We start from the raw sequence: 230,686 nt of genomic DNA, 5'->3' as shown, positions 1-230,686 counted from the left end.
CGATGAGAGGCACAGTCCACACGTACCTCAGCCAATCGCCCTCAACCCCGATCGGCCGCTCGTTGAAGCTCAAGAAGACGTGGATCTCGGACAACTGCAGCTGCATGGTGAGTTAACCCGTCAGGAGGATGACAAGAACGGGCCCGCCAATGGCGCGATGATGGACAACAGAGAACTACGCTCGGGGGCAGCCCTGCCCCTTCTTGGAGTAACTATTTTGTCCATCATGAATCCCCCAATTCGTTGTCCTCAGACTCCAGGCGTTCAGGCGCAATCGGAACAGAACAAAGCTACCCGCCGTCCGGCTCCGCCTCGCCCGCGAGCCCGCGGGAGGCAATGTGCGCAGCCGTGCGCCGGTATGCCTCGGCGATGAAGTCCTCGATGTCATCGGTTCCGATGCGCCACAGGCCCCGTTTATCTTGCCTAGGTCCCGCGAAGCTCCCCGCTGCTAAGCAACTCACGGATCTGGTTTTGGTTCAAATTCAGCTCTTCGGCCGCTGCGAGATCGTCAGGAAGCGGTTCATGGGTTCGGTCACCGGCTCATCCTATGTGTGGCTGGCCGGAGGCAGTCGTAGACTCGGGCCATGAAGACGGGTTGGGGGATCCTGGGAGTCGCTGCGCTGATCGCGGTCACGCTGCCGGCCGCAGGCTGCAGCAGAGCGTGTCCGGCAATAGGCTACGTCAGCGGCCTCGAAGTGATCGTTGAGGGTCATACGACGGCAATCGACGAGGTCCAGCTGTGCACCGACGAGGGCTGCTCGGCGCCAGCACCGACTGCGGCACCTGTCCCTGCCCCTTCCGTGGCCGTCACCGATGACTGGGTCCAGCTGCCCGGCGGAGGCTTCTCCCCCGCACCGGGTCCACGTATCCCGCCGCCGACCTACCCCGACACTCGCTACATCGGCAGCAGGCAGGGAGACAATACCTGGAGTTTTACCTTCATCCTCGGACCTGTACCAACCCAAATCACCTTGCACGCTCTAGCCGAGGACGGCTCCTTATTGGCCGAACAGGTGAACGACCTGGAATGGACCAGGGACGACCCGTTCAACCCCTGCCCCGGGCCTATCTCTACGCCCCCGGTCGTCTTCCTGGTGGGTGAACGATGAATTCAGACAGTCCCCTTCCCGGCAGCAGTCCGAGTGGTGAGTTCGGGAGGAGAAGGCCTATGAGCCATCGGAGGTAAATTTCTAGGAAGCACACAATTGCCGAGTGGGGCCCGATCAGTCCTGACGTTACCCTGCAGCGGGGGCAGTGCCGATCACAACGACCGGCGTACATTCAGTTTCGGGACGTTTGAGATCACGAGCAGGACCGGCGAGTACGAACGGAGATGGGACTATGAAAAGTCGGTTCTTTCCCGGTACTGGCCGCCGACGGGGATACCTTTTGGCTGGCGGGGCTTGGAATTGATGCTCATGTACTGCTTGTGTGCGGTTGCAAGGCAGAGTGACAGCTGCGTCTTCAGACTTGCATACCTCGCGGCGCCGAAATCATGTGAGTGGCCACACATTCAAGACCTTGCGGGGAGTTTTCTTTTCCCGGGCCGCATGGGCGCGCGTCGGGAAGACGTTAGGTTTCATAGTAGGAGGAACGAAATGAGCGTCATGGAGGCGTCTTCCAGGTAGGGCGGAAACCTGAAAGTCAAGAGACAGCGGATCGTAGGAGACTCAACATGAAAAACGGGCGTTTGGGTGAAGCCGGGTCGGAGCAGCCCGTGCACGAACTTCAGGGCCTGGTGGCCATCGTGACTGGCGGGTCATCCGGCATCGGAGAAGCGGTCGTCCGCAGGTTTCAGGCCTTGGGCGCCCACGTCGCGGTTTTTGCCCGTCATCCGGCATCAGCATTGGGCGCCTTCCCGGTCGCCTGCGACGTTAGCGATGACGGCTCCGTCCGTGCCGCCGTCGGCTCCCTCCTCAAGGAGTTCGGCCGGCTGGACATTGTGGTGAACAACGCCGGCATTGGCGCGCAGGGCACGGTGGAGGACAACGACGACGACGAGTGGCACCGGGTGTGGGACGTCAATGTTGTGGGCATGGTCCGCGTCAGCAGGGCGGCACTCCCTGCCCTGCGGGAGTCGCCGTCGGCCGCCATTGTCAATATGTGCTCGGTGGCCGCCACAGCCGGTCTCCAGAAACGGGCTCTATACTCGGCCACCAAGGGTGCGGTGCTGTCGCTGACCCAGGCCATGGCGGCGGACCACCTCCGTGAGGGCATCAGGGTGAATTGCGTCAATTCCGGGACGGCGGACACCCCGTGGATCTCGCGCCTGCTGGAGGCGGCCCCGGACCCTGCCGTGGAGCGCGCCGCGCTTGAAGCCCGCCAGCCCCATGGGCGGCTGGTAACAGCAGACGAGGTGGCCGGTGCCGTTGCCTACCTCGCGAGCCCGTTGTCCGGCTCCACGACGGGCACCTCCATAGCCGTCGACGGCGGTCTGCAGGCGCTGCGACTGCGCCCGGCAACGCGGTGACCAGGGCCTGAAAGTTACAACCGGGCCGCACCGAGACATGATGCCTGCCCCTCGCTCTGGGGGCAGTGGCCGCTCCACTGGGAATGCGAGGTATTTTCTGGGCGAATGCGGCGCTCCTGGCTGGAGCAATAGCCATCGTGGCCGGATCCGAGTCCGGGCCTGCAACACCAGTTTCAGAAGGCGGAATAAGCTCCTGATGCATGACCTCACCCCAGGCCAGGGATAGCGGAGAGCCGGCGGCCTGGGCTTCATCAATACCTTGAGTCGATGTGTTGGATTAGCGCCACCCATCTCAAGGGCGGTAACACTGAACGGACTTACGTCATGCCTGCGCGACAGCCTTCCAGGACTAGCCCTGCTCAAAGCTTTGTTTATCACGGGTAGCGGACCCGTTGAGCCGGGTGCTAGTTAGGCCACACCTCAACCTGCCAAGCGGCTCCTTGCTGGACTACAGAAGCAGCAGGAAATGATCCTCCGCTCTACCGTGAAAAGTACGCGGCCGCGGCTCACAGCCGGGCCAAGACCAAACTCCAAGAAAAGAACCTGGTCTCGACACTGTAGACACGAGGCATCTCAAAACACGTGGTTAGGTAGCCAAGAATGAAGATCACCTAAACGCCCGGCTGGAGTATCCAGCCCGGCGTTTACTAATTGGCTGGCTTCTTCCCTTCTCGGATAGTCCTCTGGGACAGAGCCAGGTGCCAATGCACCGCAAACAGTCCTTCTACTTTGAGGTCGGCTACGGCGAAGGAGCCGCGCCTCGACCGGCGGTTTCTTTTGTCGCCCTCGATCAGGGTTCCTCTTGACAAATACGTGAGCACACTCATAATTGATTGCAGTCATAGTTTCGTCTGACCAATCCAAGGAAGGCCGGTGCCAAGCACCTGCCGCGGCAGGGCGCCCCCGTCGTTGCACCAACGGCACCAATCATCAGTCACCACCCCAGAAGGAGCATCACGGCATGCGAGCGTTCGTAGTCACTAAGTACAGGGAGCCGCTGCGCGAGGCGGACGTCCCCGAGCCAATCGTCGGGGACCGCGATGTGCTCGTACAGGTGCAGGCGGCGGGCCTGAACCAGCTGGACGAGAAGATCCGGCTGGGCGAATTCAAGCAGATCCTGCCCTACAAACTCCAGTTGATCCTCGGCAACGACGTCGCCGGTACCGTCCTCCAGGTCGGGGCAAAGGTGCGCGGGTTTAAGCCCGGCGATGAGGTCTACGGCCGCCCGGACCAGGACCGCATCGGCACCTTCGCCGAGCGCATCGCCGTCGCCGAGGAAGACCTTGCACTGAAGCCGGTATCGGCCAGCATGGAGGAAGCGGGCTCGCTGCCGCTCGTGGCCCTCACCGCATGGCAGGCCCTTGTCGAGCAGGGCAACGTGCGACCCGGGCACAAGGTCCTCATTCACGCCGGCGCCGGCGGGGTCGGCTCGATCGCTATCCAGCTCGCCAAGTACCTCGGCGCGACCGTTGCAACCACCGCCAGCGGCTCCAACGCCGGCTTCGTGCGTGACCTCGGAGCGGACATCGTGATCGACTACCGCACCCAGGACTTTGTGCAGCTCCTGAACGGGTACGACCTCGTGCTCGACAGCCTCGGCGGTGAGAACCTCGAGAAGTCACTGCGCATCCTCCGGCCCGGCGGCAAAGCTATTGGGATTTCCGGCCCGCCGGATCCGGCGTTTGCCCGCAAAGCCGGGCTGAATCCTGTGCTCCGCCTGGCAATCGCTCTCGTCAGTAGCAAGATTCGGCGGCAGGCCAGGAAGCTCGCCGTCAGCTATGAATTCCTTTTCATGCGCGCCAGCGGGGACCAACTGCGCCAGATCAGCACCCTTGTCGACGACGGCGTGTTGCGCCCCACCGTAGGAAGAGTCTTCAGCTTCGACCAGACCCCAGAGGCGCTGCAGTCCCTGGCCGGGGGCGGCATCCGCGGGAAAGCAGTGGTTACCCTGACCCGCTGAACCGCCACTCTTTCCACCTCACAAACCACGCAGGAGAAGAAACCGCCATGGACAACACCGGCACCCCGCACGAGTCCCTCGTTACCTCATATGCCAAAGCACCTACCAAAACCCTCACCACCGGTGACACCACCTACGCATACCGCGAGCTGGGCCCCAAGGGCGGCATCCCCGTCGTCTTTTTCGTGCACCTCGCCGCCACATTGGATAACTGGGATCCCCGCATCATCAACCCCATTGCTGAAAACCGCCACGTCGTCACCTTCGACCAGCCCGGCGTCGGCGCCTCCACCGGGCAGGTTTCCCATAGCATCGAGGCAATGGCCGACGACGCCTACACCTTCATCAAGGCCCTCGGGTTCGAAAGAATCGATGTTTTCTCCTTCTCCCTGGGCGGCATGATCGCCCAGGACCTGGCCCTCAAGCATCCCGACCTTGTCCGCAAGCTCGTGCTCACCGGGACCGGCCCGCGGGGAGGAAAAGGCATCGACAAGGTCGTTGGCACCACCTACTGGGACATCCTCCGCGCAACCCTGACGAGGTCCGACCCCAAGGAGTTCCTCTTCTTCAACCGCAACGCCACAGGCAAATCAGCAGCGAAAGCGTTCATCAAGCGCCTCCAGGAGCGCACCGTCGACCGTGACAAACCGATCAGCACCCGCGCATTCCAAACGCAGCTGAAGGCAATCCAGGCGTTCGGCCGTTCCGCCCCGTCGGACCTGTCCACACTCACGCACCCCACTCTCATCGCCAACGGCGACAACGACCGCATGGTGCCATCCCTCCTCTCAACGGACTTGCACCGGCGCATCAAGGGGTCCGAACTGATCATCTACCCCGACTCGGGTCACGGCGGCATCTTCCAGTACCACGCGAAGTTCGTTCCGGCCGCCGTCGAATTCCTCGCCACCTGAACGTTCAGAACTTCTATGTCTCATCATTGAGAGTTGGCCGATGCCGTGGTCGCGATAGCTTCTTCACTAGCAGTGCGGCAGCTTTCCCGCCAGCTCATTCCGCTGGCTTCGGCAGCACGCGCTTATGACACACAGGTCGGACTACGTGAACCACGGTCCAGCCTTCCCACTGCTAGAAGTAGAAAGATTGGGGTGCCTCGAATCTCCGCGGTCGTTATAGTCGTAACTGAGTCTAGTCAGTTTATGTTCCGGAGGGACCTTCATGCCCGTCGCATCCCAGCCGCTCGGACGACGCGAGCGGAATAAGCAGGAGAAGCTGGACCGCATCACTGCCGCGGCTAGTGAGCTGTTCGCCGAACATGGGGTCGAGGATGTCACAACTCAGCAAATCGCCGACAAGGCCGATATCGGCACCGGAACCCTGTTCCTTTACGCAAAGACCAAGGGAGAACTCCTCCTGCTCGTGCAGAACACGCACTACGCGAAAGCGCTGGAGCAGGGCCGGGCTAATGCTGAAACCATCCCGGATGCACTGGATGCAGTGATGGCCCTCGTGCGGCCGATCGTGGAGTGCAACCGCGTCCAGGTCGACAGCGGGCGCACCTACCTGCGCGAGATGGTCTTCGGGGACCCGACGGAGCCCCACCACAGTGAAGCCCTTTCCATCGTCGCGCAAACTGAGGAGGCTATCGCCGCCGTCTTGGCCCGGAATGAACTTTTCAGTGCCGATGATGCCGCAACAATCGCACGCATCGCTTCGGCCATCATGTTCCTCAGCATGGCAGTGAGTGCAGATCCCGCTCTTCGCGTCGACGACGTCGTCCAAGACATCAGGACTCAAGTCCGCCTGCTCCTGCCCCGCTGACGCAAGAACTTTCACCTATCACCGTCAAACTTGCAGCCTGTCAGCCGGAACGACACCCCAGCCTGACATCACGCGTCCGAGCGTGCCAGGTGTGTGAGTCGGGCACGTACATGTTCCTTAAGGCAGACGTAGGTGTGGACAGTGTCCACACCCTCTTTGGCTGGACAAACCTCGGGACGCGACACTCGCGGGCACGCCTAAGACCGCCTCCTCGGGGCGCCCTTTAGCGGGATCGCCGAAGTCATGTCGTCCCCGCTTCCCCGACACATGAACAGGTGTTGGCCACCCACGACCAACCCGACAGAACCGGAACGAGGAACCGCATGACCCCAGCTCACAGCGGGCGGAGGGCCCACCAGCCAGGGTCCTGACCCCGCCACCCCACACACCTGGAAAGGCTCGGCGGCAGCCAGGCCACAGCCCGCGTACTAGCGTCAGAGGGACGCGACCACAAGCTTTGTACACACGTTAAAGCAAAAACCCCTCTGACGAGGGGATCTACTGTGCCCGAGGTGGGACTCGAACTGCATTCCAGCCCTTGTAAACACTGGGAACCCGCGAAAACATGCGGAATCCTAGCCAGTCCGAAGCTGTTTGGCCCAGTACGAGACGAAAAGTGTGGACATTGTCCACACCCCCTTTCGGGGCGCTGGAGGACTACCGGGGCACCAGATGCCTGGAAATCTCGGCGGCAGCGTTCGGCAGGTCGATAGTGCCCGCGGCGACTCCGACGACGAGGTCGAAGCCTTCATCCGTGGTGAAGTCATGCCGGTAACCGTTGATCCACAGCAGCAGCACCATGAGCGTCCACGCCGTCCGTTTGTTGCCATCAATGAGTGGATGGAACCGGGCGACCGACTCCAACAAGGCTGCCGCCTTCACCGCGAGTTCGGGATAGGCTTCCGCGCCCATGACAGTCGTAGCCGGTCTGGCCAATGCTGAGGCCAACAACCCGACATCACGGATATGGAAGCTGTACCGATCAACTACCTGAAGTACATCCTCAATGCCCAGGTACGCTGTCACGCGTCCTCAAGGCGCTTCAGCAACTCAGCATCATGACTCATAACAAAATCGAGGCCCTCACTGATTTCACGCCGGCGCGCGTGGCGCTGCAGAACCAGCTCGGCCCCCTGCAACAGAAGCGCGGACTTGGACGTGTGTTCCTCGGCAGCCAACTTCTCCAGCCGCCGATCGAGGTCTTCAGGAACACGGAGATTCATAGCCATACGCCTATGGTACCAAAACGGTACCCGCGTCGCTGCTGGACCCCATGTCGGGTAGACAGACCTTGGACCTCAGTGGCCGATACGGATCGGACCTCGCTTGGAGGCATCGTGCCTCAGAAAACCCTCTCGGGCATCTATCTAAGACAAAACACGGCGAGACAACTTTCCAAGACATCAAGACACCTGTCCAGACGCCACTCCAACTGGGCTATATAGAGCGGAGGCAGTGTCTTGAATAGCTGTTGGTTATCGAGACAACGCAGTTAGTTATCGTCGACTGCGAATTCCGCAATCGACGACCATTGCAAGAGCAGTAGCAATGAACTCGTGAGTACTAGGCAGCAGCCACTACTATCACGATTCCGATGCCTATAACGACCACCCCAAATACGGTCATGCCAACACCCCAGAACCGTTTGAGTCCTTCAGATGTGCGGTCGGTCTTAAAACCACGAAGGATGTCCATTAACGTGTCTGCGAACCAATTCCTCTTCACAATGATCCACGCGCCGAAAATTATGCACATGGTTGCTACAGCATAGGCCTGCACTTGCGCACTCATTCTCCCGGCAACCTGCCGCCCAATAAGCCATATATGAGCAGGCCAGCACCCACGGACATGACTACCCCGGCGTAAACGCGCTTGTAACGGATCTGGCCTCGCATATACCGGTTCACATCCTTGTCTGGGTACTTCCGGGCGTAACCTCTCTCTAACCCGTTCTCGATGATGCGACCGAGCGCGAGTATTGCAAAACCACCGACGATCAGGAATAGACCTAGCAGCGCCGTCTCGGACATATGCACTTCCCCGGCTTAGTAACCCATAAACATTACTGAACACCCTGCCCCGTATCCGTAACTCGGCCCTGCATAAGCATCAAACGATGTCAGCCCAAATCCGTAAGTCCGGCCGCTACCAGTTATGTTGCTACACTCTATCGCCGTGGAATCCTCTCCCCCAGCTGTACCGAAAAGGCTCCCGACAGCACCAATACCAGCTTCTAATCTGTTCCCAATGCCCGGGGTCTGGGCCAGATACGGCCCGTTAGACGAACTATCTCATCTCATCGAGGGGAGCTAGAGAGAACGTCCCCGAGGCTTCGCATGTCCAAATGCGCTGGCTGAAGATCTTCTCCGGCAGGATGCCCCACTGGCCGTGGGCGGGGCCAGCGGACAGCACACAAGAAGTACGGTAGGCAGTAGCGCAAGGCAGCGTGGGGGGGAGTTGGGGGATGACTGATGAACAAGAAGCGCCAATTGGGTACGTCCATAGGGCTCGTCGGTATCGCAGTGCTATTGGTCAGATTGGTGATTCAGCTCGACGAAGCCCTTAGCTACCCGGACGGCCTCAAGGTTCTGGGGGTCGCCATGCTTATCATCGCGGTTGTCACACCGCTGTGGCTTTGGTGGGTGTTCTACAAAGCGAGAACATTCAAGACGTGGCTGCAGCTAAACCATCCCGGAGCCCTGGTCGTCGACACCTTTTGGACAGGGCGGGAACTCGGAAGATTCCTCAAGAAAGGTCCGCTTACGTCAAAGACGAAGGGGGCAGGATTCATCCTCGATCTGGTCGCAGACGCCTGGGGCCTGCAATTGGTCCGACAGCGAAAGCAACCTGTTTATTTCGGGTTGGTGCCGTGGGAGCACGTCATTTCAGTAAGAATGGAAACACTGAAGAGGCCGCTAAGTCGCCGCCCGCTGTCGGTCATCGAGATTGATTCGTGGGACACACCCTACGTCGCAGTCATTCGTCTGGTGCCTTCCGGAAGGCAGAACAGGGAGACTGGAACGTCGCTTGCCGACAAGATCCTGGCGAAGAAGCCCCGCATTCATGAGAGATAGCTCCTTTCGCCTCGGATGCTTCTATAGCTGTCAATAGGCACGCAGGTATCACAATGATGTGGCTAATATCGAGCATACGGGTGCTACGTTCGGTGCATCGGTAAGGTGGAGGACCGAGATGAAGCCATTCTTATGGCGCCGAAAGCCCCGGGAAGCCAAAGAGCAGCTTGCTTCCCGTCTTAAGGGCGCGGCGGCCTTTCATGCCATGCGACTCCTTGACGGAGAAGAGTTCGAAAAGGTCCTTGCACGTGTCAGGAATACCGTTCCTGGTTTTCGAGATGCGCAGTATCGTGCCGCAATAGAGGAAGGTATCGTAACGGCAAAAGCTCAGCGGCAAGCGGACCTCGAACGCCGTGAGTCTTATGTTGACAAGGCTCGAAACCAGCAACTCTACGATGCCGTATTCATGCTCCGTCACTTTACTGACCGACCTCTTGGCGCGGGAGATCGCCTGGGGCCAATTGACGTCCACAAGGCGCTGGGCGACATGTATAGCCGGGAGGCGATCGAGGAGGCCATTGTGGCGGCGGACGCACTGTTGGCAGCTGGTTGGCAATGCGACCTGTCCGAAACGGACGCGCCAACCAGACTGGGCGTGCAGTTCCCTGGCTTCAGCCGGGATCATTACTGGGAGGCCGCGTCGTGCGGCTACTGGGCAAGCCGATAGCGGAGTCAGCGACTCAGCGAAGAAGAGGCCACACCGCCCAAGGCGCAATGAGGGCGAAGGTCCCAGTTAGCCTGCCGGTGCTCGGCAGGCTTGGTTCAGCGTTCGGTAGATCTGGCGGGTGATGTATCGCTTGAGGCTGCGGATGATCTCCTTTTTGGTGCGGCCTTGGCTTGTTCGTTTGGCGACGTAGTCTCTGGTTGCGGGGTCTCTGTTGATTCTGATGAGGGCGATCGTGTAGATGGCCTTGTTGAGTTGGCGGTCGCCGCCGCGTTGAGGCGCAATCTGGTGGTACTGCCGGATGAGGCTGGGACCGGGCAGGTGCCGGCCAAAGCAGCGAACGCGGCTTCGGAGCGCACTCTTCCGGTGTGTGACCAGGCGGTGAGGATGATTGCGGCGAGTACGATGCCGTAGATATTTAGAAGGGCCGGCTGAACCTGCTGCACAAGCGTCTCGAGTTCAGAGTGGTTCTTGGCCATCTGTTCTTGCAGGGTCAGAATTTGCTTCGCTAATCTGACGGCTTCGCGGCGACAGGTTTGAGTTCCGAATTCCTCGTCCCGTTCCCTCCATGCAGCGATGGTGTTGATCTGAGTGGTGGTCAAGGGTTTGCGTGCGTCAACGCCAAGGTCGATGACTCGCAGGAGGGCGGTGAGTGCGTTGATGGCTGCAGTGCGTTCGCGAGCCATTGAGCGGCGTGCATTGGAGAGGATCCGTAGGGCCATGTGGTTCTGGCCGGATCGGGGTTCGCTCAGGCGGTCTAAGGGAATGCTTAGTGCGGCTTGTGCTGCTCGGGTCGCGTCAAGGGAATCTGACTTGCCCTGGTACCTACCAAGGCGTTGGTTGGGAATTGGAGCTTCAGTTACTTGGAAGCCTGTTTCTACTGCTTGTTGCCTGAGTTTTGCTCCGTACGATCCGGTTCCCTCCATGGAGAGCAGTACCGTCTCAGCGGTTGTGCCGGTATGGCGACGAATCCAAAATAGAGCGCGGTTTCCGCCCGAGACGGTGGCCGGGAATGATTCGTTTGCGATCTCCCGGCCGTCTGCCGTGTTAATGATTGCGAGTGTGTGGGTTTTAGCGTGAGTATCAATGCCGACAACGAAGCCGAAGTGCTCTCGAATGATCACCTGTTTCCTCCTTCGAAGGGGTTTACGGCGTGGCAGGACTGTAATGGGCCACACCCGGGTTTGAGTGGGCATGCTTCTAATCAGGCCAGCGCAGTAGACAGAACCATGCCGGACCCGGCTAGGGCGGACAGATCCAAGAAAGCGCACTCCGCACAGCTTTATTCGAAGGCAAATCCACGGGTGGGTCACACGTCAGCCGAGTCACAGCACCAGACTGCCAGCCGCTCACAGAGCAACCGTGTAAAGACTTACAGTCCACGGGAAGCGGGCCTAGAGAGGGTCCCTGTTTGGAAAGCCGATCGCGGGCCCCTGCCCAGCAGCTACGTATCTGGCTGGTTCTCAAAAACAAAGGATTCCGAGAAAACGGCGTATCGAGAATCCCGGTGCCGGCGGTTCATGGAAGTGGCGCGAGGTCCGGGCGCGGAAATTGGTCTCCATGACGAAAAGCTGCACACCCGTCGCGGTTCTCACAAATAATTCTCGAATCTTTACAGTCGAACTAACACCCCGACCGGAGTTTGGGAAGATGAAAACCCCTGACTTCGCACCGCATCGGCTACGCCGGGTTCCACCCGGGCGTATAACCTGGACTTGCAGCGCGACACTCTGCAGAAGGCCAGATGCGACAAGATCTACACGACACCTCTGTGAACCGATGCCCAGCAAGCTATCTCAAAAACAAGGGCGTGCTAGGCAGCTTCCGACGCGACCTCTGGGACGTCGCTCCTGCTAAGAGCCGAGTCAGTGATGAAACGCTGACGCTCAGCCGCTCAGCCGTTTCCTTCAAAGTCTTTCCTTCGCTGCGCAGCTGCCGCGCCGTTTCCAGTTTTCCTGGCGTCATGGACCGCGGGCGGCCGCCGAGCCGGCCTCGCGCTTTCGCTGCGACCAGCCCAGCCTTGGTTCTTTCCGACAGCCGTGATCGTTCGTATTCTCCCAGGGAAGCGAACATGTCAAAGATGAGTTTGCCGTGGGCGCTGCTCGTGTCCAACCAGGGTTCAGCCAGAGAACGGAAGCCTATCCCCCGCTGACCCAGCACTGTAACGATGTCAGGAAGGTCGGAGGTACTACGGCCTAGTCAGGTCTGCGACCAAAAGCACGTTGCCCGGCTGAAGATAGTCCAGGCAGTCCTTCCACCGTAGCCGTGTCTGGGTAGCACCGGGCGCGGACTGCTCCTGCCGCTACCAACGCGTCCACCTGTGAATCGAGCGATTGGCCACGAGTACTGACCCTTGCATAGCCGACAACGTTCCCGGATACGTCAAAAACCCTCCCATTAACCTTTTGACTGCTTTTCTTTTCGGCAACCAGTTTTGACTACAGTAAGGGCGGCCGTTTTTCGGCATTTTGTGACTTTCGGTGGTAAATGGCGGTCTTTTTGCGGCACAATTTGTCACCCTGGCGGCAAGCACAAGGGTGAAGGGAAACACGGGATCATGGAAAAGCTCACAATCACAACACCATCAGATGTCCTCAGCTTCATCGGCCACACCCTGGGCTTCTGGCCACAGGAAAGCCTCGTCTGCATCACCCTGAACGAGAACAGCATCGGCGCGACCCTGCGCATCGACCTCCCCCGCCAACCCGGCCAGGAACTCCCCTACGCACACACCGTCGCCCACTACCTCACCAGCGACACCACCGCCACCTCCATCCTCTTCGCCGTATACACCAGCGAAACCACTCGCCCCGGACAAGCCAGACCCCACGCCGGCACCATCGCCGCGCTAACCGGGGTCCTCGCCGAACAGGGCATCACCATCCGCGACGGACTTTTCGTCGGCGACGAAACCTTCTCCCCCTACGACGGCGAACCCGGCACCAGTCTCGCCCTGCCAGTCAGCTCCACCCAGACCAGCGCGATCAACGCCGAATTCATCTACCGCGGCAGCTTCATCGAACCCACCGACCGCATCACCCTCCCAGCCACCAGCCGGGAAGCAGCCAAAGCGACCGACGTCGAACACCACATCGACACCATCGCATCCCAACCCACCGACACCGCACTCCAGCAAGGCCGGAAGTTCAGGGCCAAGATGCTCGACTCCAACATCTTCCCCAGCGATGACGACTGCCACGCCCTAGTCGCAAACCTGCAGTTCCCGGCGATCCGGGACCGGCTCATCGCAGACATCCCAGGAGTCGACGAACCCATGCAGCAGATCCTGTTCGCCCAAACCGACCAGGCCCCGAAGTGGTCACGCATCGAATGGGCACAACAACTACTCCTGCACGCCTACACCCGTACCAGCGCCGAACACGCAGCACCGGTCCTCACGGCCATCGGCTACATCAACTGGTGGGAAGGCAGAGGCAGCAAAGCACACCAATTCCTCCAACTCGCCCTCGACACCGACCCCGCCTCGCCCGCCTCAGCGACCAAATGATCGGCTCAGGAATCGTCGCCGGCTGGAACATGAACAAAGACACCGCCTACAAATCACTCCCCTTCGACCTGCCGTGAAGCACTTATGTCCGAGCCAGCAGGTTGACGGAATCACAATTATCGGCGATTTGGAATTGGCGGGGGAGAAGCCTCTGAAGCATCTGGGTTCCGGCCGGGATTCGCCGCAAGACTTTCAGTCTTTATGTCTTTCTGGCATTCTCGGATGACGAAACGGGAGGCGCTCACGTCAACCTCATGCCACAGGGGTCAGGTGGCTGTAAACCTTCAGGTCACCAGCGTCATTGCGGTCACATAGATTGTGATCAGGTCGCTTCTACTGTCCGCCGTCCAGACGCCTCGATACCTTCATCTCCGCGCTGAACTTCTCTCGGTAACACCTCTACCTAGTTGTCTTGGTTGACGTCGGCGCTTAGCATGGTTGTCTTGGTTGACGGTAAAGGAGGGGTGTGTGGTGAATCGGAAGGACGTTTTGGGAAGCCAGAATGTCCAAGAGAAAGATCAGGATCCTGCCCTTCGCCACCAGGGTCCCACGCCTGACTTAGCCGTGCTTGTAACGTACGTGGCGCAAGCCCTATCTGAGGTTTCCCAGATAGATCAACGGCAACGTAAGTCTCCCGATGTCAGTGAAGCCGAAGTGCGAGAGGTTCTCCAAAAGTACATCGTGGGGACAGCTCGCCCTGCAAGGCACCACAAGCTTCGAATTTACCGGCAGAAACGTGGGCATCTCCGGAATAGCCCAGGCTGGCGAATGATTAAACTCGAGGCGGCTGAACAACCTCCTTCTAGCGGCGCTAGTATGCCCACCAGTCGCCTCCCGGTGCACGCTCCTCATGTGGTAGCCGATCCGGTTAGCACGGTGACAGCCAGGCTTGCTGCTGAGCTCCGACGCAGCCCTGACGTTGACCTTTCCAGGGTTGATGTCTCTCGGCTCGTGCAGTCGATGCTCCGTGTAGTCCCCCGCAACGTCGAGTCCAACGGGCTCGCGAACCAGGTCGGGCCCTTTTACGATACGGCGGGCCTGACAAGCTGGTTGGCGGTAACTCGGCAAGCACTCGAAAAGCGAATCACGGCGGGCAAGCTGCTGGCTTGCGTGACCTCAGACCGGGTCCGGCTGTACCCGGTGTGGCAGTTCACGGACAGTGGCAAGCTCCTGCATGGGCTGCCGGAGGTGCTCGCTGCGCTGAAACAGGGAACTGCCGACGGCTGGACCATCGCAGGGTGGCTGACCACTCCGGTCGAGGAGTTCGACGGTACCGCCGTGGAGTGGCTGAAGGACCGGCGCGACCCCGCACCGGTCATCGAACTCGCCCGGCATGACGCGGCTGCCTGGGCAGCATGAGCCGGGAGGACTCCGCGCTCCCGGAGCCGCCCGCTGACCTTGCAGGCTTCCCCCGGCAGCGGATCGAATCTGACCGAGTGCTTTGGCGGGCCGTGAAGGCCTCAAACCCGCATCCCACTGGCGCTTGGTGGTTTGCCTCCGGAGGAGGCCGTCTCGACCTGCCTAAGCCAATGGGCACTTGTTATGTTGCGACCGATATGAAGGCCGCAATCCGGGAACGCCTCGGGCTCGTCTTCGGGGTCGCCTCGCTCCTGCCACCACAGCTAATGCATGGCATGGAGGTGGCAGAGCTGCGAATGCCGCATGCCATCGAAGTAGCTGATACCGGGGATGAAGCGGCAGCGGACTTTGGAGCGATCCGGGAACTGGGCTCAATGACGGGCAGCTATGAGAAGACAGGGCGTTGGGCCGTTGCCTTCCACGAGGCAAGCTTCGAGGGCGTGCTCTACGAGCCCCGATTCAGCTCGCGCGCCGAGGCCACGGCCTTGGGATTCTTTGACAAGGCCGGCGCGAAGAACTGGCCGGAGGGACCCCGCCTTTCAGGGCGCCAAGCCTTTGCTCTGGCCGACCTAACGAGGTTTGTTGGCGCTGTCCCGTCCTCAAAGTCTGTAAAGATCGTTCCTGCACCTCCGCCACTGCGTCCCCGCTGACACTGGCGGAGACATGACGGCCGGCTACCGGGAAATCCGCCGCGGAGGAACCAATCGTCGGCACACTCCCCCACCTGCACAAGATATCCGTTATCGGCCACCGTCAGCAAGCTGGTTCGCGGTTGCCCGGTACCAGGAGGGCGGGCTGGCAAGCGAGCGGCGTTGCTGTCAGCCGGCGTTTTCGAACAGTGCACGGCCCGAGACAATAACGTCCGCTCCCAGCTGCAAGCCTTCGGCCGCCACGGCCGCCGTGACACCGCCGTCGATTGCCACCGGTGTTGTGCCCGCGAGGCGGGCTACCTTTCGTAGTTGGGACGGGTCTGCTGCATTTCTGGTGCCGGATTCAATGAGCATCACGAGCGCGCCGTCGGCCCGGCGAAGGCCGGTCAGGTCGTCGCCAATCGAGACTTCGGCCCAGATGGGTACCTCCTTCGTGCGAAGGTCTTCCAAGGCGTCGGCGAAGTCTTGTAGCACTCTCGGAGCCAGGGCAAAGAATTCCGCTTTGACCTCCCCGGCGGCCCGAATAGCAGTCTCCGCCGCTGACTTTACCGAGTCGATCATTCTTATTGCTGGGAGGATCAGGTGGACTTCGAACCGTGCTTCTGGGACAGCCCGATGCATGAGCAGGAGTTCATCGGGGGTGACACCGGTATGGGTTCCCTCTTGGTTGATGATGAGGTCCACGTGCACGCGGTGCCCGCGGTCGGTAAGCAGCCGGGCAGCCTGTAGCCGGTTGGCCGCCGGCACGGCGTAGACGCTTCCGCTGATCGTTCCGGGTGCGAAATTCCTGGCCCAGATGGCAAGGCCCAGGACGGGAGACTGGGACTCGCGCGGCTGTGACAGGTTGGGCTGGGATGCGTCTGTCATTGTTGGCCGTCCAGCTGTGTCATGTCCGCGGCCCGGCAGTAGCTTGCGAAGGCGGCTTTCCGGGTGCGGGCGCGGGGTTCGGCGACGACAGTGGCTCTGGGGGTCCACTCGTCCCGGACATCGGCCACGCTCCTCCGCGCGGCGACAGCGGCTGCCTGGACGGCCGCTCCGCGCGCGGTGGCTTCATCCTCGTCGGGGACGAGTATGGGCCGCCGCGTGATGTCGGAAAGGAGTTGGGTGTAGGCGGCGGAGCGGGCGCCCCCGCCTACGGCAAGGATTCGTCCCGTCAAGTTCACACCGACCCCCTCCAGGCTCTGCTGGCCCCGATAGAGGCCAAAAATCACGCCCTCGTAGGCGGCACGGGCGAACTCTTCCCGCGTGGTGGCAGTGGTGATGCCAGCCATGATTCCCGATGATGCGGGCCTATTTGGTGTCCGCTCACCGTCGAGGAATGCCGCCAGTGAGGGTCCTTCTGTGTCGGGGGCGTTAAGGGCCAGTTTTGTCATGTCGTCGCGGCTCGCTCCGAGTATCCGGGCGAAAGTGTCGGTGACTTTGGCAGCGTTCAGGGTGGAGACCAGCGGCATGTATTCGTCCGTCATGTCGGCAACCCCGTCAACTGTGCCTTCGAGGTCGTGGACGGCCGTGGGGTGGACAGTCGAGACGACGCCGGACGTGCCGAAGGAGTAGACGAGGTCCCCATGCTGAACGCCTAGGCCCAGTGCCGCAGCGTGCTGGTCGCCGCCTCCTGCGCCAACCACGATCCGTCCGGTTAGCCCCAGTTCCTCCAGGGCCTGTGGACAGACTTCTCCCGCAGCCTCGTCCGGGCCGAGCACTGTCGGGAGCATGGTTTCCCAATCCCGGTCATCGATGTGGCGGAGAAACTCGGGAAGATAGCGCTTCTTTGCCGCGTCGAAGTAACCCGTGCCGGAGGCCTCGGAGCGGTCGGTCACGTACTCTCCGGTGAGCCGGAAGGTCAGATAGTCATGGGGCAGGAGGACATGGCGCAGCTTGTTGAAGTTGACTGGTTCGTGCTCGGCCAACCAGGCCAGCTTCGAAATTGTGAAGGCAGCGGTGGGCAGGGACCCAACGGCGCGGATGAAGGCCTCATCGCCAACTTGTGCCCGCAGTTTGATGAGCTGCGGAGTAGAGGTTGTGTCATTCCACAGTTTTGCCGGCCTAATGATCCGGTCCGCTTCATCCAGTGGTACGAGACCATGGCACTGTCCGGCGACGGAGATCCCAACAACTTGGCAGCCCGATGCTGCGGCCTGGGCGAGGGCCTGCCGGAACGCGAGCGTGAATGCCGTCCACCACTCTGCCGGATCCTGCTCGCTGAGCGGGGGGAAGGTTGGTGTGTGGGGTGCGGTACCGGTGGCGGCGAGGGCGCCAGTTTCGGCGTTGCGCAGCTGGACTTTGCAGGACTGTGTTGAGGAATCCACTCCAGCGACCAGCAGTGTTGTGCTCATGAGGTGATCCTAGAGTTCGACTTCAGGGGGAAGCTCTGTCTGCTGACCGACGAGTCCTCCGGGGTGGATGTGGATGACTTCCTCCCAGGTGTGTCCGCGCAGGGCCATGAGGACGGTGGCCAGCGCGTCACCCCAGGCGCCCGCGACGAGGGTGGAGCCCATGGCGATCAAGCCACCCGGATCAGCCTCAGCTGGTTCGGTCTTCACTACGGCAACACGCTGAGCAGCCCTGGCGAACGGTGAGTCAGGGCGCTCTGTCACGGCTACAACCGGGATGCGGCGTTCACCGAGTCTGCTGACCAGCTCGATAAGTTCTGTGGACTGGCCCCCTTTGGACAAGGCCAGCACGAGGTCGCCGTCGGTGATCGCTCCCATGCCTCCGTGGAGGGCGTCGAGGCAGGGAAGGTAGAAGGCGGGTGTTCCGGAGACGGCGAGGAGATGGGCGAGCCGTTCAGCCATAATCCCGGAGGTGCCGGTTCCGGTGGTAATGATTTTGCCGTCGAGGTCGAGGATTTGCTGAACGATCTCGGCGAAGGTCTGGTCGATCTGGGCGCTGAGTCCTTCGACCGCTTGTGCTTCCCGGCGTATTGCAGCCCGGGCAGCCTCCACGATCGTATTGGTCGTGGTGCTCGAGGTGGTCATGGGGTACCAATCTGGTAGTCGGAGGGGCTTGGTTGGCCACGGAATCGGTGGATGCAGTGAACGTTCGTGTGCTTCTTTGTTTCCGGAAGGGATGCACCGGGGACGCTGCCGGCGGTTCTGGTTTCGTTAGTGAACCGGGGACGTTTTGGCCGTTGCCTCGGACGGTGAGCGTCTTGGACCTGACTTGTCCTTGCGCTCCTCGAGCGAAGGTACGGCGTGAGGAGGGCCAAGCGGCGCCGATTTGAGAGAGGTGCTGATGAAGTGGCTTCTTTTCACCGCGTTTGGACCGTCTTCGATTCCGCCTGCACTTGCCATGGGACCGGTGTTGCCTGCTTCGCCTCTCAGGTGGACGGCCTGCAAAAAAGGCGAAGCAACCACCTGCGACCAAGTGCACCGCTGAGCGTTTCCGCAATGCCCAATCACCTCGGCGTGTTCGGAACATTGCACCTCAATGGGGAAGTTTGCAGTGCTCATACCCCTCGTTGCTGCGCTGATCATACTTGTTCCTTCCAGCGTGAGGCGCGGTCTTTGTCCGTTTTTCTGCTGCCTCGACTGTAACGAAGCTCTCAACAAAGGGGCAATACAGGCGCTCAAATGAGCACCCTTCGTAAGCGGGGTCGAGTCAGGGCTTGCCGCGCTAGTTCAAAAGGCAACAGATGGGCAATTAGTACGCTCAAATGAGCGTACTAATGGTAGGCTGGGAGCCGGAATATGAAGGGGATGGTGTCAAATTGACGGGACCTGAAGAGCGCCTCAGGATGGCCTACGTGGCGCGCCGCTACTACCGTGACGACGCCACTCGATCTGAGATCGCCGACGAGATAGGGGTGTCCAGGTTCAAGATCGCAAGGATGCTCGAACGCGCGAAAGACCAGGGGATCATTAAGTTTGAAATCAGTGCCGGGGACCTTGTTGACCCGGACCTCTCGGTGGACCTTCAAAAGCGTTTTGGCCTCCGCCGTGCCCTTGTCGTTGCAGCTCCCGGCGACAGCGATGGCATTGCCCGCGAATATGTGGGCAAGGCCGCCGCTCAGCTCCTGACCGAGATTGTTGAAGAAGGCGACGTTGTGGGTTTCACATCTGGCCGGACGGTATATGCGGTTGCGGGTTTCCTGGAGTCACTTGCCCGCTGCGACGTAGTCGCCCTCGGTGGTGTGGCAGGCCAAGCCACCGAGCACGGCGTCGAGATCCTGCGCCGGGCTCAACGCATTGCCGGCGGCCGTATGTGGCCCATCTTTGCCCCGTTGGTGGTGCGCGACCCCGCAACCGCGCGGGCGCTTATGCATGACCCGCTCATCCGCGAGGCGACATCTCAGTTCCAGCGGGTCACCAAGGGCGTCGTCGCGGTGGGTAGCTGGGACCCGCCGAACTCCCAGCTGTACGACGCAGTCCGGGAGCTGGGATATGTCGATAAGCTCCTGTCGCAGGGCGTCGTGGGCGAAGTAGCCGCCACGCTTATCGCCGAAGACGGCAAGACCATCGAGACCATCGACGACCGGACCATCGCCATTCGCGCCGAAACCCTCAGAAAAATCCCTGAAGTCATCTGCGTCGGAGGTGGTGCGTCAAAAGCCCGTGCAATGCGCGCCGCAATTGCGGCACGCCTCATCGATTCAGTGGTTACGGACGCGTCACTGGCGCGTGAGCTGTTGAAAGGAAACTAACGCCGTTCCAACTGGCAGCACACAGGAGAGGTGTTAGTTTCTTGCACGTGCGGTCTCATGGAGAACCGGAAGCGGCAGCCTCAAATTGTGCAGCAGACCGGTCGGATTCATCATCTTGGACCATGCTCCAGAGCACCTTGGGGGAGGCGGTGAACAGGCGGATGCCTCGTTCGGCCAGTCCAACAATGGCTGCCCTTGAGCGCAGGCTTGCTGCGAGAACCTGTGTTTCAGTGCCGGCCGTGAGCGTGTGCATCTGCCCGATGAGGGAGAGCCCGTCACTGCCGGCGTCCTGAAGCCTGCCCAGATAGGGAGCTATGTAACGGGCGCCAATAGCCGCCGCGGCGACGGCCTGGGCTGCACTGTAAACGGCGGTGATGAGGACCGGCGCCCCGTTCCGGGCCAAACGGGCTGCAACGGGAAACGCTGTTGGGGTTGCCGGAACTTTGACCACGATGTTCCCGCCCAGGTCCAAAATGCGGTGCGCATTCGAGAGCAACTGTGCTGTGGTGGTTCCCCATGTCTGGAAAAAGACCTCCCTGGCCCCGGCGTCAGTCCATCGGGCGTGGAGTTCTTGGATGTCATCCACCGTGCGATTGGATGCCCTGAGGATCGTGGGGTTGGTTGTGACCCCGTGGACGAGGAATTCGTCCAGGAGAGGAGCAACGGCGTCTGTGTCGGCACTGTCGGCGTAGAAGCGAATTGGGGCGTTCGTCATGTACGGGGGCCTTCGTTCATTGGTGGCGGCTGGGATGCCCCCGGCTTTGCCCGGGACCGGACAGGCTCTTGGGGGAGAAGGGCTTCGTGAGGATTCACGCCACCGGCTTCCGCCCCCAACAGCCGGTCCTGCCAGAACCGGCGCTTACGCCCGCAGTTCTGCTGGGTCATCCCAGGCAAGCTCGCGCAGCTGTGCAGGGCTTACCGCCTCTTTCGCGAACACAGTGCCGTCGCAGCTTCCCTTGCGGAAGACACAGACGGTGTTGGCCAGGCTTGTCAGCTCCTCTTCTTCGCTGGAAACGACGATGACCGCGACGTTCTTTTCACGTGCGAGACGGCGAATGATGCTGTAGATCTCCTGCTTTGCTCCAATATCGACGCCTTTGGTGGGCTCATCGAGCAACAGCAGGCGCGGCGCCTGCAACATCGCCCTGGCGAACAAGGCTTTCTGTTGGTTGCCGCCTGAGAGTGCGGTGATAGGCGAGGAAATGTCACCGCGGATCGACATCTGCGACAGCACGTCATCGGCGCTGCCGCGCAATTTCTTCCAGTTCAGCAACCCGGCCCGCATGTGGCGTCCCAGGATGGGAAGCACAGCGTTGTCGACGGAGGACAACTGCGGAATGAACCCGTCTGATTTCCGTTCTTCCGAGACAAAGGCCACGCCGGCCTTGATGGCATCTCCCGGGCGCCGGGGATTGTACTTCTGCCCACCGAAGAACAATTCGCCCTCTGTCAGGGGCTCTGCGCCATACACCGTGCGCAGGAACCTGGACCGGCCGGAGCCTATCAGCCCATAGATGCCGAGGATTTCGCCTTCATGGACTTTGAGGTTTACCCCGGAGAGTCCATTGCCGCCGACGGCGACCGCTTCGAGCACAGGAGCGCCGAAGGTTTCCCGGAGATCCTCTTCGTCTACTTCCTTAAGGTCCTCCGGATGGGTCCCGTCCCCGACCAGATCCTCGACGGCTATCTCATGGTCGCCGATGATGGCGTCGACGACAGTCTGCCTGTCGACGTCCTTGGCGTCGCCGTCCAAAACGATTCGGCCGTTGGAGAGTCCGACGATCCGGTTGGCTACGGCGAAAACCTCGTCGAGTTTGTGGTCGACCAGCAGGACACCAACCCCCTTTTCCTGGGTCAGGCGCCGGATGATGGCCAGGAGATCGTGCACCTGCTGTTCTTCCAACGCCGTTGTGGGCTCGTCCAAGAGCAAATATTTGGCCTCGTGGTGGATGGCGCGGGCCACTTCCAACAGTTGGCGCTGCGCCACCGAAAGGTCGCCCACGGTGTCGGTTGCCCTTGCAGGGATACCGTACTCGCGGCACAGGTCATCGGCGATGCGCTGCATCTCTTTGCGGTTCAGGAGGGCGCCGGATTTCCGTTCCTGGCCCAGAAACACATTCTCTGCAACGCTCAACTGATCAATCAGGCTCAGTTCCTGGTAGACGCAGGCGATGCCGCTATCCGTTGCATCCTTGGGCGAGGTGAAGCCGGAGGCATCTCCGTCAACACTGATGGTTCCGCTGTCCGGGACTTCAGCCCCGGACAGCGAACGGAGCAGGGTGGATTTTCCGGCTCCGTTGTGGCCGATGAGAGCCACAACTTCGCCCGGGCGGACACGCAGGCTGACGTTGCTCAGCGCCCGCGTGGCGCCGTAGGTCTTGGAGATGTCGGTGACAACAAGTCCTGACGCATCAGACATGGTTGTTCTTCTTTCTTTTTCGTGTTCGCCCGGGATCAGGTGTCTTAGCCGACTTCGCCGGGGCCTGGGGTCTGGCCGTTGACGAAGACCTTCAGAGGCTGCAGAACTTCCTTCTCAACTTTTTCTCCGCCAAGGAAGGCCTTCATGTTGTCGAGTGTGATCTTGGCGTATTCGGCCGGTTCCTGAGCGGCGCAGGCTGCGTAGTTGTCCTTGAGCGGGGTGTCGGCTGCGCAGAACGCGTAGACCTTTACCTTGTCCGTCTTGTTCTGCTGGGAGATCGCCTGCAGGGCGCCGACTGCGTGAGGGCCGGCATCGGCGAAGATGACGTTCAGGTCAGGGTTGCCCTGCAGGAGGTCGCCGGTGACCTGAAGGCTGACGCTTGGGTCGATTTTTCCGTTGACCGTGTTGGTGACTTTGGCATTCGGATTGGCTTTGAGCGCCGTGGTGAAGCCTTCATCGCGCTGGTTGGTGGGGATCTGGTCGGGGTTGCCGATGATCCCCGCGACGATTGTGGCGTCCTTGCCGAGGTCTTTGAGTGCCTGCTCACCCATCTGCTTTCCGCCGGCTACCTGGTCTGCACCGACGTACTGGACGTAGGAGGCGTTCTGGGTTTTCAGGTCCTGGTCCGAGATGATCACGTTGACGGTGAACACGGGAATCTTTGCGGCATTCAGTTTCGCAACACTGGCTGCGCCGGGGCCGGAGTTGACGGCGTTGAGCGCTACCGCGCAGACGCCCTGCTGGACGAAGGAATCGATCTGGGCCAATTGGTTGGAGTCGTTGTCGTTCGCGATGGCTACTTTGACGTCGTAGCCAAGTTCCTTGCCATGGTCTTCGAAGCTCTTCTTCATGGACACGTAGTAAGGGTTGACGGTGTTGGGCAGCGCGACGCCGATGGTCGGCTTTTCACCGGTACATGATGCCGGCAGCGCCGCCGGCGTTCCGGAGCCGCCAGGACTCGTTTCCGTGGCTGTGTTCGAGCAGCTTGTCAGGCTCAGCGCCAGCAGTGCGACTGCTGCAAGGGGAGTGAACTTGATAGTCATCGGTCTTACCTTTCGAGATGGAGGGAATATCAGGGTTTTGCGAGGGGTGCGTTCGAAGTAGAGGAAATGGTTGGGCCCGAAGGACCGGAGGCGGGGCGTGGCCCGCTGGTTGTTGGCGTGCCTTTGGTGCCCTGTGACTGGGACGGTTTGCGTGCCCGGCCCCGTCGGTAGGTGTCGAAGGAGACGCCCGCCAGGATGATCAGGCCGATGACCAGGGACTGCCAGTAGCTTTGGACGTTGAGGACATTCATTCCGTTGCTGACAACGGCGATGAGAACGGCACCGATCATCGCGCCCAGGACAGTGCCCACTCCGCCAAAAAGGGAGATCCCTCCAACGACCGCCGCGGCGATCGAGTAGAAGAGCTCGTTGCCGGTACCCGTCGCGGGGAAACCGACCATCAGACGTGACGTGGCAATGATGCCGCCCATCCCTGCGCAGAAACCACTTACGGCGTACACGAGAATGGTGGTGCGGGGGATATTTACCCCCGCCAGGCGGGCTGCGGCCTTGTTTCCGCCCATGGCATAGATGTGTACACCGGGGCGAGTCAGTCGAAGGTAGCAACCTGCCACGACCGCGGTGATGATCAGCAGGACGACGGGAAGCGGAATGCCGGCGATTCTGCCCTGTCCGATCCACGAAAATCCGACGTCGACCACGGAGACGGAATTGGCTCCGGTAGCGATGAGCGGAATTGCCAGGGCGACGCCCTGCGTTGAGAACGTCGCGATGAAGGCAGGGATTTTCAGGTAATGAACGAGGAGGCCATTTACGACTCCGAGTGTTGTTCCGACCGCGAGGCCGAGAAGCGCAGCAACCGGCCATGAGAGCCCAGATTGCATCAGTAGTGCTGTGAGCACACCTGTCATGGCCACGTTGGCGCCCGTAGAAAGGTCAATTCCGCCGGTCAACAGGACGAAGGTCTGCCCAAGCGCGAGGAAGGCAATAACTGTGCCGTTCACCAGGAGCACCAGAGCATTATCAAAAGTGCGGAATGTCGGGGACAGAAGGCTGAGCACGACGACCACAGCTATGAGGACGCCGAGTATCCCGAGTTCTTCTGGGATGCGTCGCTTGTTCATGGGAACCTCTCTGTTCTGAAGATTGGGTGAAGCGATAGGCGCAAAAGGCGCAGCAGGTTTTTGGGTTCGTAGCGGGATCACCGTGCGGGGCTCGGAGCCGGTGATCTGGCTGAGCAGCAGAAAGGCGAGTCCCTGAGCAGAGCTGCCTAAGGGCAATCGGTGCCGGGGAAGGCCTTGAATGCGGTCAGTTCCTCAACTTCTCGGTGAGCGGCATAACAGGGATGTCCAGGGGAGCCACGGCTTCGGGAAGCGCCGACATCTGCCCCACCGCACCGCCGGGATGGGTGTAGTGGACCTTCTCCCAGGGGTACTGTCTGGCACGCATAAGAACGACCGCCAAGGCATCAAGCCATGCACTGTGTGCCAAGGTGCTGCCCATGGCAATTAGGCTTCCCGGGTCAGCAGAGGGGAACGTACGGAAGGTGACTGCGATGTCGGCGGCGGCCGCAAGAGGTGATTCTGCGTTGCAGGTCAAAGCAACAACTTTTACGCCTTCAGCCGAGGCCCTCAGGGCCAGCTCGTTGACCTCGCCTGAGGATCCGCCCTTGGACAGAGCGATCATGACATCGTTCCGCCTCAGCGAGCCCATCGACCCATGCAGGCCGTTGGTTGGGTTGAGGAAGTAAGCGGGAGTGCCTGTAACTGACAGAAGATGAGCGCTCCGGGCGGCGATGAATCCGCTCGTTCCGGCTCCGGTGAGGACCACCATTCCGGGGCAGTTCAAAATCAGCGACGCGACGTGGACGAAAGTCTCGTCAATTTGATCGACGATGTCCCGTACCGCTGCTTCTTCGTCGGAAACAAAGGAACGCGCTGCGTCGATCACGGCGGTCATGCCGCTCATTTCAGGAGTGCTCATCTGTGTGTTCCACCTCTCAATATGAGCTTTCCTAAAAGTATGGTCCAAACGCTCAGATTGTAAAAGTGGGGTGCTCAAATGAGCGGATTTCTCCTAAGGCCGGACGTGGCTAGTCATCCCTATGGGATTTACTGCTCAACATGGCAGGAGGCCACCAGGGGCTCGCAGCGTGACGGGACTGTCGAAGAAATACGAGGCGTAGGATGTCCCTTTAGAACGCCAGAAGGGCCCTTCTCCCCCGGCGCGGCCTATAGCTTGACGAGATCGCTGTTATCGGCCTATGAAATTGGCGGGGGACAGGGAGCGAAATCCGAGGCGACAGCCATTACTGACGACACTCGTGGATGCCGCCTTGGAGTTCATCAGCTAACACCTCCCGTAGTCTGCGCGGGGCTCATTAACGTTGCGGGTGCCGTAGTTCCAATGCAGAAGTTACCTTCGCGTCAAGGGGCGCAGTATTTCAACCCATTGCCGGGTATCCAGCGGCGTTGAGGTGGACTCCATCCATTAAAGTCCTTGCGGAGGACCCCATCAGGAGAGCTGTGTGCCGACCAGGTCCACAAATTGTGCCGTAGGATGCCGCTTTGAGCTGGTGGTATTCCCTTCGCATCTCGGAGCTGTCCGCTGCGAACGCGGCCGGCCGCGGAATTACGCTCTGCACAAAAACGGGTCATTCCCTGATCGCTCAATGATCGCTTTCAACAGGGCGCTTTGCCTGGGCGACTACGTCCTCAACGCGGTCTTCCCACACCAAGATCATTAGTGCCCATCAACACGAAGACGGCACAGAGCCGGTCCGAGGCCGAGTGCACGTGGACGAGGAGATCGTCTTCCGCACCAATAGCGGTTGGAAGCAAGAGCGTCAGGAATCCATTCGGCCCATATGCCACCTTCGATGATGCTGTCCTGGAGGAACACAACAGCACCAGATACCGGACCGAGCGCTTGAAATGCCTACGCCGGTGCTTATGGGCAACAAGAACGGTTCGGCTAAAGGTGACGTACTGCGGAGCCAGCGACGGAGCCCCTACACACGCGGCCGAGAATAGTGACCCAAGAGGCCGGCGTCGCCCGGCTCTGTGTCTACCTGCTCGATAGGGTTGTGACCTTTCATCGGGAGGCTTCTTTTCGGCTAGGTGCGTGATTTTGTCATTTGGTTTCGGGATGAATGGACAACCACCGAAGAATGGCGGTCATTCCGGCATTGAAGTGCGCTGTTCCGGGTCGGTCTAGGAATCCATGGCTGGCGTTGGCAATTACTTCGTAGTCGACGGGACTCCGGCGCGAGCTAGGTCTTGAGCGAATGCTGCGCCCGATGCGCGGAGGGAACCGCGGTCCGCGTCCACAAGCAGAGTGGTGGGCATCGGCCAGATCGTGGCCGCCCGGGAAGGCGAACGGGTTGCTCATTGCTTGGAGGGGGCCGGCGAAGTTGCGGTTCATTCTGTCCACAGTTTGCGGTCGGAACTGCACGATGCCGTGCCGTCCACGGATCCTTGAGCGAAGTTCACGTGAGACGTTTGGAAGAGCGGCGTGGAAAGTGCCGTAGGCCAAGACGAGCCGAGCGGGTGTCTTGCCACCTCTCGATGCAGGCGGAGTGAGGCCGCTGCTGCCAGGCAGGCCCCCGCACTGGCACCACCGAGCGTGACCCGGCCGTCCGGTGTCTCGGCGCGGATATGCTCGAACGCGTCGATCCATCGTCGACAGGCACGGGAAAACGGATGCCGCCCAGTATTCCGGGTTTTGGTTTGCGCAGCCAGCTCCAGGGTGGCACCCGGCGGTAGTCAACGGCGACAACGGGGCGTCCAGCGGCCGCGATCCTGAGTGCAGGTGCATGCGACTCGAGCTGGTGCAGATCGCCATGAGAGAAGGCTCCCCCGTGCAGCCACACGACGGGCTCCCCGTCCGGCGTCGGGGTTGCGGGGAGGTATCGACGTACCGGGATGGCCCCGTGGCGCCCCGCAACGCTGTCCTCCACCATCTTGATCCCGCCCGTTCCCTCCCCCGCTGGCGTCGCTTTCATGTTGTCTGCTCCTGCTCATTGCATGCGTCAGTGGTGGATTCTTTGGCCATTTGGACTCCTGTCGTGGTTTGAGAGGGCATCCAGGTCGTGTCCTCGATGATCTTTTAGAGTGTGAGCAGCGCGGCGCATGTCGAAGGCGAAGTCGCGCAGGAGGGCATAGTGGGCGAACTGAGTGCCTTAGCCACGAAATGTAGAAAAGCTTCTGCAGCGCCGTTCCCCGGCCGTTGCGGCGGTGAGCAAGTCAGCTCCCCGCACTCCAATTTGGAGGGAGCCCTTCGCAGGGCTGCGGGCTAAGGAACGGCGTGCCCACTTCGGTTTTGAGTTGGGATTGCCCAGCCAGTGCAATAGGAGCCAGCGGTCAGGCCTCCGCCCAACCGCGTGGATGCGGGGAGGCCTGGCGGTGCGGTGGGCCTACTGGCACTGGTGGGTTCGGAAGTTGGTTGAACACGCTCGTCCTGAGGACTGCCTAAGGGAAGTGTGCATCCTGACAGTTCAAGGATCCGGGGGTGTACCTCTTGTGCGCTTGCTTGAGGCCCGTTAGCCGGCGTTTGCCGGCGCCTTCTTGATCGCAGCGATTGGGGCCCGGAGCTCGTGGCTGCCAGGGGTTGCCGTGACCTCCTGGCCTCCCCAGCGCAGGACGGCTGTGGAGCCGGCAGGGACGGAGACGTTCAAGAGTGCGTCTTGACCGTCCTCGCTCCACTCAACGTCGATTCGCCCCTGAGGGCCGTCAAAGTGACCACGTGCCCAGCTGAGGTGCACCGGCGCCACCGGCGCCACGATGAACGATTCCCATGCTACCGAGTCGTGGGTCTGACGCAGGCCCAGAGTGTGAGTTTGCAGGTATCTGATGACGGCTCCCTTGCTGTAGTGGTTCAGGGAGGCCACGGCGTTTCCGTTGCGGTCGATACCTTCCCATTCTTCCCAGATGGTTGTCGCGCCGCGGTCGATCATACCTAGCCAGGAGGGGGTGGTGCGCTGCAGCAGCAGGTTGTGGGCGACGTCGGCGTAGCCATTGTCGGCCAGTACGGGGAGCAGATCTGCTGTGGAGAGAAAGCCGGTACCCAGGTGGTTGCCCGCTTCCTGGATGAGTTCGACGAGATGTCCGGCAGCAGCGTCGCGGAGGTTGGCTGGAACGAGGTCGAATGCAAGGCCGCGGACATAACTGGCTTGCGTTCCGGCGGTTGTGCGGCCTTCCTCATCCAGGAATTCCTTCCGCCAGGCATCACGGACCTTTTCCGCCGTCTCCGCGTAAATAGCGGCTTCCTTGAGTCGATCAAGTTCGTCTGCGATCTTGGCCATCGTGTCCAGTGAGCGGTATAGGTAGGCGGTGCCGACCTCACCCTTGTCAGCCATCGCCCAGGCCATGGGGTCCGGCATCGTGGGTCCGGGTGTGCCGTCCTCGTTCAATGGCGTCGGCTCCAACCACTCGCCAAAATGAAAGGTGCCGTCCCACAGGTATTTTTCGTGCGTGAGCGGCTCTTCGGAGCGCACAACCCTTGAGGGGTGGCGTTTGGTTGCCGCGGATTTCAACGCGAAATCTATCCAGCGTTTCATCGCGTCCCAGGATTCTTCGAGCACGCGACTGTCGCCGTAAGTTCTGTAGAGCTCCCAAGGCACCAGGACGATCGCATCACCCCAGCCGGCTGAACCTGTCGCCATGTCGGACATCAGGTCAGGGATCACACGGAGGCGGGCGTTATCGGGCGACATGTTCGCGATCCGGCCGTCGTCTAGCTGGTCGTCGCGCACTGCCTGCAGCCACTTCCGGGAAAATCCATCGACGTCATAAAGACGCATGGCGGTCGGCAGGAAGATCTGCCAGTCACCGGTCCACCCAGAGCGTTCCCGTGTAGGGCAATCCGTTGGAATGTCCACAGCGTTCCCGCGGAAGCTCCAGTCCGCGACATCGTAAAGCGTCACCAGGTCGGGGTCGCTGCAGGCGAAGCTGCCGACCTTTTGTAAGTCGGAGTGCACTACCTGCATGGTGATGTCTGACGGATTGAGCACAAGCCCTGGCCGCTGCAGTTTTACGTAGCGGAATCCGTGCACGGTATGTCGCGGCTCGAAGGTCGAGGCCGGATCGCCGTCGGACACGACTTCGTCGTGCTGGATAAAGGGCACGCTCGGTCCGCCCTGGGCGCTGGGCGTGTCCAGGTGTGCGAGGGTAATGTCGCCATGGGTGTCGATATGTTCAGCGAAATCCAACAGGGTGCGGCTCCCACGGGGACCGAGCGAGGACAAACGGACCCGGCCGGAGGCATTTTGGCCGAAATCGACGACCACTGCGTCATCAGAGAGCCGCTTGATCCCGGTTGGTTGCAGTTCCTGAACCACCCGGACCGGAGGAGCCGGTGACCAGCTGACCGCAGGGATGTTCATCGGACCAGGGACCGGGGCGCCGATGCTCCGGGGGACATGGTTAAGGTCCGTGATCTGCCCGTCCATCAGGTCCGCCTGAACGATGTTCGAATCACTCACACGCCACGACAAATCGGTGGCCACTGCGACAGCGGGTCGTTGCTCGGCCAGAATATGGAGCTCTGCTCGGATTGCGGTGTCAGTACCCCACGCCGCTTGATGCCGAAAGGCGCCGCTGCGGCCCCGGTACCAACCATCCGAAACCAAGAGTTCGATGGTGTTGGGGCCTGGCCGCAGCATCACGGCGACGTCGTATGCCTGGGCGTAGAGCGTCTTGTCGTACGACTCTGTTCCGGGAGCGAGTTCCTCATGCCCGGCACGCTGGCCATTGATAAAGACCTCGTAGACGCCCAGCGCTGTTGCATACAGCCGGGCGCGGGTGACTGGTGAGTTCACAATGAACTCTTTGGAGAGTGCATAGGCCGGACGGGTGCCAAGCGGGAGTTCGCTGCCCTTCGGTGAAGAGATCCACTGCGCGGTCCAGTCCTCTTCGAACAGGCCCGCCTCGAACCGGGACCATTCCGACCACGGCGTGGGACTTCCCTGGCCATAAAGGCGGACGCGCCAATCCACCGACTCGGTGCTCCGCAGTTCCCGCCATGGCCAGGGGATGAAACGGTGTTTGTCAGTGTCTTCGTGATAGGACAGCACCTCTTCGCCGATGCGCGCCTCAAGATCAAACCCCTCCTGCCGGGCCATTCCCGACGGAAGCATCCAAGAGAGTTCCGGGGCAGGCGATGAAATCGGAAGGAACGTGCCTCCCGTTTCGACCTGAAGGCCCCTTGGCATGGAGACGTTGCTTGGCGACCCGAGTTGTGACATGGAACGTTTTTCCTAATTCTTGGTGGTTGTGAGTAATGAGCAGGCGGCCATAACTGTGTCTGGGCCAGCCCTACATGCTGCCCTTGATCTTGCGGACCGTGAATCCGCCCACGATGCCGATAACCGCTGCCACGAGGTACATAACCTGGTATCCGCCAAGTGACGTCAAGGCGCCCAGGGCAATGAGAGCACTGCCCAGCATCGGTCCGAAAGACCGGGGTATCTGGTCCGCGACCGTCATGAGCGACATGTACTTGCCACTTTCCTTGCCGCCGCCGGGAAGCACATCGATGAACAATGCTCCGTCGATGGGAGAGTACGCTCCTGAACCCAAGCCCAGCAGGACCAGCCCGACCAGGTAGACGGGGACACTCGGCGAGAACGCAACTACCACGGCGCCGGCGGCCATAAGCAGGGTCGTGAACAGAACAAGGGACTTGCGTTTTTGAAGCTTGTCGCTGATCCACGATCCGCCCACAGCTCCAACGATTGCCGTGGCCAGGCCGACTAGGCCCGTCAGAGTGATGACGCCCGGCAGCTCCTCGGGTGAGACCTTCAACTGGTCAGTCAGGATGTACACCCCGTACGTGGACGTCAGCACGGTAGCGAGGACGACAACAAACTTGCCCACCCAGGCCCAGGAATAGTCCGGGATCTCCCGGGGCTTAATTTTGAACTCAGCGAAGAAGTTTTTCGGTTTCTCCATCCGCGCGCGTTCGGCTTCAGACAGGTGACGGTCATTCAGTACAGCGCTCACCAGCAGGGCTGCGATCACCATTACAACGGCGGGAACCCCGAAGAGGGCGATCTGGTTACCGATGAGCATGGGAAGGAAGATTGAAGCCAACAGGCCCGAGGAAACTATGCAGACCATCATCAGGCCCTGCATCCGCCCGCGGTGCCGTTCGGGAACCTGGTCCGGTATCAGTGCACCGGAGGCCCCGGTTACCGTGGCGTTCCCGAGTCCCATCAACACAACACCGACCAGAAGCTGTCCTACCCCGTCGCTGAAGGCCATGACTGCAAGGCCGGCAGCCCCGAGAGCGACACCGGCAAGAATAAAGGGGCGCCGCATGCCAAGCCGCGAGGTGCACCGATCGCTCATGGTTCCAGCAAGAGGCGTAACAAGCACATTTACTAGGGCGTAAATGCCCGTCACGATGCTCAACCACAGCACCTTCTCGTCCGGAACAAGCCGGGCGATCGTCAACGGCCAAGCGACAATGGCCATGCCCACAGCGGCCAAGTACGTGCCCACGTACAGGAGTACAAGGGCGAAGACAAACCTCTTACTAAGAACTTGCGGTGCCTGCGGGGCGGCCTCGTGGGGGTAGCCTTCCGCGGCATCTACCGCGAGATTAATTGGATCTGACATCAGAGTTCCTCCTTGAACCGATTCAAACGACCGACGCAACTATGTGGCGGTCATCACTCAGGCAGACTATATAACACATGTCTCATAGTTCCAAGGGGCGGGTTTAGACAGCCCTGGTTGGAGCGTGACAGGGTGTGCAGACGCTTCTGCCTGCCGCAGTTAGGGGAGGTTTGGAAGGACTTAGTCTCGGAAGGGCGTCAGGTTTGGCGCCATGGTGGTGACCCACGCGGCCAGCATCTCAGGGGACATGCGCGGCGTTTCCGACGTCAACCACAAGAGGCAGATGCCCAGGAGGCCGCCGCCGGCATACGCGCCGCGCAGCTCCCTTTCGAGCGGATCCTGGGCTGGGATCAGGGCTTGAAGTTCAAGTTCGACGCTTGAAATGGTCCGCTTGAGGACGGCGTGGATCGTCTTAGCACTGCCGTTTGGTCCAAGCGCCCACCGGTAGAGCAGCCAGTTGTCTTGAATGTGGTGAAAGTATTCGCGAAGAATGCCTTCCGAAGCCTCGTACTGGTCGCCAGTTCCGCGAGAGACCGCTTTCCATTCAGCGGCGCCACGTTCTGCAAGATCGGCCAACGTGTCCGCGATCAGATCATCCAGCTCGTTGAAGTGGCGGTAGAAAGTCGCCCTTTCAACACCGCTGCGCTCACAGATGGCGCGGACATTGATTCTGGACGGTTCCTCATGGGCGAGTTCCACGAGCGCACGGCGGAGGCTTTCCCGTGACCGCACGTACCGCGGATCGCTGTTCTCCACGATGACCTCCTTGGCCTTTGTCACAAAAGTTTTCTCTTCATAGATTAGCCCGAAATGCCTCTATGAGACACGTGTTCAATAGTGCTAGTCTTGCTGGAAGCCAGCCGGACAAGGGCTGGTCCACATTTTTTAGGAGTCAACGATGCCTACTTTTCCTAACAGCTTCCTCTGGGGAGCCGCCACCGCCGGCCACCAGATTGAGGGCAACAATGTCTTGAGCGACATCTGGGCAATGGAGCATGTCGCCAACGCCCCCTTCTCTGAGCCTTCCGGGGATGCGTGCGACAGCTACCACCGTTACGAGGAGGACATAGCCCTTCTGGCGGAGTCGGGCCTAAACTCCTACCGGTTCAGCATCGAGTGGTCCCGCGTTGAACCAGAGCAGGGATTCTTCTCCCGCGCTGAACTCGATTATTACCGTCGGGTTGCCAATGCCTGTACTTCTCGGGGGATCACGCCCGTTGTAACTCTGAACCACTTCACGGTGCCCGCGTGGTTTGCGAGGGGCGGAGCATGGAACAAGCCCGACGCCGCCGAGCTTTTTGAACGGTACAGCCGCCGCGTGGTCGAGCACCTTGCCAGCGAGGTCAGCTGGTGGGTGACGTTCAACGAACCCAACGCAGGAGCGCTGCTTCTTGCCACCGGTTCACTACCGTTGGGCGCTCTGGATGACTCTTCCGAACTCAGCCGTGCCCGTGCCGACATGGGACAGGCATTCGCCCAGCGAGTCGGCGGGGAGGCTGGGATCGCTTCTATGGCATTGCCAATCATCACTCCCACTGGCATAGAGAATGTCCGCCGCGCCCATCGTCAGGCCAGGGCAGCTATCAAAGAGATTCAACCCGACGCGCAGGTCGGGTGGACGATTGCCACCCATGATGTGCAGTCAGTAGATGGCGGCGAAGAAAAAGCGGTGGAGGTCTACGCCACCGCGATCGAATCATTCTGGGAAGTGTCGAAGGAGGACGACTTTGTCGGTATTCAGACCTACACACGCGAGGTATACGGCCCTGAAGGCAAAATCGAGGCAGAACCCAGCGATCGCACCTTCCAGACGGGTTGGGAATACTACCCGCAGGCCCTGGGCAACACAGTGCGCAGGGCCGCCGGGTTCACCGGTGTTCCGGTGCTTGTCACCGAAAACGGCATGGCAACGGATAAGGACGAACTTCGGATCGACTACACCCGGGCCGCCCTCCAAGGACTTCGGGAGGCCATGGATGACGGCGCCCGCGTGCTCGGCTACATGCACTGGACCCTCCTGGACAACTGGGAATGGAACTCGGGCTTCGCAATGACCTTTGGCCTGATTTCTGTTGACCGTGAGACATTCGAGCGCATACCCAAGCCGAGTCTGGGCTGGCTGGGCAACATCGCAGCCACCAACGGCGCTGCTCTCTAAGGCTCCGGGCCAGGTCTAGGAAAATGGGACAACTTGCGGAACCTGTAGTTCGTAAGACAGTGCTCCTTACCGGTGTCACCGGCAATCCAGGGGTTCTCATATTCCTAGCCTGAGTTCGCCGCCCGGAAAGACCGCTTCGATGTCCAAACCGTCGCACTCCGGGACTAACGGCCTTGAGGTTCTGTGAACGTATGAACACAAATCAAGCATGCCGTTCCGGGCAGCCGCCCAGCTTCGCGGACAAAAGTCTAGGCCGGGCCGAACCTGAACATTTGTGCCTTCATCAACCACTAGGAGAGAACAGAAGTGAGCAACATAGTAGATCGGCCTTTGCGATGGGCCATCGTCGGAACGGGGCAAATCTCTCACACCGTTGTGCCGGATATCCAACTCTGTGAGGGCAGCCAAATCGTCGCGGTTTGGAGCCGAGACACCACGAAGGCTAAAAGCTTTGCGGCTGAGCACGGCATCGCACAGCACTTTGATGACTATGCGCGATTGCTGCAAGACACATCCATTGACGTCATCTACCTCGCCACCCCGATCGCAACCCATCATGAGCTAACCCGACGCGCGGTACTTGCCGGCAAACACGTCCTTGTCGAGAAACCGCTGGCAACTAACGCGCATGAGGTTGCGGAACTCTTCGCCCTTGCCGAAGAAAACGGCGTATTTCTCATGGAAGCGATGTGGATGAAATTCAATCCTACGTACCGCCTGCTGATGGAAACGCTCACCGAAAAGATTGGACGCGCCACCAGCCTCCGAGCCGGATTCGGATTTCCCTTCCCAGATGACGGCAGCAGTAAGTGGGATCTCGCCCGCAGCGGCGGCGCCCTTCTGGACCAAGCCATTTACCCGGTCACACTCGCCCACAGCGTTCTTGGCGAACCTGCAGGGGTCTGCGCCAGGGGGCGGATAAGGGATGACGGGCTGGATCTCGGGGAGCACTTCACACTCGATTATGCAGATGGTCGGTTCGCTCAATGCTCAAGCTCGATAACGGGCTTCGACGATCCGTCCGCCTCTATTAGTGGCTCGGACGGTTGGGTTCAAATTCCCGCTCCGTTCTGGGTAACAACAGCGTTTTCGGTCTACTCCGCCCGTTCCCCGGAGTCCATTTTTGTTCCCAGCCAGGTGGGCAGACAGCTGGAAGGCAACGGCTATGTTCCCATGATCCGGGCAGTGGGACAGGCGATCCGTACTGGGGAGATTCAGCACACCGTTCACAGTCGTGCCGCTACCGAAGGGGTGTTCCGCACGCTCGACGCTATAGCGGCGCAAATCAAATCTCCACCAGCTGGCACTCAGAGTGTTTTGAGCTCTGGACGATAGAAGTGCGACCTGACATCCGAGCGCCCGACACTGTCCATCCTTGCGGAGGCCCATAGAAGGAGGACTACGACGTTATCGGGCGGGAGGAAATCCGCTCAACCTGGCACGAAGAACGGCACCCGTTGTGGAATGAAACCTCGGATGCACCAAACAAAGGAAGGGTTGGTCATGCTGACCAAAACGGACATTGAAGTCATAGTCAACAGCCGTCCTGAACTGGACGACCGGCTCGAGGACGCCGTCCTGCGCCTTCAGCAACTGGCAATGCTCTCGCGCACGCGCGGAATCCTTGTCACACGTCATTCGCCGCGCCATTACACGGCCTCATTATCCGATGCTGTTCCCTTCGGTCTCACGCGAGAACTCACCAGCTGAAACCGTCGTCCCGTTTCGTCGCTTCGCCCGTCAGGCCACAACGTCGCCGGAGCGGTCAAAGGTTGAAGCGAAAGTCCGCAGTGCAGGTCCCTGGACTAAGTCAAAAGGACAGCCGCAACTTCTCAGGCGAGGGATCTGTCTGCTACCTCGGGCCCAGGGACGGCGCCAGGGAAGCGACCGATTCCCTAGGGACAATCAACGCCATTCCCGCCGGTGCCTCAGGTAGCGGATGTCCTTCGGCGTAGTGCAGTGCGATGCCTGCCGTATATATGCCGAGCTGCTCATTGTCGATCGAGACGCTAGAGATTGACGGCAGGAAGCGAACAGCCAGCGGCGAGTTGTCGTGTCCGACCACGGACAGGTCTTCCGGAACACGCATCCCGTTGCGGACAGCCCCGGCGATGACGTCCGCAGCCGTCTCATCGTTGTAGGCAACCACGGCTGTTACTCCTGACTCCCGCCACGCAGCAGCGGCAGAAGATCCGGAATTGTCCTGATAGTCGACTTGCCGAACCAAGGCAAGGGGCAGCCCGGCTTCCGTGCAGACCTTGTTCACGAGCTGGAGGCGGTCCTGGACAAACTCCTTCAGCCTGGGGTCGGAAGGGCACGCGAACCCCAACTTCTCGTGACCAAGACGTAAAAGATATTCGGCCTGAAGCTGGGGGCCAGAAGAAAAATCGGGAGACGCCGGAGCTGCTCCCCTATCAGGGGAAGGAATGATGTTCCTGATACCCAGTGACTTCATATCCGCCAGCTCTTCAGCAGAAAACGGTTCGTAGCCGATGACAACGGCAGGATCCAGGATCGCCCACAGCGGGGTCGCCGCGCTGTCAGGAATCGGGGTATACGTGATCAGAGCGTATCCGTGTTCTGCCAGGGCGTGGGTCAGCGCCTCCAAGTTGGTCCGTAGACTGTGCTCCAGCGGCCAATCGGGAAGAACCAGCAGGACAATCTTATTTCGTCCGCTCCGCAGCGCCCGCGCTGCTTGGTGCGGCCGATAGTTAAGGCGCTCGGAGGCCGCCAGTACCCGATTCCGCGTTTCATCTGAAATCGTCTGCCCCTTTGTCCGGTTCAGGACAAATCCCACCGTGGCTGGAGAAACGCCAGCTTCCCGGGCTACGTCCGCTGCCGTCACCCTGCGCCCAGTTATTGCTGGCATACCCGCTCCTTGAATCGTTACAAATACCTCTTGCCATGCCGTCATTGGCCTTGCTAGCATCTTACCTACACGCGCTAGCACGTACTAGTGACTAGCCCCACAAAGCTTTCGACAATGGAGTCCCCATGAACTCTCCTGAGACACCCCCCGTGTCACCTTCCACCGGTTCGCCGGTAACCGGCGTGCTGGGCCACGCTGACGAAGAAGTTATTCACGATGTTCCCGCGCAGGACACTGACCTGCCCAAGGTGTCGCCCAAATACATCTGGCTGATGGTGCTCGCGCAGCTGGGCGTCTTCATCGCCTTCATCACCCCCATGGCTATCTCCCTCTCTGTCAAGGTCAGCCAAATCACCCCGGGCCAGGAACAAAACCTGGGATACATCCTTGGCGCCGGTTCACTGGTCGTCATGCTCCCCTCCCCTTTCCTGGGGACCATGAGCGACAGGACCCGCACGCGGTTGGGCCGGCGCAGCCCGTTTATCATCGGCGGCACTGCCCTCGGCGTACTCTCACTCGTACTGATGGCTTCGGCCGACAGTATTGTCCTCCTCGCGCTGGGCTGGATCCTGGCGCAGTTGGGCTGGGGCACCGTACTCATGGGCCTGAACGCATCACAGGCTGACCGCCTGCCCGAATCACAGCGCGGCAAAGTCTCCGGACTGGTTGGATTTGCCACCCAGATCGGACCGGTCATCGGCGTCGTCTCCGCAGGGTCGCTGATGACGAACAACCTGCTGTTGTTCGTCGTTCCAGGCATCGCCGGAGTGCTTTTCTGTGCCCTGTTTGTCCTCTTTTCGGGCGAGAAATCCAGCAAGGGCCTCGTTTTCGAGGACAAGCTCAGCGTCCGGTTGATCGCCTCGAAGTACCTTTACAACCCCAAGCAGTACCCGGACTTCAGCTGGAACTGGCTGGGCCGCTTCCTGTTCTACTTCGGCCTGACACTGAACACCACCTTCACCGCATTCTTCCTGGCCTCCCGGCTGGGCGTCTCGCTCCAGGACGTCGCGGGCGTCATCGCATCAGTCGCTGGCATCGGCGTGCTCGCAACCACTCTGGGAGCGATTGGCGGCGGGTTCCTCTCGGACAGGATCCGTCGCAGGAAGCCGATCGTGCTCGCAGCTGCGTTGATCTTCGCGGCCGGCATCGTAGTCATGGCCTTCGCCCATGACATGCCGGTTATCATCATCGGATCAGTCCTGACCTCCGTTGGCATTGGCAGTTTCTCCGCCGTGGATCAGGCCCTTCTCCTGGACGTATTGCCGGAGAAGAAGACCAACGCCGGGCGCTTCCTGGGAATCACCGGGTTCGCGACCTCAATCCCCCAGGCAGCTGCACCCCTGATCGCTCCCCTTTTCCTCACCATCGGTGCAATTGGTGCCGAGAAGAACTACACCCTGCTCTACCTGGTAGCAGCAGGCTTCACCCTGCTCGGCGGGCTGGTTGTCCTCCGCATCAAGTCCGTCCGCTAGAACCGCAGAAAGACTCCTAATGAATCCCTCCCTTCCTTGGACCGCCAGGTTTATCGCCCCGACGGCCGTCGCTGACACGGCAAGCCAGCCCGAACCGGCACCCCTTTTCCGGCGCGACTTCACCACTACCGGTGTCATGCGGGCGACGCTGCATGTGACGGCCCTTGGCCTCGTTGAGGCCTACCTCAACGGACAGCGTGTGGGTGATGAAGTCCTTGCCCCGGGCTGGACCACCTACCGCCACCGGCTGAACTACAGCACCCACGACGTCACCGCGCTGATCACCGACGGTGACAACACAGTGGGTGCGATGGTTGGGGAAGGATGGGCAAGGGGCCGGCTCGGCTGGGAAGGCGCAGGGCCAAGCCGAAACATCTTCGCTGACCGGCCCGGGCTGTTCCTGCAACTCGAACTCGACTATGGGGACCGTACCGAGATCATCGGCACTGATGAGGAGTTCCGCACAGCTCCCGGCCCGGTCCTCTTCGACAGCATTTACGACGGCGAACACTACGACGCGCGGCAGGAACAGCACGGCTGGTCAACTCCTGGGTTCGACGCCTCCGCCTGGGCGCCTGTGGAAGTCATTGACTGGGACCTAAAGACCCTCGAAGCCCCCACTAAAGAACCCGTTCGCCGCATCGAGGAAATCGCGGTGCAACGCTTCATTACCACCCCCGCGGGCAAGACCATCGCGGATTTCGGCCAGAACCTGGTCGGCTGGATCCGGCTGAATGTCGAAGGTGAAGCAGGCACCACCGTCACCCTCCGCCACGCCGAAGTCCTTGACGACGGCGAGCTGGGCGTCCGGCCCCTGCGTACGGCAAAGGCAACAGATGAATACACCCTGCGCGGCGGCGGGCCGGAGACCTGGGAACCCCGCTTTACCTTCCACGGGTTCCGCTACGCCGAAATTGAGGGCTACCCCGGAGAACTCACAAAGGACAAGCTCACGGCCGTAGTCATTCACACCGACATGGCACGCACGGGATGGTTCGAGACCTCAAACCCCCTGCTGAACCAGCTGCACAGCAACACCGTGTGGTCGATGAAGGGCAACTTCGTCAGCCTTCCCACCGATTGCCCCCAGCGGGACGAGCGTCTGGGCTGGACCGGTGACATCAACGTCTTCGGCCCGACCGCTGCCTACCTGTTTGACGTCCGGGGCGTTCTCGGGTCCTGGCTGCGAGATCTGACATTGGAACAAAAGCACAAGGGATACGTTCCCATGGTCGTCCCGGACTTCCAGACCCACGCCGCCCCGATGACCACCGCCGTGTGGTCCGACGTCGCGGTCCTGCTGCCCTGGACCCTCTACCAGGCCTACGGAGATCGGCAGATCCTCGCCGACGCTTACACGTCCATGGCGGAATTCACTGACCAGGTCGAAGGGCTGCTGAACCCGGACGGACTGTGGGACTCGGGTTTCCAGTTCGGCGATTGGCTCGACCCGGATGCGCCGCCGGAAAATCCGTCCGGCGGCAAAACCGAGTCACACCTCGTGGCAGCCGCATACTTCTGCCGCGTCACCGACGTTATGGCACAGACTGCGGCCGTCCTCGGTAACAGCAACGATCAGACCCGGTTCTCCCGGCTCGCGGCGAAGGTCAAGCAGGCGTTCCTGGACGAGTACGTCACACCGGCAGGACGTCTTGCAAACAACTCCGCCACCGCCTATGCCCAGGCAATCACTTTCGACATCCTCAACGCGGCCCAGAAGGAACGCGCCGGCAATATTCTTGCCAAGCTGGTGGCCAAGGCCAAGCACACCATCTCTACCGGATTCGTCGGCACCCCCGTCCTGTGCGACGCACTCACGCAAACAGGGCACCTCGACGACGCCTACAAGCTCCTGCTGAACACCGAATGCCCGTCCTTCCTCTACCCGGTAACCATGGACGCCACCACCATCTGGGAACGCTGGGATTCCATGCGCCCCGACGGCACCATCAACCCAGGCGGCATGACCTCCTTCAATCACTACGCGTTGGGCGCGGTCGCGGACTGGATGCATCGCACCGTCGCTGGCCTGGCACCTGCCGAACCTGGCTACAAGCGCATCACCATCGCCCCCAAACCCGGCGGGGACCTCACCAGCGCCTCGGCACGGCACCGCACCCCCTTTGGTGAAGCCGCCGTGTCCTGGCAGATAGTGGAAGGATCCGTGACCCTCGACGTCACAGTCCCGGAAGGTACAACGGCTGAGGTCGTCCTTCCGCTGCACCCGGAAAACCAGGAAGTGGAGGCAGGACCCGGAAGCCACAGCTGGACCTATGAGCTTCCCGCAGGACACAACGAGACCCCGGAATACACCCTGGACACCACCTTTGGCGTCCTTGCCCAGGACAAGGAACTGTGGGAAAGCTTCACTGAGACCTTCTCCTCCTTCTTCCCCGGAGTCCCGCTGGACGCGGACAACCCGGAGGCGAAAAACATCAGCATCAGGGACATGCTCGGCATGATTCCCATGAGTCCCGCAGGATTGACCGAGGCCATCGAAAACGTCCTGACAGCAAAGAACGAGGTACCCGCATGACCACCCCTGCCACGAATGCCGAGAACACCGGTCAAGGCGTCCGGGATGCCGTCGCTGACCTCAACCTGGATGAAAAGGCCACGCTCCTGTCCGGCCGGGACTTCTGGTCCACTGCCCCGGTGGCCGGAGTACCCTCGATGGTGCTGACCGACGGACCCCACGGCGTCCGCCGCCAGGACGGCGAATCCGACCATCTGGGACTCAACGGCAGCCTGCCCGCCACGTGCTTTCCTCCCGGCACGGCACTGGGCTCCAGCTGGGACCCGGACCTTGCCGAAGAAATCGGCCAGGCGCTGGGCCGCGAAGCCCGTTCCCTGAGCGTGAACGTCCTCCTCGGTCCGGCCATCAACATCAAGCGTTCACCGTTGTGTGGACGGAACTTCGAATACTTCTCGGAAGACCCGCTCGTCAGCGGCGTGCTCGGGGCTGCCTGGGTCCGCGGCGTCCAAAGCCAGGGCGTTGGAACGTCCGTCAAACACTTTGCCGCTAACAACCAGGAGACCGACCGCATGCGCGTCAGCTCGGACGTGGACGAGCGAACCTTGCGCGAAATCTACTTCCCGGCCTTCGAACGGGTGGTCAAGGACAGCAGCCCGACCACGGTGATGTGCTCCTATAACCGCATCAACGGCATCTACGCCTCGGAAAACACCTGGCTGCTCACCGATGTCCTGCGCAAAGAGTGGGGTTTCACCGGGGCCGTTGTCTCCGACTGGGGCGCGGTCAGTAACCGCATCGCCGCCCTCAAGGCAGGGCTGGACCTGGAGATGCCCGGCACCGACGGCGCCACCACCGCCGAAATCATTGCCGCGGTCAAGGACGGCGACCTCGACCCTGCCTTCCTTGACGACAGCGCCGCCAGGATAGCGCAGCTGCAGCAGCTCACGGCACTTGAAGACGGTGGCTCTGCGGCGTTCGACACCGAGGCCCATCACGCCTTGGCCCGCCGTGCGGCCGCAGGCTCCATCGTCCTGCTGCGCAATGAAAACAGCACACTCCCCCTCCAGCCCGGCACCACCGTGGCAGTCCTGGGCGAGTTCGCCGAAAAGCCCCGGTATCAGGGCGGAGGAAGCTCCCACGTCAATCCCACCCACGTGGACATCCCCCTTGCAGAGCTCCGTGCCGCCCTCGGCGAGGGCAACGTGCACTACGCACCCGGTTACGGTGACAACAGCACGGAAACCTCCGCTCTCCTGCTGGAAGAAGCCACGGATCTGGCCCGGCGCGCCGAGGTCAGTATCGTCTTCGTCGGCTTGGAGGAAAAAGAAGAATCCGAAGGATTCGACCGCACCAACCTCGACCTGCCTGCAGACCATGTAGCCCTCATTCAGGCCGTCGCTGCAGTCAGTGAACGCACAGTGGTTGTCCTGTCCAACGGTGGAGTGGTGACGCTCGAGCCCTGGCACGATGACGTCGATGCGATCCTTGAGGGGTGGGCGCTCGGCCAGGCCGGCGGCGGTGCCCTCGCCGACGTCCTCACCGGCCGCACCAACCCCTCGGGCCGGCTCGCTGAGACCATCCCTTTCCGGCTCAACGACACCGCATCCTTCATCAACTTCCCGGGCGAGGCCGGACATGTCCGCTACGGCGAAGGCGTCCTGGTCGGTTACCGGTACCACGAAACAGTCGACGTCCCGGCCCGGTACCCGTTCGGACACGGCCTCAGCTACACCACCTTCGCCTACTCTGACCTCCGCGTTTCCGCGGTCGGCACCGATCATGCAAAGTTCCAGTTGACGGTGACCAACTCAGGCGACCGCGCCGGGGCCGACGTCGTCCAGATCTATGTGGCTGCACCACAAGGACCCGTCCGCACACCAGCGCGGGAACTCCGGGCCTTCCAAAAAGTTGCGCTCGAACCGGGCGAGTCCCGGACGCTCACCTTCGACCTGGGGCGCCGCGCCTTCGCCTACTACGACATCACCGATAGCCGCTGGGCTGTCACACCGGGTGAGTACGTCATCGAACTGGGCCGCAGCGCCAGCGACATCGTGGCCCGAAGTGCAATCAGCCTTAACGGGGACGCAGGCCGCCCCACTCCGCTGAGCCTCACCTCCACTGTCGAGGAATGGTTCACGCACCCGGTTGCCGGTCCACGGCTCATTGAAGGCATCACGGCATCATTGACCGAGGAACAGCGCGCAGCTGCCGAAGGGATGCAGGACGGTCTGAAAATGGCCTACTCCATGCCGATGAACCAGTTCGTCAAGTTCCCGGGCATCAGCATCCCCGAGGAAGCTCTGGAACAGCTGATCCACGCCACCCGGGAGGCTCCGGTCGGATGATGCAAGGATGGAAAAAGAAGATCTTCCTCACCGGTGCCACCGGGAACTGGGGACAGTACATCCTGCGGGAGTTCGCCCAGCGCGCCGACCGGTTCGACGTCACCGCACTTGTCCTTCCCACGCCGAAGGACACCGCGATTATCCGCAGATTCGAGGACATGGAGAACCTCAGCGTCGTCTATGGCGACGTCACGGACTACCCCACCGTGCTCTCCTGCGTCACGGGAGCTGACTTTGTCCTGCACACAGGCGCCGTCGTCTCTCCTTTTGCTGATGACCACCCGGAGCTGACCCATAAAGTCAACGTCGGCGGGGCCAGAAACGTCATTAGGGCTGTGCAAAGCCAGCCCGATCCCGACGCCGTCCGGCTTGTCACCATCGGCACGGTCGCCCAAAGCGGGGACCGGAACCCGCCCAACCATTGGGGACGCATTGGTGACCCCTTGCGCGTATCCCAGTACGACGAATACGGGCAAAGCAAAGTCATCGCGGAGCGGGAACTAATCGACTCCGGGCTCAAGAACTTCGTTTCACTGCGCCAGACCGGAATCTTCCATCCCGGCCTCCTGGAAATCAGGGACCCCATCATGACCCACTCCCCTTTCGAAGGGGTTCTGGAATGGGTCTCGGTGGAGGACGCCTCGCGCCTGCTTGCCAACATTTGCGAAGACGGTGTCCCCGAGGAGTTCTGGGGAGGTATCTACAACATCGGCGGTGGCGAATCATGGCGCCTGACCAACTGGGACCTCCAAACCAGCATGGGTGCAGCTATGGGCGTCAAAGATATCCGGAAATGGTACGACCGGAACTGGTTTGCCACCGGCAACTTCCACGGGTTCTGGTACACCGACTCCGACGTGCTCGAATCCCTCGTCCCCTTCCGTCAGGACACGTTCCAGGAAGCACTGGACAGGGCTATCGCTGCAGCGCCAGCCGGTGTTCGGCTCGCAGGAAAGATCCCTGCTCCGCTGATCAAGCACCTAGTGATGAAACCGCTGACCAAGAAACCGCGCGGCACGATGTCCTGGATCGAAACCAACGACACCGCCAAGATCAATGCCTACTTCGGCTCAAGACAGGACTGGGAAACGATCGGCGACTGGTCCACCTTCTGGCCGCCCCGGCCCACCAAAGAACCACAATTCCTGGACCACGGCTACGACGAAGCAAAGGACCCGGCGGTCTGGACACTTGCGGACATGAAGGACGCAGCCGACTTCCGCGGCGGCAGTCTGCTCTCCACCTCCATGACCACAGGAGACATCGCTACACCGCTGGAATGGGAGTGTGCCGCAGGGCATTGCTTCCCAGGCAGCGCCCGTCTGATCCTCACTGCCGGCCACTGGTGCCCTGAATGCATCAAAAACCCTGCCGATTACCCCAGGCAGGCCACAACGAACAGGTTCCTGGCACAGCTGGAACCCAAAGTTCCTATTCAAGCCTGACAACTCTTCGGGGTGCCTTTCACCCCGGTCGCACGATGACCGGGGTGAATCGGCACCCCGAAGTAATTCCCCACCGAGCCACACCATCCTGACGAAGCCGTACGTCTCCGCAGGCCTACTGGCCCGTCGAATCGATACGGCGCACTAACAACACTTCCCACCCCAGCACTGACCGCGGTTCATCGAACGGCGTCATCGTCGAACGACAAGGCCGAGAGCGATGATCCCGGCTACGGCTTGGGACAAGGGACGGCAGCCACGCCCTGTTCCACAGGGCACCGGACTTTCGGGAACACCTCAGCGACGGCGCTTCGTTGCCCCGAATACCACCCAGTCCATCCCTCAAGCGGTAGGAAATTGATGAACGCGAGCCAGCCCAACAAGCAGAGAATTGCCGGGGCACCGCGAACCGACGTGACAATGCGCGACGTAGCCACTGCGGCCGGTGTCTCCATTGCAACGGTCTCAAACGTCATCAACCATCCACATCTGGTAGCGGCGCGGACCAGAGAGCGTGTGCAGTGCATAGTCGAGGAACTGGACTTCCGGCCTGATCCCCACGCGCAAGCCCTGCGCGGGTATGACTCACCCAAAACGAAACAAAACCCCAGCAAAGGGTCAGGCGCCCTCCCCGAGAATCAAGAGGTGATTCCCTGTCCCGCCACGAGCTTCGCCGCTGCCCCATCGTTTGACCCTTCACCCCCGGGCCTCAACCCTGAGGACCTTGTCGCAGGGAAACATCTCAGGTTCCAAGTGGGCTTTGAAGAGGTGAGCGGCACCATTGACATGGTGATGCCCGACAAATCATGCTTCTGGATCTGGGCCGACAACGGTATGGGTCGACGGATGATTGACGTCGGTGAAGCGACCGCGTTCTCAACAGGTACGGACCACCCAATTTCTAAGCTGGTGCCTGCATACAACGCACGCAGTATGCGGAGATACCGCGAATAAACGATGTCGGGGCTCGAAGCGCCTACAAGACTGGGAGTCCCTTGGGCCACGCATAACGGGCTCCTGAATCCAGAAAGAAATCCACGATGCAGACAACCAACTTCGGGACCTTGCCAGTCCCTCTTGAGGCACTGCCCCAAAGCCGATGCCCCTTTGATCCTGACCCCCGATATGCCGAACTCAGAGTCTCAGAAACGGTGACTCGTGTCAGCACGCCAGCCGGTTTGGATGTCTGGCTGGTCAGCGGGTACGACGACGCACGTGCGGTGCTCGGCGACAACATCAATTTCAGCAATATCGACGCCAGTTCTTCCCATCTGATGGGTGATCCGGCAGCCCTGGGTGGCACCCCTCCACCGGGGGTGCTCTTGCGCTACGACGGCGATGAGCACGCAAAGCTGCGGCTCCGGCTTGCCCGGGAATTCATGATTAAACGCATCGCCCGGATGGAACCGTTCATTAGGCAGCTCGTCGCTGCACATATTGACCGGCTGTCACAGAAAGAGGGCCCGGTGGACCTTTACCGGGAGTTCGGGCTGCCTATTCCCGCCATAGTCATCAGTGAACTCCTCGGCGTCCCGGAAGGTGAGAGGGGGACCTTCGAAAAAGCCACGGCCGCCCAGGTCGACCTAAGCCAGTCGTTGCAGGAGCGGCAGGCCGCAGCGGCTGAAAGCGCCGGATTCTTCGCCGGGCTCGTTGCCTCCAAGTATGAACAGCCCGGAGATGACCTCATCAGCCGGCTCATCCAAGAGCCCGCCGGCCGGTCCTTGGACTTCGCGGAACTGACCGGATTGTCCCTGCTGCTGCTCGCAGCAGGACATGACACCACCGCGAACATGATCACCCTGGGCACCTATGCCCTGCTGCAAAACCCGGAACAGGCCGAAAAAATGACCGCGGACCCTGCCGTCATGGAGACAGGCGTGGATGAACTGATCAGATACCTCAGCATCGTCCACAACGGCATCCTCCGCAAAGCCACCGCCGACGTCACCATCAACAACCAACTCATCCGGGCCGGCGAGCACGTCGCCGTCGTACTCGAATCAGCTAACCGGGACCCGCTTTTCCTTGACAAGGCCGACACCTTGGACCTTACAAGGTCCTCGGCACACGTGGGCTTCGGCTACGGCCCCCACCAGTGCCTGGGCCAGCACCTGGCCCGCCTGGAACTGCGGATCGCCCTGCCTGAGCTGTTCCGGAGGGTCAAGGGTTTGCGCGTGGCCACCGACCCGAAGGATATCCGCTTCAAAAATGACATGGTCGTTTACGGGATTCGCGAGCTGATGGTCGACTGGGACGAGGTAGTGGCATGAAGATCGAAATCGATACGCCAAAGTGCGTGGCCGCAGGCGTGTGCGTCCTGGCAGCGCCGGACGTCTTTGACCAAAACGACGACGACGGCGTGGTCGTCGTTCTGGACGAGCAGCCGACCGCGCCGCAGATACCGGGTGTGCGGGACGCTGCCGCACGGTGTCCCGCGGCCGTCATCCGGCTCGTAGAAAACCCGTGACAGCAGGCGCACCGGAGCGGATCGTCATCGTGGGGGCTTCAGCGGCCGGCCTCAGCGCCGCAGAAGCCCTCCGTCGTGGAGGATATGCGAATGAGCTGACGATGATCGGCGCCGAGCAACACCGTCCCTACGACCGGCCGCCGTTGTCCAAGCAGTACTTGTCCGGCGAATGGGACGCCGAAAGGGTCATGCTTCGTCCACCAGCACATTTGGAAGACCTCGACGTCGAAAGCCGTTTCGGGGTCGGAGCCGGCGGGCTCGACATTGGCACCCGCACGGTGGTCCTCACAGACGGTAGCGAAGTCAGCTACGACCGCTTGATCCTTGCCACCGGTGTGACCCCCAAGACGCTTCCGGGTACCCAGCACCTCCGGGGCGTTCACACCCTGCGGACCCTCGATGACGCTGACGGGCTACGAGACCAGCTGTATTCCGGCAGCCGGGTGGTTGTTGTAGGGGCGGGATTTCTGGGGACTGAGATTGCCGCGGTCGCGGCCTCTCGTGGGGCCAAGGTCACCCTGATTGGCACTGCGGCCCCACTGGCAGGGATCATTGGGGCGGAACTGGGCGCGGAGCTCGGAGCCCTGCACACCCGCCACGGTGTGACGCTCAAAACCGGGCAGGACAACGCAGTCGCTTCAATACTCCACAAAGGCGGGAAAGCGACCGGCGTCACTCTCAAGAGCGGTGAGGTCATCATGGCGGATGCTGTGGTCGTGGCGGTCGGTTCCGTTCCCGGCGTGGGCTGGCTGCAGAACAGTGGCCTGTACCTCGCAGATGGCGTTCACTGTGCCCCGGATTCATCGGCCGCATCTGGCGTGTACGCAGCCGGGGACGTCGCACGATGGCACAACACTCTTTTCAATGTCAGCATGAGGCTGGAACACCGCACCAACGCTGTAGACCAGGGGATTCATGTCGCCGAACAGATTCTTTCCGAAAGCAGCCGAGACTACACTCCTGTCCCCTATTTCTGGTCCGACCAGTACGACCTGAAACTTCAAAGCTACGGATGGCTGCGGGACCACGACGAAGTGTTGGTCACGGACGGCTCCCTCCGGGAGGGTAGCTTCGTGGCACTTTTCCGCCGGGGCGATCGGTTGACCGGCGTCCTCGCCGCACGCATGCACAAAGCCCTCAGGACATGGCGGCAGCACCTTTGCGACGGCGCCAGCTGGGGCGACGCTCTTGATGCTGCATGAAAAGAACAACCCCGAGCGTCGAAAGGAAATCCGGCATCAAGCCGTGGCGCAGTAACAGCGGGATTCCCGACCTCTGGCAAGTATTCTTTGACGTCGTGGCCGTGGCCGTGGTGGTGATGGAGGGATACCGGATCAGCCAGGCAGGCGCGGACTTCGGCTCCTTCGCGCTGCTCGCGGGAGGTCTCGCCGCGACGGTTCTCAGGCGCCGCCTGCCGGCGCCGGCGCTGACGGCCACGGCCCTTTTAACAGTGTTACTGCCCCTGCAGACCGGGCAACATCTGCCGGCATGGTCACTGCTGGAAGTTTGCCTTGTTTCCTTCGCCATCCTCAAGCCCCGAACCCACACCGTGGCGGCCACCACCGCCGTTGGGCTGGTCCTCGTCCTCGAAGCCTTCCTGTTGATGCACGTTTCCGTCTTCGACCCTCTGATCTGGGCTCTGATTGCGTGGACTGCAGCGGCCGGCGGAGTCGGCTCTGCAGTCCGGTCACAGCGGCAATACGTTGAAGCTTTGGAAGAACAGGCCAACAATCTTTTGCAAACCCGTGGAGCAGTGGTTGCGCGGCGTATTGCTGAAGAAAGGATGAGCATTGCCCGGGAACTCCACGATGTGATGGCCCATCACATCGCCGCCATCAGCGTCCATGCAGGCGCGGCTGAAGCCAACACATTGAGGGACCCAGGCACGGCCATGGAATCCCTGGCCCACATCAGAAGCGCCAGCCGCGAAGCCCTGCACGAGCTCCAATCCATCCTGCATGTCCTCCGATCCGGAGAAACCGACAACCACACTGACGTCGCCGTGCCCGGAGCACGCCAAATCCCCCGCCTCCTCGAAGCCTTTCGTGCCCTCGGCCTCAACGTTGACTACCACGAGGAAGGTCCCCTTCCCCCGAACCTTCCCCCGGCCTTGGACCTCGCCCTCTACCGGATCACCCAGGAAGGACTGACCAACGTGCACAAACACGGAAGCGGGCCAGCACGACTCACTCTCAAGACCACGGACACGCACATCCATCTGGAAATCCGTAATGATGCCACGACCGGTCCTGAAGAAAAGCACGCAGGTCGAGCAGCCGGCCAGCAAGGCTTCGGGCTCATCGGCATGCAGGAGCGCGCCATATCCGCCGGCGGTAGCCTCAAAGCGACGAACGATGGAAGGCAATTCATAGTTGAGGCGTCATTCCCGCTGGAGACCGGACGATGATCCGCATAGCCCTCGTTGACGACCAGGAAATGATCCGGGTCGGTCTGCGCGGGATCCTCCAAAGCTGCCCCGAATTCGTGGTGGTGGGAGAAGCCACTGACGGCATCCAGGCCGTGGCCGTGGTCAGAGAGGTAAAGCCGGACGTAGTGCTCATGGATATCCGAATGCCGGGCATCGACGGCGTCGAAGCCGTACGCAGGATCCGTGCCGAACGGGAGCTGGACACAGTAAGAATCCTCGTCCTCACCACCTTCGAGGACGACCACAACGTCATCCGAGCCATACAGGCAGGAGCCCAGGGCTTCCTTGGGAAGGACGTCGGCCCCACAGAGCTGATAGCGGCCATAGAGCAGGTAGCAGCAGGAGGTGCCCTGCTGTCCCCCACCGCAACCGAATCACTCATCGCCCACGTCACGGATTCATCAAAGCGTCCAATAGACAGGGCAGCGGCAAACGCGTTGGCCGCCCTGACTTCCCGGGAACGAGCAGTCCTGGTTCAGGTGGCAGCTGGGCTCACCAATGACGAGATAGCGGCAGCCCTGTTCATTTCACCGTTCACAGTTAAAACCCACCTAAACCGTGCCATGACCAAGACGGGAACAAGGGACCGCTCCCAACTGGTCATTCTGGCCTTCAAGGCAGGGCTCGCGGACCCCGCCTAAGCAGGAAAATACTCCCGCGGCAGTACCCTTTTGCACGCCTCCCAGAGGATTACGAAAACGTTGATGCTCGACAGGATTGAACTGAAGCCCTTCCTGCCAACATGCAGGGCAAATTTCTTTCAAGGAGCAGCCGTATGGCAAAACTTCTCTTCCAGCTGGGCATTTTCAGCGCCCGGCACCGCCTCGCAGTGATCCTGGCCTGGGCCGCAGTACTGGTAACCGTGAGCGTCACCGCTGTTACAGGAATGCGGTTCAGCGATGGATCCTTCGACATTCCCGGAACGGAATCCAGCAAGGCCCTCACGACTGTTGAACGGGAGTTCCCCACCGACAAAGCAGAAGGTGCCGCTTCGCTCCAGCTGGTACTGCGCACTCCCGACGGGACGCCCATAACCGAGCTTCCCCATGCCGAAAAAGTAGCAGAACTCACCGCAGCAGCGGGGACAGTCAGTAACGTCGCAGCCGTCCGCTCACCCTTCGATCCAGCCCAGCCATACATCTCAAAAAACCTGAGCACCGCAGTCATCACCCTGGCCTTTACAGGAATCGACGAAACAAACGCCGGGGCCATCTACCAGGAAGTGGAACGAGTCACAGACTCAGCCACGAGCTACGGGCTGGAAGCTGAAATAGGCGGCACGCTCCACAACGAGCTGCCCGAGATCCTCGGACCAACCGAAATCGTGGGGGCCCTGATCGCCTTCGCTGTCCTACTGATTTCCTTCGGATCCCTGGTCGCTGCCGGCGCCAACATGCTGACCGCCCTCCTGGGAGTCGGTGTAGGGGTTCTTGGCATCTTCGCCTCCTCAGCCTTCCTTCAACCCGTCGGATCAATGACACCCATCCTCGCGGTCATGCTCGGACTAGCAGTGGGCATCGACTACTCACTCTTCATCGTCGCCAAGTATCGCGCTGAACTGCGGGCCGGAAGGGACGTCACAACCGCCGTCGGCAGGGCCATCGGAACGGCAGGCTCATCAGTCGTTTTCGCTGGAGCCACCGTCGTCATCGCCCTGGCAGCCCTCGCGATCGTCAGAATCCCCTTCATCACCGAAATGGGACTCGCCGCAGCCCTCGCAGTCGTCGTCGCCGTCGTTCTGTCCCTGACCCTCCTCCCCGTCTTCCTGCAGTCCATGGGACACAAAGCACTCCCCCGCAAAGAGCGCCACATCAACGCAGGCCAACCCCGCGTCCAGAAAAACATCAAGGACAAATTCGGTGTGCTGGAGGTCTGGGCATCGGTAGTCGTGCACAAACCGGTACGATCCCTCCTTGCCGGAGCTGGCCTCCTGGGAATCCTCGCAGTGCCCGTACTGTCACTCCAGACCGCCCTGAACACACCCGGAGGGGATGACCCAAACAGTTCCCAGCGACGGGCGTACAACATCATTGCCCAGGAATTCGGCGCCGGCTCACAAAGTCCCCTGGTCGTCCTCGTCCAGGCAGAAAAGTCGGCGTTGGACGTAGTAGCTACCGAAACCCGGCAAATGCTGACCAACCTTGACGGCGTCCAACTCGTCACCGCGCCCCAGGTGAGCGCATCCCAAACAGCAGCACTGATTACGATCATTCCCGAGACAGGACCCACCGACGCCAGCACAAAAGACCTCGTTCACGACATCAGGGACCGAAGCGCTGACATCGAAGCCGACGTTGCAGTAACCGGCACGACCGCCGTCTCGATAGACGTCGACGCACAGCTGAGCCAAGCCCTCCTCACCTACATTGGCGTGATTGTTGGCTTATCGCTGATCCTGCTCATCATCCTGTTCCGGTCGATCCTCGTGCCGCTGATCGCAACCCTCGGATTCCTGCTCTCCTTGGGCGCAGGAATCGGCGTAACGGTCGCCGTTTTCCAGTGGGGATGGGCCGACGCCGTCTTCTCAGCCCCAACAGGGTCGCACATGCTCAGCCTCCTGCCCATCCTGATCGTGGGGATCCTATTCGGACTGGCCATGGACTACCAAGTCTTCCTCGTCTCCCGCATGAAGGAGGCCTACGCAAAGGGCTGCCCGCCAAAGGAAGCGATCCTAGACGGGTTTTCGAAGACTGCTTTCGTAGTTGTGGCCGCTGCAGCCATCATGGCTGCAGTCTTCGGAGGGTTCGCGCTCAGCCCCTCACCACTGGTCGCCTCCATCGCACTGGCCCTCACCATCGGAGTGCTCGCGGACGCCTTCATCGTTCGGATGATCATCGTCCCCTCAGCCCTGTCCCTCCTCGGCCACACCGCCTGGACTATTCCCGCATGGCTGGACAAAGCACTGCCACATATCGATACCGAAGGCCACGCCCTCGAGTCAGCGACCGAGCCGTCAACGGATGAAAACAGATCCGCAGAACTGGTCAATACTCCCTAAAGCCCATGGTGGCTTGCCGCGATTTGTGGGAAGCCACCACTGATCCTGTAGCGAAGGAATATCGCGCTGACGGTGACGAGTGGCATCTCGTCCTGCCCCAAGCCAATGTGGGCGCGTTCCGGTTATAGGCACAGATCTTCGTGGGCCGGTTTGGAACTGGGATATTGCGGGCATGGCCTAAAACCATAGGATAAGGACCAGAACCGCGGCAGCTGCAGATGCGCCTCCGCCAAGGACGGGGCCGTCCAGGCGGAACACACCCCAACCTACCAGCGTCTCCTTGCCCGGACTGCAGAAGCAGCAGGAATTGATTTCTGCTACCGCCCGCCCACAGCCGGGGACAATTCTCGTAGGTTATCCTCCGTTACAACTGCCAGGGAGCTACCCCAGCGGCTCCCACTTCTCAGCCGTGGATAATCTGAATTGATCACAGCCATGGACGGCTCAGAATGGCCCCCGGTTCCGGCCGCATCGTCAGCATGCACGGCCTAGTCGGCCCGAGACAGGTTAGCGGAATATCCGTTATCGGCCCTTCAAAATATACGGGGAGCTCCCCGGCGAAGGGCTCTTTCCTGTCTTCATTCGTGGCGTTTACTCCCCAGACATGAAAGTCAGAGCTAATCAGCCAAGCCCCCGGTCCAGGGCGGAGATGTCCAGGAGAGGGCAAAAGGCGCATCGGAGCCGGTTGTGTCGGCCATCCATGCTGCATGTTCGGCGTGGTCAGGATAAGCCAGAGGCCAAGGCATCCGTTATCTCCTCGTAGCAGGGAAATCCTCCGGAGTCTTCGAGCGGTCCTTGCCGGCCCCGTCCATGAGCTGGGCCGGCAGGCCGTCTTCGTCCGTGCGGCTCGGTTTTGTTCCTCTGTCTGATGGGACAGGCTGCTACGTTGGTAGGCGGCGTCTGCCTGGAAGGTTGAAGGAACCCAATTGGCCCCGGCGCCGGCCCCGTCCTTCGGGGGCGTGTTGCGGTACGCCTGCCGGCGCCGGGAGAATTAGGCGGTCGCTGGGGGGACTCGTCGCTTGACTAAAAAGCTATGCAAACACCCGGTGGGAAGGCATAGTCAGATGAGGCGGAGGAGCATCGCCTGTCCCAGTCCTCCTGCTCCGCAAATCGCGGCTACACCGAATTCCTCCTCCCGGTCCCTCATTTCCTGTGCGAGGGTGAGTATGAGGCGGAATCCTGTAGCCCCTAGGGGGTGGCCCAGTGCCACGGCACCGCCGTTGACGTTTACCCGGTCCATGTCGATTCCCAGTTCCCGTGTGGACGCTATGACCACACCGGCGAAGGCCTCGTTGATTTCCCACAGACCGATATCTTTAGCGGCGAGTTTGTTTTTGGTGAGTAGTTTCCGCGCTGCGTCCGCTGGTTTCAGGTGGAGCGAGAAATCAGGGCCGGCGACGGTTGCGGAGTCCACTATTTCTACGATGCCGGACAGCCCCCGGTTTTGGGCGCCCGCCAGGTTCATTACGACTCCTGCGGAGCCTGCATCAGACATTTGGGATGCGTTCCCGGCCGTGACGCTCCCGTGTTCTGAAAATGCGGACTTCAGCTGCGCGAGCCGGTCCAGCGTCGTGCCCGGACGGATTCCTTCGTCTTCGAGGAGTCCCTGGAAGGGAACAATTTCCTTCTTGAGCCGGCCCTCTTCGGCAGCCCGGGCGGCGCGGTGGTGGCTCTCGAGTGCAAAGGCATCCTGGCTGTGACGGGAGATCCCTAGTTCTTTGTTCGCTTCATCGGAGATAGCGCCCATGCCGTGGCCAGTCAGGGTGCACCGCAGGGCGTCCTGTGAGAGCAGATCGATGATTTCGCCGTCTCCGACTGCGGGTGCCTGCCGCATCTGGATGCCGTGAAGGGTGCGGCTCATTGAGTCAAATCCGCCCACGAGCGCGCTGTTAATTTCACCTGAGCGGATGAGGCCTGCGGCGAAGCTGACGGCGGTCATGCTCGCAAGGCAGGCGTTGTTCAGCGTGATAGCCGGGACCGTTGAGGGAATCCCTCCTTTTATCGCTGCGCTACGGGCGGGATTTTGCCCGTTTCCTGCTTGGATAACGTTTCCCATGAACACATGGTCCGGAACTAGTCCCCCCAGTGGTTCGAGGGCTCCTGCGACGGCCGCTGCACCCAGATCGGTTGCTGAAACCCCTCGGAAGCCTCCATTGAATTTTCCTACCGCGGTGCGCGTGGCTGAAACCAGGACAGGGGTGTTCGTGTTGGTCACCATCAGTTTTCCTCCAGACCGAGGTCCATGGTGTAGCAGACTACGTTTCCTTCAAGGACGACGGTCCCGTCGTTACGTACGACCCATGTGCGGAGCTTGGTGATCGGTTTGTCGGCACGCACCTCGGTGACTTCAACGTGTCCGGTGATCACGTCTCCCGGTCGGACGGGGGCTTTGAAGTCCCAGTTCACGTTCAGAAAGACGGTACCCGGCCCGGGTAGTTCCTCGGCAAGGACGGCGTTCAGGATGGCGCTTGTCACTCCGCCCTGGACAATTATTTCGCCGAAGCGTGATGCCTTGGCGGCCGCGACGTCATAGTGCAGGGGGTTGCGGTCGCCGCTGATTTGTGTGAAAAGCACGATGTCGCTGTCAGTGATCGTGCGCGACAACTGGGCCGTCTGTCCGACTACTGGCATGGTGCGGGTCTGAGTGCGTGTCATGGTTGGTCTTTCTTGCGTTGGATTCGATTTTTGCCAGGGTGTGCATTGCTAGGACGCCGGTGAGTGGGCCTGGAATCAGCAGCACGAATGCGTACTGCCATCCAACGACCGCGGCGAACAGGGGGACGAACTGGATGGTTGCTACTGTCAGAAGGAAGCCGATGGCAGTCTGGGCGGTGAGTGCGGTTCCTATGTACCGCGGATCCGCGTTTTCACTTAACGATGCCGAGAAGACGCCGGAATCGGCGATCACCGCGGCTCCCCAGACGATGAGGAAGACGAGCATCGGTGTACCTTGCGCCAAAAACATCAATGGGGACAAAAAGCAGCACATTCCGCTCACCGCCAGGGCTACTGCTGCAGATTTAGGCCGGCCCCAACGGTCGGCAGCCCATCCTCCTACTACCGCCCCCAGGACGCCTCCGAGCCCCATCGCAATAAATAGCGTCGTGCCTGTTTCGAGCGCTCCCCCTTCACCGGCAGCCTGGCTGGCAAGAAGATACATGGGGATCCACGTCCAGAGCGCATAGAGTTCCCACATGTGACCGAAGTAGCCGATATTGGCCAGGCGGGGACGACGTTCCTTGAACATGGCCAAGGCATAGCGGGGGTTCGGCCGGTTGATGCTTTTATCCGCATAAGGTCCTGGGCGGATGGCCAGAACAGACGTTATGGAACCTGCTGCTGCCAAAGCGGCGGCAACGGCGATGACGGTCCGCCACGGTAGATCTCCGGTGCTGCTGATGAGATGTGGCGCGGCCGATCCGAGCGTCAGTGCCCCTATGAGGATTCCGAAGGCCTTGCCCCGGAATTCCGGTTCAGACCAGGACACCATCAGTTTCATGCCCACTGGATAAACTCCTGCCAAGAAGACACCGGTCAGGAACCGAAGGCAGATGGCCGGGGCAAGACTGTCCACGACAGCTGCCAGAAGGGCTGTCGTGAGTGCTGCCCCGGCGCCGCAGGCACCAAGTAGCAGATGCGGGCGAAATCTGTCGGCCAGGCTTAGTGCTGTTGAGGCGACTGCGCCCACCACGAAGCCGATTTGTACGGATGCCGTCAGCCAGACACCAGCGGCAGGGCTGATACCCCATTCGTGCTGCAGGGCAGGACCTACGGCAGAGGCGGAAAACCAGACAGCGAGGCCGAGGATCTGCACGATGGCGATCAAGGCCTGCTGCCGGTTCAGTCGGTTAAAACGCATGATCAGCCGCGTCCTGCCTTAGTGGATGAGGGGGTGAACTGAAGCAGGGTTTGGTTATCCGTCTCCTCCCTGCCGGGACGAAGCCGTACTGCCTGCCCGCAGTAAACGGAGTCAGGAGGGCAGCCGACGATATTAGTCATCAGCCGTGGTCCTTCCTCGAGTTCGACCAGGGCCAAAACGTATGGTACCTGCGAGCTCCAGGCAGGATGACCGGGGATGGTGACCACGGTAAACGTCCAAACGGTGCCTGTCCCGGTGGCCGGTTGCCAAGTGAGATCGTGGGACCAGCAACGGATGCAGAGGTTTCGTGGGTAATGCTGAAGGTGGCCGCAATCCCTGCAGCATTGCAGGAGCAGTTCGCCCTCGCCCGCCTGCTGCCAGTAGGCAGAACTCAGGGGCGTGGATATAAATCCCGGCTTGGGTGTCAGTGTGGTTTCCCACGAAGTTTTCACGTGTTGGCACCTCCCAGGACGAGGGCGACCTCTTCGCTCATTGTTGCTCCGTTCCCGGTAACGAGGGCGGTGTTGGGGTTCGGAATCTGGCGGTCCCCCGCTTCTATTCGGAGTTGTCGGACGGCCTCCACTATGTGTCCCATTCCCCCGGCCAGATCAGCCTGACCGCTGGAGAGCTGGCCGCCGTGCGGGTTGATGGGCAGCTTGCTGCGGATGGAGAAGTCGTGAGACTCGAGCCACGGCCCACCTTCGCCTTTGGGGCAGAACCCCGCGTCTTCCACTGTGATGGCCACGACGATGGAGTAACAGTCGTAGATGGAGAGGAAGTCGATGTCGGAGGGTCCAACACCTGCCATTGAGTAGGCTTCGCCGATTGCAGGGGCCAGCGGGGACGTGGTCAGGCCGGGTGCCTGGCTCAGGGCGCGGTGGGTTACGCGTTCTCCGGCTCCGAGCAGGTATACAGGCGCCTTTTTCCTGTCTTCCGTCCGGTCAGCTGCGGTCACGATTACGGCCGCCCCTCCACCGCAGGGCATGACGACCTCCAGAAGCCGCAGGGGTGACATCACCATCGGCGAATTGAGCACGTCATCGACGCCGATGGACTTGCCGTGGAAGACCGCGGCAGGGTTGAGCATGGCATTGGCCCGTTGTTTGACGGGAACCTGTGCTAGCTGTTCCGGGGTGGTACCGAACTCCGCCATGTGCTGCCGGGCGATCATGGCGTACGCCGGGTTGGCGCCGCTGGCTCCGTAAGGGACGTCAAATTCGCGGATCGGGTTGCGGTTCGGTGATCGCGTTGCGCTTCCAGAATCCCGTGTATTTCCGAGGACGCAGAGGACCGTTTCGCACATGCCGGCGGAAATGGCGGCAGCTGCACGCCACACCATTCCCGCGCCAGTGGCTCCGCCGAGGTCAACGATGTCGGCGAAGCGGGGTTGCAGGCCCAGATACTCTGCGACTGTCGCAGGAACATGCTGGGGAGTTTCCCCCACTTGCGGCCCGACGATTAGGCCATCGATGTCCGCGGGGGTCAGCCCGGCATCCTGGAGGGCCATTTTGGAAACGCGGGCGATCATCTCCAGCGTGGTGACGCCGGGCGTTGTCCTTTCGGGGGGTATCTCTGCAACTCCTACCAGGGCGCACCTCTTACGAAGCGTCACTGGCACCTTCGATTACCAAGAGCGAGCTGGGGTCCTCAAGTGAGGACGTGTCCCCTGACGGATTTCCCAAGTAGACGGATCGGATGAGTCGCCGAAGAATTTTCCCGCTCCGTGTCTTGGGCAGCGTGTCCACGACGTGGACGAGCTTCGGCCGGAGGGGCTTTCCCAGGTCTTTTGACACGACGTCGGAGATGATCCGGGCCAGTTCATCCGCGTCTGCGGTGCCCGGTGCTGCCCGTGCAAAAATGACCAGGGCTTCCCCCTTGACGGGGTCCGGGATGCTGATTGCTGCAGACTCCACCACGGAGGGAATGCCGTTGACAACGGACTCGACCTCGGCCGGGCCAAGGCGCTTGCCGGCGATTTTGAGGGTGTCATCGCTGCGGCCACGCACGTACCAGACCTTCTCGTCGTTTACCTCCACCCAATCACCGTGGAACCAAGTGCCGGGCCAACGGTTCCAGTAGGTGGAGAAGTAGCGCTCCGGAGCTCCCCAGAAGGTGATTGGCATACCTGGAGAGGGACGCCGCAGCGCGAGCTCACCCATACCGGTTCCCAGGCTGTTGCCGTCGGTATCTACGACATCTGCGGCCATGCCGGGCAGCGGGCCAGCGAAACCGCACGGATGGATGGGCAGGGCGGTGAAGTTGGACAGGATAGCGCCGGAAATTTCAGTGCCGCCGCTGTAATTGATAACCGGAAGTTCACCGCGGGCTACTCGCTCGAAGAGCCACTCGTAAGCGTCAGGAGTCCAGGCCTCGCCACTTGAAGCCAGTACGCGCAGGTCGCCCAGGTCGATGTCGGTTGGATCTGTATCTTGTGTCATGAGCGACCTGATCAGGGACGGTGATACCCCGAGCATGGTGACGTTGAGATTCCGGACGACATCCCAGATTCGATTTGAGGAAGGGAAGTCAGGGCTGCCACCGTAGAGGGCGACGGAGCTCCCCGCTATCAGGCCTCCCAGAACAATTAGCGGGCTCACGATCCAGCCCGGATCAGTGATCCACATGACGACGTCTCCGCGTCCAACATCAAAGCTGAAGGCGACATCGCTGGCCGCTTTGACTGCAAACCCTGCATGGCTTAGGACGATGCCCTTAGGTGCACCGGTTGTTCCGGAGGTGAAGGCGATGAGAAGGGGATGATCGGCAGGGCATTGAGCTGCCTGAAGCGGAGCGTCCGGGTTTTCGGCTCCGAGGACTTCCCAGGGTACTTCGCCCGGCAGGCCAGGTTCGCTGTTGCCTGGTACCAAGGAGACGACGATGGTCGCGCGAAGGGATTCGACGCCCTGCAAAGCGGCTGCTGCTTCGGACCGCAAGGCTACAACCCGGCCGCGGCGGTTGAATCCGTTGGCCACGATGTGGGCTGTCGCTCCCGCGATCCTCAGCCGGTCGGCTACAGCGGTCGCTCCGAAACCGGAAAAGACCGGCACGGAGATGGCCCCTATTTTGGCGCAGGCAAGTTGCGCTACGGCAGCTTCCTTGACCATCGGCAGCTGCATCCCAACGGTGTCGCCGAACTTCACGCCTGAAGCCAGAAGACCCCGCCCGACCCGGTCGACCTCGCGGGCGAGTTCGTTAAAGGTCCATTTTCCGGTTTCGCCGTTCTCCTCTTCCCAGGCGAGGGCGGTTTCATTTCCACGTCCAGCCTTCACCCAGCGGTCCACCGCGTTGGCCGCGACGTTGAATTTACCGTCTACGAACCATTTTGTGGCATGAGGTTCACTGAGCTGATCGAGGACAGCCGTCGGCCGCTCCTGCCAATCGAGCTCCAACCACTCCGAGACGGTTCCCCAAAACCAGGAAGGTTTTTCATACGCTTTGGCGCCCAGGTCGTCTATGGTCGCGCAGCCGGCGGCGGCAGCGAACTTCAGAATCCTGCTGCGGTCAATTTCGGTGGGGCCTGGCTGCCACACCAATCCTTGGGGCTTGCTCACAGATGTGGTTGTCAAAACTTCTCCTGATGCTCTTCATTGGGTTACAGGTCACACGACGTCGGTCAGACCACGGTACGAGCAGGGAACCGGCTTCGTCCCTACGTTTAAACGCGAAGGTTTACAGATGTTTTTTGCGTTTAAAGCAAAACCGCTGGTCCAGCTTGTTCCTCAGTACGGAACTTTGTTTCGAATAACGCCCCCGTGAGTAGATGGGACGGCCTAGGGCACGTCATATTTTCCGAACTATGGACTTTCGTTCCGAAGAATTTTAGACTCCTCTCAAGTGTAGGCGTGAGGTCTATCACTTTGCGCGGCCTTTCCATCAAGAGCCCCAACCTGCTTAGCCGGCACAAGCGGCAAAAAAGCGTCTCCTGTGGCACTACGCCGGCCTTCTACCCAGCTCACGCCTACAAGTGCACGGAAAACCATTTCAAGGAGGAAATGAACAGTGTCTGTTAGCGAGAAAAATCCTTTATTGCTTGACGAAACACCCACAACTGGTCTGCAACGCCTAGCCAACCGGGTCACCATCTTTACCGAACGTTGGTTTCCGGATGCCTACGTCATTGCCCTGGCTGCCTTGCTCATCGGGTGCCTCGCCGCACTGGCCATCGGCGCTTCGCCCACGGCAATCGTCCAGTCCTTTGGCAGCGGGTACTGGAACTTAATCCCGTTCACCTACCAGATGGCCATGGTTCTCATCGCAGGTTTCGCGATGGCATCATGCAGGCCACTAAGGAAGGGATTGAACCGTCTGGCTGACATCCCAAAGACGGGACCCGCCGCGATAGTATTTGTCATTTTGATCAGCGTGGTAACCGGCCTCATCAACTGGGGATTCGGCATGATCTTCTCAGGCTTCATCGTCCTGGCCCTCGCCCGCCGAGAAGAGCTCCGAATGGACTTCCGCGCAGCCGCTGCTGCAGCACTTGTGGGCTCCTCGACGATCTGCATGCTCGGGCTTTCCTCAGGACCGGCTTTGATGCACTCCACCCCCGCCAGCACACCTAAAAACATCCTGGATGTTGCCGGGGTGCTTCCATTCTCAGCCACCATCTTCTTGTGGCAGAACCTTGTGGTAATTCTTGTCGTGACGGCAGTAGCCATGGTGATCGGCTACGTAACCGCGCCTCGTGGAGCAAACGTGCGTACCGCACAGGACCTTGGCATCGCCGTCGAAAAAATCGGGGCCAACGACGCAGATGAGTCGAAGGTTGACCGTCGCCCCGGCGACTGGCTTTCCCACAGCCCCCTTCTGACAATAATCATTGTGGCCATGTCGATCGGGTGGCTTGTTCTGCAGTCAAACGCCATCGGATTCGACAAGACGATCTCCAATCTCAACAACTACATCTTCATCTGCTTGACAGTGGCGCTGCTGCTGCACTGGCGCATCCGCCGGTTCCTGAAGTCCGTATACGACGCTGTCCCGGCTGTGGGCCCGACACTGATCCAGTTCCCCATCTATGCCGCCGTCGCCTCTGTCGTTGTAACGGCCGAGAACTCCACAGGGCACTCAGTGGCGACCTATCTGGGCGAATTCTTCATCGGAGCTGGCCAGGGCGGCATGCTGCATCCACTGGTTGGCATCTACTCAATCGTCATGGGCTTGTTCATCCCGGCAGCAGGAGCCAAGTGGGTTTTGGAGGCACCCTACGTCCTGGCGGCGGGCAATGAAACCGGGAGCAACCTTGGCTGGCTCGTCACCACATACAACGGAACCGAAGCCCTGGCAAACTTCCTCAACCCGTTCTGGATGCTCCCGATTCTTGGGCTCCTCTCCCTCAAAGCGCGCAACGTAGTTGGGTTCACCTTTATCTACTTCATTTTCATCGCGCCGGTAATGCTCGCGGCCTTCTGGGGGCTGAGCTACACGATCCCATACGTAGCCCCGGTCATGCCCTAACTGCGTCTGAGACCGCCCGTAGGCAGTCCACCACCATCATCTTGAAAGGGAGAAATCCTTGGAAACCCTAGAATCAGATTCACCACAGGCCAGTGCCGGCCCGACAACTAAACGCGTGGTCGTCACAGACACCCCCTTTAAGGAACTCGAAGGCGAACGCGCAGCAGCCCACAGCAACGGCGCCGTGTTCGAAGTGTTCCAGTGCAAGTCAGAGCAGGAAACCGTGGATGCTGTTGCGGGTGCGGACGTGGTCATGGTGACACACGTTCCAATCACTGCAGCGGTCCTGGAAGCACTGGCCCCAAACGCCGTCATTGTCCGCTACGGCGTTGGCGTGGACAACATTGATGTTGACCGGGCCCACCAACTCGGTGTCCGCATTGCCAGCGTCCCAGATTACGGAAGCGAGACTGTGGCGGACCACGCGTCAGCCGCCCTCCTCAGCCTCATGCGCCGACTGCCTATGTATGACAGGGCGATCAGGGACGAGGGATGGGCGAATCCGGCAGCACTTTCCCCTCTGCCGGACCTGTCGAACTCAACTGTGGGCATCATTGGGATGGGAAGGATTGGGCAGGCGGTGCACTCTCGGCTCGCACCCTTTGGCTTTACGTTCCTCGCCTATGATCCAGTGGCGGATCCGGAAGAGGCAAAAAGCAGGGGGATCCGCCTGGTTGAGCTCGCGGAGCTCCTTGCCGAATCGGATGCGGTGACGCTTCATGTTCCGCTGCTGCCGTCAACACATCATCTGATCTCGAAGGACACGCTGGCGCTGATGCGGCCGAACGCTGTTCTCGTTAACACTGCTCGTGGCGCCCTCGTTGATGGCGCCGCCCTGGATTCCGCACTTCGATCAGGCATCATTGCCGGAGCCGCGCTGGACGTCTTTGAGGAGGAGCCACTGTCCTCAGAATCGCCGCTTCGGTCAGCACCAAATCTGCTGCTGACCCCGCATGCGGCTTTCTATTCAGACGATTCACTGGTTCGCCTCCAGCGCAGCGCCGCCGACGAACTGGACCGGGCACTGTCAGGGCGCCCGTTACGATGCCCGATTCTCCCACGGCCGGGCAAATAAGGTAGAAGAAAGGTCGCGAGCCGATACCTCGCTATAGGTGACATCACGGTGAAGGGCGCGGGGAATATTCCCCGCGCCCTTCACCTGACAATGCTGTCGTTGGGCAGACAACGGGAAACCTGACTCAGCCGCCGGCTGGGCACCGGGAACTTGCCCCGAAGCTCGAGTGCCGCCGACCCCCGGGAAGGTGTGACCGGACTCCTTAGCCTCCGACGTCGTCCATCTCCGCGCGGGCCGCACCTCCGTAGAACACCCCCGGCCGGGCCGGGACCCAGAAAGCGGCGGGAAGCAGCTCACCGAAGAGCGCAGAAGGCAGAGTACACCTATGTCTAGGACGCGCTGAGTGGCAACTGGGCAGTGCGGCAGGTCAAAAACGCTTGGCCCAAACTCATATTCCAATGAAGAAATAGAAGGGTTCTCCATGTCACGAATGCTTATTATTGGTCCGCCAGGTTCTGGAAAGGGCACGCAAGCGGAGCACGTATCCGATCAGCTAGGAATAGTTCCAATATCTACCGGAGATGTCTTCCGCACCAATATCAGGGACTGTACTGACCTGGGACTCGAGGCCCAAAAGCATGTAGACCGCGGGGACTTCGTGCCTGACAACATAACTAACGCCATGGTCGTGGAGCGCTTGAGCCAAGCAGACGCTCAGAAGGGCTTCTTACTCGACGGATACCCCCGCACTATGGGCCAAGTAGAGAGGCTGGACACCTTTCTTGCCGAAGCTGATTATGAGCTTGACCTGGCTATCGAACTCCAGGCCGGCAGCGAAGTCCTCATCCAGCGCCTCAAGCAGAGAGGAAAGCAGTCCGCCCGTAGTGATGACAACGAATCGGTAATTCGGCACCGGATCGATCTCTACGAGGATCAGACCAGGCCTATCGTTTCGGTGTACGCCGCTCGTAAGATTCTGGTCCAGATCAACGGCATTGGTGAGCCCGGGGAGGTCACAGACCGAGTGTTGCGAGCAATTGCCGGCCACATAGGTTCCAAGAAATATGCGAGCCTGTGTGAAGCCAGACTGTGAGCTTCCGTTTGGATTCCGGAGGCCAGTCGTTGGATCTGGGGCTGCACCGTCAGACGTTGACCCCATCCCGACAAGTGCGCGCTTAAATGTTTGCTCAGGTGCAAAAGCTGCACTCATCCCGACTGGACAAACAGAGGCACCGCAGCATCCCTGGGAAGGAGGGCGGCCAGTTTCCTACATCCTTGAAGTTAGACATTGGGCTCAGGAAGGCAAAGCTCCTTGCTTTTACGGAAGATCGCTTTGATCCTCGGGGTCCTGAAGCCTGAGGGCCAATGCAAGAAGTGTGAGATCTTCAGAGTTAAAGGGGTCGTGCCCCGTGACGTCCTGAATCTTTTGGAGCCTGTACTTCACGGTGTTCGGCTGAACACGGAGGAACTCCGCCGCTTGCACGAGCTTGAAGTCCGCCTTGACGTATGCCTGCAGCGTGGCCAGCAGCGATGTGCTGCGGGCCGCATCGTGCCTTCGGAGCGGAACCACAGTCTCTTCCGCCAAATCATGGCGGAACGGGCTGGTGCGCACCAGATGGTCCAGGAGTGTATCGGAGTACAAGTAGGCACGTGGTTCCATCTGGCCGGTAGGCACCGAGATGATTGCGTTCTGGGCCTCTACATAGCCGCGTGCGATTGACGCAAGCCCGTCGTGGGGTCTGCCTGCCCCAAGAACGAAATCGGGCAAGGCTGCCGCCAAATCATTGAACCGGGCACGGAAACTGTCCCCTAGGGGTGAGCGGATGTCCTGGATTGCCACAATCTCTTCGTTCCGTACGCCAGCCAACGCCAAATGGAACGGTGGTTTTGAGAGCTGTTGTTTCACCAGGTCAAGGGACTCGCGGATGGACCCGGCAGCAGCCGCAGGTCCCGCTCTCCGGCGGAGCAGCACCACCAGGTACCGACCATCAACCTCCAGCTTGTGGAGCTTAGCGTGCCGCGAAATTCTCGGCACGTTCCCCTCGACCAGCGCCTCCATAAAATCGCGTTGACCCATCTCCCGGTCGTGCACCATGCCGGCTGCTTCGCTCAGGTACGACTGGGCTACGGCTGTTGATACAAGGTCGACATGTTTCATGATGCGGCCTGCTATTATCAGGGCACAGTCAGGATTGTTTCGAGTTTGTGGCGCCGACCGAACTTCTTCCCAAACCGTTTGTCCCCAAAGCCGATACGCCTGTAAAAGCGCCTGAAGCGGCACCCCTTGCCTAAAGCGACGGATGGCGCTTTCTCTAAAAGGAAGCAGCTGGTCACTATTCAGTTCCTCCCCCGATTCGATGCCATGGAGCATCACCTCCAGGTGTAGCCGTGCGGTGGGGGCGATATCCTGCTCTATGAATCCCTCGGGCAAGGAGCGGTACTCAACAATCTCCTCCCGAAAGCGCCGCGCGAGCAGCTCCCCAATCTCTTCAGCCCGGTGCTTCAAAAGCGCTACAAGTACCGTTTCGTGCTTGTCGGTCAATTCAGATTGCTCCTGACCCTGCATGTGCGTCACTACCTCTGTTGGGGGTCTATGGCCGGCCGCCATCGAAGCTGGAACGCCGATCAGCTTCTGCGATGGGCAGAACTGCCGGACCGGCACTAGGGTTGGCAAGCCCGGTAGTAGACCAGGCTTGTCCAGAGACTGTAGCCGCGGGCTTTTTCAATAAACTCCCGTGATTGGAGCCCATCCGCAGCGAGCCAAACCCCAGAGGCATCCGGCATGACCTCATCAACCAACCCGACGCGGTACAAGGACTTGCCCAGCCGGACCTCGACCGTCTCCCCTCTAAGTGACTGCCACTCAGTGCTTAGGTGCAATGTCATGGACGCCTGCCTTCGTCGTTGAACCTATGAACCGGTAAGTGCTCAGAGGGTGTTCTTCGCCGACCACAGCAAGAGTTGGGAATACGGACGTAGAGCTCGGACTCGTGCTGAGGTGCATGTTCTCCTCGCGTGGGGCACTCGCTGGATGGCTAAGCAACAATCCCCCTGGAATGAAACACTGTTCCGGCAGGCGGATGAACGGGCGCCCCTTTCAAGACTCTAGGACCGGCCTGCTTACCATTGGCGGCAAAGGTGGTCATCTGCGGGGGCACCCGTAGGCACAACGGCATAAGACCGATACTGTTGACAATCTCTGCAAGCCAGGCGACCTGGGTACAGTTCAGCTGGGAGCGGAATGGGGTTGTAACCCCTCCCCCAAGTGAATCAGCTCACACCAGGCCGCGTCAAGAAAAAAGTTTCACTGATCGGATCCATGTCCTGTCTGGTGGAACCATGTGTGTGCATCGCGCGTGTGATTCCCCAGCAGCAGATCTCTACAGATATGACGTAAAGACTCAAACGTCTTGTAAGAGACGCTGTCTGCTGCTGACGCTGTCTCCACTAGGAGGTGGCTAGTTCGAGGCTGCTGACCGGTTCGGCTGCTGCAGAGCCCAACACGTCCGGTGCAACTGAGGCAAGGTAGTGTTCTGCATCAAGGGCGGCCGCGGCCCCCGATGCGGCCGCGGTGACTGCCTGGCGGTAGGTCGGGTCGGTGACGTCACCGGCAGCGAAGACCCCAGGAAGGGCTGTCCGGGAACTGCGGTCTTCAACGGCAATCGTGCCCTCGGGGGTCAGATCAAGTTGCCCGTGGATCAAATGGACTCGGGGGTCGTTCCCGACCGCAATAAACAGGCCCCGTACCGCCAGATTTTGCTGTCCGCCGGTACCGGTATCACGGACTGTGACGCTTTCCACTTGATCCTCGCCGTTGATGGACACGACTTCGGAGTTCCAGACAAATTCGATCTTGTCGTTAGCGAAAGCGCGGTCCTGCATGATCTTGGATGCCCGCAGGCTGCCACGCCTGTGAACCAGGTAGACCTTCTCAGCGAAGCGGGTGAGGAACATCGCCTCCTCAAGGGCTGAGTCCCCGCCGCCTACGACAGCAATGGTTCGGTCGCGGAAAAAGAAGCCATCGCACGTGGCGCACCACGAAACTCCTCGACCCGACAGACGGTCCTCATCAGCCAATCCGAGTTTCCGGTAGGCGGAACCCGTGGCAAAGACAATACTCAGTGCTTCGTGGACCGCACCTGACCCGAGGGTGACGCTCTTCACCGGCCCGGCCAAGTCGACGCTTGTGACGTCCTCATAGAGAATGTCGGTGCCGAATCTTTCCGCTTGGGCCTGCATCTTTGCCATCAGATCCGGACCCATGATCCCTTCGGGAAATCCGGGGAAGTTCTCCACCTCAGTAGTGTTCATCAGATCGCCGCCGGCCTCTACGGACGATGCGATGAGGAGCGGGCGCATATTGGCGCGTGCTGCGTAGATGGCCGCGGTGTAGCCCGCAGGGCCCGAACCGATGATTAAGATTTGCCTCAAAATTTATGCTCCTTTTCTGCATACAGCGCCAGAGGTGCTGTCATTCGTGTAACGCTGCGGGTTGGGGACTTTCACACTCGACGTCCCCAGCTGTATGCAAGTGGCGAGGACGTGTTGAGGCCTCCGCCTGCACTTTTCCTTGCTTTGCCTTCGTCGGCAGCCCTTGAACGGGGCCCGTGGACCCCGGTGCCCCGCCATCGCACCTCTCTGGTGAAGACCGATCGAGAGTTGTCTGATTGCCGTCGCCGTGAGTGGCCGAGGCGCAGGGCGACCCAGCCACTCAGGTTCAACCCAGTCTGAAATGCGGTCAGAGCTGGGCCGGTGAAGCGGCGAGTTTGGCGTGGACTTCGGCCATGTCGAGCGCGGCGATGGCCTCGACGATGTTGCCCAGTTGGGGTTCGCTGAGAACGCCTGAATGGGAGAACACCAGGACGTTCTCTCGGAAGCCCATGATGGTGGGAATTGAAGTGATTCCCAAGGCTCCGGAGAGTTCCTGCTCGGCCTCTGTGTCTACCTTCACGAAAGCGACGTCGTCATACTTTTCCGAGACTTTCTCAAAGATAGGGCCGAATTGGCGGCATGGAGGACACCAGCTAGCCCAGAAATCCATGAGAACAATGTCGTTGCCCTCGATCGTCGCGGTGAATTGTTCTCCAGTAATGTTGGTCGTCGCCATAATGTTCCTTCCATTGAGGATTGTCGGCCCTGGTCGGGCGCGGCCGGTGTTAGCCGAGGCGGGTGATAACGGGGACGGGGTTGGCCAGAGTGTCGCGGATCGGTGAGCTCGCTTCAAGTGCGCCGATCAGGTCTTCCAGGTCCTCGCGGGACGTGCCAGGGCTGTCGATTTGGACGTCCACAGTGATCTGCTGGGCACCCTTGCGGACGCTGTCGTCAATTCCGAGGAAGCCGCTGAGATCGATGTCGAAGCCAAGGGTCAGCGCGACGTGCTTCAACGGGATGTTCCTGCCGGCAGCCAGGGAAGCCAGCGTGACCATGTAGCAGCCAGCCAGGGCTTTGAGAACGTATTCAGCAGGACTGACAGCAGTGTCGGTACCAAGCAGGGAGACCGGCTCATCGCTGTGCAGCGTGAACCTACCGCGGCGCGATTCGTCGACGATGCCTGCCTGGGTCAGGGGCCCGGTGATGGTCTCAGCGGTCAGCCCCCCGGCAGACTCGCTGAGCATACTGAAGCTGACCTTGCCAAGCTCACGCTGCTCGGTGACGGCTGCCACTGTCGCTTCGATGGCCGCGAGGTCGGCGAAAGCCTCTGTGCGCAGGGTATTCATCTCGGTCATGGTGTTCCTTTCATTTGTCTGTTGATGCGGTCCATCAGGCCTTCCACAGCTGAGGCGCGTTGCCGGTCAGCCTCTCGAGGAACGCCTTCTTAAGAGAAAGACTCCTGGTAGAAGGGGTAGTCGGTGTACCCCTTGGCGCCTTTGGCGCCTTCGCCGTAGAACGTGGATGGATCCGGTTCATTGAGTGGAAGACCGTCCTTCCAGCGGAGGGCAAGGTCGGGGTTAGCGATGGCGGGGCGGCCAACGACGACGGCGTCGGCGTGACCGTCAGCGACAAGGGATATTGCCTCGTCACGAGTGGTGACGACGCCGAAGCCGCTGTTGACCAGGAAAGACCCGCCGAACCGCTCACGGAGATCCTGGACAAAGTCACCTGACGGGTCGTGGTGGAGCATGCTCAGGTACGCGAGCTTGAGCGGAGCGATGCTGTCCGCGAGCACACGGTAGGTGGCGCGCGCAGAGGCGTTGTTGGCTTCGTCCATGTCGTGCAGTTCGTTTTCGGGGGAAATACGGATACCGACGCGGTGGGCCCCTACCGCTGCTGCTACCGCTTCTACGGTCTCGACCACGAAACGGGCACGGTTCTCCGGCGTGCCGCCGTAGCTGTCGGTGCGGACATTGGTGCTGGGAGACAGGAATTCGTGCAGGAGGAACCCGTTGCCGGCGTGCAGTTCAACGCCGTCGAACCCGGCCACGATGGCGTTGAGTGAGGCAGTGACGGTCTCCTGGATCACTGCGGGCAGTTCCTCGATGGTGAGGGCGTGCGGGACCGGGTACGGCTTCTTGCCCTCCGGCGTCCGGGCTTCACCTGCCATAGCGAGGGCACTGGGCGCTACGATGCGGTGGCCGCCCGTGATGTCCTCATGGGAGACCCTGCCACCGTGCATGATCTGGGCGAAGATCCGGCCACCTTCGGCATGAACTGCGTCGGTGACTTTTTTCCAGCCGGAAATCTGGTCCGTGGTGTGGAGTCCGGGCTGGCCAGGCCACGAGCGTCCCGCGAGGCCCGGGTAGGTGGCCTCGCTTACGATCAGGCCCAGGGAAGCCCGCTGGCGGTAGTGTTCAGCCATCAGCGGGCCGGGGATACCTTCGTCTCCGGAGCGTGTGCGGGTCAACGGAGCCATCACCAACCGGTTGGGCAGCTCAAGCTCGCCGAGGGTCATAGGGGAAAACAGCATGTATTTTGCCTTTCAAAAGCGCGCGGTGGAGTCTGGTAGGCACTAGATGGCCGACCTGGGGGCACCAGTTATGACCCCAGGTCTTCGCACGCTTGTGCCTAACCGTTGGTATTCGGCGGAACCTAGGAAACTCCAGCCGCAGCGTGCGTGTGGGCTGCTGCCGCGGCATCCGGTGCACCTTCGAAGAACTTCATTGCCATGAAGCCATGGGCGAAACTACCGCCCGCCCGCAGTACTGAAGCGATCATGACGGTTTCTGCAAGTTCCTCTTCGGTGGCACCTTCGGCCTTGGCGGCCTTGACGTGCGCTTCAATGCAGTACGCACACTGTGTGGTGAGGGCCACGGCGACGGCCATGAGTTCGGTGTTCTTGCGCGAGATGACCTTGCCGGCGCCGTTCAGCACTTCCTGGTCAAGTGCCAGGAACGATTTCACGGCGTCAGGGGCAGCGTTCCTGAGGTTGCGGAGGTAGCGGTGGTCTGTGTGCTCGTGGTAGCCCATAGTTTTTTCCTTCGTGCAGGAGGTGTATTGCGGGTGGAAGGTGCAGCCCCGGTCTTGGCTACCGGGGCTGCAGAGGCATCAGTTGCGGGCTGCTGCACCCAGGTAGGGGGCAAGCCGGTCTTCGAATGCTTCCTTTGGCATGGCACCAAGGAACGAACCGACGACGTCACCGTTGTTGAACACCCGGAAAGCGGGAATTGAGGTGACACCATACTGCTGCGCGAGCTCGGGGTTCTCGTCGACGTTCACTTTGATGACCTCGACTTTCCCGGCCTGCTCCTGGGCCAGCTCATCGAGTACGGGCCCGACGGCACGGCACGGCGGGCACCACGGCGCCCAGAAATCCACCAGGACCGGCAGGTCGTTCTGGAGGACATCGGCTTGGAATGCGGAAGTGGTTGTTGATCGTGCAGACATGGGCTCCTCTTTCATTTTTGTTGGTAGGGCAGGGAGTTTTGGCCCAGGGTTTGGCATCAGCCGCCTCGGGGATGAGGGTCATGCGTCGCTGGGCGCGAGCTCAAGGGACTGGATCCACCAGTGTTCTGTAGTGATCACTAAATAACTTGTGAGTTATACTGTAGTGGTTACTACAGAAAAAGCAAACCGCGGTTTGCTGGACCAGGAGGGCAAGACATGCCGGGAGGCCGAAAGCGCGAATTCGATGATCAGGTGGCCCTGCAGACAGCCATGGAGTTGTTTTGGCGACAGGGTTACGAGGGCACGTCGGTCGCTGACCTGACGAAGGCGCTGGGTATCAACCCGCCCAGCCTCTATGCAGCTTTTGGCAGTAAGCGAGACCTGTTCGAAAAAACCCTCGATCGGTACATGTGCGAACGCAGCGTCCAGCTGGAGGAGGCGATGGCGCAGCCCACGGCGCACGAAGCAATACTGGACCTTCTAACCGGCAGGGTGCGAGTCTTCACCTCCCCCGGCCAGCCCGCAGGCTGCATGACCGTGCAGGCGGGGCTGTCATCGGGCGAACCTCACCATGAAATAGTCACCCTCCTGGCTACCGCCCGCGAGGAGATTCGACGCACTGTGTTGGATCGGTTTGCCAAAGCCCTGGCGGATGGCGACCTTCCCGACGGCACCGACTGCAACGCGTTGGCGCGCTATGTCATGGCCGCCATCTACGGGCTCAGTGTTGAAGCAGCATCCGGCGCTCCCCGGGAGGAGCTCATGGCAGCTGCCGCCCTGGCCGCCCAGGTGATACCAAAACGTTGAGGGCCCCATCCTCGGGTCACTCCCTTCCGTCGACGGCCCGATCCCGATGCTTGAGCTGACCAGCGACTGGGCGCCCGGCACCTGACTCACCCGGCTGTTGAACAGAACCAGGTCAGCCGGCTTTACTCTCCAATTGCACAAAGTGTTAAAATCTAGTCGACACTAGTTGAATAAGTTCAACAGTCACTGCAACGGAGGGATCGTCATGCTCGATGGACCGAAGGGATCGATAGCACCACCGCCAGAGGGGCTTCGGGGAATGGATGCTGAGTCCATCAACTGCGTCCTTGAGCTCCTCGTGGAGCCCCTCCAGACCGCCGTTCCCCAGCCGACAGAGGTCGTGCTTCACGATTTGCAGCGTATCCCGGACACTGTGCGGGCCATCGCCGGCGTGGTCACAGGTCGGCGGATCGGTGACCCGCCCACGGACAAGCTTCTGGAGCGGGTTGCTGCCGGGGATTTCAGCCATGAAATCGGCTACCGCTCACAGTTACCAGATGGTCGAATCCTTCAGAGCACCACCATTATCTACACAGACAAAGATGGTCGCGCGGCGGCAGCCCTGTGCCTAAACACAGACGTTTCCGCCTGGGTCACTCTGCGTGCAGCGATGGACCGGTTCGTCTTGGGCCACGAAGCCGCCCCGGCGCAAACACAGGCATCCCTGGCCGCCCACCGTTCACACGCCACAGCATCGCCGGCGAACGGAAGCGAGTACTTTCCGCACAGCGTTGAAGATCTGAGTGGACGCCTCATTGATGCGGCCATAGCAGCCGTCGGGGTACCACCCGAGAAGATGCGTAAGGAACACAAAGTCGAGGTAGTGGCCGAGCTGGATCGGCGCGGGTTCTTCCTGATTAAGCAGGCCGCGGAGACCGCTGCAGCTGCCTTGGGAGTGACGAGGTTTACTATCTACAACTACCTCAATGAAGTGAACGGAACTTCAGAAGTGAGCGCCTGAGACAGGCCCAATCCCCCACATCGGGCCTGCCCCAGCGGATCAGCGCATAGGACGGACGCGACCCATCCGCTCTACAGCTTCTGTGAGAATCGCCTGTGAGGTAGCGAAGTTCAGACGGACATGCCCGGCGCCACCTGTGCCGAAAACGTGCCCTGAACTCAACGCCACCCGGCCCTCATCCAGGAACAGCTTGGTCGGGCCTGCCACATCGGTCACCACCGCGAGTTCTGCAGGGCTGTCCTGTGGTTCGCTCTTTAGATACCGGCAGTCCAGCCATGCCAGGTAGGTGCCCTCGGGCTCCTTATAACCCGCATCCGGTAAGTGATCCGAAATCAGCCGCCGAAGCAGGGTCCTATTTGAATCCAGCCCTTGGATCAGCGCGTCAAGCCAATCCTGCCCATCCTGAAGTGCCGCTGTGTGGGCGATGAGCCCGAGGTGACTGGGACCGTGACTGACTTCTTCCGGCATGCGGGCGAGGTCCGCGGCGGCTTCCGCTCCAGCTACGGCCAGTGCTGCCTTGAGCCCGGCAAGGTTCCATCCTTTGGAAGCCGACATCACGGCGAAGGCGTTCTCAGATCCGGGGACGCTTAGATAGGGGATGAACCGGGCGCCGGGCAGGACCAGTGGGGCGTGTATCTCGTCGGAGACCACCCGCACTCCGTACTTGTTCGCGAGCTCAGCAACCGCTGTCAGCTCCTCCAGAGTATGAACGGTGCCGGTGGGGTTATGGGGGTTGCTGAGCAGGTATGCAGCCTTGCGTCCCTCTTGCCTGATGCGGCCGAAGGTTTCCTCGAGCACATCCAGACTAATCCGCAGGTCCTGTCCCAAGGGCGCTTCGATGATTTGTCGGCTATCGTGCGTGACGAAGGCGTAGAAAGGTGCATATACCGGAGAGTTGACCACGACAACGTCCCCTGGACTCGTGACAAGGCGCAGGACTTCGACCACGCCCATCATGACGTCAGGGACAATCGCTGTCCTGCTAACCTCCAGGCCGTTCCAGGACCACCTACTCGCAGCGAAAGCAGAGAAGGCCTCAGCAAACGCTGTGCCGACCGGATAACCGGTGTCACCAGCATCGATGGCACGGTGGAGGGCCTCGGCCACGGGCGGTGCGAGCCGGACATCCATTTCGGCAACCCACAGCGGAAGCACATCATCAGGGTGGACCCGCCACTTCATGCTGGTGCGCTGGCGAAGCTCGTTCAGGCTGAGCTCCTCCAGAGGATTAGGAAGCGCGCTGCTCGCCTGCGTACCCCGGGAATTCATCGTCTGCGACGTCAGCACTGGACAGCCAATTCGATCTCCACACTGGCCCCCAAGGGAAGTGATGCCACCCCCAGCGCCAAGCGCGCGTGTTGTCCCCGGTCACCCAAAACTTCCAGAACCTGCTGTGAGGCTGCATCCACTACTGCTGGTGCGTTGATGAAGCCCCCACCCGCTGCGACATAACCGCCCAAGCGCGCAACGCCCTTCACCGCGTCCAAGGAACCCAGGGCATCACGGACAACATCAAGGCAGTTCCGCGCGGCAAGGGCCGCTGCTTCCCGCGCCTGCTCCACGGTTACTTCCGTCCCGACAAGGCCCGGATGAAGGAGCCCAGCGTCATTCAATGGAAGCTGACCCGAAACGAACAGCAGATCCCCGACGCGCATCGCTCGGGCGTAAAGGGGGGGAGTAGTAACTGGACTTGTCATGTTCTGGCCTTCCAAAAAAGTCGAAAACCGGGGACACCCCGGGTCGCACGCTAACTGCTGCATTGCGCACCCGAGCACGTGCAGGTCACTCGGTGTCGCCTATGAGCACCATAATTACACAAAAAGTGTAGATGCGGAAGGAATCGAGGCCCTTTGGTCCCGGTCCCGACGGTATTCTTGTCGAAATCTTTTAACTTTTATACAACTCGATGTTGATTTCATTGTGACTTGGAGCATATCCTCAACTATGAATTGAAAGCCGGCCGGGCTGCCGGCACCCCGGACTGTCAATCCCGGCCCGCCGTCACCCTGCCTCCCCCACGCTGAAACTACGTGCCGAGGAATGCAAGACCCCCATCACCCCCAGGCCTGCGCCTGCTGATCCTTCGACTGTGCATCCGATCGCATCAGAGGCGTCGCCCCAAGAAAGGTCCCCATGTCCATTCCACAATCTGACCTTGACCTGAGCTCAGGGCGCGGAGATCTCCATCAGTCCCCCCTTGTTCATGCCGAAGACGCGGGTTATCACAAGGGCCTGAAGCCCCGGCAGATCCAGATGATTGCCCTTGGCGGTGCCATTGGCACCGGCCTTTTTCTGGGCGCGGGTGGCCGCCTGGCGACCGCAGGACCTTCGCTGATCATCGCCTACGCGCTCTGCGGATTCTTCGCTTTCCTCATCCTTCGCGCCCTCGGTGAGCTGGTGCTTCACCGGCCGACAACTGGCTCGTTCGTTTCCTACGCGCGCGAATTCTTCGGTGAGAAGGCCGCCTTCGTGTCCGGCTGGTTCTACTGGGTTACCTGGGCGACGACGACCGTGGCCGATATTACGGCCGTGGCGCTCTACATGAACTTCTTTGGCAACTACGTCCCGTGGATCGGAGCCGTTCCGCAATGGGGATGGGCCCTGATAGCGCTCGTGGCGGTGCTCGGCCTGAACCTCGTCTCGGTCAAGGTGTTCGGCGAGCTGGAATTCTGGTTCGCGTTGGTGAAGGTCGCAACACTGGTGGCGTTCCTCCTGATCGGAACCTACTTCGTCGTCTTTGGCACTCCCACAGGTTCCCCCGTAGGACTACAGCTCATTCAGGATAATGGCGGGTTCTTCCCCACCGGCCTGCTGCCCATGATCGTCCTGATGCAGGGCGTCATCTTCGCCTACGCGTCCATCGAGCTGGTGGGGACGGCCGCAGGTGAAACGAAGAACCCGGAGAAGACCATGCCCAAGGCCATCAACTCAGTGGTTATGCGCATCGCAGTGTTCTACGTCGGTTCAGTCATCCTGCTTTCCCTGCTGCTTCCGCACACGTCCTACGAAAAGGGCGTGAGCCCCTTCGTAACATTTTTCGGCTCCATCGGCATTCAGGGCGTGGACGTCATCATGAACCTTGTGGTCCTGACCGCCGCGCTGTCTTCGCTCAACGCCGGCCTCTACTCCACAGGCCGCATCCTGCGCTCCATGTCCGTAAACGGCTCCGCCCCCAAGTTCGCATCCCGCATGAACAAGGCGGGTGTCCCTTACGGCGGCATCGCCCTGACCGCGGGCGTTTCCCTCCTCGGTGTCCCGCTCAACTACCTTGTCCCCGGTGATGCCTTCGAAATCGTCCTCAGCGTCGCGGCAGTCGGCATCATCGTCGCCTGGGCCACCATCCTCCTGTGCCAGATCCAGCTCCAACGCTGGGCCGACAAGGGTCTGCTTACCCGTCCCTCCTTCAGAATGTTCGGCGCGCCCTACACCGGATACATCTCCCTCGTTTTCCTGGCCGCCGTGCTCATCATGACTTTCATCGACTCACCCGCCACGCTCTTCGTCACCATCGTGGTCATAGTTCTCATGATCGTGGGATGGTTCGCATGCCGGGACCGCATCAAGGCCATCGCCGCCACGCGTGACGTGTTCACCGGCACAGTTCCAACACTGCCCGGCCCGCACCATCAAAAGCCATAAACTTCCCCTCACGGATAAACAAGCCGCTGGGCTCCCGGGACTGACCCGAGAGCCCATCGGTTCACGGGGTCCTGGTCCCCGACCAGCTGAATTGCATCCCTCGGCGTTCTCCGCGGAAGCCCTGTGAGGCTCATATTGCCCAGTGCCAGTAGCGGAAGTGTCTCCTTCGCCGCAGTAATTGAGGACGGGCACGCAAAAGTGGTCCCTCAGCAGGGCCTGGCCCACGGGGAGAAGCCAGGAAAGTAACGGTTCCGGCCGAGCCCAGAACTGCCCGGGCGCCGATTCTTAGGTTCAACCCATCACATCCGGCGATCAGAAAGCCCATGACTCATGACACTGGCACCACCGAAACCACCGGCGCTGGCTAACACCGCAAGGACGGTTCGCGGCATCCTGTGGGCTCTATGCGGCGCCGTTCTCGCGGCGATGGTGATCGGGACAGCCGTGCTTCATGCCTCCAAACCATCGCGCAGCACTCCGGCTCCTGAAGGTGGGGGGCAACTGGTTCGTGACGACAGCCACCGCCTGACGACCCCGGCCCTTGAAAAGGCGCAACTGGTCGAGTTCCTGGACTTCGAATGCGGACCCTGCCGTGCGGCAGCCCCGTTGATGGAAGAGCTGAAGGAGGAGTACGGGGACAGAATCACCTTCATCCAGCGTCACTTTCCTCTGCCCGGCCATCAAAACTCGGGCACGGCAGCACTCGCCGTTGAGGCGGCAGCCCAACAGGGCAAGTACGAGCAAATGACTGCCCTAATCTTTGAGACGCAGCCCCAGTGGGGAAACAAGAACGATTCCCAGGCCGCGTTGTTCCGCATCTACGCCCGGGAGCTGGGGCTGGACATGACCCGATATGACGCCACCATCGCCGACGAAAGGACCCAAAACCGGATCCGCAAGGACGTCAACGACGGAAGAGCTCTCGGAGTCATCGGCACGCCATCATTCTTCCTTGATGGGAAGAAGCTGACTCTAAAGAACGAGGAACAGTTCCGGACGCTCCTCGACGAAGCAGCTAAGTAGGCCCTCGTTCATAACTTCCCCGGAGAGAGGCAGACGAATGGTGGGTGTGCGGGAACCCGCTGGGGCTACCGGTTAAGCAGCTCAGCGGCGGTGGCATCCAATGCCCGCGGGGTGGAATCGAGACAGTGTGACCAAGCCGCGAATGCCTAGGAGACTTCCCGCCCGGCCCTCGCCCACATGGCTTTATCGTCACACGCCAGTGAGCAGCTGCTCGACCAAGGGTCACATCCTGGGGTAATACCCCACCCACATTTCTGCTGGCGTGGCCTTGCCCTGGCCGGTCTTAGACACTTTCGCTTGCTGCGTGCACTACATGCGTGCAGCCTGGCGGATGTGCTGCGTCGTCTAGATGGCCTCCGCGAGCATCCTGCGGACATCGCGCTGCCCGAATCCAGGGCTAAGGTTCAAGAGGTTTTCTGAAAGTGCAGTCGCTTCGCGCTGGAGCCATCCAACGAGCTGAGTGCGGCGAGGTTCGGCCAAGCGGGAATCGATGGCTTCAAGGGACAATGCAGCTACAGCCGATCCGTCGGCTCCCATGACGGGAACACCGAGTCCGTTTGCTCCCGGTACCAGGATCTCGGGGGCCATAGAATAGCCGTGGGCTCTGGACTGCTCTATCAGGTGGGGCAGGCCGACGGCGTCAATTTTGGGGCCGCCACCGTGCGACTGCGAAGCGCTGAGCATGAGTTGTTCAATCAGCTCTTGTGGCTGCCCGGCCAAGAGGGCCAGACTTCCCGGGCATGTTCCCAAGGGCCGGCGGTCACCGATTCGCATGGTGGCGGTCCGGATTGGAAAGCTCCCATCCACCCTGTCAACACAAAGGGCTTGGGAGCCCATCCGGACTGCAAGGTAGACGGTGTCACCGGTGAGCTCGGCAAGGCGCTTCAAATGGGGCGCGGCCAAGTCCAGCAGGCCGTGGCGGTCGGAAGCGGTGATGCCAATGGCGACGAGTGGCAGGCCCAGGTAGAACGTGGAGGTGTTCTCTTCCTGTTCGAGCCAGCCCACCTTCACCAATGTGCCCAGGAGTCTGTGAATCGTGGTCTTGGACATTCCGGTCTGCATCACGATGTCGGTCAGTCTTGCCCCTGCCTCACCGGCATCAGCAACAGCCTGAATGATCGAGGCGGCGCGCTCAACGCTCCTGACGCCGTCGACTGATTCTTCCTTCATATCCTCGCCACCATCCTTGGCGGACGTGCTAATCGTTTGGATTGGCAGTCCTTATTTTGCTTACATTCTATGGTGCGCTGCAGCCCGCTGCCCCGCACACCGGGTTTAGGGGCAGCCGCCGCCGCGTCGCGCCGGCGGCTGCCCGCAGCCCAAATCAGCGTTTCATGCCAATGTACTTCTCCCGGAGAACCGGAGGCCGGGAAAGTATTGCTTCTTCAATTGGCTCTGTGCCCCAACCGGGAACGTCCGGCACGTGGAACATGTCACCCTTCAGGACCGGGACGGAGGTGAAGAGTTCGTCGTCGTAGCTCAGTCTGTCAACGTCGTGCTCCATGATGCGCAAGTTCGGCACAGCCGCGGAGAAGTGGATGTTCATCATGGTCGCGAGATGGCTGTAAAAGTTGTGCGGCGCCACGTTGACGTCGTGAGCCTCGGCGGTGTTGGCAACCTTCATACCCTGCCAGACACCATTCCAAACCACATCGACAATAGCCACATCGACTGCCTGCTTGGCGAAATAAGGTGCGAACTGGCGCACTCCGAACAGCGTCTCACACGACGCAATGCTGGTCCCGGCCTGCTGGCGGATCATGGCCAAGGCGTCCGGGTTATAGAGGTCAAGTTCGAGCCAGAAAAGATCAAAGTCCTGCAGCGCCCGGAGGATTCTGAGCACGCCCTCCGTGCGGGCGTTGAAATTGATGTCCAGCAGAATCTCAACGTCGTCGCCTACACCTTCGCGTAGGGCTTCCAAATGCTTGACCATGCCACGAAGAATGTTGTTATCAATATTAAGGCCCGGGTCATACGGATTTCCGAACCCCGGCGCCCAGGGTTGAGGACCATCCGGCCCGTACTCGAACATGTTCGTCTTAACGGCACGGAAGCCTCGGTTTCGCGCCTCAATGCCAGCGTCGGTAACCCCGGCCAAGTCCGAGATCCTCTTTCCGTAAACATCAGGCTGGTTGATGCGCCAGCTGGCACAGTGCGACCAGTAGATCTGGACTTCGTCGCGGTGCTTACCGCCCAACAGCTGGTGAACCGGTATTCCCAGAGTCTTCGCCTTCGCATCCAACATTGCGTTTTCAATCGCGCCCAAGGCTTGAGCGGACATGCCATACGGTGCAGGCCTGATAGTGGCTGCAACTTTCATATACGTGCGCTCATGATTGAAGACATCGCCGCCCACGAACATGGGCGCGTAACGTTCAATGACTCCGGTCAAGCCCCGGGGACCAAAGTCCTCGTCATACTCAGACCAGCCAACGACGCCGTCCTCCGTGGTCAATTTCAAGAAATGATAGTTCCGCCAGCCTGCATCGCAAGACAGCGTTTCAATACTCTTGATGCCCGCCAAGGGCTTTGGGTCAATCAATTGTTCTCTCCTTAGAAGAGATAGAAATGGGTAAGCGCCCACGAGGCAGGAAGATCAGGCGAGTGGTTGAGAACTCCTTGCGGCGGCCCGAAGTGTTCGTGTTGGCAGATTCCGATGAACAGTTTCAACAGGACGTCAGTCCCTGCCGCAGTCATCCCTCCGCCTCCGAATCAACGATGACCTGGAGGCGCCGCGGGTATTCCTGACATCCTGACGGTTCCTGCAACAGGGGCAAGGTCTGAGTCAGCTTCGACTGCCACACCTGTGCTCCTGAGAGCAGCACCTCGTGCGAACATCATCTTCGGTGTTGAGGTGCAGCTGAGATTGCCATCGGACTCCTCACGCGCCTTTGACTTGTGGAGCGGACCCTCCGAATGAGGGAGGCACCCCAACAGTCAATAACCAACCAAGAACAAAGTCAAGGCATTTTGTCCTGACTGACGGAACAACGTCCCAAGTTTCTTGACTCCACCACCTTCTGTGGCAGCGCAGCAACTTCATTGGTTGGCGGTCGTTCCGTTTGGTGGAGGTATGTTCCGTGGGCGTATCCAAAGCGGGGCAAAACTCGTTTCCCGCAGGGGTATCCGTTCTGGTTTAGTGGTGGATTTGGAACAATGTTCCGCTTAGCGGGCCGTCGCTCTTGATTTTGGTCTTGTGGTCGTGCTTTGATGGTTTTGCTCTTCTGTGAGCCATGGCACAATTCGCCCCGCTGTTGGCATATGGTCAGCGCCGCAACCCGCTGCCCCAGCCGCTGAGATACTTCAACTACCCCCCTAGGTGGAACAATGCAGGCTTTAAGCAAGGACAAGGATGTCCTGAGGACAGTCGCACTGCGGCTACTCCCGATGTTGATGATCATGTATTTCATGAGCTACGTGGACAGGGTCAACGTTGGCTTCGCGGCCTTGGAAATGAACGCTGACCTGGGACTGAGCTCCGCCGCTTATGGACTTGGTGCTGGGTTGTTTTTCATCGGCTACTTCATCTTCGAAGTCCCTAGCAACCTCTTGCTGACGAAGTTCGGAGCCCGTATCTGGATCACCCGCATAGTGGTGACCTGGGGTGCCATCGCTGGCGCCATGAGCCTGGTCAACGGAGAGATGGCCTTCTACATTCTTCGCTTCCTCCTTGGCGTTGCCGAGGCCGGATTCTTCCCCGGCATTGTCTACTTCCTGGGAATCTGGTTTCCCCGTGCACAACGGGCGCGGATTCTGTCATACGTCTACGTGGCCGCCCCGGTCTCGTTCTTCCTCGGCTCACCCCTTTCCGCGTTCCTCATGAATCAAGGCGAGGCTTTGGTGGGCTGGCCGGGATGGCGCTTCATGTTCGCCGCCGAAGGTATCCTCACTATTCTCGTTGGCATCATCGGTTACACGGTCCTCGTCGACAGGCCGACGAAGGCAAAGTGGCTCACGCCTGAAGAGGGCAAGGCACTCGAGGCCAGGATTGCTGCTGAGGACGCCGATGTCGCTGCAGCCCACGGCGCTGGATCCCTCCGTCGCGCCTTCACCCCCCGCGTATTCCTCCTGAGCGCCGTATACTTCGGGATCGGCTACGGCATTTATGCGGTTGGCTTCTTCCTCCCCTTGGCAGTGTCCGGCTTCCAAAAGCAGTACGGTCTCACACTCGATGTCGTCCAGATCGGGCTGATCACCGCAATCCCTTACCTCTTCGCCACCATTGCGATGCTCCTCTGGAGCCGACGGTCCGACGCCAAGCGTGAGCGCTTCCTGCACGTAGTCGCACCCGCCACAATCGGTGGCCTTGCACTGGCCATTACCTTCAGCTTCAACTCGCCCATTGCCACCATGGCAGGCGTGACGGTTGCAGCCATCGGAATGTTCTGCTGCATCCCCGTGTTCTGGCAGATTCCCTCATCCTTCCTCACAGGCACTGCGGCGGCGGCCGGCATCGGAGTTATCAACTCGGTCGGAAACCTGTCAGGCTTCTTCGCCCCCTACCTCGCAGGCATCCTCAAGGACACCACCGGAAGCTACCAGCCCGGCATGCTTCTAGCAGGCTCCTTCATGGTCGCCGCCGCCTGCCTTGTGCTCGTGATCCGCAAGCAAACCCACCGCAGGGAACGGGTAGCAGCCGAAGCCGACGAAGCCTCAAAGCCCCTTACCTTCAGCTGAAGAAATACCTTACAATGGAACAGGGTTCCGTTAGGCGGACCTCGCTTAATGGACCTCCCACGCACCCGGGTCGTTATCCAGTACTTTCCTCGCCCCGCGCGCCCAGCTCGCCCCAGACCACCTGGAACACCGGGCGGGACTGCCGTTACCTCAATGCCCAAGAATCAACCAAAGGAACAATATGAGCACCGCAACCACACAGCCCAGCGTCGACCAGACCGCCCTTGAAGCCACCGTCGCAGCCGTGACCGCTCAGCGTGAACTGGGCCAGGTCACCTTCACTATGCGCAGCCAGTCCACCGGCGGCTTGACGGCGAAGACCCAGACCGGCCCGATCGTCCAAGCCGGCGTTCCCGACGAATCCCGGCTCGGGAAGTTCACCCTGCACAGCGATGAACCTCTGGGCCTGCTGGGGACCGACACCGCGGTCAGCCCCGCGGAATACCTCCTCAAGAGCCTGGCCGGCTGCTACACGGCCACCCTTGCGTTCCTCGCTGCAGCACGCGACATAACCTTGGACGAGGTCCGCCTCACGTTGGGCTTTGAGACAGATCTCAGCGGCTTCCTTGGTATCGACAAGTCCGTCCGCAAGGGCGCCATGCAGGTCACTGTGGATGTCGAGATCGACAGCGCCAGCACGCCACGGGAGCAGATTGAGGAACTCGTGAAGGCACTCGAGGAATCCTCACCCATCCGGGATACCATCGCGAACCCGGTAACCGTGACCACCCGCCTCGTCTAGGCAAGCTCCACCACCCCGGTCCCGGCCCACAACGTGGGCCGGGACCGGAACCCTTCCTCACCTACGGTTTAGCCACTCCAACCGCAGGCCCAAGGGGCCGAGCGCGGCGCCGTACCGCGGTGGCGAGATAGGCGCTCGTCCAATGCAGAAGGACAACCAATGACACTCGCGAACTACAGCCTCTGGAGCGCCCTTATTGGCGCACACGTGGAAATCCGACACAGCGGCAGCGTCATCAGGACCGGCATTGTGGAGGACGCAGCAGCTGACTCATCCGTTCTGTGGATAGCGGCCGAGGGTATCGAACCGCGGACCATGTACGAGGCCGCCCTCGGCTACCAAGCCTGGGTCAAACCCCAGAAACTCAGCGCCACGACCTGCTTCCAGTATCGAATGACGACAAAAAACCTCTACCCGCACGCCCCGCAGCCGGCCCATGGCCGAAGCTGAGGGGATCAGGTCATTAAGGCACCAAGCACCTACCCGCCACACAACGGGTTGAGGTTGGCCTCCTACTACGAAGAGTGCACCGACTACAGGTGGGGGAAGTTCCGGACCTTGCCACTGCAATTTGTTCCTATACAGAGGCAAAGCCCTGCTCCTCAGCGGCCACGTGAGTAAGCCTGATCCTGGGCGACGCTCGCGAGAAAAAGCCCCTGAAACATAGCAGTCTGATTCCAACCGTCAGTTCTCGGACTGATGTACGCCTTGTGAATCCCTGCCGGTATGGTCGGTGTCGAGCGGCAGCGCTGGGGAGGACAGAGAGAAGGCAGGAATTCGTGAAAATTCTGATTGCAGGAGCGGGAGCTACAGGCGCGTACTTCGGTGCCCGCCTCAGTCAGGCCGGCCGGGACGTAACGTTCCTGGTAAGGCCTCAACGGGCACAACAACTGCTCAACGGATTGAGGCTGATCGACCCAGCAGACAAAGAGGAATCGGTAGCAGTCCGCACCGTGACAGCGGACCAGGTCAAGGACCGCTACGACCTAGTAATCGTCGCCGTGAAAGCCGGTGCCCTCACCGCCGTGCTCGATCAAGTTACCCCGGCGGTCGGACCCGACACCTTCATACTGCCTTTCCTTAACGGCATGGCACACATGCCAGAGCTCAACCTCCGTTTCGGAGCCGAGCGAGTGCTCGGCGGTATCGTCCGCGTAGTAACAACCGTCACCAGCACGGGCGCGGTCCGCCAGATGAAGCCGATCGCAACGATGGACTTTGGTCCGCAGGATGGTCTGGTCACCAGAGAGTTGGAAGCCGTCCGGGACCAGCTCGACGTTCCCGGCTACGAGTTGACCTTCACGGCAGACATCGTAGATGCAATGTGGAAAAAGTGGGTGTTCATCACTGCTGCAGGCGTTGTCACCTGCCTGATGCGTGGTTCCGTAGGCGACATCATCGATGCCGGCGGCGAAGCCTTTATCAAGCAGGTCATAGCAGAAACCGAGCATGTGGCCGCTGCGGCGGGACATCCGGTCACAGCACGGGAACACACCGCCACCATGCACATGCTCGCCGAGCCAGGCTCGCTTTTCACCTCGTCACTTTACAGGGACGTTGCCGCCGGGTTACCCCACGAGGGCGAGCACCTGCTCGGGACGTTTGTCGACGCGGCCGATGGACTCGGCCTAGAGGTGCCTTTGACAAACCTGGCATTGCTGCAGCTCCGCACACAGGACCGAAGGACGGCCAGGGAACAGCCGTAGGACTAGCGTGGCAGGTGCAGAGAAACTGCCCGCCGTTAGGTCTGTCGGCGGTGAGTGCAGAAGGGGTGGGCACAGAAGCACTGTGCCGGCGGATAAGATCCCTAGCTATTTAGCCGTACCACTTGTCGCTAGTTGAGGCGCCGAGGACGGGTTCACTTCGACCTTCCGCAGTGCTATCAGTCCAGCTAGCGCCGAGCCATGCCTTCGCGGACGAGAGTGCTGTGGGCAATGTGTCGGCCGTGGGATGCCATTTCTTTTCCCATTCAAGTGTGACGGTTCCGTCGTATTCGTGTTGCTGAAGCAACCTGGCAAATTCAACTGTTGGGAGGGTGCCGTGGCCGAGTGGGAGCGGCGTCATGTTATTGGGGAAGTTGGCATCCTTCACTTGTACGTTTCCGCGGTCCAGCCAGGGCTGGAGTTCCTTGTAGGTTTGGTCGATGTGTTCCCCGACCCGCCAAGGATGCATCAGGTCCCAAATGGCTCCCACTGGGCCTTCGACACGTGTCAGTATTCGTGCGATGTCCCGACCTGTTGGGTGGGAGTCGTGAGTCTCAAGTGCAGGGACCACACCACTTTCGAGGGCGAGCCCTGCTACTGCTGACAGCCTTTGCGCACCGCGTTCATCAACATCGTTGCGGTCTTCTAGGATCCAGGGAATCCGGTCCAGAGGCCCTTGGGCGGTGGGAGCGCCTGGGAAGACCCGGACTAAAGGTGCGCCAACGTCGGCAGCGAAGTCCATGGCCGCTACGAGGGCACCCACGACGATGTCGTCATCGGCAGGGCTGCACACGGAGACATAGCTTGCGATCCCCGTTACCTGGATTCCGGTGTCTTCGATGCGGTGCCGTAATGCCAGCCGGTCGGCACGGGTCATGGCCGGATGCGCTATTTCACCTGCGCTGAAACGCAGTTCGATGCCGTCAAAGGAAGCGGCTTGCAACCACAGCAGCACCTGGTCCAGAGAAATTCCGGGTGCACCGAGAGTCGATGCCGAGAGTAGCACCATACTTACCAGGCCTGCTTTTCGCGGGTTGTACCGAACGGCACGTCGGGGTGGATCTCCAAGGTGAAGTCCGTTGGCGAGGTTCTGGTTATCAGTATGCCGTTCACCATGTTCCGGAGAGCGCCCAGTTCCTGCAGGTAGGCGACGCCCCTTTCCAGTGTTGTCTCCAGCTCTGAACGGTGTTCAATCTTTACCTGAAGGGATGTTTCCATTTCCCGGCTGGCGCCGCTGAGAGTTTGCATGCAAAGTCCTAGTTCTCGTGGTGATAGATTACGGCGTCGAAGGACGCGGTCCAGGTGTGCTCAGCCAGATCTGTAGCCGCGATCCCCAGAAAGGCGCCGGTGAACCGCAGGAGCCCGTTGTGGTCATCGCTGATGAATCGCGCGTCCAGGGCCTCGCCCAATTGGAACCAAGACAGCCCATCGAGGGATACCAAGCAGCCCAAGGCGGCGCCGTTCACAGAAATTTTGAAATGGACGGGACCAGAGGCGCCCGGGTCGAAGGGTAAAGCCACGTCAGTTTCGCCGGTGGCGTCCCTTCGCTCAACTCCTAAAATGCGTTTACCGTTGTCGTCGGTGCTGACGTACCAGAAGATGTGGCTTAGGGTGTCGTAGTAGGCGCATACGCCGGCCCGGTGAAAGGGTTCCAACGGTGCGGCGTGAACTGTTGCGGTGAGCGTGGGGGAAGGACCAGAGACACGGTGCGCCACCAGGGATTGACTGAAAGTGGAGCGCAAGGACTCCTGCCCCGTCAGATTGAGTGTTCGTTTTCCTGCTGCAGATGGAACCCAGCGTGCCCAGCTGTCCCTGATGGGGGCGCGCAGACTCATCCAGTCATCCCCGATAGTTCCTTCCGTGAGCACAGATTCCATTTGATCGGCCGGTTCGGATTCCCTCCGCAGTCCAGCGAGGGGCGCAGGGACGGTACGTGAAGGAAAGTGTCCGCCACTGGAGAGTCTGAGCCACCCGTCCGCCGTCCATTGCACCTGCTGGAGGCAAGTTTCCCTCCCGGTGAGGCAGACTGCCCCATGCGTGGACGATTCGACGGGGCGGGAGGCGAGGTGTGCCAGGTACCACTGGCCGTCCGGTGTTTGCACCAGTTCTCCGTGGCCTGCCTTGTGCAGCCCGCCGGATGGCCCTTCGGTTCCTTTTCGTGCCACGTCCAGGGGTGCAAGGTCGCGGGTGGTAAGTACCGGGTGGGGGTCTTCCTCGTAAGGTCCCCAGATGTTCCTGGATCTTGCCATCCGGATCCCATGGTTCCAGCCTGTTCCACCTTCGGCGAGCATCAGGTAGTACCAGCCGTCCCGGTGGTACATGTTGGGTCCTTCAATGAGCCCGTTGCTGACCTCAGGATGCTGCGAGGTGTGGATAACTGTCGCCGGGCCGATCCGGTCGAAGGTTTCGGCGTCGAGCTCCTGGAGTTGAATGCCTCCAAAGCTTGGCTGGTCTGTCCGGTGATCCCAGCGGAGTCCGACCAAGTAGAGTCGGCCGTCGGGGGCATGGAACAAGGAAGCGTCAAAGCCGCGGGATCCAATGTAGACAGGGGTGGACCACGGCCCTGTGAGTTCAGTGGAGGTGGTGATGTAGTTGTCCAGGTCCTTCGCGTCGCCGGACATGGTGCGGACGATAGTGAAAACGAGCGTGTACTTGCCTTCGGACCAATACAGGGAGGGCGCCCAGATGCCGCCGGAGTCTGGGATGCCTTTGAGGTCCAGGTGGCGGTCATCCGTGAGGGCGTAGCCTGCGGGTTTCCACGTTATCAGGTCAGGGGACGTATGGAATCGGACTCCCGGGAACCATTCGAAGGTGCTGGTGGCAATGACGTACTGCCCGTTCGCCCGGACGATGGACGGATCGGGGTGGAAGCCTGGGAGGACGGGGTTGAGGATCACGAGGCGGCTCGGGGGGAATTGGTGATGCGGTAGACACGGGCACCCGGGGCGTCCGGGACGGTGACGTCCAGCTGGGCCTTGCCTTGGTGCCAGGTCAGGCGTGCATCGCCGGTCCGGTCTTCGGGGAAAATTGTTTGGAGTGTTGCCCCTTGCCGGCAGCCGGGAAGCGGTATCGCGAGCGTTGGTTCGCCGCCACGGCGGTGAACGACCAGGAGCGTTTCATGAGCCAGCACGCTCCCCTGGACGATCCAGTCGTCGCGCCAGCCGGGCAGGCCCAGTGGCCACAGCGGGAGCCCTGCGGCGATTGCCGGGCGCAGCTGTGAATACGCGGTGAGTGATTTGCGGACCACGTCCCGTTGGGAGCTGCTGAGCGTGTCGATGCGCCCGGCGAGGTGAAATCTCGCGGCCATCGGCGCTGCCAGGGTGAACTCGATCATGTCGTTGCTCATGGTCCCGTCGAGGCTGGCCCACACTCCCGACTGTTCGGGGGTGATGGCCATAGGGGCGGCGGCGCTGATGGGGGGAAGCAACAGCATGTCCTGCTGATCGGTCAGGGACTGGATAGGGAATACTGCTCCACTGGCAGCATCAGTGCGGGACCCGCCTGCCGCGCACCCTTCGATGACCAGGCCCGGGTGGCGGTCCATGACCGCGCCGGCCCACTCCAGCATGGCCCGGCCGTGGCCCAACAGCCCGTGACCGGCAGGCTCCATACCGCTGGGACCGCTGGTGCCGGCGCCGGAGTCGATGTTGTAGTCGAACTTGATGTAGCCGAGGTTGTAATCGCCGACTAACCTGTCGATGACTGTATCCACATGGGCCCGCGCGGCAGGGTGGCGGAAGTCGAGTTGGTAGCGGCCCCACTCGGACACCCGGTGGCCGTTGCGCCGGAAGAACGCCTCTGCTGGAAGTGTGGCCGCAAAGGGGCTGCGGCGGCCCACCACTTCGGGTTCGATCCACAGGCCCGGGCGCATGCCTTTGGCGATGATTGCCTGCATGACAGCATCAAGCCCGCCCGGAAAGCGGCTGGTGGACGCTTTCCATTCCCCGACGGAGTCCCACCATCCATCTTGTTCCTCGTCATACCAGCCGGCGTCCATGCAGTAAATATCGGCACCCAGCTCCGCCGCTGCCTCCACCAGGGGCATGACCCTGGCTGTAGTGGGATCCGACATTAACCCGTTGAGGAAGTCGTTGTAGATCACGGGCAGTTCGCTGTTGTCAGGATGAGGCCTGCGAGTGGAGCGGCGGTAGGTAGTGAGCGCGGCCCCGAGGGCTGTTGCGCCACCGTCGCTGCCTACGCGGGGGCTGGTTTCCTTGCTGACCGGGTATTTAGGCGACTGGAGGAGTGTGAGTGAGGCCGGGACGGTCAGGAATGCTTCGCCTGGTTGCAGTGTCGTGGCCCAGCCGTGCTCCAGGGCCGTCGGCCCACTTGCCGTGATGTAGAGGTCGTTGTACCGGTCGGCAATTTCCCAGTGCCAGGCTGCATTTGTCTCGATCTGCCAGGCCAACAGCCGACCGGTTTGCAGGTCCTCGAGGACACCCATGGGCAGGTGTTCAGAGGTTGACCATGCACCAGTGCTGGTCAGCGATACGCGGTTCTTGGAACCAAGCTGGTTGAACCGGGTCATGCCGACGTCGAACAAGCCTCTTTGTGCCAGCGACGACCTGTGCCAGCGGAACTCTCCGCACCAAGGGTTGGCCGCGGACCACAGGGCGGTGTCGTTCTCCCACTCCGTGTTCGCGCCAAGCCCGCCGAGAACGAGGGAGCTGATGTGTTCGATTGTGAGCGGTACCCTGCGCGCGTTGACTGTTGAGCGGATGCGCAAGACCGGCCCATCGCCTGGCAGGGATAGCGTGGTGACGACGAAAAGGCCAGTGGTTTCATCGTCCATGGCAATCTGCCACCATGGTCCCGAAAGCTCGGCTGAGTTCTCAGGTTCCCCGGGGATGACACCTGTCCCCTGCTTGTCCCAGACCAGGCGCAGCCTTTGGGATGCTGCGCCGTCGATGTGCCTCTTCCCCGCTGTTCCCATGCGCCCTTCGCCGGCAAGGGCGACGTCTACGAGCGGCAGTGCTGAGGGCCGGACGAAGGGAGCGGGGTCGCCGGGAAGGGTAAGGCCTACCAGCCGGGGCACGTCGTCCGGACCGGTGGAGACGTAGACGGTGAGGTGGGTGTTACCCCACGTCAAGGTGGTGAGGCCTGATCCGACCTCGGGAGTCATGACCGTCAAGGCGGTCCTTCCTAAATCGTTGTGCTGTGTGGCTGAAGGGGCCGGCACCCGCAAGGGATGCCGGCCATTTGATGGGGCTGGCTGCTAGGCCTTCTGCTTCTTGAGGTACTCGTTGGCCTGCTTTTCCATCTCTGCCTGCAGGACGCTGAGGCCGGCTCCGTCGGCTGCCTTCTTGAGTTTGTCGAGCTGGGAGTCAACGTCCACAAGGCCGTAGTAAAGCGGGTTCGCGTACTCTGTGATGACGTTGCTGAGGGCAGCCACCTGCTGCTTGACCGGGTCCGCGTTCGGAATGAAGGACGCGAACGGGTCGGTAGTGAAGTTGTCGTAATCCTGGGCCCACTCGAAGATTTTCTCCTCGGAGGCTGACATGAGTTCGGGCTTGCGTTCCAGGTTGGAACGCCAGGACAGGGCATAGCCCGGGAAGCTGTAGTCCGAGAGTTGCTTGAACCGGTCATCGCCCACCGCGGACCAGTCTTTGCCCTCGATGCCGTAGGTTAGCAGGTCGTGGTTTTCCCGGATTGAGAGCCAGTCCTGAAGCTGCAGGGCCCGCTCCAGGTTGGCTGACTTGGAACTGACCACAACCAGGTTGTCGGCCTGGAAGGTCTGGTTGGGTTTGGCTGAGAGACCGCCGGTTAGCGGCATCGCGTTGGACAACGTGGCTCCGGGGACGGCCTTTTGCAGTGCCGGCAGCGCCGCGCTTCCGGTTCCGTCGGTGATGGCCCAAGTGGACGCATACCGGCCGGCCGTCCACTGGCTCTTGACGGTGGCATTATCGGCGTTGAGGGCGTCTGCATTGATGATGCCGTCCTGCTGGTATTTCCTGATCCTTCGCAGGGCATCGAGCGTTCCCTCGTTTTCCCAGAAAGGAACCGGAGACGAGGAGCCGGACTGGCTGGCGTTTTTGTCGAAGACGAAAAACACACCCTTGCCGCTGAAGCTCATTGCGATGGTGTTCGGGTTGTCCCAGGATGCGGCATTGAAAATTGCCGTAGGTGTGGGTACGGCCAGGAGATTGGTGTTACTGGAGCTTGCGCCAAACGGGATGACTCCGGCCTTTTCCTTGGCAGCGTAGAAGAACCGTTCCATCTCGTCGTAGTTCTTGATTTCGGCGAAACCGAGTTTCTCGGCGATATCCTGGCGGACGCTGAAGTGTTGGACCCGGGCTGCGCTGTTGACCTGCGGGATGCCCCACAGCTTTCCATCCCAAGTGTTGGATTTCAGCAGTTTCTCCGGCATAGAGGCGCTCAGGTTCTTGTACTTGGAGATTTCGTTTGTCAACTCTGCCAGTGACCCGCTTTGCTGGAGCTGGGCCATGTTGAGCCACAGCGCCTGCAGGGCCGTGTCGAACTTTTCGCCCGCGGTGAATTTCAGCAGGGCCTGCTGCTGGTAGTTGGACCAGTTGATGAACTGGGCGTCAAGTTTGAAGCCAAGGTCGGCTTCGAGCTTGCTGTTGACCTTGCCGAGGACTTCGTTCCAGTTACCGGGGGCGGTGGAAGGAAGGATGGCCAGGGACGTGGAGCCCTTGATAATTCCGGTGCCACCGGACCCGGTGCCGCAGCCGGCAAGAGCCATGGCGGCTCCGACACCGCCGGCGAGGCCGAGGAATCCGCGGCGGGAGAAACGGTGGTCAGTAATCATGAGTGCACTCCTTTGTACTGTCCCGTGGATCGGGATGGTCAGTAAGAACGGATGAAAGGTTGTTTTGGCTTGTTAGCCCTTGGTAGCGCCAAGGGTGAGTCCCTTAACGAAGTACCGCTGGGCGAAGGGGTAAGCGGCCAGGATCGGACCGATGGTGACAACGGTCAGGGCAAGGCGCAACTGGTAGATCGGTGCTGTGGCGGCCGAGGCGCTGGGAAGTTGGGCGGCATTGGTCACGTTGGCAATGAGGTTCTGCAGCATCAGCTGCAGGGGGTACTTATCTGGTTCGGTGATGAAGAGCAGAGCGGTGAACCATTCGTTCCAGTAAGCCACCGCGTAAAACAGGGCGATGACGGCGAGGATTGGTTTGGAGAGGGGTAAAACAAGCTGGAAGAAGATCCGAAGTTCCCCGGCGCCGTCGATACGGGCAGAGTCGAGGATTTCCTCGGGCAGCTGCTGGAAGAAGCTGACGGCCACGAATACAAGGAACGGGGCCATCATGTGCGGAAGGATGACGGAAAACCAGCTGTTCTGAAGGTTCAGGACCTGGGTGACCAAGAGGTAAAGGGGTACCAGGCCGCCGCTGAAAAGCATGGGCAGATAGGCGAAGATCGTCAGTGGCCGGCTGATGCGTGGCATGCGCCGGGCGATTACCCACGAGAGCGCAGCTGTGGCACACAGGGACAGCGCTGTTCCCACCCCGGTAATGAACAAAGTGGCGGTGTAGCCCTTAATCAGGGCGGTGCCGCTGAAAATCTGCTGGTACGCGTCCAGAGAGAACGGGGAGGGGAAGAAGCTGTATCCGGTCCTGGCGAGCGTAGATTCCTCAGTAAGGGAGCCGGCCACGATCATCCACAGCGGGATGATTGCCATGAGCCCGAACGCGGTGACACCGATGTAGCTGGCCACGGTGAAAGCTTCGGGGCGTTCTTTGGCAGATCCTTTGCGCTGGCTGCGCTTCCTGTCCGACGGCAACGATGCGTCAGGAGGAAGCACCGATCCCGGGACCGCGGGAGTTTCTGGGCCTGCTGGGACGCCACCGGGCATGGCCGTTACGTTTGCTTGCGAGCTCATAGGATCGATGACTCCTTGGAGTAGCGCCGCTGAACGAGGACGGCGGCAGTGATCAGGATGAAACCGACCACGGACTGGAAGAGGCCGATCGCAGCGGTGGTACCAAAGTCACCGATGGTGCGCAGCGACCGGAAGACATAGGTGTCGATGACGTCGGTGCTTGAGAACAGGGTTCCGTTATCGCCGATGATGGCGTAGATGGTGCCGAAGTCGCCGTAGAAGATGCGGCCGACGCCGAGGACCAACAGGATCGCCGCGGTGGGACGGAGCAGGGGCAGAGTGATTAGCCACGCCATTTTCGTCCGGCTGGCGCCGTCCAGCATCCCTGCTTCGTAGACTTCCTCAGGGATGGAGGTGATAGCGGCCAGGAAGATAACTGACATGTACCCACCCATCTGCCAGACCTTAACAATTGTCAGAATCCAGGGCCACGGGCCGGGCTCGGTGTACCAGGACACCTGGGGAAGGCTGAAAATACCGAGGAAGTCATTGACAGCGCCCCCCTCGCCCTGCGCTCCCGCAAGCAGCACCTGCAGAATGATGCTGATGACGATGGGCGAAACAAAATATGGGAAGAAGACCGCCGACTGCATGAACTTCTTGAAGTAGCGGCCACGGATCTCGTTCAGCATGATGGCCAGGACCACACCGGCGCCAAGGGATGCGCCCAGAAACAATACGTTCAGCACCAGGGTGTTGATGATGATCCGCGGGGCATCCCCGGTAGCGAAGAAGTACTTGAAGTTATCCACGCCGTTCCACGGACTGCCGAAGATGCCGTCACTGATGCTGAAGTCCTTGAAGGCAACAACCAGGCCTGCCATTGGCGCATACGAGAAAACCAGAAACCAGATTATGCCGGGCGCGGCAAGCAACAGCAGCGGCCACATGTCCTTCCAGCTTCCGCCGCCCTTGCCCTTTCGACGCTTGGTCGGGGCCAGCGGCCTGGGCGATTCAGAAGACCGGCTTCGCAGGTCTTCTTTTTGGGTAGTCACGCTTCTATGCATGATCTACTCCCTCCGATTGGTGTTGCATATGTAGCCGGTCCGTGCTCAACGGTAGAAGCGACAGTCCGATGATGATATCGATATCAGGATAGAGGCCTCGGAGCCGGTTAGAAACACCTGCCCGGGGCCGGTTTCGTGCTGTAGCCTGACGAAGTGATGATATCGATATCAGAGGGTGTTGTCCATCACAACGAAACTTGAAAGGCTTTGGCGCATGTACTACTGGGAAATGGGGCACGGGCGTCCAGTGATGCTCGTCCACGGCTGGGGTTCGTCCGGCAAGACGTTCAGCGGGCTGCAGGCGGCATTGTCTCAGGAATGCCGGGTGATAGCTGTGGATCTTCGGGGATTTGGCAGGACCGGACCGGTGCGCGGTCGTCATGGCGTAATGGAGATGGCAGCCGATGTTGCAGAACTGACAGAACGCGTTGGCCCCTTGGTCGCAATCGGGCATTCCATGGGTGGCAGCGTGGTGTCTCAGCTGGCGATCGACCGGCCTGATCTGGTCGACGGGTTGGTAGTCATCGATCCCGCCTACGGTGCCGATGAAGCCGAGTGTGCCGGTCTTGAGGATCGGCGGGCTGCCCTTATCGCCCTCGGTTCCGCAGCAGCGGCCCAGGACCTCTCCCAAGCTTTCTCTTCTGACGCGCCGTCCTCCTGGCGGAACGAGGTAATGCGTGAGCTCCGCTCCAGTGACGCACGCGCACTTCTGGAATCCTTTGAAGGCATGTACATGGGCCCCTTTGCGCTGGGTCCAAAGCCGCAGGCGCGGCGGCTCCTGCCTTTGCGACGCTGCCCTGTTCTTGCCATCTACTCGAACAGGCCGGCGGCCAGGACCGAAAAGGAACTCTCTCCTTGCTCCACGGTCGCCCTTTCCCCGGGCCCTGGGCACTACGTCCACCTCGAGCACCCTGCCTGGACAGAGAACACCATCAGGAAGTGGCTCCGCCAGCAACACCTGCTTTAGCGGGCTGCATCAGGGAACGCTCTGGACGGACTTGGACACCGCGCCCCTCACATCAAGATGCGGATTCCGCCTTTCTATGCCATGGAAGCCAGGTCCGCAGCGCGCACCGGGTACAGGGGTGGAATGCCCGCGGCGAACTGCTCGACTTCCCTGATGGCAAAATCTGCCAGCCGGAAGAGTTCGGTGCCGGCTGAACCTGCCAGATGCGGGGTTAGGAGCACATTCGGCAACGTATAGAGCGGGTCTCCTGGAGGCAGTGGCTCCGGTTCGGTGACATCGAGCAGGGCACTGATCCGGCCCGAGATAAGCTCGTCGCGCAAGGCATCGTGGTCGATGAGCTCTCCCCTCGCCGTGTTAATCAGCGTTGCTCCCGTACGCATCGCAGCGAGCTGGAGCCGCCCAATCATGCCTCGGGTCGTGGGAAGAACAGGGGCATGGAGGGACACAATTTCACTCTCACGAAGCAATTCATGGAGTGAGACCTTGCGGGCGCCCAGCGCGTCAATCGCTGCAGCATTCAGGGTGGGGTCGTAGACGAGCACATCCAGGTCAAACATCCTGAGGCGCTCTATCACGAGCCTGCCGATGGTTGAAGCACCTACTATGCCCACGGTTTTCTCATAATTTCCGGTACGGGGAAACTCCAGTTCGCGGTCGATTCTGGCTTGGCGCACTTGGTACAGCCGCGCTCCCGCGAGCACCGACTTGCCGGCGAAGAGAATCTGCGCCAAGGCGAGTTCCGCGACAGGGATAGCATTAGCCATGGCAGCTGTTGTGACCAGGATGTTCCTTTCCCAGCAAGCGGAACTGACGTGTTCCTTGACGCTGCCGCCAGCATGGGCAATCAGCCGAAGGTGGGGCATGCGAAGAAGCGCAGCTTCGTTTACTTCGGGGGCGTGCCATCCCGTCAGCAGCACGTCCAGCCCGCTGAGGACAGCGTCAGGAACGGATTGGAAATCGCGTATTAGCAGGTTGAAGTCGCAGTCGGCGACAGCTTTGAGGCGGCGGCGCAACCGTGCCGAGAAAAGCGCGTCGCGCAAATGCTCATCCTTCATCGCCAACGCGACCTTGGGCCGTAGGTTTTGGGCAAGGGACTGAGTGGCCGTCAGTGGCAGCGTCATTGTGGCGCCGCCTTTCCAGTTCTTTCCGACCGCACCCCTAAACGGATGGGCAGCGTTATCATTTTTCGTCCTTGTGGTCGTTAGAAACCTTCCAACAGAGTATGATATCGATATCAGCAATACAAGTCGCTGCCGTCCTGGAACAGCCTGGTCAGGAAGGCCGGGGGCGGCTGCCAATGTACGAGGACAACCATGACGAATAGCACCCGGTCGGCCCGCGGCTCCCGTGAAAACGGCGGCTCTTCAGAAAAGACGCGAAAGCCGGTCATTGCTGATGTGGCGCGTCTGGCCGGGGTGTCCGTGCCGACAGTGTCGCGGGTGCTGACAGGCAACATTCCCGTCAGTGAACAGCTTCGGGAACGGGTAAGAGCCGCCATTGAGGAGTTGCAATACCATCCGAGTTCGGTTGCGAGGGCCTTGAAATCGGGTGAAGGGCGTATGGTTGCCATCCTTACTTCCAGCACAGAGAGGCATGGCTACAGCCTTACGATCGGTGGGATTGAGCGCGCGGCCCAGGAGGCAGGTTATTCCGTTGTCATATCGACAGTGAAGTCGGCGGGAGTTGAGGATGTGAGAGCCGCTATCGCGCCGGTGTTGGAACAACAAGTGGCTGGTGTGGTGGTTATCGACTTCGATCCAGCCGGCGCGCAGCTGCTCAGGAACATTCCTCCCCACGTGCCGGTGGTGGCTGCTTCAGGGTTTTCCCAAGGGCAAAAAGGCTTTCCCTACGCTCTAGTCGATGAGTACACCGCCGGGCTGGAGGTGACCCGGCATCTGCTCAGACTTGGGCATCGGACGGTCCATCACTTGGGATTGTTTCCCCTGACGCAGTTTTCCGGGCGTTATCAGGGCTGGTTGGATGCACTCAGCGAGGCTGGCATCGAAGCGCCGCCGGTGTTACCGGCAACTCAGTTGGCGAGGTCCGGCTACGAACAGGGGCTTCGGATAGCGGACGATCCTTCGATTACAGCAGTGTTCTGTTCCAATGACCGCCTGGCGTTGGCGTCACTTCGCGCTTTGCAGGACCGTGGAGTCAGGGTTCCGGACGAAGTTTCTCTTATCGGCTGGGACAACCAGCCGTTTACCGAATTCACCCTTCCTGCCTTGACAACGGTCGAACCAGGGTTCGGAAACTTGGGACGCCGTGCGCTCCTGATGCTCCTCAAGCGTGCCGAGAAAAACCAGGAAGTTGCGGACACATCGGCTGCTCCAGAACTCGTGCTGCGGGAATCCGTCGCTCCCCCACCTAAAGGTGGCAGGAACACATGAACAGTTCTGACCTGCTGATTGGGCTAGATATCGGGGGTAGTAAAACCCATGGCGTTCTTTTCGACCACGGCCAACCAGTAAGGGAGGCCGTGGCGGGCAGCGCCAACCTTCAAAACGTCACCTCCCAGGAAGCGTCCCGGGCACTCGCGGATCTATTTGAGTACCTTCGTCCGCCGGAAGCCACCCCTGTCGTGGTCGGAGCCGGCGGCATAGACACCGCCACCGACGCGAGCACTCTGGAGGACCTGGTGCTGATGCAGCTCCCGGCCGCGGAAGTCCGGGTTGTTCATGATTCCCGTCTTATTCTGGCAGCGGCCGGTTTCCTGACCGGCATCGCCGTCATTGCAGGAACAGGTTCAGCCGCGTGGGGACGCAACAAAGAGGGGCACGAAGCGAGGTTTGGCGGCTGGGGGTACCTGCTCGGTGATGAAGGAAGCGGATATTGGTTGGGCCGCGAGGCGGTCCGGCATGTCTGCAGCTAATGAACCAAGCTAGAGAGCCTGACCTGCTCACGACATCAATGCTCAAAATGACCGGATTAGGTTCTCCAGTGGAACTGATCGCGCTGTTCCACTCCCCCAAGCACGGACGCAGCTTCTGGGCACGACAGGCGCAATGCGTCATCGATTGTGCTGCAGCGGGAGACCAGGTCAGTGCGGCGCTGCTGGCCCTGGCCGGAGAGGATCTTGCCCGCATGGCACGGGAAAGTGCGGGGCAGCTGGAGATTAGCGGTCCCGTTGTTCTGGGCGGTGGGCTGGGAATGAATGTGCCTGCTGTGCAGGAGTCTTTCCGTACTGCCCTCGCCGCTGGCGGCGTTGGGCCGGTGAGGATCCTTGACTGCCCGCCGGTACACGGGGCTCCGGTCTGGCAACAGGCTGGCGGCTTACCGGGGTACAGGCCCCGTAGAGGCGCGGACGACGAGCTCAACAGGGAGCGATATCCGCTGGTTCAGGTCGTGCTGCCCCCCTGTGATCAGCTCACCGGTGCGTCGGCCCAGCTCCCGGTAAGGGACCCGGACGGTGGTCAGCGCCGGGGTCAGATCGGCCATGAACGGCATGTCATCAAAGCCGACGAGCGACACGTCCCGAGGCACAGACAGGCCCCGTTCTTTGAAGGACCGCAGAGCATGGACTGCTATGTCATCGCGGGCTGCCACCACAGCGGTGAACGCTGCTCCGGATTTCGTCACCGCCTCCATCGCGGCCCGGCAGGATTCCGGGTCAAACAGGGTTTCCGGGTAGAGCTCGGGAATCGTGGGGACGCCGGCTCCTTCATGGGCTTGGAGGTAGCCACTGAACCGTTCCTCTGCGGTGGAATGATTTGACGAGGCACCCAGGTATAGGATGCGCCGGTGTCCCAGCCCGAACAGGTGCTCGGTCGCGGCGCGGGTGCCGGCCGCGTTGTCGTAGGACACGCTGGGTACATTGGGTACACCTACGACAGGTCCTCGTCCACACAAAACAAGGCGCGTGCCGGCTGGAGCCAGATACTCTGCGTACCGTTTAAGTCGTTCCCGGTAGGCCCCGTCGGTTTGGCCTGCACCCACCAGCAGCACTGCCCGTGCACGCTGTTCCCGCAGCTGGCGCACAGCGGTCATTTCGTCGTCAGGATTGCCGTGGGTGGTGACGATCGCCAGGAGGTCACCGGCCTTTGACGCTTCTTCTTCCACTCCACTGGCCAGCTCGGCAAATGTTGGACCGACCATGTGGCTGACCAAAAACCCGACGGTGCGGCTTCCTTTGCCGAGCATGGACTGGGCCAGGCCGTTGACCACATAGTCCAGTTCATGCATCGCTGCCAGGACCTGGTCGCGGGTCTTTTCCTGCACTGCCGGGTTTCCGGCCAACACGCGGGAGACGGTTGAGACTGATACGCCCGCTTTGCGGGCTACGTCTTTCATGTTCACGGGGCTGACGCGTTCAGGCCCGCGCTTGCGGGCGCCCCCGGAGCCCGGTTGCTGCTCGGCGGGCACTGCGGACGCGAGGGTCGGTGTCACCGTTTGATCCTAGCAACCGGGCTGGGAGTCCCGTCAGAGCGGGACTCCCAGCAGCCTAGTTCTGGCGCAGGACGACCGTGGTCCCAGGGCCAACCTGTACGTCGGTTTGCGCCGGGACGCTGTTTCCGCTCATCACGTCACGGGACTCGCCGAAGTCATCCCCGGGCTTGAAGGAATATGTCCGGTTTGAGGAGGTGTTCATGGCGATGATGAACGGACCGTACCGGCATTCGTAGAAGGACGCACGCCCGGCAAACGGAGTTTCCTTGCCCACCGGTTGGGTTGGAACATCCGAGGGTGCGGCCGCCAGTGGCAGCGGCTCGCCGGCGAACGCCTGGTGCAATTTTGGGCCGGGAGGTGGGAACCCGCCGCCGGCGATGCCCAGGTCGCTGGCACCGAACTCCCAGTTGACCCAGTCTGGCTCGCTGTGGCTGCGGCCGTCCGGTTCGTATTCTGCCCGTTCCCACACGGTGCCTGAACGTTCGATGCCCTCCGCGCTGATGTGGTGGACGCGGGCCAGCCTGTTGATGCCCCACCGTGCCCGCCAGTAAAGGGAAGCAAAGAGAACTTCTCCTGCGTGTTTGATGGCGACAACACCGTTTTCTTCGTCGCTGAATACGAAGTCGGGTTGCCCGACGTTCATTGGCATGCGGGCTCCGGTATCGCGTGCGGAGCTGACGTACGCATAATCGGCGGCGGCGGTGGAGAGATGCAGATAGGTCCGGGCCTGCAGCCCCATTTTGTAGGCCTCGTCGAGGACGGTAAAGAACTGGTTGTCGTCCAGGGACTGGCGCGCGTACGCGGTCAGCTCCGGATCCTTAAGCAGTGCGACGAGTTTGAGGGCGTGTCCGTCCCATTTGCTGCCCTCATCGTAGGTGACCTTGCCTGGGTACTCGGCATCACGCCAGCCGATGAGTGCCTCGTACCGCATCGCTTTGTTGCCGTCGTTATCAGCGGCGGGGTAACGGAAGACCATGCGGGCCTTGGCCATCGTGATGATGTGTTTCCTGAGGACCTCATCCTCCATGCCGCCAAAACCGATGACGGCGTCATACATCAGGGCCAGCCAGTCCTGCAGTTCGCCATAGTTGCCGGCGTAACCCAGTTCTTTGGAGATGCCTTTCGCGGAAACCTGCCGGTAATTGCTGCCCAGCGGCTTGGTGGGCGTACCGTCGGCTGCCTCCGGGCCCAGCCAGGGGGTGATGCCGACGGACTCGTAAATGTACTCCCGCGCTTTGGCTTCGGTCCATGCCTCGTTTGATTTCAACAGACCAAGACCGCGGTTGGCCAGGTAGAGGCCGATGGCGCAGATCATCGCCTGGTTGGTGTACTGCGGGAAGTGTTGCCGCCAGTATTCGCGGCTGTCGAGCAGCATTTTGGTCCATGCATCGCGCCGCATCACGGGACGTACTGTGGAGTCCGTGGGCACCGTCAGGGCAAGGTCGTCGAACCATGCGGTCCCGGCGCCGGCCAGCCGCACCTGAATTTCCGCCTTCGTGGCACCGGCCGGTGTCGCCAGTGATGCTGTCACCTGATGCCAGTCATTGGTGCCTGCGGTGGCGTAGAACTTATTGTCGCCACCAATAAGCTTTCCATCGGCGCCAAAGAAGAGGACATCCAGGTAGGCTCCCTGCGGGCCCACTCCTTCTGTCTTGACCCACGCCGCGTAGGTATACGTTCCGGTACCGATGGGGGTCCGATCTGTGGGCGCCAGCGCTATGGTTCCCGAGGCGGGAACGGTCAGTTTGGCGGAGGCCGCCCCTGACCTCTTGACGGTGGTGTCCCGCGTCGAGGTACCGGCGCCGGCGTAGGTGATGTGACGCCAACCGGTGGGCAGCGTACCGCCACCCTCAAAGCCGGCATTGTTGATCACTCCCGGGGATCCTGCCACAGGCTGGTCATACAGCGGGGCAAGCTGGTCCTTGAGCATCAACATAACCAGGCCTGCCCGCCCGAGGCCCATCCACTGCTGATTGGAATCCTTCATCTCCTTCGCGTTCTGGAGGTAACGCCAGTAGATGCCATCCAGGCTGTTAGCGATCTGGCCAGGAACAGCCGGATTGTTAAAGGCCTGGGTGGCATCCATGCCGTACGCGCGGGCAAGGAACTCCAAGTACCACAGGTCGAGCTGAGGTGCTGTGCGGCTGGCTTCGGAGTTCGCCTGCTTGATCACTGCTGCATTGACCTTCTCAAGGACCTCGATCCCAGGCGTTGTCCGTATCTTCGTTGCAGGCAAAGCACCCGCAACATCGTCGCCCCCAAGGGCGAAAAACGGTTCCGAGTGCGTATACAGCCGGTAGATCCCTCGGCTCGGCCGCGTCATCGGCTTGAAATAGTCGGCGGCACTCTGCCCGTAGGCGGCGATCCAGCCGGAAGACCGGATTTCGAGGTTCACGCTCTTTTTCCCTGCCGTGAGGTTCAGCGGCAAAGGCAGAGTGTGAAGGTAAAAGCGCCCCGGACTCCTGGGATCATGCCCCGCAATATCCAGGGGATCAACAGCACCCAGATGCATGTGCCCGACCTGCTTGCCGTCTATGAACAGTTGAAGACGGCCAAGGTCCTCTCCAACGTCCGAACCCCACAGCTTGATGGTCACGTAGGTTTCGCCTTCGGGCCGGCAGGCCAAAGCGGCAGACACTGTTCCCCCCCAGAACCCTCCCGAGTCCGTGGGCTTCAAAACGCGTGCTGGCTGGCTGAGACCGCCACTGACAACGTCGGAGAACGTGGCTTTCAGCCCGTGCGCGGTCTCAGAATTGGTGTCACCGAAGACGAGAACGTCGACGACGCCGCCGCTGCGACTGAAGGTGGGCTTCCATCCCTTCGGCGTCTCTGCCGCCTGGGCCGCCGGGGTATTCCACAACCAACCAGCCGCGGCAGCTCCGGCACTGCCGCCGGCCAGCTTTAGAACGGATCTTCTGGACACATCAGGGAACATCAGCGTTCTCACTTTCAAGAGAGCATCGGACCGGACAGGGTTCCTGCCCAAGTATGTGACGACCAACACAGAACGGTACCGGGGCACGAGCCACCTTTGCAACTAGTTGCAAAGATTTCGCATTTCCCTCGACACCCCATCCCCACCGTTGTAGCGTTGGCCTGCAGCAGACCGACCCCGCCCAATGCAGGGCTATCGAAGGAGATCTTTGTGGGAAGAATGCTTACCGAGCCCTGGGTGCTTGGCATGATCGTCGTCGTCGCCATTTTGCTGTTCTCGGCACCCCGGCTGCCTGCTATGGCCAGAAGTCTGGGCCAGTCAATGAGGATCTTCAAATCTGAAGTCCGTCAAATGAAGGACGATGTTCCCATCCCGCTCACAACCCCAGGCTTTGATCGGGAAGCCCGAGCTGCGGGTGAACGAAGCGGTCAGGACAGCCAACCACTGCAAAACCCTAAGGCCAGCTAGTGCGAACTGGCAGCTCCGGCTTCTATGCGGCCAACAAGCCCTGATCCCTGGGGCCGGTGACTAAACTTCAGTCCTGTTGAAGGTCTTGAATACGCTGTGGCGCACGTTCCTCAACGGATGACACGCGCGGTTGCAGTCCGGACGAAGACCTCCATCCACGCACTACATCACTCACTGGACGACGCCCAGCGCGGGTTACCCCCGCTCCAAAAAGATTCAGGTCCAGAGTTTGTTTCGTCAGTCTGATATCGATATCACTCTCCCGAGTCTTGCCCATGTTCCGGCTAAATGTGGCCGGATATAAAAATTTCTAACGAAGGGTTCACGCTTGAAGAATTTTAATGCCCCACGCTCTACGATCCGGTGGCCACGACGGCTGGCAGCCACCGTGGCACTGGCATTTCTCGCCCCTGCCGCGGGCACCGGATTGCCCGCTACCATCGATGCTGCGTCAGCGGATTCCGGCCACGAGGTCAGCATCACCGAGACCGTCAGTAAAAACGGCTTTGTCCACCCGGGCATCGGCGTAAGCACGGAAAGCCTGCGCAACGCCCGGGAGATGGTCCGGACCGGGGTTGAGCCGTGGAAGAGCCACTACCAAGCCATGGCAGAGACGCCGTTCGCCGCCCGTGACCTGCGCACCGCTAACGGCGGTACCGCGCCCGATCAGCCAGGAAACCCGGCATTCAACTCCCAGGCCGTCCAAAGCAAGCTCATCAAGGACGCATTCGGTGCCTACACACAGGCAACTCTTTACTTCATCACCGGGGACCCTGTCTACCGGGAAAACGGGATGCGGCTGATCCGGACCTGGAGCAACATGGATCCGTCGAAGTATGCCTACTACCCGGACGCGCACATCCATTCTGGTGTTCCGCTCTACCGCCTTGTGGCGGCCGCGGAGCTTTTCCGCTCCACGAGTGCCCCAGCCGGCTACCAGGGGTATGACCTCGCCTGGAGCGACCAGGACACAGCCAAGCTCAGCTCAAACCTCATCGTTCCCATGACCGAGACCTTCCTCCACACGAACTGGCGGTACCTTAACCAACACCAGTTCCCACTGATGGGAGCAATAGCAGGTTACATCTTCACCGAAAACCGCGAGCGATACAACGAAGCAGTCGAGTGGTACACAGTCAACGCCACGACGTCACGCCCCGAGCAAAACGGCTCCATCGCAGCCATGTTCCCCTTGATCTCCGCCGAAAACCCCCTTAATCCTTTCGGGTATTCCTTCGTGCAGCACCAGGAAATGGGCCGGGACCAGGCACACGCGTGGGACGGGATCAACAGCACAGGAGCCCTGGGCAGGTTTCTCACGGTTCAAGGCACCCGGGTTGACTCTGTCACCGGAACCGTGTCCACAGCTGCGAACGCCGTCTCACCCTATGACTTCCTGGATCAGCGGCTCCTCAAGGCTGCCGACTCCTTTGCCCGCTACATGCTCGGCTACGACACACCGTGGATTGACACCACGGGTGGACCCGGGGCGCTTTCAACGGCCTACCGCGGACGAACCTTCTACAAGATGGACGAGCTCTACTACGTCTACCGCTACCGCCTCGGAGTGAACGTCGAAGAAAAAGCTCCCTACCTGGCGGAACTACATGCGGAATCAGATGGCCCCAAGTTCTACTGGGGAACTGGCTTGCGCAATTTCTGGGACAGCAACCCTGACTACAGCCCGGAATCATGGCTCTCCCTTCCCGCGCAGGTGGCAGGCGAAACCCCCCGGGTTGCAACAGATGCGAAAATTCAAGTCGAAACGCGCAGTTCATTCATGGATGCTCGCTCCACGACCATGACCCAAGACGGCCGGACGTTCGTGCGCGTCGACGGGTCCGAAACCGGCAGCACCATAGCCGTCCGAACCCTGATGTATCTGAGCCGCGCCGGCTACAGTCCTGTAGGTCTGTTCCTGCGTACCAACGGCGAAGCACGCCTCGCCATCGGTAAGAACCCGGATGCCCGGATCGACATTCCGCTGCCCAACACCCATAACCAATGGCGGTACGTCACCTTTGACATGGATGCAGAAAAGTTGACCGGAGTTGACCTCGGCGGTGAGAACCTGGCCTACCTGACCGTCACCGGAACCGGCGTCAGCGTCGACTTCGACCACGTCAATCTTGAAGCGAAAACCCAACTCACAATTCCTCAATTTCCATCTGATGCCGCCACGCCGATTATCGGCCTGGCCGGAGTGGAATTGAGCCGATCGCTGTCCGCCACTGACGCGGCAGGCGAAGTTCTCCGCTACACGGCAACCGGTCTGCCTGCCGGAGCACGACTTCACCCTGAGACCGGCAATCTGACCTGGAAGCCAAAAACCTCCAGTGTCGGAAGCCAAACCATCCGAGTCACGGCCGACGACGGGACCACCTTGGCAACACGCCCCGCCAACGTCGTTATCGCGGCCGACCGCCAATCAGCATTCGACGAGGCACTGGCAGGCTACAATCCCGAGTCCACCTACGTGAGCACCTCCTTGTCAGCCTTCAACGCTGTACGCGACGAGGCACGTGCCTCAATGACCACAGGCGGAGATGCTCAGTACTTGGAGCAGCTCGTCAAGCTTCAGCAGGCAGTCAAAGCCCTTCAAATGCTTACCCCCCGACTGCCCGACGGATCCATCGATTACAGGGGAATGGTCACCACGAACCCCACGTCCGTGCAGCCGCGCAACCTAGTCGACGGGGACTTCAATACAACGACCGGTGACCTCCGAGCGCCATTCACGATTGACTTCGGGGTCGGCTTCCGGATATCAGCACACGCCATCGGTTTACAGGCGCGGTATAACTTCGCCAACCGTTCAGAAGGGGCAAACGTGTATGGCTCCCAGGACGGCACCACGTGGACACTCCTCACTGAACGGCCAACTGCTAACACAACTGCGGCGAACTTTGCGATGGAAACCATTCCCATACGTCAAGAAGTACGCGCCCAACTGTTCCGCTACCTTAGGGTGCAGGTGGACAACCCTGGAGTGCCGACGGACCCCGTTTACCCAGGAATCTCATCATTCAGTGAATTCCGTATTCACGGTGAGCGCCATGAGTAACAGGACAACCCAGTAAAAACCGTTGTCTTGGATAGAAGTCATCGCGGAGCAGAGGGTGTCTCCCACTATGAGCTGCTCCCCGCAAGCCAGACTGAATTCTCAGTCCAACTTCCGGGCACCAGTTCACTACGGGAGACCCCTGCTCTTTCATCTGGGTGCGGTCATGGGCTCTGGTGCCTATGGCAAGACAAACTCGTATACGCACTTGGTGACGGTCAATCTCACCGCCGCTCACGCGGCCTCTGAGCCCTCAACCGGATTGCACGATCTCAAGCCATGGTTTTTGGTCTGAAATCGATCAGGAACCGCCATCAGCGAGTTCTGGTCCGTTTCGCAAGCACTGAGTGATCGCTGCAGACGAGAAAAACTTGAAAGCCATGATGGCGGTGGGAGGCTAACGATTTCCTAACCCTTTACGAGAGGTCTCCTAAACGACTCTGTGCCATGGCGGCAAGCTGAGTCTTCTGGAGTCCCGAGGCCTTCCTCTCCTGCCACTGGTTTCACTACAAAGGAGTCTGAAATGAAAAAAGAGAAGATTGAATTCAGCCGGCGCAGTCTTTTGCATTCGGCAGGCTTAGCGGGCGCATTCGCCGGCGTCTATCAGTTTGCGTTCATGGAAACAGCGCAGGCGAACGCGTCCCTGAATGCCGGACGCAGCCCGTACACAGTGGTACCCGGCGCAGGACCGGGTTTCAGTCACCCGGGCATTCTGCATCGCGCTGAGGACCTTGAGCGGATGCGGAAAGCGGTGGCAGCCAAGGAGTCGCCAATGTATGAGGGCTTCCTTGCGATGGCAGCCGATCCGCGCTCCTTGTTTTCCTACGGTGTCCAGAACACCGGCCAGATTGAATCCTGGGGACGAGGACCTTCAAACTTTACCGGCCAAGCGGTTGGCGACGCAGCAGCCGCCTATCAAAACGCATTGATGTGGATTCTGACTGGAGATCGACGGCATGCGGACAAGTCGCGGGATATCCTGAATGCTTGGGCGCGCAGCCTCCGTGCCATCACCGGCGCCGACGGCCAGCTCGGGTCAGGTCTTCAGGGATTCAAGATGGCGAATGCTGCTGAGCTGTTGCGGCATTCAGCGTACGGCGGCTGGCCGGAGGAGGATTTCCAGGCCTGCGTGCGTTCCCTGCGAACTGTATGGTATGAGTCCCTATCCGGCTATGCGCTTTTTGCAAACGGGAACTGGGACGACGCGGCGCTGCAGACGATTCTGGCGATAGCCGTTCTGAGCGACGACAGAGTGATGTTCGAAAATGGGCTTCGCTTCGCGGCCTATGGCTCCGGTAACGGGTCCGTGCTCAACCGCGTAGTCAACGAATCGGGCCAGGGGCAGGAGAGTGGCCGGGACCAGCCCCACGAGCAACTTGGCCAGGGTCTGCTCGGATACTGTGCCCAAGTTGCCTGGAACCAAGGTGTGGACCTTTTCGGTATGGCCAACAACCGGATCCTTGCCGGGTATGAATACAACGCCCGCTACAACCTCGGTTTTGACGACGTTCCTTTTGTCGCCGACCTTGACCGTACAGGCAAATACTTCAAGGAAACAGTTTCACCAAAAGGGCGTGGGCAATTTCGTCCCATCTATGAACTGGCCTATTCCCACTATGTAAGCCGCTTAGGGCTTTCCGCCCCGAGCACTAGCGCGGTTGTCTTTCGCGGCACCGGCGGCTCCAGGTTCATCGAAGGCTGGCATGAGGACGATCCAGGTTGGGGAACCCTGACCTATGCCCGGCCTACTGCGACGGCAGGCCCACCGACATCGGTTCCCGGCCTTCCCAGCGGTCTGCGGGCAACAGGGACCGGCGAGGGCGTTTCGCTCACCTGGGTCGGTTCGGTTGATCCAGTCAGCGGCGCGACCGCGCAAAGCTATGGCGTCAAACGTGCTGAGACTTTTGGCGTCGACTTCCAGGTGATCGCATCCGGTGTGCGAGGCACGGAATACATGGACCGGACAGCGCGCCGGGGTCGCACCTATTACTACGCCATCACAGCCACAAATGAGGCCGGAACCAGCGATGACTCGGCGGCTGTCGCCGGAACAGCAGGATTGCCCGAAGGCTGGGAGTCGGCAGCAATTGGCACCGTATCCGCCGCGGGGAATGCGCACTTCGACGGCGAACGCTTTCATATTGAGGATCAGGGAAGCGACATCGCTGGAAGCGGCGACAGCTTCCGGTATACCTTCACTCGTCTTCGGGGCCAAGGGGTCGTCACTGCACGGATAGTGCATCCTCTCAGCTCGCAGTACGCCAAGGTCGGTGTGATGATTCGTTCATCGCTCGATGCGGGATCGGCGCATGCCGCCATGCTGCTTCAGGGCCTGCCGCTCCACACCTGGAGCGGTGTATGGACAACACGAATGACGCCGGCGGGCCTAAGCAAAGGCAGCGGCAGTGTCCCAGTGCCGCCGACCCAGCAGCAGGCCATCACCGTCAAGGCCGGCTTCCCCATCATGGATCACGGTTCGCTGCCGGAATCCGCCACTCCCTTGGCAGCGCCCTACGTCGAAGGCGCCGGCGACGGTTACCGCCTGCGCATGCCGTACTGGGTCCGGATCGTCCGGAGTGGAAATCGGGTTACGGGGTCAATTTCCCCTGACGGGAAATCATGGACAGAAGTAGGCACAACCGAGCTCGATCTTCGAGGTGATGTCTATGCCGGCCTCGCCAGCTGCTCATGCCTGGGGGAATTGGAGACCGGAACCTCAACGTTCGACAATGTCACGGTGGGCGCTTGGTCAGTGCCAAAACCCACGGGGACGGCGCAGGGGCTCACCGCCACCGCCGGTTCCTCGGCGGTTAACCTGTCCTGGAGCGATCCCGATCCGGCAGCACGGTACATCGTCAAACGATCAGAGTCGCCCAGCGGATCGTTTAGGCCATTAGCGGACGACGTCGGCCCTGTCGGCTTTGGTGTGCGCCTGCGCTACTCCGACCCCACGGGCGTTCCCGGCCGTGAATACTACTTCAGGCTTGCCAAGACAAACATCTCCGGCGAAGGTCCGGAGTCCGAGCCGGTATCAGCACGCATGCCCGATCCAGTAAACCCTGTAATGCAGGGTCCGGTCGAGACGTTCGCGACTGTCGGAACTGCATTCGAATATCTGATCCGGGCAATGCCTTCCGCTGGTCGCTACTGGACGAGAAACCTTCCTCCCGGCCTGATCGCCGATGACCGGACTGGTCTCATCTCAGGAATCCCCCGACAGGCGGGCGTATTCGACGCGACCGTGAGTGCAGACTCCTCCTCTGCCAGCCTTAGGATCACCGTGGGAACTGCCTTGCCTTCGCCGTGGCGCTCCGGCGACTTTGGCGACTTTGTGCGGGATGAACGTACCCTCGGCGGGGTGGGCGTTGTTGCCCTTCGCGTGCAGGGCGCTGCCCATGAAGGTTCCGGCCAGCTGGTGGTTCGAGGGGCCGGACCCGGCCTGAACGTCAACAATCAGGGAATGGTTGCACACGTCGCGCACCAAACGGTACACGGAAACAAAACAATCACAGCGCGCATCGCTGACCGGGTAGATGCCGGACCCGGGTCCCGCATCGGCATCATCATGGCTAAATCCCTTTCTCCGTTCGACCTGATGGCGGCAACAGTCGTCACTCCGGGCGGAGGAGGCGAATTCGTCCGGCGCCCGGTGGTGGCCGGGCGTGCAACAATAACAGCCGGCGGTTCCGGGACATGGGTGCGGCTGGAACGGACAGGCAGCGTATTCACAGCGGCGGTTTCGGGAGACGGTAGTACGTGGACAAATCTGGCTGAGCAGGACCTGCCAGACTTCGGCGACGCGCCTTACTACATCGGGCTTGTGGCTTGCTCCGGAGACCAGCGCAGTCTCACAAAGGGGGCATTCGAGGCTATAGCCATCGGCTGATCCGCGGACCCGCACGGAAGGCGTCCCGCATCCGGAAGGCCGCGAGGTGACTCCCGGCCTTCCGGCCCCTTGGCTCGAATGGGGAAAGCACATTGTCTGGATGGACCTGTAATCTTCCGGTCTCGCCTCCGCGGCTCTAGGGGAGTCGCGGCGGTGTAGCCTACGACCGTCCGCTGATGTCAGGCACTGGTTGCGCCGGCGCAGTCCCGGTCCATGACCTTCGGGTCCTCGTACGAGTCAGCCGAGTAAGGCGAATATCGGTCTAAAGTACACACCAACCTCCTGTCTCGACGTTCTACCTTCTGGAACGGCCTTAAACCCAATCGGCCCGCCGGGCCCCTGTTGGACCTGCCTTAGCTGACGACGACACGCACGAATCGTGCGCGAGTGTCGCCAACGTTGGCGTATGCGTACTGTTGTGCGGTCGGGAAGGCCAGGTGGTCTCCCGTGTGGAGCTCGGTATTGCCGTCTTCCTGTTCGACGCGGATAGAGCCCTCGGAGACGAAGAGCATTTCAGACCACCCCGCCGGATCAGGCTCCGCGTCGTAGCGGTCGCCTGGTTCGAGGGTCCAGGCCCAGAGCTGGGCGTCCCTGGTGGCGGGAACAGATGCCAGCAGCACCGCGGCGCTGCCTGGCCGGTCTCCTCGCCATGCAACTTCGCTGATATCTATATGAGGTGCTGCTGGTGCCGCAACGAGATCGACGAAGGTGACACCCAATGCGTCGGCGAGATGATCCAGACCTGTCAGGCTGATGTTTGCCTCTCCCGCCTCGAGCTTGACGACAGTACGACGACTGACGCCGGCGCGATCCGCCAGCGCGACTTGGCTCAGTTGAGCCGCCATCCGAAAGCGACGCACGTTCGCACTCACATGCTCCAGAACTCCGGCCGTTCCCTCAGTTTGCATGTGCACTATTCTGCACCATAGAGTGAGCATTATGTTGCACAATCTGCCGAGTCGGCGCTGGCTCTCCAGACAGGAACTCGCCCTGGTCCTCATTACGGCTGTGTGGGGGGCGACATTCCTTATCGTCCACATTGCCGTGCAATACAGCGGACCATGGTTTTTTGTGGGCATGCGTTTCTTGGCTGCCGGAGTAATCAGCGCCCTGGTCTTCGCGCGCATCCTCAGTGGGATCAAAGCAAAGAGATTGCGGCAGGCTCCGCCATCGGCGTGACCATTCTCCTAGGCTACGGACTGCAAACCGTTGGCCTTCAAACGATCAACAGCAGCACCTCCGCGTTCATCACAGCCCTCTACGTTCCCCTTGTTCCGGTCCTGCAGTGGCTGGTGTTCAAGAAGCCACCGCGACTTCTCACGTGGATCGGTGTCGGACTTGCTTTCGTCGGCCTCGTGCTGCTCGCCGACCCAGGGAGTGTCGGCTTCACCTTTGGCTCCGGGGAGATTACGACGGTCGCCAGCACCCTTCCAATCGCAGCGGAGATCCTCCTCATCGGCTGGTTCGCTGGCAAAGTGAACCTCGGCCGAGTGACCGTCGTGCAGTTGCTCGTCGCGGGACTGCTAAGCCTCCTGGCCATGCCCATCGTCGGAGAGAATCCGCCCGCTTTCTCCTGGGTGTGGGTGGGAGCGGCGGTCGCTCTCGGGGCTGCAAGCTGCCTCATTCAGCTCACGATGAACTGGGCCCAGACATCTGTCTCGCCGACACGAGCAACGATCATCTACGCCGCCGAGCCCGTATGGGCTGCGATCATCGGCCGAGTAGCGGGTGACCGGCTTCCGGCGATCGCGATCGCCGGGGCCGCGTGCATCGTCGCCGGCGCCCTCGTCAGCGAACTCAAACCCCGCAAGCGCAGCGTTTCCACTACCTCACGCGAACCCTCACCAACTGACGTCAATCCAGTCCCCCTCCTCCCCCAACTCGAGCGAACCGACTGACCATGCCCTGCCCACGACTGACACCACCGTCACGCACCCGGACAGCCGACCACTTCGACCGGAATGGTGCCTAGCAAATGCTCATTTCCCGATCCGGTCAAAGGCGACAGAAGTACTGGGAGAGTCTGCCGCATCCCATAGGATCCCCCGGACTTAGCCCACCTGGCGCACTGGTGCCTTTCGAAACGTGTCTGGATAAGCCACACCCCAACCTGACGTCCGGAAACGCTGAAAAGACCGTCCGAATAGGGTGCGGAAGCCCGTTTCTGCAGAGGCTCCCGTCAAAGGCTTAGATTCAAACCTGACTGCCGTCCCTGCTGCTGAGCTCGTGTCGGCGCGTGCCTGGCAGTTGTGCAACAGCGTGTTGTGCAATTGTCCAGACGCCATCTGGATAATTAGGAAGCGAGCTGCACCGGCCCAACCTGTCCGAGCCTTGCCGATCCTCGAACCTACGGCAATAGTGCCACGAGCTGTGGCACTATTCAGCGGTCCGTCTCATCCTCCACCCGCCCGGCGTCGATACCGGGGCCACAGTTATCGTCTGCCTCCCCACGTGCCCATCACGATCAACGCCTCACACCTCTGGCATCCAAGGTCATCAGCGTGAGGACAGCTCACGTCTGGTCATGTCGAAACCGGGCCCCGGATTGATGAACCATCGTGACCGTCAAGATTTGCGAAGAGTGTGCGGGCTGCTTCGATCCTTCCCGCCAAAATCAGCGCTTCTCTTCAATCCGTTGCGGCAACAGGAAACGTGATCGTATACGTCGAACTGCGCGCCGTCCCGCCCTCCCGGTAGCGGCTGACGCCGGAGCCGTAGTTGTCAAGGACGAGCTGAAGGCATTGCAGCGCAAGCTGGCAACTAAGACGAAGATCTGCCAACGCCGCCTCGAGATTCTCCAGTCCAAGCTCCGCTCCCAGTCCTGTGAGATCGACCGCCTCGAGGCAGAGAACTCCGAGCAGCGTCAAAGCAACAATGTCCTCCAGCTCGAAGTAGCCCGGCTGAAGCGCGCCCAGAGAACCAACGTGCAGGACCTCGCGCATCTCGCAGCATGGCTGGTCTCGCTTGCGAACGCAAAAGGTGTCGCCCTGGACCCCGCAACACTGGACATCCTCGCCCGCCGCGGATGGCATCCATCCAAGCGCCACGCAGGAGCGGCGCGGTCATGACTATGTCCATCGCACGCCTTTCAGCACAGTCGGGTCTGCGCTATCTGTTCAAGACCACGATGATGGATGACCTCACTACCACTCCCCCGGACGCCACCACCTACTACGTGAAGGCCGGGACGCCTGAAGGCCGGTGGATCGGCAGCGGACTACACGGCATCAACAGAGGTCCCGGCGACGTCGTCGCCGAAACCGACGCGAAAGCAGTCTTCGACTTAGCCGTACATCCGGACACCAACGCACCACTGGGCCGCCCCCACAGCCAACCCACCGCCGTCGACAACAAAACCCCGCCTGCTCCGCTGGCTGGCCACCCGGACGCGCAGCGTTCGGCGGGCGATAGCCCCATTTGCGTCTGCCTGGCTTGTCGAAGTGATGGGCTTGGTGTGGCTGTCGGTTTGGTCAGTGGAGGTCAGGGGGTCGGCATATTTAAGAGGGGACTCGGGCGCTGCGCGCCCTCGCCCCGAACGTTGAGTTCCCTTTGCGTTGGCGTCCCGTTCTCCCTTTCAGCTGTACGTTGACCTTTGAGTTCTCCCGTTCACTGTCCGCTTTCTCCTCGTTGGCCCTCGTCGGCCAGGGCGCTGCGCGCCCGGGGCCGACGGGTGGGACCGCATCCCAGGTCCGCCGCGTCGCTGCGCTCCTTTGGCTTCCCTGGTCTGCTGCCTTCTGGTGGTTGGCTCACCCTCCCTGCGGGGCTAGGCGGCGGCGCCGCCCGTAACGTTGGGCTGGTCATTGGCTGCTCGTCTGGCCTGGGGTTTCTGGCTGGCTAGTTAGGCGCTTCGCGCCGGGGAGTTGGCCCGAAAGGATGGGCGGCTCGTGTCACGAATCGTTGTCTGTGCGGTGCTCATCGGGGGCGAAGCCCCTTGCTCGTGGGCCGCAGGCTGACGGGCCGGGACGGATGTCCCGTCGGATTGGGGGTCGGCCGGAGGGCCATGTCGGGTGAGGCCCAGGGCGGAGCCCGGCCACCGAATGGGACGAAGGCCAGCGGCCCGCAGGGCTGCTCCTCTGCGAGGGATGCCGCACACAGGGAAGTACAGGCGGGATCCGAGAAGATGAGGGCCCCTATCCTCCACAACCTGCACGTGGGAGAGGCCTGAAGCGGGGGTGAGGGGCCCGATCCCGGCTTCCGGTGATAACCGGTTTTTGCATTACCAAACCGGCCATTCAGGATCGCGGTTATCCGGGGTATGGGGTTTCTCAGCAGCAGGGGCCGATTCTACGCATGGTCTAGGGCATGGACCTACGGATTTTTCGCCTCGCCCGCGCCGGCGGCATCGATACCAACCCCACCACCTTCACGCAGCGGGCGGGTACTTTCGCTTCCGCTGTCGCGCAGAACGGTGCAGCCACCTTGCTGACCCGGCGGGAGGCAACCGGCCTGCACGGCTACGTCATCATGGACGGAAAGCCGGTCGCCGCCAACGCCCCGGTCCACCTGGCCCACACCGTCGGAGCCCGCGCCGAAGAGGTCGAGCTGCCCACCGATCTGGCCAACTCCCCCGCCATCGGCCAACTGGTCTTCCGCAACTCCCCGGCCCTCCGCGAAACCCAGTCCGGCATTGATCCGACTGAGCTTCCCCGCATCCTGGCCAACGCCCTGCCGGCCGACTCCTGGGTCGCCGTCTCGATGCGCGCCCCGTCGAACAAGGAGCGGAAGCGCTACGCCCCGTGGCTGGCCAACCGGCTCGGCACCGCCACCCCGGTTCACCACTCCACCTCCCCCGCGGCCATGGTCGTCTCCATCACCGCCGGCGGTTCCTCCCAGGATGAAGTCCGCTCCAGGCGTGCCCTGACCGGGCAAAGAACTACTCCGACGACAAGGAAGTCAACGCGGCACGCGACAAGGCGGCCGCGGACATCGCCGCCAGGAAAGCCGGGGGGGGTCGCAGCAGCAAAGGCTGCCGCCGAAGCCGCAGCCGCCAAGAAGGCAGCCGATGAAGCCGCGGCGAAGGCTCCCAAGGAGTACTCCGGCGCCGGGGCCGACGTCGTGAACATCACCAAACCAAGCCCCGGGACCGGGCCCACAGTCGCGGTCATCACCCACTCGGGCTGGAGCAACTTCGCCGTCCATACCTTGGACAAGACACTGGACTCAACGGATCTGCTCGTGAACACGATCGGCAACTATAGTGGCACCGTCCTGTTCGACGCCCGAAGCCGTGACGGTGAATCCACGGCGCTGAAGATCACCGCCGACGGCGCCTGGACGGTTAAGTTGGTGCCGCTGTCCACGGTCCGGTCCTTCGACGGATCCACTCCGATGACGGGCCACGGCGATGACGTGTTTGCCTACACGGGCGCTGCCAAGGCTGCGGTCTTCACCCACAACGGGACATGGAATATCGCGGTGAAGACCTACGGAGCCCGCTCCGACTTGCTGGTCAACGAGATCGGAGCGTACACCGGAACGGTAGTCTGGGCCCCGGGCTTCTACCAGGTCACGGCCGACGGCGACTGGTCGGCGACGCTCAAGTAAGCGAGCATTTTCACGCGGCGCCTCCGGTCCGGATGCCGCGTACGATATGGACCGCCGCGGCGGCCGCCTGCAAGTTTTGATACACAGAAGAGCCGTCCCGCGCCGAGCGCGACGGCTTTCTATGTCCGGAGCGCGTGTAACCGTCCCGATTTCATACACGAATCCATGAAGGACTCCGCGGGTGGGGCAGAATGGGCCCGTGTGCGGCAGATATGTGATGTCCAAGGCCACAGGGGACCTTCTGAGCCATTCTGACGCGAAAGAGGTGGAAGGCACTCCGCCGCCGCCCAGCTGGAATGAGGCGCCCACCCAGGCTGTGCCGATTGTGGCCGAGCGGCTGGATGAGGGCAGCATCGAGCGGCACCTGCTGGTCGCTCATTGGGGCCTGGTGCCGTCCTGGGCGAAGGACGCCAAGATCGGTTCCAAGATGATCAACGCCCGCAGCGAGAGCATTCTGGAGAAGCCATCGTTCCGAAAAGCTGCCGTCAAGCGAAGGGTTCTGGTCCCAAGTGAACGCTATTACGAGTGGCAGAAAACCGAGGACGGTAAGAAGATCCCGCGCTACCTCTACTCGGACACGGAGCCCCTGCTGGGCTTCGCTGGCCTGTATGAGTGGTGGGCGGACCCGTCCCTGCCAGAGGACGACCCGGAGCGCTGGCTGCTCAGCTGCACTATCTTGACCACGACCGCCCAGGATGCGCTGGGGCACGTCCACGACCGCAACCCGGTCATCATCCCGAGGGACCGGTTCGCCGAGTGGCTGGATCCTGGCCTGACGGACAAGGCGGACATCCAGCACTTGCTGAACTCCCTCCCGGAGCCGACCCTGACGCCACGGATCGTGAGTACCAGGGTGAACAGCGTCCGGAACAATGGCCCCGACTTGATCGAAGCGGCCGAGTGAACGCGGTCTTGACCGCCACAGCAAGATTCCCCAAAGGGCTGCTGTAACTCATGGCCGAGCACGACAGGGAAATCTTGATCCCAGACATCGACGGGCGTCGCCGTGCAGCACGACGCCGAGGGAGACGTCCAAGTCAGCGTTGGCAAACATGCGCCGGATGACCAAACACTGGTCCTGCTCCACGAAGGTGTTCTCCACTCGAGCCGCCAACTGATCGAGATCCAGACCGTCTACCTCGACCGGCTCGCCCGCTTCCGCACAGATGCGCAGGACGCCGGCATCATCATCTGGGGAGATGACCCGGGCCAGCCCGAGCGGGTCCACATCCAATGCCGCAACTTCGAGGAGATGCTGTGATCGACCAGCTGCACGAGCATTATGCCAAGGCCATTGGAGCCGAGCCGGTCCTGCATGAGATGAACACCCGCACCGGAAAACGCATGGGAGTCTTCGAATGGCCCGCCGCCACACGTGGTCTTCCTGGACGCGCTACCGACCTTCCGGGAGGAGGCGGAGTTCCGGCACGGCAAGCGGACCGATGACCTCTTCGACATCTGGCAGGCCGAGGAAGTGAAGTCCTGGGACCCTGGACCGGGACTGCCGGCAGGAATCCAACGACGCCGCTCAGGCACGGCCGTCTGGATCGGGCGGGATGGGTCGGAGGCAATGACGGCAGGTGGGGAAACGCGGCACGCTGCCGTGTCATTTTTCTACTGTTTGGATTGGACGTGTCCAACTGCATGTAGCATTCCCAATTACGGGCTTCTGACGCCCGTGACGCTATTGGGGGAGCGATCATGCTTGTGACTGTCGGCCGACGCGGCTCTGCGCTTCTGTGGCCCGCGGGGTTCCCTCGATGCGCCATCACCCGCACCACTCCGCACGCTTCGCATCGCATGACGGTCAGGTGTCCTCTGAAAGGACTCTCATGAGCCAGCCCCCATACAACCCGGCCCCTTACACTCAGCCCCAAACGCAGGCTTTTCCGCCGAACTACGGCTACGGCCAGCCCCAGGTCAGCACAAAGTCGTTCCTGACCACCTGGCTGCTCTCGCTTCTGCTTGGCATCCTCGGTGTCGACCGCTTCTACCTGGGCAAGGTCGGAACCGGCATCCTGAAACTCGTCACCTTCGGCGGCCTCGGCATCTGGGCCCTGATCGACCTCATCCTGATCCTGACCAACAAGATGCGGGACAAACAGGGGCTGCCGCTGGCGGACTACGACAAGCACAAGAAGGTCGCGCTGATCGTGACCGGCGCTGTCATCCTGCTCAGCATCATCATCAACGCTTCCCGTGCCGGCGCCGCTACGTCGTCCGCCCCGGCTGTCTCTGACACCAAGGCCACCCCCGCTGCTGTTGCGGCAGCGCCCACCAAGGATCCCGCCGTCGCAGCTGCTGAAGCTGAAGCCTCCGCGAAGGCAAAGGCCGAAGCCGACGCCGCCGTCGCGAAGGCAAAGGCGGACGCTGACGCAGCAGCCAAGGCCCAACGGGACGCAGATGCTGCTGCGAAGGCAAAGGCCGACGCTGAGGCGGCTGCTGCGAAGGGCACCCCGGGCCAGCAGAACGCGCTCCGCAAAGCGGAGGACTACCTGGACTTCACCGCGTTCTCCTACACGGGCCTTATCAAGCAGCTTGAGTTCGAAAAGTACCCGACGGCCGACGCTACCTGGGCCGCCGACCACATCAAGGTCGACTGGAACGAGCAGGCAGCCAAGAAGGCCAAGGACTACCTGGACATGACCTCGTTCTCCCACGGCGGCCTGGTTGACCAGCTGATCTTCGAAGGCTTCTCTGCCGAGCAGGCCGAATTCGGAGCCACCAAGGCCGGCATCTAGTCACTCTGTTCACCAGAATGCGCCGGTATCGGCCGGGGGTGCTCTGTAGCGGAACTCTAACTCTTGATGCTGCACTCACTGCGGCCACTGTGGCTGCTCTTTGACCCTGGAGGAACCATGAACGTCCTTCGCACTGCCGGGCTAATCCTGCTCACCGTGACTACGCTAACCGCCTGCGGCACATCCGAGCCCGCTCCCGAGCAAACGAAAACCTTCAAGAATCTCGGCGCGCCAAAACCGACAGCAACGGCCACGCCTTCCCCCACCAGCACCCGGACGTTCCAGGCGGACGGCGGGTACTACGTCGACGTCGACGACCTCCACCACGAGGTGGTGGCGGCCGGCAACACTGTGTGTAAGAACAACTACGAATACTGGGGTGCTGTCGCCTTCGCCGACGGCACCATTTCGTGCGCCAACCAGGCCATCATGCTCAACGTCTTCCCTTCGCCGGAGGCCCTGGAAAAGAACAAGGCCAAGGAAATCGAGATTGGCAACGTCCAAAGCTACAACTTCACCACGCAGTGGCTGCAGGGGAAGAACTGGACCATCAGGGCAACGACGGAAGAGATGGCCAAGCTGAAGGTCAAGCTTGGCGGTGAAATAGTGACCTTCTCATACGGCCCATCGCACCGCTAGAGCTCCACAGACGATAAGGCACGATGAAAGCCGGAGCGTTCCCAGCCTGCTAGAAAACGCGGCGCCTGCCAAATAAATCATTCACGGTAGGGACTGCCCCGTACCGATTAGTACGTTCAGTCCCGACTTCAAGCAATACCCGCGCCGGGCCTGCCCGGCACCTCCCCCTGCCGAGAAAGGCCGCCATGTCCCACCCTGAACCCCCACCGTTCCAGCCAGAGCCTGCACCGGGCTTCCCTCCGAGCTTCCAGCCCGAAGCAGCCCAGGGACACTCCGCCGGCCAGCACCCGGTCCCGCCGCACCCGGGACACAACCCCGGGCCATGGGCCCCGTCGCCGCGGGCCATGCCCTACGAGGGACAGCAACCCCCGGCAGGTCTCGGCTTGCCGCCCGCTCCGCAGTTCTACAACCCCACCGCACCGAAGCCATCCAAGAAACTGCTCTGGATCGGCATGGGGTCGGGCTTCGCCGCCGGTGTCCTCGCCACGGTCCTGGTGGCCGGCATCGCCGGGGCCGTCAGCGCCGCCGGCGGCCCCTCATTCCAGAAGGCTGCGGACTCCTGCAACGCCGGCCACACATCGGGAATCAGCCTTGGGGACAAGGGCTCCAGCATCACCATCGACACAAAGGGCGAAGACGACACCAGCGGCGCGTCCATGGATGACGCAGCCTGTATCCTCAACGCACTGGACGTCCCCGACTCGGTCATCTCCCAGATGGACGACACATCCGCCATGGACGGCCGGCAGACTGCCAGTTGGGCCGGCGTAAACGCCTCATGGACCTACCATCCGGATAACGGCGTCAAGCTGATCCTCACCCGGGCCGAGAAGTAAATACCCGCACACGGCGCCCGGCAACTCGTCGGGCGCCGTGCTTCGCCATACTTGACAGCACAGCCATCTGCTTAGGAGCCGACTGAGCTTATGGGCCATAGGCTCGCGTAACCAGCAAGGGCCTTGACCTTCACGGTTCGATGGCAAAGGCCGCTACCATTTTCCGGTGGACTTCTTCAAATTTTGGATGGTGCCAGGTTTGATAGTCCTTCTCCGAAGTCAGGGATCAATTTGGGCCTGGCGATGTAGGAGCGACGAGTAACTTCGGGTGAGGAATGGCCGAGCTGAATTGAAGCGGACTGATCGTTGAACCATGCGGCCAGTTGGCTGGCCACCGTCCGACGGAAAGTGTGCGGCGTTACTTTCTCTGTGATTCCGGCTGCTTCAAGCGCTCGGGCAAAGTCTTTTCTGAAATTCGACGGGCGCCAGAACGTTCCGTTTCGTGTTCCGAACACTGCCCCCGTCCGTGTCGCTTCAGCATTAGCGGAGCGACGAAGGAGCATCCCGGAGGCCCATGGCATCGTTATTGGGTAAATTCGCTCGCTGTCCTCCGACTTCGGGAAATCCTGGCGATAGAAGTACCGCCCTTCCACGAGGGTGCCGCTGACTGTGACTGTGAGTGGTGTAGAGGAAAGGTCGAGGTCCTCCCAGCGGATGGCTAGGACCTCTCCTGCACGCATGCCCGTTGCCGCCATCAGGAGGACCGCGTCTGCTAAGCGGCTCGTGGGCTTCGGCCCGCCAACTCCTGGTTCCACCTGGCGCTCCGCCACCGCCGCATGAACTTTCTGTACCGTGCTCGGCGTCATGATTTTTGGTTTTTCCCTTTTCCTTGGGATTTTGGAGATACTTCGGACAGGATTGTCGGTCCGGTAACCCTGCTGGACGGCATGGTCCAGAAGCTGCTGCAGCACCTGCTTTGTGAGGGCGGCCGTTCTAAATCCTGTTCCGGCTTCAACATCGTACAAGGCGTGAATGGCGCGCTGGCACTGCGGTGTCGTGAGTGTCTCCACGGGAATGTCTCCGAGAACCGGAATCACGTGTGCGGTCAGCTTCTGCTCATACTGGAGCCAGGACTGCATGCGCAGCCCGGCAGTGGGTGTACTTCCGGACTGTGTGTGTGGATTTATCACGACGGAAGCCGGCCGGATAACCTCGAGCCATGCTGCGGCCAGCCGGGCGACCGTAAGAAGGCCCGTGCTGCCAGCGGCGCCCCAGTTGTTCTCGGCCTCTCTGACGGCTGCACGGACCGCCTGTTCAGCGGCACCTTTGGTCCTTCCTTGCCGCTTGATGGGCACCGACTTCCCGGCGCCGTCGCGGTATCGGGTTCGAGCCACCCAGCGGCCAGTAGCGTCGTCCTTTTTGGTGTTGAACTTGCCTGGTTGCCAGGGCAGCATTTTGGCCCGTGCCATCAGGCGGCCTTGCCGTTCTGGGACAACATCCAGGAATCAACGTCTTCCTGCCAATAAAACGTCCGCCCTCCCCCAAGGCGAGTAAACGGAGGCCTCACGTCCATTGAGGCCCAGTTCGCCAGGGTTGCGAGCGAGAGACGGAGGAAGGCAGCTGCTTCCTTGCGGGTCAGCCATGTGGCTGCCGTAAGCGGTTCGAGCGAGTTAGTGTTCATGCGGACTTCTATGCACGAGTGGCCGTGACGGGCGCTCGGGGTTGCGCAAAAGGGTTCAGGGCACACTTTGGGGCACGTTTTGAACGGTGACGAGCGGGAAAGTCCGGGAACCTCCCAAGCAGAAAAAATCCCAGAAATCCTAGGTTTCTGGGGTGGCTGTGACACACCGGGAACGCCCGTGAAGCGATGAACTGGAGAGAAAAGGTCGTCAGGTCAATTCCTTGGTAGATGTCCGCCCTTCAAGATCTACGAACGGCTGCGGAGATGTAAGGCCTCGAACCGTCCGTCGTTTCTGTACCGGAACTAGTTGCAGCTTTGGAGAATATTCGCGATTGCGTCGCGTTCAGCCTGGGTGACCCAGAGGTTGTACTTGGCTTTCACTGCAGTTTGACTGGCAGCGTACTCGCATCGGTATGCCCTGTTAGGCGGCAGCCATGTGGCAGCGTCCTTGTCAGCTTTGGCGCTGTTGGTAGGACCATCTGCGGCCATAAGGTTTAGCGGATCGTTGGCGAGTTCCTTGCGCTGGTCAGCGTTGAGCTGCTGTGCGCCCTTCTGCCAGGCGTCGTTGAGAGCGACGATGTGGTCGATCTGGACGTCGGAGCTCGTGTCCTGGCCGCGCGTGAAGGTAATCGTAGTGCCGGTGTACTTGTCGGCCAGCGTTCCTGTCATGACCACACAGTTGTTGGTGCCGGGCTTGAACGTCTCATCGGTCATGTCGCGGGCGAGAATGTCGTTGCGTGTGTCGCAGCCGTTGCGGTCAACGTCAGCCCAGGCCGGTCCAAACTCATCGCGGGTGTAGCCGGTCTTCGGAGCGCGCCCCTTCACCGGAAGGCTCTCCAGTTGTACAAGGGCGTTGGCGGCGTCACCGCCAGGGGACGGCGCCTCGGCGGCGACGCCTGGAGCAGCCTCCATGATTTCGAAAGCGTTGGCTGCGGCGTCACAACCTACTAAGGACCCAGCCAGCATCATTGCGGTGAAAGCGGTCAGGACTTTGGCGGGAGAACAGGTGGTCTTCATGGTCCTTCTGGTTACAGGGCGTTGTTCCACGCTAGCTTTGACCATCACCTGCCGCAGGTAACCGGGTGCCTGGTGCCTGCCACACGTCCGCCCCATTATTACTCTGCGGGGGTCCGTTACGGCTGCCACTAGTTGCCTCAACTGTTCGAACCATCGTCCTCACGGGAAACGTCACGCTTACTCAACGCGCAACAGCCAGTCTGACTTTGGATCGAGTACCGATGAGCCTTTCCTTCGTAGCGGGCCCAGTGGCGGAGAGCGAGGAACCAGTGCTGCCGGGGAGGATCTCACTCAACTTGGCGATTTCCAGGATGTGTTCCGAGGTGAAGATGATCTTGCCCTTTCCCCAGCAAGCGTGAGGGAAGCGCCCACTAGTTGCGCCATCACGCAACCAGGACTCTGTGCAGCGCATCAGCGCCGCGGCTTCTGCGGGCTCAAAGAATTCGATGTCCACGGCAACTCCCAAGGAATGGTGCAGGTTTCTCAGATTCATGCACTCCGGAGGATTTACCGACATGACCGAAGGCCTAATGGGGCAATCCCTCGCGTTTTGCCTCTGCATCCAGGCCGACGCACTGTAGACGCAGTCAGCGGAGAAAGGCCGTTATCGACCGCTCAGTCGCGTCAGCACCTGCCTGCAGCGCCTCCGGCATCAAGTGCCCGTACACCTGCTCAGTAGTCCGCGTAGAAGCATGCCCCAGCCGGCGCGAGATGGTGAACAAGGGCACCCCGTCCTGGATCAGCCAGGACGCGTGGGTGTGGCGGAGGTCGTGGATGCGGGGGTTCTTGGTCAGGCCAATTGCCTGGGCGGTGCCAACGGCAGGCACCCAGTAGTGGTGCCAGTAGAGCTTGTGGATGATGCGCTCGCCCTTGGGGGTCGTGAACACAAGTTCCTTTCCTGGCCTGCCTGCCACCAGCGGAATCAGCAATTCCACCAGCGCGGGGTTCAGTCCGATGGTGCGCTTACCGGCGCCTGTCTTCGTCGCCCCAATGTAGAACTGGTTCTGGCCGTCCCGTTTCCAGGCCTTGTTGATCCGTGCAGTTGGCGGTTTGGAGAGCAGGTCGACGTCCGCGACAGTTAGGGCGGTGGCCTCCCCGAAACGGGTGCCGGTCATGACCAGGAAGTTGGTGAAGGCCTTGTACCGCTCCCCCATTCCTTCCATGATGAGGCTGAACTCCGCATGGGTGAGGAACATCGCTTCGTCCTCGGCCTTTTCAAGGCCGGGAAGCTGTACGCCGCGGCAGGGGTTCCGCCTGATGTAGCCGAGCATCTCCGCGGTATTCATAGCAGCCGAAATGAGGCCGTGAACGTTGTGGATAGCCTTCGGGGCCTTGCCCTTCGCCATCATCGACTTCACCCAGTGCGCAATCAGTCGATAATCCAGCTTATCTACGGGGACGTGGCCGATGACGTTCCGGATATGCAGGTCCAGCATCGTCTGGTACGTCTTCGTGGTTCCGCTCGACGGGCGGATCAGCAGGTCGATGTGCTCCTGAATAACTTCAGCAACGGTGGGTGTGCGCTTCTCCTTGGAGAGCATGGCATGCTGCGCGATTTCGAACGACTGGCCGTTGGCGTCGAGAAGCCTCTTCAGGGTTTCAGCTTCGACGATCGTGGCAACTGTCAGGCCCTGCTGCTCGCGGCTCTTCGGGTCCCGCCACAACACCATGTAGGACGACGAGCCGTCCTTTTTGGTGCGTTTCCGAATGCTTGCCACACCAAAAACGGTACGCCGCTGTCAACACTTTGGGCGGTTTTGTCAACACCCAAAAAAGAAACAGGCCCCTGACCTGCGGAAACACTGTGCCCGAGGTGGGACTCGAACCCACACACCTTTCGATACCGCATTTTGAGTGCGGCGCGTCTGCCAATTCCGCCACTCGGGCGCGGAATACGTGGAGCTACGAGGTACGCCCACAGCTGACTGTGAGCAACGCGATTGCTTCACGTACGCGCAATTACTCTACATGCAGATAGGCTGAATTCCAGAATCGCGCCGCCGACGCCGCGGATGACCATGCAGACCAAGTACAAACGCGGTGGCACCTAAGATAGTGATGTCCCGCCGTACCTTTTCAAGGAGATCCCGTGACTGAACAGACGGAGTCAAAGCCCACATCCCAGCCGGCGCGCCGCGTCATTGTGGCTGAGGATGAAACCCTCATCCGCCTCGACATCATTGAGATCCTGCGCGGCGAAGGTTACGACGTCGTGGGTGAGGCGGACAACGGCGAAAAGGCCGTCCAGCTCGCCGAGGAACTCAAGCCGGACCTGGTCCTGATGGACGTCAAGATGCCCGTCATGGACGGCATTTCAGCCGCCGAGAAGATCGTCAAGGCCCGCATCGCGCCCGTGGTGCTGCTGACCGCCTTCAGCCAGAAGGAACTCGTGGAGCGGGCGCGCGACGCCGGCGCCATGGCCTACGTGGTGAAGCCCTTCACCCCCGCCGACCTCATCCCGGCGCTTGAGATTGCCCTCTCACGCCACGAGGAGATCAAGGCCCTCGAAGGCGAGGTTTCGGACCTGCAGGAGCAGTTCGCCACCCGCAAGCTCGTGGAGCGCGCCAAGAGCCTGCTCACCACCAAGATGGGCCTGACGGAGCCGGAGGCTTTCCGCTGGATCCAGAAGACTTCCATGGACCGGCGCCTCAGCATGCGCGAAGTCGCCGAGACCATCATCAACCAGGTCAACTGACGCTCCCCTGACTGGGCTTGTACAGATCCCGGCAAGCCCGATCACCGGGCACACCGAAAAGGACCCCCGCCAATCGGCGGGGGTCCTTTTCGGTGTTGCTAGGCCTGGGCCTTCTTCTTCTTTTCCGGCCAGGGGCCGAGCTTTTCCTTGTTGCTGATGACATCTCCCGCGCGGGTGGAGTCGGCGAGGTCGCCCACCTTGTGCACCTTAAGGGAGTTGGTGGAACCGGCTTTTCCGGGAGGGGAACCGGCGGCGATAACCACCAGGTCGCCGTCCTGGACGAGCCCCATCTCTTCGAGGCTGCGGTCCACCTGCGCGGTCATGGCGTCGGTGTGGTCCACCATCTGGACCAGCACCGGCTGGATTCCCCAGGTCAGGGCCATCTGGTTCCAGACCTGCTCCACCGGGGTGAACGCAAAGACGGGCTTGATGGGACGCAGGCGCGAGAGGCGGCGTGCCGAATCGCCGGACTGGGTGAACGCACAGATGTACTTGGCGTCCAGCTGGTCGGCGATTTCGACGGCGGCACGCGTGATGGCGCCGCCACGGGTCTTGGGCTTGGTCCCCAGCGGGGGGACGCGTTCCAGGCCGTGGACCTCGGTGGACTCGATGATCCGGGCCATGACCTTGACCGTTTCGATCGGGTACTTGCCCACGCTGGTCTCACCGGACAGCATGACGGCGTCCGCACCGTCCAGCACGGCGTTGGCGCAGTCGGAAGCCTCTGCACGGGTGGGGCGCGGATTATCGATCATGGATTCCAGGACCTGGGTGGCCACGATGACGGGCTTGGCCCAGCGGCGTGCCAGTTCGATGGCGCGCTTCTGGACAATCGGCACTTCCTCGAGCGGCAGTTCCACGCCCAGGTCGCCACGGGCCACCATGATCGCGTCAAACGCGTCGATGATCTCCGGGAGCTGCTCCACGGCCTGCGGCTTCTCGATCTTGGCGATGACGGGGGCGCGGCGGCCCTCCTCGTCCATGATCTCGTGCACCCGGGCGATGTCCGACGCGTCGCGGACGAAGGACAGGGCAACCAGGTCCACGCCGCGGCGCAGCGCCCAGCGCAGGTCGTCCTCATCCTTTGGGCTCAGCGCAGGCACGTTCACCGCGACGCCGGGAAGGTTGATGCCCTTGTTGTTGGACACCATGCCGCCCACGGTCACCTCGGCCACAACCTTGACGTCGTCGACGGCGGTGGCGCGCAGGGCCACCTTGCCGTCGTCGATCAGCAGCGCGTCGCCGACGTTGACGTCCTCGGTGAGGCTCTTCAGCGTGGTGGAGCAGATCTCCTTGGTGCCGGGAACGTCCTCGGTGGTGATGGTGAAGGTGTCACCAACGGCGAGGGCGTGCGGGCCGTCGACGAAACGGCCCAGGCGGATCTTGGGACCCTGGAGGTCGGCCATGATGGCCACGGCCTTGCCCAGGTCCGCTGCAGCCTTGCGGACGTTTTCGTAGGTGTTGTCATGCACGGTGTAATCGCCGTGGCTCATGTTCATCCGGGCGACGTCAACACCTGCTTCCAGCACCGCGAGGGTGTTTTCATAGCTGGCAATTGCGGGGCCGAAAGTAGCCACAATTTTTGCGCGTCTCATATACCTACCCTATTGGTCACTTGCATTGGTTAAGTTGTCGCGGGGGTGAACTTGTGCCCCCGTGCAGCGCTACAGGACGGCGATGGCGCGGTCCGTGGGCGCAACGGGTGCGGGAAGGATGGTGCTTCCCATCAGGTACTTGTCCACGGCAGCAGCCGCGGCGCGTCCCTCGGCGATGGCCCACACGATCAGGGACTGCCCGCGGCCGGCGTCACCGGCCACGAAGACACCCTCGGTGTTGGTCATGTAGTAGCCGTCGCGCGCCACATTGCCGCGGCCGTCGAATTCCGCTTTCACCTGTTCGGTGATGCCCGCCGGCTCGGCGCCCGTGAAGCCCAGGGACAGGAACACCAGGTCCGCGGGGATGATGCGTTCCGTGCCGGCCTTGGGCAGGCGCTTGCCGTCAACGAATTCGGTCTCCGCCACCTTGACGCCGGTCAGCTTACCGTCCTCGCCGACGAATTCGACGGTGGAGGCGAGGTATGTGCGCTCACCGCCTTCCTCGTGGGCGCTGGCCACCTCGAACAGGGTGGGGAACGTCGGCCACGGCTGGTGGCTGGCACGCTCGGCCGGCGGCTGCTTGCCGATGGCCAGCGTGGTCACGGACGCGGCACCGTGCCGGTGCGCCGTGCCAAGGCAGTCCGCACCGGTGTCGCCGCCACCGAGGATCACAACGTGCTTGCCCTGCGCGTGGATCTGGTTTTCGATCGTCTCCCCCGCCACAGCACGGTTGGCCGGAACCAGGTAGTCCATGGCGAAGTGGATGCCGTCAAGGTCGCGGCCCGGGATGGGCAGGTCGCGCGGAACGGTGGCGCCGGTGCAGACCACCACGGCGTCGTAGCGGCGGCGCAGCTGTTCCCACGTCACGTCGGTGCCGACGGCGACGCCGGTCCGGAACCGGGTGCCTTCCGCCTTCATCTGCTCGACGCGGCGGTCCACCTGCTCCTTTTCCATCTTGAAGTCGGGGATGCCGTACCGCAGCAGGCCGCCGATCTTGTCATCGCGCTCGTACACGGCAACCGTGTGGCCAACGCGGGTGAGCTGCTGGGCGACAGCCAGGCCGGCGGGGCCGGAGCCGACGACGGCAACGGTCTTCCCGGTCAGGCGTGCGGGAGGCAGCGGGTGGACCCAGCCGTTATCGAACGCTTCGTCGATGATGGAGACCTCAACCTGCTTGATGGTGACCGCAGGCTGGTTGATCCCCAGCACGCAGGACGCTTCGCAGGGGGCGGGGCAAAGCCGGCCGGTGAACTCGGGGAAGTTGTTCGTGGCGTGCAGGCGCTCGATCGCTTCCTCGCCCTTGTCCCGCCACATGAGGTCGTTCCACTCGGGAATCAGGTTCCCCAAGGGGCAGCCCTGGTGGCAGAACGGGATGCCGCAGTCCATGCAGCGGCCGGCCTGGCTTTTGAGGACACCCTTTTCCTGGGCTTCGTAGACTTCCTTCCAGTCCATGATGCGGACGGGAACGGGACGGCGTGGCTGGGTTTCACGCTGGCGTACTTTCAGAAATCCGCGTGGATCAGCCACCGGTCACCTCCAGGATTCGAGACCATACTTCTTCGCCGTCGGGGTCGAGGCCCTCTTCGATGGCGTCGAGACGGGTTTGCAGCACGGCCGCGTAGTCGCGCGGCAGTACCTTGGTAATGCGGGCTGCGGTGTCGTCGAAGTTCTCGAGGAGGCGCGCAGCCAGCTGGGAGTCAGTTTCTTCCACGTGCTTGACCAGCAGGCCGTGCACGATGTCGCGGTCCTCCGCATCCAGCTCACGGAGCTGGAGTTCGCCGGACTGCAAGGCTTCCTTGTTGACCCGGGCGGCGTCCAGGTCCAGCACGAAGGCGGTGCCGCCGGACATCCCGGCGCCGAAGTTGCGGCCGGTGCGTCCGATGATCAGCGTCTGGCCGCCGGTCATGTACTCGCAGCCGTGGTCGCCGATGCCTTCGACGACGGCGGTGGCACCGGAGTTGCGGACCAGGAAGCGTTCGCCAACCTGGCCGCGCAGGAACAGCTCACCGCTGGTGGCGCCGTAACCGATGACGTTGCCGGCAATGACGTTAGTCTCCGCCTTGAACACGTTGGTGCGGTCCGGGCGGACGATAATCCGGCCGCCGGACAGGCCCTTGCCTACGTAGTCGTTCGAGTCGCCGTACAGCCGCAGCGTGATACCCGCAGGCAGGAATGCGCCCAGGGACTGCCCGGCCGTGCCGTGGAGGGTAACGTCGATGGTGTCTGTGGCGAGCACGTCGGTACCGAAGGTCTTGGTGACGACGTGGCCCAGCATGGTGCCCACGGAGCGGTCCGTGTTGATGACGTCCACGGTGATCTTGACCGGGCTGCGGTCGGTCAGTGCCTCGGTGGACATGGTGATGAGGCGCTGGTCGAAGTGCTTGTCCAGCTCGTGGTTCTGGCCGGTCATGTTGCGCAGCGGAGCGTCGTCGTCGAACTCGAGCCCGTGCAGGATCGGGTCCAGGTCCAGGCCGTCGGCCTTCCAGTGGTCGACGGCGTCCCGTGTGTCCAGGACTTCGGCGTGGCCGATGGCCTCTTCCAGGCTACGGAAGCCCAGCTCGGCCAGGATTTCGCGGACTTCCTCGGCAAGGAACTCGAAGAAGTTGACCACAAACTCGGGCTTGCCGCTGAAGCGGGCCCGGAGCTCCGGGTTCTGCGTTGCGACGCCAACCGGGCAGGTGTCCAGGTGGCAGACACGCATCATGATGCAGCCCTCGACCACCAGCGGCGCGGTGGCGAAGCCGAACTCCTCACCGCCCAGCAGGGCAGCGATCACAACGTCGCGGCCGGTCTTCAGCTGCCCGTCAACCTGCACCACAACGCGGTCGCGCAGGCCGTTGAGCATCAGGGTCTGCTGCGTCTCGGCGAGGCCGAGCTCCCACGGGACACCAGCGTGCTTGAGCGAGTTCAGCGGCGAGGCCCCGGTTCCGCCGTCATGGCCGGAGACAAGTACGACGTCGGCCTTCGCCTTGGTCACGCCGGACGCCACGGTGCCGATCCCGACTTCCGACACCAGCTTGACGTGCACCCGGGCCGAGGGGTTGGCGCGCTTGGCATCGTAGATGAGCTGCGCCAGGTCCTCGATGGAGTAGATGTCGTGGTGCGGGGGCGGGGAGATCAGTCCGACGCCCGGCGTGGAGTGGCGGGTACGGGCCACCCACGGGTAGACCTTCTGCGCCATCAGCTGGCCGCCTTCGCCGGGCTTGGCGCCCTGGGCCATCTTGATCTGGATGTCGTCGGCGTTGGTCAGGTACAGGCTGGTCACGCCGAAACGGCCGGACGCGATCTGCTTCACCGCGGAACGGCGCTCGGGGTCCAGCAGGCGGTCGACATCCTCGCCGCCTTCACCGGTGTTGGACTTGCCGCCCAGCCGGTTCATGGCGATTGCCAGCGTCTCGTGCGCTTCCTTGGAGATTGAGCCGTAGCTCATCGCGCCGGTGGAGAACCGCTTGACGATGCTGGAGACGGGCTCCACTTCCTCGAGCGGAACGGGGGGACGCTCGTTCTTGAACTTGAGCAGGCCGCGCAGGGTCATCAGGTTGGTGGACTGGTCGTCCACGCCCCTGGTGTAAGCCTTGAAGATGTCGTAGCGGCGTTCCCGGGTGGCGTGCTGCAGCCGGAAGACCGTCTCCGGGTTGAACAGGTGCGGTTCGCCGTCGCGGCGCCACTGGTACTCTCCGCCGCCCAGCAGCGGGCGGTGGGGCTGCTCGATGCCGCCCTCGGGGTACGCCATCTGGTGGCGGGCCGAGACCTCGGCCGCGATGACGTCCAGGCCGACGCCGCCCAGCTGGGAGTGGGTGCCGGCGAAGAATTCGTCCACCAGTTCCTGGCCGAGGCCGAGTGCCTCGAAGGTCTGCGCGCCGGTGTAGGACGCGACCGTGGAGATGCCCATCTTGGACATAATCTTCAGGACGCCCTTGCCCAGGCCCTTGATCAGGTTGTAGACGCCGTCCTGCGGGGTCACGCCCGTGACATCGCCCGCGGCGATCAGCTGCTCCACGGATTCCATGGCCAGGTACGGGTTGACGGCGGAGGCGCCGTAGCCGATGAGGACGGCCACGTGGTGCGTTTCGCGGACGTCGCCCGCCTCGACCACCAGGGCGGTCTTGGTGCGGTTGGCGCTGCGGAGCAGGTGGTGGTGCACCGCGCTGACCAGCAGCAGCGACGGGATGGGTGCCCACTGCGCGTTAGAGTCACGGTCCGAGAGCACGATGTACTGGACGCCGCGGTTGATGGCGCCGGAAACCTGCTCGCAGATCTCGGTGAGCCGGGCGCGCAGGGCGGTTTCGCCGCCTTCGGGGCGGTACAGGCCGCGGACCTTCATCGCGACGCGGTTGCCGTCGGCGTCCTCGATATTGGCGATCTTCGCGAGCTGGTCGTTGTTGATCACCGGGAACGGCAGCTGGACCTGGGGCTGGCGGACCTGCTTGGTGTCCAGCAGGTTGCCGTTGGGTCCGATGGCGCAGGTCAGCGACGTGACCAGCTCTTCGCGGATGGCGTCCAGCGGCGGGTTGGTGACCTGGGCGAAGGACTGCACGAAGTAGTCAAAGAGCAGGCGGGGGCGCTTGGACAACACGGCAACCGGGGTGTCGGAACCCATGGCGCCAAGCGGCTCGGCGCCGGTTCGGGCCATCGGGCCGAGCAGGATCTTCAGTTCCTCGGTGGTGTAGCCGAAGGTGCGCTGGCGGATGTTCACCGACGCGGCGGTGTGGACCACGTGCTCGCGCTCGGGAAGCTCGTTGAGGTCGATCAGGTTGTCCTTGACCCAGTCCGCCCACGGGTTGGCCGCGGCGACCTCCGCCTTGACCTCTTCGTCGTCGATGATGCGGCCGGCTTCGGTATCCACCAGGAACATCTTGCCGGGCGAGACGCGTCCCTTCTTGACCACCTTGGAGGGCTCGACGTCGATGACGCCCACCTCGGAAGCGAAGACGATCAGGCCGTCCTCGGTGATCCAGAAGCGGCCCGGGCGCAGGCCGTTGCGGTCCAGGGTGGCACCCACCAGTTTGCCGTCGGTGAACGAGACGGCGGCTGGGCCGTCCCACGGTTCCATCAGCAGCGAGTGGTACTCGTAGAACGCGCGGCGGGCCGGATCCATAGTGGCGTGGTTTTCCCAGGCCTCCGGGATCATCATCATGATCGCGTGCGTGATGGGCCGTCCGGACAGCCACAGGAGTTCCGCCACCTCGTCGAAGGAGGCGGAGTCTGAGGCGCCGGGCGTGCAGATGGGGTACAGCTCTTCGGGCGCATCGCCCAGCAGCGGGTTGGCGAGCTGGGACTGGCGTGCGCGCATCCAGTTGCGGTTGCCCTTGACTGTGTTGATTTCGCCGTTGTGCGCGATGGTGCGGAACGGCTGCGCCAGCGGCCACGAGGGGAACGTGTTGGTGGAGAAGCGCGAGTGGACGATGGCCAGCTTGGTCTTGAAGCGCTTGTCCGACAGGTCCGGGTAGAAGGGCTCCAGCTGGGCGGTGGTGAGCATGCCCTTGTAGACGATGGTGCGCGAGGACAGGGACGGGAAGTACACGCCGAACTTGTTCTGGGCGCGTTTGCGGATTCGCCATGCGCGGGAGTCGAGTTCGTTTCGGTCCAACTCCTCGCCCGTGGCGGACGCCAGGAAGGGCTGGGAGAAGTAGGGCATGCAGGCGCGCGCCATGGCACCCACCAGGTCGGCGACGACGGGCACCTCGCGCCAGCCGAGGACCTTCAGTCCCTCGTCGCCGGCGAGGCCCTCGATGCCGGCTTTCGCTGCATCGGCTTCGCGCTGTTCTGCGGGCAGGAACGCTGTGCCGGCCACGTACTGGCCGGCCGCGGGAAGTTCGAAGTCGGTGACCGCGCGGAAGAACTCGTCCGGGATCTGCATCAGGAGGCCGGCGCCGTCACCCGTGCCCTCGTCGGCGCCCACGGCACCGCGGTGCTCGAGGTTGCGCAGGGCGGTGAGTGCGGCGTCGACAATGTCGTATCCGGGCTCTCCGCGCAGCGTTGCGATGATCGCAAGGCCGCACGCGTCCTTCTCCTGCTCAGGGTTGTAGAGGCCGGCGGCCTCCGGCAGGGCTGCGAAGCGCTTGAACGGCGACGTGGCAGTCTCAGGCTGATCCGGTTCGGACCAGCTGGGAGTGTGCAGAGTTTGGGTCATGGGAGACGTCCTTCCTCCTGATCGTGCGTATGGAAGGGACACCATTGGCCCCACTCGTCGGCGCCGCAGATGATGGGCACAGCAAAGTGTTAGTTATTGGAAATTGTAGGTCAGCCCGGCCTGCTGGACTAACGGTTACGCAGGCCCCTGCCCAGGGCTTCGTCCGGCAGCAGCTCTATGCTGCCCGGGCGAGGCCCCATGCCACGACGTTGTGGTTTTCGGGAGCTCCGAGCGGTGGCTCTGCTGCCCTGCACGGCCGGCGGATTACTTGCTGGTGCCGGCCTCCGGGGCGGTTCCTGTGGCTGTGCTCCCGGAGTGTCCGGTAGCCGTTGCATCCGTGCCGGGCTTGGAGCCGGCCGGTGCCGCCGCGGCCTCTTCCGTGGGGTCGGAAGCGGGCCTGGAACCGCTTTGGTTATCAGGGAGATTATCACGCGCTTCACTATCTGAGACAACCGGGTCCGTATCACGGACTTGACTGCCGCCGTCTTTCGTCTCGCCGATTTCCGCCGTTTGTGCGGGCTCCCGGCCCGGGAGATAGACGGTGTCGGGCTCCGGGCGGGCCTTCCTGCCCAGCAGGATGAAAATCACCAGCGCGGTCACAAAGACGAAGATACTGGTCCAGACATTGAGCCTGGTGGTGATACCGAACAGGGAAATCTGTTCCGCCTCGTCGATCCGCATCGCCTCAATCCACACCCGGCCAAGGGTGTAATACATGGCGTACAGCCAGAACAGCCGGCTGCGGCGGAAGTTGAACCTCCGGTCCAGCGCGAGCAGCAGCGCGACGCCGGCCAGGTTCCACAGGGATTCGTACAGGAACGTCGGGTGGAACAGGGTGCCGGCGGGCACCCCAGCCGGGAAGTTCGCGTTGTCCGCGTCGATCTGCAGGCCCCACGGAAGCGTGGTGGGCCCGCCGAAGAGTTCCTGGTTGAACCAGTTGCCCCAGCGGCCCACGGCCTGGGCCAGCAGGAGGCCCGGCGCGGCAGCGTCGAGGAAAGCGCTGAGCTTGACGCCGCTGCGGCGGCAGCCGATCCAGGCGCCCACGACGCCGAGTACCACGGCGCCCCAGATTCCCAGGCCGCCCCGCTGAATCTGCGGGATCAGCGAGAGGTCGCCGGTACCGTCGAAGCCAGGGCCGAAGTAGGCGTCAGGCGAGGAGAACACGTGATACAGGCGGCCGCCGATGATGCCGAACGGGATGGCCCACACCACGATGTCCCAGACGCTTCCTTCAGGTGCGCCGCGCCTGGCCCAGCGGACCGAGGTCAGCCAGAGGCCCACCACGATACCGGCCAGGATGCACAGGGCGTAGGCGTGGATGCGCAGTGTTCCCCAGGGCAGGGGGATGTCGAATCCGGACCAGTCCGGGCTGGGGATGCTGGCGGGCACCAGCGCGGGCGCCAGGGCTGCTGCCTGAAGGAGGGTCTGCATCGTTTAGGCTTCTTCCCTGGCCAGACCGGAGCTGAGCTCCTTGGCGAGTGCTCCGACGGCGTCCACGCCGCCGTCGCCCAGTGCGGACACCAGGGCGGTGCCCACAATGACGCCCTCGGCGTAGGCGGCGATTTCGCGGACCTGCCCGGCGTTGGATACGCCCAGGCCGACGCAGACACGCTCAGCTCCGGCGGCGTGCGCCGCGGCCACGACATCCTTGGCCGCAGCGCTCACCGAGGAACGCGCACCGGTAACGCCCATGATGGAGACGGCGTAGACAAAACCCCGGCTCGCCTCGACGGTCCGCTGCATGCGTTCGGCAGTGGACGATGGCGCGACCAGGAACACCCGGTCCAGTCCGTACTTGTCCGAGGCCGCCATCCATTCACTCGCTTCGTCGGGAATGAGGTCGGGGGTGATGAGCCCGGCTCCCCCGGCCTCGGCCAGGCGGCGGGAGAACTCGTCCACGCCCATCCGCACCACGGGGTTCCAGTAGGTCATCACCAGCACGGCGGCGTCCGTCTTGCTGGTGATGCCGGCAACCACGTCGAACACCTGGCGGACGGAGAAGCCGTTGGCCAGCGCCTGGGTGGTAGCGGCCTGGATGACCTGGCCGTCCATCACGGGGTCGGAGTACGGGATGCCGATCTCGATGAGGTCGGCACCGTTCTCCGCCAGGGCGATGCCGGCGGCAATGCTCTCCTCCACGCTCGGGTAACCGGCGGGCAGGTAGCCGATGAGCGCGGCCCGGCCTTCGGAGCGCGCCTTGTCAATGGCCGCCGCCGACTTGCTGGTCATCTGTGCGGTGCTCACAGCTGTTCCCCCTCTTTGCCGATCTCCGATTCCGCGGAGTCCTTGTCCAACAGGTTGAACCATTCGGCGGCGGTGGCGACGTCCTTGTCACCGCGTCCGGAAAGGTTCACGATCACGATCTTGTCCCGCGCCGTCCCGCCGCCGGCGGCAGCTTCGGCGGCGAGCCGCTGACCCACCTTGATGGCGCCGGCCAGGGCGTGCGAAGACTCGATGGCGGGAATGATGCCTTCGGTACGGCACAGCAGCCTGAAGGCCTCCATGGCCTCTCTGTCCGTGATGGGCTCGTAGCTCACCCTTCCGATGTCGGCCAGGTAGGAGTGCTCCGGGCCCACACCGGGATAATCGAGCCCCGCGGAAATGGAGTGCGACTCAATGGTCTGCCCGTCGTCGTCCTGCATCAGGTAGGATCGCGCGCCGTGCAGGACGCCCGGCTTGCCCAGGGTGATGGTGGCGGCGTGGCGTCCGGTGTCCACGCCGTCGCCGCCGGCTTCGAAGCCGTAGATCTTCACGTCGGGGTCATCCAAGAAGCCGTGGAAGATGCCGATGGCGTTGGACCCGCCACCGATGCAGGCGCAGACTGCGTCCGGAAGGCGGCCTTCCTGCTCCAGGATCTGCGCGCGGGCCTCCTCGCCGATGACCTCGTGGAAGTAGCGCACCATGGCGGGAAACGGGTGCGCCCCGGCAGCGGTACCCAGGAGGTAGTGGGTGTTGTGGACGTTCGCCACCCAGTCCCGGAGGGCCTCGTTGATGGCGTCCTTCAGGGTCTGCGAGCCGCTGGTGACCGGGATGACCTTGGCGCCAAGCAGTTCCATCCGGGCCACGTTCAGCGCCTGGCGGCGGCAGTCCTCCGCGCCCATGTACACCACGCACTCGAGCCCCATGAGGGCTGCGGCGGTGGCGCTGGCCACGCCATGCTGGCCGGCACCGGTTTCGGCGATGACGCGGGTTTTGCCCATGCGCTTGGCGAGCAGCGCCTGGCCGAGCACGTTGTTGATCTTGTGGGATCCGGTGTGGTTGAGGTCCTCGCGCTTGAGGAATACGCGCACTCCCCCGGCATGCTCGGAGAAACGCTTGGCTTCGGTCAACAGCGAGGGACGGCCGGAGTAGTTCTTGTTCAGGTCCGCGATCTGGTCCCGGAATTCAGGATCGTTCCTGGCCTTGTCGAAGGTTTCCTCGAGTTCGTCCAGGGCTGCGATAAGGGACTCGGGCATCCAGCGTCCGCCGTAGCTGCCGAAGTACGGCCCCGGGGCGTGCCGGAGGGAGCCGCCCTGCAGGAATGCGTCCGCGGCCTTGTTGTCAGCGTTTCCTGAGGGTGCGTCGGCCATCAGTCCCGTCCTGTTCGAAGTTGATCGGATAAAAGTATGGTCCGGCCTGGGCCGGTAAGTGCCGGGCACTGTTGCTGTCCCCGCAGCCTCGCGGCCGCGTGACGGACAGCGCGGCCGTCAGCCGCGCGCGGCGATGGCGGCCCCGCCGGCCGCCATGAACTCCGCGATCCGCTCGCGGGGAGTGGAGTGGCTCACCAGCGCCTCCCCCACCAGCACGGCGTTGGCACCGCTGGCGGCGTAGTGCGTCACGTCCCCGACGTCGCGCACGCCGGATTCCGCCACGACCAGTGCCCCTGCCGGAATGCGTCCGGCGAGCGAAGCGAACAGGGAACGGTCGACGTCGAGGGTCTTGAGGTTGCGCACGTTCACGCCGATGATGCGGGCGTCAGCCGCGGCGGCCCTTTCAATTTCCTCTTCGGTGTGCGTTTCCACCAGCACGTTCATGCCGAGTTCGGCGCTGAGCGCGCTGAAATCGCTGAGCTGGGCATCGGAGAGCGCGGCCACGATGAGCAGGATGAGGTCAGCGCCGTGGGCGCGTGCTTCCCAGATCTGGTATTCGTCGAGCGTGAAGTCCTTGCGCAGCAGCGGGATGTCGACGGCGGCGCGGACGGCATCCAGGTCCGCCAGGGACCCGTTGAAGCGGCGCTGCTCGGTGAGGACGCTTATGACGGAAGCCCCGCCGTCGGCATACTGCCTGGCCAGCGACGCAGGATCGCCGATGCTGGCGAGGTCTCCTTTGGAGGGGCTCCGCCGCTTGATTTCCGCAATGACCTTTAGCTCATCACGGGCCGCGGAGGTCCCGCCGAGTGCTGCCCAGGCGTCACGCGCCGGTGCCGCGCCCTGGGCCAGGTCCTTCAGTTCAGCCAGGGAAACAAGGCGCTTCCTGGCCTCCATGTCCTCCCGGACACCGGCGTTGATGTCGTCGAGAACAGTTGCCATCAGTGGCCGGAGTTCTTCAGCTTGCTGCCTTCGACGCCGTAGCCTGCCTTGCGCATGATGAAGCCGAGGATCAGGCCGAGCACCATTACGCCGGCGCCTGCGATGAAAATGGGGGTGCTGGCAATGACAAACGCGATCGATGCGATGAGTGCACCGACGAGCATGACGATGACACAGGTCCAGGCGGCGGGGCTGTTGCCGTGGCCGAGTTCCTGGCTGTGGTCGATGGCGCCGGGGGCTACCGTGCGGGTGCCGGACTGGGAAACGGACGCAGGTGCTTTGCTCATGGAAAATCTCCTCAGGATGAATACTGCTTACATTCTGCCATTTTTTGACCGATGACCTGTTATCGGCCGGCCGCACGCCGTCACCGGCTGCAGCGGTTTGCCGGTCAGGTGGGGTCGTCTCCCCGCGAGAGCCGGTCCCAGCTGTCGATTTCGTCAACGGGCCCCGCTGTTGCCGCGCTGCCCGCCGCTCCCGGCAGGTCATATTTCGTCCGCGCCTTCCAGTGCCGGCCCGCGGGAATGATGAGCAGGGCAGCCAGGGCCAGCAGGCAGCCGGCGGCGACGGCGAGCATGGGGAAGACAGTCACGGCCACCTGCGCCTGGCTGCCACTGACACCGGTTGCGGCAGCGATGGCTCCCTGGGCGGCTGCCAGGGGGTCGGCCAGGACCGTCGCGGCAGCGGCGACAATGCCTGCGGAGGCAAGGACGATGATGGCGGTGATGATCCACCGCGCGATCCTGCCCGCGATGGCTGCCGCCAGTCCCCCGGCCAGCGCCACCAGGGCAAGGGCCGTCACGGTAGTGGCTGCATCGCTGCCCTGGACCTCCAGCGGCTCCCGCGCGGCGCCGGCCTGGCCCACCTGGCTGGGGTCCAGGGTCACTGACATCCAGGTCTGGGTAGTGGTACCGAAGACGGCCAGCGCGAGGACGGCAATGAGCAGCACCAGCGTGGACTTCCGTGCCCAGGCGGGGGCAGACCTTCTTACCCCCGCCTGCCCGGCTTCCGTTCCCGGTTCGGGCATCAGGCGTCCGTCCCGCCGGGAAGGGAATCTGCGGAGATGTTCTGCAGGGAGCCGGCCGTGTGGACCGCGCGGAGCGGTGCGGCGGCCTTGTTCACTGTTTCGAGCGCTTCGGTGGGGTTCACCGAGTCCGCAACGATGCCGCCGCCGGCCTGGACGTAAGCCCGGCCGTCCCGGAGCAGGGCTGACCGGATGGCGATGGCCATGTCCATGTCGCCGGCGAAATCAAGGTAGCCCACCACGCCGCCATAAATGCCACGGCGATGCGGTTCCAGCTCATCGAGCAGGCGCAGTGCCCTGGGCTTCGGGGCGCCGGACAAGGTGCCGGCCGGGAAGGTGGCCTTCAGGACGTCGTAGGCCTTGGCCTGCGGCGCCAACTGGCCCACGACGGTGGACACCAGGTGCATGATGTGGCTAAAGCGCTCCACCTCCATGAACTGGGTGACGTCCACGGTTCCTGCCACACAGACCTTGGACAGGTCGTTGCGGGACAAGTCCACGAGCATCAGGTGCTCGGCGCGTTCCTTCTGGTCGGCCAGTAGTTCCTCGGCGAGGGCTTTGTCCGCTTCCACCGTTTTGCCACGTGGGCGGGATCCGGCGATGGGGTGCGTGATGACTTCCCCGCCGGTAACGGTAACGAGGGCTTCGGGTGACGAGCCGACAATGGAGTACTCCCGGCCGTCCGCGTCCTCGAGGCTGAAGATGTACATGTAGGGGCTGGGGTTGGTGTTGCGCAGGACCCGGTATACGTCCAGCGCGGAGGCCTGGCACTCCATTTCGAACCGGCGGGAGATGACCACCTGGAACACCTCGCCGTCGACGATAGCTTCCTTGCCGCGGTCCAGGGCCGCAAGGTAGTCGTTTTCGTCCCAGCGCTCCTGGACGCTGGAGGCAAAGTCCACGGCGGCCGGAGCGAGCACCGAGACCGGCTGTGCCACGGGGGTGCTGACTTTGGCGAGAAGTGCCTTGACCCGGGCCACGGCGTCGTACCACGCCTCGTCGACGCGTTCGGAGCTGTTGTCGAAGTTGATGGCGTTGGCGATGAGCAGCACCGTACCGTCCACGTTGTCGTGGACCGCCATGTCCGTCACCAGGTTCAGGGCCATCTCAGGCAAGTGAAGGTCATCCTCGGGAGGGCTCACCAGCCGCTCCCAGTGCCGGACGGTTTCCCAGCCCAGGAAGCCCACCAGGCCGGACGTAAAGGGCGGGAGCCCTTCGAACCTGTCAGTCCGCAGGGCTTCGATGGTGTCGCGGATGGCATCCACCGGGCTGCCATCCACCGGCACACCTGCGGGTGGTTCCCCGAGCCAGTGTGCGTTGCCGTCCCTGGTTGTCAGCGTGGCCCGTGACCTTGCGCCGATAAACGAGTAGCGGGACCAGGCACCGCCCACCGCCGCGGATTCCATCAGGAACGTGCCGGGCTGGCCTTGGGCCAGTTTGCGGTACAGGCCGATGGGTGTCTCGGCGTCCGCGAGCACCTTGAGCCTGACGGGAATGACGCGGCTGTGGCCGGCGAGTTCCCGGAACTCCTCCAGGCTCGGGCTGATGGTTCCAAGGTCCTGCATGGCTATGCTTTTCCGCCTGTTCTCGTGAGGGCCGGCAGCGCCGGACGCCTAAATTTCCTGCAGCGGGCCGGGGCTGCCGCTATACAACAGCGAAGCAGGTGTGGCCGCTGGTGCGGTTCAGACCGCCTGCGCCGTGGTGACGTTCAGTTCCCTGCCGTCGAAGCAGGTCCGGGTGCCTGTGTGGCACGCGGCACCCACCTGGTCCACGCGCACCAACAGTGCGTCGCCGTCGCAATCCATTGCGACGGACTTGACCCACTGGACGTGCCCGGACGTGTCACCCTTGCGCCAGTACTCCTGGCGGGACCGCGAGTAGAAGGTGACACGGCCCGTGGTCATGGTGCGGTGGAGGGCCTCATCGTCCATCCATCCGAGCATCAGGACCTCATTGGTGTCGTACTGCTGCACCACGGCGGCCACCAGGCCGGCGCTGTCCCGCTTGAGGGCTGCGCTCAGCTCCGAAGGGAGTGGCCCTGCGGAGGGGCCTGTTTCAGCGGCGGCGGGGCTTCCGGGCACGGCGGAACCGGAGGTGAGGACGGGGGCGGGCTGCTCAGACATCAGGTCAAGTCTAGTGCCTCCGGCAGTGCCGGTCCGGATGTGAACAACGGCACGCCAGCAGCGGCAGGCACGCTGCCCAAGTTCGCGCCGGTCGTGCTAGTTTTCCAAGTGATGCATTTCGTCGAACCGTCCCGAGAAGTCCTGGCCGAGACCCTGCTTGCGGCCGGTCCTGATGCGCCCACGCTGTGCAAGGGCTGGCGTACCAGGGATCTCGCCGCGCACCTTTACCTGCGCGAGCGCAAGGCCGCCGTAGGGCTGGGCCTGGTCATCAAGCGCCTGGCCAAAGCCTCGGACAAGGCCACGGCCAAGCTCGCAGCTAAACTGGCCACCGCCGAGGACTACGCCGGACTGGTAAACGCCTTCCGCGCAGGCCCGCCGGCCCTCTCGCCGATGAACATCAAGGCACTGGACGAAAGCTCCAACCTCATCGAGTACTTTGTGCACACCGAGGATGTCCGCCGGGCCGTTGACCGCTGGGCACCTCGGGCCCTGGACGAGGCCTACTCGGAGGCCCTCTGGGATGAACTCGTCAAGCGGGCCGCCATCCTCTACCGCGGCGTGGACCTGGGGATCGTCCTGGTTCGACCGTCCGGTCCCCGCCATGTTGCCAGGCGAGCCCCTGTTTCCGTGGCCATCGTCGGCGAGCCGGGAGAACTGCTGATGCACGCCCACGGCCGCACGCGCCATGCCCTGGTCACCTTCGAGGGCCAGCCGGACGCCGTCGCGCTTCTCCAGTCCGCCGAAGTAGGGCTCTGACCCTCCCATCTGAGTAGCAGCTGATGTCGTTATGGGCGCTCTAAACGACATCAAGTGCGACTCAGTTGGGTTGGAACATGATCAGCGGACTTCGAAGCCTGCCGCCCTGATGGCGTCCTTGACCTGGTGCATCATGTCGTTGGGGCCCCAGTGGAAGATCGAGGCCGCCAGAACGGCGTCTGCACCCGCTGCGACAGCCGGCGGGAAGTGCGCGGGTTCCCCGGCGCCGCCGGAAGCGATGAGCGGAACCTTCACGGCGGCGCGGACAGCGCGGATCATTTCCAGGTCGAAGCCGTTCTTGGTGCCGTCCGCGTCAATGGAGTTGAGCAGGATCTCCCCCACGCCCCGGTCGGCAGCTTCCTTTGCCCATTCGATGGCGTCGATGCCCGTACCGGTGCGGCCGCCGTGGGTGGTCACTTCGAAGCCCGACGGCGTGGGCAGGGATCCCGGGCGGGTGCGGCGGGCGTCCACGGACAGGACGAGCACCTGGGAGCCGAAGTGCCGGGTGATTTCGTCAATGACGTCCGGGCGCGCGACGGCAGCGGTGTTGATGGCAGCCTTGTCCGCGCCGAAGCGCAAGAGCTTATCCACCTCGGCCACGCCACGGACACCGCCGCCCACGCACAGGGGAATGAACACTTCCTCCGCGGTGCGGCGCACCACGTCGAAGGTGGTTTCGCGGTTTCCGGATGAGGCGGTGACGTCAAGGAACGTCAGTTCGTCGGCACCGGCATTGTCGTAGCGGTGGGCCAGTTCCACGGGGTCGCCGGCGTCGCGGAGGCCCTCGAAGTTGACGCCTTTGACGACGCGCCCGGCGTCGACGTCGAGGCAGGGAATGACGCGTACTGCTACTGCCATGGAAAGCTCCTGGAAATCTTTGGTGGACCTGCTGCAGTTGATGCTTCGGGTGGGAGGGCTCAGATGCGGCAGGCGTGGATGCTGCTGACCAGGATGGCGCGGGCGCCGAGGTCGTACAGCTCGTCCATGATCCGGTTGGTTTCCTTCTTGGGCACCATGGACCGGACGGCAACCCAGTCCGAGTCACGCAGCGGGGACACGGTGGGTGATTCCAGGCCTGGGGTCAGGGCAGCAGCCTTTTCCACGAGCTCCTTGCGGATGTCGTAGTCCATGAGGACGTACTGCCGGGCCACGAGGACGCCCTGCAGACGCCGGATGAGGATGTCGATTTCCCTGGCGGTGCCATTGGCGGCGCCGCCCTCGCCCGTACGGCGGATCAGGACGGCCTCGGACTTCAGGATGGGTTCGCCGAAGATTTCCATTCCGGCGGCTTTGAGTGTGTTGCCGGTTTCCACCACATCGGCGATGGCATCGGCCACGCCGAGGCGGACGGAGGACTCCACGGCGCCGTCCAGCCGGACCACCTTGGCGTTGATGCCGCGTTCGGCAAGGTAGCCGCGGAGCAGTCCGTCGTAGCTGGTGGCCAGGCGCTTGCCCTCAAGTTCTTCGGCGGAGGCAAAGTCGCCTACCGGCCCGGCGAAGCGGAAGGTGGACGCCGCGAATCCCAGGGGAAGCAGTTCTTCGGCTTCCACCTCGGCGTCCAGCAGGAGGTCCCGGCCGGTGATGCCGACGTCAAGCGTTCCCTGTCCCACGTAGACCGCGATGTCGCGGGGGCGGAGGAAGAAGAATTCGATGTCGTTGTCCGGGTCCACCATGACCAGCTCACGGGTGTCGCGGCGCTGGCGGTATCCGGCCTCGGACAACATGGCGGAGGCGGCTTCGGACAGGGATCCCTTGTTGGGGACGGCTACTCGCAGCATGGGAAATCTTTCTGGATTGGGAGGTCTAAGTGTTCAGGCAATGCAGGCCACAGCGGGCACGGCGGCAGGACGCGCGCCGGACCGGTGGCTACAGATGCTTGTAGACGTCTTCCAGGGTCAGGCCTTTGGCGAGCATCAGGACCTGCAGGTGGTACAGCAGCTGGGAGATTTCCTCGGCCGCGGCTTCGTCGGATTCATATTCGGCAGCCATCCATACTTCGGCTGCTTCCTCAACGACTTTCTTGCCGATGCCGTGAACACCGGACTCCAACTCAGCGACGGTGCGGGAGCCCTCCGGGCGGGTGGCTGCCTTCTCGCTGAGCTCAGCGAACAGCGTCTCGAAATTCTTCACGCCCTCCAGCCTACTTGGTGCGGCCCGAAGGTCGCCTCCCGGGCCGTAGCATGACGGGCGCCATGTGAGCTAATACACACGCGCCCGTCATCGCGGGAGCAGCTAGCTGCGGTACTGCTTGAGGACGACGGCCGTGGCCAGCGCCGCGGTCACAGCCTCGTGGCCTTTGTCTTCCTTCGATCCCGGCAGGCCCGCACGGTCCAGGCCCTGCTGTTCGGTGTCGCAGGTGAGGACGCCGAAGCCCACCGGCACGCCGGTGCTCACGCTGACATCGGTCAGTCCCGACGTCGCGGCCTGGCACACATAGTCGAAATGGGGCGTACCGCCGCGGATCACGACGCCGAGCGCCACCACGGCGTCGAAGTGCGGCGCCAGCCGGGCGGCAGCAACCGGGAGCTCAAAACTGCCGGGCACGCGCAGGACGGTGGGATCGCCGATGCCGGCGTCCTTGGCGGCGCGCAGGGCCCCGTCGAGGAGTCCGTCCATGATCTGGGTATGCCAGCTGGCTGCCACGATGGCCAGCCGCAGCTGCGAGGTTTCTGCCGGGTTGAGGGTGGTGAGGTCGATATCGGGGGCGCCGTGTCCGCTCATGGGTACGTTGTTTCCGTTCAGTCTTGTTCGTGGGTGAAGGTGTTCGGGGTAGTGACGGGCACGGGGGCCACGTGGTTGTCCAGGAGGAGGCGGTGCTCCATCCGGTCCTTCTTGGTTTGCAGGTAACGGATGTTCTGGTCGCGGGAGGGTACCTCGGTGGGAACCATTTCCACCACCTTCACTCCGGCCCGGGCCAGCCTGTTCTGCTTGTCAGGGTTGTTGCTCAGCAGGCGGACCTCGTGCAGGCCCATTTCCGCAAGGACCTGCGCGGCAGCATTGTAGGAACGGGCATCCACGGGCAGGCCCAGCTGCTCGTTGGCTTCGACGGTGTCGAACCCTGCCTCCTGCAGTGCGTAGGCCTTGATCTTGTTCGCCAGTCCGATGCCGCGGCCTTCCTGTCCCCGGAGGTACAGCAGGGTTCCGCCCTGCTCGTGGATCAGTTCCAGGGCGTACGCGAGCTGCTCGCCGCAATCGCAGCGGTAGGAGCCGAAAACGTCGCCGGTGAGGCATTCGGAGTGCAGCCGGACCAATGGGGCCTTGCCGTCAAGGGGCGGGTTGGGGGAACTGACGGCCAGGTGTTCAACTCCGGTGACCAGGTCGGTCCAGGCCTGGGCCACGAAGTCCCCGAAGGCCGTGGGCAGTTGCACGATGGGGCCGCCGCTGACCGGATGGGGCACCACGCCACTGCCGGTCCGTTCGCTGTGGTGGCCATCCTGGTGGCTGCCGTTGCTGGCTGCAGAAGCCGTCATGGTTTCTCCTTTTCCCCGGCCGGTGCCGGTACGCCGTGAACCGGAGCGCCCCCCGCACCGGTTTCAAGGTAGGCCACCAGATCTTCAATGGAGATCAGGGGGCAGCCGTGCTCCGCCGCAAACGCCCGGAGCCCGTCCAGGCGCATCATCTCCCCGTCGTCGTACACCACTTCCGCGATGACGCCCACGGGTGCGAGGCCTGCCAGGCGGCACAGGTCCACCGCGGCCTCGGTGTGGCCGGGGCGTTCCCGCACGCCTCCGTCAACTGCCCGGAGCGGGAAAATATGCCCGGGCCGGGTGACGGACGCCGGCCCCGCCTGCGGGTCAGCCAGGACGCGGGCGGTCAGGGCGCGGTCCGTGGCGGAAATTCCGGTGCTGACGCCGACGGCGGCGTCACAGGAAACGGTGTAGGCCGTGCCTTTGGAGTCCTCATTGACTGCCACCATCGGAGGCAACGCGAGGGCGTCGGCACGTTCGCCGGACAGCGGGACGCAGATGACGCCCGAGCTGTACCGGATGGTCCAGCCCATCAGCGCGGGAGTGGCGTGCTGGGCCGCGAAGATGATGTCGCCTTCGTTTTCGCGGTCCTCGTTGTCCACCACCAGGACCGGTTTCCCGGCTGCCATGGCGCGGACGGCCACGTCGATGGAATCCAGCACCCGGTCCGGTCCCCCTGCGGCAACGCCGGGTGAGTGCGGTGCCATGGTTTCCGGTTCCAACCGGAGTGCCGCGTTCATCGTGCACCGCCGGCGGCTGCGGAGGAATCGCGGAAGGCGAGCAGGCGCTCGGTGTACTTGGCGAGGACGTCCACCTCCAAGTTGACGCGGCTGCCGGTGCGCTTGGTACCCAGCCCGGTCTCGGCCAGCGTCGTGGGGATGAGCCCCACTTCGAACCACGGCTCCTGTTCCGCTGCGTCACTCACGGCCGTGACGGTTAGTGACACGCCGTCGATGGCAATGGAACCCTTTTCCGCAATGTAGCGGGCAAGGTTCGCCGGCACCCCGAAACGCAGCCGTTCCCAGTTGCCAAGCGGCTCGCGCTCCAGGAGCACGCCCACGCCATCCACGTGGCCCTGCACCACGTGGCCGTCGAGCCTGCCGCCGGCAGGGACGCACCGTTCAAGGTTGACGGAGTCGCCCGGGGCCAGCTCACCCGTGGTGCTGCGAACCAGAGTCTCACCCATAACGTCCACGCTGAACTCCTTGCCGTTAATTTCGGTGGCAGTGAGGCATACGCCGTTGACGGCGATGGAGCCGCCGAGGGCCAGGCCCTCGGTGGTGCCGGGCGCGTGGAGCCGGATGGTGGCGCTGGTGTCGCCCTGCCGGGCCACGGACAGTACGTGCCCCTGTTCGGCAATAATTCCGGTAAACATCAGTGGCCTCCCTGGGCTTGCTCCGCGCTGTGGCGGGACGGTTGTGGATCAAGGGCAACAATTCGTTGCGGTCTTAAATGAAGTCGAAGGTCCCGGCCCAGGGTGCGCACCGCGCCGCCGTCGGCCGGGTCCCATTCCCACTGCTGGGCGTCGGGAAGGCTGGTGATTCCCAGTCCATTGAGGGCGGGCGTTCCGGACCCCAGCAAGGTGGGGGCCAGATACACGATGAGTTCGTCAACGAGCCCCGCCGTGAGGAACGCACTGAGGATGCGCGAGCCGCCCTCCACCATCACATGCCGGGCACCGGAGGCATACAGGAGGGACAGCGCCTCGCCGGCGTCCCGCGTGGGAAGGTGTACGGCCAGGCCGTCCTCGCCGCGGATGGCTGCCCCATCCGGAATGTCCCGCAGCCCCATGACGGCCCGCACCGGCTGCTTCGCCGCCGGTGTTCCCTGCGGGTCGCGGGCAGTCAGCCTGGGATTGTCCACCAGCACCGTCTGGGTGCCCACCAGGATGGCGTCGATCCGGCTGCGGATCGCGTGGTTGTCGGCCAGGGATTCGGGACTGGAGATCCATTGGCTGGTGCCGTCCTCGGCGGCGATGCGGCCGTCGAGGGTCTGCGCGATGTGAAGCGTGACGAAGGGCCGCTTTGCGGCAACTGCCTCGAACCACTGCCGGTTCAGGTCCAGCGATTCCGCTGCACCGAGTCCGCTGCGGACGCGGACGCCCGCGGTGCGAAGGGTGGCTGCCCCGCCTGCTGCGGGGTCGTGGGGATCGTCCACGGCGTACACCACGTCCGTGATGCCGGCGGCGATGATCGCCTCGGTGCAGGGGCCGGTGCGGCCCACGTGGTTGCAGGGCTCCAGCGTGACCACCATGGTGCAGCCGGCCAAATCGACGCCGGCCTCCCTGGCCTGGGCAATCGCATCGGCCTCGGCGTGGGCAGTGCCGGCGCCACGGTGGAATCCAGTGACAAGCGGGCGCCCGTCAGGACCGACGACGACGGCGCCCACCAGCGGGTTCGCGCCCCTCGGGCCACGCAGGGCTGCTTCAAGCGCAGCCTCCATGGCAGAGGTTTCGGCGGGGCTGAAGGCTGTGACAATTCCACCGGCCGGACGGAGGTCCGGGTGTCCCGCGGCAAGGATGGCGGCCGAAGGGGCGGCCCTGGGCGCGGTGGCGGGCGGATTGCTGACCGTCATCCGGTCACCGCTGCGGCAGTGGTGGCCGCTGTTGGAGCAGCAGCAGTTTCGGCATCATCTAAGAGCCATCGCACGGGGTTCATTCCTGCGTCGTTCCTTCCCTTTCGAACCGCGATGGCTCCGGGGGTATACGACAGCAGAACGCCGCGGGGCCAGGTGGCCCAGCAGATACAGCTGTACGTGCTTCTCTCATCCAGACTTTAACTGTCGGTACCGGAATTCCACCGGTTCAACCGTCCGCCGGGCTTCCCGTGGGAGAAGCACCGGCTCGCGGGTCGCGGACTGTCACCGCCGGTTCGGACTTACACCGACCCCGGAGCACGTATGTGTGTTGCTATTGTGCCACAACAGGACGGGGGTCCCTGTTATTCCGTCGCTGCGCGTAACGTCCGCGCGCCTTGCTGCCGCAGCCTGTCGATGGCCGCCGCCGGATTGTCGGCGCCGTAGACGGCTGAGCCCGCCACGAAGACGTTGGCACCGGCTTCCGCAGCGCGGGTGATGGTCTCCTCAGTGATTCCGCCGTCAACCTGGATTGCCACGCCGACGCCCGAGCCGTCGATTGCTGCCCTGGCACGGCGGATCTTGGGCAGGGTGACGTCCAGGAACGCCTGGCCGCCGAAGCCGGGTTCAACCGTCATGATGAGCAGCATGTCCAGTTCGGACAGCATGTCCAGGTAGGGCTCAACGGGCGTGGCAGGCCGCAGGGCCATCCCTGCCTTTGCGCCCCTGCTGCGGAGTTCGCGGGCAAGCTTCACGGGGGCGATGGACGCTTCGGCATGGAAGGTGACCGATGCCAGGCCGGCGTCGGCGAACCCGGGTGCCCAGCGGTCGGCGTCCGCGATCATCAGGTGCGCGTCCAGGGGCACCGGGCTGACGGCCTGGATCCGCTGCACCACAGGCAGTCCGATGGTCAGGTTGGGCACGAAGTGGTTGTCCATCACGTCCACGTGCACGGCGTCAGCATTGCTGATGCGCTGCAGTTCGGCCTCAAGGTTGACGAAGTCGGCGGAGAGGATGCTCGGGTTGATGCAGCATTGCGTCACGGGGGTGCCTTTCACTGATTCTGCCGGAGGGACGGGGAAGCTCCAGGCCCGGCTGTGCCGCAGGTTGCCGGCCGGCCCGGAACTTCGCCCTGTTCAGGCCTTCTTGCGGATGATAGCGAGGAACATGGCGTCGGTGCTGTGGACGTGCGGCCAGAGCTGCGCCGTGGACTCGTGGCCGGCGGCCAGGTTTCCGGTAAGGCTGACAGAGTCCAAGGCAGCTCCGGCATCGAGGAGCTCAAGGTCGTCGCGCCTGCGGAGTGCATCTGCCACCACGGCCTTGGTTTCAGCCGGATGCGGAGAGCAGGTGACATAGGCCACCACGCCCCCCGGGCGGACGGCAGCCAGGGCCGAGGCGAGGAGCTCGCGCTGCAGCGGTGCCAGATCCGTCAAGTCCTTGGGCGACCGGCGCCAGCGGGATTCCGGCCGCCGTCGAAGCGCGCCCAGGCCGCTGCAGGGAACGTCCACCAGAACCCGGTGATAATAGCCAGGCTGCTCCGCGCCGACCTCGCGGCCGTCACCGGTGCGGACCTGCCAGGTGTCGTGCGGGACTGCGGAGAGCGCCTGGCTGACTAGCTTGGCTCGGTGCGGGACCGGCTCATTGGCCAGCAGCGTGGCTCCCCGTTCCCGGGCAAGGGCACCCAGCAGGGCTGCTTTGCCTCCGGGGCCGGCACACAGGTCGAGCCAGGATTCAGTGTTCCCGGCCCCGTCACTGCCAGTGCCGAGGTCCACCGCCGCCATGGCGCGGGCCACGAGCTGGGAGCCGACGTCCTGGACACGGGTGGTGCCGTTGCGGACTGATGTGAGCCGGCCCAGGTCTCCGCCGCTCGACAGGGCTGACCCTTCCACCAGTTCACCGGGGGTGGCACCGTTCTCCAGTGCCTCGTCCAGGCTTCCCAGGCCGGGAAGCGCCACCAGGTTGACGACGGGCGCGGCGTTGTCCGCTTCCAGGAGTTCGTCGATTTCGGCCGCAGAACGGCCGTGCGCGACGAGGGACTGGCGCATCGCGCGGACAATCCATTCGGGATGCGCGTGCCGAAGTGCGGCGACCTTGGTCTGGTCTGTTTCGCCGTCCACCAGGAGGTCCAGCCATTCGTCGAGGCTGCGGGCCGCCACCTTGCGGAGCACCGCGTTGATGAGTGTTGACGGTCCCGCACCGATCACGGCCCGGGCAAGTCCCACCGTCTGGTCCAGGGCGGCGTGCGCCGGTACCCGCATGGCCAGCAGTTGGTGTGCACCGATGCGCAGGGCATCGAGGATGGCGGGCTCCAGCTGGTCCAGCGGCCGGTCCACGCACCGTGCCAGGATGGCGTCGTACGTTCCCTGCCCACGCAGCGCTCCATAGCTGAGTTCCGTGGCGAAGCCGGCATCGCGCCTGTCCAGGCCATGGTGGCGGATCCGGGACGGCAGGACCAGGTTTGCGTAGGCGTCTTCGGCGGCGACGGCGCGCAGGACTTCGAAGGCCACGAGACGGGCAGGATCTGCCCGCCGCGTGCGCTGGGACGGAGCGTTTTCGGTGAAGTTCCGCTGGGAGCTGCGGTTCCGTTCCCGGCCCTGGGCGTTGCGCCGGCTGTTGTCCCGGGGGCCGCCATTGCCGCGGCCGCCCCGCTGCCCGCCCTGGCCACCGTGCCCGGCGTTGCCGCGTCCTCCTGCTTTCCCGGGTCCTCCCGGGTTGCCGCCGGAACCGCTCATTCGAATACCACGCCTTCCAGTGAAGCCAGGCCGCGTGCCCAATCAGCAGCGGACATCATCTTTTTCCCGGCGGGCTGGATCCGGTTCAGTTCCACGGCATGGGATCCTGTGCCCACCAGGACTTTCTTGCCGTGCAGGGAAACAGCGCCGGGGGCCAACCCGTCCACGTCAGGACGGAGCCGGACGGGCTCAAGTTTCACGCGCTGCCCGTCCAGGAGCGTCCAGGCACCCGGTTCCGGGGTAACGCCGCGGGCCTGCCGGGCGATGGCAAGCGCCGGATGGTGCCAGTTGAGGTGGCCATCCTCCAGCGTAAGTTTCGGCGCCAGGGAAACGTCACCCTCCTGCGGGACAGCGGCGGCCTTGCCGGCATCGATGGCTGCCAGGGTTTGGGCGAGCAACACGGCGCCGCTGTGCGACAGCCGTTCCAGGAGCTCCCCGGCGGTGTCCCCCGGCCCCACCGTTTCCGTCAGGGTTCCGAACACAGGTCCGGTATCCAAGCCTTCCTCCAGTTGGAAGGTCACGGCGCCGGTGATGTCGTCGCCGGCCATCACGGCCCGCTGTACAGGCGCAGCGCCGCGCCAGGCAGGAAGAAGCGAGAAGTGCAGATTGATCCACCCGTTCCGCGGGATGACAAGTGCAGCAGGAGGAACCAGCCCGCCGTAGGCCACAATCGCGGCGATATCCGGACTGAGCGCGGAAATCCTGGCAATCGCTTCTTCGTTGATCCGGGCCGCGTGAATAACCTCGATCCCCAGCTCGGCCGCCCGGGCTGCGACCGGCGACGGCGTGAGCACACGCTTCCGGCCGAGAGGTGCGTCCGGCCGGGTAAGGACAGCAACAACGTCGAAGCCTGCTTCGACCAGCGCGTTGAGCGACGGGACAGCAACAGCGGGAGTCCCCGCAAAAAGGACCCTCACCCCTTGGTACCAGAGGCCCCGGCACCGAAGCCCGGCGCGCCGAAACTGGAACCCCCGAAACTGGAGCCGACTGTCCGGGCGCGCTTCGCCGTCGTCTGCTCAGTGATGGAGTCATAGTTGGCGTTTCGGATGGAACGCAGGGCTGCCTTGCGGTCCTCCCCCTCGAGCCGGTCGGTATAGAGGATCCCGTCCAGGTGGTCGTTCTCGTGCTGGAAGCAGCGTGCCAGCATCCCTTCGGCAGCGACGGTCACCGGGTTGCCATTGACGTCCACACCGGTAACGCGGGTGGACCGGAAACGGCGTACGGGGAAGCCGAGGCCCGGAATGGACAGGCAGCCTTCCACCTCATCCGGCTGATAATCCTCGCTGTTCTCAAGCACGGGGTTGATGATGTGTCCTTCAATGCCGCCAATACGGTAGGTGAAGACGCGCTGGCTCACGCCCACCTGCGGCGCCGCGAGGCCTGCGCCCTCCACGTCCTCCATGGTTTCGGTCATGTCCGCGACCAGTTTGGCAAGCTCGGGTCCGAATTCCGTCACGGGTTCGGCGACCGTGCGCAGCACGGGGTCGCCAATGATGCGGATATTCAGAATAGCCATGCGCTGTTTTCCTCACGATTGCGGCAAAGGGACCAATCCAGTTTAGGTGCAGTCGCCACTGCTAAGCGGTCCGGGCCGGCACCAGGGGCGGGGGCGCGACGGGCAGCAGCGCAGCTCCGGCACTGATCGTGTCCGCGGACAGCTCCCACACGCGCCGCAGTGCGCAAAACTTCCACCAGTGGTGCTTGAGGACCTCGGGGTTTGCGCGCACCGGACGGACTTCGGTTTCGCCGATGGCCACTGCCAGCAGCACCGGATTCTCGCCGTACTTCCAGGGCTCCCAGGTTCCCGCGACCGGATCCACGAGGCTTTCTTCGGCCTTCATCCCGGCCACGAGCTGCATGACCACCTTGTCATCCAAGGGTTTCACCAGCCCGTCACGGGTGGTGCCCTTGGTCTTGTAGTCAATCAGGCAGACGCGGCCGTTGATGCGCGCCACCAGATCCAGGGTTCCGGCGTACCCCACCGAGTGGTTCCACACCGTAATCTCCGGCGCAATGGGTTCCACCCGGAAGAGCTCCCACCATTCGTCAAAGCGGACAGCGAACGCCTCCTCGCCGTTGGCCGCCAGGGCTTCGCGGGCTTCCTTCATGGCATGGGGACGGCCGAGCGCCCGGAGTGCCACCTGTTCACAGTAGTAATGCACCCGGTCCCCGCGCCTGGCGGCCTCGTCCCGATAGGTCTCGGCAGCCTTGGCCGCCCGGCTAACGGCCTGCTTGATTTTGGCCGGGCTTCCCAGGCAGTCCGCCAGAAGGGGATCTTTGGCGAGGCTGCTGGCACCCATGTATCCAAACCACCCGTCCATTCCATGCGGCTGCTGGCTGATGACGGTGGTGATGGACGGCACGGAGAACTGCTCCGAGGTAGACCGGGCATACATCCGGCCGTATTCAGTGGCGTGGGCGAGAAGCGGATCAGTCATGGAAAAGACTCTTTCACAGGGGGCCGACAAAGTCTCCGGGCGCAGGTCCGGGCACAAAAAAGGTCCGTCTCCCCTGCTCAATGAGCGGAAACGGACCAGTCTTTGGTGGGCGATACTGGGTTCGAACCAGTGACCTCTTCGGTGTGAACGAAGCGCGCTACCACTGCGCCAATCGCCCTGATGCATTTGAATGCTAGCCCACGTTCGGGCCATTTCAAAAATCGGCATATTGAGGGGTTCCGCATTGTTCGAGTAGAGCACCGCCAGCCCGGCGACAGCTGCACCCAAGGAAGAAATCCGTGCCCGCCGGCGAAGCGGAATTACACGGCTGTAACTCGCATACTTCCGCGCCGTTACAGGGAAGCAGGCACATTGCCGCCACCGCCGGTGGCTCCGATTTGGAGAATCCCGGAACCTCCTATATTGTTTTTACTCGTTGGAACGCGAGGAAATGCCGGGAACGGCAGCGAATCACCTCCAAAATGCGGACGTAGCTCAGCTGGTAGAGCACCACCTTGCCAAGGTGGATGTCGCGAGTTCGAATCTCGTCGTCCGCTCGCAGGACACTGTCACAGCAACGGTTCCCCGGAATCAGCGCTTACACGGTGGGTTGGCCGAGAGGCGAGGCAGCGGCCTGCAAAGCCGTATACACGGGTTCGAATCCCGTACCCACCTCGGTGAAAACCATGGCTTCCGGATGCATTCCGGGTGCAATGGGCGATTGGCGCAGCGGTAGCGCGCTTCCCTGACACGGAAGAGGTCACTGGTTCGATCCCAGTATCGCCCACTCGGCAAGGTCACTTGCCACAACGCAGTCCGGTCCCGGCCGGAACGCACATGCGGACGTAGCTCAGCTGGTAGAGCACCACCTTGCCAAGGTGGATGTCGCGAGTTCGAATCTCGTCGTCCGCTCTCTTACTTCTACACAACCCATATGCCGGTCTTCCGGTTCCGGGCGATTGGCGCAGCGGTAGCGCGCTTCCCTGACACGGAAGAGGTCACTGGTTCGATCCCAGTATCGCCCACAGATGCAGCAGCTCTCCGGAGCTGCTTTTTTGTTGCCCTGTGTATTGTGCTGCCGGCGAACGCCAAAAGCCCCCGTTTTCCTTGGCAGGCCTCCCCAGCGGGTCTAGGATCGAATGCGGAGGAGCGACCTGGCTCCGCGATTGAAGGGAGGTGCTCGTGGGACTAATTGGCGACCTAAAGGGCAAGGCTCAGGGTCTCATCCGCGGCAACGAGCAGGCCATCAAGAACGGCATCAGCAAGGCCGGCGATTTCGTCGACACCAAGACCGGAGGCAAGTACTCGGGCCACGTCGACAAGATCCAGAATGGCGCTTCCAAGCTCATTGACAAGAACGGAACTCCGGGCCAGGCACCTGCCGCCGAGCAGGTTCCCCCGGTTCCTCCCGTCAACCCGGCTCCGCCGGCTGACAGGACTCCGTAAAGGATTTGGCCAGGGCTTTGCCCTAGTACGTCAACGGGGCGCGGGTCCCGCCGGGAGGCGGCACCCGCGCCTTGGGCGTTTAACCGGGTCCGGCTGCCCGCGCATCCGGCCGGTGCACGGTTCCGATTCCTGCCTGGCCGGCGGCGCCGGTAACCTGCGGGTATGCAGAAGTACCAGGCACCCCGTAAACCCCGCCTGGCCGGCGCACCGTCCAGGTTGGATTCCCGGCCCATCGTTGCGGGCATCGTGACTGCCCTTGTGGGCTTCACCTCATCCTTCGCCGTGGTGCTGGCCGGCCTGAAGGCCGTGGGTGCCGACCCCGCCCAGGCCGCTTCCGGCCTGCTGGCGCTGACGCTGGCCGTCGGCGTCGGCGTTCTGCTGCTGGCATGGCGTTCCAGGGTTCCGGTGACCCTGGCGTGGTCCACTCCCGGGGCGGCGCTGCTTGCCGCGTCCGGGGCGGTCGACGGCGGGTGGCCGGCCGCCGTCGGTGCCTTCCTTGCCACCGGCGTCCTGATAGCCCTGACCGGCCTGGTGCCGGCACTGGGCCGGCTGGTGGCAGGAATCCCGACGTCGCTGGCGCAGGCGATGCTTGCCGGTGTGCTCCTGCAACTCTGCCTGGCACCGTTCAAGGCCCTGGGCAGCGTTCCCCTGTTCGTCGCTCCGGTCGTCATCTGCTGGCTGCTGATGATGAAGTTCGCGCCGCGCTGGGCCGTGCCGGGTGCCCTGCTGGTTGCGCTCGGAGTTATCGGCATCTCACTGGCAGCCGGCGGGACGGGGCTGGGTGAGGCAGCCGTGCTGCCCACCCTGGCCTGGATTACGCCGTCTTTCAGCATGCAGGCGATGGTGGGCATAGCCCTTCCGCTGTTCGTGGTGACCATGGCATCGCAGAACGTTCCCGGAGTGGCGGTGCTGCGGTCCTTTGGATACGAAACGCCCTGGCGGCCCGCCATGCTGGTAACCGGCGCCGGCACCGCGCTCGGCGCCCCGTTCGGCGGGCATGCCATCAACCTTGCCGCGCTGAGCGCCGCGCTGGCCGCCGGCGAAGAGGCCGGCACCGACCGCAGCAGGCGGTGGGTGGCCGGGTTCACCTCGGGCCTGGCCTACCTGGTCCTGGCTGCGTTTTCGGCAGCACTCGTGACCCTGGTCAATGCCGCGCCTGAGGGGATGCTCGAAGCGGTGGCGGGACTGGCGCTGCTGGGGACCCTGGCCACCGCGATCTCCGCGGCGCTGGCCGACCCGGAGGACCGCATCGCACCGTCCGTCACGTTCCTGACAGCGGCCTCGGGGCTGGCTTTCGCAGGGGTGGGTTCCGCCTTCTGGGCCCTGCTGGCCGGCCTTGCGGTACGGGCCTTGCTGCTGCCGCGCCCTGGGAATACCAGGCCGGAGAGGACAAGCCCGGAGGACGCTACTCCCGCCCCGGCCGCCGGTGACCGCGAGGAAACCTAGGACGGTTCGTGGTTCTGGCCCTCGCGGGCCAGCGCGGTGAGGCGGGAGACGGCGCGGAAGTACTTCTTCATGTAGCCGCCCGTCATCATTTCCTCGGTAAAAAGCTTGTCGAACGGGACCCCGCTGGCAAGGATCGGGACGTCCTTGTCATAGAGGCGGTCGGCGAGGACCACGAACCGGAGCGCCACAGCCTGCTCGGTAATGGTTTCCACATTCCGCCACACCACGCCGTCGATGCCGTCGATCAGCTGCCGGTAGCGGCTCGGGTGCACGCCCGCGAGGTGGTGGATCAGCGTGGAGAATTCGTCCTGGGCCACGGTCTTGCCGTCGAACTCCGCTTTCATGTGCGACGAGAGCTCGCTGTTCTTGAGCGGCGCCGGCGCGGCGGGCAGTCCTCGATGCCGGAAGTCTTCGCCGTCGATCCGGATGACATCGAACTGGTCCGCCAGCACCTGGATTTCACGCTGGAAGTCCACCGCGGCGAACCGGCCATCGCCCAGCGAACCAGGCAGCGTGTTGGACGTTGCGGCCAGCTTGACGCCGGCGTCGGCCAGTTCGCGCATCAGCCGGGACATAAGGACGGTGTCGCCCGGATCGTCCAGCTCGAACTCGTCAATGCACACAAGCTTGTAGCTGCTCAACGCATCCACGGTCTTTCGGAAGGACAAGGCGCCCACCAGGTTGGTGTACTCCACGAATGTGCCGAAGGCCTTGGGGCCGGGGGACGCGTGCCACAGCGAGGCAAGCAGGTGGGTCTTGCCAACGCCGAAACCGCCGTCCAGGTAGATCCCGGCGCGGGACTCGTCCTTCTTGCCAAACATCCTTTTGAACAGGCCCCCGCCGTTGGCCGACCCCACGCCGTCGGCGAAACCCTGAAGCCCCCTGACGGCCGCGGCCTGGCTGGGCTGCTTGGGGTCCGGACGGTAGCTCGCGAATGACACCTGGCCGAACCGCGGCGAGGGATAGAAGCCCTGGAGGAGTTCATCCACCGAAACTGCCGGAGTGCGGGCGGCAAGCTGTTCGATCTGTACCAAGGTGGTCCGTTCTGCTGGTAGGAGGTCCCCAGAAAGAATACCGGCAATGCGGCCTGGCTCCCGGCTCCACTGGCTGCTTCCGCCGCCGTCGTGATGAAGGCAACATTTCGTCCTGTTAACGGAATACGGACATCGCCGGCGGCGCTGGCTAGTGTGGGAGCAGGTTCCAACGCCGGCGCCATTCCAGGTCCGGCGGTCTCCCGTCTTCGTAATGAAAGGCCATCCCCAATGCCCTACCCGGTTGAACAAAACGAGAAGTTCGCTGCCTACGCCCACCCGGAACGCCTGGTCTCCACCGAGTGGCTGGCAGCAGCCCTTGAGAGCGGTGCCGTGGCCGGCGGTGACCTGGTGGTCGTGGAATCCGATGAGGACGTCCTCCTGTACGAAACAGGCCACATCCCGGGTGCCGTGAAAATCGACTGGCACACCGACCTGAATGACGAGGTGACCCGGGACTACGTGGACGGGGCCGCCTTCGCCGAACTCGCGGCGTCGAAGGGCATTTCCCGCGACAGCACTGTGGTCATCTACGGCGACAAATCCAACTGGTGGGCCGCGTACGCCCTGTGGGTCTTCACCCTTTTCGGCCACAAGGACGTCCGGCTGCTCGACGGAGGCCGGGACAAGTGGATTGCCGAAGGCCGTGAACTGACGAAGGACAAGCCTGCTCCGGCGCCCGGCAACTACCCCGTCGTTGACCGCGATGATGCCCCCATCCGCGCGTTCAAGGAAGACGTCCTGGCGCACCTGGGCACCGGCCCGCTCATCGACGTCCGGTCCCCCGAGGAGTACACCGGCCAGCGCACCCATATGCCCGCCTACCCGGAGGAGGGGGCCCTGCGCGGCGGCCACATCCCCACTGCCGCGTCCGTCCCGTGGGCACGCGCAGCCGCTGCCGACGGCACGTACCGCAGCCGCGAGGAACTCGAGGCCATCTACCTTGGCGAAGCCGGCCTTACCGAGGGCGACGACGTCGTGGCCTACTGCCGCATCGGCGAGCGTTCCAGCCACACCTGGTTCGCCCTTAAGTACCTTTTGGGCTTCGAGTCCGTCCGCAACTATGACGGTTCGTGGACCGAGTGGGGCAACGCGGTGCGCGTTCCGATCGTCAAGGGCGCGGAGCGCGGTTCCGTCGCCGTTGCGGCAGGAGTCTGACGCGGCCCTGTGCCGCGTAAACTTGGACTGATGACTACTCAAGCCCTGCCTTCCGCCCTGGCGGCGATCGTCGACGACTTCCAGGCCCTCAGCGAACCCGAGAGACTGCAACTGCTGCTGGAGTTCTCCGAGGGGCTGCCGGCGCTTCCGGAGCGGCTGAACAACCATCCCGAACTGCTGGAACAGGTTGTGGAGTGCCAGTCGCCGTTGTTCCTCACCATCGAGACGGAAAAGAACGACGGCGGCCAGGCACCTGCCGTGCGCCTCTTCTTCAAGGCCCCGGCTGAGGCGCCCACCACCCGCGGTTTTGCCGGTGTCCTGCATGAGGGCCTGGACGGCCTGTCACCTGAAGAGATTCTCTCGGTGCCGGACGACATGCCGGAGCTGCTCGGCCTCACCCGGGCCATCACGCCGCTGCGCATGCGCGGCATGACGGCGATGCTGGGAAGGATCAAGCGCAAGGTCGCCGCTGCCAACGGCGTCCGCGCCTGATCCGCCTGCCCACCGGTGGCACGCAAGAGCGCTGCACAGGGAACTCCGGCCACAGCGGTACTGACCGCGGCCGGGGTTCCCTTTGTTCTGCACCCGTACACCCACGATCCGTCCGCACCCAGCTACGGGGCCGAGGCGGCGCAAGTCCTCGGGATTGATCCCGCCCGGGTCTTCAAAACCCTGATGGTCGAGGTGGAGGGAAAGCTGGCGGTGGGCATTGTGCCCGTCAGCGGCACTCTTGACCTCAAGGCGTTTGCCGCCGCCGTGGGGGCGAAGAAGGCAGTGATGGCGGACCCGGCGGCAGCCCAGCGGCGCACCGGGTATGTCCTCGGCGGGATCTCGCCGCTCGGCCAGCGGCTTCCCTCCCCCACCGTGCTGGACTCAAGCGCCCTGGGGCTCCAGACCCTGCTCGTCTCCGGCGGGAGGCGCGGTTTGGATATCGAGCTCGCCCCCGCGGACCTTGTCCGCCTTACTGACGCTGCCACGGCACCCATCAGCTCGCTGGGGTAGGTGCCGTACGGCTGCGGCCGGCTACCTTGTGCCCGGGTTCAGCCTCGGCGCCAGCTGCTGCCGCAGCCAGGCTTTCACCAGCCGCTCCCAGCGTTCGGGGTCGACGTTCCATTCCTTGGTGTGGCGGGCGTGGTGGAAGGGCTCGAAAGTGACCATCTCCGGGTTCCGCTCCGCCAGCATCGTGGACGGCTTGTAGGGCACGTACTCATCGTCCACGCTGTGCAGGATCAGCGTTGGGGTTCGAAGTTCCACGGCACGCGACACCCAGTCCATCACTTTCAGGTCCACCGGCGCGGCGAGTCCGGTAAGCCTGCGGCCCAGCGGATGCCCAAGCATGAGCTGCCCGTAGCGGCCCACGAGCGACGGGATCCGGTTGATTTGTGCGTGGTGCGCCAGGACGTTCACCCAGTCGATGACCGGAGCATCGAGCACCATGGCCCGGATCAGGTGGCGGTAACGGGACAGGTCGGCTGTCTGCAGGCAGATGGCGCCACCCATCGACCAGCCAAACAGCACCACTTCCTCGGCTCCGTTGGCGAGCGCGAACTCGATGGCAGACTCAATATCCCGCCACTCCGTGGAGCCCAGGCCGTACCGGCCGTCGCCGGCCGAGGGCGCCAGTCCGTCGTTCCGGTAGGACACCAGGAGGCTGGTCAGCCCCAGTTCCAGCGCGGGCCCTACGGCACGCAGCGCCTCCTGCCGGGTGGCGCCGCGCCCGTGCACCATCACCGCCCAGGTCCGGGCGGTACCGCCGGCGCGCACCAGCCAGGCGGGCGCCTCGCCCAGCTCGACCGGAATCACCACATCCTCGGCAGGAAGTCCGGCGGCTGCCGGGTCGGGGTAGACGGCGCCGCTCCACCAGCCCCAGCGCGTGGCAGAGAGGTCACCGGAGTACACGGCTTCCACCTCACGCAGGACTGTCCGCTCGGCCGGTGAATAGGACACGATGCGGCCGATGCGCGCGTGTCCTCTGCCGCCGTCGAAGAAGAAGCCGTACATCCCGTCCACGGTGGTGTCATCGGTGGCGGCAAAAATCACCTGGTGCTTGTGGCCGTCCCGGATAACGGCCAGCACCTCCTGATCCGCCGTCCGCTGCCGGGATGGTGTGATGACCCGCCGCGCAAAATAGACGGCCAGGGCGGACGAACCGGTGGCAAGGAGTCCGGCCAAGGCGCCGCCGCCAATGGCCCCGCCGATGGTCCACTTGGCCCGAAGCGACATGCCGCCGGAATCGCTGGCGGGAACAACACGGGCCTGACGGGTGCGCTGGAAAAGAGCCATGGCACTATTCTTACCGCCCCCGGACGGAAGCCCGCATTTCGCAGCGGGCGCGCCCCGCGGCCAGGCGGAGACCGGGTGCGGCTCCCCATGCACAGGGCTAGGCTATGGCCATGAGTGATCCCATCGTCATCCTGACCGAAGAACCCCTGGGGGCGGACGACCGCCTGAACATCGAGCGGCTTGTGGACGGAGCGGAGACCCGCCTGCTTGTACTGGTGCCGGCCAACACCGAACGGCACCTGCTGGTGGACTTCCTGGAGAACCTTTCCATGCTGGACATCGCGAAGGCTTTCCGTGAGCTGACTGCCCATGCCCCTGATCCCAGCGTTGAGCGTGCCCAGGCGGCGGAAACCCTGGCGGTCTCGCTGGCTGCCCTGGAAGGACTGGGCAGCGGCGTATCGGGTGAAGTGGTTGAGGGCGGAGCCGTTGACGGGCTGGTATCCAGGGTCCGTGACACCGGCGCGTCCCAGGCCGTGGTGATCACCCGGCCCCACGCGGTGGCTGACACCTTCCACACGGACTGGGCCAACAAGGCGCAGGACCGGCTGGGTGTCCCCGTGCTGCACCTGTACGCGGGGTCGGGATTTATCGGTGACTCCTGAGCGTTGACAGTCGTATGAGCATCTTCGGAAACAGCATCTTCGGTAACAGGGCCACCCACGCTGTCGCAGATCCGGCGGCACAGTCAACGGCCGCCGAAACCGGCAGCGGCGGGGAGCCAACAGACCAGGCAAACCCAACGGACCGGGAAAATGCCGTCCGGAAAAGCGAGGCCGAGTGGCGGCAGGAACTGACGCCGGAGGAGTACTACGTCCTTCGCCAGGCGGGCACAGAGCGACCTTTCACGGGAGAGTACTGGGACACGCACACCTCAGGTGTGTACCAGTGCCGCGCCTGCGGGACGGAGTTGTTCACCAGCAATGAGAAGTTCGACTCCCACTGCGGCTGGCCATCATTCTGGGCTCCGCTGGCCGAAGGCACTGTGCGTTACATCCACGACCGCACACTTGGCATGGACCGCGTTGAGGTCCGGTGTGCTGCCTGCGACTCGCATCTGGGCCACGTGTTTGAAGGCGAGGGCTACGGCACCCCCACGGACCAGCGCTACTGCATCAATTCCGTGTCCCTGAAGCTGGTCCCGCGGGAAGAACCGCAGGTCAGGGACGGAAGCACCGGGGCCTGACCCGCAAGCACCAGCCACTCTCAGGCCGTTGACCGTGGCCTTGAGCACCAGTGTTTCTTGGTCTGGGCCGCATTTGAGATTAGTTCTGCTGGTTGCTTGCTACGCTCGCCGTAGTTAGCAAGCAACCAGAAAGGCCGCCTACGATGACTGAAACCCTGACCGCCGCCGTCACGGGAATTTCCGCCAACAACCCCGAGTGGATCCGGCTCAAGGCCGCAGCCACGGCGCTGCAGCCGCTGCAGCTGCAGGACGGGTCAATCCCGGACACGGCAGTCCACGCACAGGCTTCCACTCACGTCCAGGCAATCGTCGACGCCGTCCGCGCCCTCGCCCCCGCCTTCCCGCACGACGCATCCTACCTGGACGCTGTCTGCGCGGACTTTTCCGAGTGGGCGGCCGGCGGTTTCGGCGTTCCCGACTTCCTGTCCTCGCTGCTCGCCTTCCAGCCGCAGGAGCAGCGCCGCGACGGCCTGCAGCACCTGGTCATCTTTCCCATGTACACCCAGAACGGCAGCAGCAGCCGCCTGGTGGAGGCAGTCCTCATCGAGGTCATCTGGCCCGAGTTCATCGCGGGTCTCGAAAGCGGCGACTACTCCAATAAGCTGTTCGTCCCCATCCGCTTCCTGGACTTCACCGCCGGCTACGACACCAACTCCGCCGTCCTTTTCCCCGAAACCGTCGCGGTGAGCGACACCCCCACCTTCACCTGGGGTGCGATCTTCGCCGACCGTGAGGCGGCCCGTTTCCGCCGCGTCCTGAAGGCAGCTGCCGATATCACCTGCCTTGACCTGCCGGACGGGGCCGCGGAATTGCTCGCGGACCAGGACCTCACGGAGTCCACCTTCGTTATGTGGGACCTGATCCACGACCGCACCCATATGCGCGGCGACCTGCCGTTCGACCCGTTCATGATCAAGCAGCGGATGCCGTTCTTCCTGTACGCCCTGGAAGAGCTCCGCTGCGACCTGACCGCCTTCCGTGAATCCGTCCGCATCGAAAAGGACGACGAGGCGGACCCGGAGGCACGCCGCCACGCCAAACTGGTCCAGTACGCCATCATCTTCGACCGCATCTTCCGCTTCGCCATCACCGGCAGCAGGGTCCGCAACTACGACGGCCTGGGCGGACAGCTCCTCTTCGCCTGGCTGCACCAGCGGCATGTGCTCCACTGGACCGATACCCGCCTCACCATCGACTGGGATGAAGTGGCGGACGCCGTCATCGCCCTCGGAACCAGCATCGACGAGTTGTACTGGCGTTCCATCGACCGGCCCAAGGCAGCCCACTGGCTGGCCGCCTACCAGCTGGTCTCCTCCACCGTCACGCCCCACCCGGCGTCGGTATGGGCGAAAGGTCCCGACGCCCTTCCCCTGTCAGGTGCCCCGCGCGCGCTGACGGACCAGGTGCTGGACGACGAATTCCCGCTGTCCATGTTCTACGAGGCTTTGGAGAAGAAGATGCGCCCCGTCATCGAATCCACCGCCGGTATCACCGGCAGCTCAGCCCTGTGAGCGAGCCGCGCGGAACGGAAGCCTCCCCGCTGACCGTACTGGTTACGGGCGGCAGCGGAGCCTCCGGAGTGGCGGTGGCCCGCGCGCTCCATCATGCCGGGTACCGGGTCCTTACCGTCGGTTCAGACCAGCACCGGATCGAGGCAGCGGCGTTGCAGGCGGGCGACGGCGTCACGCCCCTCACGTGCGACCTTGCCAGGCTCGACGAGGTCCAGCGGCTGCGGAAGGAAGTTTCCGCAGTTGCCGGGACCGTGGATGCGGTGATCCACCTGGTGGGCGGCTGGCGAGGCGCCAAAGGCATCCCGGACCAGTCCGACGATGACTGGGAATTCCTCCACCAGGGCGCAGTCACCACGCTGCGGAACGTCTCCCGGGTCTTCTTCGAAGACATCGCAGCCTCCGGCCACGGAAGGTTCGCCATGGTGTCCTCCACCGCCCTTGACCGGCCGGCAGCCGGGGCGGCAAGCTACGTGGCCGCCAAGGCTGCGGCGGAAGCCTGGACCATGGCGATGGCGGACGGCTTCCGCAAGGCGCAGGCGCCCGACGGCGGCGGGCAGGCTGCCGCCGTCGTGCTGGTGGTGAAGGCCCTGGTGGACGAAGGCATGAGGCGCAGCCACCCGGAACGCTCCTTCCCGGGGGCGACGGACGTCGAAGAGCTGGCCGCCGCCGTCGTACGGCTCTTCAACACTCCCGCGAACGAACTCAACGGCCAACGGCTCCGGCTGGCCGGCTAACGGCAGCAGCGACTGCACCTCCAGCGCCCGCAGCCGGAGCGACTGTACCTAGACTGAAAGCGTGAGCAAAAGCATGACGACAACAACAGCAGAAACCACAGCCCCCGCACGGCTGCACGATCCTGGCGTGCGCGGTTTCGCGTCGGACAACTACTCCGGCGTCCACCCCGAGATCCTCGCGGCCTTGGCCGCAGCCAACGAGGGGCACCAGGTCTCCTATGGCGAGGATGACTACACGGCGCGGCTGCAGGATCTGATGGAGGAGCACTTCGGGCAGGGCATCGAATGCTTCCCCGTCTTCAACGGGACCGGCGCCAACGTATTGTCGCTGCAGTCTCTGCTCCCCCGTTGGGGAGCCGTGGTGTGCGCCTCCACCGCCCACATCAACATGGATGAGAACGGCGCCCCGGAGCGCATAGGCGGCATCAAACTGCTGCACGTCCCCACGCCGGACGGCAAGCTCACACCCGAGCTGATCGACCGTGAGGCCTGGGGCTGGGGCGACGAACACCGGGCCCAGCCGCTCGCCGTCTCGATCACCCAGACCACGGAACTTGGCACCTGCTACACCCCGGAGGAAGTCCGCGCCATCGCAGACCACGTCCACGCCCGCGGCATGAAACTGCACATGGACGGCGCACGGCTGGCCAACGCAGCCGCCCACCTGCAGCTTCCGCTTCGTGACTTCACCCGCGATGCCGGCGTGGACATCCTCTCCTTCGGCGGCACCAAGAACGGCCTGCTCTTCGGCGAAGTGGTGGTGGCCCTCAACCCCGAGGCCGCGCACGGGCTGGTCTACCTGCGGAAGATGAACATGCAGCTGGCCTCCAAGATGCGGTTCCTGTCCGCCCAGTTCATTGCGCTCCTCGAAGGCGACCTCTGGCTGCGCTCCGCCTCGCACGCCAACGCCATGGCCGCCAGGCTGCGCGCCGCCGTCGACACTATCGACGGCGTCCGTCCCACCCAGAAAACAGAATCCAACGGCGTCTTCGCCGTCCTGCCGCAGGGCGTTGCAGACAGGCTTCGGGCGTCCTTCCGCTTCTACGACTGGAACGAGGCAGCCGGGGAAGTCCGCTGGATGTGTTCCTTCGACACCACTGAGGAGGATGTTGATGCCTTCGTTGCCGCGATCCGCCGCGAACTCCGGGATTACCGGACCTTGCAGGCCACCTAGCCTGCCAGCCGCGGCGAGCCTTCCCGCCGTGCCCCGGCCTGTTGCGTAATCTGCCAAGGTGAACGCACTTGACCAGGTTCCCCCGGATTTCCTCCACGCCTTGGGAACCCTCAGGAAAGCCCAGTGCCGCAAGGAACTCCGCCTCGCGGAAATTCCCGCGCCGGCGCGCCTGGCACCTTTCGCCGTCGCCCTGGGAGCGGAAGTACTGGCGCCCGGCGCCGGTACGCCCGCCACGCCCCTGCACGGACCCGCCGCGATGGCCCTGGCGGCCGCGGCGGAAACCGGCGACGACTCGCAAACGGAACTGGCAACCGGGCGGTTCATCCTGCTGCACGACCCCGAGGGATCGGCGGTCTGGGACGGTGAGTTCCGGATTGTCACCTACATCCGCGCAGAACTCGAGCCGGAAATGGGCAACGACGAGATGCTCGGAACGGTGGCCTGGACCTGGCTGGTGGAAGCGCTCGAAAACCATAAGGCGCCGTACCGGGCAGCCGGCGGCACCGCCACGCGCGTCCTCTCCGAAAGCTTCGGCACCCTTGCCGGACGCCCTGGTTCCATCGATATCGAACTCCGGGCGTCATGGACACCGGCGTCACCGGACGTCAAGGCGCACCTCGAGGCATGGTCGGACATGGTGTGCACGTTCGCCGGCCTGCCTCCGCTGCCCGACGGCGTGACCCCCCTGCCGCACCGGCGCCGGAACTAGTGGACGTGCGCCCGTTGCCGGCCTGCAGGCAGGCCTCATTCCCGCGCCGCCCGGTAAACTGAGGGCATCATGACCCCTAACATTCCGGAAAACACCACGGCCGGCGCCCCGGCTGCTGACACCGCACCCCATATCAAGGTGGAAGGCTTCGACAGCCCCATCCCCGAAATCATTGAGCTGGCAGCGCCCCGGGAAGGCGTGCCACTGGTCATCGAAACACAGGCCGGGCTGGAGCGGTGCGCCGCAGCCATCGCCGCCGGCACCGGCCCCGCCGGCGTTGACGCCGAACGCGCTTCCGGTTTCCGTTACGGGCAACGGGCATTCCTGGTCCAGATCCGCCGCGAAGGCGCCGGAACCTGGCTGATCGATCCCGAACCCTTCGAAAACCTCAACATCGTCAACGACGCCCTTCGCGGCGTCGAATGGATCCTGCACGCAGCCACCCAGGACCTCCCCTGCCTCCTGGAGCTGGGCATGTGGCCGGACAAGCTCTTCGACACCGAACTCGCCGCACGCCTGGCCGGGCTGCCCCGGGTTGGCCTGGCAGCGGTCATCGAACAGCTCCTGGGGTTCAGCCTGGCCAAGGAGCACTCGGCAGCGGACTGGTCAACCCGGCCCCTTCCGGAGCCCTGGCTCCGGTACGCGGCCCTCGACGTCGAGGTCCTCAGCGAACTGCGCGAAGAACTGGTCGAGCTGCTGGAGGCCGACGGAAAGCTCGGATACGCAGAGCAGGAGTTCGCAGCCATCCTTTCCGCGGGGGTTGCCCCGCCGCGGGTGGACCCCTGGCGGAAGACCTCCGGCCTGCACCAGATCCGGGACCGCCGCCAGCTCGCCGCCGTCCGGGAGCTATGGCTCGAGCGCGACTCGCTGGCGCAGAAACGGGACGTGGCGCCGGGGCGGCTGATCCCCGATTCCGCCCTCGTGGCGGCCGCGAAGGCCATGCCCGCCACCGTGCCGCAACTGCTGGGCACCAAGGGTTTCCACGGCAGGGCGGCGCAGCGTGAAGCGCCGCGCTGGCTGCGGTGCATCGCAGCGGCCAGGGACCTCGACGAACTGCCGCCGCTGCACCTGGTCACCAACGCTCCGCCGCCGCCGCGCGTCTGGGCAGACCGCGACCCCGAAGCCGCCGCACGGCTGGCCACGGCACGGCCCCTGCTGCAGGAGAAAGCCGAAGATTTGAACCTGCCGCTGGAAAACCTGCTGACTCCGGACTACCTGCGGCGTGTGGCATGGCGCCCGCCCGCCCACATCAGCGAAGCATCGGTTGCCGCCGAGCTGCGGTCCCTGGGTGCACGTGAATGGCAGGTGGAACTTTCAGCGCCTCTGATTGCCGGTGCCTTCCTCAACCCGCAGCCGCTGCCGCCCAAGGAGCCAAAGTCCGCTGTGGCAGGGGCAACGGAGCTGTAGACCTCCCGCCGCCTCGGGACCTGCCCCTTCAGGCAGCCCTGACACTCCCCTTGCAGGCTAAGTTACTCGCGAGTAACATCGTGGTTACTGCCGTCATAAAATGCCGTCCTTCGGCATGCACCGGCGCCTACGTCTCGATGAGGAGTTACACGTGAGCCACCACGGAAGCGGCGCATCCCCGCGCACAGTCCGCGACGTCGTCTTTGTCGACGGCCTCCGCACACCATTCGGCCGGGCCGGCGAGAAAGGGATCCATTCCGGAACCCGCGCCGACGACCTGGTCGTGAAATGCATCCGCGAGCTGCTACGCCGGAACCCGTCGCTGCCCCCCGAACGGGTGGACGAGGTAGCCATCGCAGCCACCACCCAGGCAGGCGATCAAGGCCTGACCCTGGGCAGGACAGCAGCCCTGCTGGCAGGGCTCCCGCGCACCGTCCCCGGATTCGCCATCGACCGGATGTGCGCAGGAGCCATGACCGCAGTGACCTCCACCGCCAGCGGAATCGGCTTTGGCGCCTACGATGTGGTCATCGCCGGCGGCGTCGAACACATGGGCAACCACCCGATGGGCTCCGGCGCCGATCCCAACCGCCGTTTCATGTCCGAGCGGCTCGTGGATCCGGCAGCCCTCAACATGGGCAACACCGCGGAAAACCTGCACGACCGGTTCCCCTCCATCACCAAACAACGCTCCGACACCTACGCCGTGGCCTCACAGGACAAGCTGGCCGCCGCATACGCACAAGGCCGGATCCAGCCGGACCTGGTACCGGTGGCTGCACAGAAGCCGGGCCAGGGCTGGACTCTTCACAGCGTGGATGAGCCGCCGCGGCCGGGAACCACCCTGGCAGATCTGGACGCCCTGCGAACCCCTTTCCGCCCGCATGGCCGCGTCACCGCCGGAAATGCCGCGGGACTGAACGACGGCGCAACGGCCGCAGTGCTCGCCTCCGCCGAAGCCGCCGCCGAGCTCGGGCTGCCGGTGAAGATGCGCCTGGTCAGCTATGCCTATGCAGGCGTCGAGCCTGAGGTGATGGGCATCGGCCCCGTCCCGGCCACTGAAAAGGCCCTGAAGAACGCCGGACTCACCATCAAGGACATCGGCCTGTTCGAAATCAATGAAGCCTTTGCCGTGCAGGTCCTCAGCTTCCTGGACCACTTCGGCATTGCCGACGACGACCCTCGCGTTAACCGCTACGGCGGCGCGATCGCCGTCGGGCACCCGCTCGCTTCCTCGGGCGTCCGGCTGATGACCCAGCTGGCCCGCCAGTTCGCGGAGGATCCCTCCGTCCGCTACGGCATCACCGCCATGTGCGTGGGCCTGGGGATGGGCGGCACCGTAATCTGGGAGAACCCCCACCACCCCGACTACAGCGGAGCCCGGCAGGTGGAGCCGGCAGCCGCCTCGAACAGCCCGTCCCCGGCAGACACCGGATCCGCCGCATTCCCAGCTGAAGGAGCCATGGCATGAGCGCCGCAGATTTCACCGAGTTCGCCGGCCTGTTCCCCGACGAGACAGTAACGCATTCCTACGTACAGGACATCGAGCTGCCGGCCGTCCCCGGAAAGGCCAGCCCGGGCACCTTCGCCCTCATCACCCTGGACAACGGCCTGGACCACTCCAAACCCACCACGCTGGGACCCAACACCCTGGTGGAACTCGGCACGGTGCTGGAAGGCCTCCGGGACCGAGCCGCACGGGGCGAGATTGTCGGCGTCGGCGTGACGGGCAAGCCCTACTACCTGGTGGCAGGTGCCGACCTTTCCGCAGTGAAGTCACTGGAGAAGCACGAACATGGCCTGTGGATGGCGCAACTGGGCCACGACGTGTATGGCACCCTCGCCAACCTGGGGGTACCCAGCTTCGCCTTCATCAACGGTGCAGCACTGGGCGGCGGACTGGAAGTTGCCCTGCAGTCCACCTACCGCACCGTGTCCACCGGGGCCGGCGCACTGGCACTTCCGGAGGCGTTCATCGGCCTTGTACCTGGTTGGGGCGGCGTCTACCTCCTGCCGCGGCTGATCGGCCCGGAAAACGCGGTCAAAGTCATGATCGAAAATCCGCTCAGCAACAACCGCACACTGACCGGACCCCAGGCCTTCGAGCTGGGAATTGCGGACGCGGTCTTTGAGCCGGCGGACTTCCTGGAGCAATCCCTGGCATGGGCCGCGCGGGTCATCTCCGGGGACGTTGTCCCGGAACGCCCCAACGCCGTCGACCCCGCAGCACCGGGCGTGGCCGAACGGTGGGCTGGTGCAGTGGCAGCAGGGCGCCGGTTCGTGGAGGCGAAGACCTCAAACGCCGCACCAGCGCCGGGCAAGGTCCTGGACATCCTCGAGGCCAACCGCACCATGAGCCAGGGCGAATCCGCTGGGCTGGAATGCGAAACACTTGCCGACCTCATGCAGACCGACGAGTTCCGCGCCACGGTCTACGCCTTCCTGGACCTCGTGCAGAAGCGGTCAAAACGCCCGGCAGGTGCCCCCGACCGCAAACTCGCACGTCCGGTCACCAAGGTGGGCGTGGTGGGCGCCGGCCTGATGGCAAGCCAGCTCGCGCTGCTCTTCGCACGGCAGTTGAAAGTGCCTGTGGTGATGACGGACATCGACCAGGCCCGGGTGGACAAGGGCGTCGGCTACGTCCATGCCGAAGTGGACAAGCTCCTGGGCAAAAATCGGATCAACCAGGACGCCGCCAACCGCACCAAGGCGCTGGTGACGGGTTCGGTGTCCAAGGACGTCTTCGCGGATGCCGACTTTGTCATCGAAGCCGTCTTTGAAGAGCTCCGCGTCAAGAAGCAGGTGTTCGCCGAGCTGGAAGCAATCGTCACACCGGACTGCATCCTGGCCACCAATACCTCCTCTCTTTCGGTGACTGCCATGGCGGAGGACCTGCAGCATCCGGAAAGGCTGGTGGGCTTCCACTTCTTCAATCCGGTGGCCGTGATGCCGCTGCTGGAAATCGTCAGGGCCCCGCGGACCGATAACGCGGTTCTTGCCACGGCGTTCGAGCTCTCCAAGGGTCTGAAGAAGACCGGGGTGCTGGTCAAGGACGCCGCCGCGTTCGTGGTCAACCGAATCCTGCTGCGGCTGATGGGCGAGGTGACCGCGGCCTTCGACGAGGGCACTGCGGCCGACGTAGCGGACAACGCCCTGCGCCCCATGGGCCTGCCGATGACCCCCTTCACGCTGCTCGCCATGGTGGGGCTGCCCGTCGCCCAGCACGTCCAGGAATCGCTAAACGCCGCTTTCGGCGATCGCTTCCAGGTATCCGCCAACCTGCAGAAACTTATCGACAACGGGGTGAAGGGCATCTGGGAAACTGGCCCGGACGGCTCCAGGCGGATACCCGAATCCACCCTGTCACTCATGTCCTTCGGGACCAGTCCCTCAACTGCCGACGACGTACTGCGCCGCACGCAGGACGCCCTCGCCGAGGAGATCGGCCTCATGCTGGACGAAGGCGTGGTGGCCGGCCCGGAGGACATCGACCTCTGCATGATCCTCGGCGCCGGATGGCCCATGTTCCTGGGCGGCATCACCCCCTACCTGGACCGGGTTGGAGCCTCGGAGCGCGTCAACGGCAAACTGTTCCTGCCGCCCGGAGTGGCTTCCCGCCCTGCTGCGGCCTAGCCGGACAGCAGTTCACTCCGCCACGGCCAGCCGGCCGCCGTTGAGCATCACGGTGCGGTGCGCCGCCGAGCGTGCGTAACCCATGTCATGGGTGACCAGCACGACGGCGGCGCCCTCCGCCGCGGCGGACCGGACCGCAGCGTCGAGCACGGCAAGGCCCTCGCCGTCGAGCGCGGCGGTGGGTTCGTCAAGCGCAAGAACGGCCGGCTTGCGGGCAAGAACCGTCGCAAGGGCGAGCAGCCGCTGGCGGGACGCGGACAGCTCGGCGGGGTTTTGAGGGCTGCCCCGTCCAGCCCGACGCAGGCCAGCGCCGCCTCCGCCCGTTCACCGGCCTCGGTGCGGCCAGGGAGCCGGTCCAGGCCGAAGCTGACCTCCCGCAGGACGGTCCGCTCGAACAGCTGGTCCCGCGGATGCTGGAACAGCAGGCCCACGGACGCCGCCGTAGTGCCTACGGGCACCCCGGCAATATCGGAGCCCAGGACCAGGACCGTTCCGGCAGCGGGCCTTAACAGGCCGTTGAAGTGGCGCAGAAGCGTGGACTTTCCCGCCCCGTTGGGACCCGTGATGGCCACGATTTCGCCCGGATGGACAGCGAGGTCAATCCTCTGCAGCACTGTTGGCGGGTTGGTGCCGGCAGCGGTGCTCCTGCGCCTTTGCCGATAACCTGTGCTCCCGCGGTGCGTATCCGGCCGGTAGCCGAAGGAGACGGTGCGCAGTTCCAGGGCAGGGGCGGTACTGCCGGCGCTGCGGCGTATTTGCGGTTTTCCGGGCGGGGCGTTGTGCGGACGCCGGATTCCCGACGGTACCGCGTGGCCGGACTGCAGCAAGGCGGGCGGCCCGCCGGCCTTGACCGTACCCTCCACCAGGACAATCCACGTTGCGGCGTCCAGCAGTGGAGCGTCAACTGCCTGGCTGAGGATCACGACGGCGGTTCCGGCCTTTACCAGGCCACGCACAAGGTTCCCCAGTTCGCGGGCGCCCCCGGCGTCAAGGGAAGCAAATGGCTCGTCCATGACCAGTACCGGCGGGCGGGTGATGATGGCGCAGCCGATGGCCAGGCGGCGCAACTGTCCGCCGGACAGCCGTGCGGGATCCCGCTCCAACAGCCCGGTGAGGCCCAGCAGGCCGGCAGTGTGCTCCACCGCGGCCTGCATGGCGGGCCGGCCAATTCCCGCGTTTTCCAGGCCGAACGCCAGTTCCTCCGCCACAGTTTCCTTGACCGTGGACAGGACGGCGGAAGCTTCCTGGGGAACGAATCCCACGTGGCGGCCCCACTGCGCCGGATCGATCCGCGGGTCCGCTGTGCTGCCGTCGAACGCCAGCCTCGTGCCGGCCAGTTCCAGGAACCCGATCAACTTGCCGCCCGCACCCGGGGACAGCCAGCCGGCAAGGAGCCTGCCCAGGGTGGACTTGCCGCTTCCGGAGGTGCCCAGGATAGCGGTCAGCGTTCCCGGGGCGACCGCGACGTCCACGTCGCGGAGTACCGGCGCGTCGCCGTCGTGGAAAGCGAAGCTCCGGATGCCGGCCGCCAGTACCGGAGATGGCCGGGTATGCACGTTCAGCTTCCCGTCCCGCCCGGCCACAGCCGCACTGCAACGACGGCAGCCGCCGCGAGCAGCAGCACAACGCGCAGGAGGCGCTGCGTCGGGGAATCCGCCACGACACGGTAGCTGGTCCGGGGGCCGGTGCTGCTGAAACCGCGCGCCTCCAGGGCCGCGGCCCGGGTTCCGGCGTCATCCACCAGGGACAGGACCAGCGGGACCGCCTGCAGCCGGAAGGCGGCCACCCGGTGCAGCAGGCCCCGCCGGATCACCAGCCCCCGGGATTCCTGGGCCTGCCGGATCCGTTCAACGCGGGCCGTGATGGCCGGCAGCAGGGTAAGGGTGGACGCCAGCACGAACCCGAACCGGCCCTGGATGACCCGTGCGGACAAGGCGGCCACCAGGTCCGGGACGCTGACGCTGAAGGAGAAGGCCAGCAGGACCAGGACCACCGCGGACAACTGGGCTGCCCGCTCCAGCGCGAAGCCGAGGCCTTCCGCGGTGACGCGGGCAGGACCCCACCGGGCCAGGACGGTCAGGCCTTCCGGAAAGGACAGCCCGTGCACAAGCAGCAGGGACAGTCCCAGGGGCACCAGAACGGCCGCCGCGGCAGGCAGCATCCTGCGGGCTGTGCCGGCCGCCGCCGACACGCCCAGGGCGGCCGCAGCTACGGCGAGGGACAGCGGGAGGCGCGCTGCCGCCGTCGTGATGACCGCTGTGCTGCCCGCCGCAGCCAACCCGGTGAGTGGATGGAGCCGCACCGGTACCTCAGGAAGCCCGGGCCGGTCCCCGCACTGCTTCCTGCTCCGCTGCCCTGGCGGCCAGGACGCGGTGCCTGCGGACGAACGGGAACTGCAGTCGGGCCCGCCGCGGCAGCGTGTAAGCCAGGACGGCCACAACGGTGAAGACGATGGCCTTGTCCATGGGATCCGAGATAAGCGCCTGCTTGGTGATGGCCGCCAGGAGGGTATCGCCCATCGAGCGGAAAGCGCTGACGATCGCACCGGTGGCCACGCCGGACGTGCCGCCGAAGACAAAGGCCGCCACCGGGGCGGACACCACGCCGCCGATGATGCCGGTGGCGAAACCCGCAACGGGGGCCAGGTAGAAGCGGCGGAACAGGCCGTAGCGGGCGGCAAGTCCGGCGAGGCCGCCGATCAGTGCGGCACCGGCGGCGAACGGAAGCACAGTGGGGTTGAAGAAGGACCAGACGATGCTGCTCAATGCGCCCGTGGCGGCACCGGCTGCCGGTCCTGCCATGACGGCAATCAGGACGGTGCCGACTGCGTCCAGGTAGAACGGGACCAGCGTGCTGCCAACGAACTGGCCAAGCACGATGTTCAGGACCAGCGCCACCGGGATCAGCACGACAGTGGAGGCGGGCAGGGTGGGCAGGACGGCGACGATCAGCAGGATGGCGCCCGCCAGGAAGCCGGACAGTGCGATCAGGGCGGGTACGCTGCCGGGGCCGCCGGTGATGTCTGCGGGTTGGTTGAGCACAAGGTACATGTAGGTCCCGGCGATGGCCAGGGCGCCGAGGATTTCCAGAAGCCGGCGCCTGCGGGCAGCGGCGGGGGCCGGGGACGGCAACGTCAGGGAGGGCGATGACATGGTGGTTCCTTCAGGGTGCGGCACGGAGGGCCCGGAAGGTGCCGGGCCGTGCGGAACGCCGCCTATGTCACCTCGGCAGCAGCCGCACCGGATTCTCACCGGCGGGGCCGCCGACCATTCTACCGGCGCGGAGCTGCACCTGGCTGGCTGCCTGGCCTGCTCGGCCGAGCCGGGTCAGCCGAGCCGGGCAGCGAGGCCTCCGACGGCGGACACCAGTTCGCGAAAGGCCTGCTCCGGGTTGTTTCCGGAGACGATCCTGGCGTTGGGCGGGATGCCCCAAAGGCCCCGGAAGTCGGCCACTGTTGTTCCAATGAGCAGCGGCGACTCTGTTTCGACGTCAGCGGTGGCGGGTCGTGCCGTGTATTCCAGCGTTCCTGCCGCAACCCCGGCGGCGAAGAAGTCGTGGACGTGGGCGAGGTAGCCCTGGTCGTACCGCCGGTGGAACTCGAAATAGAACCTCAGCGCATCGGACAGGTGCCTGATCAGCACGTTGTCCGAGGTGCTCCGTTGCCCTTCCGGCTGGTCCGGCAGCACCACTTCCGGGATGGCGCCCGCCGCCTCGGCGAGCTGCCGGAGATGGTCGGGGCGCATCTCAATGCGTTCGGTGGTATCCAGCGAGCAGACCACCGGAAGTTTCTCCAGCGGGCGCCCGCGGTAGGCGGCATAGACCTCCTTGGCGGCATGCGGGTCCACATGGGTGTTCCATTCCGCGGTGGGAGTGGTGTTTCCCTGGTAGTAGAAGCAGCCTCCCATGACCACCACGTTTGCCAGGAGTTCCGGGAGGTCCGGCTCCTTCCGGAGCGCCAGCGCGAAGTTGGTCAGCGGTGCCGTGATCAGGGCCGTCAGCTCACCCGGCCGCGCCCTGGCGTGTTCCACCCAAAGGTCGACGGCGTGGCGCTGCGACACCCGCCCTTCCGGTTCCGGCAGGACGGCATGGCCGATGCCCTGGGGGCCGTGCGTTTCCGGCGTGGTCAGCAGCGGTATGGACAGCGGGTTACGGGCACCGATGGCCACTTCCACTCCGGGCCGGCCGCACAGTTCCAGCAGCGCAAGGGTGTTGCGGGCCACCTGCTCCGCGTCGACGTTCCCGGGCGTTGCCGTCACTGAAACGAACTCCGTGCCGGGAAGGGCGGCCAGGTAGGCAAGGGCAAGCGCGTCGTCGATGCCGGTATCGACGTCCAGGAGGTAGGCGGTCATGCCGGGTTAGAAGAGTGCCACCTTGGGCACCGCTGGGAAGATGTCGTCCAGTTCCTGCAGGTCCGCCACGGACGGGGTCCAGTCCGCGGCCACGGCGTTCTGAATGACTTGCTCGGGCCGGGTGGCGCCGGCAATGATGCTGGCTACCGACGGCTGCGCGGCGAGCCAGGAAAACGCGACGTCGACTTCGGTGAGCCCGCGTTCCTTGGCGAAGCGGCTGAACCTGTCCAGCTGCTCCCAGTCGGCGTCGTGCACCATGTGCGTCCGCGTGTGGCTGAGCCGGGAACCCTCGGGCGCGTGCCCGGGTGAGTACTTGCCCGTAAGCAGGCCGTTGGCCAGCGGGAAATACGGCAGGACACCCAGGCCGAACTCTTCGGCAGCCGGTGTCACTTCCAGCTCCGCGCGCCGGTCCAGGAGGTTGTAGTGGTTCTGGGTGGAAATGAAACGCGCGCCGCCCAGCTCTCGCGCCACGTATTCGGCCTGGGCGATCTGCCAGCCAGCACGGTTGGAATGGCCGATATACCGGACCTTGCCGCTGACGACCAAGGCGTCGAGGGCCGAAAGCGTTTCATCGATGGGGGTCAGCGGGTCCGGGGTGTGGAACTGGTAAAGATCAATCCAGTCCGTGCCCAGCCGCCGCAGCGAAGCCTCCACGGCCCGCACGATGTACCGTCGCGAACCGCGCGCACCGAAATCGGGGCCGTTGGCGCCCTTCATGTCCATCCCGAACTTGGTGGCCACCACGGCGTCGGCCCGGCGGTTGCCCAGGGCCTTGCCCAGCATGGTTTCGCTGAGCCCCGGCTCCCGGCCATACGTGTCGGCGACATCGAACAGCGTGATCCCGGCCTCGAGCGCTGCCGAGACCACGGCGTCCGTGGCTTCCTGGGTCTCGGTGGCGGTGTTGGCGCGGCCCAGGTTGTTGCACCCCAGGCCGACCGTGGAGACGGTCAGCCCGGACTTACCGACACGGCGGTAGGTGGTCACGGGAATCTCCTAAAGGCTGAACGTCGTGGCGGACTTGGCGGAGTGCTTCAGTTTGAACTTGTCCGGTTCCCTGAAGGGAGCGGCGGCGATGCTCAGCTTGGTGAAGTCCAGGTCCTCGCCGCGGGCGCAGACCTTGATGGCGTTGGCGGCTTTGTTGGCGTCCGGGCAGAGGCAGAAGATGTTGAGCTTGAAGTCCGTGAATTCGGACCGGTCAACGGTCCCGAGCCCACGCCAGGCAAGGTGGCTGATCAGGGCATCCGTGGCCTTTTCCTCAAGGTACCGGTCCCGTTCGGTTCCTTCCCTGGTCTTCAGGGCGAACTGTGCCACCACCCAGAATTGCTCCTCGTCCGGAATCTCCGCGTAGCCGTCTTCGGCGCATTGTGCGGCGAATGCGTCCAGCAGCGCTTCGGCGGCAGCGGCATCGGCAACGTCCGTCTCTTCCGTCCTGCTCTGGTGGCCCACCACGCCGAAGTTCATCACGAACTGGCTGTACTCCTCGTCAAACCAGGCTTCCCGGAAGTGGAGGACGCCCTCGTCGTCGCGCTGATAGACCCTGACAATTCCGCTCATTGACGTCCCTTTGTGAACCATCCGGCGTCGGTGCCGTCGAATGGTGCTTCTTGTGCCTTGACGGCCTGGTAAAGCTGGCTGGCTGATTCCTGGAGGGACTCGGCCAGTGCCAGCGGGTACTCCATGCTCACCCGGTGTTCGGCAAATTCGTCCTCGTCATCGATGAACACGCCGCGGCTGGCCGTCCGGACAACGTCCAGGTCCATGTCGATGACATGGAACTCCGTGACCTTGGGACGGATCGGGTTCCACTCGTGGGCAACGGCCAGGTCGATGTAGATCCGGACACCGCCCGGGTGGGCGTCATCGTAGAAGGTGGCCACCCAGTCGCCCTCGCGGGGTACCAGGAGCACGGCGTCAGACCTGGTGTAGAACGCGGCGCCCGGCCGTGAGCAGAATTCGTTGGTGCCTTGGAAGATCCACCAGCCATGCCGGTCCTCGCCGAGGTAACGGCCCGGCACCACCCAGTGGGCCTTCCCGTTCCACTTGCGGTTGCGGGCCACAACCAGCTGGCCGGGCTCCAGGCGTTCCGGCATCCGGGCCGCGCCGGGGTTGTCCCCATCCGGTGATTCAGCCAGGACGCCCGGATACTTCAGCTCGTCCTCTCCCCTCACAGGATCGGAAGGCTGCCGGTAGTGGGATGCTGTTGCCCCGGCAGCGGGCGCGCAAAGGGGACCTTGGTCCCCAGAACCTGCGCGACGACGTCGTGCGTGATCTGCTGCGCGGTGAGTCCCACCCGCTCCAGCACCTGGCTGCGGGTGCCGTGGTCCAGGAACTCGACAGGCAGGCCAACCTCGTTCAGGGCAGTGTCCACGCCTGCGGCGCGCATTTCCTGCCGGATGCGGGAACCGACGCCGCCGGCCCGGACGCCGTCCTCGATGCAGACCACCAGCCGGTGGTGCGAGGCAAGGGCGATGATGGAACGGCGGACGGGAAGGACCCACCGCGGGTCCACCACCGTGGTGCTGATGCCCTGGGCTCCCAGCCGGTTGGCAACGTCCAGGGACAGTTCCGACATTGCGCCGACACTGATGATCAGGACATCATTTTCGGTGGATCCGGCGGGGCGGCGGGCCAGGATGTCCACGCCGTCGCTGAGCCGCTCCAACGCTTCAACCTCGGCGCCGACGGATCCCTTCGAGAAGCGGACAATGCTGGGCGCATCGCTGATGGCGACGGCTTCGCGGAGCTCTTCCCGCAGCCTGGAGGCGTCACGGGGAGCAGCGAGATGGAGACCCGGAACGATCTGGACCATGGCCATGTCCCACATGCCGTGGTGGCTGGCGCCGTCAGGACCGGTGACGCCGGCCCGGTCCAGGACGATGGTGACGCCGGCCTTGTGCAGGGCCACGTCCATGAGCAACTGGTCGAAGGCGCGGTTGAGGAAGGTGGCGTAGACGGCAACCACCGGGTGCAGGCCGCCGAACGCCATGCCCGCTGCGGAGGTCAGCGCATGCTGCTCGGCGATGCCGACGTCGATCACCCGCTCCGGGTGCCTGGCGGCGAACTTGTGCAGCCCAACGGGGATCAGCATGGCGCCGGTGATGCCCACGACGTCCCGGCGCTCATCAGCGATCGCCGCGATCTCGTCCGCGAAAACGGAGGTCCATGATTTGGCGCCGGCCGTCCCGGTGGGCTCACCGGTTTCGGGGTCGATGATACCGACGGCATGGAACTGGTCAGCCTCGTGCGCGCGGGCCGGGGCGTACCCGTGCCCCTTCTCGGTCATGGCGTGCACGATGACCGGGCCGTTGTAGTGCCTGGCCGTGGCGAGGGCGTGCTCCATCGCCTGGAGGTTGTGGCCGTCGACGGGGCCGATGTACTTCATGCCCAGGTCCTCGAACATGCCCTGCGGAGCCCACCAGTCCTTGATGCCCTTCTTCATGGCATGCAGGCTCTTGTAGGTGAACTGGCCCACCGGGCCGCCGTCCTGGAGCTTCTTCTTCCACCAGTCCAGCGCCACCTCGTAGGCGGGGGCTGTACGGAACGAGTCGATGGTGGGCCGCAGGGAGGCCAGGTAGTCCGCGAATCCGCCCACGGTGGGGGCGTAGGACCGGCCGTTGTCATTGACCACGATGACGACGCGGCGCCGCTTGTCCGCAGCGATATTGTTGATGGCTTCCCAGGCCATGCCGCCGGTGAGGGCGCCATCACCCACGACGGCGACGACGTGCCGGTCGCCGTCGCCCGTCAGCTGGCGGGCACGGGAAATTCCGTCCGCCCAGGACAGTGAGGAGGAGGCGTGTGAGCTCTCCACGATGTCGTGTTCGGACTCGGCGCGTGACGGGTATCCGGACAGGCCGCCTTCCTGGCGGAGGGTGGTGAAGTCCTGGCGTCCGGTGAGCAGCTTGTGGACGTACGACTGGTGGCCGGTATCGAAGACGATGCTGTCACGCGGCGAGTCGAAGATGCGGTGCACGGCGAGGGTCAGTTCCACCACGCCGAGGTTGGGCCCGAGGTGACCGCCCGTCTGGGAAACGTTCGTGATCAGGAATTCCCTGATCTCCGAAGCCAGCTGCCTGAGCTGTTCTTCGGTCAACTCGTTCAGGTCCTGCGGATTCCGGATGGTGTCCAAAATGCCCAATGACCCCTCCTTCAGGTGGTAGACGTGCCGTTTAACTCTAACGCCTCGGTCCGTAGGGCAGGCTCACCCGCAAAGCCGAAGCCCCGGCTGGTCCGTGACCGGCCGGGGCTTCGGGGAATGCTTGCTGCTTGGCAGTTACCGCTAGTTAGCGGAGATCTGGCGCAGAACGTACTGCAGGATGCCGCCGTTGCGGTAGTAGTCCGCTTCACCCGGGGTGTCGATGCGCAGGACTGCGTCGAACGAGGTGGCGGAACCGTCTTCGGCGGTAGCCGTGACCTTGAGGGTCTTGGGCGTGGTGCCTTCGTTCAGAGCGGTCACGCCCTCTACGGAGAACGTCTCCGTGCCCGTCAGGCCCAGCGATGCAGCCGACTCGCCGGCCGGGAACTGCAGGGGCAGCACGCCCATTCCGATGAGGTTGGAGCGGTGGATGCGCTCGTAGCTCTCGGCGATGACCGCTTTGACGCCCAGGAGGGCGGTACCCTTGGCGGCCCAGTCACGGGACGAACCGGAACCGTACTCCTTGCCGGCCAGGACCACCAGCGGCGTGCCCGCTGCCTGGTAGTTCTGCGCAGCGTCGTAAACGAAGGCCTGCGGGCCGCCTTCCTGCGTGAAGTCGCGGGTGTAGCCGCCTTCGACGCCGTCCAGGATCTGGTTCTTGATGCGGATGTTCGCGAAGGTTCCGCGGATCATCACCTCGTGGTTGCCGCGGCGGGAGCCGTAGGAGTTGAAGTCCTTGCGCTCCACGCCGTTGGCCAGCAGGTACTGGCCGGCGGGGGTGTCCGACTTGAAGGAACCGGCCGGGGAGATGTGGTCGGTGGTGACCGAATCGCCCAGCTTCAGCAGGACGCGGGCGCCGGTGATGTCCTTGACCGGCTCCGGCTTCGCCTGCATGCCCTCAAAATACGGGGGCTTACGGACGTAGGTGGAGCTCGGATCCCAGGCGAAGGTGTCGCCGGCGGGGGTGTCGAGCGCCTTCCAGCGGTCGTCACCTTCGAAGACGCCTTCGTAACCCTTGGCGAACATTTCCTTGTCGATCGAGGAATCGATGACCTGCTGGACCTCAACCGGGTTCGGCCAGATGTCCTTCAGGAAGACGTCGTTGCCGGCCTGGTCCTGGCCCAGGGCGTCGGTTTCGAAGTCGAAGTCCATGGAACCGGCCAGGGCGTACGCGATGACCAGCGGCGGGGAGGCCAGGTAGTTCATCTTGACGTCCGGGTTGATGCGGCCTTCGAAGTTGCGGTTGCCCGAGAGGACGGCCGCGACGGCGAGGTCGTTGGCCTGGACGGCCTCGGAAATCTCGGTTTCCAGCGGGCCGGAGTTGCCGATGCAGGTGGCGCAGCCGTAGCCCACGATGTAGAAGCCGAGCTTCTCCAGGTAGGGGGTCAGGCCGGACTTCTCGTAGTAGTCGGTGACCACCTTGGAGCCGGGTGCAACGGAGGTCTTGACCCAGGGCTTGGACGTAAGGCCCTTGTCCACGGCGTTGCGGGCCAGGACAGCGGCGGCCAGCATGACCGAGGGGTTGGACGTGTTGGTGCAGGACGTGATGGATGCGATGGTCACCGCACCGTGGTCCAGCTCGAACTCGCGCCCGTCGGCCATCTTCACGGGGACCGGGCTGGTGATGCGTCCGGCGCCGCCGTGGGCTGCCGAGTACTTCGGCGGCTCGCGGTCGGTGTCGGAGATGTTGGTGGCTCCGGCGGTGAAGGAGGGCGAATCGGAGGCCGGGAAGGTCTCTTCGAGCGACTCGTCCAAGGTGCCGGCGTTGGCGTCGTGGGAGACGTAGTTCTTGAGGTCGTGGCGGAACTCGTCCTTGGCCTCGGTCAGCTCGATGCGGTCCTGCGGGCGCTTGGGGCCGGCGATGGACGGGACAACCGTCGAGAGGTCCAGTTCCAGGTACTCGGAGAACTTGATATCGCGGGAAGCGTCGTGCCAGAGGCCCTGCTCCTTGGCGTAAGCCTCCACGAGTGCCACGTTCTGCTCCGAACGCCCGGTCAGGCGCAGGTAGTCCAGGGTGACGTCGTCGATCGGGAACATTGCTGCCGTGGAACCGAACTCAGGGCTCATGTTGCCGATGGTGGCGCGGTTGGCCAGCGGCACAGCGGCCACGCCCTCGCCGTAGAACTCCACGAACTTGCCCACGACGCCGTGCTTGCGCAGCATCTCGGTGATGGTAAGCACCACGTCGGTGGCCGTGGCGCCGGCAGGGATGCTGCCGCTCAGCTTGAAGCCGACCACGCGCGGGATGAGCATGGAGACGGGCTGGCCGAGCATGGCGGCCTCGGCTTCAATGCCGCCGACGCCCCAGCCGAGCACGCCCAGGCCGTTGACCATTGTGGTGTGCGAGTCGGTGCCCACGCAGGTGTCCGGGTAGGCACGCAGGACGCCGCCCACTTCGCGGGTCATGACGGTGCGCGCCAGGTATTCGATGTTGACCTGGTGCACGATGCCGGTTCCCGGGGGGACCACCTTGAAGTCATCGAACGCGGTCTGGCCCCAGCGCAGGAACTGGTAACGCTCGCCATTTCGCTGGTATTCGATCTCCATGTTGCGCTCCAGCGCGCCGGAGTTGCCGAAGGCATCGATCTGGACGGAGTGGTCAATGACCATTTCGGCCGGAGCCAGCGGGTTGACCCGCTTGGGGTCGCCGCCCAGTTCCTTGACCGCTTCGCGCATCGTCGCCAGGTCAACCACGCAGGGAACGCCGGTGAAGTCCTGCATGATCACGCGTGCCGGCGTGAACTGGATTTCTGTATCGGGCTGGGCATTCGGATCCCAGCCTGCCAAGGCGCGGACGTGATCGGCAGTGATGTTCGCGCCGTCCTCGGTCCTCAACAGGTTTTCAAGCAATACCTTGAGGCTGAACGGAAGGTTTTCTGCACCTTCAACGGAGTTCAACCGGAAAATTTCGTACTCGGTTCCGGCTACATTAAGTTTGCCTTTTGAACCGAAGCTGTCCACAGTGCTCATCGCAGGACTCCTCTCGCAACAGTTTCATCTTTGTCGCGCGGTTGACCGCCTGCTAGTTAGGACGCCCTAAATAAGTCCGGGCCCGAAAATTGCACACGGCCGGCCGAGAATACGGGGCGCGACGTGGGACTACTACGGCCATCGTAGTCGAAAAAGGCGGCGGCATCATGGACCCGGAGTCAGGAGCGCCACCGTCTCCAGATGGTGGGTGTGGGGGTACAGGTCGAAGGCGCGAAGGCCCGCCAGCTGCCAGCCGGACTGCCTGAAGTAACCCACGTCACGCGCGAACGACGCGGGGTCGCAGGACACGTAGGCAATGGCCCGGGGCTGCGCTGCGACAAGCTGGCCCGCAACGGCCTTTCCGGCGCCCGCCCGGGGCGGGTCCAGGACCAGGGCATCAAAATTCCGCGGTTTCTGGCGGAGGACACGCTCCACCCTTCCCTGGGCTATCTCCACCTGCGGAGCTGCGTGCAGGTTTTTGCGGGCATCCCGGCTGGTTCCGGGGGCACCCTCCACGGACAGGACCGACCCCGTCTCCCCCACTGCATCGGCGAGCACTGCGGTGAAAAGTCCGGCACCGGCATAGAGATCGGCCACGACGGCGCCGGCGTGCAGGAACCCGCCACTGTGCAGGAATTCTGTGACAGCCCCCACAAGCGTCCCGGGCGCGTCGCGGTGGATCTGCCAGAACCCTGCACCCGTGACGCGGTATTCGTGCCCGGCCGCCGATTCCTGCACCCAGGTACGGCCCCGCAGCTGGGCGACGTCCTCCGTCACCGGATCGAAGGAAGCGACGGACACGTCGTCGGGCAGTTGGGCCGCAACCGCTGCCAGCCGCTTCGGCTTCGTCCCCGGGCCCGGGGCCAGCAGCACCAGCGGCCGGGAACCGTTGGCCGGCGCAGCCACCTCAACCCGCTCAATTCCTTGCAGGTCGAGGTTCCAAAGCTGCAGTGCGTTGATGGCGCCGGTTGCCAGCGGCATGTCCCGCACGGGGACAATGTGGCCGGACCGGTGCGCGTGCATGCCCAGCTTCCCGCCGGGGGTGACCGAGAAGCTGGCGCGCGTCCGCCAGCCAAGGCCCGTGCCGCCGTCGGCCGCTGCTCCCTTAGTGCCCGTGCCGGCATCTGCAGGCTCCACCTCCGGGGAGAGTTCGACGCCGGCCAGCCGGCGGAGCTGCTCTGCAAGCACGTCGGCTTTGAGGCTGCGCTGCCGGGCGAGTGTGACGTGCCCGAACTCGGCCCCGCCCACCGGCGGCCGCCCGTGTTGCCAGGCACGGGGCGAATCCGCGGGCCGCCAGAAGTGCTCCACACGGTCCGGCGATGCTTCCAGGACTTCGATGACGTCGGCCCGCCAGAACTTTGCCTTCTCCTCCGCGTCCGTCAGTCGCACGCGTACCTTCTCGCCGGGAATGGCGTGCCGGACAAAGATGACGCGGCCCTCATACCGGGCTACGCAATGGCCGCCATGGGCAACCGGCCCGACGTCGAGTACGGCTTCTTCGCCGCTGTGCCCGCCCGCCTGCGGTGCGGCGGCGGAGGTGGTGGAGGTTCTGGCGGTCATTGGACGTCCTGGAGGTACTTGGCTTCTTCGGATGATTTGAGCTGCCAGGGAACGCTGGCCACCATGACCCCGGGTTCGAAGTGCAGCCGGGTCTTGATGCGCAGTGCGGTCTGGTTGTGCACCAGCTGCTCCCACCACTTACCCACGACATATTCGGGGATGTACACCACGATAAGGTCGCGCGGGGAATCAAGCCGCATCTGCTTGATGTACTCCATGATTGGCGTGACCGTCTCGCGGTAGGGGCTCGCCAGCACAGTCAGGGGCACGGGGATGTCGAGCTTTTCCCAGTCGGCCACGGTCTGTGCCGTCTCCTCCGCATCGATGTCCACCGTAATGGCGTCCAGCCGCGAGGGCCGGGACGCCCGGGCATACGCCAGGGCGCGCAGAACGGGCTTGCGCACGTGGGACACCAGCAGGACTGCGTGCACCCTGGTGGGCAGGGCCCGCGGGGACGCGTCCTCATCCACCGCCAGTTCCTTGGCCACGTTGTCGTAGTGCGCCCGGATGCTCCACATGATGAGGAAGAGGACGAACATGGCCAGCAGCGCGATCCAGGCGCCCTGCTCGAACTTGGTGATCAGCACGATCACCAGGACCAGCGCGGTCATGCCGAAGCCGATGCTGTTGATGGTGCGGGACTTGACCATGCGCCGCCGCACGGCCTTGTCTTTGGCCAGTTTGAGCTCCCGGCCCCAGTGCCGGATCATGCCCAGCTGGCTGGCCGTGAACGAGATGAAGACGCCCACGATGTAGAGCTGGATGAGTTTGGTCACATCAGCGTCGAAGGCGACGATCAGCACCAGCGCACCGGCCGCGAGGGCCAGGACGCCGTTGCTGAAGGCGAGCCGGTCGCCGCGCGTCCGGAGCTGGCGGGGAAGGTAGCCGTCCTGGGCCAGGATGGAGCCCAGGACCGGGAATCCGTTGAACGCCGTGTTGGAGGCGAACACCAGGATGATCCCGGTGGCGGCCACCACGATGTAGAAGGGGATGGAACCGGCGCCGAAGATGGTCTGGGCAATCTGGCTGATGGCGGGATTCTGGATGTAGCCCTCGGGCAGCGGGATGCCGTTCAGCAGGAATTCGGTAGCCGGATCCAGGACAATGTGGACCTTCGTGGCCTGGGCGAGGAACATGATGCCGGCCAACATTGCCGCCCCGATGACACCAAGGAGCAGCAGGGTGGTGGCGGCGTTCTTGCTTTTTGGCGGACGGAAGTTGGGCACTCCGTTGCTGATGGCCTCCACTCCGGTGAGCGCGGCGGCTCCGGACGAGAAAGCGCGCAGGAGCAGGAAGGCGCCGGCCAGCCCCACGAGCCCTTCGTCGAAGCCGGGTGCGGGGACGATGGTGAACTTGGCCGAGGGTGCCTCGCCCAACTGCCCCGTGGCCGCCTGGAAGATGCCGACGGCGGTCATGCCGAAAATGGACGCCATGAAAATGTAGGTGGGTACGGCGAACACGCTGCCGGCTTCCTTGATGCCGCGCAGGTTCACCAGTGCGAGGATGACGACGCCGATGCCGGCAATCGTGGCTTGCTGTCCGTGCAGGGACGGGACCGCCGTTGTCAGGTAGGAAGCTGCGGACGACATGGACACGGCAACGGTCAGGACGTAGTCCACCAGGAGGGCCGAGGCCACGGTGAGGCCCGCGTACTTTCCAAGGTTCTCGCCCGCGATCTCGTAGTCACCGCCACCCGATGGGTAGGCGTGGACATTCTGCCGGTATGAGGCCACGACTGTCAGCAGGACCACCATCACGGCCAGGCCCACCCAGGGTGAGAACGCGACCGCACTGACACCGGCCAGCGCAAGGGTGAGCAGGATTTCGTCCGGCGCGTACGCCACCGATGACAGGGCGTCCGACGCGAAAACCGGAAGGGCGATTTTCTTCGGGAGCAGAGTGTGGGCCATCCGGTCGTTCCGGAACGGCCTGCCCACCAGCACGCGTTTGACGGCGTTGAATATTGTCAGCACTCCACAAAGCTAGTCTGATTCCCGGATGATGTCATGACGGTCCCTTGACAGCGGTAACGCCGGATGCTGGCGGTAGAGTTCTAGCTGCACAACCTGCACAGGATTAAAGAGGAGATACGGTGGCGCATTTCGTGATCATGGGATGTGGCCGGGTGGGGGCGACGCTGGCTCATACGCTGGAGGACGCCGGGCATTCCGTTGCCATCATCGACCAGGACGACCGCGCCTTCCGCCGGCTCCGGCAGGGGTTTACCGGCCGCAAGGTGACCGGGGTCGGGTTCGACCGGGACACCCTCAAGCAGGCCGGTGTGGCCGAGGCCTACGCGTTCGCCGCTGTTTCCAGCGGTGACAACTCCAACATTTTGGCCACCCGCGTAGCCCGCGAAACGTTCCATGTCCCCCACGTCGTGGCCCGCATCTACGATCCCGGCCGCGCGGAGATTTACCAGCGGCTGGGTATCCCCACGGTTGCCGCCGTGCGCTGGAGCGCGGACCAGGTGCTGCGCCGCATCCTTCCCGAGCAGCACCTTGCCGGCGATTTCCGTGAACCCTCCGGGCGCCTTGTCCTGGGGGAACTGGACCTGGACGCCGGCTGGATCGGGCACCGGATCAGCAGCATCGAAAAAGCGGCGGACATCCGGGTGGCGTACCTCACACGCTTTGGTGAAGGCCTGCTGCCCGACGCGGGAACCGCCTACCAGGACGGCGACACCGTGCACGCGATGATGCAGGTTGACCGCACCACGCACGTGGCCCAGATCCTGGCCAAAGCCCCCGCCAAGGAGATGCAGTGAAGGTCGTTATTGTCGGCGCGGGAAGCGTCGGGTCATCCATCGCCAGGGAACTGCTGGCCCACAAGCATGAAATTCTGCTGATTGACCTCAAGCCGGAGGTGATTGGCCGCAGCGGCCTCCGCGGTGCGCACTGGCTGGTGGGTGACGCCTGCGAGCTGAGCACCCTGCAGGGCGCCAAGGTGGAAGAGGCGGACGTGGTGGTGTCCGCCACCGGTGACGACAAGGTCAACCTTGTGGTGTCCCTGCTGGCCAAGACCGAGTTCGGTGTAGGCCGCACAGTGGGCCGGGTGAACAACCCGAAGAACGACTGGATGTTCAACGATTCCTGGGGCGTGGACGTCGCTGTCAACACGCCGCAGCTGATGACAGCGCTGGTGGAGGAGGCCGTGGAGATCGGCGACCTGGTCCGGCTCCTGACCCTTCAGACCGGGGTGTCGTCACTCGTGGAGTTCACCGTCCCCCATGACTCCCACGTGATCGGCCAGACGGTGGGTCAGATCTCCTGGCCGGAGGATTCCACCCTGGTGGCAATCCTGCGTGACCACGCCCCAATCACCCCCAGCCGCGACGACGTCATTGACGGGGGTGACGAGCTGTTCTTCGTGACCACCATTGCCGCCGAGGACCAGCTGCGCGCCCTGCTCTCGCCGGAATCCGCGGAGGAAACGGAGCCGGACGACGGAGTCAGAGCCACGGCCGGCCCCGCGGAACAGCAGGCCCTCGAGGACGACGGCTTCGACGGCTAAGCGGACTGGGGGTCACGCTTTCGGCGCTGGTTCCTCCCCCGTCTGGTCCGCAGCCGGCGCCGGCCGGGTCACCAGCCAGGCCACCCACACTCCCAGGATGTACAGCGGGGCGCCCATCAGCAGGCGGGTGGTGGCGAGTGCGGCGAGCCCGTCCGCGCCCATCAGGTACAGGGGAACCTGGACGATGAGCCGCAGCGCCAGGACGGCAACGATGATCCAGGTGCCCAGGCGGTAGGCCTTCAGCCGGGCCGGGTCCTTGCGCCAGTCGAGGCCCTCATTGCGGATAAACCCGAACAGGAGCCCGGCCACCGGCCACTTGACCAGGATCGAGACCACCATCGCAACGATGTACGCCGCGTTGGTGAAGAAGCCCGGCAGGTAGAAGTCCTCGGCTTTCCCCGTGGTGTTGGCCAGCCAGGCGGAAATTCCGACGCCGACAACACCGGCGAGTGCCTGGGTCAAGGGCCGGCGCTGGATGAGGCGGACAACCGTGAACACGGCAGCTGCGCCGAGCGCGGCTACCAGGGACGGAGTGAGGTCCTGGGTGATGGTGAAGGTAATGAGGAACACCAGGCCCGGGATGATGCTTTCGGCGATGCCCTGCACTCCGCCGGCGCTTCGCAGGACATCCACCCTGCCGTCATGGGTCCTGTGGAGCCCCGCCTTCGCCGCGTATTCTGCAGCCAGCCCGGCAACGGGCGAGGGGTCTTGGGGTGTCCCCGGCTCCTGCTCCGGCCTGTTGTCCCCCGGGCGGGGTGCTCCGGAGGAGGGGTTGGGCTGGGGCGCGGTCATTCGTTCTCCTGACGGGACAGTATCTCGTAGCGGGGGTTGAACATGGTGGGCAGGCCTGCACTCGGGGACAGCATTCCTTCGAGGCGGAGTTCCGTGCCGGCTTCAATGCCAGGCACCCGCCTGCGTCCGAGCCACACCACACGGAGCCGGGGGCGGCGGCCCGCGGCAGGACCCAGCCGGCCCGGTTCAGAGTCGGAGAGGATGGCACTGAACGCCGCGCTCCGGTCCGCCGGAACATAGGTGATGGACTCAATCCGTCCCTGGCAGAGCACCCGGCCCTTGGCGGGCAGCTGGCTGAGTGGTACGACGTGGACGCCGTCCCGGGATGCTCCATCCGGCACGGAATCAGCCAATCTGGGTGACTTCGGGACCACGCTCCGGTTCCTGCAGGCTGGGAGCAGCCGGCGGAGGCGTGGCGGTTGCGTCCTTGGGCAGGCGCAGCTGAAGAAGGTCGCGGGGCGGCATGGGGCTGTCGCCCCGGATCACCACCACCTGCTTGAACAGGGCTTCAAGCGGTCCTGCCGCTTCACGGTCCAGGGCTGCGGCGCCGCCGAGGACGCCGCGCAGGAACCAGCGGGGACCGTCAACGCCGATGAAGCGGGCAACGCGGTAGCCCTGGCTGCCGTCAGGCAGGCCCGCAGGCAGCTTAGCTACGAGTTCAGTCCCGAACACGCCCTCCACCTCTTCGACCTGGCCACCCTGGGCGCCCACGGACTGGCCGATCTGCCCCCGGATTTCGTCCCACAGCTCTTCCGTCTTGGGCGCAGCGAACGCCTGCAGCTGGAGGCTTGAGCCGTTGAGGTCCATGGTGACGGCCACCACACGCTGGGTGGCTTCCTCAACTTCCAGCCGCAGCTGGAGGCCCTCGCTGGGCGTGATCAGGAGCGCACCGAGGTCAACGTAGCCGTCGCGGCTGCTGATTTCAGATTCATCGAAGGGACCGTCGGCGCGGCGTGCGGTGCTGCCCGCCTCGGCGTCCGCGGGCTCCGCGGCCGTCAGCGGTTCATCCGGTTCGGCTGCCTGTTCCTTCTTGGCTTTCCTGCCGAGCCCAAAGACCATGAGGGTGTCTCCTTTGTTGTGAAAAGTTCCGGTCCGGCCCAGGGAGGCCCCGCCGTCGTTCTATGCTGCGTGTCGGCACTGCTGCCGGCGGGAAATCCGGCTCAGGGAAGGGTAAACCCGCCGGTTGACCCGAATCCCCCCGTGCCGCGCACGGATTCGCTCAATTGGGTGACGGGGATGAACTGCGCGTGTTCCACCCGTTGGATGACCATCTGGGCAATTCTATCGCCGCGCCGCAGTTCGATGGCCTGGCGGGGGTCGGTATTCAGCAGGGTGACGGAAATTTCGCCGCGGTAGCCGGCGTCCACCGTGCCGGGGGCGTTGACGATGGTGAGGCCGTGCTTGGTGGCAAGGCCGGAGCGCGGGTGGATCAGTGCCACAAAGCCGTAGGGAAGCGCGATGGCCACCCCGGTGGGGACGAGCTTGCGCTCCCCCGGCTGCAGGACGACGTCTTCCCGGGCGCGAAGATCGGCGCCGGCGTCGCCGGGGTGCGCGTAGGAAGGCGCCTCCAAGCCGGGATCCAGCATCTTCAGCTGGACCTGGAGGGTGGGGGCCGGGCCGTCTGTGGCCAGGGCTTCGGGCGCTTCGCCGGGGACAGTGTCGAGTGTGGCGGGATGATCAGTCACAGTCACTCACTCTAACCCGCGCGCCGTTGTCGAACCTAGGCGTCTGCCTGTCCTGGGCCGGCGGGCCGGGAACGTACCGCCCGTTGCCCGCGGGAGCGGAGGGGGCGGCCAAGATGAAATAGCCAGGCAAAGGTGGAAAGCTTGGCATATGCCCGAATCAAGCTCCCCTGCGCCCGTTCCCAGCTCATCGTCTACGGGGGCTTCGGTAATGTACAAGGAGAAGCTCTGGCCCAACGTCTGGATCTGGATCATCGCGGCTGGCGTCTCGGGTGCCGGAATCCTGGTGTTTGCTCCGATCAGCGCGGCCGCCGGATTCACTGCCGCGGCAGTGCTTTTTGTCATCATCGCGGTTCTCTTGGTCCTGTCCACTCCCAGCATCGTGGTGACCGGGGAGACACTGACCGTGGGGCGCGCCACGATTGAACGCAAGTTTGTGGGTACCGTCCAGCCATTCCGGGGCGAAGAGGCAACGGCAGAACGCGGAACGCGGCTCAACGGGCTGGCGTACCTCTGCATCCGGGGGTGGATCGACCCGGTGGTCAAGATCGAGATCACCGACCCTGCCGACAGCACGCCTTACTGGCTGACATCCACCCGGCGCCCGGACGAACTCACCGCTGCACTGTCCCGCAGGTAGGTTGCTTCCCGCGGGTTGCCTGCGGCCGGCCCCGCATGACCAGCCTTGGCAGTCCTTGCCGCCCTTCTTCCTTCTTCCTGGCAATCCGCGGAAAATTGCGGCACGCCCGGCCCCTTAAGCCAAAACACGAGCGGCGAGTGGCAGAGTTTCGGTTGATAGTAATGCCAGGGTGGAGGATTTGGATGCAGGATCTACGGCTTGTAGGCGTGCACGACGACGGGACGCACCTCCTGTTGAGCGGTGCCGGCGGCGAGATGTTCCAGCTGCCGATCGATGAAGCCCTGAGGACAGCAAGCAGGTCAGCGGCGAAGCCGGCTGCCGACCGCCCTGCCATTCCCATGTCCCCCCGGGATATCCAGGCCCGGATCCGTGCAGGGGCCACGGCGTCCGAAGTTGCCGAACTGTCCGGCCTTCCGCTTGCCAAGGTGGAGCGTTACGAGGGACCGGTGCTGGCGGAGCGGGAGTACGTGGCGCAGCAGGCCCGCAAGGTGGAAGTTGCCACGCCCTCCCCTGGCCACGACATTTACCGGGCCGCTTTTGGCGACAGCCCCGCCACCCTGGATGACATGGTTTCGCACCGGCTGTCCGCCCATGGCATCGACCCCGCAACGGTGGAATGGGACTCCTGGCGCCGGCAGGACGGCTCCTGGACCGTTTCGGCCAGCTTTGAGCCCGTGAATGGCGGCACGGCCGGTATCGGCGAAGAGCCGCCGGCCTTGTGGACCTTTAACCCGGCCCGCAAATCCCTGCAGAACACCAACCGTTGGGCCCAGCAGCTGAGCGAACTGGAGCCGCTTGACGGTCCCGTTCCCACCCGGCGGCTCTCGGCAGTCTCGGACAGGCCCTTCGACTTTGAGGCTGATGCGGACAACGTGCGCCCCGGCCCCGGCAGCCAGGCCGGGCCCACCCCGGTTCCGGGCAAGGACCCGGACGGCCTGCTGGACATGCTTCGCTCCCGCCGCGGACAGCGGCTGGGAGTGGACGAGGATTCCGACGACGCCCTCGCGCTGCTGCTGACCCACGGTGTGCCGGCCGCCCATCCGCGGCCGTCCGAGATCGTTCCGGAACCGGAAGTGCAGGAACCGGAGCCGCAGGAGCAGAATGATGACGCTCCCGCAGCCAAGGGGGATTCCTTTATCCGCCGGCGCGACGCCCGTCCCTCCATGCTCTCCAGGCTCAGCCTGATTCCGCCCCACCGCGATCCTGCCGAAGAGGCACTGCGGCTGCACGACGGCGTCAGCACCGATACGCGCGAAATCACCATTGTCGCGTCCCCCACACGGCCATCCGGTGCCGCTCCATCCGGTACTGATGCTGAGCCCGCGGCCGGCGGCGCCGGTACTGGGACTGCCACATCCTCGTCTACTGGTGCCGGACTCAATGAACTGCTGGGCGGGGCTCCCCGGCGACGGATGCCCCGGCACGACGAAAGCTCGCCGGCGACGGGCCAGCTGCCCGAGACGGACGCCCCGGAACGCCAGCCCTCCCGGCCCAAGCGTTCCAGCGTCCCGTCCTGGGACGAAATAGTTTTCGGCACCCGCGGCGACTAAGGCAACTAATCAAGCGCCTGTTCCCAGTCCTCGAAGGGGTCCTTGGTCAGGATCCACCCAATCCCTGCTCAGTGGTTCCTCGATAGAAGGCCCTGGGTACAGACGGCCGAAGTCCCGCCAGCTTTGAGGGTCGGACAAAACGGCCCCGGTTAGGCCCCGGTCCCCTGATCCGTTCCAGCGCCCGCTCCATGCCACAAGCACGCGTCCACGTCGAACGGCAGCAGCTGGTCCTGCTCCGCCATCAGGTTGGCGCCGTGTGCCGTGACGCGCCGCATGTAGTGCCGCCGGCACAGCGTCTCGTACCCCACCACGGAAGCATGGCTGCCTTCCGCAGCGGCTGCCGGGTCTCCGGCCATGTCCACGTCACCAACCACCACCTGCGCACCCTCGGTGACCATGACGCCGTCGACCGTCCGGGCATTATGCGTTGCGCGCCGGCCGCACCAGCAAAGGGCCTCTACCTGCAGCACCTGCACCCGGTCTGCCAGTTCGATGAGCCGCTGGGAGCCGGGAAACAGGCGGGTGCGGAAATCGGCCGTGATGCCAAAAGCGAAGACGTCGACGTCGATTTCATCAACGACTTTGGCGAGCTGTTCCACCTGCTCCGGTGAGTAGAACTGCGCCTCGTCGCAAATCAGGTAGTCCACGCGCTGCCCCTGCGTGCGCCGGCGCATGACTTCCTCCCAGAAGTCGGTGCCGTCACCCACTTCCACCGCGTCCGTTTGGAGGCCCAGACGGCTGGAGATGCGGGACTCGCCGGCGCGGTCGTTGCGGCTGAACCGGACCCCGCCGCGCCCCCTGGCCCGGTGGTTGTGGTCCATCTGCAGTGCCAGGGTGGATTTGCCGCAGTCCATGGTGCCGGAGAAAAAGACGAGTTCAGCCACGGCGGGCACCCTTGCCGCCGGCGGTGAAGCACAGCAGCGGCACCTCACGCTCGGCCTTCGTCAGCGAGCCGTGCTGGCCCACCACTTCCATGGCCGTGGGGCGGCTGCGGCGCGTGTCGTACAGGGCAAGGCTGTCCCGGGCCGCGATCATGATGTCGCCAATCCTGCCTTCGACTGCGGGCCGGACCGGACCAAACAGGCCGGCGGACAGTGCGTCCTCCCGGGTGAACGCCCAGATCCTGCCGCGGAACCGGGCACGCCACGCTGCCAGCAGGCGGTCAGGGCTTGCACCCTCTTCGAGGTAGAGGTGGACCATCCGCGGCTCGCCGGCCGTGTGCCGGACCCCGTCCACCAGTGCCGGGTCGGCAGAAAAGTCGATGCGGTGCTGCTCGGCCACGTCCAGCATGCCGTGGTCGGCGGTGAGGAGGATAGTGGTGCCGGCCGGAAGCGAACCGCTGAGCCGCTTCACGGTGGCGTCCAGCTCCTCGAGCTGGTGTTCCCACTGTTCGGACTGGCAGCCGTAGCGGTGCCCTGCCTTGTCCAGCTCGTTCAGGTAGAAGTACATCAGGGATTTATCAGTGCCGGCCATGGCTTCCGCGGCTGCGGCTGTACGGGCGTGGGAGGTGGTCCCGGATACGAACTGGCCGCCGCGCAGGGCGGCACGGGTCATGGGAGAGTCACCAAACTGGGTCAGGCTGATGGTGGTGACGTCCACCTGCCCGGCAGCGCGCTCCAGCACCGTGGGGAAAGGCTGCCAGGACTCCGGCTCCACACCCGGATCCCAGTTCCCCAGCAGGTTGACCACCTTGTCCTGTTCGGGATCGAGCACGTCGTAGCCCACCATGCCGTGCTGGCCGGGCGGCAGTCCGGTCCCAAAGCTGGACAGGGCTGCTGCTGTGGTGGAAGGAAATGTCGAATCGAGCCAAACCGGGACGTCGCCCTGCCCGGCCTGAATTACGGAGCGCAGGAAGGGGGTGTGGGCGGTTTTTTGTTTCAGCAGGTTCCGGCCCAGGCCGTCGGCCAGGACCACGCAGACGCGAGGGGCTTCCGGGAGGCCGAGGGTGTTGGTGAAACCGTCGACGCCGAGGCTGGCCGCGGCGCTGGTCAGGACTTCCGCGACGGAGCGCCGTCCGTACGCCGGAGCGGGAGGAAGGTCCTGCGCCTGGCCAGCGGTGGCGAGGGGGGTGCTGACAGCCGGGTGCCGTTCTTCCGGCATCAGCGCTGCTGGTGGCCGCGGCTGAGGCGCGTACCGAAGACGCCGGCGCGCGGGCGCGGCGGGAGCGACTGTACATGGGGTACCGGTGCGCTCGAACCCGTGTTCACGGCGCGCAGGGCACGGGCGAAGAGTTTGGCGTCCTGGACCGCCTGCAGGCCGTCAGCCTCCGCGCTGATCCTCAGGACGATGTCTTCCTGGGCGATGGTGCCGGTGTAGCCGTGGTCCGCTTCACACTGCGGGTCGCCGCAGTTCGCAGGGCCCATGTCAAGCCGCTGACCGCCGGACCAGGCGATGGACAGCGTGAGTTCGCGGACGGGATCGGAGGGCTTGTAGTTCTGCGGCTGGGAGTACATGTAGCTGAGGACCACGGAACGGATCTGCGCGACGGGTACGGATTCGGTGGAAATCTGGGCGACGATCTGCTCGCCTGCTTCGTCCAGCTGCTGGTCGTCGACATGCGTGATGACCAGCATGTCCGAGGTCAGGACCAGGACGGTGATGTGCCGCCGGACTTCTGCCCGGTCGAAGTGGGTTTCCAGGTGCACCAGGTGGGCGACGCATTCCCGGCCATCCAGGGCATCGTCCACGACGTCGGCCACCAGCCGTGGGTAGAAGCCGGCCTTCTGCAGGGCGTCTTCCAGGCTCTGGCCCTGCGAAGCGTGGCTGTGTGAGCTGTGGTGGCGGACGGCCTGGTTTTCATTGCCGGGCGTTTCGGGCGCCGACGCGGGAGGCTGTGAGCTCATGACCCCATTTTCACAGATCGGCCACACACATTGCGAACCGCGTCAGCCCAACATGGCCCGCCGCGCGCTGTCCGTGCGCTGGGCGGCGTTGCCGATCCGGACGTCCGCGGCCAGGATGGTGGCGCCCGAGGTGCCGCACAGCACGGGGTTGAATTCCACCAGGGCAATCTCTGGATGGTTGTCCTTCAGCCAGGCCAGCCTCCCGGCCAGGTCCTCCAGTGCCGGTACGTCGACGGCGGGCAGCCCCTGGTAGGCGAACAGCTTCCTGGCCGCCCTGGGCGCGCGGATGAAGTCGTGCACGTCCGCGGCGGACAGGGGCGGCACCCTGTGGGCCCAGTCATCCAGCAGGGTGGTGGCGTCTCCGGCCAGCCCGAACGAAATGACAGGACCCAGCAGCGGGTCCTCGATGGCCCGGAAGGTGCACGCCTGGCCGACGGGCGCCATCGACTGCACCTCCAGTCCAGGGTCACCGTAGGCGGCGAGCGCACGGCGCATCTGGAGGACGTTTTGGCGCAGCGACCCGGGGTCCTGGATATCGAGCCGGACCCCGCCGAGGTCGAGCCGGTGCCGCAAGGCGGGAGCAGTGGTTTTCAAAGCCACGGGCCAGCCCAGCCCGTCGGCCGCCTGCACGGCCTGGTCCGGGGTATCGAAACCCACGGACGGAAGCACGGTGATGCCGTAGTGGCCCAGCAGGGAGGCGGCAGCTGCCGGGTCCAGCTGCTTGAGCTGCTCTCCCCGAACATCCCGCAGCAGGACCTCGAGCTCGGCGTGCGCCCTCCGTGGGTCGCAGCCGGCGGGTTCCACGAAGTGCCCCTGGTCGCGGGATACCCACTCCGAGTACCTCACCACGGCCGCGAGCGCTGCCACCGCCGCCCCGGGATTCGAGAAGCAGGGAACAGTGTGGTCCAGGGATCCCACCATGCCCTCAACGTAGACCGAGGGGTCCAGGATGCCGGTGAACGCCGCCACCACCGGCTTGCCGGCGGCTGCCGAGCACTCGGCGAGGACCTCGGCAATGCTGTCCACCGTGAGCCCGCGGGCGGGCAGGAGCGCCGCGACCGCGGAGTGCACGGCGTCGGATTGCAGTGCTTTCATCAGCCTTTCACGCAGGGCCGGCAGGGCAACGGACCGCCCCGCGTCGAGATCCAACCCCGTCACCAGCTGCGCGACGCTGAGCCCCTGGTCCGCGGCGCTGTCCGCCACCACTTTGCCCAGCGCCTGCGAGTTGCTGAAAATGGCGATCCCCGGTCCGGTGGGCAGCGGCTGGCCGGAAACAACCTGCGCCACGTCCACCAGCTGTTCGATGGTCTCCACCCGGATGACGCCGGACTGGCGAAGCATGGAATCCAGTGCCCCAACCGGCGCCTGGGTGGTACGGACGGCGTGGCCCGGGGGCAGCCGAAGGCCCATGGTGTCGGACTTGGCCACGATCACCGGCTTGGTGCGTGCCAGCCGCCTGGCCAGGCGTGAGAACTTGCGCGGGTTGCCGATGGACTCCAGGTAGAGGCCCACGGCGGAGGTGTCTGCGTCGTCCTCCCAGTACTGCATCATGTCGTTTCCGGAGACGTCCGCCCTGTTCCCCGCCGACAGGAACGTGGACAGGCCCAGCCGCCGCCGGCTGGAGGCGGCGTAGAGCGAGACGCCTATGGCCGCGGACTGGCTGAACAGGCCCAGGCTTCCGCGCAGCGGCAGCGTGGGCGCCATCGATGCGTTGAGCGAAACGTCGGGGTGCGTGTTCACGATGCCCAGCGAGGCCGGGCCTATGACGCGCATCCCGTTCGCCCTGGCCTGCCGCACCAGGTCCCGCTGCCGCTGGAGGCCGCGTTCGCCGTCGTCCGCGAAGCCGGCGGAGGCAATCACCAGGCCCTTCACGCCCGAGGCCGCGCAGTCCGCAACAACAGCCGGAACTTCCTCGTAGGGAACGGCAATGACGGCAAGGTGCACGGGATCCGGAACTTCGGACAGGCTGCCGAAGGACATCATGCCGGCCAGTTCCAGCGCCTCGGGATTGATGGCGTAGACCGGCCCCGGGTACTTGCCCTCGATGATGTGCTCCAGGAGCTGGTAACCCACCGTCCCCCATTTGCGGCTGGCGCCGATTACGGCAACGGACGACGGCGTCAGCAGGTCACGCACGCTCCTCGCCTCCGCGCGGTGCTCACGGGATTCCATGACAGCCCGGGATTTCTCGGTGGGGTCGATGTTGAACTCCAGGCTCACCACGCCGTCGTCGAAGTGGCGCTTGACGTCATAGCCTGCGTCGGAGAAGACCATCAGCATCTTGCGGTTCTCCGGCAACACCTCGGCGCTGAACCGGCGGATCCCGTTCTCGTGCGCCGCGGCGGCCAGGTGTTCCAGCAGGATCGATCCCAGTCCCCTGCCCTGGTGCGCGTCGGCGATGTTGAATGCAACCTCGGCCTCGGCAGGATCATCCAGCCGGTCGTAGCGCCCAATGCCGATGATTTCCCCGCGGCTGGTAATGACGAAGGCCACCCGGTCCTTGTAGTCCACCTCCGTGAAGCGCTTGAGCTCCTTGCTGGACAGCCTGGCCTTGAAGGCGAAGAACCGCATGTAAATTGAATCCTGGGACTGCCGCATGTGGAACGCCTGGACCGCATCGGCATCCGACGGATGGATGGGGCGCAGGTGCGCTGTTCCGCCGTCGCGCAGGACGACATCGGCTTCCCAATGTTCCGGATATTCGCCGTCCCCGGGCTGATCCACCATAGGCTTAGCCTAGCCAAAAACTACCGGAGCACTCCGGAAAGCTGCACAGTTACCCCCGAAGGACTTACCAACCCCATGGCCCGCCGCCAAAGTTCAGCCCCTCCCGTGGACACCACCCCCTACACGGAGAACATCGTTGATATCGATGTCACCTCCGAAATGGAGGGTTCCTTCCTGGAGTACGCGTATTCCGTCATCTACTCCCGGGCGCTTCCGGATGCGCGGGACGGGCTCAAGCCGGTCCAGCGCCGGATCCTGTACATGATGAGCGACATGGGCCTGCGACCGGACCGCGGGCACGTCAAGAGCGCCCGCGTGGTGGGCGAGGTGATGGGCAAGCTGCACCCGCACGGAGACACCGCGATCTATGACGCCATGGTGCGGATGGCGCAGGACTTCTCGCTGCGGCTGCCGCTGATCGATGGGCACGGCAACTTCGGCTCGCTCGACGACGGCCCGGCGGCTCCGCGGTACACGGAAGCCAGGCTTGCCGCCGCCGCCCTCACGCTCACCGACCATCTCGACGAAGACGTGGTGGACTTCGTCCCCAACTACGACAACCAGCTGACCCAGCCCGATGTCCTGCCCGCGGCATTCCCCAACCTGCTGGTCAACGGCGCCACCGGCATCGCCGTCGGCATGGCCACCAACATGGCCCCGCACAACCTGGTGGAGGTCATCTCGGCCGCGCGGCACCTAATCGCCCACCCGGACGCCACGCTGGACGACCTCATGCGCTTCGTTCCGGGACCCGACCTGCCCAGCGGCGGGCGGATCGTGGGCCTGGACGGCATCCGCGACGCCTACGCCACGGGACGGGGTTCCTTCAAGACCCGCGCCAAGGTGGAGGTGGAACAGCTCTCGGCCCGCCGTACCGGTTTGGTGGTCACCGAGCTCCCGTACATGGTGGGCCCGGAGAAGGTGATCGAGAAGATCAAGGACGCCGTCAACGCCAAGAAGCTGACGGGCATCAGTGACATTGTCGACCTGACGGACCGCAAGCACGGCCTGCGCCTGGTCATTGAGTTGAAGAACGGTTTCAACCCGAACGCCGTCCTGCAGCAGCTGTACCGCTACTCGCCGATGGAGGACTCCTTCGGCATCAACAACGTCACCCTGGTGGACGGCCAGCCCCGGACGCTGGGGCTGGTTGAGCTGCTGACGGTGTACGTGAACCACCGGATTGACGTGGTGCGCCGCCGTACCGTGTTCCGGCTAGGCAAGAAAAAGGACCGCCTCCACCTGGTGGAGGGCCTCCTCATCGCCATCGTGGACATCGACGAGGTCATCCAGATCATCCGGTCCTCGGACGAGGCAGCCGCGGCCCGTGCCCGGCTGATGTCCATCTACGACCTGTCCGAACTCCAGGCGAACTACATCCTGGAACTGCGGCTCCGCCAGCTCACCAAGTACTCCCGGATTGAGCTGGAGAAGGAGCAGGAGGAGCTGCGCCGCGAGATCGAGGAACTGGAGGCCATCCTGGGCTCCGAAGAACTCCTCCGCGGCGTGGTGTCCGACGAACTGGGCGCCATTGCTGAACAGCACGGCACGCCGCGGCGCACGGTCCTCCTGGAATCGGAGGCGGTCTCCCCCACGGTCGCCGCCGAACTGTCCGGGGCCAACGGCAAGAAGGGCAAGCCGGCAGCGCTGGCCCTGGAGATCTCTGACGATCCCTGCTGGGCCATCCTGACCGCTTCCGGCCAGATCGGCCGCACCAGCAACCAGGAGCCGCTGGCCGAGGCAGGGCCGCGGAGCAAGCATGACGTGTTCACGTCGGTGGTGAAGACGTCGGCCCGCGGGGAAATCGCGGCCGTCACCTCCCAGGGGCGCATGCTGCGTCTGCAGGTGATGGACATGCCCGTCCTCCCGCCGGTGACCGGACTGCCCAACCTCGCCGGCGGCGTACCCGCCAAGGACTTCCTCACACTGCTCAAGGGCGAAACCCTGGTGGCGTTCGTCCCGCTGGACGAGGTCCTCGCCATCGGCACTGCCCAGGGCGTGGTGAAACGGGTCCAGCCTGACTACCCGCTGAACCGCGAGGACTGGGAAGTCATCGCCCTGAAGGACAAGGACTTCGTGGTGGGCGTCGCGCCCGCCGGGGCCGATGACGCCGAACTGGTGTTCCTCACCAGCCAGGCGCAGCTGCTCAAATTCCCTGCAGCAAGCGTGCGTCCGCAGGGGCGAACGGCGGGCGGCATGGCAGGCATCAAGCTGGCAGCGGACGACCGGGTGGTCTTCTTCGGTGCGGTGCAGCCAAAGGACGAGGCCGCCGTCGTGGTCACCATCGCCGGGACCAACGGCGCGCTGCCCGGGACCGCACCCGGCACAGCCAAGGTGACCGCCTTCTCGGAGTACCCGGCCAAGGGCCGCGCCACCGCCGGTGTACGGGCGCACCGCTTCCTGAAGGGCGAAGACACGCTGCTCCTGGCCTGGGCCGGGCACGGCCCCGCCAAGGCGTCCTCGGCGGCCGGTGTTGCAAGGTCCCTGCCGCAGGAGCACGGACGGCGGGACGGTTCCGGCGTCCCGCTGTCCCAGCCGGTTGAGGCGGTGGGTCCTGCCATGGCGTGGCCCGATCCCGCTTAGACTGCTCCCATGCCTATCGTTCCCGATGAGAAGGACTGGACCTGGGTCCTGACGCGTCCTTGCCCGGAATGCTCGTTCGACGCTTCCACGGCCACGCCTTCAACGGTCCCAGGGACCGTTGAAAACATGCTGCCCCGGTGGCGTGCGGTCCTCCGCCGCCCGGACGTCGCGGAGCGCCCGAACGACTACACCTGGTCAGCGCTGGAGTACGCCTGCCATGTCCGTGACGTCTTCAGCCTGTTCGACCAGCGGCTGAACCTCATGCTGGACTCGGAAGACGCCCGGTTCGAGAACTGGGACCAGGACCGGACGGCCGTCGAGAAGGATTACGCCAGCGCGGACCCCGCGGTGGTGAGCGCCGAACTCACGGCCGAGGGCAAGCAGGTGGCCGAGTCCTTTGCCGGCGTGCGGGAATCGGAATGGGGCAGGAAAGGGCTGCGCAGCAACGGCGCGGAGTTCACTGTCCTGACGCTCGCCCGGTACTTCCTGCACGACGTCGTCCATCACCTTCACGACGTAGACGGCTAGGCGTCCCCCGCGATCGTTCCCGTCCGGGACGCCACCAGGGCATCGTCGCCTTCGGATGCGCAGGGCAGCACGAGCCGGGCATCCTCGATGGAGATGTCGGCGGGATTGTGCGTCACCAGCACCACCGTGCGGTCACGCAGGCCGTGGCGCAGGTCCGCCAGCATGTGGCGCGCGGATTCAGCGTCGAGGTGTGCCGTGGGTTCATCCAGGAGGATCACTTCGGCCCCCGTCATCAGGGTCCGGGCGACGGCGAGGCGCTGCCGCTCTCCCCCGCTCAGGAAGGCGCCGCCAGGGCCGATCCGGGTATCCAGGCCGTCGGGCAGGCGCTCCATCAGCCCGGTCAGGCCCACGGCAGCGATAACGGTGTCCATCTCCGCCTCCATGCCGTGTTCACCGTGGTTTGCGGGCCGGCCCAGCAGCAGGTTGCCGCGGATGGTCGAGTCGAAGAGGTGCGCCTCCTGGGGGCACCAGGCCGCCCGCCCGGTCACTCGCGCCTGGCCCGCCGCCACCGGAAGGAACCCCAGCAGGACCGCGAGCAGGGTGGACTTTCCAGAACCTGACGGACCTGTGACGGCCAGCCAGCGCCCCGGTTCCGCCACAGCGTCCAGCCCGGAGAACACCAGCGCACCGCCAGGCCACGCGGCGGCCAAATTGTCCAGTTCGACGCCGGGCGGGTTGCCGGCGCGGGCGGGTACGCGGTGGAGCCCGTCCAGGCTGTCCCCGCCCCGGTTCCCGGCCTCCAGGGCACCGGACCCGCCCACCCGCTGCAGGACTGTCCGAAGCGCCGGGAACTGGCGCACCGCCGTCGTCATGGCTGCGTAGGGTTCCACCAGCGCGAGGAGGAGCAGCACCACCACCGCCGCAGTTGCCGGCGCAATCCCGCCGTCGAGCACCGCCGGCGCGGCGAGCCAGGCGGCCCCGAGCGCCGCGGCACCGCAGGCCGCCGTCGTGATGGCATGCCCCAGGCCGTCCGCCCAGGCGGAACGCTGTGACGCCGCGGTGGCGCTGCGGTCCTGGGCCTGCAGGGCACCGAGGACGAGCGGCGACACACCGTTGGCATGGAGTTCCGCGCGGGCGTCCAGCGCCGCCGAAATCCGGCGCAGGACTCCTGATCGCAGGACCTGCTCCGCAGTGGCCGACTTCCGATCGCCCCAGAGGGCAATCACCGGGGCGAGCACCAGGCCGGCGACGGCCGCGGCGATGACGGCGGGCAGTGCGGACGGCACCAGCAGCCGGGTGGTGACCAGGGCGAGCACGGACACGGCCACGGCGGTCACCGGCGGCAGGACCACGCGGGGAAGCAGGTCCCGGACGGTGTCAACGTCGTCAATCACCGTTCCCAGCACGTTGCCGCCCTGGAGCAGGTGGCGGAGTGCGAGGGCGCGGCGGCTCAATGACTCCCAAAGCCGGCCCCGGAGCCTGGTGAGGGCGGTGAACACGGCGTCGTGCAGGAGGAGCCGCTCCCAGTACCGGAACACTGCCCGGCCAATGCCGAAGAAGCGGACGCCCACAATGGCTGTGAGCAGGTACAGGATGGGCGGCTGCTCGCTGGCGCGGATGATCAGCCAGCCGGAAAGGCCGGACAGGGCGACGGCGAAGACCGCCGCCAGCGTGCCCACCGCCGCAGCTGCCGCGAATTTGCCCTGTACGGGCGCCAGCAGGGCCGCCAGGAGCCGGACGGGCCTGCGCTGTATCGGGACTGCGCCGGCACCGCCTTCACCTGGACCACCACTGCCGGCCCTTGCTTTGCCGGCCCTTCCTTCGCCGGCCTCGGGGCCGAAACTGGCGGGTGCGGGCATGTCATATCCTGCGGAACCGCCGTCCGCTCCGGCGGTGCCTGCAGCGGCGGGCAGCGTACGCCTGGTCTCCCGACCTGCAGCGGCAGGCTGGTCCGCTGCCGTGCCACCCACCGGCACCAGGTGGTCGGCGAGGCTGCGGGTGCGCTCGTTGTGGGCCACCAGGATCACCGTCACCTGCCCGCGCAACCTTCCGATGGCGTCCTCCACCACCATGGCCGAATCGTCGTCCAGGTGGGCCGTGGGTTCGTCGAGCAGCAGCACGGTGGCGCCCGCCTCGATCCTCGCCAGACCGCGGGCCAGGGCAACCCTGCGGAGTTCCCCGGGGCTCAGCTCAGCCGGGCGTTTGGCGGCAAGGTGCCCCGCGGCGGCGCGGGCCAGGCAGGACCGGGCCATGTCTTCAGTGCGCGCACGGTCCCTGGAGTTGCGGGCATGGGCCGAAAGGTAGAGGAGCACCTCGTCCAAAACGGTGCCGGCCACCATGACGGGATGCTGGGGAACCCATGCCACTGCGCTGCGGTCCAGGCCTTTGACGGAACCGGTGATGGCCGTGCCGCCACCCTCTCCGATCGTGCCGGCCAGGACACCCAGCACGGTGCTTTTTCCCGCACCACTGGGCCCGTCCAGAGCGGTGATCCTGCTCTGGGGCGCTTCGAAGCTGAGGGGCCCGACGGCGGCCCTGGACCTTCCGTGATAGGTCACGGTGAGTGCGGACACAGTGATGGGCGCTCCCGGCCGTCCTGCCCGGACCGCCGCCAGCGGCTGCGACTCGGGCGATCCAGTCACTGCCGCGACCTCCGCGAGGGCCACCCGGCCGTCGTCGCTGGCGTGGTGGGCGGTGCCCAGCTCACGCAGGGGAAGGTAGCAGTCCGGGGCGAGGATCAGTGCCAGCAGTCCGGCCTCGAGGGGCATGTCGCCGTGCACCAGGCGCACGCCGATGAACACCGCCACGACGGCAACGGAGATGGTGGCGATCAGTTCGAGCGCCAGCGCGGACATGAAGGCGGTGCGGAGGGTGCCCATGGTGCGGGAGCGGTATTCCTCGGAGATCTCCTCGAGCGCCCTGCGCTGGGCGGAGGCACGCCCCAGACCCACCAGGACCGGCAGGCCCTTGGCCAGTTCCAGCATGTGGGCGGACAGCCTGGCCAGGGAGGACTGCGCCTCGCGCACCTTGTCCTCCGTGTACCGGCCGATCAGCACCATGAACAGCGGCACGAGCGGCACGGTGAGGACAATCACCACGGCGCTGACCCAGTCGGCAAAAAGGATCCGGGCGCCCAGCAGCAGCGGGATGGCTGCACAATTCACCAGGGCGGGGAGGAACTGCGTGTAGTAGCCGTCCAGGGCGTCCAGGCCGCGGGTGGCCAGCACGGCCAACCCGCCGTCTGCCGGGCCAGTGCTCCTGGCACCGTTGCGGAGCGCCCGCTCCAGCAGCCCGGAGCGCAGTTCCTCCTTGATGCCCAGCGCTGCCCGGCGGGCGGCAACCGCCTGCCCCCACACGGTCAGGGAGCGGAGCACCACTCCGGCCAGCCCCGGGACGAGCTGCCCGGCCCAGCCTGTCTCCCCGGCGGCCAATCCGGCCAGGGCGGAGGCTACGGCCTGGCCCATCAGGACCAGCGACAGCGCTTTGAGCGCTGCGAGGACGCCGAGCCAGTAGATCGCGGAACGGGTGGCCGGACCGGCGGGGAACGTAGGACGCACGTCAGCCCTTCGTGGTGAACGCCTTGGCGGCGACCGCCGGCAGGAAGCTGTGCGCCTCCGGGATGGAGGCGACGCTCACCCGGCGGCGGAACACCCAGTAGGTCCAGGCCTGGTATGCGATCACCAAGGGCAGGCCGAACGCGGCGACGATGCTCATAAGGCCCAGAGTGTAGTCCGACGAGGAAGCGTTTGAAATGGTGAGGTCGAATGCACTGTCCAGGGTGGACGGCAGGACCACGGGGAACACCGCGCCGAAGATGGACGCAGCGCCCAGCGCCAGGAACCCGCCGAGGGCCAGGAACGCTTTGCCTTCGGCTCCCGTGCGGGCACTCAGCCACGCCGTTGCAGCGGCGGCAACGGCGAGCAGGACGGCGGCCCAGGTCCACGGCTTTCCGGCCAGGAACTGGATGCTGAGCGCCCAGGCAGCGATGGGCAGGAGCAGCACCGGGAGCAGCCGGACGAACCACAGGCGGGCACGGTGCCGGACCTCGCCGTCGGTCTTCAACGCCAGGAACGCAAGGGCGTGGACCAGCGAGAACCCCACCACGGCCAGACCGCCGAGCACCGCATAGCCGCTGAACCAGGCGAAGGGCCCGCCTTCGCGGTCGCCGTTCGCGTTCAGGGGCAGTCCGGTGGTGGTCAGTGCCAGGGCTGCGCCGACGCCGAAGGCGGCGAAGAAGGATCCGAGGGCGATGGCCCAGTCCCACCGGGCACGCCAGCGGTCCGTGTCAACCTTGCCGCGGTATTCAAAGGCAACAGCGCGGAAGATCAGGGCAACCAGGACCACCAGCAGGGGCAGGTAGAGGGCGGAAAACAGGGAGGCGTACCAGAGCGGGAAGGCGGCGAACGTGGCACCACCGGCCGTGAGCAGCCAGACTTCATTGCCGTCCCACACCGGCCCAATGGTGTTCAGGAGCACGCGTCGCTCGGTGTTGTTGCGCGCAAAGGCTTTCATCAGCATTCCGACGCCCAGGTCAAATCCCTCAAGGAAGAGATACCCGGTCCACAGCACCGCGATGGCGATGAACCAGATGGTCGGCAGCAGTTCCATAGTTCGTTTCCTCTGCTTTGTGTCGGCTGCGGCTAGTAGGCGAAGGCCAGGACGTCGTCGGCGGGTTTGGCGCCGCCGGCCCCGCCAGGGCCCGGGGTGGCGTCCTCGTTTTCATCCGCCGGCAGGTGGGCCAGTTCCGGCATCGCGGAGACCACGCCGCCCCGGATGTACTTGACCAGCAGCTTCACCTCCACCACCAGCAGGACGGCGTACACGGCGGTCAGGGTGACGAGCGAGGCCAGCAGTTCCGCTGCCGAAACACCCGGGGAGACAGCCGCCGCGGTGAACATGAATACCTGGTCGATGCCGTTGGGGTCGGGGTTGGGGGCCACCACGAACGGCTGGCGGCCCATTTCGGTGAAGATCCAGCCTGCTGCGTTGGCGCCGAACGGGGCCATGATGCCCAGGACAGCCAGCCGCATGAGCCACGGGGACCGGGGAACCGTTCCGCTCCGGGTGAGCCACAGTGCCACGAGTGCTGCCAGCGCCGCGAGCCCGCCGAAACCGATCATCATGCGGAAGCCCCAGTAGGTGACTTCCATGACCGGCAGGTAATCGATCTCCTGACCGGCACGTTCGCCGTAGATCGGGTTGTCGGGGAGGTGTGTGCCGTAGTTGGCCTGGTATTCGGGCAGCAGGGTGTTGACGCCCTTGACCTCGGTGGTGAAGTCGCCTTTGGCCAGATAGGAGAGGATGCCGGGGACTTCGATCAGGGCCACAATGTCGTCGCAGTTCTGGGAACCGAGGTTGCCGATGCTCAGGACGGAGAAGCCGGTGCCGTCGTGGCAGGCAGCTTCCGCTGCTGCCATCTTCATGGGCTGCTGCTCGAACATCAGCTTGCCCTGGAGGTCGCCCGTGACGGCCGTGCCGGCAAAGGAGATCATGGCCACCACGGCCCCGATCCGCAGGGACCGGATCCATACGGTGTGGTCGGCACGGTCGCGTCCGGGGATTGTTGCAGACTCCCCCGGGATGACCTTGCCGTCGGCACCCACGGTGTCCACGCCGTCGCGCCGCCTGCGCCAGAGGTGGTACCAGGCGATGCCGAGCAGGAAGCCGCCCGCCACGGCCAGCGCACCGAACAAGGTGTGCGGCACAGCCACCAGCGCAGTGTTGTTGGTGAAGACTGCCCAGGCGTCGGTCATGACCGGCCGGCCGTCCACCATCTCCACACCCACGGGGTGCTGCATCCAGCTGTTGGCCACGATGATGAAGTAGGCGGAGAACACGGAGCCAATCACGGCAACCCACAGGCAGGCAAGGTGGATGGCGGGCTTCAGCTGCTTCCAGCCGAAGATCCAGAGCCCCAGGAACGTGGACTCGACGAAGAATGCCAGCAGTGCCTCAAGGGCCAGCGGGGCGCCGAAGACGTCGCCCACAAACCTGCTGTACTCGCTCCAGGCCATGCCGAACTGGAATTCCTGCACGATGCCCGTGGCAACACCCATGATGAAGTTGATGAGGAACAGCTTTCCCCAGAACTTGGTCATCCGCAGGTACTCCGGCTTGCCGGTGCGGTGCCAGAGGGTTTGCATGATGGCCACCACCAGGCCCAGGCCGATGGTCAGCGGGACCATCATGAAGTGGTAGACCGTGGTGATACCGAATTGCCAGCGTGCGATTTCCAAGGCGTCCAAGGCAGTCCCTACTGTTAGCCAATGCAGTTTTCTACACCTCGTAGAACTAACTTCTACCGAGTGTAGAACAACGCCCGCGCGCTGTAAACCGGCTCCAGCCCACCGACGCAATACGCCGGCATGCCGCCCATCACATGTTCTACCCAACGTAGAAAGTAACGCCGATTCGGGGTAGATTTATAGATGTAGTTGAAGAAGCCGCGTGTAGTCACTGGCGCTGGAAGGCGCACGGTGCGGGGAACAAAGGAAGAGTGCGATGGCAAGTCTTGGTGAACTGGAACGGGCAGTAATGGATCTGCTCTGGGCGGGCCAGGAAGCTGCTACGGCGAACACCCTGCGGGACCAGCTGGCCCGAACGTCCGCAGGGCAGGGCGGGTCCGCGCACGAGGGCAAGGAACTCGCGGTTACCACCGTGCTCACCGTGCTGTCCCGGCTTGAAAAGAAGGGGCTGGTGGAGCGCGAACGCGGCACCCGACCGCACCGCTACCAGGCTGTCTCCAGCCGTGCAGAGCACACGGCGGAGCTCATGCACGAGGTCCTGGGGTCTGCTCCGGACCGCGAAGCCGTGCTGGCACGCTTCATTGGATCTGTTTCCGAAAACGAAGCCGAAACACTGCGCAAACTGCTTGGCCACCTTTAGCCAACCATGTTCTGGGCCTCATACCTGCTGGCGGTCCTGGCGGTAGTACTGGCCTGGCCGGTACCCATCCTTCTTTCGCGTGCGCAGTGGCCCGCCCGCTCTCCGTTCACAGCCATGCTCCTCTGGCAGGCGATCGCCCTCGCCGGCGGGCTGTCCATGATCGGTGCCATGCTCGTCTATGGGCTGGAGCCCATCGGCGACAACCTGATTGCCGGGCTTCGGGCGCTCACCGGGATGGTGCTTTTCAACGCCCCCACCACGGCCCTGGGGTTCTGGCACATCTTCGCGTTGTCGGCAGCTGCACTGCTGACAGCCCACCTCGTCTTCACCCTGCTGCTGACCTACTACAAGATCGAGCGGCAGCGTCGGCGCCACCGCGAACTGCTTGCACTGCTGGCTTCGCCCTCAGGGCAGGACGCCGCAACCCTGGTGATAAGCCATGATTCTCCGGTGGCCTACTGCCTGCCCGGCGGGGCCCGGTCGGTGACCGTTTTGTCCGACGGCCTGATGGCTGCCCTTGAACCGGCGGAACTACGCGCCGTCCTGATCCACGAGAATGCCCACCTCAGCCAGCGGCACCACCTGCTCCTGTGGGCCTTCGCGGCGTGGCGGCAGGCCCTGCCCTGGCTTCCCACCACCCGGCTGGCCCAGGAGTCCGTCAACTCACTCATCGAGATGCTGGCTGACGACGTCGCCCTCAAGAGCGAGAGCAAAGCAACGCTGATCAAGGCCATCGCCATCGTTGCCAGCGGGTCGCCGCAGGGAACCACCGGGGCCGACCTCCGTCCGGCAACGTCCAGCCTGGCCCTTTCCGGCCTCGACGCCGGGAATGGTGTCATGGCGTCGGATTCAGCCCGTACCACCGCGTCCAGGGTCAGCCGCCTGCTGTCGCCGCAGCCCCAGCTGCCGGGCGCCGTGCGCAGCCTGGTCCTGACCGGCTGCATCTTGCTGCTGGCCCTGCCGACGGCCCTCCTGGTGGGCCCCGGCCTGCTGGGCTGAGCACGGTTTACCAGGAACTCCTAATCGGAGACCCGGCGGAACTTCGCCGAAGCCCCGGCCACAGGGAATCACTTAAATGACGGCGTAACAATTTGCCCCACTTTTGTGACCTATGCCATATTCGAACCATGATGAGCCTGTTGGACAGCTGGACTGCTGGACAAGAAAAAGTTGTTCGCATCGGCGCCGCTGAAGCGGTGCTGGCCACCCTGCGCAACGCCATCGAGACCGGCAAGATCGCCGTTGGCTCCAGGCTGGACTCCGAGGCCACGTTGGCGCAGCAGTTTGGCGTCAGCAGAACCATGGTCCGGGAGGCCCTGAAGTCCACCAATGCCTTGGGCCTGACCGTGACCCGGACAGGCAAAGGTACATATGTAATCGCCGACAGGGTTGCCCAGGACCTCAAACTGGGCAAGTACTCGGCACGCGAACTCCTGGAGGCACGGCCGCACATCGAGGTCCCGTCCGCCAGCCTGGCCGCGAAGCATCGCAGCCAGCAGGACGTGGAATCACTCCGGGAAATCCTCCAGGCCATGGACGAAGAAGAAGACCTTGAACAATGGGTCATCCTGAACTCCGAGTTCCACGCGATCATCGCCCGCAGCAGCGGCAACGGCGTGTTCGCTTCGATGCTTTCCGATATCGATGAAGCAATGGCCAACCAATCCAGCACCCTCAATCAAGTGGTGGACCGCAGGAAAGAATCCGGCCTTGAGCACGCGGCCATTTTCGAAGCCATCGAAAGAGGCTCCGCGGAAGACGCCGGGCTGGCCATGATGCGCCATCTCCACGGCGTCGAGGGAACGCTCTCGGCCGTGCTCCCGGCTCCTCCGCACCCCCACGGCCACGCCTGACGTCCCTCCCGGCGCCGCGTTACCCCACCTCCAGTCATGCAGCACCGCAAACCGGAGCCGATCGGTCATGCCCGGCAGCCGGACCGGCCGGACCACGAAATACACCACCGGACGCGGATTCAATGACGAATCCAGACCGTCCTTCACTGCCGCCCACGGGCGCCGAAGTTACAAGGAACACAATGAAAAACGACGTCGTCACCGATACCCCTGAGCAACCCAGCACAGCCGACTCCGAACGCGTCCTGGTGCACTGACCGCCAGGCACCGGCACCGTTGAAGGACACAGCCTTGACCACGACCGCAACCCCGAGCACCGGACGGCCACCGCACCCCCGGACTGAACAAACGAAGACACAGATCATCGCCTACCTGTCCCACCACGGGGCAAGCAAGGTCTCCGATATCACCCAAGGCATCCCCGCCTGCAAAGACACCATCAAGGCCCGCCTCGTGGAACTCGAGGCAGCGGGAACCATCCGGGTGAACATCCCTGTCGGCCAACGTGGCGGAACCACGCCCTACTACTCGCTCAGCAGCACCGGAACCCGATCCGCCACTCCCAAAACAGCGATCACCGTCTATATAAGACAGGCCACCGACGGGCAGTTGACACTGGCGTTCGACAACCACCCGGGACTCACCGCCACCGCCAGCAGCTTCATCGACATCCCTGCGGCGGCGCGCGAAGCTGCCGCAGACCACACCGGTCAACCCGAAGACAGCTTCACAGTCCACATCCGCTTCTAGCCACGCCTCACCGAAGGAGCGCCAACCCCCTGCCAAATTCTTCCGCTATTTGTTGTCTCCCGTGCCCGGACAACAGCAGCATGTCCGAGCACGGGAGACAAAACGATCAAGGAAGAAGAGGGCTTCGCGAATCGTTCAGGCCGCCCGCCAGTCAGGCGTCAATGCGCTCCCGGTCAAGGCTGGCCGCGCCGGCGATGATGAAGTCCTTGCGCGGGGACACATCCGAACCCATCAGCAAGTCGAATATCTCCTCCGCCTGCTTGGCGTTTTCGATGCCCACCTTGCGCAGCGTCCGGTGCCGCGGATCCATGGTGGTCTCAGCCAGCTGTTCTGCGTCCATCTCGCCCAGCCCCTTGTAACGCTGGATCGGCTCCTTGTACCGCTTGCCTTCCTTGGCCAGCCGCGCAAGCAGGATATGCAGCTCGGCTTCCGAATACGTGTAGATCATCTCGTTGGCCTTCTGGCCGGCGTTGATCACTTCCACCCGGTGCAGCGGAGGCACGGCGGCAAAGACCCTTCCCTCGTCGATCATGGGGCGCATGTAGCGGAAAAACAGGGTCAGCAGGAGTGTGCGGATGTGCGCACCGTCCACGTCGGCATCTGTCATCAGGATGACCTTGCCGTAGCGCGCGGCGCTGATATCGAAGCTGCGGCCGGACCCGGCACCCACCACCTGGATCAGCGCCGCGCACTCGGCATTGGAGAGCATGTCCCCCACCGAGGCCTTCTGGACGTTCAGGATCTTGCCGCGGATGGGCAGCAGGGCCTGGAAGTCTGAGGACCGGGCGAGCTTGGCGGTTCCCAGCGCGGAGTCCCCTTCCACGATGAAGAGTTCGGAACGTTCGACGTCGTCCGTCCGGCAGTCAGCAAGCTTGGTGGGCATCGAGGAAGTTTCAAGCGCGTTCTTGCGCCGCTGGGTTTCCTTGTGCACGCGCGCGGAGATACGCGACTTCATCTCGTTGACGATCTTCTCGAGCAGAAGAGCGGTCTGCGCTTTGTCGTTCCGGTTCGACGAGGTGAGCTTGGCGTTGATCTCGCGCTCCACCACCTTGGAAACGATGGCGCGCACCGCCGAGGTGCCCAGGATTTCCTTGGTCTGTCCCTCGAACTGCGGTTCTGCGAGCCGGACAGTGAGGACCGCGGTGAGGCCGGCGAAAATGTCGTCCTTCTCGATCTTGTCGTTGCCTGCCTTGAGCTTGCGGGCATTGTTTTCCACCGCTTTGCGGAAGGTCTTCACCAGGGCCTGCTCGAAGCCGGACTGGTGCGTGCCGCCCTTGGGGGTGGAGATGATGTTGACGAAGCTGCGGACGGTGCTGTCGTAGCCAATCCCCCAGCGGAGGGCAACGTCCACTTCGCAGTCGCGTTCGACCTCCGCAAGCTGGCTGTGCCCGCGCTCATCCAGGACCGGTACGGTTTCCTTGAACTTGCCCGAGCCGTGCAGCCGCCACACGTCCGTGACCGCAGGATCGGCCGCCAGGAAATCGACGAACTCGGAGATGCCGCCGTCGTGATGGAACACTTCCTCGTGCGGGCCGGCTTCTCCCGGGGTCCCGGCCACCCTGCGCTCGTCCCGGACCGTGAGCTTGAGCCCGGGGACCAGGAAGGACGTTTGCCGGGCACGGGCAACCAGCTCGTCGTACGAAAACTTAGCGTCCGGAGTGAAGATCTGCCTGTCGGCCCAGTACCGGATCCGGGTTCCCGTGACGCCGCGCTTTGCCTTCCCAACGACATCCAGGACGGAGTCCTCCACGAACGGGGTGAACGGAGCCGCCGGATCAATGCGGGAACCGGTGTCCTGGAACCGGCCCGGCTCACCGCGCCGGAAAGACATCTTGTAGGTCTTGCCGCCGCGGTCCACCTCCACGTCCAGCCGTGAGGAAAGGGCGTTGACCACGGAGGCGCCCACGCCGTGCAGGCCGCCGGACGCCGTGTAGGAGCCGCCGCCGAACTTGCCGCCGGCGTGAAGCTTAGTAAACACCACTTCGACGCCGGTGAGTCCTGTCTTCGGTTCCTTGTCGATCGGGATGCCACGGCCGTCGTCGTGGATTTCCACGGAGTTGTCCGCATGGAGGATGATCCTGATGTCATGGCCGAACCCTGCCAGCGCTTCATCCACGGAGTTGTCGATGATTTCCCAGAGGCAGTGCATGAGGCCACGGGAGTCGGTGGAACCGATGTACATGCCCGGGCGCTTGCGGACGGCTTCCAGGCCCTCCAGCACAGACAGGTGCCGGGCAGTGTAATCAGAACTAGGTGCCACTGGTGTTGAACTCCTTCAGGACAAAGCGGGCGCCGAAAGCGCTCCCTCTAGGGTAGTCGGACCCGGCTTGGAAGGCGGTCTGCCACACTGCAGAGGGCCTTGTGGACCGCGCCACTACCTCCGTCTTCCGGCTCGGCAGGTGAATCTTGACCGAACCTTGCGGATACGCGCACAGCGAACTTGCCCCATCCTTGCGATGGTTTTGTTACGAATACTGGTTATATAGACGTACAGATCTACTTAGGAGGCCGACATGACAACAGCAGTGGCAGACCGCACGCTCAACGCCCTCGACCGGTGCGATCGTTGCGGAGCCCAGGCATATGTGCGGGTTGTACTCGAGTCCTCCGGCGGTGAGCTGCTGTTCTGCGGCCACCATGCCCGTGCAGTCGAGGCAACGCTCAAGCCGTTGAGCTCCGACTGGCACGATGAGACGGCCAGGCTTCACGAGAAAACCCCCGTAGAAGTCGACTAGTCGCACCACGACCCCAAGGAATGGGATTCCTCCAACCGGAGGGATCCCATTCCCCTTTTAACCCCGCCCTCTGTTCGGTTATAGGGTTCGGTTATAGGCCCTGGCAGCCTGCATTGCCCCTTAACGCGAGCAACGCGGCGCCATTCGGCCCGGTAGATTTATCTTCCCGGGCCGAATGACTCCGCGTTGCAAGGTGCGTCGTTCTGCAGCGCTAAGGCCTAGTCCAGGTAGTCCCGCAGCACCTGCGACCGCGAGGGGTGGCGGAGCTTGGACATGGTCTTCGATTCGATCTGGCGGATGCGCTCACGCGTGACTCCGTAGACCTTGCCGATTTCGTCTAAAGTCTTCGGCTGCCCGTCGGTCAGGCCGAACCGCATGGCCACGACGCCTGCCTCGCGCTCGGACAGGGTGTCCAGCACGGAGTGCAACTGCTCCTGCAGCAGCGTAAAGCTCACGGCGTCTGCAGGAACGACGGCCTCCGAGTCCTCGATCAGGTCGCCGAACTCGGAGTCGCCGTCCTCACCCAGCGGAGTGTGGAGCGAGATGGGCTCGCGGCCATACTTCTGGACCTCCACTACCTTTTCGGGCGTCATGTCCAGCTCAAGTGCCAGCTCTTCGGGCGTGGGTTCGCGGCCGAGGTCCTGAAGCATCTGGCGCTGGACACGGGCCAGCTTGTTGATGACTTCAACCATGTGTACCGGGATACGGATGGTGCGGGCCTGGTCTGCCATGGCGCGGGTGATGGCCTGGCGGATCCACCAGGTGGCGTAGGTGGAGAACTTGAAGCCCTTGGTGTAGTCGAACTTCTCCACTGCGCGGATCAGGCCCAGGTTGCCTTCCTGGATGAGGTCCAGGAAGAGCATGCCGCGGCCGGTGTACCGCTTGGCGAGCGAGACAACCAGGCGGAGGTTGGCCTCCAGCAGGTGGTTCTTGGCGCGCTTGCCGTCGTGGATGATGAATTCCAGTTCCCGCTTGTACTTCGGGTCCATGGAGCCGTCGTCGGCGGCAATCTTCTCTTCGGCAAACAAACCGGCTTCGATGCGGAGGGCAAGGTCGACTTCCTGCTCGGCGTTGAGCAGTGCGACCTTTCCGATCTGCTTCAGGTAGTCCTTGACGGGGTCGGCAGTGGCGCCGGCGGACATAACCTGCTGCACGGGGGCATCATCGTCGTCGGCGTCCGAGTAGACGAAGCCCTTGCCACTGCCGGCTACGGCCTTGGCGGGATCGGCGTCGCTGTCGGCGTCCTCGACGGCCTCCGGCCCCTCAAGGATGATGTCGTCGAGGTCCTCCTCGACGTCCTCGGTGTCATCGGGGTCAACGTCACCGGCGGAAGCCTTGTTGGCGGCCTCCGCAGCTGCCTTGGCGCCGGGCTTGGGCCCGCGCTTCTTCGGCTCGCGCTTGCCGTCCGCGCCGGCGGGTGCCTTGGTAGCTGCCCGCTTTGCGCCGGTCGCAGCCTGCTTGTCCTCGGCGGACAAATCGTCCTGGGCGGCGGGGTCCTTCTTCGTGGAAGACGGGGTCACAGAAAACCTTTCTAGCGGTGGTCTGTGGAATCGCCATACGGGCAACACCACTATGACCCTGTCAAGTCCGTGGTGAAAACCAAGCGCCACCACGGCCGGCAGAGTCTCTTAACAGAACTGCCGGAGCCGCTGGAATGTTCCCTGAAGGGCACATCAACAAGCGCTCGATACACGGACCCAACCGGGTCTCGGCATCCATTGTCTCATGTTTTCCCCGGATCGGGCCTCCCGGTCCCCGAAACACCCCGACCGCGCACGGACCGGGCTGCCGGCCCCTGCCGCCGGCCCAACCCGGCACAACCCGGCACAAAGCGTTTGGGCGCGTCCCATTTCCTTCGTGACCAGCCAGTTCAGAATTTCTGCCAGGCCGCCTCTTTCCGCCCGGCCCAGCCGCAAATTGCACCCCGCCCCACCAGCTCCAAGAGGAGTTCAGCCAGACGGTACCCGGGCTCGATCTCCAGGGCTGACGCAAGATGAGCGGCGGCGTAGGAACCCCGGCCGCGGCACCAGGCGACCCAGCCGCGAAGGGTCATCGATGCCGCTGCGGCAGGACCTCCCAATACCGCCAACTGCTCCATGACCAGGTCAAGGGCGTTGAGCCCCGCCCAGTCCGGCACAGCAGGCCGGACGCCCATCAGCACATCGGCATAGCCGGGGCGGGTACTTGCGGATGACCCGACCTCCACCCCGGCTTGACCGCAAACATCCGCAGTACCCATCACCGGCGGGGACGGCCATTCCTGTCCTGCACTGTCCCCGGTGCCGGCAGCCGGCCACGCAACCGCCGGAGACACCGGCTGGGGTTCGATGCCGTCCCTGACAATGCCGAACTGGGCTGCGCCTGCCTCAGCGGCCTCTTTCCCTGCAGCCGCCATGACCAAGACAGCGTCGCGCCATCCCGGGACGAGCAGAGATGCCCGCAGGAATCCGTCCCGCTCCACATCCGGAAGCCACGGCTCTCCCTCCGGCCGGCCAAGCACAACTTCCCACAGATCCAGGACGGCACGGAGCTGTGACCCGCTCCCCCGGCGGAGGTCCAGTTCCTGCGCCCACCCCACCTCGGCTTCGAGGACCGCCGCCCGATGCAGGCTTGAAACCGGCCGGTCAGGGGCGGAACGCGGTTCCGGCGCCGGACCGACGCTGCTGCCCCGGTACACCATCTCGGCGTTCAGGGTACTGTCCAGGATCTCCTGGAGCGGCCGGCCGGGCAGGGGGCAGCAGGAGGGGTCGGTGCAGTAGGCATCACGCCAGTAGCCGTCCCCGACGTACCACGCTGCCCGCACCGGCATCCCGGCCCCTTCAAGCACGGAGTCCAGCCCGGCCAGCAATGGGTCGTACCGGGCAGTGGCCACCGCGGCGTCCTCGTTGCAGAAGAAGGCCAGCAGCGTGCCGTCGGCCTCCTTGTCCGCCTCAAGGTAACCACGCACCATCCGGAGGTACTTGCCGGGCGAGGCCAGGACGGATTGCGCCGGGAGGTCCAGCCGGAGGGTGGCGCCGAGCCGTTTACCCTGCATCGTCACCGCCACAAGGCTCGCTTTGGGCCAGGAACCAAGCGAGTGGGGTATGAAGCCGAGTACGTCCTCGGGTCCGCAGATTGTCAGTTTTTCCGGAGCTGTCATGGCTCCAGCATTCGCCCACCTGCGGTAAACCCTCACGAAGAATTTTCGCTATGTGGGCAGACCGCCCGGTGGAGGACTAGTGGCCGTTGCTATCGGTAGGGGACGCCTGCCGGCGCCGTGCGATATTTTCGCGGCGCTGCCGTGCCAGGGCGGTCCGCAGCGGCGGAACAACCACGCCCTGGGCCGCCATCTGCCGGCGGACCTTGCGCCGGCTCACCAGGATGGCAGTGGCGCCGAATCCCAGGAGCAGGAACTGGACGCTCAGGGCGATGCGGAACGGGTCCAGGCCGTAGAGAACCCCGTTGGAGAACCCGGTGGTGTACAGCACGTCCAGGACAAGCCCGATCAGGAATATCGCAATGAGCGCGGCGATGAATCCGCCCACGTTCACAATGCCGGTGGCGGTTCCAATCCGGTGGGCGGGGTTGAACGTCCTGGCGAAGTCGAAGCCGATCATCGAGCCCGGTCCGCCAATGGCAAGGGCCACCACCAGGCCGGCCAGCAGCCACAGCGGTGCCCGCCCGGGCGTTAGCAGTACGGCGGCCCACGCGGTGGCGGTGGCGGCAGCAATCAGCAGGACCATGGTTGACCGCCGCAACGGGTGCCGCGAGACAAAGCGCCCGATGAACGGTCCCACGGCCATCCCGGCAGCCACATAAAGCCCCATCAGCCCGGCAACGGTCCCGGCATCCAGGCCTTGGCCGGATAGAAGGAAGGGGTAGCCCCAGGTCATGGCGAACACCGTGCCGCTGAACTGGATGGTGAAGTGGCTCCACATACCCAACCGCGTACCGGGCTGGCGCCAGGCACGGGCCAGGGATATGCCGGTGGCTTTGAGCCCCTGCTGCGCCTGCGGCCGCTCCGTCCCCGGCGGGACGTCCCTCAGCAGCAGCATCACCAGCACCACCGCCAGGGCAGACATCCCGGCCAGCATCAGGAACGCCGGAGTCCAACCTGCCGCGTGCAGGACGAATGCGAACGGGATCACGCTCACCAGCTGGCCCAGCTGGCCTGTCATGCCCGTCAGCTGGGTGACCAGGGGCACCCGCGCCTGGGCAAACCACAACGGAATCAGGCGGATCACCGAGATGAACGTCATGGCGTCCCCGGCGCCTACCAGGACCCTGCCCAGGATTCCGCCCGGGACCGTGTCGGCAAACGCAAGCTGGAACTGGCCCAGCCCCATCAGGACGGCCCCGCCGGCGATCATCGCCCGTGAGCCAAACCTGTCCACCAGGAGTCCCACGGGAATCTGGAGCCCGGCGTAGACCAGGAGCTGGAGGACCGTAAAGAAGGAGATGGCGGACGCGGTGGCGTTGAAGCGTTCCGTAGCCTCAAGCCCGACGACGCCGAAGGACGTGCGCTGCGACACGGCCACCAGGTACCCGAAGATTCCAACAGTCCAGATCAGCCATGCGCGGGGTGCAGTCACGTCTTCATTATGCCCGCATGGCCTGCGGCCCCTCTGGAGCGAGGTGCCGGTGGTGGCGCCAGTGCCTACTGTGCGGGGTTCTCCCGGGCAAGGTAGGCCTCGACGGCGGCGCCCAGCACATCGGCGTCGGGCAGCTCGTCGTTTTCGTCGGCGAGGAGCGAACGGCGCACGATGCCATCCGCCTTTTCGTCGTACCGGGTCTCGAGCCGGGACACCACCTGCTGGACTTCATCGGATGCGTCAATCTGCTCGGCAATCTGGCGGCTGACTTCCCGGCCTGCCTCGCGCAACCGGTCGGTGGGCAGCATGAGCGACGTTGCCGCGCCAAGGTATTCAAGGCCGGCCACCGCTGCTGCGGGGTACTCCGCTTCTGCCAGGTAGTGCGGGACGTGGATGACGTAGCCTGCGACGTTCCGCCCGGCCTCCACCAGACGCAGTTCCAGGATGTGTCCCACGGCGGCGGGAACCTCAACGGTGGGCTTCCAAACGGAAATCCCCTCGATCAGCTCCGGCCGGTTGCCGTGTACCGTGACGCCGATGGGCCGCGTGTGCGGAACCGGCATGGGAATCGAATGGATCCAGGTGACCAGGTTGACGTCCAGCTTCTCCACGATTCCCACCACGGCGCGGGCGAACCGCTCCCACTGGAGGTCCGGTTCGAACCCTGCCAGAAGCAGGAAGGGCTTGCCCAGGCCGTCGACAAGCCGATAGAGCACCAGCTTCGGCTCCTGGTAGTCCTGAAGGTGGTCTTCCACGAAGGTAAGGTGCGGCCTGCGTGACCGGTAGTCGATCAGCTGGTCGGCGTCGAACACTGCGACGGGCTGGGCATCGAGCGAGTCCAGCAGCTCGGCATTGATCTGCTTCACAACGTGCCCGGCGTCGGCGAATCCGGTAAAGCCCATCACCAAATTCAGCCCACGGAGCTCCGGGCTGTGGAACAGCTCGATGTTGCTCGCATAGAGCGCGTCAGGGTCCAGCAGGGAGCCGGAGATCCGTTCAAGCACGGCATGTTCCTTTCATGGATGCGGGTGGACATCAATTACAACGCCGGCGGACCGGCGGGCATTCCGGGCGGCGCTGTGGCGGACATCTCAGAAGATTCTTCCGCCGGCGCGCGCAAGGGCTACGATCGGAACTGGCCTGCCAGACAGCCTTGCACATCCCCGGACGGCATCCGGGACGGCCCGTCATCCGGTCCTTATGGCAGAGCGCCGAACATGCACCCCTGCCCGTACCGATCTTCGAGAATTGAGGACTCATCCCTGTGGTCAAGAATACGGAAATCAACCTTAGTACCCTCTCCCGGGACCTGAAAAAGAGCCCCAGCGACGCAGTGGTCATCGGAGTGGGCCAGGGAACCGACGGGCCGGTCCTCCTGGACAATCCGCTCTCCGCCAAGTCCGCCGAAGCCCTGACCGATTCCCTCAAGCAACTGGGCGTGACCGGTGCAGCGGACCAGGTCGTCCGCCTGCCCGGCCTCCCCGAGACCGGTGCCGGCATCCTCGTCCTCGCCGGTGTTGGCAAGGTGGCCGCCAGCGCGCCGCCCACGGGCGAGGCGCTCCGGCGCGCCGCCGGTTCCGCTGTCCGCCAGCTGGCAGGGCTGGGCACGGTTGCCCTGGCTTTCCCGACGGCGTCAGTCGCCGACGTCGCCGCAGTCGCCGAAGGGGCAGCCCTGGGCGCCTATTCGTTCACCGAGTTCCGGTCGTCGAGGGATGGCCTGAAGGATCCGGTCAGCAAGGCCATCATCTTCACCGAAGTGGCAGACCAGAAAGAACTCGAAGCCGCCCTGAAGCGGGCCGCCGTAATCGGCAGGGCAGTCAACTCCACCCGCTCCCTGGTCAACACCCCGCCCAGCCACCTTTACCCCGAAACGTTCGCGGAGGCGGCCAAGGACCTGGCCAAGGGCCTGCCGGTCAAGGTGACGGTCTGGGACGAGAAGCGGCTGGAAAAGGAAGGCTTCGGCGGCATCCTGGGCGTCGGCAAGGGTTCTTCCCGGCATCCCCGCCTGGTCAAGGTGGAGTACTCCCCCGCACGGGCGACGTCGAAGATCGCCCTGGTAGGCAAGGGCATCACCTTCGACACCGGCGGCATCTCCATCAAGCCGGCCCTCGGCATGGGTGACATGAAGAGCGACATGGCGGGTGCCGCCGTCGTCCTCAACACGGTCCTTGCCCTCGCCGGCCTGGGCCTGCCGGTCAAGGCCACCGCATGGCTCTGCATCGCGGAAAACATGCCGTCGGGGGCCGCGTCCCGGCCCGCGGACGTCCTCACCATGTTCGGCGGCAAGACCGTGGAGGTCCTGAACACCGACGCCGAAGGCCGCCTGGTCATGGCCGACGGCATCGTCGCGGCAAGCCGCGAGTACCCGGACGCCATCATCGACGTCGCCACCCTCACCGGCGCGCAGCTGATCGCCCTGGGCAACCGGACCGCCGGCATCATGGGATCCGAGACCGTCACCGCCGCCCTCAAGGCCGCAGCCGACCGGGCCGGAGAGCTCGTCTGGCCCATGCCGCTGCCGGAAGAACTGCGCCCCAGCCTGGACTCCCAGGTGGCGGACCTGGCCAACATCGGCGAACGCCACGGCGGCATGATGACGGCCGCCGTCTTCCTGCAGGAGTTCGTGGGCAAGGACAAGGACGGCGCACAGATCCCGTGGGCCCACGTTGATATTGCAGGCCCTTCCTTTAACAACGGAAGCCCTTACGGCTATACCCCCAAGCAGGGCACGGGCTGCACGGTCCGGACTCTGGTGGCGTATGTGGAGGACATCCTGGCAGCGGCCGGCTGAGCCAGCCCCCGCAGTGCCGCGCGGCGTTGTGGGACGGGGTGATCCCTCGGCCACAATGCCGCGTGACACTCGACACAAAGAGCTCCACAAACGCGGCGCCAAGGTGGAGCATGGATAAGTGGTTCGCTAAGGTGAACCACGGTAGTCACAAATGCAAGAGAGTTGCCCTGCTGACATAATCACGGCAGTGCAAGTTCCAAGACCAGATGATGCGCGCAGAACGCGTCATCGTTCACGCGAGGGAGCGTTTAAGTGGCCGATCAGGCAACTGCGCAAGAATTCGACATCCTGGTACTCGGTGGCGGCAGCGGCGGATATGCTGCGGCGCTGCGGGCAGTACAGCTTGGCCTCACCGTCGGCCTCGTGGAAAAGGCAAAGCTGGGCGGCACCTGCCTCCACAACGGCTGCATCCCCACCAAGGCCCTGCTGCACTCAGCCGAGCTGGCCGACCACGCGCGTGACTCCGCCAAGTACGGCGTGAACGTCACCCTCGACGGCATCGACATGTCCGCCGTCAATGCGTACAAAGACGGCATCATCGCCGGCAAGTACAAGGGCCTCCAGGGCCTCATCAAGTCCAAGGGCATCACCGTCATCGAAGGTGAGGGCAAGCTGCAGGGCACGGACACCATCGTGGTGAACGGCACCGCCTACAAGGGCAAGAACATCATCCTGGCCACCGGGTCCTACTCCCGCACCCTTCCCGGCCTGGAAATCGGCGGCAAGGTCATCACCTCCGACCAGGCCCTGACCATGGACTCCATTCCCAAGAGCGCCGTCATCCTGGGCGGCGGCGTCATCGGTGTCGAATTCGCTTCCGTCTGGAAGTCCTTTGGCGTGGACGTCACCATTGTCGAGGGCCTGCCCTCACTGGTTCCCAACGAAGACGCCACCATCGTCAAGAACTTCGAGCGCGCCTTCAAGAAGCGCGGCATCAAGTTCTCCACCGGTGTCTTCTTCCAGGGCGTGGAGCAGAATAACGACGGCGTCAAGGTCACCCTGGTGGACGGCAAGACGTTCGAGGCCGACCTCCTCCTGGTCGCCGTGGGCCGCGGCCCCGTCACGGCCAACCTTGGATACGAGGAAGCGGGAATCACGATCGACCGCGGCTTCGTGATCACCAACGAGCGCCTGCACACCGGCGTGGGCAACATCTACGCCGTGGGCGACATTGTTCCCGGCGTCCAGCTCGCGCACCGCGGCTACCAGCAGGGCATCTTCGTGGCCGAGGAAATCGCGGGCCTGAAGCCCGTAATCGTCGAGGACATCAACATCCCCAAGGTCACCTACTCCGAGCCTGAGATCGCAACCGTGGGCTACACGGAAAAGGCCGCCAAGGAGAAGTTCGGCGAGGACCAGGTGCAAACCCAGGAATACAACCTCGCCGGCAACGGCAAGAGCTCCATCCTGGGCACGTCGGGCCTGGTGAAGCTGGTCCGCCAGAAGGACGGCCCCGTGGTGGGCGTCCACATGATCGGCGCCCGCATGGGCGAGCAGGTTGGGGAGGCCCAGCTGATCGTGAATTGGGAAGCCTACCCCGAGGATGTGGCCCAACTGCTGCACGCCCACCCCACCCAGAACGAGTCCCTGGGCGAAGCCCACCTGGCACTCGCGGGCAAGCCGCTGCACGGCTAATTTTCCGCAGCACCATCGAGCCTGGTGCACCCGGCGCCGAAAACCGGGTGCACTAGGCTCAAAATCAGGCAGCATTCATTCGCACTAAAGATCAATAAGGAGAACGGGGACGACATGTCTGAATCCGTTAACTTGCCCGCCCTCGGTGAGAGCGTCACCGAAGGAACCGTCACCCGCTGGCTCAAGCAGGTAGGTGACCGGGTAGAGGTGGACGAGCCGCTGCTCGAGGTTTCCACCGACAAAGTAGACACTGAAATCCCCTCTCCTGTAGCTGGCGTGATTGAGGAAATCCTGGTCGCCGAAGACGAGACTGCTGAAGTCGGCGCGCCCCTGGTGCGCATTGGCGACGGCTCCGGCAACGGTTCTGCCGCCCCGGCCACAGAAGCCCCCGCTGCTGCCCCTGCTGAAGAAGCAGCGGCCCCGGAAGCACCCGCCGCACCGGCTGAAGAGGCTCCCGCCCCCGCAGCACCCGCCCAGGAAGCCCCCGCGGCGGGCGGCGGCGAAGGCCACGAAGTGACACTCCCCGCCCTGGGCGAGAGCGTCACCGAAGGCACCGTCACCCGCTGGCTCAAGGCCGTGGGCGACACCGTTGAAGTTGACGAGCCCCTGCTGGAAGTTTCCACCGACAAGGTGGACACCGAGATTCCTTCACCGGTAGCCGGCACCCTCCAGGAAATCCGTGTCAACGAAGATGAAACCGCTGAGGTAGGCTCCGTGCTGGCCGTCATCGGTTCCGGCGCAGCTGCCGCCCCCGCCGAGGCCCCCTCCACCGAGGCACCGGTCCAGGAAGCACCCAAGGCTGAAGCCCCGAAGGCCGAAGCCCCCGCACCTGCCCCGCAGGCCGCACCGGCCCAGGAAGCTCCCAAAGCAGCACCCGCCCCGCAGGCGGCACCGGCTCCGGCTGCAGCACCGGCGGCAACCGAGGCCGCCACGGCAAACGGCGCATCCGACTCCGGCTACGTGACCCCCCTGGTCCGCAAGCTGGCGAACCAGCACGGTGTGGACATCGCTTCCCTCTCCGGCACCGGCGTCGGCGGCCGCATCCGCAAGCAGGATGTCATTGCCGCCGCCGAGGCCAAGGCAGCACCTGCCGCGGCTCCGGCTGCAGCGCCTGCCGCGTCCGCCCCTGCGGCCTCTTCCGCCGCAGTTTCTTCCCTGCGCGGCACCACGCAGAAGGCTCCGCGGATCCGTCAGGTCATCGCCCGCCGCATGCGCGAGTCCCTGGAAATCTCCACCCAGCTGACGCAGGTCCACGAAGTGGACATGACCAAGATCGCCAAGCTCCGCGCCCGGGCCAAGAACTCGTTCCAGGCCCAGAACGGCACCAAGCTGACCTTCCTGCCGTTCATCGCCAAGGCTGTTGCCGAGGCCCTCAAGCAGCACCCCAAGCTGAACGCTGCCTACGACGAGGACAAGCAGGAGATCACCTACCACAACGCCGAACACCTGGCCATCGCCGTCGACACGGACAAGGGGCTGCTGGTACCGGTCATCTCCGATGCCGGCAACCTGAACCTCGCCGGACTGGCCGGCAAGATCGCAGACGTCGCAGCACGTACCCGCGACGGCAAGATCGGCCCGGACGAGCTGTCAGGCGGCACGTTCAGCATCACCAACATCGGCTCCGTGGGTGCGCTGTTCGACACCCCGATCATCAACCAGCCCCAGGTGGGCATCCTCGGCACCGGCGCAATCGTCAAGCGTGCCGTGGTGGTTGCTGACGAAAACGGTGACGACTCCATCGCCATCCGCTCGATGATGTACCTGTCGCTGACCTACGACCACCGCCTGGTGGACGGCGCAGACGCCGGCCGCTTCCTCCAGACCCTGAAGGCCCGCCTTGAAGAGGGCGCCTTCGAAGCGGACCTGGGACTGTAGCAGCCAGCCACGGACGACGGCGGTGCGGGCCAAAGGTAGGAAGACCACCGGCGGCCGCACCGCCGTCGGCGTTTAAGGCCTTGCGGGCGGGGCACAAAAAGACAGCGCGTCTACTACTGCACGTAGAACAACTGGCTACACTGGTCCCATGAACATCCTCTACAACATTGTGGTTTTCCTGCACATCGTCGGCGCGGCCATGATCGTGGGCATCTGGATCGGGCAGATGAAGAAGCCCACCGTCCACCCCCGCCAGTTCGACGGCGCCATGACGCAGCTCATCACCGGCGTCGCCCTGATGGGCCTCATCCCGGCACTCGACATGGACGCCAACTACGCAAAGCTCGGCATCAAGCTGGTCATTGCCCTGGTTGTAGGCGTCCTGGCCTTTATTGGCCGCCGGAAGTACAAGGCGGGCGAGGACGTCAGCCCCGGCCTGGCGCATGCCGTGGGTGGCCTTGCGCTGCTGAACATCGCCATCGCCACCATCTGGAACTGACGTGATGCGCTCCCGATGGTCATAATCCACCCGGAGCGGACAGCTGATGCACGCCCGGGGCTAAGTACCTAGGATGGAAAATGGCGGGTCCAGGCAGCAGCCTGCCCCGGTAATCACCAAAACTGAGGAGTGAACATGGCAGCAACGCGTTCAGCAAATGCAGTATGGAACGGCAACCTGACGGAAGGTTCAGGAACCACCAGCCTGGCCAGCTCCGGCCTGGGCACGTTCGATGTTACCTGGAAGGCCCGCACCGAAGCGGCCAACGGCAAGACCAGCCCGGAGGAGCTGATCGCAGCTGCCCATGCCGCGTGCTTCTCCATGGCGTTCAGCAACGAACTTGCGAAAGCGGGCCACTCGCCGGAGGAAGTCAGCACCAAGGCCGATGTCACGTTTGTCCCGGGCACGGGTATCACCGGAAGCCACCTGACCATGTCCGCCAGGGTTCCCGGCATCTCCGAGGATGAATTCCAGAAGATCGCAGCGGAAGCCAAGGTAGGCTGCCCCGTCTCCGGTGCCCTCGCGAGCATCGACATCACCCTGGACGCCACGCTGCAGTCCTGATCCGGCCGCTTGGCGAATAACCGAAAGGCCCTGCCAGGCCGGAGCATTCCGGTCTGGCAGGGCCTTCCTGTTCGCAGCGGAGCTAGCTCCCCTGGCGGCGGGCAGGCAGCGGGGCAGGACGAAGCCGCCGGTACCCCTCGCGCGCCGGCGGGCGGTCCGTCGGCAGCTCCTGGATCATTTCCTTGAGGGCACCGATGCCATACTCCAGCTGGGGGTCCCTGCCGGCAGCATAGGCGTGCGGCGGGTAGGCCACCTCGATGTCGGGGTCCACGCCGTAGTTTTCGACGCTCCACCCAACGCCTCCGCTGAACCAGTTGGCGTAGCGCGGCTGGGTGACACCGGTGCCGTCCGCCAGGGCGAACCTGTTGTCGATGCCCACCACACCGCCCCAGGTGCGGGTTCCAATGACGGGGCCGATTCCCCTCAGCTTGGACACCTGAGTGATGATGTCCCCGTCGGAACCGGCGAATTCATCCGCAAGGACAATCACCGGTCCGCGCGGTGCGTGGTGCGGGTACGTCCGTGGCTTTTCCCCGCGCGGCATGCTCCAGCCCGTGACCTTCCGGCCGATCAGTTCCGCCACCAGCTGCGACGTATGGCCGCCACGGTTCCGGCGGACATCCACGATGAGCCCGTCCAGTGCGGTTTCGGTGTCCAGGTCGCGGTGCAGCTGCGCCCAGCCGTTGGCCATCATGTCCGGGATGTGCAGGTAGCCGAAGGTGCCGGCCGAGGCTTCCCGGACGGTCCGGCGGTTCGCCGCCACCCATTCCTGGTACCGCAGGCGTTCTTCGTCCTTGACAGGCACGACGGCGACACGCCGCTGGGTGCCGGCCGCGTCCCCGTGCGCTGTGCCATTGAGGAGGGTGAGCTCCACCGCCCGGCCTGCCGCGCCTACCAACTGCATGGCCGGCGTGACGGATCCGGAGAGCGGGACGCCGTCGATGGCCAGCAGGATGTCGCCGGCCTTGGCGTCGACACCGGGCCTGGTGAGGGGCGAGGTGGCCAGCGGATCCGAGGATTCACCGGCCAGGATCCGGGTGATCTCCCAGCCTGCCGGAGTGTGGGAGATATCGGCGCCCAGCCGGCCCTGCCCCTGGCTGCCGTTTTCCGTGACCGGGGCCGGGCGGACGTAGGCATGGGAGGTTCCCAGCTCGCCGTGCAGCTCCCACAGCAGGTCCACCAGGTCGTCGTGGGATCCCAGGCGCTCCACGAGCGGACGGTAGCGCCGGTGGATGGAATCCCAGTCCTGGCCCGCCATGTCCTCGGTCCAGAAGAAGTCCCGCTGGAGGCGCCAGGCTTCGTCGAACGCCTGGCCCCACACGCTGAGCGGATCCATCATCACGCGGATCCGGCCGAGGTCCACCTTTACCAGCTTCCCGGATTCCTCGTCGGCTTTGGCGTCAGCAGGAACGGCTGCCACCTGCTTGTCGGAGATCAGCACAACCGTGGTCCGGTCCCCCGAGAGCCGGTAGCTGTCCAGCGACTCCACGAGCGTGGTCTTCTTCCGCCGGGCCAGGTCGAACCGGACCAGGCTGGGGCGGGCATCCTTGTCGTCCTGAGCCGCCTTTCCGTCGCCGGTGACACCGGCGAGGGCCCAGTCCAGCCACAGCAGCGCACCGTCTGCTGTCCCGAGGGACGTGTAGTTGCCCTGCGGTACGGGGACGGTGATCACGCGGTGCGCCAGGCCTTCCGGGTCAATCACCACCTCCGGCGTTCCGCCCGCTTCCGCGGACTCGGACCCGCCTTCACGCTGGCCTTCTGCGTCAGGGCTGTCCGGTGCAACGGCCGGCCCGAACGGCGACGGCGTGCCGGCAGCAAGTGCAACGAGGTACGGCTTGATGGGGCTGGGGAACGAGAGGTCGAATGAGTGGCCGTCGTACACCGGGTCGAAGCTGCGGTTGGACAGGAAGGCCAGGTACTTGCCGTCCGGGGTGAAGGCGGGCGACGTGTCGCAGAAGCGTCCGTCCGTCACTTCCACGGGGGCAGCACCGGCGTTGTCCATGTCCGCCAGCCGAAGGCGGCTGCGCGAACCGAACGATGTGACCGGCTCGGACCAGACCAGCCACCGCGAGTCGGGTGACCAGGCCAGTTCGCCAATGGTGCCTTCCCCGATGCTGGCCACGGGCACAAAGTCGCCCGTCCGGCTGTCCGCCACGTACACCTCCCCGAAGGAGGTACCAACCGCTACCCACCGTCCGTCCGGGCTGGCCTCCAGGGAGCTGGCGCGGGACGGCACGGGAATGGCGATCCCCTGCACATCGGCGTCTGCCTGGGCCTCTGCCGTGGACCTGGTGCCCTCCGGGGCAACGTCCGCCTGCTGCGTATCCGACTGCTGGTCGTCCGCGGGGACAAAGGTGCCGCCGCCGGACAGCACTGCTGCACCGGCCGCCGGAACGGGCTGCGGCAACGCCGTGGCACCGTCGGCCGGCCCGCCTGTTGCACCGGCCGGGGTTTCACCGGTTACCTGTCCGCGGGCAGGGGCAGCCGGCCTACTGTGCTGCACAGGCGGCACAATGTCCCTGATATGCAGCGCCTCCACGCCGCCGTGGTCGGCAACGTAGGCGATTCGGCCATCACCAAGGGGCCGTGGCAGGCGGCCGCGGACGCCGGGTGTCGCCTCGACGATGCGGGAAGGTCCGTCCTTGTGGCGGAGCCAGTGGATGGTGCCGTGCGCCTCCACCGCGCTGGCCGTGCCGGCAGTGTCCGGCACCACGGCGCCGAGGTGCTTTGACGTCTTCAGCAGTGCGGGGCGCCGGGACTGTGAGGCCGAGCCCAGGGCGATGTCCAGGCGCACCGCGTCGGAGCCCAGGCTGTGCAGGAGCCACAGTTCGCCGGCGGATTCGAAAACCACGCGCTTGCCGTCGGTGGCGGCATGCCGGACGTAGAAGTCCTCGTGGTCCGTGTGCCGGCGCAGGTCCTTCCCGGTGGGAAGCACGGAATACAGGTTGCCGTAGCCCTCATGGTCGGACAGGAACGCGATGCGGCCGTCAACCCACATGGGATCGGCAAGGTTGCCGTCAAGCTCCGGCAGCAGGCGCTCAAACTCCCCGTTGCCGTCTGCATCAATCCACAGCTTCCCTGCGGTGCCGCCACGGTAGCGCTTCCACCAGGCCGGTTCACGGGACAGGACGCTGCCCACCACCACGGGCCGCTCATCCCCCACTTCCCGGCCGAAGGCCACTGACTCGACCGGACCGAACGGCAGCTCCTCTGCCCAGCCGCCGTCCACCGGGACCCGGTAGGCGTAGGTGTGGCGGCTTTCAGCCTGGCGGAAGGCGCTGGTGACCAGCACCGACCCGTCCGCGGTGAACCCTTTGACCCTGGTGGTGCTGTGGCCGAAGTAAGTCAGCTGCCGGTAGTTTCCGCCGTCAACATCAGCAGCAACCACTTCCGGCGCCGTTCCCTGGACCACCGTCCACACCAGCTGCTTCCCGTCGGGCGTGAAGCGGGGATTCCGGGCGGGCAGCTGCAGCGAGGAGACACGCCAGGCCCGGCCGCCGCCCAGGGGCGCGATCCACACGTCGTCCTCGGCCACGAAAGTGACTAGGTCGCCGTGCACATGCGGGTAACGGAAGTAGCTCGAAGAAGTCATCGTTTGATCATAGTCAACCCCCCGGCCGCCCCGCCGGAGCCACGGGCCCCGCGGGGCCGTGGTGAGATGGAGCATGCGCATCGTCATGGCAGGAGCCTCCGGGCTGCTCGGAACCCACATGTCTGAAACATTCCGCAACGCCGGGCATCAAGTCACCGCCCTGGTCAGGCGGGAACCCGTGTCGATCAGCGAAGTCCGCTGGGACCCGGCGGATGGCCGGCTCGACCCCCAAGCACTGGCGGGGGCGGACGCCGTCGTCAATCTGTCAGGTGCCGGCATCGGTGACAGGCCATGGACCCGCAAGCGCGTTGATGAACTCTTGGGTTCGCGGGTGGGGCCGACCAGGACGCTGACCCAGGCGATGCGGCAACTGGACGTCCCGCCGGCAATTTTGCTCAGCCAGTCGGGTGCACACTACTACGGTGATGCGGGAAACACGGTCCTGCGGGAATCCGCCCCGCCCGGATCAGGAATCCTGTCCCGGATCTGCCTGGAGTGGGAGGCGGCAGCAGCAACTGCGCCAGCCGGAGTCCGGGTTGTCACGACAAGGACCGGGGTGGTCCTCAGCCGCTCCGGCGGGGCCATGGGCAGGTTGCTGCCGCTGCTACGCCTCGGCGTCGGCGGGCCCTTCGGCACCGGCAGGCAGTTCTGGCCCTGGATAACCCTTCCCGACGTGTCGGCCGCGTTCCTCTTCCTGCTGGAGGCTCCGGTCAGCGGGCCGGTGAACCTGTGCGCACCGGAGGATGCCGACGTCAATGCCATCGTTGAAGCGCTCGCCCGTGCCCTGCACCGCCCGGCCGTTTTCCGGGTTCCGGCGCCCGTGCTGCGGCTTGTGATGCGGAACCTCGCCGAAGAATTGCTGCTGTCCAGCCAGCGCATGGAACCGTCCGTGCTCTCGGGTCGCGGATTCCGGTGGCGGCATCCGTCCCTGGCGCAGGCTGCGCAATGGGTGGCCGGGAGCGAAGGCGCCGGCGCGCGTTACTAGCGCTGCCTCCCGCCTCGAACGAGGTTCAGGACCCTGGCAGGATTTCGCTGATCCGCCACCTGCCGCCGACAGATACGAGGACCAGCCGCAGTGGCTGGCCAGCGCCGGCGGCTCCTGTTGCAAGAACCGCGCCCGCGGCATCCTTCTCCTCGTAGGCGGATGTGGCAGATGTGGCGTGGACCACTGCGCGCGTACCGGTGGTGCCTTCTTCGATCCCGACCCCTGACAGGATGCTGGAAAACCCGGCCAGCACAAGACCTGAGCTGCGGAGCCGCTCGCCCGTCCTGCCGTCCGCCGCAGCCGCAGGCGACCCGGCCGCATTCACCTCATCCAGCAGGTCCAGGTTGCCAGTCCTGAAGGCGTGGTCGCGCAGGGCCGCAAGGCCCAGCAGGGCCTGGGCGGGGTCGGCCGCGGCGGCCTGCCGCCGGGCAGCCTGGGCCGCGTCTTGGCTTGCCCCTGCCGCACCGGGAGCAGCCACAGAGGCGCGGGCGGTACCGGCTGCGCTTCCGCCTGCAGGTGCGGGCGGGCCCGCCGCTGGTGTGGCCGCAACCCACCAGGCACCGGCCAGGGCCACCGCAGCGACGGCGGGTACGGCGAACGGCACCAGCTTTGGGCGGCCGGGCACTCTTCCGTCCACGGTTCCGGCGTGTTTTCCACGGGCAGTGGGGGCGCTGGCCGTGGCTGGAAAGGGCAGCCGCGGAGCAGTGGTCCGTCCCTTTGCCCACCCCAAAGTCACCAGCCGCCGGTGCCAGCCGTCAAGCGTCTCCCTGAGTCCGGCCCGCCTGGTGACTTTGTTCCGCGCGGACGACGGCGGGAGATGCCTGCGCGTCAGCAGTTCCGGAATGACTGTGGGATGGACAGCAGCAGCCAGGTCGACCGGACGGGGCGGGGCGCTGCGATAGACGGCAGCTGCCAGGGCCGCAGCTGTCGGCCGAAGCCGCCTGTCCTCATTGAGCCCCGATTCCAGGGCAGCAGCCAGTTCTTTTGGAACCTCCGGCACGAGCAGTGACAGCGGGGGGCGCTCCGCCGTCACTGCCGGGGCCGCGCCGGTGAGGCAGTACCAGCCAAGGGCGGCAACTGAGTAGACATCACGTTCAGGCTGGAGGCCTGCACGCACCGCATCCACCGGCGCGGGATCCAGGAAACCGGCCGTACCGCAGCTTTCCGCCCGGCCGGGCTCGCCCAGAATCCGTGCGATTCCGACGTCGGACAGCAACGGCTTGCCCTGGCCGCTGAACAGTACGTTGCCGGGTGAAACATCCGAATGCGTGAACCCCTTGCCGTGCAGGTACGCCAGTGCCTGGGCAATCGGCGTCAGCACCGTCACCGTTTCCCCCACGCCCAGCCTGCCCCGCACGGCAACGAGCCGGGCGAGCGAACCGCCGGAGGCGTAGTCCATCACCAGGGCTGTCCCGGAGTACTGGCCGTCTTCGAACCGGACAGTATGCTGCGCCTTGATGAGGTGCTGGTGGTCCAGAGCCGAGAGGATACGGACCTCCCGCTCCAGGGCGTCTTCGGACAGGCCTCCGCTGCCGTGCAGGCCTCCCCCGGGCCAACCGAAACACTTCAACGCGACATCGCGGCCGGTCCGCTGCTCTTTTCCCAGCCAGACTGACGCGCTTCCACCCTGGCCGAGGAGCCGTCCGACGGTGTAGCCGGAAATCTGTGGTGCCTGAAGGTCGTCCATCCCTCATGTCTAGCCGAAACCGCCGCGGCTTGCAGAAGTTATCCACAGGCACGCCGCCCGTTGGGAGGTTTCCCTGCGGGTGGTGAGGTTGGCCACTAAACCGGGTACGCGGCGCCGCGGGGTCTAAGCTGGATGCCATGACTCTTGAGTTTTCACAGCTGGGTCTGGCCCCCGACTTCGTGGATTACCAGCAGGCGTGGGACATCCAGCGCGAACTCCACCACAAAGTAGTCGCCGGCCAGGCGCCCAGCACTGTTCTCCTGCTGGAACATGCCGCCGTCTATACCGCGGGCAAACTCACGGAAGACCACGAGCGGCCCTTCGACGGCACGCCCGTGGTGGCTGTTGACCGTGGTGGAAAGCTCACATGGCACGGCCCCGGCCAGCTGATCGCCTATCCGATCCTCAAACTGAAGAACCGGTCCGGAATCAGGGACTACGTTGAGCGCCTGGAGGCCATCATGATCGCTGTCATGGCGGACTACGGCATCAGGGCCGAACGCATCAAAGGCCGGGCAGGAGTCTGGATCAGGGCTGACGAAAAAGGCCCGGACCGCAAGATTGGCGCTATTGGCATCCGGATCCTCAACGGAGTCACCATGCACGGCATTGCCGTCAACTGCAGCAACGACCTCACGCCCTATGGGCAGATCATCGCCTGCGGCATCACCGACGCGGGAGTGACCACCATGTCCCTGGAAACCGGGCAGGATATCCACCCTGCCCACATCGTTGACCGCATTGTGGAAGAATTCCGCAAGCACCAGGAAACACTCGTTTCAAGCCCTGAAGGAGCTCTACTGTGACACTGGCACCTGAAGGCCGGAAGATGCTGCGGATCGAGCAGCGCAACGCGGCCGTCCCGGTGGAGCGCAAGCCGGACTGGATCAAGGCCAAGGTCCAGATGGGACCGGAGTTCGTCGGGCTCAAAAACCTGGTCAAAAAGGAAGGCCTGCACACCGTCTGCGAAGAAGCCGGTTGCCCCAACATCTTCGAATGCTGGGAAGACAAGGAAGCCACCTTCCTCATCGGCGGCTCCGAATGCACCCGCCGCTGCGACTTCTGCCAGATCGACACCGGCAAACCCTCCCCCCTGGACCGGTTCGAACCCACCAAGGTGGCCCGCTCCGTCCAAGCCATGGCCCTGCGCTACGCCACCGTCACCGGCGTCGCCCGCGACGACCTCGAAGACGAAGGCGTCTGGCTCTACGCCGAAACCGTCCGCAAGATCC

The 230,686-nt window shown here is 63.7% G+C and carries 193 protein-coding genes, 7 tRNA genes, 2 pseudogenes and 1 riboswitch (1 of these 203 cut by a window edge); of the genes and pseudogenes, 92 read left to right on the top strand and 110 right to left on the bottom strand.

Annotated features, from left to right (window positions below; genetic code table 11):
* Positions 1-94, bottom strand: the 5' end (the start) of a protein-coding gene (locus AC5RUU_RS11875) for a hypothetical protein (RefSeq protein WP_493975402.1). 242 nt of this gene lie to the left of the window's left edge; the window shows 94 of its 336 coding nt (coding positions 1-94); its start codon is at positions 92-94; its stop codon lies beyond the left edge, outside the window.
* 196 nt (positions 95-290) lie between these two features.
* Positions 291-461, bottom strand: coding sequence for a hypothetical protein (locus AC5RUU_RS11870; protein ID WP_493975401.1), 171 nt, complete (start codon positions 459-461; stop codon positions 291-293).
* A gap of 123 nt (positions 462-584) precedes the next feature.
* Between AC5RUU_RS11870 and AC5RUU_RS11865 the strand changes: the two genes are divergently transcribed.
* The 5 genes from AC5RUU_RS11865 (at position 585) to AC5RUU_RS11845 (ending at position 6,209) form a co-directional block, all read left to right on the top strand.
* Complete coding sequence (locus AC5RUU_RS11865; protein WP_493975400.1) at positions 585-1,109, top strand: hypothetical protein; 525 nt, start codon at positions 585-587, stop codon at positions 1,107-1,109.
* A gap of 566 nt (positions 1,110-1,675) precedes the next feature.
* The gene (locus AC5RUU_RS11860) at positions 1,676-2,470 is read left to right on the top strand and encodes an SDR family NAD(P)-dependent oxidoreductase (RefSeq protein ID WP_493975399.1); all 795 of its coding nucleotides are present in this window, start codon (positions 1,676-1,678) and stop codon (positions 2,468-2,470) included.
* Positions 2,471-3,431: 961 nt separating this feature from the next.
* Positions 3,432-4,430: an NADP-dependent oxidoreductase gene (locus AC5RUU_RS11855; protein WP_493975398.1), complete on the top strand. Its 999-nt coding sequence runs from the start codon at positions 3,432-3,434 to the stop codon at positions 4,428-4,430.
* Positions 4,431-4,477: 47 nt separating this feature from the next.
* A complete protein-coding gene (locus AC5RUU_RS11850) occupies positions 4,478-5,344 on the top strand; it encodes an alpha/beta fold hydrolase (protein ID WP_493975397.1) in 867 nt (288 codons plus the stop codon).
* 262 nt (positions 5,345-5,606) lie between these two features.
* Positions 5,607-6,209, top strand: coding sequence for a TetR/AcrR family transcriptional regulator (locus AC5RUU_RS11845; protein ID WP_493975396.1), 603 nt, complete (start codon positions 5,607-5,609; stop codon positions 6,207-6,209).
* Positions 6,210-6,866: 657 nt separating this feature from the next.
* On the opposite strand, the gene AC5RUU_RS11840 is transcribed toward AC5RUU_RS11845, so the two are convergent.
* The 3 genes from AC5RUU_RS11840 to AC5RUU_RS11830 all read right to left on the bottom strand — a co-directional run bounded on the left by AC5RUU_RS11840 (position 6,867) and on the right by AC5RUU_RS11830 (position 8,239).
* Positions 6,867-7,235, bottom strand: a complete 369-nt coding sequence (locus AC5RUU_RS11840; RefSeq protein ID WP_493975395.1) for a type II toxin-antitoxin system death-on-curing family toxin — start codon at positions 7,233-7,235, stop codon at positions 6,867-6,869.
* A complete protein-coding gene (locus AC5RUU_RS11835) occupies positions 7,232-7,438 on the bottom strand; it encodes a ribbon-helix-helix protein, CopG family (protein WP_240685144.1) in 207 nt (68 codons plus the stop codon). The genes AC5RUU_RS11840 and AC5RUU_RS11835 overlap by 4 nt, the downstream gene beginning before the upstream one ends.
* A gap of 558 nt (positions 7,439-7,996) precedes the next feature.
* Positions 7,997-8,239 (bottom strand): hypothetical protein, encoded by a 243-nt coding sequence (locus AC5RUU_RS11830; RefSeq protein ID WP_493975394.1) that lies wholly within the window; start codon positions 8,237-8,239, stop codon positions 7,997-7,999.
* Positions 8,240-8,680: 441 nt separating this feature from the next.
* Between AC5RUU_RS11830 and AC5RUU_RS11825 the strand changes: the two genes are divergently transcribed.
* Together AC5RUU_RS11825 and AC5RUU_RS11820 are read left to right on the top strand one after the other, a co-directional pair.
* Positions 8,681-9,283, top strand: a complete 603-nt coding sequence (locus AC5RUU_RS11825; RefSeq protein WP_493975393.1) for a hypothetical protein — start codon at positions 8,681-8,683, stop codon at positions 9,281-9,283.
* Positions 9,284-9,401: 118 nt separating this feature from the next.
* Positions 9,402-9,950, top strand: a complete 549-nt coding sequence (locus AC5RUU_RS11820; RefSeq protein WP_493975392.1) for a hypothetical protein — start codon at positions 9,402-9,404, stop codon at positions 9,948-9,950.
* A gap of 95 nt (positions 9,951-10,045) precedes the next feature.
* Here the strand turns inward: AC5RUU_RS11820 and AC5RUU_RS11815 are convergent, their stop codons facing one another.
* On the bottom strand, positions 10,046-11,071 hold the full coding sequence (locus AC5RUU_RS11815; RefSeq protein ID WP_493975391.1) for an IS110 family RNA-guided transposase: 1,026 nt from the start codon (positions 11,069-11,071) through the stop codon (positions 10,046-10,048).
* 667 nt (positions 11,072-11,738) lie between these two features.
* Positions 11,739-12,107, bottom strand: coding sequence for a recombinase family protein (locus tag AC5RUU_RS11810; RefSeq protein ID WP_493975390.1), 369 nt, complete (start codon positions 12,105-12,107; stop codon positions 11,739-11,741).
* Between the two features lie 397 nt (positions 12,108-12,504).
* Between AC5RUU_RS11810 and AC5RUU_RS11805 the strand changes: the two genes are divergently transcribed.
* The 3 genes from AC5RUU_RS11805 (at position 12,505) to AC5RUU_RS11795 (ending at position 15,464) form a co-directional block, all read left to right on the top strand.
* Complete coding sequence (locus AC5RUU_RS11805) at positions 12,505-13,455, top strand: DUF4192 family protein (RefSeq protein WP_493975389.1); 951 nt, start codon at positions 12,505-12,507, stop codon at positions 13,453-13,455.
* 1,110 nt (positions 13,456-14,565) lie between these two features.
* Positions 14,566-14,814, top strand: coding sequence for a hypothetical protein (locus tag AC5RUU_RS11800; protein ID WP_493975388.1), 249 nt, complete (start codon positions 14,566-14,568; stop codon positions 14,812-14,814).
* Positions 14,811-15,464 carry an RES domain-containing protein gene (locus AC5RUU_RS11795; protein ID WP_493975387.1) on the top strand — a complete coding sequence of 218 codons (654 nt, stop codon included), beginning with the start codon at positions 14,811-14,813 and terminating at the stop codon, positions 15,462-15,464. The genes AC5RUU_RS11800 and AC5RUU_RS11795 overlap by 4 nt, the downstream gene beginning before the upstream one ends.
* Before the next feature lie 168 nt (positions 15,465-15,632).
* Here the strand turns inward: AC5RUU_RS11795 and AC5RUU_RS11790 are convergent, their stop codons facing one another.
* Genes AC5RUU_RS11790 through AC5RUU_RS11780 form a run of 3 tightly spaced genes read right to left on the bottom strand, consistent with a single transcriptional unit; the run spans position 15,633 to position 18,439 of the window.
* The gene (locus AC5RUU_RS11790) at positions 15,633-16,331 is read right to left on the bottom strand and encodes a hypothetical protein (RefSeq protein ID WP_493975386.1); all 699 of its coding nucleotides are present in this window, start codon (positions 16,329-16,331) and stop codon (positions 15,633-15,635) included.
* Positions 16,328-17,797, bottom strand: coding sequence for a xylulokinase (gene xylB / locus AC5RUU_RS11785; protein WP_493975385.1), 1,470 nt, complete (start codon positions 17,795-17,797; stop codon positions 16,328-16,330). The genes AC5RUU_RS11790 and xylB overlap by 4 nt, the downstream gene beginning before the upstream one ends.
* Before the next feature lie 9 nt (positions 17,798-17,806).
* Positions 17,807-18,439: an SIS domain-containing protein gene (locus tag AC5RUU_RS11780; protein ID WP_493975384.1), complete on the bottom strand. Its 633-nt coding sequence runs from the start codon at positions 18,437-18,439 to the stop codon at positions 17,807-17,809.
* A gap of 731 nt (positions 18,440-19,170) precedes the next feature.
* Here AC5RUU_RS11780 and AC5RUU_RS11775 point away from each other — a divergent pair.
* Positions 19,171-20,103, top strand: coding sequence for a sugar-binding transcriptional regulator (locus AC5RUU_RS11775; protein WP_493975383.1), 933 nt, complete (start codon positions 19,171-19,173; stop codon positions 20,101-20,103).
* Between the two features lie 55 nt (positions 20,104-20,158).
* Here AC5RUU_RS11775 and AC5RUU_RS11770 read toward each other — a convergent pair whose 3' ends face one another.
* From AC5RUU_RS11770 to AC5RUU_RS11735, 8 genes are all read right to left on the bottom strand, one after another.
* Positions 20,159-20,818, bottom strand: a complete 660-nt coding sequence (locus AC5RUU_RS11770) for a transaldolase family protein (protein ID WP_493975382.1) — start codon at positions 20,816-20,818, stop codon at positions 20,159-20,161.
* Between the two features lie 144 nt (positions 20,819-20,962).
* A complete protein-coding gene (locus AC5RUU_RS11765; protein WP_493975381.1) occupies positions 20,963-22,522 on the bottom strand; it encodes a sugar ABC transporter ATP-binding protein in 1,560 nt (519 codons plus the stop codon).
* A 44-nt stretch (positions 22,523-22,566) separates the two neighbouring features.
* Positions 22,567-23,565, bottom strand: a complete 999-nt coding sequence (locus AC5RUU_RS11760; RefSeq protein ID WP_493975380.1) for a substrate-binding domain-containing protein — start codon at positions 23,563-23,565, stop codon at positions 22,567-22,569.
* A 29-nt stretch (positions 23,566-23,594) separates the two neighbouring features.
* A complete protein-coding gene (locus AC5RUU_RS11755; RefSeq protein ID WP_493975379.1) occupies positions 23,595-24,650 on the bottom strand; it encodes an ABC transporter permease in 1,056 nt (351 codons plus the stop codon).
* A 184-nt stretch (positions 24,651-24,834) separates the two neighbouring features.
* The gene (locus AC5RUU_RS11750; protein WP_493975378.1) at positions 24,835-25,509 is read right to left on the bottom strand and encodes an SIS domain-containing protein; all 675 of its coding nucleotides are present in this window, start codon (positions 25,507-25,509) and stop codon (positions 24,835-24,837) included.
* Between the two features lie 2,557 nt (positions 25,510-28,066).
* Complete coding sequence (locus AC5RUU_RS11745) at positions 28,067-30,736, bottom strand: family 78 glycoside hydrolase catalytic domain (protein WP_493975473.1); 2,670 nt, start codon at positions 30,734-30,736, stop codon at positions 28,067-28,069.
* A gap of 103 nt (positions 30,737-30,839) precedes the next feature.
* A complete protein-coding gene (locus AC5RUU_RS11740; protein ID WP_493975377.1) occupies positions 30,840-32,144 on the bottom strand; it encodes an MFS transporter in 1,305 nt (434 codons plus the stop codon).
* Positions 32,145-32,324: 180 nt separating this feature from the next.
* Positions 32,325-32,900, bottom strand: a complete 576-nt coding sequence (locus AC5RUU_RS11735; RefSeq protein WP_493975376.1) for a TetR/AcrR family transcriptional regulator — start codon at positions 32,898-32,900, stop codon at positions 32,325-32,327.
* Positions 32,901-33,042: 142 nt separating this feature from the next.
* Here AC5RUU_RS11735 and AC5RUU_RS11730 point away from each other — a divergent pair, with 142 nt between their 5' ends.
* The 3 genes from AC5RUU_RS11730 to AC5RUU_RS11720 all read left to right on the top strand — a co-directional run bounded on the left by AC5RUU_RS11730 (position 33,043) and on the right by AC5RUU_RS11720 (position 36,012).
* A complete protein-coding gene (locus AC5RUU_RS11730) occupies positions 33,043-34,302 on the top strand; it encodes a glycoside hydrolase family 1 protein (RefSeq protein ID WP_493975375.1) in 1,260 nt (419 codons plus the stop codon).
* 306 nt (positions 34,303-34,608) lie between these two features.
* Positions 34,609-35,637, top strand: coding sequence for a Gfo/Idh/MocA family protein (locus tag AC5RUU_RS11725; RefSeq protein WP_493975374.1), 1,029 nt, complete (start codon positions 34,609-34,611; stop codon positions 35,635-35,637).
* Between the two features lie 168 nt (positions 35,638-35,805).
* Positions 35,806-36,012, top strand: a complete 207-nt coding sequence (locus AC5RUU_RS11720) for a hypothetical protein (protein ID WP_493975373.1) — start codon at positions 35,806-35,808, stop codon at positions 36,010-36,012.
* Positions 36,013-36,154: 142 nt separating this feature from the next.
* Here the strand turns inward: AC5RUU_RS11720 and AC5RUU_RS11715 are convergent, their stop codons facing one another.
* Positions 36,155-37,171, bottom strand: coding sequence for a LacI family DNA-binding transcriptional regulator (locus tag AC5RUU_RS11715; protein WP_493975472.1), 1,017 nt, complete (start codon positions 37,169-37,171; stop codon positions 36,155-36,157).
* 149 nt (positions 37,172-37,320) lie between these two features.
* On the opposite strand from AC5RUU_RS11715, the gene AC5RUU_RS11710 reads away from it, so the two are divergent.
* The 11 genes from AC5RUU_RS11710 (at position 37,321) to AC5RUU_RS11660 (ending at position 52,802) form a co-directional block, all read left to right on the top strand.
* Positions 37,321-38,643, top strand: a complete 1,323-nt coding sequence (locus AC5RUU_RS11710; protein ID WP_493975372.1) for an MFS transporter — start codon at positions 37,321-37,323, stop codon at positions 38,641-38,643.
* A gap of 19 nt (positions 38,644-38,662) precedes the next feature.
* Positions 38,663-41,179: a glycoside hydrolase family 78 protein gene (locus tag AC5RUU_RS11705; RefSeq protein ID WP_493975371.1), complete on the top strand. Its 2,517-nt coding sequence runs from the start codon at positions 38,663-38,665 to the stop codon at positions 41,177-41,179.
* Positions 41,176-43,464, top strand: a complete 2,289-nt coding sequence (locus AC5RUU_RS11700; protein ID WP_493975370.1) for a glycoside hydrolase family 3 C-terminal domain-containing protein — start codon at positions 41,176-41,178, stop codon at positions 43,462-43,464. Before AC5RUU_RS11705 ends, AC5RUU_RS11700 begins: the two co-directional genes overlap by 4 nt.
* Complete coding sequence (locus tag AC5RUU_RS11695) at positions 43,461-44,909, top strand: NAD-dependent epimerase/dehydratase family protein (RefSeq protein WP_493975369.1); 1,449 nt, start codon at positions 43,461-43,463, stop codon at positions 44,907-44,909. The genes AC5RUU_RS11700 and AC5RUU_RS11695 overlap by 4 nt, the downstream gene beginning before the upstream one ends.
* Before the next feature lie 360 nt (positions 44,910-45,269).
* The gene (locus tag AC5RUU_RS11690; RefSeq protein ID WP_493975368.1) at positions 45,270-45,863 is read left to right on the top strand and encodes a LacI family DNA-binding transcriptional regulator; all 594 of its coding nucleotides are present in this window, start codon (positions 45,270-45,272) and stop codon (positions 45,861-45,863) included.
* 197 nt (positions 45,864-46,060) lie between these two features.
* A complete protein-coding gene (locus AC5RUU_RS11685) occupies positions 46,061-47,179 on the top strand; it encodes a cytochrome P450 (protein WP_493975367.1) in 1,119 nt (372 codons plus the stop codon).
* The gene (locus AC5RUU_RS11680) at positions 47,176-47,376 is read left to right on the top strand and encodes a ferredoxin (protein WP_493975366.1); all 201 of its coding nucleotides are present in this window, start codon (positions 47,176-47,178) and stop codon (positions 47,374-47,376) included. Before AC5RUU_RS11685 ends, AC5RUU_RS11680 begins: the two co-directional genes overlap by 4 nt.
* Positions 47,373-48,578, top strand: coding sequence for an NAD(P)/FAD-dependent oxidoreductase (locus tag AC5RUU_RS11675; RefSeq protein ID WP_493975365.1), 1,206 nt, complete (start codon positions 47,373-47,375; stop codon positions 48,576-48,578). Before AC5RUU_RS11680 ends, AC5RUU_RS11675 begins: the two co-directional genes overlap by 4 nt.
* Positions 48,575-49,783, top strand: coding sequence for a sensor histidine kinase (locus tag AC5RUU_RS11670; protein ID WP_493975364.1), 1,209 nt, complete (start codon positions 48,575-48,577; stop codon positions 49,781-49,783). Before AC5RUU_RS11675 ends, AC5RUU_RS11670 begins: the two co-directional genes overlap by 4 nt.
* Complete coding sequence (locus AC5RUU_RS11665; RefSeq protein ID WP_493975363.1) at positions 49,780-50,445, top strand: response regulator; 666 nt, start codon at positions 49,780-49,782, stop codon at positions 50,443-50,445. The genes AC5RUU_RS11670 and AC5RUU_RS11665 overlap by 4 nt, the downstream gene beginning before the upstream one ends.
* Before the next feature lie 134 nt (positions 50,446-50,579).
* Positions 50,580-52,802 carry an MMPL family transporter gene (locus AC5RUU_RS11660; RefSeq protein ID WP_493975362.1) on the top strand — a complete coding sequence of 741 codons (2,223 nt, stop codon included), beginning with the start codon at positions 50,580-50,582 and terminating at the stop codon, positions 52,800-52,802.
* Positions 52,803-53,862: 1,060 nt separating this feature from the next.
* On the opposite strand, the gene AC5RUU_RS11655 is transcribed toward AC5RUU_RS11660, so the two are convergent.
* From AC5RUU_RS11655 to AC5RUU_RS11630, 6 genes are read right to left on the bottom strand one after another with little or no spacing between them, the layout of a single operon-like run.
* A complete protein-coding gene (locus tag AC5RUU_RS11655; protein WP_493975361.1) occupies positions 53,863-55,020 on the bottom strand; it encodes a thiolase family protein in 1,158 nt (385 codons plus the stop codon).
* Positions 55,020-55,433, bottom strand: coding sequence for a MaoC family dehydratase (locus AC5RUU_RS11650; RefSeq protein WP_493975360.1), 414 nt, complete (start codon positions 55,431-55,433; stop codon positions 55,020-55,022). Before AC5RUU_RS11650 ends, AC5RUU_RS11655 begins: the two co-directional genes overlap by 1 nt.
* Entirely contained in the window at positions 55,387-56,661 is a 1,275-nt protein-coding gene (locus tag AC5RUU_RS11645) for an MFS transporter (RefSeq protein ID WP_493975359.1), read from the bottom strand. Before AC5RUU_RS11645 ends, AC5RUU_RS11650 begins: the two co-directional genes overlap by 47 nt.
* Positions 56,662-56,663: 2 nt before the next feature.
* Entirely contained in the window at positions 56,664-57,113 is a 450-nt protein-coding gene (locus tag AC5RUU_RS11640) for a Zn-ribbon domain-containing OB-fold protein (RefSeq protein WP_493975358.1), read from the bottom strand.
* Positions 57,110-58,273, bottom strand: coding sequence for a thiolase family protein (locus AC5RUU_RS11635; protein ID WP_493975357.1), 1,164 nt, complete (start codon positions 58,271-58,273; stop codon positions 57,110-57,112). The genes AC5RUU_RS11640 and AC5RUU_RS11635 overlap by 4 nt, the downstream gene beginning before the upstream one ends.
* Positions 58,260-60,227: an AMP-binding protein gene (locus tag AC5RUU_RS11630; protein WP_493975356.1), complete on the bottom strand. Its 1,968-nt coding sequence runs from the start codon at positions 60,225-60,227 to the stop codon at positions 58,260-58,262. The genes AC5RUU_RS11635 and AC5RUU_RS11630 overlap by 14 nt, the downstream gene beginning before the upstream one ends.
* 460 nt (positions 60,228-60,687) lie before the next feature.
* On the opposite strand from AC5RUU_RS11630, the gene AC5RUU_RS11625 reads away from it, so the two are divergent.
* The 3 genes from AC5RUU_RS11625 (at position 60,688) to AC5RUU_RS11615 (ending at position 64,226) form a co-directional block, all read left to right on the top strand.
* Entirely contained in the window at positions 60,688-62,118 is a 1,431-nt protein-coding gene (locus AC5RUU_RS11625; RefSeq protein WP_493975355.1) for a TIGR00366 family protein, read from the top strand.
* A gap of 115 nt (positions 62,119-62,233) precedes the next feature.
* Positions 62,234-63,193: a C-terminal binding protein gene (locus AC5RUU_RS11620; protein ID WP_493975354.1), complete on the top strand. Its 960-nt coding sequence runs from the start codon at positions 62,234-62,236 to the stop codon at positions 63,191-63,193.
* Positions 63,194-63,614: 421 nt separating this feature from the next.
* Complete coding sequence (locus tag AC5RUU_RS11615; RefSeq protein ID WP_493975471.1) at positions 63,615-64,226, top strand: adenylate kinase; 612 nt, start codon at positions 63,615-63,617, stop codon at positions 64,224-64,226.
* Positions 64,227-64,451: 225 nt separating this feature from the next.
* Here the strand turns inward: AC5RUU_RS11615 and AC5RUU_RS11610 are convergent, their stop codons facing one another.
* The 7 genes from AC5RUU_RS11610 to trxA form a co-directional block, all read right to left on the bottom strand.
* Positions 64,452-65,699, bottom strand: coding sequence for a PucR family transcriptional regulator (locus AC5RUU_RS11610; RefSeq protein WP_493975470.1), 1,248 nt, complete (start codon positions 65,697-65,699; stop codon positions 64,452-64,454).
* 881 nt (positions 65,700-66,580) lie between these two features.
* On the bottom strand, positions 66,581-67,564 hold the full coding sequence (gene trxB, locus AC5RUU_RS11605) for a thioredoxin-disulfide reductase (protein ID WP_493975353.1): 984 nt from the start codon (positions 67,562-67,564) through the stop codon (positions 66,581-66,583).
* 307 nt (positions 67,565-67,871) lie between these two features.
* A complete protein-coding gene (locus tag AC5RUU_RS11600; protein ID WP_493975352.1) occupies positions 67,872-68,240 on the bottom strand; it encodes a thioredoxin family protein in 369 nt (122 codons plus the stop codon).
* A 49-nt stretch (positions 68,241-68,289) separates the two neighbouring features.
* Entirely contained in the window at positions 68,290-68,859 is a 570-nt protein-coding gene (locus tag AC5RUU_RS11595; RefSeq protein ID WP_493975351.1) for an OsmC family protein, read from the bottom strand.
* A gap of 89 nt (positions 68,860-68,948) precedes the next feature.
* The gene (locus tag AC5RUU_RS11590) at positions 68,949-70,037 is read right to left on the bottom strand and encodes an alkene reductase (RefSeq protein WP_493975350.1); all 1,089 of its coding nucleotides are present in this window, start codon (positions 70,035-70,037) and stop codon (positions 68,949-68,951) included.
* 122 nt (positions 70,038-70,159) lie between these two features.
* A complete protein-coding gene (locus tag AC5RUU_RS11585) occupies positions 70,160-70,537 on the bottom strand; it encodes a carboxymuconolactone decarboxylase family protein (RefSeq protein ID WP_493975349.1) in 378 nt (125 codons plus the stop codon).
* A 78-nt stretch (positions 70,538-70,615) separates the two neighbouring features.
* The gene (trxA, locus tag AC5RUU_RS11580; RefSeq protein WP_493975348.1) at positions 70,616-70,954 is read right to left on the bottom strand and encodes a thioredoxin; all 339 of its coding nucleotides are present in this window, start codon (positions 70,952-70,954) and stop codon (positions 70,616-70,618) included.
* A 216-nt stretch (positions 70,955-71,170) separates the two neighbouring features.
* Here trxA and AC5RUU_RS11575 point away from each other — a divergent pair, with 216 nt between their 5' ends.
* Together AC5RUU_RS11575 and AC5RUU_RS11570 are read left to right on the top strand one after the other, a co-directional pair.
* Positions 71,171-71,761: a TetR/AcrR family transcriptional regulator gene (locus AC5RUU_RS11575; RefSeq protein ID WP_493975347.1), complete on the top strand. Its 591-nt coding sequence runs from the start codon at positions 71,171-71,173 to the stop codon at positions 71,759-71,761.
* A gap of 166 nt (positions 71,762-71,927) precedes the next feature.
* Positions 71,928-72,722, top strand: a complete 795-nt coding sequence (locus tag AC5RUU_RS11570; RefSeq protein WP_493975346.1) for a helix-turn-helix transcriptional regulator — start codon at positions 71,928-71,930, stop codon at positions 72,720-72,722.
* Positions 72,723-72,761: 39 nt separating this feature from the next.
* Here the strand turns inward: AC5RUU_RS11570 and AC5RUU_RS11565 are convergent, their stop codons facing one another.
* Positions 72,762-74,009 (bottom strand): MalY/PatB family protein, encoded by a 1,248-nt coding sequence (locus AC5RUU_RS11565; RefSeq protein ID WP_493975345.1) that lies wholly within the window; start codon positions 74,007-74,009, stop codon positions 72,762-72,764.
* Entirely contained in the window at positions 74,003-74,377 is a 375-nt protein-coding gene (locus tag AC5RUU_RS11560; protein WP_493975344.1) for a RidA family protein, read from the bottom strand. Before AC5RUU_RS11560 ends, AC5RUU_RS11565 begins: the two co-directional genes overlap by 7 nt.
* 478 nt (positions 74,378-74,855) lie before the next feature.
* Between AC5RUU_RS11560 and AC5RUU_RS11555 the strand changes: the two genes are divergently transcribed.
* Positions 74,856-76,361 carry an amino acid permease gene (locus tag AC5RUU_RS11555; protein WP_493975343.1) on the top strand — a complete coding sequence of 502 codons (1,506 nt, stop codon included), beginning with the start codon at positions 74,856-74,858 and terminating at the stop codon, positions 76,359-76,361.
* A gap of 330 nt (positions 76,362-76,691) precedes the next feature.
* Positions 76,692-77,384, top strand: a complete 693-nt coding sequence (locus tag AC5RUU_RS11550) for a DsbA family protein (protein WP_493975342.1) — start codon at positions 76,692-76,694, stop codon at positions 77,382-77,384.
* 345 nt (positions 77,385-77,729) lie between these two features.
* Here the strand turns inward: AC5RUU_RS11550 and AC5RUU_RS11545 are convergent, their stop codons facing one another.
* Both AC5RUU_RS11545 and AC5RUU_RS11540 read right to left on the bottom strand, forming a co-directional pair.
* Positions 77,730-78,554: an IclR family transcriptional regulator gene (locus AC5RUU_RS11545; protein ID WP_493975341.1), complete on the bottom strand. Its 825-nt coding sequence runs from the start codon at positions 78,552-78,554 to the stop codon at positions 77,730-77,732.
* Between the two features lie 154 nt (positions 78,555-78,708).
* Entirely contained in the window at positions 78,709-79,926 is a 1,218-nt protein-coding gene (locus AC5RUU_RS11540; RefSeq protein WP_493975340.1) for a mandelate racemase/muconate lactonizing enzyme family protein, read from the bottom strand.
* Positions 79,927-80,711: 785 nt separating this feature from the next.
* On the opposite strand from AC5RUU_RS11540, the gene AC5RUU_RS11535 reads away from it, so the two are divergent.
* The 4 genes from AC5RUU_RS11535 (at position 80,712) to AC5RUU_RS11520 (ending at position 84,509) form a co-directional block, all read left to right on the top strand.
* Positions 80,712-82,061, top strand: a complete 1,350-nt coding sequence (locus tag AC5RUU_RS11535; protein WP_493975339.1) for an MFS transporter — start codon at positions 80,712-80,714, stop codon at positions 82,059-82,061.
* A 181-nt stretch (positions 82,062-82,242) separates the two neighbouring features.
* On the top strand, positions 82,243-82,803 hold the full coding sequence (locus AC5RUU_RS11530; protein WP_493975338.1) for an OsmC family protein: 561 nt from the start codon (positions 82,243-82,245) through the stop codon (positions 82,801-82,803).
* Positions 82,804-82,962: 159 nt separating this feature from the next.
* Entirely contained in the window at positions 82,963-83,253 is a 291-nt protein-coding gene (locus AC5RUU_RS11525; protein WP_493975337.1) for a hypothetical protein, read from the top strand.
* Between the two features lie 329 nt (positions 83,254-83,582).
* Complete coding sequence (locus tag AC5RUU_RS11520) at positions 83,583-84,509, top strand: ketopantoate reductase family protein (protein WP_493975336.1); 927 nt, start codon at positions 83,583-83,585, stop codon at positions 84,507-84,509.
* Positions 84,510-84,618: 109 nt separating this feature from the next.
* Here the strand turns inward: AC5RUU_RS11520 and AC5RUU_RS11515 are convergent, their stop codons facing one another.
* The 7 genes from AC5RUU_RS11515 to AC5RUU_RS11485 form a co-directional block, all read right to left on the bottom strand.
* Positions 84,619-85,515 carry a sugar phosphate isomerase/epimerase family protein gene (locus tag AC5RUU_RS11515; RefSeq protein WP_493975335.1) on the bottom strand — a complete coding sequence of 299 codons (897 nt, stop codon included), beginning with the start codon at positions 85,513-85,515 and terminating at the stop codon, positions 84,619-84,621.
* 2 nt (positions 85,516-85,517) lie between these two features.
* Entirely contained in the window at positions 85,518-85,754 is a 237-nt protein-coding gene (locus tag AC5RUU_RS11510; protein WP_493975334.1) for a hypothetical protein, read from the bottom strand.
* An 8-nt stretch (positions 85,755-85,762) separates the two neighbouring features.
* The gene (locus tag AC5RUU_RS11505) at positions 85,763-87,403 is read right to left on the bottom strand and encodes a glycoside hydrolase family 43 protein (RefSeq protein ID WP_493975333.1); all 1,641 of its coding nucleotides are present in this window, start codon (positions 87,401-87,403) and stop codon (positions 85,763-85,765) included.
* Entirely contained in the window at positions 87,400-89,628 is a 2,229-nt protein-coding gene (locus AC5RUU_RS11500; protein ID WP_493975469.1) for a glycoside hydrolase family 36 protein, read from the bottom strand. The genes AC5RUU_RS11505 and AC5RUU_RS11500 overlap by 4 nt, the downstream gene beginning before the upstream one ends.
* 93 nt (positions 89,629-89,721) lie before the next feature.
* A complete protein-coding gene (locus tag AC5RUU_RS11495) occupies positions 89,722-91,275 on the bottom strand; it encodes an ABC transporter substrate-binding protein (RefSeq protein WP_493975332.1) in 1,554 nt (517 codons plus the stop codon).
* A gap of 72 nt (positions 91,276-91,347) precedes the next feature.
* The gene (locus AC5RUU_RS11490; protein ID WP_493975331.1) at positions 91,348-92,349 is read right to left on the bottom strand and encodes a carbohydrate ABC transporter permease; all 1,002 of its coding nucleotides are present in this window, start codon (positions 92,347-92,349) and stop codon (positions 91,348-91,350) included.
* Positions 92,346-93,344: an ABC transporter permease gene (locus AC5RUU_RS11485; protein WP_493975330.1), complete on the bottom strand. Its 999-nt coding sequence runs from the start codon at positions 93,342-93,344 to the stop codon at positions 92,346-92,348. The genes AC5RUU_RS11490 and AC5RUU_RS11485 overlap by 4 nt, the downstream gene beginning before the upstream one ends.
* A 226-nt stretch (positions 93,345-93,570) precedes the next feature.
* On the opposite strand from AC5RUU_RS11485, the gene AC5RUU_RS11480 reads away from it, so the two are divergent.
* Entirely contained in the window at positions 93,571-94,323 is a 753-nt protein-coding gene (locus AC5RUU_RS11480) for an alpha/beta fold hydrolase (RefSeq protein ID WP_493975329.1), read from the top strand.
* A 74-nt stretch (positions 94,324-94,397) separates the two neighbouring features.
* Here the strand turns inward: AC5RUU_RS11480 and AC5RUU_RS11475 are convergent, their stop codons facing one another.
* On the bottom strand, positions 94,398-95,444 hold the full coding sequence (locus AC5RUU_RS11475; protein WP_493975328.1) for a hydroxyacid dehydrogenase: 1,047 nt from the start codon (positions 95,442-95,444) through the stop codon (positions 94,398-94,400).
* Positions 95,445-95,636: 192 nt separating this feature from the next.
* Between AC5RUU_RS11475 and AC5RUU_RS11470 the strand changes: the two genes are divergently transcribed.
* Complete coding sequence (locus AC5RUU_RS11470; protein WP_493975327.1) at positions 95,637-96,713, top strand: LacI family DNA-binding transcriptional regulator; 1,077 nt, start codon at positions 95,637-95,639, stop codon at positions 96,711-96,713.
* Positions 96,710-97,195 (top strand): N-acetylglucosamine kinase, encoded by a 486-nt coding sequence (locus tag AC5RUU_RS11465; protein ID WP_493975326.1) that lies wholly within the window; start codon positions 96,710-96,712, stop codon positions 97,193-97,195. The genes AC5RUU_RS11470 and AC5RUU_RS11465 overlap by 4 nt, the downstream gene beginning before the upstream one ends.
* Positions 97,196-97,596: 401 nt before the next feature.
* Here AC5RUU_RS11465 and AC5RUU_RS11460 read toward each other — a convergent pair whose 3' ends face one another.
* Together AC5RUU_RS11460 and AC5RUU_RS11455 are read right to left on the bottom strand one after the other, a co-directional pair.
* A complete protein-coding gene (locus tag AC5RUU_RS11460; RefSeq protein ID WP_493975325.1) occupies positions 97,597-98,709 on the bottom strand; it encodes a LacI family DNA-binding transcriptional regulator in 1,113 nt (370 codons plus the stop codon).
* A gap of 55 nt (positions 98,710-98,764) precedes the next feature.
* The gene (locus AC5RUU_RS11455) at positions 98,765-101,632 is read right to left on the bottom strand and encodes a carbohydrate binding domain-containing protein (RefSeq protein WP_493975324.1); all 2,868 of its coding nucleotides are present in this window, start codon (positions 101,630-101,632) and stop codon (positions 98,765-98,767) included.
* Positions 101,633-101,863: 231 nt separating this feature from the next.
* On the opposite strand from AC5RUU_RS11455, the gene AC5RUU_RS11450 reads away from it, so the two are divergent.
* From AC5RUU_RS11450 to AC5RUU_RS11440, 3 genes are all read left to right on the top strand, one after another.
* Positions 101,864-102,112 (top strand): twin-arginine translocase TatA/TatE family subunit, encoded by a 249-nt coding sequence (locus tag AC5RUU_RS11450; RefSeq protein ID WP_493975468.1) that lies wholly within the window; start codon positions 101,864-101,866, stop codon positions 102,110-102,112.
* Positions 102,113-102,500: 388 nt separating this feature from the next.
* Positions 102,501-105,176 carry a putative Ig domain-containing protein gene (locus AC5RUU_RS11445; protein ID WP_493975323.1) on the top strand — a complete coding sequence of 892 codons (2,676 nt, stop codon included), beginning with the start codon at positions 102,501-102,503 and terminating at the stop codon, positions 105,174-105,176.
* A gap of 520 nt (positions 105,177-105,696) precedes the next feature.
* Entirely contained in the window at positions 105,697-109,059 is a 3,363-nt protein-coding gene (locus tag AC5RUU_RS11440; RefSeq protein WP_493975322.1) for an alginate lyase family protein, read from the top strand.
* Between the two features lie 353 nt (positions 109,060-109,412).
* Here the strand turns inward: AC5RUU_RS11440 and AC5RUU_RS11435 are convergent, their stop codons facing one another.
* Positions 109,413-109,967, bottom strand: a complete 555-nt coding sequence (locus tag AC5RUU_RS11435; protein WP_493975321.1) for a helix-turn-helix domain-containing protein — start codon at positions 109,965-109,967, stop codon at positions 109,413-109,415.
* A 31-nt stretch (positions 109,968-109,998) separates the two neighbouring features.
* On the opposite strand from AC5RUU_RS11435, the gene AC5RUU_RS11430 reads away from it, so the two are divergent.
* The 10 genes from AC5RUU_RS11430 (at position 109,999) to AC5RUU_RS11385 (ending at position 118,819) form a co-directional block, all read left to right on the top strand.
* Positions 109,999-110,238: a hypothetical protein gene (locus tag AC5RUU_RS11430; RefSeq protein WP_493975320.1), complete on the top strand. Its 240-nt coding sequence runs from the start codon at positions 109,999-110,001 to the stop codon at positions 110,236-110,238.
* Entirely contained in the window at positions 110,235-110,957 is a 723-nt protein-coding gene (locus AC5RUU_RS11425; protein WP_493975319.1) for a DMT family transporter, read from the top strand. Before AC5RUU_RS11430 ends, AC5RUU_RS11425 begins: the two co-directional genes overlap by 4 nt.
* An 843-nt stretch (positions 110,958-111,800) precedes the next feature.
* Positions 111,801-112,127: a hypothetical protein gene (locus AC5RUU_RS11420; protein WP_493975318.1), complete on the top strand. Its 327-nt coding sequence runs from the start codon at positions 111,801-111,803 to the stop codon at positions 112,125-112,127.
* Positions 112,124-112,648 (top strand): relaxase domain-containing protein, encoded by a 525-nt coding sequence (locus AC5RUU_RS11415; protein WP_493975317.1) that lies wholly within the window; start codon positions 112,124-112,126, stop codon positions 112,646-112,648. The genes AC5RUU_RS11420 and AC5RUU_RS11415 overlap by 4 nt, the downstream gene beginning before the upstream one ends.
* Positions 112,649-113,361: 713 nt before the next feature.
* Entirely contained in the window at positions 113,362-114,603 is a 1,242-nt protein-coding gene (locus AC5RUU_RS11410; RefSeq protein WP_493975316.1) for a hypothetical protein, read from the top strand.
* Between the two features lie 199 nt (positions 114,604-114,802).
* A complete protein-coding gene (locus AC5RUU_RS11405) occupies positions 114,803-115,507 on the top strand; it encodes an SOS response-associated peptidase (RefSeq protein ID WP_493975315.1) in 705 nt (234 codons plus the stop codon).
* 102 nt (positions 115,508-115,609) lie between these two features.
* Positions 115,610-115,864 carry a hypothetical protein gene (locus AC5RUU_RS11400; protein ID WP_493975314.1) on the top strand — a complete coding sequence of 85 codons (255 nt, stop codon included), beginning with the start codon at positions 115,610-115,612 and terminating at the stop codon, positions 115,862-115,864.
* Positions 115,865-116,435: 571 nt separating this feature from the next.
* Positions 116,436-117,344: an Ltp family lipoprotein gene (locus AC5RUU_RS11395; protein ID WP_493975313.1), complete on the top strand. Its 909-nt coding sequence runs from the start codon at positions 116,436-116,438 to the stop codon at positions 117,342-117,344.
* Between the two features lie 156 nt (positions 117,345-117,500).
* On the top strand, positions 117,501-117,983 hold the full coding sequence (locus AC5RUU_RS11390) for a hypothetical protein (protein WP_493975312.1): 483 nt from the start codon (positions 117,501-117,503) through the stop codon (positions 117,981-117,983).
* A gap of 185 nt (positions 117,984-118,168) precedes the next feature.
* Positions 118,169-118,819, top strand: coding sequence for a hypothetical protein (locus AC5RUU_RS11385; RefSeq protein WP_493975311.1), 651 nt, complete (start codon positions 118,169-118,171; stop codon positions 118,817-118,819).
* Positions 118,820-118,995: 176 nt separating this feature from the next.
* Here AC5RUU_RS11385 and AC5RUU_RS11380 read toward each other — a convergent pair whose 3' ends face one another.
* The 6 genes from AC5RUU_RS11380 to AC5RUU_RS11355 form a co-directional block, all read right to left on the bottom strand.
* Positions 118,996-120,228: a tyrosine-type recombinase/integrase gene (locus AC5RUU_RS11380; RefSeq protein WP_493975310.1), complete on the bottom strand. Its 1,233-nt coding sequence runs from the start codon at positions 120,226-120,228 to the stop codon at positions 118,996-118,998.
* Positions 120,228-120,440, bottom strand: coding sequence for a helix-turn-helix transcriptional regulator (locus AC5RUU_RS11375; protein ID WP_493975309.1), 213 nt, complete (start codon positions 120,438-120,440; stop codon positions 120,228-120,230). The genes AC5RUU_RS11380 and AC5RUU_RS11375 overlap by 1 nt, the downstream gene beginning before the upstream one ends.
* Before the next feature lie 303 nt (positions 120,441-120,743).
* Complete coding sequence (locus AC5RUU_RS11370) at positions 120,744-121,457, bottom strand: HNH endonuclease family protein (RefSeq protein WP_493975308.1); 714 nt, start codon at positions 121,455-121,457, stop codon at positions 120,744-120,746.
* Positions 121,458-121,638: 181 nt separating this feature from the next.
* Complete coding sequence (locus tag AC5RUU_RS11365; protein WP_493975307.1) at positions 121,639-121,911, bottom strand: hypothetical protein; 273 nt, start codon at positions 121,909-121,911, stop codon at positions 121,639-121,641.
* A 133-nt stretch (positions 121,912-122,044) separates the two neighbouring features.
* Positions 122,045-123,175, bottom strand: coding sequence for a tyrosine-type recombinase/integrase (locus AC5RUU_RS11360; protein ID WP_493975306.1), 1,131 nt, complete (start codon positions 123,173-123,175; stop codon positions 122,045-122,047).
* 87 nt (positions 123,176-123,262) lie between these two features.
* A tRNA-Leu gene (locus AC5RUU_RS11355) sits at positions 123,263-123,344 on the bottom strand.
* 202 nt (positions 123,345-123,546) lie between these two features.
* Between AC5RUU_RS11355 and AC5RUU_RS11350 the strand changes: the two genes are divergently transcribed.
* Entirely contained in the window at positions 123,547-124,152 is a 606-nt protein-coding gene (locus AC5RUU_RS11350) for an ANTAR domain-containing response regulator (RefSeq protein ID WP_141940978.1), read from the top strand.
* 98 nt (positions 124,153-124,250) lie between these two features.
* Here AC5RUU_RS11350 and pyk read toward each other — a convergent pair whose 3' ends face one another.
* From pyk to hisI, 11 genes are all read right to left on the bottom strand, one after another.
* A complete protein-coding gene (gene pyk, locus AC5RUU_RS11345) occupies positions 124,251-125,747 on the bottom strand; it encodes a pyruvate kinase (protein ID WP_493975305.1) in 1,497 nt (498 codons plus the stop codon).
* Between the two features lie 69 nt (positions 125,748-125,816).
* Complete coding sequence (locus AC5RUU_RS11340; RefSeq protein WP_493975304.1) at positions 125,817-127,274, bottom strand: glutamate synthase subunit beta; 1,458 nt, start codon at positions 127,272-127,274, stop codon at positions 125,817-125,819.
* Positions 127,267-131,880 carry a glutamate synthase large subunit gene (gene gltB / locus AC5RUU_RS11335; RefSeq protein ID WP_493975303.1) on the bottom strand — a complete coding sequence of 1,538 codons (4,614 nt, stop codon included), beginning with the start codon at positions 131,878-131,880 and terminating at the stop codon, positions 127,267-127,269. Before gltB ends, AC5RUU_RS11340 begins: the two co-directional genes overlap by 8 nt.
* 264 nt (positions 131,881-132,144) lie before the next feature.
* Entirely contained in the window at positions 132,145-133,311 is a 1,167-nt protein-coding gene (lgt, locus tag AC5RUU_RS11330; RefSeq protein WP_493975302.1) for a prolipoprotein diacylglyceryl transferase, read from the bottom strand.
* Positions 133,312-133,314: 3 nt separating this feature from the next.
* On the bottom strand, positions 133,315-134,109 hold the full coding sequence (trpA, locus tag AC5RUU_RS11325; protein WP_493975467.1) for a tryptophan synthase subunit alpha: 795 nt from the start codon (positions 134,107-134,109) through the stop codon (positions 133,315-133,317).
* A gap of 11 nt (positions 134,110-134,120) precedes the next feature.
* Positions 134,121-135,449: a tryptophan synthase subunit beta gene (gene trpB / locus AC5RUU_RS11320; protein ID WP_493975301.1), complete on the bottom strand. Its 1,329-nt coding sequence runs from the start codon at positions 135,447-135,449 to the stop codon at positions 134,121-134,123.
* 117 nt (positions 135,450-135,566) lie between these two features.
* Positions 135,567-136,388, bottom strand: a complete 822-nt coding sequence (gene trpC, locus AC5RUU_RS11315) for an indole-3-glycerol phosphate synthase TrpC (RefSeq protein ID WP_493975300.1) — start codon at positions 136,386-136,388, stop codon at positions 135,567-135,569.
* Positions 136,388-136,675 (bottom strand): HGxxPAAW family protein, encoded by a 288-nt coding sequence (locus AC5RUU_RS11310; protein ID WP_493975299.1) that lies wholly within the window; start codon positions 136,673-136,675, stop codon positions 136,388-136,390. The genes trpC and AC5RUU_RS11310 overlap by 1 nt, the downstream gene beginning before the upstream one ends.
* 104 nt (positions 136,676-136,779) lie before the next feature.
* Positions 136,780-137,415, bottom strand: coding sequence for a Trp biosynthesis-associated membrane protein (locus AC5RUU_RS11305; RefSeq protein WP_493975298.1), 636 nt, complete (start codon positions 137,413-137,415; stop codon positions 136,780-136,782).
* Positions 137,415-138,977: an anthranilate synthase component I gene (locus tag AC5RUU_RS11300; protein ID WP_493975297.1), complete on the bottom strand. Its 1,563-nt coding sequence runs from the start codon at positions 138,975-138,977 to the stop codon at positions 137,415-137,417. The genes AC5RUU_RS11305 and AC5RUU_RS11300 overlap by 1 nt, the downstream gene beginning before the upstream one ends.
* A 117-nt stretch (positions 138,978-139,094) precedes the next feature.
* Complete coding sequence (hisI, locus tag AC5RUU_RS11295; RefSeq protein WP_493975296.1) at positions 139,095-139,535, bottom strand: phosphoribosyl-AMP cyclohydrolase; 441 nt, start codon at positions 139,533-139,535, stop codon at positions 139,095-139,097.
* 111 nt (positions 139,536-139,646) lie between these two features.
* Here hisI and AC5RUU_RS11290 point away from each other — a divergent pair, with 111 nt between their 5' ends.
* Complete coding sequence (locus AC5RUU_RS11290; RefSeq protein WP_493975466.1) at positions 139,647-140,291, top strand: TIGR03085 family metal-binding protein; 645 nt, start codon at positions 139,647-139,649, stop codon at positions 140,289-140,291.
* An 81-nt stretch (positions 140,292-140,372) separates the two neighbouring features.
* On the opposite strand, the gene hisF is transcribed toward AC5RUU_RS11290, so the two are convergent.
* The 14 genes from hisF to AC5RUU_RS11220 all read right to left on the bottom strand — a co-directional run bounded on the left by hisF (position 140,373) and on the right by AC5RUU_RS11220 (position 151,680).
* Entirely contained in the window at positions 140,373-141,149 is a 777-nt protein-coding gene (gene hisF / locus AC5RUU_RS11285) for an imidazole glycerol phosphate synthase subunit HisF (protein ID WP_493975295.1), read from the bottom strand.
* Between the two features lie 59 nt (positions 141,150-141,208).
* Positions 141,209-142,069, bottom strand: coding sequence for an ATP phosphoribosyltransferase (hisG, locus tag AC5RUU_RS11280; RefSeq protein WP_493975294.1), 861 nt, complete (start codon positions 142,067-142,069; stop codon positions 141,209-141,211).
* 88 nt (positions 142,070-142,157) lie between these two features.
* Positions 142,158-142,421 carry a phosphoribosyl-ATP diphosphatase gene (locus tag AC5RUU_RS11275; RefSeq protein ID WP_009358176.1) on the bottom strand — a complete coding sequence of 88 codons (264 nt, stop codon included), beginning with the start codon at positions 142,419-142,421 and terminating at the stop codon, positions 142,158-142,160.
* A gap of 102 nt (positions 142,422-142,523) precedes the next feature.
* The gene (ribH, locus tag AC5RUU_RS11270; protein WP_493975293.1) at positions 142,524-143,012 is read right to left on the bottom strand and encodes a 6,7-dimethyl-8-ribityllumazine synthase; all 489 of its coding nucleotides are present in this window, start codon (positions 143,010-143,012) and stop codon (positions 142,524-142,526) included.
* A 17-nt stretch (positions 143,013-143,029) separates the two neighbouring features.
* Positions 143,030-143,761 (bottom strand): GTP cyclohydrolase II, encoded by a 732-nt coding sequence (ribA, locus tag AC5RUU_RS11265; protein ID WP_493975292.1) that lies wholly within the window; start codon positions 143,759-143,761, stop codon positions 143,030-143,032.
* Complete coding sequence (gene ribB / locus AC5RUU_RS11260) at positions 143,758-144,465, bottom strand: 3,4-dihydroxy-2-butanone-4-phosphate synthase (protein WP_493975291.1); 708 nt, start codon at positions 144,463-144,465, stop codon at positions 143,758-143,760. The genes ribA and ribB overlap by 4 nt, the downstream gene beginning before the upstream one ends.
* A gap of 29 nt (positions 144,466-144,494) precedes the next feature.
* Positions 144,495-145,133, bottom strand: coding sequence for a riboflavin synthase (locus AC5RUU_RS11255; protein ID WP_493975290.1), 639 nt, complete (start codon positions 145,131-145,133; stop codon positions 144,495-144,497).
* Positions 145,133-146,200 (bottom strand): bifunctional diaminohydroxyphosphoribosylaminopyrimidine deaminase/5-amino-6-(5-phosphoribosylamino)uracil reductase RibD, encoded by a 1,068-nt coding sequence (ribD, locus tag AC5RUU_RS11250; RefSeq protein WP_493975465.1) that lies wholly within the window; start codon positions 146,198-146,200, stop codon positions 145,133-145,135. The genes AC5RUU_RS11255 and ribD overlap by 1 nt, the downstream gene beginning before the upstream one ends.
* A gap of 308 nt (positions 146,201-146,508) precedes the next feature.
* Positions 146,509-146,658: riboswitch (FMN riboswitch) on the bottom strand.
* Positions 146,659-146,697: 39 nt separating this feature from the next.
* Positions 146,698-147,375 (bottom strand): ribulose-phosphate 3-epimerase, encoded by a 678-nt coding sequence (gene rpe, locus AC5RUU_RS11245; protein WP_493975289.1) that lies wholly within the window; start codon positions 147,373-147,375, stop codon positions 146,698-146,700.
* 93 nt (positions 147,376-147,468) lie between these two features.
* Positions 147,469-149,064: an RsmB/NOP family class I SAM-dependent RNA methyltransferase gene (locus tag AC5RUU_RS11240; protein ID WP_493975288.1), complete on the bottom strand. Its 1,596-nt coding sequence runs from the start codon at positions 149,062-149,064 to the stop codon at positions 147,469-147,471.
* Positions 149,061-149,981: a methionyl-tRNA formyltransferase gene (fmt, locus tag AC5RUU_RS11235; protein ID WP_493975287.1), complete on the bottom strand. Its 921-nt coding sequence runs from the start codon at positions 149,979-149,981 to the stop codon at positions 149,061-149,063. The genes AC5RUU_RS11240 and fmt overlap by 4 nt, the downstream gene beginning before the upstream one ends.
* Positions 149,978-150,580 (bottom strand): peptide deformylase, encoded by a 603-nt coding sequence (gene def, locus AC5RUU_RS11230; protein ID WP_493975286.1) that lies wholly within the window; start codon positions 150,578-150,580, stop codon positions 149,978-149,980. Before def ends, fmt begins: the two co-directional genes overlap by 4 nt.
* A gap of 61 nt (positions 150,581-150,641) precedes the next feature.
* A complete protein-coding gene (locus AC5RUU_RS11225; protein WP_493975285.1) occupies positions 150,642-151,502 on the bottom strand; it encodes a cytochrome in 861 nt (286 codons plus the stop codon).
* 103 nt (positions 151,503-151,605) lie between these two features.
* Positions 151,606-151,680 (bottom strand) — tRNA-Val (locus tag AC5RUU_RS11220).
* Positions 151,681-151,986: 306 nt separating this feature from the next.
* Between AC5RUU_RS11220 and AC5RUU_RS11215 the strand changes: the two genes are divergently transcribed.
* From AC5RUU_RS11215 to AC5RUU_RS11185, 7 genes are all read left to right on the top strand, one after another.
* Positions 151,987-152,059, top strand: a tRNA-Gly gene (locus tag AC5RUU_RS11215).
* Between the two features lie 47 nt (positions 152,060-152,106).
* Positions 152,107-152,177: transfer RNA gene (locus tag AC5RUU_RS11210), tRNA-Cys, on the top strand.
* Positions 152,178-152,217: 40 nt separating this feature from the next.
* Positions 152,218-152,289: transfer RNA gene (locus tag AC5RUU_RS11205), tRNA-Val, on the top strand.
* Positions 152,290-152,341: 52 nt separating this feature from the next.
* A tRNA-Gly gene (locus tag AC5RUU_RS11200) sits at positions 152,342-152,414 on the top strand.
* Between the two features lie 41 nt (positions 152,415-152,455).
* Positions 152,456-152,527, top strand: a tRNA-Val gene (locus AC5RUU_RS11195).
* Between the two features lie 157 nt (positions 152,528-152,684).
* Positions 152,685-152,948 carry an antitoxin gene (locus AC5RUU_RS11190; protein ID WP_493975284.1) on the top strand — a complete coding sequence of 88 codons (264 nt, stop codon included), beginning with the start codon at positions 152,685-152,687 and terminating at the stop codon, positions 152,946-152,948.
* Positions 152,949-153,110: 162 nt separating this feature from the next.
* Entirely contained in the window at positions 153,111-154,394 is a 1,284-nt protein-coding gene (locus tag AC5RUU_RS11185) for a benzoate/H(+) symporter BenE family transporter (RefSeq protein WP_493975283.1), read from the top strand.
* On the opposite strand, the gene zapE is transcribed toward AC5RUU_RS11185, so the two are convergent.
* Positions 154,391-155,428 (bottom strand): cell division protein ZapE, encoded by a 1,038-nt coding sequence (gene zapE / locus AC5RUU_RS11180; RefSeq protein ID WP_493975282.1) that lies wholly within the window; start codon positions 155,426-155,428, stop codon positions 154,391-154,393. The genes AC5RUU_RS11185 and zapE overlap by 4 nt on opposite strands.
* Before the next feature lie 228 nt (positions 155,429-155,656).
* Between zapE and AC5RUU_RS11175 the strand changes: the two genes are divergently transcribed.
* The 3 genes from AC5RUU_RS11175 to ybaK are packed head-to-tail and all read left to right on the top strand — an operon-like array spanning position 155,657 to position 157,585.
* A complete protein-coding gene (locus tag AC5RUU_RS11175) occupies positions 155,657-156,583 on the top strand; it encodes a sulfurtransferase (protein ID WP_493975281.1) in 927 nt (308 codons plus the stop codon).
* Between the two features lie 30 nt (positions 156,584-156,613).
* The gene (locus AC5RUU_RS11170) at positions 156,614-157,075 is read left to right on the top strand and encodes a SufE family protein (RefSeq protein ID WP_493975280.1); all 462 of its coding nucleotides are present in this window, start codon (positions 156,614-156,616) and stop codon (positions 157,073-157,075) included.
* 15 nt (positions 157,076-157,090) lie between these two features.
* Positions 157,091-157,585, top strand: a complete 495-nt coding sequence (gene ybaK / locus AC5RUU_RS11165) for a Cys-tRNA(Pro) deacylase (RefSeq protein WP_493975279.1) — start codon at positions 157,091-157,093, stop codon at positions 157,583-157,585.
* Between the two features lie 21 nt (positions 157,586-157,606).
* On the opposite strand, the gene AC5RUU_RS11160 is transcribed toward ybaK, so the two are convergent.
* Positions 157,607-158,866 (bottom strand): alpha/beta hydrolase family protein, encoded by a 1,260-nt coding sequence (locus AC5RUU_RS11160; protein WP_493975278.1) that lies wholly within the window; start codon positions 158,864-158,866, stop codon positions 157,607-157,609.
* Between the two features lie 110 nt (positions 158,867-158,976).
* Between AC5RUU_RS11160 and AC5RUU_RS11155 the strand changes: the two genes are divergently transcribed.
* The 9 genes from AC5RUU_RS11155 (at position 158,977) to AC5RUU_RS11115 (ending at position 169,217) form a co-directional block, all read left to right on the top strand.
* A complete protein-coding gene (locus AC5RUU_RS11155; RefSeq protein ID WP_493975277.1) occupies positions 158,977-159,468 on the top strand; it encodes a hypothetical protein in 492 nt (163 codons plus the stop codon).
* Between the two features lie 14 nt (positions 159,469-159,482).
* A complete protein-coding gene (gene msrB / locus AC5RUU_RS11150; RefSeq protein WP_493975276.1) occupies positions 159,483-160,049 on the top strand; it encodes a peptide-methionine (R)-S-oxide reductase MsrB in 567 nt (188 codons plus the stop codon).
* A 143-nt stretch (positions 160,050-160,192) separates the two neighbouring features.
* Positions 160,193-161,560 carry a DUF6421 family protein gene (locus AC5RUU_RS11145; protein WP_493975275.1) on the top strand — a complete coding sequence of 456 codons (1,368 nt, stop codon included), beginning with the start codon at positions 160,193-160,195 and terminating at the stop codon, positions 161,558-161,560.
* Entirely contained in the window at positions 161,557-162,294 is a 738-nt protein-coding gene (locus tag AC5RUU_RS11140) for an SDR family oxidoreductase (RefSeq protein WP_493975274.1), read from the top strand. The genes AC5RUU_RS11145 and AC5RUU_RS11140 overlap by 4 nt, the downstream gene beginning before the upstream one ends.
* Before the next feature lie 73 nt (positions 162,295-162,367).
* Positions 162,368-163,468: a threonine aldolase family protein gene (locus tag AC5RUU_RS11135; protein WP_493975464.1), complete on the top strand. Its 1,101-nt coding sequence runs from the start codon at positions 162,368-162,370 to the stop codon at positions 163,466-163,468.
* Positions 163,469-163,526: 58 nt separating this feature from the next.
* Positions 163,527-164,177 carry a DUF3000 domain-containing protein gene (locus AC5RUU_RS11130; protein ID WP_493975273.1) on the top strand — a complete coding sequence of 217 codons (651 nt, stop codon included), beginning with the start codon at positions 163,527-163,529 and terminating at the stop codon, positions 164,175-164,177.
* Positions 164,178-164,246: 69 nt separating this feature from the next.
* Positions 164,247-165,584, top strand: coding sequence for an HRDC domain-containing protein (locus tag AC5RUU_RS11125; protein ID WP_493975272.1), 1,338 nt, complete (start codon positions 164,247-164,249; stop codon positions 165,582-165,584).
* Positions 165,585-165,735: 151 nt separating this feature from the next.
* Positions 165,736-167,055 carry a thiolase family protein gene (locus AC5RUU_RS11120; RefSeq protein ID WP_493975271.1) on the top strand — a complete coding sequence of 440 codons (1,320 nt, stop codon included), beginning with the start codon at positions 165,736-165,738 and terminating at the stop codon, positions 167,053-167,055.
* Positions 167,052-169,217, top strand: a complete 2,166-nt coding sequence (locus AC5RUU_RS11115; protein ID WP_493975270.1) for a 3-hydroxyacyl-CoA dehydrogenase NAD-binding domain-containing protein — start codon at positions 167,052-167,054, stop codon at positions 169,215-169,217. The genes AC5RUU_RS11120 and AC5RUU_RS11115 overlap by 4 nt, the downstream gene beginning before the upstream one ends.
* Positions 169,218-169,229: 12 nt before the next feature.
* On the opposite strand, the gene AC5RUU_RS11110 is transcribed toward AC5RUU_RS11115, so the two are convergent.
* The 12 genes and pseudogenes from AC5RUU_RS11110 to AC5RUU_RS11055 all read right to left on the bottom strand — a co-directional run bounded on the left by AC5RUU_RS11110 (position 169,230) and on the right by AC5RUU_RS11055 (position 184,204).
* Positions 169,230-169,457: a hypothetical protein gene (locus tag AC5RUU_RS11110; protein ID WP_493975463.1), complete on the bottom strand. Its 228-nt coding sequence runs from the start codon at positions 169,455-169,457 to the stop codon at positions 169,230-169,232.
* A gap of 101 nt (positions 169,458-169,558) precedes the next feature.
* Positions 169,559-170,689, bottom strand: a pseudogene (locus tag AC5RUU_RS11105) (ATP-binding cassette domain-containing protein); the annotation flags it as partial.
* An 86-nt stretch (positions 170,690-170,775) separates the two neighbouring features.
* Positions 170,776-171,519, bottom strand: coding sequence for an energy-coupling factor transporter transmembrane component T (locus AC5RUU_RS11100; protein WP_493975269.1), 744 nt, complete (start codon positions 171,517-171,519; stop codon positions 170,776-170,778).
* Positions 171,520-171,526: 7 nt separating this feature from the next.
* On the bottom strand, positions 171,527-172,369 hold the full coding sequence (locus AC5RUU_RS11095) for an ECF transporter S component (RefSeq protein ID WP_493975268.1): 843 nt from the start codon (positions 172,367-172,369) through the stop codon (positions 171,527-171,529).
* A gap of 174 nt (positions 172,370-172,543) precedes the next feature.
* Positions 172,544-173,566, bottom strand: a complete 1,023-nt coding sequence (locus tag AC5RUU_RS11090) for a nucleoside hydrolase (RefSeq protein WP_493975267.1) — start codon at positions 173,564-173,566, stop codon at positions 172,544-172,546.
* A 6-nt stretch (positions 173,567-173,572) separates the two neighbouring features.
* Complete coding sequence (locus AC5RUU_RS11085; protein WP_493975266.1) at positions 173,573-174,550, bottom strand: aldo/keto reductase; 978 nt, start codon at positions 174,548-174,550, stop codon at positions 173,573-173,575.
* Positions 174,551-174,559: 9 nt separating this feature from the next.
* Complete coding sequence (locus AC5RUU_RS11080; protein WP_493975265.1) at positions 174,560-175,120, bottom strand: hypothetical protein; 561 nt, start codon at positions 175,118-175,120, stop codon at positions 174,560-174,562.
* Positions 175,117-175,734, bottom strand: coding sequence for a DUF402 domain-containing protein (locus tag AC5RUU_RS11075; RefSeq protein WP_493975264.1), 618 nt, complete (start codon positions 175,732-175,734; stop codon positions 175,117-175,119). The genes AC5RUU_RS11080 and AC5RUU_RS11075 overlap by 4 nt, the downstream gene beginning before the upstream one ends.
* A complete protein-coding gene (gene dxs, locus AC5RUU_RS11070; protein ID WP_493975263.1) occupies positions 175,731-177,704 on the bottom strand; it encodes a 1-deoxy-D-xylulose-5-phosphate synthase in 1,974 nt (657 codons plus the stop codon). The genes AC5RUU_RS11075 and dxs overlap by 4 nt, the downstream gene beginning before the upstream one ends.
* Positions 177,705-177,845: 141 nt before the next feature.
* On the bottom strand, positions 177,846-180,671 hold the full coding sequence (locus tag AC5RUU_RS11065) for an aconitate hydratase (RefSeq protein WP_493975262.1): 2,826 nt from the start codon (positions 180,669-180,671) through the stop codon (positions 177,846-177,848).
* A gap of 165 nt (positions 180,672-180,836) precedes the next feature.
* The gene (locus AC5RUU_RS11060) at positions 180,837-182,231 is read right to left on the bottom strand and encodes a class I SAM-dependent RNA methyltransferase (protein ID WP_493975261.1); all 1,395 of its coding nucleotides are present in this window, start codon (positions 182,229-182,231) and stop codon (positions 180,837-180,839) included.
* Complete coding sequence (locus tag AC5RUU_RS11055) at positions 182,228-184,204, bottom strand: APC family permease (RefSeq protein ID WP_493975260.1); 1,977 nt, start codon at positions 184,202-184,204, stop codon at positions 182,228-182,230. The genes AC5RUU_RS11060 and AC5RUU_RS11055 overlap by 4 nt, the downstream gene beginning before the upstream one ends.
* Positions 184,205-184,323: 119 nt before the next feature.
* On the opposite strand from AC5RUU_RS11055, the gene AC5RUU_RS11050 reads away from it, so the two are divergent.
* Together AC5RUU_RS11050 and AC5RUU_RS11045 are read left to right on the top strand one after the other, a co-directional pair.
* Positions 184,324-184,998: a potassium channel family protein gene (locus tag AC5RUU_RS11050; protein ID WP_493975259.1), complete on the top strand. Its 675-nt coding sequence runs from the start codon at positions 184,324-184,326 to the stop codon at positions 184,996-184,998.
* A complete protein-coding gene (locus AC5RUU_RS11045) occupies positions 184,995-185,744 on the top strand; it encodes a potassium channel family protein (RefSeq protein ID WP_493975258.1) in 750 nt (249 codons plus the stop codon). The genes AC5RUU_RS11050 and AC5RUU_RS11045 overlap by 4 nt, the downstream gene beginning before the upstream one ends.
* Positions 185,745-185,756: 12 nt before the next feature.
* Here the strand turns inward: AC5RUU_RS11045 and AC5RUU_RS11040 are convergent, their stop codons facing one another.
* The 4 genes from AC5RUU_RS11040 to dut form a co-directional block, all read right to left on the bottom strand.
* Positions 185,757-186,536 (bottom strand): DUF3159 domain-containing protein, encoded by a 780-nt coding sequence (locus tag AC5RUU_RS11040; RefSeq protein WP_493975257.1) that lies wholly within the window; start codon positions 186,534-186,536, stop codon positions 185,757-185,759.
* Positions 186,533-186,877: a single stranded DNA-binding domain-containing protein gene (locus tag AC5RUU_RS11035; RefSeq protein WP_493975256.1), complete on the bottom strand. Its 345-nt coding sequence runs from the start codon at positions 186,875-186,877 to the stop codon at positions 186,533-186,535. The genes AC5RUU_RS11040 and AC5RUU_RS11035 overlap by 4 nt, the downstream gene beginning before the upstream one ends.
* A 4-nt stretch (positions 186,878-186,881) precedes the next feature.
* Entirely contained in the window at positions 186,882-187,595 is a 714-nt protein-coding gene (locus AC5RUU_RS11030; RefSeq protein ID WP_493975255.1) for a DUF3710 domain-containing protein, read from the bottom strand.
* Positions 187,596-187,696: 101 nt separating this feature from the next.
* Positions 187,697-188,221: a dUTP diphosphatase gene (gene dut / locus AC5RUU_RS11025; RefSeq protein WP_493975254.1), complete on the bottom strand. Its 525-nt coding sequence runs from the start codon at positions 188,219-188,221 to the stop codon at positions 187,697-187,699.
* A 148-nt stretch (positions 188,222-188,369) separates the two neighbouring features.
* On the opposite strand from dut, the gene AC5RUU_RS11020 reads away from it, so the two are divergent.
* Together AC5RUU_RS11020 and sepH are read left to right on the top strand one after the other, a co-directional pair.
* Entirely contained in the window at positions 188,370-188,858 is a 489-nt protein-coding gene (locus tag AC5RUU_RS11020; protein WP_493975253.1) for a DUF3093 domain-containing protein, read from the top strand.
* Positions 188,859-189,040: 182 nt separating this feature from the next.
* Positions 189,041-190,408 (top strand): septation protein SepH, encoded by a 1,368-nt coding sequence (sepH, locus tag AC5RUU_RS11015; protein WP_493975252.1) that lies wholly within the window; start codon positions 189,041-189,043, stop codon positions 190,406-190,408.
* Between the two features lie 149 nt (positions 190,409-190,557).
* Here the strand turns inward: sepH and AC5RUU_RS11010 are convergent, their stop codons facing one another.
* The 4 genes from AC5RUU_RS11010 to AC5RUU_RS10995 are packed head-to-tail and all read right to left on the bottom strand — an operon-like array spanning position 190,558 to position 195,978.
* Positions 190,558-191,292 (bottom strand): thymidine kinase, encoded by a 735-nt coding sequence (locus AC5RUU_RS11010; protein WP_493975251.1) that lies wholly within the window; start codon positions 191,290-191,292, stop codon positions 190,558-190,560.
* A complete protein-coding gene (locus AC5RUU_RS11005) occupies positions 191,285-192,508 on the bottom strand; it encodes an alkaline phosphatase family protein (protein WP_493975250.1) in 1,224 nt (407 codons plus the stop codon). The genes AC5RUU_RS11010 and AC5RUU_RS11005 overlap by 8 nt, the downstream gene beginning before the upstream one ends.
* Entirely contained in the window at positions 192,508-193,251 is a 744-nt protein-coding gene (locus AC5RUU_RS11000) for a DUF5998 family protein (protein ID WP_493975249.1), read from the bottom strand. Before AC5RUU_RS11000 ends, AC5RUU_RS11005 begins: the two co-directional genes overlap by 1 nt.
* 42 nt (positions 193,252-193,293) lie before the next feature.
* Positions 193,294-195,978 carry a bifunctional acetate--CoA ligase family protein/GNAT family N-acetyltransferase gene (locus AC5RUU_RS10995; protein WP_493975248.1) on the bottom strand — a complete coding sequence of 895 codons (2,685 nt, stop codon included), beginning with the start codon at positions 195,976-195,978 and terminating at the stop codon, positions 193,294-193,296.
* Between the two features lie 75 nt (positions 195,979-196,053).
* On the opposite strand from AC5RUU_RS10995, the gene AC5RUU_RS10990 reads away from it, so the two are divergent.
* Both AC5RUU_RS10990 and AC5RUU_RS10985 read left to right on the top strand, forming a co-directional pair.
* On the top strand, positions 196,054-198,561 hold the full coding sequence (locus AC5RUU_RS10990) for a DNA gyrase/topoisomerase IV subunit A (protein ID WP_493975247.1): 2,508 nt from the start codon (positions 196,054-196,056) through the stop codon (positions 198,559-198,561).
* A gap of 9 nt (positions 198,562-198,570) precedes the next feature.
* Positions 198,571-199,089 (top strand): DinB family protein, encoded by a 519-nt coding sequence (locus tag AC5RUU_RS10985; protein ID WP_493975246.1) that lies wholly within the window; start codon positions 198,571-198,573, stop codon positions 199,087-199,089.
* Here the strand turns inward: AC5RUU_RS10985 and cydD are convergent.
* Genes cydD through AC5RUU_RS10970 form a run of 3 tightly spaced genes read right to left on the bottom strand, consistent with a single transcriptional unit; the run spans position 199,086 to position 205,274 of the window.
* Positions 199,086-202,586 (bottom strand): thiol reductant ABC exporter subunit CydD, encoded by a 3,501-nt coding sequence (gene cydD / locus AC5RUU_RS10980; protein WP_493975245.1) that lies wholly within the window; start codon positions 202,584-202,586, stop codon positions 199,086-199,088. The genes AC5RUU_RS10985 and cydD overlap by 4 nt on opposite strands.
* A gap of 1 nt (position 202,587) precedes the next feature.
* A complete protein-coding gene (gene cydB, locus AC5RUU_RS10975; protein WP_493975244.1) occupies positions 202,588-203,637 on the bottom strand; it encodes a cytochrome d ubiquinol oxidase subunit II in 1,050 nt (349 codons plus the stop codon).
* Between the two features lie 32 nt (positions 203,638-203,669).
* The gene (locus tag AC5RUU_RS10970; protein WP_493975243.1) at positions 203,670-205,274 is read right to left on the bottom strand and encodes a cytochrome ubiquinol oxidase subunit I; all 1,605 of its coding nucleotides are present in this window, start codon (positions 205,272-205,274) and stop codon (positions 203,670-203,672) included.
* Positions 205,275-205,530: 256 nt separating this feature from the next.
* On the opposite strand from AC5RUU_RS10970, the gene AC5RUU_RS10965 reads away from it, so the two are divergent.
* The 4 genes from AC5RUU_RS10965 to AC5RUU_RS10950 all read left to right on the top strand — a co-directional run bounded on the left by AC5RUU_RS10965 (position 205,531) and on the right by AC5RUU_RS10950 (position 208,517).
* Positions 205,531-205,914 carry a BlaI/MecI/CopY family transcriptional regulator gene (locus tag AC5RUU_RS10965; RefSeq protein ID WP_493975242.1) on the top strand — a complete coding sequence of 128 codons (384 nt, stop codon included), beginning with the start codon at positions 205,531-205,533 and terminating at the stop codon, positions 205,912-205,914.
* Positions 205,915-205,920: 6 nt separating this feature from the next.
* The gene (locus tag AC5RUU_RS10960; RefSeq protein ID WP_493975241.1) at positions 205,921-206,913 is read left to right on the top strand and encodes a M56 family metallopeptidase; all 993 of its coding nucleotides are present in this window, start codon (positions 205,921-205,923) and stop codon (positions 206,911-206,913) included.
* A gap of 131 nt (positions 206,914-207,044) precedes the next feature.
* The gene (locus tag AC5RUU_RS10955; protein WP_493975462.1) at positions 207,045-207,767 is read left to right on the top strand and encodes a FadR/GntR family transcriptional regulator; all 723 of its coding nucleotides are present in this window, start codon (positions 207,045-207,047) and stop codon (positions 207,765-207,767) included.
* 291 nt (positions 207,768-208,058) lie between these two features.
* Positions 208,059-208,517 carry a hypothetical protein gene (locus AC5RUU_RS10950; protein WP_493975240.1) on the top strand — a complete coding sequence of 153 codons (459 nt, stop codon included), beginning with the start codon at positions 208,059-208,061 and terminating at the stop codon, positions 208,515-208,517.
* A 151-nt stretch (positions 208,518-208,668) separates the two neighbouring features.
* On the opposite strand, the gene AC5RUU_RS10945 is transcribed toward AC5RUU_RS10950, so the two are convergent.
* Positions 208,669-210,777, bottom strand: coding sequence for a DNA gyrase/topoisomerase IV subunit B (locus tag AC5RUU_RS10945; RefSeq protein ID WP_493975239.1), 2,109 nt, complete (start codon positions 210,775-210,777; stop codon positions 208,669-208,671).
* Positions 210,778-211,030: 253 nt separating this feature from the next.
* On the opposite strand from AC5RUU_RS10945, the gene AC5RUU_RS10940 reads away from it, so the two are divergent.
* On the top strand, positions 211,031-211,252 hold the full coding sequence (locus AC5RUU_RS10940) for a DUF7455 domain-containing protein (RefSeq protein ID WP_493975238.1): 222 nt from the start codon (positions 211,031-211,033) through the stop codon (positions 211,250-211,252).
* Positions 211,253-211,470: 218 nt separating this feature from the next.
* On the opposite strand, the gene AC5RUU_RS10935 is transcribed toward AC5RUU_RS10940, so the two are convergent.
* From AC5RUU_RS10935 to AC5RUU_RS10920, 4 genes are all read right to left on the bottom strand, one after another.
* Entirely contained in the window at positions 211,471-212,772 is a 1,302-nt protein-coding gene (locus AC5RUU_RS10935) for an RNA polymerase sigma factor (protein ID WP_493975237.1), read from the bottom strand.
* Between the two features lie 350 nt (positions 212,773-213,122).
* Positions 213,123-214,391, bottom strand: coding sequence for a DUF4192 family protein (locus AC5RUU_RS10930; RefSeq protein ID WP_493975236.1), 1,269 nt, complete (start codon positions 214,389-214,391; stop codon positions 213,123-213,125).
* Between the two features lie 76 nt (positions 214,392-214,467).
* Positions 214,468-215,823, bottom strand: coding sequence for an MFS transporter (locus tag AC5RUU_RS10925; RefSeq protein WP_493975235.1), 1,356 nt, complete (start codon positions 215,821-215,823; stop codon positions 214,468-214,470).
* Positions 215,824-215,888: 65 nt separating this feature from the next.
* Positions 215,889-216,827 (bottom strand): proteasome assembly chaperone family protein, encoded by a 939-nt coding sequence (locus AC5RUU_RS10920; RefSeq protein ID WP_493975234.1) that lies wholly within the window; start codon positions 216,825-216,827, stop codon positions 215,889-215,891.
* Between the two features lie 260 nt (positions 216,828-217,087).
* On the opposite strand from AC5RUU_RS10920, the gene AC5RUU_RS10915 reads away from it, so the two are divergent.
* The 5 genes from AC5RUU_RS10915 to AC5RUU_RS10895 all read left to right on the top strand — a co-directional run bounded on the left by AC5RUU_RS10915 (position 217,088) and on the right by AC5RUU_RS10895 (position 223,190).
* On the top strand, positions 217,088-218,614 hold the full coding sequence (locus tag AC5RUU_RS10915) for a leucyl aminopeptidase (protein WP_493975233.1): 1,527 nt from the start codon (positions 217,088-217,090) through the stop codon (positions 218,612-218,614).
* 252 nt (positions 218,615-218,866) lie between these two features.
* Positions 218,867-220,249, top strand: coding sequence for a dihydrolipoyl dehydrogenase (gene lpdA, locus AC5RUU_RS10910; protein ID WP_493975232.1), 1,383 nt, complete (start codon positions 218,867-218,869; stop codon positions 220,247-220,249).
* Positions 220,250-220,363: 114 nt separating this feature from the next.
* Entirely contained in the window at positions 220,364-222,127 is a 1,764-nt protein-coding gene (sucB, locus tag AC5RUU_RS10905) for a 2-oxoglutarate dehydrogenase, E2 component, dihydrolipoamide succinyltransferase (RefSeq protein ID WP_493975231.1), read from the top strand.
* A gap of 148 nt (positions 222,128-222,275) precedes the next feature.
* Entirely contained in the window at positions 222,276-222,626 is a 351-nt protein-coding gene (locus AC5RUU_RS10900; RefSeq protein ID WP_493975230.1) for a hypothetical protein, read from the top strand.
* A gap of 135 nt (positions 222,627-222,761) precedes the next feature.
* On the top strand, positions 222,762-223,190 hold the full coding sequence (locus tag AC5RUU_RS10895; protein ID WP_493975229.1) for an OsmC family protein: 429 nt from the start codon (positions 222,762-222,764) through the stop codon (positions 223,188-223,190).
* 82 nt (positions 223,191-223,272) lie between these two features.
* Here AC5RUU_RS10895 and AC5RUU_RS10890 read toward each other — a convergent pair whose 3' ends face one another.
* The gene (locus tag AC5RUU_RS10890) at positions 223,273-226,782 is read right to left on the bottom strand and encodes a S41 family peptidase (RefSeq protein WP_493975228.1); all 3,510 of its coding nucleotides are present in this window, start codon (positions 226,780-226,782) and stop codon (positions 223,273-223,275) included.
* 73 nt (positions 226,783-226,855) lie between these two features.
* On the opposite strand from AC5RUU_RS10890, the gene AC5RUU_RS10885 reads away from it, so the two are divergent.
* Positions 226,856-227,767, top strand: coding sequence for a TIGR01777 family oxidoreductase (locus tag AC5RUU_RS10885; protein ID WP_493975227.1), 912 nt, complete (start codon positions 226,856-226,858; stop codon positions 227,765-227,767).
* A gap of 25 nt (positions 227,768-227,792) precedes the next feature.
* On the opposite strand, the gene AC5RUU_RS10880 is transcribed toward AC5RUU_RS10885, so the two are convergent.
* Positions 227,793-229,454: a serine/threonine-protein kinase gene (locus AC5RUU_RS10880; RefSeq protein ID WP_493975226.1), complete on the bottom strand. Its 1,662-nt coding sequence runs from the start codon at positions 229,452-229,454 to the stop codon at positions 227,793-227,795.
* 137 nt (positions 229,455-229,591) lie between these two features.
* Here AC5RUU_RS10880 and lipB point away from each other — a divergent pair, with 137 nt between their 5' ends.
* Complete coding sequence (gene lipB / locus AC5RUU_RS10875; protein WP_493975225.1) at positions 229,592-230,260, top strand: lipoyl(octanoyl) transferase LipB; 669 nt, start codon at positions 229,592-229,594, stop codon at positions 230,258-230,260.
* A pseudogene (locus tag AC5RUU_RS10870) lies at positions 230,257-230,686 on the top strand (lipoyl synthase); the annotation flags it as partial. The gene lipB and the pseudogene AC5RUU_RS10870, both read left to right, overlap by 4 nt.

It is taken from the genome of Arthrobacter sp. K4-10C (genome assembly GCF_059090085.1).
Note: the sequence above shows the minus strand (reverse complement) of the source record. Positions and strands in the feature narration are given on the sequence as shown.

Excerpts from the sequence above, each read along its gene's own strand:
- AC5RUU_RS11865 (WP_493975400.1), top strand. The coding sequence starts at position 585 with ATGAAGACGGGTTGGGGGATCCTGGGAGTCGCTGCGCTGATCGCGGTC.
- AC5RUU_RS11860 (WP_493975399.1), top strand. The coding sequence starts at position 1,676 with ATGAAAAACGGGCGTTTGGGTGAAGCCGGGTCGGAGCAGCCCGTGCAC.
- AC5RUU_RS11855 (WP_493975398.1), top strand. The coding sequence starts at position 3,432 with ATGCGAGCGTTCGTAGTCACTAAGTACAGGGAGCCGCTGCGCGAGGCG.
- AC5RUU_RS11850 (WP_493975397.1), top strand. The coding sequence starts at position 4,478 with ATGGACAACACCGGCACCCCGCACGAGTCCCTCGTTACCTCATATGCC.
- AC5RUU_RS11845 (WP_493975396.1), top strand. The coding sequence starts at position 5,607 with ATGCCCGTCGCATCCCAGCCGCTCGGACGACGCGAGCGGAATAAGCAG.
- AC5RUU_RS11835 (WP_240685144.1), bottom strand. The coding sequence starts at position 7,438 with ATGGCTATGAATCTCCGTGTTCCTGAAGACCTCGATCGGCGGCTGGAG.
- AC5RUU_RS11830 (WP_493975394.1), bottom strand. The coding sequence starts at position 8,239 with ATGTCCGAGACGGCGCTGCTAGGTCTATTCCTGATCGTCGGTGGTTTT.
- AC5RUU_RS11825 (WP_493975393.1), top strand. The coding sequence starts at position 8,681 with ATGAACAAGAAGCGCCAATTGGGTACGTCCATAGGGCTCGTCGGTATC.
- AC5RUU_RS11820 (WP_493975392.1), top strand. The coding sequence starts at position 9,402 with ATGAAGCCATTCTTATGGCGCCGAAAGCCCCGGGAAGCCAAAGAGCAG.
- AC5RUU_RS11805 (WP_493975389.1), top strand. The coding sequence starts at position 12,505 with ATGGAAAAGCTCACAATCACAACACCATCAGATGTCCTCAGCTTCATC.
- AC5RUU_RS11795 (WP_493975387.1), top strand. The coding sequence starts at position 14,811 with ATGAGCCGGGAGGACTCCGCGCTCCCGGAGCCGCCCGCTGACCTTGCA.
- AC5RUU_RS11790 (WP_493975386.1), bottom strand. The coding sequence starts at position 16,331 with ATGACAGACGCATCCCAGCCCAACCTGTCACAGCCGCGCGAGTCCCAG.
- xylB (WP_493975385.1), bottom strand. The coding sequence starts at position 17,797 with ATGAGCACAACACTGCTGGTCGCTGGAGTGGATTCCTCAACACAGTCC.
- AC5RUU_RS11780 (WP_493975384.1), bottom strand. The coding sequence starts at position 18,439 with ATGACCACCTCGAGCACCACGACCAATACGATCGTGGAGGCTGCCCGG.
- AC5RUU_RS11770 (WP_493975382.1), bottom strand. The coding sequence starts at position 20,818 with ATGACGAACGCCCCAATTCGCTTCTACGCCGACAGTGCCGACACAGAC.
- AC5RUU_RS11765 (WP_493975381.1), bottom strand. The coding sequence starts at position 22,522 with ATGTCTGATGCGTCAGGACTTGTTGTCACCGACATCTCCAAGACCTAC.
- AC5RUU_RS11760 (WP_493975380.1), bottom strand. The coding sequence starts at position 23,565 with ATGACTATCAAGTTCACTCCCCTTGCAGCAGTCGCACTGCTGGCGCTG.
- AC5RUU_RS11755 (WP_493975379.1), bottom strand. The coding sequence starts at position 24,650 with ATGAACAAGCGACGCATCCCAGAAGAACTCGGGATACTCGGCGTCCTC.
- AC5RUU_RS11750 (WP_493975378.1), bottom strand. The coding sequence starts at position 25,509 with ATGAGCACTCCTGAAATGAGCGGCATGACCGCCGTGATCGACGCAGCG.
- AC5RUU_RS11745 (WP_493975473.1), bottom strand. The coding sequence starts at position 30,736 with ATGCCAAGGGGCCTTCAGGTCGAAACGGGAGGCACGTTCCTTCCGATT.
- AC5RUU_RS11740 (WP_493975377.1), bottom strand. The coding sequence starts at position 32,144 with ATGTCAGATCCAATTAATCTCGCGGTAGATGCCGCGGAAGGCTACCCC.
- AC5RUU_RS11730 (WP_493975375.1), top strand. The coding sequence starts at position 33,043 with ATGCCTACTTTTCCTAACAGCTTCCTCTGGGGAGCCGCCACCGCCGGC.
- AC5RUU_RS11720 (WP_493975373.1), top strand. The coding sequence starts at position 35,806 with ATGCTGACCAAAACGGACATTGAAGTCATAGTCAACAGCCGTCCTGAA.
- AC5RUU_RS11715 (WP_493975472.1), bottom strand. The coding sequence starts at position 37,171 with ATGCCAGCAATAACTGGGCGCAGGGTGACGGCAGCGGACGTAGCCCGG.
- AC5RUU_RS11705 (WP_493975371.1), top strand. The coding sequence starts at position 38,663 with ATGAATCCCTCCCTTCCTTGGACCGCCAGGTTTATCGCCCCGACGGCC.
- AC5RUU_RS11700 (WP_493975370.1), top strand. The coding sequence starts at position 41,176 with ATGACCACCCCTGCCACGAATGCCGAGAACACCGGTCAAGGCGTCCGG.
- AC5RUU_RS11695 (WP_493975369.1), top strand. The coding sequence starts at position 43,461 with ATGATGCAAGGATGGAAAAAGAAGATCTTCCTCACCGGTGCCACCGGG.
- AC5RUU_RS11690 (WP_493975368.1), top strand. The coding sequence starts at position 45,270 with ATGAACGCGAGCCAGCCCAACAAGCAGAGAATTGCCGGGGCACCGCGA.
- AC5RUU_RS11680 (WP_493975366.1), top strand. The coding sequence starts at position 47,176 with ATGAAGATCGAAATCGATACGCCAAAGTGCGTGGCCGCAGGCGTGTGC.
- AC5RUU_RS11670 (WP_493975364.1), top strand. The coding sequence starts at position 48,575 with ATGAAAAGAACAACCCCGAGCGTCGAAAGGAAATCCGGCATCAAGCCG.
- AC5RUU_RS11665 (WP_493975363.1), top strand. The coding sequence starts at position 49,780 with ATGATCCGCATAGCCCTCGTTGACGACCAGGAAATGATCCGGGTCGGT.
- AC5RUU_RS11660 (WP_493975362.1), top strand. The coding sequence starts at position 50,580 with ATGGCAAAACTTCTCTTCCAGCTGGGCATTTTCAGCGCCCGGCACCGC.
- AC5RUU_RS11655 (WP_493975361.1), bottom strand. The coding sequence starts at position 55,020 with ATGGTGACCAACACGAACACCCCTGTCCTGGTTTCAGCCACGCGCACC.
- AC5RUU_RS11650 (WP_493975360.1), bottom strand. The coding sequence starts at position 55,433 with ATGCCAGTAGTCGGACAGACGGCCCAGTTGTCGCGCACGATCACTGAC.
- AC5RUU_RS11645 (WP_493975359.1), bottom strand. The coding sequence starts at position 56,661 with ATGCGTTTTAACCGACTGAACCGGCAGCAGGCCTTGATCGCCATCGTG.
- AC5RUU_RS11615 (WP_493975471.1), top strand. The coding sequence starts at position 63,615 with ATGTCACGAATGCTTATTATTGGTCCGCCAGGTTCTGGAAAGGGCACG.
- AC5RUU_RS11610 (WP_493975470.1), bottom strand. The coding sequence starts at position 65,699 with ATGCAGGGTCAGGAGCAATCTGAATTGACCGACAAGCACGAAACGGTA.
- AC5RUU_RS11600 (WP_493975352.1), bottom strand. The coding sequence starts at position 68,240 with ATGGCGACGACCAACATTACTGGAGAACAATTCACCGCGACGATCGAG.
- AC5RUU_RS11595 (WP_493975351.1), bottom strand. The coding sequence starts at position 68,859 with ATGACCGAGATGAATACCCTGCGCACAGAGGCTTTCGCCGACCTCGCG.
- AC5RUU_RS11590 (WP_493975350.1), bottom strand. The coding sequence starts at position 70,037 with ATGCTGTTTTCCCCTATGACCCTCGGCGAGCTTGAGCTGCCCAACCGG.
- AC5RUU_RS11585 (WP_493975349.1), bottom strand. The coding sequence starts at position 70,537 with ATGGGCTACCACGAGCACACAGACCACCGCTACCTCCGCAACCTCAGG.
- trxA (WP_493975348.1), bottom strand. The coding sequence starts at position 70,954 with ATGTCTGCACGATCAACAACCACTTCCGCATTCCAAGCCGATGTCCTC.
- AC5RUU_RS11575 (WP_493975347.1), top strand. The coding sequence starts at position 71,171 with ATGCCGGGAGGCCGAAAGCGCGAATTCGATGATCAGGTGGCCCTGCAG.
- AC5RUU_RS11560 (WP_493975344.1), bottom strand. The coding sequence starts at position 74,377 with ATGCGCGTCGGGGATCTGCTGTTCGTTTCGGGTCAGCTTCCATTGAAT.
- AC5RUU_RS11555 (WP_493975343.1), top strand. The coding sequence starts at position 74,856 with ATGTCCATTCCACAATCTGACCTTGACCTGAGCTCAGGGCGCGGAGAT.
- AC5RUU_RS11550 (WP_493975342.1), top strand. The coding sequence starts at position 76,692 with ATGACACTGGCACCACCGAAACCACCGGCGCTGGCTAACACCGCAAGG.
- AC5RUU_RS11545 (WP_493975341.1), bottom strand. The coding sequence starts at position 78,554 with ATGAAGGAAGAATCAGTCGACGGCGTCAGGAGCGTTGAGCGCGCCGCC.
- AC5RUU_RS11535 (WP_493975339.1), top strand. The coding sequence starts at position 80,712 with ATGCAGGCTTTAAGCAAGGACAAGGATGTCCTGAGGACAGTCGCACTG.
- AC5RUU_RS11530 (WP_493975338.1), top strand. The coding sequence starts at position 82,243 with ATGAGCACCGCAACCACACAGCCCAGCGTCGACCAGACCGCCCTTGAA.
- AC5RUU_RS11525 (WP_493975337.1), top strand. The coding sequence starts at position 82,963 with ATGACACTCGCGAACTACAGCCTCTGGAGCGCCCTTATTGGCGCACAC.
- AC5RUU_RS11515 (WP_493975335.1), bottom strand. The coding sequence starts at position 85,515 with ATGGTGCTACTCTCGGCATCGACTCTCGGTGCACCCGGAATTTCTCTG.
- AC5RUU_RS11510 (WP_493975334.1), bottom strand. The coding sequence starts at position 85,754 with ATGCAAACTCTCAGCGGCGCCAGCCGGGAAATGGAAACATCCCTTCAG.
- AC5RUU_RS11500 (WP_493975469.1), bottom strand. The coding sequence starts at position 89,628 with ATGACTCCCGAGGTCGGATCAGGCCTCACCACCTTGACGTGGGGTAAC.
- AC5RUU_RS11495 (WP_493975332.1), bottom strand. The coding sequence starts at position 91,275 with ATGATTACTGACCACCGTTTCTCCCGCCGCGGATTCCTCGGCCTCGCC.
- AC5RUU_RS11490 (WP_493975331.1), bottom strand. The coding sequence starts at position 92,349 with ATGAGCTCGCAAGCAAACGTAACGGCCATGCCCGGTGGCGTCCCAGCA.
- AC5RUU_RS11480 (WP_493975329.1), top strand. The coding sequence starts at position 93,571 with ATGTACTACTGGGAAATGGGGCACGGGCGTCCAGTGATGCTCGTCCAC.
- AC5RUU_RS11475 (WP_493975328.1), bottom strand. The coding sequence starts at position 95,444 with ATGACGCTGCCACTGACGGCCACTCAGTCCCTTGCCCAAAACCTACGG.
- AC5RUU_RS11470 (WP_493975327.1), top strand. The coding sequence starts at position 95,637 with ATGACGAATAGCACCCGGTCGGCCCGCGGCTCCCGTGAAAACGGCGGC.
- AC5RUU_RS11465 (WP_493975326.1), top strand. The coding sequence starts at position 96,710 with ATGAACAGTTCTGACCTGCTGATTGGGCTAGATATCGGGGGTAGTAAA.
- AC5RUU_RS11450 (WP_493975468.1), top strand. The coding sequence starts at position 101,864 with ATGCTTACCGAGCCCTGGGTGCTTGGCATGATCGTCGTCGTCGCCATT.
- AC5RUU_RS11440 (WP_493975322.1), top strand. The coding sequence starts at position 105,697 with ATGAAAAAAGAGAAGATTGAATTCAGCCGGCGCAGTCTTTTGCATTCG.
- AC5RUU_RS11435 (WP_493975321.1), bottom strand. The coding sequence starts at position 109,967 with ATGCAAACTGAGGGAACGGCCGGAGTTCTGGAGCATGTGAGTGCGAAC.
- AC5RUU_RS11430 (WP_493975320.1), top strand. The coding sequence starts at position 109,999 with ATGTTGCACAATCTGCCGAGTCGGCGCTGGCTCTCCAGACAGGAACTC.
- AC5RUU_RS11415 (WP_493975317.1), top strand. The coding sequence starts at position 112,124 with ATGACTATGTCCATCGCACGCCTTTCAGCACAGTCGGGTCTGCGCTAT.
- AC5RUU_RS11410 (WP_493975316.1), top strand. The coding sequence starts at position 113,362 with ATGGACCTACGGATTTTTCGCCTCGCCCGCGCCGGCGGCATCGATACC.
- AC5RUU_RS11395 (WP_493975313.1), top strand. The coding sequence starts at position 116,436 with ATGAGCCAGCCCCCATACAACCCGGCCCCTTACACTCAGCCCCAAACG.
- AC5RUU_RS11385 (WP_493975311.1), top strand. The coding sequence starts at position 118,169 with ATGTCCCACCCTGAACCCCCACCGTTCCAGCCAGAGCCTGCACCGGGC.
- AC5RUU_RS11380 (WP_493975310.1), bottom strand. The coding sequence starts at position 120,228 with ATGGCACGGGCCAAAATGCTGCCCTGGCAACCAGGCAAGTTCAACACC.
- AC5RUU_RS11375 (WP_493975309.1), bottom strand. The coding sequence starts at position 120,440 with ATGAACACTAACTCGCTCGAACCGCTTACGGCAGCCACATGGCTGACC.
- AC5RUU_RS11370 (WP_493975308.1), bottom strand. The coding sequence starts at position 121,457 with ATGAAGACCACCTGTTCTCCCGCCAAAGTCCTGACCGCTTTCACCGCA.
- pyk (WP_493975305.1), bottom strand. The coding sequence starts at position 125,747 with ATGAGACGCGCAAAAATTGTGGCTACTTTCGGCCCCGCAATTGCCAGC.
- gltB (WP_493975303.1), bottom strand. The coding sequence starts at position 131,880 with ATGACCCAAACTCTGCACACTCCCAGCTGGTCCGAACCGGATCAGCCT.
- lgt (WP_493975302.1), bottom strand. The coding sequence starts at position 133,311 with ATGCAGACCCTCCTTCAGGCAGCAGCCCTGGCGCCCGCGCTGGTGCCC.
- trpA (WP_493975467.1), bottom strand. The coding sequence starts at position 134,109 with ATGACCAGCAAGTCGGCGGCGGCCATTGACAAGGCGCGCTCCGAAGGC.
- trpB (WP_493975301.1), bottom strand. The coding sequence starts at position 135,449 with ATGGCCGACGCACCCTCAGGAAACGCTGACAACAAGGCCGCGGACGCA.
- trpC (WP_493975300.1), bottom strand. The coding sequence starts at position 136,388 with ATGGCAACTGTTCTCGACGACATCAACGCCGGTGTCCGGGAGGACATG.
- AC5RUU_RS11310 (WP_493975299.1), bottom strand. The coding sequence starts at position 136,675 with ATGAGCAAAGCACCTGCGTCCGTTTCCCAGTCCGGCACCCGCACGGTA.
- AC5RUU_RS11305 (WP_493975298.1), bottom strand. The coding sequence starts at position 137,415 with ATGCCCGAACCGGGAACGGAAGCCGGGCAGGCGGGGGTAAGAAGGTCT.
- AC5RUU_RS11300 (WP_493975297.1), bottom strand. The coding sequence starts at position 138,977 with ATGCAGGACCTTGGAACCATCAGCCCGAGCCTGGAGGAGTTCCGGGAA.
- hisI (WP_493975296.1), bottom strand. The coding sequence starts at position 139,535 with ATGTCTGAGCAGCCCGCCCCCGTCCTCACCTCCGGTTCCGCCGTGCCC.
- AC5RUU_RS11290 (WP_493975466.1), top strand. The coding sequence starts at position 139,647 with ATGCATTTCGTCGAACCGTCCCGAGAAGTCCTGGCCGAGACCCTGCTT.
- hisF (WP_493975295.1), bottom strand. The coding sequence starts at position 141,149 with ATGGCAGTAGCAGTACGCGTCATTCCCTGCCTCGACGTCGACGCCGGG.
- hisG (WP_493975294.1), bottom strand. The coding sequence starts at position 142,069 with ATGCTGCGAGTAGCCGTCCCCAACAAGGGATCCCTGTCCGAAGCCGCC.
- ribH (WP_493975293.1), bottom strand. The coding sequence starts at position 143,012 with ATGAGCGGACACGGCGCCCCCGATATCGACCTCACCACCCTCAACCCG.
- ribA (WP_493975292.1), bottom strand. The coding sequence starts at position 143,761 with ATGACGGCTTCTGCAGCCAGCAACGGCAGCCACCAGGATGGCCACCAC.
- ribB (WP_493975291.1), bottom strand. The coding sequence starts at position 144,465 with ATGGCACCGCACTCACCCGGCGTTGCCGCAGGGGGACCGGACCGGGTG.
- AC5RUU_RS11255 (WP_493975290.1), bottom strand. The coding sequence starts at position 145,133 with ATGTTTACCGGAATTATTGCCGAACAGGGGCACGTACTGTCCGTGGCC.
- ribD (WP_493975465.1), bottom strand. The coding sequence starts at position 146,200 with ATGGAGGCTGCGCTTGAAGCAGCCCTGCGTGGCCCGAGGGGCGCGAAC.
- AC5RUU_RS11240 (WP_493975288.1), bottom strand. The coding sequence starts at position 149,064 with ATGAGCGGTTCCGGCGGCAACCCGGGAGGACCCGGGAAAGCAGGAGGA.
- def (WP_493975286.1), bottom strand. The coding sequence starts at position 150,580 with ATGGCTATTCTGAATATCCGCATCATTGGCGACCCCGTGCTGCGCACG.
- AC5RUU_RS11225 (WP_493975285.1), bottom strand. The coding sequence starts at position 151,502 with ATGACTGATCCGCTTCTCGCCCACGCCACTGAATACGGCCGGATGTAT.
- AC5RUU_RS11185 (WP_493975283.1), top strand. The coding sequence starts at position 153,111 with ATGCAGAAGTACCAGGCACCCCGTAAACCCCGCCTGGCCGGCGCACCG.
- AC5RUU_RS11175 (WP_493975281.1), top strand. The coding sequence starts at position 155,657 with ATGCCCTACCCGGTTGAACAAAACGAGAAGTTCGCTGCCTACGCCCAC.
- AC5RUU_RS11170 (WP_493975280.1), top strand. The coding sequence starts at position 156,614 with ATGACTACTCAAGCCCTGCCTTCCGCCCTGGCGGCGATCGTCGACGAC.
- AC5RUU_RS11160 (WP_493975278.1), bottom strand. The coding sequence starts at position 158,866 with ATGGCTCTTTTCCAGCGCACCCGTCAGGCCCGTGTTGTTCCCGCCAGC.
- AC5RUU_RS11155 (WP_493975277.1), top strand. The coding sequence starts at position 158,977 with ATGAGTGATCCCATCGTCATCCTGACCGAAGAACCCCTGGGGGCGGAC.
- msrB (WP_493975276.1), top strand. The coding sequence starts at position 159,483 with ATGAGCATCTTCGGAAACAGCATCTTCGGTAACAGGGCCACCCACGCT.
- AC5RUU_RS11145 (WP_493975275.1), top strand. The coding sequence starts at position 160,193 with ATGACTGAAACCCTGACCGCCGCCGTCACGGGAATTTCCGCCAACAAC.
- AC5RUU_RS11135 (WP_493975464.1), top strand. The coding sequence starts at position 162,368 with ATGACGACAACAACAGCAGAAACCACAGCCCCCGCACGGCTGCACGAT.
- AC5RUU_RS11125 (WP_493975272.1), top strand. The coding sequence starts at position 164,247 with ATGACCCCTAACATTCCGGAAAACACCACGGCCGGCGCCCCGGCTGCT.
- AC5RUU_RS11115 (WP_493975270.1), top strand. The coding sequence starts at position 167,052 with ATGAGCGCCGCAGATTTCACCGAGTTCGCCGGCCTGTTCCCCGACGAG.
- AC5RUU_RS11095 (WP_493975268.1), bottom strand. The coding sequence starts at position 172,369 with ATGTCATCGCCCTCCCTGACGTTGCCGTCCCCGGCCCCCGCCGCTGCC.
- AC5RUU_RS11090 (WP_493975267.1), bottom strand. The coding sequence starts at position 173,566 with ATGACCGCCTACCTCCTGGACGTCGATACCGGCATCGACGACGCGCTT.
- AC5RUU_RS11080 (WP_493975265.1), bottom strand. The coding sequence starts at position 175,120 with ATGAGCGGAATTGTCAGGGTCTATCAGCGCGACGACGAGGGCGTCCTC.
- AC5RUU_RS11065 (WP_493975262.1), bottom strand. The coding sequence starts at position 180,671 with ATGAGCACTGTGGACAGCTTCGGTTCAAAAGGCAAACTTAATGTAGCC.
- AC5RUU_RS11060 (WP_493975261.1), bottom strand. The coding sequence starts at position 182,231 with ATGACCGCCAGAACCTCCACCACCTCCGCCGCCGCACCGCAGGCGGGC.
- AC5RUU_RS11040 (WP_493975257.1), bottom strand. The coding sequence starts at position 186,536 with ATGACCGCGCCCCAGCCCAACCCCTCCTCCGGAGCACCCCGCCCGGGG.
- AC5RUU_RS11030 (WP_493975255.1), bottom strand. The coding sequence starts at position 187,595 with ATGGTCTTTGGGCTCGGCAGGAAAGCCAAGAAGGAACAGGCAGCCGAA.
- AC5RUU_RS11020 (WP_493975253.1), top strand. The coding sequence starts at position 188,370 with ATGCCCGAATCAAGCTCCCCTGCGCCCGTTCCCAGCTCATCGTCTACG.
- sepH (WP_493975252.1), top strand. The coding sequence starts at position 189,041 with ATGCAGGATCTACGGCTTGTAGGCGTGCACGACGACGGGACGCACCTC.
- AC5RUU_RS11005 (WP_493975250.1), bottom strand. The coding sequence starts at position 192,508 with ATGCCGGAAGAACGGCACCCGGCTGTCAGCACCCCCCTCGCCACCGCT.
- AC5RUU_RS11000 (WP_493975249.1), bottom strand. The coding sequence starts at position 193,251 with ATGAGCTCACAGCCTCCCGCGTCGGCGCCCGAAACGCCCGGCAATGAA.
- AC5RUU_RS10995 (WP_493975248.1), bottom strand. The coding sequence starts at position 195,978 with ATGGTGGATCAGCCCGGGGACGGCGAATATCCGGAACATTGGGAAGCC.
- AC5RUU_RS10990 (WP_493975247.1), top strand. The coding sequence starts at position 196,054 with ATGGCCCGCCGCCAAAGTTCAGCCCCTCCCGTGGACACCACCCCCTAC.
- AC5RUU_RS10985 (WP_493975246.1), top strand. The coding sequence starts at position 198,571 with ATGCCTATCGTTCCCGATGAGAAGGACTGGACCTGGGTCCTGACGCGT.
- cydB (WP_493975244.1), bottom strand. The coding sequence starts at position 203,637 with ATGGAACTGCTGCCGACCATCTGGTTCATCGCCATCGCGGTGCTGTGG.
- AC5RUU_RS10965 (WP_493975242.1), top strand. The coding sequence starts at position 205,531 with ATGGCAAGTCTTGGTGAACTGGAACGGGCAGTAATGGATCTGCTCTGG.
- AC5RUU_RS10960 (WP_493975241.1), top strand. The coding sequence starts at position 205,921 with ATGTTCTGGGCCTCATACCTGCTGGCGGTCCTGGCGGTAGTACTGGCC.
- AC5RUU_RS10955 (WP_493975462.1), top strand. The coding sequence starts at position 207,045 with ATGAGCCTGTTGGACAGCTGGACTGCTGGACAAGAAAAAGTTGTTCGC.
- AC5RUU_RS10940 (WP_493975238.1), top strand. The coding sequence starts at position 211,031 with ATGACAACAGCAGTGGCAGACCGCACGCTCAACGCCCTCGACCGGTGC.
- AC5RUU_RS10930 (WP_493975236.1), bottom strand. The coding sequence starts at position 214,391 with ATGACAGCTCCGGAAAAACTGACAATCTGCGGACCCGAGGACGTACTC.
- sucB (WP_493975231.1), top strand. The coding sequence starts at position 220,364 with ATGTCTGAATCCGTTAACTTGCCCGCCCTCGGTGAGAGCGTCACCGAA.
- AC5RUU_RS10900 (WP_493975230.1), top strand. The coding sequence starts at position 222,276 with ATGAACATCCTCTACAACATTGTGGTTTTCCTGCACATCGTCGGCGCG.
- AC5RUU_RS10895 (WP_493975229.1), top strand. The coding sequence starts at position 222,762 with ATGGCAGCAACGCGTTCAGCAAATGCAGTATGGAACGGCAACCTGACG.
- AC5RUU_RS10890 (WP_493975228.1), bottom strand. The coding sequence starts at position 226,782 with ATGACTTCTTCGAGCTACTTCCGTTACCCGCATGTGCACGGCGACCTA.
- AC5RUU_RS10885 (WP_493975227.1), top strand. The coding sequence starts at position 226,856 with ATGCGCATCGTCATGGCAGGAGCCTCCGGGCTGCTCGGAACCCACATG.
- AC5RUU_RS10880 (WP_493975226.1), bottom strand. The coding sequence starts at position 229,454 with ATGGACGACCTTCAGGCACCACAGATTTCCGGCTACACCGTCGGACGG.
- lipB (WP_493975225.1), top strand. The coding sequence starts at position 229,592 with ATGACTCTTGAGTTTTCACAGCTGGGTCTGGCCCCCGACTTCGTGGAT.